Annotated in this window: 191 protein-coding genes and 2 tRNA genes (1 of these 193 running past the window's edge); 81 read left to right on the forward strand and 112 right to left on the reverse strand. The window is 50.5% G+C overall.

The genetic code is table 11. The features are described 5' to 3' along the window. Positions 1-218: 218 nt before the first annotated feature. Positions 219-1,325, reverse strand: a complete 1,107-nt coding sequence (locus tag Pan161_RS05440; RefSeq protein WP_145224765.1) for a calcium/sodium antiporter — start codon at positions 1,323-1,325, stop codon at positions 219-221. Positions 1,326-1,555: 230 nt separating this feature from the next. Here Pan161_RS05440 and Pan161_RS05445 point away from each other — a divergent pair, with 230 nt between their 5' ends. Together Pan161_RS05445 and Pan161_RS05450 are read left to right on the forward strand one after the other, a co-directional pair. Next, a complete protein-coding gene (locus tag Pan161_RS05445; protein ID WP_145224767.1) occupies positions 1,556-2,830 on the forward strand; it encodes an ornithine cyclodeaminase in 1,275 nt (424 codons plus the stop codon). A 192-nt stretch (positions 2,831-3,022) separates the two neighbouring features. Then, positions 3,023-3,385 carry a cupin domain-containing protein gene (locus Pan161_RS05450; protein ID WP_145224769.1) on the forward strand — a complete coding sequence of 121 codons (363 nt, stop codon included), beginning with the start codon at positions 3,023-3,025 and terminating at the stop codon, positions 3,383-3,385. A gap of 55 nt (positions 3,386-3,440) precedes the next feature. On the opposite strand, the gene Pan161_RS05455 is transcribed toward Pan161_RS05450, so the two are convergent. The 3 genes from Pan161_RS05455 to Pan161_RS05465 form a co-directional block, all read right to left on the reverse strand. Then, positions 3,441-4,181, reverse strand: a complete 741-nt coding sequence (locus tag Pan161_RS05455; protein ID WP_145224771.1) for a Swt1 family HEPN domain-containing protein — start codon at positions 4,179-4,181, stop codon at positions 3,441-3,443. A gap of 212 nt (positions 4,182-4,393) precedes the next feature. Further along, a complete protein-coding gene (locus Pan161_RS05460) occupies positions 4,394-5,857 on the reverse strand; it encodes a DUF1501 domain-containing protein (protein ID WP_197995710.1) in 1,464 nt (487 codons plus the stop codon). 42 nt (positions 5,858-5,899) lie between these two features. Then, a complete protein-coding gene (locus Pan161_RS05465; RefSeq protein ID WP_145224773.1) occupies positions 5,900-8,818 on the reverse strand; it encodes a DUF1553 domain-containing protein in 2,919 nt (972 codons plus the stop codon). Between the two features lie 424 nt (positions 8,819-9,242). Between Pan161_RS05465 and Pan161_RS05470 the strand changes: the two genes are divergently transcribed. From Pan161_RS05470 to Pan161_RS05490, 5 genes are all read left to right on the forward strand, one after another. Continuing rightward, positions 9,243-9,587: a 4a-hydroxytetrahydrobiopterin dehydratase gene (locus Pan161_RS05470; protein ID WP_145224775.1), complete on the forward strand. Its 345-nt coding sequence runs from the start codon at positions 9,243-9,245 to the stop codon at positions 9,585-9,587. Between the two features lie 84 nt (positions 9,588-9,671). Further along, positions 9,672-11,084 carry a DUF6513 domain-containing protein gene (locus Pan161_RS05475; protein ID WP_145224777.1) on the forward strand — a complete coding sequence of 471 codons (1,413 nt, stop codon included), beginning with the start codon at positions 9,672-9,674 and terminating at the stop codon, positions 11,082-11,084. A gap of 96 nt (positions 11,085-11,180) precedes the next feature. Further along, entirely contained in the window at positions 11,181-12,665 is a 1,485-nt protein-coding gene (pabB, locus tag Pan161_RS05480) for an aminodeoxychorismate synthase component I (RefSeq protein ID WP_145224779.1), read from the forward strand. Between the two features lie 23 nt (positions 12,666-12,688). Further along, entirely contained in the window at positions 12,689-13,291 is a 603-nt protein-coding gene (locus tag Pan161_RS05485; protein ID WP_145224782.1) for an anthranilate synthase component II, read from the forward strand. A gap of 244 nt (positions 13,292-13,535) precedes the next feature. Further along, the gene (locus Pan161_RS05490; protein ID WP_145224784.1) at positions 13,536-14,477 is read left to right on the forward strand and encodes a thioredoxin family protein; all 942 of its coding nucleotides are present in this window, start codon (positions 13,536-13,538) and stop codon (positions 14,475-14,477) included. A 12-nt stretch (positions 14,478-14,489) separates the two neighbouring features. Here the strand turns inward: Pan161_RS05490 and Pan161_RS05495 are convergent, their stop codons facing one another. Both Pan161_RS05495 and Pan161_RS05500 read right to left on the reverse strand, forming a co-directional pair. Beyond that, positions 14,490-18,938 carry an amidohydrolase family protein gene (locus Pan161_RS05495; RefSeq protein ID WP_145224786.1) on the reverse strand — a complete coding sequence of 1,483 codons (4,449 nt, stop codon included), beginning with the start codon at positions 18,936-18,938 and terminating at the stop codon, positions 14,490-14,492. Between the two features lie 157 nt (positions 18,939-19,095). Next, a complete protein-coding gene (locus tag Pan161_RS05500) occupies positions 19,096-20,589 on the reverse strand; it encodes a sulfatase (RefSeq protein WP_145224788.1) in 1,494 nt (497 codons plus the stop codon). A 281-nt stretch (positions 20,590-20,870) separates the two neighbouring features. On the opposite strand from Pan161_RS05500, the gene Pan161_RS05505 reads away from it, so the two are divergent. The 10 genes from Pan161_RS05505 to Pan161_RS05550 all read left to right on the forward strand — a co-directional run bounded on the left by Pan161_RS05505 (position 20,871) and on the right by Pan161_RS05550 (position 40,605). Continuing rightward, on the forward strand, positions 20,871-27,476 hold the full coding sequence (locus tag Pan161_RS05505) for a ThuA domain-containing protein (protein WP_145224790.1): 6,606 nt from the start codon (positions 20,871-20,873) through the stop codon (positions 27,474-27,476). Between the two features lie 38 nt (positions 27,477-27,514). Next, entirely contained in the window at positions 27,515-28,363 is an 849-nt protein-coding gene (locus Pan161_RS05510) for a M48 family metalloprotease (protein WP_145224792.1), read from the forward strand. Positions 28,364-29,511: 1,148 nt separating this feature from the next. After that, positions 29,512-31,152, forward strand: coding sequence for a transcription termination factor Rho (rho, locus tag Pan161_RS05515; RefSeq protein WP_145224794.1), 1,641 nt, complete (start codon positions 29,512-29,514; stop codon positions 31,150-31,152). 163 nt (positions 31,153-31,315) lie between these two features. Continuing rightward, on the forward strand, positions 31,316-32,101 hold the full coding sequence (locus Pan161_RS05520; RefSeq protein ID WP_145224797.1) for a TVP38/TMEM64 family protein: 786 nt from the start codon (positions 31,316-31,318) through the stop codon (positions 32,099-32,101). Positions 32,102-32,132: 31 nt separating this feature from the next. After that, on the forward strand, positions 32,133-33,656 hold the full coding sequence (locus Pan161_RS05525) for a mercuric reductase (RefSeq protein ID WP_197995711.1): 1,524 nt from the start codon (positions 32,133-32,135) through the stop codon (positions 33,654-33,656). 174 nt (positions 33,657-33,830) lie between these two features. Then, on the forward strand, positions 33,831-35,327 hold the full coding sequence (locus tag Pan161_RS05530) for a DUF3604 domain-containing protein (protein WP_145224801.1): 1,497 nt from the start codon (positions 33,831-33,833) through the stop codon (positions 35,325-35,327). Positions 35,328-35,502: 175 nt separating this feature from the next. Continuing rightward, positions 35,503-37,011, forward strand: coding sequence for an FAD-binding oxidoreductase (locus Pan161_RS05535; protein WP_145224803.1), 1,509 nt, complete (start codon positions 35,503-35,505; stop codon positions 37,009-37,011). 72 nt (positions 37,012-37,083) lie between these two features. Continuing rightward, entirely contained in the window at positions 37,084-38,334 is a 1,251-nt protein-coding gene (locus tag Pan161_RS05540; protein WP_145224805.1) for an FAD-binding oxidoreductase, read from the forward strand. 56 nt (positions 38,335-38,390) lie between these two features. Then, positions 38,391-39,752 (forward strand): (Fe-S)-binding protein, encoded by a 1,362-nt coding sequence (locus tag Pan161_RS05545; protein ID WP_145224807.1) that lies wholly within the window; start codon positions 38,391-38,393, stop codon positions 39,750-39,752. A 181-nt stretch (positions 39,753-39,933) separates the two neighbouring features. After that, positions 39,934-40,605, forward strand: coding sequence for an HAD family hydrolase (locus Pan161_RS05550; RefSeq protein WP_145224809.1), 672 nt, complete (start codon positions 39,934-39,936; stop codon positions 40,603-40,605). Positions 40,606-40,675: 70 nt separating this feature from the next. On the opposite strand, the gene sixA is transcribed toward Pan161_RS05550, so the two are convergent. Both sixA and Pan161_RS05560 read right to left on the reverse strand, forming a co-directional pair. Further along, positions 40,676-41,152 (reverse strand): phosphohistidine phosphatase SixA, encoded by a 477-nt coding sequence (sixA, locus tag Pan161_RS05555; protein WP_145224811.1) that lies wholly within the window; start codon positions 41,150-41,152, stop codon positions 40,676-40,678. A 22-nt stretch (positions 41,153-41,174) separates the two neighbouring features. Further along, a complete protein-coding gene (locus Pan161_RS05560; protein WP_197995712.1) occupies positions 41,175-42,278 on the reverse strand; it encodes a dienelactone hydrolase family protein in 1,104 nt (367 codons plus the stop codon). A gap of 678 nt (positions 42,279-42,956) precedes the next feature. Between Pan161_RS05560 and Pan161_RS05565 the strand changes: the two genes are divergently transcribed. After that, the gene (locus tag Pan161_RS05565; RefSeq protein ID WP_197995713.1) at positions 42,957-44,102 is read left to right on the forward strand and encodes a transglutaminase-like domain-containing protein; all 1,146 of its coding nucleotides are present in this window, start codon (positions 42,957-42,959) and stop codon (positions 44,100-44,102) included. Positions 44,103-44,120: 18 nt separating this feature from the next. Here Pan161_RS05565 and Pan161_RS05570 read toward each other — a convergent pair whose 3' ends face one another. After that, a complete protein-coding gene (locus Pan161_RS05570) occupies positions 44,121-45,035 on the reverse strand; it encodes a cytochrome c (protein ID WP_145224817.1) in 915 nt (304 codons plus the stop codon). Positions 45,036-45,170: 135 nt separating this feature from the next. On the opposite strand from Pan161_RS05570, the gene Pan161_RS05575 reads away from it, so the two are divergent. Beyond that, the gene (locus Pan161_RS05575; protein ID WP_145224830.1) at positions 45,171-45,503 is read left to right on the forward strand and encodes a TfoX/Sxy family protein; all 333 of its coding nucleotides are present in this window, start codon (positions 45,171-45,173) and stop codon (positions 45,501-45,503) included. A 22-nt stretch (positions 45,504-45,525) separates the two neighbouring features. Here the strand turns inward: Pan161_RS05575 and Pan161_RS05580 are convergent, their stop codons facing one another. The 6 genes from Pan161_RS05580 to Pan161_RS05605 all read right to left on the reverse strand — a co-directional run bounded on the left by Pan161_RS05580 (position 45,526) and on the right by Pan161_RS05605 (position 51,946). Next, a complete protein-coding gene (locus Pan161_RS05580) occupies positions 45,526-45,927 on the reverse strand; it encodes a hypothetical protein (protein WP_145224832.1) in 402 nt (133 codons plus the stop codon). A gap of 189 nt (positions 45,928-46,116) precedes the next feature. Continuing rightward, positions 46,117-47,196, reverse strand: a complete 1,080-nt coding sequence (locus tag Pan161_RS05585) for a lactonase family protein (protein WP_145224834.1) — start codon at positions 47,194-47,196, stop codon at positions 46,117-46,119. 80 nt (positions 47,197-47,276) lie between these two features. Then, positions 47,277-48,029 (reverse strand): hypothetical protein, encoded by a 753-nt coding sequence (locus tag Pan161_RS05590; protein WP_145224836.1) that lies wholly within the window; start codon positions 48,027-48,029, stop codon positions 47,277-47,279. A 27-nt stretch (positions 48,030-48,056) separates the two neighbouring features. Then, the gene (locus Pan161_RS05595) at positions 48,057-48,578 is read right to left on the reverse strand and encodes an RNA polymerase sigma factor (protein ID WP_145224838.1); all 522 of its coding nucleotides are present in this window, start codon (positions 48,576-48,578) and stop codon (positions 48,057-48,059) included. A 157-nt stretch (positions 48,579-48,735) separates the two neighbouring features. Then, complete coding sequence (gene menC, locus Pan161_RS05600) at positions 48,736-49,848, reverse strand: o-succinylbenzoate synthase (RefSeq protein WP_145224840.1); 1,113 nt, start codon at positions 49,846-49,848, stop codon at positions 48,736-48,738. Between the two features lie 67 nt (positions 49,849-49,915). Further along, entirely contained in the window at positions 49,916-51,946 is a 2,031-nt protein-coding gene (locus Pan161_RS05605; RefSeq protein WP_145224842.1) for an Hsp70 family protein, read from the reverse strand. Positions 51,947-52,187: 241 nt separating this feature from the next. On the opposite strand from Pan161_RS05605, the gene Pan161_RS05610 reads away from it, so the two are divergent. The 8 genes from Pan161_RS05610 to Pan161_RS05645 all read left to right on the forward strand — a co-directional run bounded on the left by Pan161_RS05610 (position 52,188) and on the right by Pan161_RS05645 (position 62,482). Next, a complete protein-coding gene (locus Pan161_RS05610) occupies positions 52,188-53,336 on the forward strand; it encodes a hypothetical protein (protein WP_145224844.1) in 1,149 nt (382 codons plus the stop codon). Positions 53,337-53,781: 445 nt separating this feature from the next. Continuing rightward, positions 53,782-55,068, forward strand: coding sequence for a diphosphate--fructose-6-phosphate 1-phosphotransferase (locus Pan161_RS05615; RefSeq protein ID WP_232103634.1), 1,287 nt, complete (start codon positions 53,782-53,784; stop codon positions 55,066-55,068). A gap of 97 nt (positions 55,069-55,165) precedes the next feature. Next, a complete protein-coding gene (locus tag Pan161_RS05620; RefSeq protein ID WP_145224846.1) occupies positions 55,166-56,050 on the forward strand; it encodes an HAD family hydrolase in 885 nt (294 codons plus the stop codon). A gap of 86 nt (positions 56,051-56,136) precedes the next feature. Then, on the forward strand, positions 56,137-57,573 hold the full coding sequence (gnd, locus tag Pan161_RS05625) for a decarboxylating NADP(+)-dependent phosphogluconate dehydrogenase (RefSeq protein WP_145224848.1): 1,437 nt from the start codon (positions 56,137-56,139) through the stop codon (positions 57,571-57,573). A 218-nt stretch (positions 57,574-57,791) separates the two neighbouring features. Beyond that, the gene (locus tag Pan161_RS05630; RefSeq protein ID WP_145224850.1) at positions 57,792-58,526 is read left to right on the forward strand and encodes an MBL fold metallo-hydrolase; all 735 of its coding nucleotides are present in this window, start codon (positions 57,792-57,794) and stop codon (positions 58,524-58,526) included. Positions 58,527-58,580: 54 nt separating this feature from the next. Further along, positions 58,581-59,573 carry a methyltransferase domain-containing protein gene (locus Pan161_RS05635; protein WP_145224852.1) on the forward strand — a complete coding sequence of 331 codons (993 nt, stop codon included), beginning with the start codon at positions 58,581-58,583 and terminating at the stop codon, positions 59,571-59,573. A 357-nt stretch (positions 59,574-59,930) separates the two neighbouring features. Next, entirely contained in the window at positions 59,931-60,890 is a 960-nt protein-coding gene (locus tag Pan161_RS05640) for a ferredoxin--NADP reductase (RefSeq protein ID WP_145224854.1), read from the forward strand. A 590-nt stretch (positions 60,891-61,480) separates the two neighbouring features. After that, a complete protein-coding gene (locus Pan161_RS05645; protein ID WP_145224856.1) occupies positions 61,481-62,482 on the forward strand; it encodes an aldo/keto reductase in 1,002 nt (333 codons plus the stop codon). A 5-nt stretch (positions 62,483-62,487) separates the two neighbouring features. On the opposite strand, the gene Pan161_RS05650 is transcribed toward Pan161_RS05645, so the two are convergent. Continuing rightward, positions 62,488-62,964, reverse strand: a complete 477-nt coding sequence (locus Pan161_RS05650; protein ID WP_145224858.1) for a tRNA (cytidine(34)-2'-O)-methyltransferase — start codon at positions 62,962-62,964, stop codon at positions 62,488-62,490. Between the two features lie 258 nt (positions 62,965-63,222). On the opposite strand from Pan161_RS05650, the gene Pan161_RS05655 reads away from it, so the two are divergent. Next, positions 63,223-66,771, forward strand: a complete 3,549-nt coding sequence (locus tag Pan161_RS05655) for a class I tRNA ligase family protein (RefSeq protein WP_145224860.1) — start codon at positions 63,223-63,225, stop codon at positions 66,769-66,771. 61 nt (positions 66,772-66,832) lie between these two features. Here the strand turns inward: Pan161_RS05655 and Pan161_RS05660 are convergent, their stop codons facing one another. The 3 genes from Pan161_RS05660 to Pan161_RS05670 all read right to left on the reverse strand — a co-directional run bounded on the left by Pan161_RS05660 (position 66,833) and on the right by Pan161_RS05670 (position 71,632). After that, entirely contained in the window at positions 66,833-68,743 is a 1,911-nt protein-coding gene (locus tag Pan161_RS05660) for a sulfatase-like hydrolase/transferase (protein ID WP_145224862.1), read from the reverse strand. Positions 68,744-68,857: 114 nt separating this feature from the next. Continuing rightward, positions 68,858-70,420 carry a PQQ-binding-like beta-propeller repeat protein gene (locus Pan161_RS05665; RefSeq protein ID WP_145224864.1) on the reverse strand — a complete coding sequence of 521 codons (1,563 nt, stop codon included), beginning with the start codon at positions 70,418-70,420 and terminating at the stop codon, positions 68,858-68,860. A gap of 144 nt (positions 70,421-70,564) precedes the next feature. Next, positions 70,565-71,632, reverse strand: coding sequence for an endonuclease/exonuclease/phosphatase family protein (locus tag Pan161_RS05670; protein ID WP_145224866.1), 1,068 nt, complete (start codon positions 71,630-71,632; stop codon positions 70,565-70,567). Between the two features lie 167 nt (positions 71,633-71,799). Here Pan161_RS05670 and Pan161_RS05675 point away from each other — a divergent pair, with 167 nt between their 5' ends. Next, on the forward strand, positions 71,800-72,264 hold the full coding sequence (locus Pan161_RS05675) for a RidA family protein (RefSeq protein ID WP_145224868.1): 465 nt from the start codon (positions 71,800-71,802) through the stop codon (positions 72,262-72,264). A gap of 157 nt (positions 72,265-72,421) precedes the next feature. Further along, positions 72,422-73,816, forward strand: coding sequence for a PQQ-binding-like beta-propeller repeat protein (locus tag Pan161_RS05680; RefSeq protein ID WP_145224870.1), 1,395 nt, complete (start codon positions 72,422-72,424; stop codon positions 73,814-73,816). 54 nt (positions 73,817-73,870) lie between these two features. Here Pan161_RS05680 and Pan161_RS05685 read toward each other — a convergent pair whose 3' ends face one another. The 5 genes from Pan161_RS05685 to Pan161_RS05705 form a co-directional block, all read right to left on the reverse strand. Then, positions 73,871-74,461, reverse strand: coding sequence for a hypothetical protein (locus Pan161_RS05685; protein ID WP_145224872.1), 591 nt, complete (start codon positions 74,459-74,461; stop codon positions 73,871-73,873). A 215-nt stretch (positions 74,462-74,676) separates the two neighbouring features. Continuing rightward, positions 74,677-74,907, reverse strand: coding sequence for a Flp family type IVb pilin (locus Pan161_RS05690; RefSeq protein ID WP_145224874.1), 231 nt, complete (start codon positions 74,905-74,907; stop codon positions 74,677-74,679). A 264-nt stretch (positions 74,908-75,171) separates the two neighbouring features. Then, positions 75,172-75,537 carry an STAS domain-containing protein gene (locus Pan161_RS05695; protein ID WP_145224876.1) on the reverse strand — a complete coding sequence of 122 codons (366 nt, stop codon included), beginning with the start codon at positions 75,535-75,537 and terminating at the stop codon, positions 75,172-75,174. Between the two features lie 237 nt (positions 75,538-75,774). Next, a complete protein-coding gene (locus tag Pan161_RS05700; protein ID WP_232103635.1) occupies positions 75,775-76,848 on the reverse strand; it encodes a S1C family serine protease in 1,074 nt (357 codons plus the stop codon). A gap of 228 nt (positions 76,849-77,076) precedes the next feature. Further along, complete coding sequence (locus tag Pan161_RS05705; RefSeq protein ID WP_145224881.1) at positions 77,077-77,892, reverse strand: hypothetical protein; 816 nt, start codon at positions 77,890-77,892, stop codon at positions 77,077-77,079. 463 nt (positions 77,893-78,355) lie between these two features. On the opposite strand from Pan161_RS05705, the gene Pan161_RS05710 reads away from it, so the two are divergent. Then, positions 78,356-78,429 (forward strand) — tRNA-Cys (locus Pan161_RS05710). A 65-nt stretch (positions 78,430-78,494) separates the two neighbouring features. Here Pan161_RS05710 and Pan161_RS05715 read toward each other — a convergent pair. Continuing rightward, positions 78,495-79,874 carry a hypothetical protein gene (locus tag Pan161_RS05715; RefSeq protein ID WP_145224883.1) on the reverse strand — a complete coding sequence of 460 codons (1,380 nt, stop codon included), beginning with the start codon at positions 79,872-79,874 and terminating at the stop codon, positions 78,495-78,497. 735 nt (positions 79,875-80,609) lie between these two features. On the opposite strand from Pan161_RS05715, the gene Pan161_RS05720 reads away from it, so the two are divergent. Continuing rightward, positions 80,610-82,040, forward strand: coding sequence for a sigma 54-interacting transcriptional regulator (locus tag Pan161_RS05720; RefSeq protein WP_145224886.1), 1,431 nt, complete (start codon positions 80,610-80,612; stop codon positions 82,038-82,040). A gap of 94 nt (positions 82,041-82,134) precedes the next feature. On the opposite strand, the gene Pan161_RS05725 is transcribed toward Pan161_RS05720, so the two are convergent. The 10 genes from Pan161_RS05725 to Pan161_RS05770 form a co-directional block, all read right to left on the reverse strand. Next, positions 82,135-83,130, reverse strand: coding sequence for a type II secretion system F family protein (locus Pan161_RS05725; RefSeq protein WP_197995714.1), 996 nt, complete (start codon positions 83,128-83,130; stop codon positions 82,135-82,137). 69 nt (positions 83,131-83,199) lie between these two features. Beyond that, positions 83,200-84,132: a type II secretion system F family protein gene (locus Pan161_RS05730; RefSeq protein ID WP_145224890.1), complete on the reverse strand. Its 933-nt coding sequence runs from the start codon at positions 84,130-84,132 to the stop codon at positions 83,200-83,202. Between the two features lie 72 nt (positions 84,133-84,204). After that, on the reverse strand, positions 84,205-85,539 hold the full coding sequence (locus tag Pan161_RS05735; protein WP_145224892.1) for a CpaF family protein: 1,335 nt from the start codon (positions 85,537-85,539) through the stop codon (positions 84,205-84,207). Between the two features lie 207 nt (positions 85,540-85,746). Continuing rightward, complete coding sequence (gene cpaB, locus Pan161_RS05740; RefSeq protein ID WP_232103756.1) at positions 85,747-86,718, reverse strand: Flp pilus assembly protein CpaB; 972 nt, start codon at positions 86,716-86,718, stop codon at positions 85,747-85,749. 160 nt (positions 86,719-86,878) lie between these two features. Then, positions 86,879-87,223 (reverse strand): hypothetical protein, encoded by a 345-nt coding sequence (locus Pan161_RS05745; RefSeq protein WP_145224896.1) that lies wholly within the window; start codon positions 87,221-87,223, stop codon positions 86,879-86,881. A gap of 100 nt (positions 87,224-87,323) precedes the next feature. After that, positions 87,324-87,644: a hypothetical protein gene (locus Pan161_RS05750; protein WP_145224898.1), complete on the reverse strand. Its 321-nt coding sequence runs from the start codon at positions 87,642-87,644 to the stop codon at positions 87,324-87,326. Positions 87,645-87,805: 161 nt separating this feature from the next. Beyond that, positions 87,806-88,126 carry a Flp family type IVb pilin gene (locus tag Pan161_RS05755; RefSeq protein WP_315851556.1) on the reverse strand — a complete coding sequence of 107 codons (321 nt, stop codon included), beginning with the start codon at positions 88,124-88,126 and terminating at the stop codon, positions 87,806-87,808. 447 nt (positions 88,127-88,573) lie between these two features. Further along, entirely contained in the window at positions 88,574-89,776 is a 1,203-nt protein-coding gene (locus tag Pan161_RS05760) for a hypothetical protein (RefSeq protein WP_145224903.1), read from the reverse strand. Beyond that, entirely contained in the window at positions 89,773-91,509 is a 1,737-nt protein-coding gene (locus tag Pan161_RS05765; protein ID WP_145224905.1) for a hypothetical protein, read from the reverse strand. The genes Pan161_RS05760 and Pan161_RS05765 overlap by 4 nt, the downstream gene beginning before the upstream one ends. A 239-nt stretch (positions 91,510-91,748) precedes the next feature. Continuing rightward, positions 91,749-92,354 carry an HAD family hydrolase gene (locus Pan161_RS05770; protein ID WP_232103636.1) on the reverse strand — a complete coding sequence of 202 codons (606 nt, stop codon included), beginning with the start codon at positions 92,352-92,354 and terminating at the stop codon, positions 91,749-91,751. Between the two features lie 312 nt (positions 92,355-92,666). On the opposite strand from Pan161_RS05770, the gene Pan161_RS05775 reads away from it, so the two are divergent. Next, positions 92,667-93,164 (forward strand): acetolactate synthase, encoded by a 498-nt coding sequence (locus tag Pan161_RS05775; protein WP_145224907.1) that lies wholly within the window; start codon positions 92,667-92,669, stop codon positions 93,162-93,164. A 13-nt stretch (positions 93,165-93,177) separates the two neighbouring features. Here Pan161_RS05775 and Pan161_RS05780 read toward each other — a convergent pair whose 3' ends face one another. Next, complete coding sequence (locus Pan161_RS05780) at positions 93,178-94,212, reverse strand: Gfo/Idh/MocA family protein (protein WP_145224908.1); 1,035 nt, start codon at positions 94,210-94,212, stop codon at positions 93,178-93,180. Positions 94,213-94,382: 170 nt separating this feature from the next. On the opposite strand from Pan161_RS05780, the gene Pan161_RS05785 reads away from it, so the two are divergent. Together Pan161_RS05785 and Pan161_RS05790 are read left to right on the forward strand one after the other, a co-directional pair. Continuing rightward, on the forward strand, positions 94,383-95,372 hold the full coding sequence (locus Pan161_RS05785; RefSeq protein WP_232103637.1) for a zinc-dependent alcohol dehydrogenase: 990 nt from the start codon (positions 94,383-94,385) through the stop codon (positions 95,370-95,372). Between the two features lie 62 nt (positions 95,373-95,434). After that, a complete protein-coding gene (locus Pan161_RS05790; RefSeq protein ID WP_145224912.1) occupies positions 95,435-96,793 on the forward strand; it encodes an arylsulfatase in 1,359 nt (452 codons plus the stop codon). A 33-nt stretch (positions 96,794-96,826) separates the two neighbouring features. Here Pan161_RS05790 and Pan161_RS05795 read toward each other — a convergent pair whose 3' ends face one another. Continuing rightward, a complete protein-coding gene (locus tag Pan161_RS05795; RefSeq protein WP_145224914.1) occupies positions 96,827-98,314 on the reverse strand; it encodes a DUF1501 domain-containing protein in 1,488 nt (495 codons plus the stop codon). A gap of 60 nt (positions 98,315-98,374) precedes the next feature. Continuing rightward, complete coding sequence (locus tag Pan161_RS05800; RefSeq protein WP_145224916.1) at positions 98,375-100,765, reverse strand: PSD1 and planctomycete cytochrome C domain-containing protein; 2,391 nt, start codon at positions 100,763-100,765, stop codon at positions 98,375-98,377. A 393-nt stretch (positions 100,766-101,158) separates the two neighbouring features. On the opposite strand from Pan161_RS05800, the gene Pan161_RS05805 reads away from it, so the two are divergent. Beyond that, positions 101,159-105,835: a PQQ-binding-like beta-propeller repeat protein gene (locus Pan161_RS05805; protein WP_145224918.1), complete on the forward strand. Its 4,677-nt coding sequence runs from the start codon at positions 101,159-101,161 to the stop codon at positions 105,833-105,835. 68 nt (positions 105,836-105,903) lie between these two features. Here Pan161_RS05805 and Pan161_RS05810 read toward each other — a convergent pair. From Pan161_RS05810 to purD, 5 genes are all read right to left on the reverse strand, one after another. Continuing rightward, positions 105,904-105,974: transfer RNA gene (locus Pan161_RS05810), tRNA-Gly, on the reverse strand. A gap of 78 nt (positions 105,975-106,052) precedes the next feature. Then, on the reverse strand, positions 106,053-107,591 hold the full coding sequence (locus Pan161_RS05815) for an FAD-dependent oxidoreductase (protein WP_145224920.1): 1,539 nt from the start codon (positions 107,589-107,591) through the stop codon (positions 106,053-106,055). Positions 107,592-107,647: 56 nt separating this feature from the next. Then, entirely contained in the window at positions 107,648-109,315 is a 1,668-nt protein-coding gene (locus tag Pan161_RS05820; RefSeq protein ID WP_197995715.1) for a glycine--tRNA ligase, read from the reverse strand. 79 nt (positions 109,316-109,394) lie between these two features. Then, positions 109,395-110,156, reverse strand: a complete 762-nt coding sequence (locus tag Pan161_RS05825; RefSeq protein ID WP_145224922.1) for a 2-phosphosulfolactate phosphatase — start codon at positions 110,154-110,156, stop codon at positions 109,395-109,397. Positions 110,157-110,292: 136 nt separating this feature from the next. Further along, the gene (gene purD, locus Pan161_RS05830; RefSeq protein ID WP_145224924.1) at positions 110,293-111,564 is read right to left on the reverse strand and encodes a phosphoribosylamine--glycine ligase; all 1,272 of its coding nucleotides are present in this window, start codon (positions 111,562-111,564) and stop codon (positions 110,293-110,295) included. Between the two features lie 482 nt (positions 111,565-112,046). On the opposite strand from purD, the gene Pan161_RS05835 reads away from it, so the two are divergent. The 3 genes from Pan161_RS05835 (at position 112,047) to Pan161_RS05845 (ending at position 117,100) form a co-directional block, all read left to right on the forward strand. After that, complete coding sequence (locus tag Pan161_RS05835; RefSeq protein ID WP_145224926.1) at positions 112,047-113,060, forward strand: aspartate-semialdehyde dehydrogenase; 1,014 nt, start codon at positions 112,047-112,049, stop codon at positions 113,058-113,060. A gap of 103 nt (positions 113,061-113,163) precedes the next feature. After that, positions 113,164-114,435 carry a diaminopimelate decarboxylase gene (gene lysA, locus Pan161_RS05840; RefSeq protein WP_145224929.1) on the forward strand — a complete coding sequence of 424 codons (1,272 nt, stop codon included), beginning with the start codon at positions 113,164-113,166 and terminating at the stop codon, positions 114,433-114,435. 421 nt (positions 114,436-114,856) lie between these two features. Then, a complete protein-coding gene (locus tag Pan161_RS05845) occupies positions 114,857-117,100 on the forward strand; it encodes a HEAT repeat domain-containing protein (protein ID WP_145224932.1) in 2,244 nt (747 codons plus the stop codon). A gap of 83 nt (positions 117,101-117,183) precedes the next feature. Here the strand turns inward: Pan161_RS05845 and Pan161_RS05850 are convergent, their stop codons facing one another. Both Pan161_RS05850 and nagB read right to left on the reverse strand, forming a co-directional pair. Continuing rightward, entirely contained in the window at positions 117,184-118,551 is a 1,368-nt protein-coding gene (locus tag Pan161_RS05850; RefSeq protein WP_145224934.1) for a TlpA disulfide reductase family protein, read from the reverse strand. A 338-nt stretch (positions 118,552-118,889) separates the two neighbouring features. Then, on the reverse strand, positions 118,890-120,788 hold the full coding sequence (gene nagB / locus Pan161_RS05855; RefSeq protein ID WP_145224936.1) for a glucosamine-6-phosphate deaminase: 1,899 nt from the start codon (positions 120,786-120,788) through the stop codon (positions 118,890-118,892). A gap of 314 nt (positions 120,789-121,102) precedes the next feature. On the opposite strand from nagB, the gene Pan161_RS05860 reads away from it, so the two are divergent. Both Pan161_RS05860 and Pan161_RS30415 read left to right on the forward strand, forming a co-directional pair. Then, the gene (locus Pan161_RS05860) at positions 121,103-121,867 is read left to right on the forward strand and encodes a PIG-L deacetylase family protein (protein ID WP_145224938.1); all 765 of its coding nucleotides are present in this window, start codon (positions 121,103-121,105) and stop codon (positions 121,865-121,867) included. A 39-nt stretch (positions 121,868-121,906) separates the two neighbouring features. After that, positions 121,907-122,077, forward strand: coding sequence for a hypothetical protein (locus Pan161_RS30415; protein WP_197995716.1), 171 nt, complete (start codon positions 121,907-121,909; stop codon positions 122,075-122,077). A gap of 73 nt (positions 122,078-122,150) precedes the next feature. On the opposite strand, the gene Pan161_RS05865 is transcribed toward Pan161_RS30415, so the two are convergent. The 5 genes from Pan161_RS05865 to Pan161_RS05885 form a co-directional block, all read right to left on the reverse strand. Next, complete coding sequence (locus tag Pan161_RS05865; protein WP_197995717.1) at positions 122,151-123,512, reverse strand: MFS transporter; 1,362 nt, start codon at positions 123,510-123,512, stop codon at positions 122,151-122,153. A gap of 27 nt (positions 123,513-123,539) precedes the next feature. Next, a complete protein-coding gene (locus Pan161_RS05870; RefSeq protein ID WP_145224943.1) occupies positions 123,540-124,451 on the reverse strand; it encodes a dihydrodipicolinate synthase family protein in 912 nt (303 codons plus the stop codon). 44 nt (positions 124,452-124,495) lie between these two features. Continuing rightward, on the reverse strand, positions 124,496-125,896 hold the full coding sequence (locus Pan161_RS05875) for an alkaline ceramidase (RefSeq protein WP_145224945.1): 1,401 nt from the start codon (positions 125,894-125,896) through the stop codon (positions 124,496-124,498). A gap of 61 nt (positions 125,897-125,957) precedes the next feature. Continuing rightward, positions 125,958-127,136 (reverse strand): galactonate dehydratase, encoded by a 1,179-nt coding sequence (dgoD, locus tag Pan161_RS05880; protein WP_145224947.1) that lies wholly within the window; start codon positions 127,134-127,136, stop codon positions 125,958-125,960. A 227-nt stretch (positions 127,137-127,363) separates the two neighbouring features. Next, complete coding sequence (locus tag Pan161_RS05885) at positions 127,364-128,638, reverse strand: tetratricopeptide repeat protein (protein ID WP_145224949.1); 1,275 nt, start codon at positions 128,636-128,638, stop codon at positions 127,364-127,366. 262 nt (positions 128,639-128,900) lie between these two features. Between Pan161_RS05885 and Pan161_RS05890 the strand changes: the two genes are divergently transcribed. From Pan161_RS05890 to Pan161_RS05910, 4 genes are all read left to right on the forward strand, one after another. Next, entirely contained in the window at positions 128,901-130,142 is a 1,242-nt protein-coding gene (locus Pan161_RS05890; RefSeq protein WP_145224951.1) for a serine hydroxymethyltransferase, read from the forward strand. Between the two features lie 18 nt (positions 130,143-130,160). Beyond that, positions 130,161-131,537 carry a histidinol dehydrogenase gene (gene hisD, locus Pan161_RS05895; protein WP_145224953.1) on the forward strand — a complete coding sequence of 459 codons (1,377 nt, stop codon included), beginning with the start codon at positions 130,161-130,163 and terminating at the stop codon, positions 131,535-131,537. A 421-nt stretch (positions 131,538-131,958) separates the two neighbouring features. Next, a complete protein-coding gene (locus tag Pan161_RS05905; protein WP_145224958.1) occupies positions 131,959-132,342 on the forward strand; it encodes a hypothetical protein in 384 nt (127 codons plus the stop codon). Positions 132,343-132,712: 370 nt separating this feature from the next. Further along, positions 132,713-133,540 carry a DNA-methyltransferase gene (locus Pan161_RS05910; protein WP_145224960.1) on the forward strand — a complete coding sequence of 276 codons (828 nt, stop codon included), beginning with the start codon at positions 132,713-132,715 and terminating at the stop codon, positions 133,538-133,540. 210 nt (positions 133,541-133,750) lie between these two features. Here Pan161_RS05910 and Pan161_RS05915 read toward each other — a convergent pair whose 3' ends face one another. Then, positions 133,751-135,253, reverse strand: coding sequence for a ComEC/Rec2 family competence protein (locus Pan161_RS05915; RefSeq protein ID WP_145224962.1), 1,503 nt, complete (start codon positions 135,251-135,253; stop codon positions 133,751-133,753). Positions 135,254-135,680: 427 nt separating this feature from the next. Here Pan161_RS05915 and Pan161_RS05920 point away from each other — a divergent pair, with 427 nt between their 5' ends. Next, complete coding sequence (locus tag Pan161_RS05920) at positions 135,681-136,331, forward strand: hypothetical protein (protein WP_145224964.1); 651 nt, start codon at positions 135,681-135,683, stop codon at positions 136,329-136,331. Positions 136,332-137,068: 737 nt separating this feature from the next. On the opposite strand, the gene Pan161_RS05925 is transcribed toward Pan161_RS05920, so the two are convergent. The 3 genes from Pan161_RS05925 to Pan161_RS05935 all read right to left on the reverse strand — a co-directional run bounded on the left by Pan161_RS05925 (position 137,069) and on the right by Pan161_RS05935 (position 139,184). Further along, a complete protein-coding gene (locus Pan161_RS05925) occupies positions 137,069-137,992 on the reverse strand; it encodes a hypothetical protein (protein WP_232103638.1) in 924 nt (307 codons plus the stop codon). A 142-nt stretch (positions 137,993-138,134) separates the two neighbouring features. Further along, entirely contained in the window at positions 138,135-138,530 is a 396-nt protein-coding gene (locus Pan161_RS05930; protein ID WP_145224968.1) for a hypothetical protein, read from the reverse strand. Positions 138,531-138,533: 3 nt separating this feature from the next. After that, positions 138,534-139,184: a type II secretion system protein GspG gene (locus tag Pan161_RS05935; protein WP_145224970.1), complete on the reverse strand. Its 651-nt coding sequence runs from the start codon at positions 139,182-139,184 to the stop codon at positions 138,534-138,536. Between the two features lie 324 nt (positions 139,185-139,508). On the opposite strand from Pan161_RS05935, the gene Pan161_RS05940 reads away from it, so the two are divergent. The 3 genes from Pan161_RS05940 to Pan161_RS05950 all read left to right on the forward strand — a co-directional run bounded on the left by Pan161_RS05940 (position 139,509) and on the right by Pan161_RS05950 (position 144,112). Next, complete coding sequence (locus Pan161_RS05940; RefSeq protein WP_145224972.1) at positions 139,509-139,907, forward strand: hypothetical protein; 399 nt, start codon at positions 139,509-139,511, stop codon at positions 139,905-139,907. Positions 139,908-139,971: 64 nt separating this feature from the next. Next, positions 139,972-142,557, forward strand: coding sequence for a DUF4132 domain-containing protein (locus tag Pan161_RS05945; protein WP_197995719.1), 2,586 nt, complete (start codon positions 139,972-139,974; stop codon positions 142,555-142,557). Between the two features lie 607 nt (positions 142,558-143,164). After that, the gene (locus Pan161_RS05950) at positions 143,165-144,112 is read left to right on the forward strand and encodes a DUF1559 domain-containing protein (protein WP_145224974.1); all 948 of its coding nucleotides are present in this window, start codon (positions 143,165-143,167) and stop codon (positions 144,110-144,112) included. A gap of 783 nt (positions 144,113-144,895) precedes the next feature. Here the strand turns inward: Pan161_RS05950 and Pan161_RS05955 are convergent. Both Pan161_RS05955 and Pan161_RS05960 read right to left on the reverse strand, forming a co-directional pair. After that, positions 144,896-145,270 carry a hypothetical protein gene (locus Pan161_RS05955; RefSeq protein ID WP_145224976.1) on the reverse strand — a complete coding sequence of 125 codons (375 nt, stop codon included), beginning with the start codon at positions 145,268-145,270 and terminating at the stop codon, positions 144,896-144,898. Then, positions 145,257-145,553, reverse strand: coding sequence for a cyclic-phosphate processing receiver domain-containing protein (locus Pan161_RS05960; protein ID WP_145224978.1), 297 nt, complete (start codon positions 145,551-145,553; stop codon positions 145,257-145,259). Before Pan161_RS05960 ends, Pan161_RS05955 begins: the two co-directional genes overlap by 14 nt. A 503-nt stretch (positions 145,554-146,056) precedes the next feature. Between Pan161_RS05960 and Pan161_RS05965 the strand changes: the two genes are divergently transcribed. Together Pan161_RS05965 and Pan161_RS05970 are read left to right on the forward strand one after the other, a co-directional pair. After that, on the forward strand, positions 146,057-147,010 hold the full coding sequence (locus Pan161_RS05965) for a DUF1559 domain-containing protein (RefSeq protein ID WP_145224980.1): 954 nt from the start codon (positions 146,057-146,059) through the stop codon (positions 147,008-147,010). A 228-nt stretch (positions 147,011-147,238) separates the two neighbouring features. Then, positions 147,239-147,682 carry a carboxypeptidase regulatory-like domain-containing protein gene (locus tag Pan161_RS05970; RefSeq protein ID WP_145224982.1) on the forward strand — a complete coding sequence of 148 codons (444 nt, stop codon included), beginning with the start codon at positions 147,239-147,241 and terminating at the stop codon, positions 147,680-147,682. An 81-nt stretch (positions 147,683-147,763) separates the two neighbouring features. Here Pan161_RS05970 and Pan161_RS05975 read toward each other — a convergent pair whose 3' ends face one another. Further along, the gene (locus tag Pan161_RS05975; RefSeq protein ID WP_145224984.1) at positions 147,764-148,468 is read right to left on the reverse strand and encodes a GntR family transcriptional regulator; all 705 of its coding nucleotides are present in this window, start codon (positions 148,466-148,468) and stop codon (positions 147,764-147,766) included. 194 nt (positions 148,469-148,662) lie between these two features. Here Pan161_RS05975 and Pan161_RS05980 point away from each other — a divergent pair, with 194 nt between their 5' ends. Further along, the gene (locus Pan161_RS05980) at positions 148,663-149,796 is read left to right on the forward strand and encodes a sialidase family protein (protein ID WP_145224986.1); all 1,134 of its coding nucleotides are present in this window, start codon (positions 148,663-148,665) and stop codon (positions 149,794-149,796) included. Between the two features lie 63 nt (positions 149,797-149,859). On the opposite strand, the gene Pan161_RS05985 is transcribed toward Pan161_RS05980, so the two are convergent. From Pan161_RS05985 to Pan161_RS05995, 3 genes are all read right to left on the reverse strand, one after another. After that, positions 149,860-150,414 carry a hypothetical protein gene (locus Pan161_RS05985; protein WP_145224988.1) on the reverse strand — a complete coding sequence of 185 codons (555 nt, stop codon included), beginning with the start codon at positions 150,412-150,414 and terminating at the stop codon, positions 149,860-149,862. 319 nt (positions 150,415-150,733) lie between these two features. Beyond that, a complete protein-coding gene (locus Pan161_RS05990; RefSeq protein ID WP_145224990.1) occupies positions 150,734-151,300 on the reverse strand; it encodes a type 1 glutamine amidotransferase domain-containing protein in 567 nt (188 codons plus the stop codon). 158 nt (positions 151,301-151,458) lie between these two features. Then, positions 151,459-151,776: a four-helix bundle copper-binding protein gene (locus Pan161_RS05995; RefSeq protein WP_145224992.1), complete on the reverse strand. Its 318-nt coding sequence runs from the start codon at positions 151,774-151,776 to the stop codon at positions 151,459-151,461. Positions 151,777-152,100: 324 nt separating this feature from the next. Between Pan161_RS05995 and Pan161_RS06000 the strand changes: the two genes are divergently transcribed. Next, the gene (locus tag Pan161_RS06000) at positions 152,101-152,280 is read left to right on the forward strand and encodes a hypothetical protein (protein WP_145224994.1); all 180 of its coding nucleotides are present in this window, start codon (positions 152,101-152,103) and stop codon (positions 152,278-152,280) included. Between the two features lie 37 nt (positions 152,281-152,317). Here the strand turns inward: Pan161_RS06000 and Pan161_RS06005 are convergent, their stop codons facing one another. The 21 genes from Pan161_RS06005 to Pan161_RS06105 all read right to left on the reverse strand — a co-directional run bounded on the left by Pan161_RS06005 (position 152,318) and on the right by Pan161_RS06105 (position 166,697). After that, the gene (locus Pan161_RS06005; RefSeq protein ID WP_145224996.1) at positions 152,318-152,614 is read right to left on the reverse strand and encodes a hypothetical protein; all 297 of its coding nucleotides are present in this window, start codon (positions 152,612-152,614) and stop codon (positions 152,318-152,320) included. A 71-nt stretch (positions 152,615-152,685) separates the two neighbouring features. Next, positions 152,686-153,657 carry a DUF1559 domain-containing protein gene (locus Pan161_RS06010; RefSeq protein WP_145224998.1) on the reverse strand — a complete coding sequence of 324 codons (972 nt, stop codon included), beginning with the start codon at positions 153,655-153,657 and terminating at the stop codon, positions 152,686-152,688. Positions 153,658-154,022: 365 nt separating this feature from the next. Then, a complete protein-coding gene (gene pcp / locus Pan161_RS06015; protein WP_145225000.1) occupies positions 154,023-154,691 on the reverse strand; it encodes a pyroglutamyl-peptidase I in 669 nt (222 codons plus the stop codon). A 102-nt stretch (positions 154,692-154,793) separates the two neighbouring features. Further along, positions 154,794-156,293 (reverse strand): SDR family oxidoreductase, encoded by a 1,500-nt coding sequence (locus tag Pan161_RS06020; RefSeq protein WP_145225002.1) that lies wholly within the window; start codon positions 156,291-156,293, stop codon positions 154,794-154,796. Positions 156,294-156,417: 124 nt separating this feature from the next. After that, positions 156,418-157,047, reverse strand: a complete 630-nt coding sequence (locus tag Pan161_RS06025; protein WP_145225004.1) for a macro domain-containing protein — start codon at positions 157,045-157,047, stop codon at positions 156,418-156,420. 123 nt (positions 157,048-157,170) lie between these two features. Continuing rightward, positions 157,171-157,599, reverse strand: coding sequence for a hypothetical protein (locus Pan161_RS06030; RefSeq protein WP_145225007.1), 429 nt, complete (start codon positions 157,597-157,599; stop codon positions 157,171-157,173). Between the two features lie 65 nt (positions 157,600-157,664). Then, positions 157,665-158,171, reverse strand: a complete 507-nt coding sequence (locus tag Pan161_RS06035; protein ID WP_145225009.1) for a hypothetical protein — start codon at positions 158,169-158,171, stop codon at positions 157,665-157,667. A gap of 32 nt (positions 158,172-158,203) precedes the next feature. After that, positions 158,204-158,446, reverse strand: a complete 243-nt coding sequence (locus Pan161_RS06040) for a DUF6868 family protein (protein ID WP_145225011.1) — start codon at positions 158,444-158,446, stop codon at positions 158,204-158,206. A 12-nt stretch (positions 158,447-158,458) separates the two neighbouring features. After that, positions 158,459-158,980 carry a hypothetical protein gene (locus Pan161_RS06045; RefSeq protein ID WP_145225013.1) on the reverse strand — a complete coding sequence of 174 codons (522 nt, stop codon included), beginning with the start codon at positions 158,978-158,980 and terminating at the stop codon, positions 158,459-158,461. 40 nt (positions 158,981-159,020) lie between these two features. After that, on the reverse strand, positions 159,021-159,455 hold the full coding sequence (locus Pan161_RS06050; protein ID WP_145225016.1) for a hypothetical protein: 435 nt from the start codon (positions 159,453-159,455) through the stop codon (positions 159,021-159,023). Between the two features lie 149 nt (positions 159,456-159,604). Next, positions 159,605-160,198, reverse strand: coding sequence for a DUF4291 domain-containing protein (locus Pan161_RS06055; RefSeq protein WP_145225018.1), 594 nt, complete (start codon positions 160,196-160,198; stop codon positions 159,605-159,607). Between the two features lie 153 nt (positions 160,199-160,351). Then, positions 160,352-160,798, reverse strand: a complete 447-nt coding sequence (locus Pan161_RS06060) for a hypothetical protein (RefSeq protein ID WP_145225020.1) — start codon at positions 160,796-160,798, stop codon at positions 160,352-160,354. Positions 160,799-161,016: 218 nt separating this feature from the next. Beyond that, entirely contained in the window at positions 161,017-161,649 is a 633-nt protein-coding gene (locus Pan161_RS06065; protein WP_145225022.1) for a hypothetical protein, read from the reverse strand. Next, on the reverse strand, positions 161,639-162,700 hold the full coding sequence (locus Pan161_RS06070) for a hypothetical protein (RefSeq protein ID WP_145225024.1): 1,062 nt from the start codon (positions 162,698-162,700) through the stop codon (positions 161,639-161,641). The genes Pan161_RS06065 and Pan161_RS06070 overlap by 11 nt, the downstream gene beginning before the upstream one ends. A gap of 97 nt (positions 162,701-162,797) precedes the next feature. Next, positions 162,798-163,430: a hypothetical protein gene (locus Pan161_RS06075; RefSeq protein WP_145225026.1), complete on the reverse strand. Its 633-nt coding sequence runs from the start codon at positions 163,428-163,430 to the stop codon at positions 162,798-162,800. Between the two features lie 113 nt (positions 163,431-163,543). Next, positions 163,544-163,789: a hypothetical protein gene (locus Pan161_RS06080; protein ID WP_145225028.1), complete on the reverse strand. Its 246-nt coding sequence runs from the start codon at positions 163,787-163,789 to the stop codon at positions 163,544-163,546. Further along, positions 163,789-164,088 carry a hypothetical protein gene (locus tag Pan161_RS06085; RefSeq protein WP_145225030.1) on the reverse strand — a complete coding sequence of 100 codons (300 nt, stop codon included), beginning with the start codon at positions 164,086-164,088 and terminating at the stop codon, positions 163,789-163,791. Before Pan161_RS06085 ends, Pan161_RS06080 begins: the two co-directional genes overlap by 1 nt. Before the next feature lie 36 nt (positions 164,089-164,124). After that, a complete protein-coding gene (locus tag Pan161_RS06090; RefSeq protein ID WP_145225032.1) occupies positions 164,125-164,439 on the reverse strand; it encodes a hypothetical protein in 315 nt (104 codons plus the stop codon). 607 nt (positions 164,440-165,046) lie between these two features. Continuing rightward, a complete protein-coding gene (locus Pan161_RS06095; RefSeq protein ID WP_145225034.1) occupies positions 165,047-165,625 on the reverse strand; it encodes an RDD family protein in 579 nt (192 codons plus the stop codon). Positions 165,626-165,644: 19 nt separating this feature from the next. Further along, the gene (locus Pan161_RS06100) at positions 165,645-166,205 is read right to left on the reverse strand and encodes a hypothetical protein (RefSeq protein WP_145225036.1); all 561 of its coding nucleotides are present in this window, start codon (positions 166,203-166,205) and stop codon (positions 165,645-165,647) included. Positions 166,206-166,217: 12 nt separating this feature from the next. Beyond that, positions 166,218-166,697, reverse strand: coding sequence for an SRPBCC family protein (locus Pan161_RS06105; protein WP_145225038.1), 480 nt, complete (start codon positions 166,695-166,697; stop codon positions 166,218-166,220). Between the two features lie 301 nt (positions 166,698-166,998). On the opposite strand from Pan161_RS06105, the gene Pan161_RS06110 reads away from it, so the two are divergent. The 3 genes from Pan161_RS06110 to Pan161_RS06120 are packed head-to-tail and all read left to right on the forward strand — an operon-like array spanning position 166,999 to position 168,383. Beyond that, the gene (locus Pan161_RS06110; protein ID WP_232103639.1) at positions 166,999-167,358 is read left to right on the forward strand and encodes an ArsR/SmtB family transcription factor; all 360 of its coding nucleotides are present in this window, start codon (positions 166,999-167,001) and stop codon (positions 167,356-167,358) included. Positions 167,359-167,364: 6 nt separating this feature from the next. Continuing rightward, positions 167,365-167,814 (forward strand): SRPBCC family protein, encoded by a 450-nt coding sequence (locus Pan161_RS06115; protein WP_145225042.1) that lies wholly within the window; start codon positions 167,365-167,367, stop codon positions 167,812-167,814. A 59-nt stretch (positions 167,815-167,873) separates the two neighbouring features. After that, positions 167,874-168,383 carry a DinB family protein gene (locus Pan161_RS06120; RefSeq protein ID WP_145225044.1) on the forward strand — a complete coding sequence of 170 codons (510 nt, stop codon included), beginning with the start codon at positions 167,874-167,876 and terminating at the stop codon, positions 168,381-168,383. A gap of 129 nt (positions 168,384-168,512) precedes the next feature. On the opposite strand, the gene Pan161_RS06125 is transcribed toward Pan161_RS06120, so the two are convergent. The 8 genes from Pan161_RS06125 to Pan161_RS06160 all read right to left on the reverse strand — a co-directional run bounded on the left by Pan161_RS06125 (position 168,513) and on the right by Pan161_RS06160 (position 175,216). Next, on the reverse strand, positions 168,513-169,211 hold the full coding sequence (locus Pan161_RS06125) for a class I SAM-dependent methyltransferase (protein WP_145225046.1): 699 nt from the start codon (positions 169,209-169,211) through the stop codon (positions 168,513-168,515). A 138-nt stretch (positions 169,212-169,349) separates the two neighbouring features. Next, positions 169,350-170,528, reverse strand: a complete 1,179-nt coding sequence (locus Pan161_RS06130) for a serine hydrolase domain-containing protein (RefSeq protein ID WP_232103640.1) — start codon at positions 170,526-170,528, stop codon at positions 169,350-169,352. Positions 170,529-170,687: 159 nt separating this feature from the next. Further along, entirely contained in the window at positions 170,688-171,584 is an 897-nt protein-coding gene (locus Pan161_RS06135; RefSeq protein WP_145225048.1) for a PH domain-containing protein, read from the reverse strand. Between the two features lie 138 nt (positions 171,585-171,722). Then, a complete protein-coding gene (locus Pan161_RS06140) occupies positions 171,723-172,268 on the reverse strand; it encodes a cysteine hydrolase family protein (RefSeq protein WP_145225050.1) in 546 nt (181 codons plus the stop codon). A 158-nt stretch (positions 172,269-172,426) separates the two neighbouring features. Next, complete coding sequence (sugE, locus tag Pan161_RS06145) at positions 172,427-172,747, reverse strand: quaternary ammonium compound efflux SMR transporter SugE (protein WP_145225052.1); 321 nt, start codon at positions 172,745-172,747, stop codon at positions 172,427-172,429. Between the two features lie 198 nt (positions 172,748-172,945). Further along, the gene (locus Pan161_RS06150; RefSeq protein WP_197995720.1) at positions 172,946-173,785 is read right to left on the reverse strand and encodes a tetratricopeptide repeat protein; all 840 of its coding nucleotides are present in this window, start codon (positions 173,783-173,785) and stop codon (positions 172,946-172,948) included. 77 nt (positions 173,786-173,862) lie between these two features. Next, positions 173,863-174,333, reverse strand: coding sequence for a hypothetical protein (locus Pan161_RS06155; protein WP_145225056.1), 471 nt, complete (start codon positions 174,331-174,333; stop codon positions 173,863-173,865). Between the two features lie 34 nt (positions 174,334-174,367). Then, entirely contained in the window at positions 174,368-175,216 is an 849-nt protein-coding gene (locus tag Pan161_RS06160) for a TIGR02452 family protein (RefSeq protein ID WP_145225058.1), read from the reverse strand. A gap of 234 nt (positions 175,217-175,450) precedes the next feature. Between Pan161_RS06160 and Pan161_RS06165 the strand changes: the two genes are divergently transcribed. After that, positions 175,451-177,019, forward strand: coding sequence for a glycoside hydrolase family protein (locus Pan161_RS06165; protein ID WP_145225060.1), 1,569 nt, complete (start codon positions 175,451-175,453; stop codon positions 177,017-177,019). Between the two features lie 193 nt (positions 177,020-177,212). Here the strand turns inward: Pan161_RS06165 and Pan161_RS06170 are convergent, their stop codons facing one another. From Pan161_RS06170 to Pan161_RS06180, 3 genes are all read right to left on the reverse strand, one after another. Continuing rightward, the gene (locus tag Pan161_RS06170; protein ID WP_145225062.1) at positions 177,213-177,785 is read right to left on the reverse strand and encodes an ester cyclase; all 573 of its coding nucleotides are present in this window, start codon (positions 177,783-177,785) and stop codon (positions 177,213-177,215) included. Positions 177,786-177,803: 18 nt separating this feature from the next. Continuing rightward, positions 177,804-178,658: a VOC family protein gene (locus Pan161_RS06175; protein ID WP_145225064.1), complete on the reverse strand. Its 855-nt coding sequence runs from the start codon at positions 178,656-178,658 to the stop codon at positions 177,804-177,806. Between the two features lie 118 nt (positions 178,659-178,776). Next, entirely contained in the window at positions 178,777-179,352 is a 576-nt protein-coding gene (locus tag Pan161_RS06180; RefSeq protein ID WP_145225066.1) for an REP-associated tyrosine transposase, read from the reverse strand. Between Pan161_RS06180 and Pan161_RS30425 the strand changes: the two genes are divergently transcribed. Further along, complete coding sequence (locus tag Pan161_RS30425) at positions 179,299-179,481, forward strand: hypothetical protein (RefSeq protein WP_197995937.1); 183 nt, start codon at positions 179,299-179,301, stop codon at positions 179,479-179,481. The genes Pan161_RS06180 and Pan161_RS30425 overlap by 54 nt on opposite strands. Before the next feature lie 262 nt (positions 179,482-179,743). Here Pan161_RS30425 and Pan161_RS30430 read toward each other — a convergent pair whose 3' ends face one another. From Pan161_RS30430 to Pan161_RS06215, 8 genes are all read right to left on the reverse strand, one after another. Then, positions 179,744-179,902, reverse strand: coding sequence for a hypothetical protein (locus tag Pan161_RS30430; RefSeq protein ID WP_197995721.1), 159 nt, complete (start codon positions 179,900-179,902; stop codon positions 179,744-179,746). 33 nt (positions 179,903-179,935) lie between these two features. Then, positions 179,936-180,943 (reverse strand): ABC transporter permease, encoded by a 1,008-nt coding sequence (locus Pan161_RS06185; RefSeq protein ID WP_197995722.1) that lies wholly within the window; start codon positions 180,941-180,943, stop codon positions 179,936-179,938. Positions 180,944-180,948: 5 nt separating this feature from the next. Continuing rightward, entirely contained in the window at positions 180,949-182,496 is a 1,548-nt protein-coding gene (locus Pan161_RS06190; RefSeq protein WP_145225068.1) for a sugar ABC transporter ATP-binding protein, read from the reverse strand. Further along, positions 182,493-183,470, reverse strand: a complete 978-nt coding sequence (locus Pan161_RS06195) for a sugar ABC transporter substrate-binding protein (RefSeq protein ID WP_145225070.1) — start codon at positions 183,468-183,470, stop codon at positions 182,493-182,495. The genes Pan161_RS06190 and Pan161_RS06195 overlap by 4 nt, the downstream gene beginning before the upstream one ends. Beyond that, the gene (rbsK, locus tag Pan161_RS06200) at positions 183,463-184,416 is read right to left on the reverse strand and encodes a ribokinase (RefSeq protein ID WP_145225072.1); all 954 of its coding nucleotides are present in this window, start codon (positions 184,414-184,416) and stop codon (positions 183,463-183,465) included. The genes Pan161_RS06195 and rbsK overlap by 8 nt, the downstream gene beginning before the upstream one ends. Before the next feature lie 14 nt (positions 184,417-184,430). After that, a complete protein-coding gene (locus Pan161_RS06205; RefSeq protein ID WP_390620731.1) occupies positions 184,431-185,486 on the reverse strand; it encodes a nucleoside hydrolase in 1,056 nt (351 codons plus the stop codon). A gap of 36 nt (positions 185,487-185,522) precedes the next feature. Next, the gene (locus Pan161_RS06210) at positions 185,523-186,557 is read right to left on the reverse strand and encodes a LacI family DNA-binding transcriptional regulator (protein WP_145225074.1); all 1,035 of its coding nucleotides are present in this window, start codon (positions 186,555-186,557) and stop codon (positions 185,523-185,525) included. Between the two features lie 172 nt (positions 186,558-186,729). After that, positions 186,730-188,229, reverse strand: a complete 1,500-nt coding sequence (locus Pan161_RS06215) for an outer membrane protein assembly factor BamB family protein (RefSeq protein ID WP_145225076.1) — start codon at positions 188,227-188,229, stop codon at positions 186,730-186,732. A 298-nt stretch (positions 188,230-188,527) separates the two neighbouring features. Between Pan161_RS06215 and Pan161_RS06220 the strand changes: the two genes are divergently transcribed. Both Pan161_RS06220 and Pan161_RS06225 read left to right on the forward strand, forming a co-directional pair. Further along, positions 188,528-189,967 carry a DUF1501 domain-containing protein gene (locus Pan161_RS06220; protein ID WP_145225078.1) on the forward strand — a complete coding sequence of 480 codons (1,440 nt, stop codon included), beginning with the start codon at positions 188,528-188,530 and terminating at the stop codon, positions 189,965-189,967. Positions 189,968-190,197: 230 nt separating this feature from the next. Then, positions 190,198-191,361, forward strand: a complete 1,164-nt coding sequence (locus Pan161_RS06225; RefSeq protein ID WP_145225080.1) for an FG-GAP-like repeat-containing protein — start codon at positions 190,198-190,200, stop codon at positions 191,359-191,361. Positions 191,362-191,368: 7 nt separating this feature from the next. Here Pan161_RS06225 and Pan161_RS06230 read toward each other — a convergent pair whose 3' ends face one another. Together Pan161_RS06230 and Pan161_RS06235 are read right to left on the reverse strand one after the other, a co-directional pair. Next, positions 191,369-192,115 carry an SDR family NAD(P)-dependent oxidoreductase gene (locus Pan161_RS06230; RefSeq protein ID WP_145225082.1) on the reverse strand — a complete coding sequence of 249 codons (747 nt, stop codon included), beginning with the start codon at positions 192,113-192,115 and terminating at the stop codon, positions 191,369-191,371. Positions 192,116-192,180: 65 nt separating this feature from the next. After that, positions 192,181-193,299, reverse strand: coding sequence for a mandelate racemase/muconate lactonizing enzyme family protein (locus Pan161_RS06235; RefSeq protein WP_145225083.1), 1,119 nt, complete (start codon positions 193,297-193,299; stop codon positions 192,181-192,183). A 441-nt stretch (positions 193,300-193,740) separates the two neighbouring features. Between Pan161_RS06235 and Pan161_RS06240 the strand changes: the two genes are divergently transcribed. Then, on the forward strand, positions 193,741-194,835 hold the full coding sequence (locus tag Pan161_RS06240; protein WP_145225085.1) for a serine hydrolase domain-containing protein: 1,095 nt from the start codon (positions 193,741-193,743) through the stop codon (positions 194,833-194,835). A gap of 38 nt (positions 194,836-194,873) precedes the next feature. On the opposite strand, the gene Pan161_RS06245 is transcribed toward Pan161_RS06240, so the two are convergent. Continuing rightward, positions 194,874-197,681 (reverse strand): serine/threonine protein kinase, encoded by a 2,808-nt coding sequence (locus tag Pan161_RS06245; RefSeq protein ID WP_145225087.1) that lies wholly within the window; start codon positions 197,679-197,681, stop codon positions 194,874-194,876. 366 nt (positions 197,682-198,047) lie between these two features. On the opposite strand from Pan161_RS06245, the gene Pan161_RS06250 reads away from it, so the two are divergent. The 9 genes from Pan161_RS06250 (at position 198,048) to Pan161_RS06290 (ending at position 207,835) form a co-directional block, all read left to right on the forward strand. Beyond that, positions 198,048-198,728 (forward strand): glutaredoxin family protein, encoded by a 681-nt coding sequence (locus Pan161_RS06250; RefSeq protein ID WP_145225089.1) that lies wholly within the window; start codon positions 198,048-198,050, stop codon positions 198,726-198,728. A gap of 176 nt (positions 198,729-198,904) precedes the next feature. After that, positions 198,905-199,378 carry a response regulator gene (locus Pan161_RS06255; protein ID WP_002648646.1) on the forward strand — a complete coding sequence of 158 codons (474 nt, stop codon included), beginning with the start codon at positions 198,905-198,907 and terminating at the stop codon, positions 199,376-199,378. 152 nt (positions 199,379-199,530) lie between these two features. Beyond that, entirely contained in the window at positions 199,531-200,781 is a 1,251-nt protein-coding gene (locus Pan161_RS06260) for a class I SAM-dependent rRNA methyltransferase (protein WP_145225091.1), read from the forward strand. Between the two features lie 60 nt (positions 200,782-200,841). Beyond that, positions 200,842-201,936, forward strand: a complete 1,095-nt coding sequence (locus Pan161_RS06265; RefSeq protein WP_145225093.1) for a methyltransferase — start codon at positions 200,842-200,844, stop codon at positions 201,934-201,936. Between the two features lie 299 nt (positions 201,937-202,235). Then, the gene (locus Pan161_RS06270; protein ID WP_197995723.1) at positions 202,236-202,964 is read left to right on the forward strand and encodes a YiiX/YebB-like N1pC/P60 family cysteine hydrolase; all 729 of its coding nucleotides are present in this window, start codon (positions 202,236-202,238) and stop codon (positions 202,962-202,964) included. A gap of 154 nt (positions 202,965-203,118) precedes the next feature. Further along, on the forward strand, positions 203,119-204,243 hold the full coding sequence (locus Pan161_RS06275; RefSeq protein ID WP_145225098.1) for an efflux RND transporter periplasmic adaptor subunit: 1,125 nt from the start codon (positions 203,119-203,121) through the stop codon (positions 204,241-204,243). A gap of 192 nt (positions 204,244-204,435) precedes the next feature. Beyond that, positions 204,436-205,944 (forward strand): serine/threonine protein kinase, encoded by a 1,509-nt coding sequence (locus Pan161_RS06280; RefSeq protein WP_197995724.1) that lies wholly within the window; start codon positions 204,436-204,438, stop codon positions 205,942-205,944. 106 nt (positions 205,945-206,050) lie between these two features. Then, entirely contained in the window at positions 206,051-207,019 is a 969-nt protein-coding gene (locus Pan161_RS06285) for an acetyl-CoA carboxylase carboxyltransferase subunit alpha (RefSeq protein ID WP_145225102.1), read from the forward strand. A 420-nt stretch (positions 207,020-207,439) separates the two neighbouring features. Further along, complete coding sequence (locus tag Pan161_RS06290; protein ID WP_145225104.1) at positions 207,440-207,835, forward strand: hypothetical protein; 396 nt, start codon at positions 207,440-207,442, stop codon at positions 207,833-207,835. A gap of 255 nt (positions 207,836-208,090) precedes the next feature. Here Pan161_RS06290 and Pan161_RS06295 read toward each other — a convergent pair whose 3' ends face one another. The 5 genes from Pan161_RS06295 to Pan161_RS06315 all read right to left on the reverse strand — a co-directional run bounded on the left by Pan161_RS06295 (position 208,091) and on the right by Pan161_RS06315 (position 213,448). Continuing rightward, positions 208,091-209,320, reverse strand: coding sequence for a CvpA family protein (locus tag Pan161_RS06295; protein WP_197995725.1), 1,230 nt, complete (start codon positions 209,318-209,320; stop codon positions 208,091-208,093). Positions 209,321-209,524: 204 nt separating this feature from the next. Next, positions 209,525-209,785: a hypothetical protein gene (locus Pan161_RS06300; protein WP_145225108.1), complete on the reverse strand. Its 261-nt coding sequence runs from the start codon at positions 209,783-209,785 to the stop codon at positions 209,525-209,527. 30 nt (positions 209,786-209,815) lie between these two features. After that, complete coding sequence (dtd, locus tag Pan161_RS06305) at positions 209,816-210,265, reverse strand: D-aminoacyl-tRNA deacylase (RefSeq protein WP_145225110.1); 450 nt, start codon at positions 210,263-210,265, stop codon at positions 209,816-209,818. Between the two features lie 25 nt (positions 210,266-210,290). Beyond that, positions 210,291-211,400 (reverse strand): glycine oxidase ThiO, encoded by a 1,110-nt coding sequence (gene thiO, locus Pan161_RS06310; protein ID WP_145225112.1) that lies wholly within the window; start codon positions 211,398-211,400, stop codon positions 210,291-210,293. Positions 211,401-211,555: 155 nt separating this feature from the next. After that, the gene (locus tag Pan161_RS06315) at positions 211,556-213,448 is read right to left on the reverse strand and encodes a c-type cytochrome domain-containing protein (RefSeq protein WP_145225114.1); all 1,893 of its coding nucleotides are present in this window, start codon (positions 213,446-213,448) and stop codon (positions 211,556-211,558) included. A 446-nt stretch (positions 213,449-213,894) separates the two neighbouring features. Between Pan161_RS06315 and larE the strand changes: the two genes are divergently transcribed. From larE to Pan161_RS06340, 5 genes are all read left to right on the forward strand, one after another. Next, positions 213,895-214,758 carry an ATP-dependent sacrificial sulfur transferase LarE gene (gene larE, locus Pan161_RS06320; RefSeq protein WP_145225117.1) on the forward strand — a complete coding sequence of 288 codons (864 nt, stop codon included), beginning with the start codon at positions 213,895-213,897 and terminating at the stop codon, positions 214,756-214,758. Between the two features lie 85 nt (positions 214,759-214,843). After that, positions 214,844-215,941 (forward strand): threonine aldolase family protein, encoded by a 1,098-nt coding sequence (locus Pan161_RS06325; protein WP_145225119.1) that lies wholly within the window; start codon positions 214,844-214,846, stop codon positions 215,939-215,941. A 380-nt stretch (positions 215,942-216,321) separates the two neighbouring features. Further along, positions 216,322-216,759: a flagellar biosynthesis anti-sigma factor FlgM gene (locus Pan161_RS06330; RefSeq protein ID WP_232103759.1), complete on the forward strand. Its 438-nt coding sequence runs from the start codon at positions 216,322-216,324 to the stop codon at positions 216,757-216,759. Positions 216,760-216,806: 47 nt separating this feature from the next. After that, on the forward strand, positions 216,807-217,106 hold the full coding sequence (locus Pan161_RS06335) for a Fur family transcriptional regulator (RefSeq protein WP_145225123.1): 300 nt from the start codon (positions 216,807-216,809) through the stop codon (positions 217,104-217,106). 40 nt (positions 217,107-217,146) lie between these two features. Next, the gene (locus Pan161_RS06340; protein WP_145225125.1) at positions 217,147-217,644 is read left to right on the forward strand and encodes a Fur family transcriptional regulator; all 498 of its coding nucleotides are present in this window, start codon (positions 217,147-217,149) and stop codon (positions 217,642-217,644) included. A 71-nt stretch (positions 217,645-217,715) separates the two neighbouring features. Here the strand turns inward: Pan161_RS06340 and Pan161_RS06345 are convergent, their stop codons facing one another. After that, on the reverse strand, positions 217,716-218,780 hold the full coding sequence (locus Pan161_RS06345; RefSeq protein ID WP_315851557.1) for a prepilin peptidase: 1,065 nt from the start codon (positions 218,778-218,780) through the stop codon (positions 217,716-217,718). Between the two features lie 374 nt (positions 218,781-219,154). Here Pan161_RS06345 and Pan161_RS06350 point away from each other — a divergent pair, with 374 nt between their 5' ends. The 4 genes from Pan161_RS06350 (at position 219,155) to glnD (ending at position 224,288) form a co-directional block, all read left to right on the forward strand. After that, the gene (locus Pan161_RS06350; RefSeq protein WP_145225130.1) at positions 219,155-220,513 is read left to right on the forward strand and encodes an ammonium transporter; all 1,359 of its coding nucleotides are present in this window, start codon (positions 219,155-219,157) and stop codon (positions 220,511-220,513) included. Between the two features lie 227 nt (positions 220,514-220,740). Further along, entirely contained in the window at positions 220,741-221,079 is a 339-nt protein-coding gene (locus Pan161_RS06355) for a P-II family nitrogen regulator (protein ID WP_002648670.1), read from the forward strand. Positions 221,080-221,170: 91 nt separating this feature from the next. After that, the gene (locus Pan161_RS06360; protein WP_145225133.1) at positions 221,171-221,509 is read left to right on the forward strand and encodes a P-II family nitrogen regulator; all 339 of its coding nucleotides are present in this window, start codon (positions 221,171-221,173) and stop codon (positions 221,507-221,509) included. Positions 221,510-221,588: 79 nt separating this feature from the next. Further along, positions 221,589-224,288 carry a [protein-PII] uridylyltransferase gene (glnD, locus tag Pan161_RS06365; protein ID WP_145225135.1) on the forward strand — a complete coding sequence of 900 codons (2,700 nt, stop codon included), beginning with the start codon at positions 221,589-221,591 and terminating at the stop codon, positions 224,286-224,288. A gap of 25 nt (positions 224,289-224,313) precedes the next feature. On the opposite strand, the gene Pan161_RS06370 is transcribed toward glnD, so the two are convergent. The 3 genes from Pan161_RS06370 to Pan161_RS06380 all read right to left on the reverse strand — a co-directional run bounded on the left by Pan161_RS06370 (position 224,314) and on the right by Pan161_RS06380 (position 228,205). After that, positions 224,314-225,315, reverse strand: coding sequence for a type I phosphomannose isomerase catalytic subunit (locus Pan161_RS06370; protein ID WP_145225137.1), 1,002 nt, complete (start codon positions 225,313-225,315; stop codon positions 224,314-224,316). 566 nt (positions 225,316-225,881) lie between these two features. Continuing rightward, positions 225,882-227,498 carry a hypothetical protein gene (locus Pan161_RS06375; RefSeq protein ID WP_145225139.1) on the reverse strand — a complete coding sequence of 539 codons (1,617 nt, stop codon included), beginning with the start codon at positions 227,496-227,498 and terminating at the stop codon, positions 225,882-225,884. Between the two features lie 152 nt (positions 227,499-227,650). Continuing rightward, positions 227,651-228,205 carry a hypothetical protein gene (locus Pan161_RS06380; RefSeq protein ID WP_145225141.1) on the reverse strand — a complete coding sequence of 185 codons (555 nt, stop codon included), beginning with the start codon at positions 228,203-228,205 and terminating at the stop codon, positions 227,651-227,653. A 482-nt stretch (positions 228,206-228,687) separates the two neighbouring features. Here Pan161_RS06380 and Pan161_RS06385 point away from each other — a divergent pair, with 482 nt between their 5' ends. Both Pan161_RS06385 and Pan161_RS06390 read left to right on the forward strand, forming a co-directional pair. Further along, positions 228,688-230,361: a type II and III secretion system protein family protein gene (locus Pan161_RS06385; protein WP_145225143.1), complete on the forward strand. Its 1,674-nt coding sequence runs from the start codon at positions 228,688-228,690 to the stop codon at positions 230,359-230,361. A gap of 93 nt (positions 230,362-230,454) precedes the next feature. After that, positions 230,455-230,686 carry the beginning of a hypothetical protein gene (locus Pan161_RS06390; RefSeq protein ID WP_145225145.1) on the forward strand. Its footprint extends 374 nt past the window's final position, so the window shows 232 of its 606 coding nt (coding positions 1-232); the start codon lies at positions 230,455-230,457; the stop codon falls past the right edge of the window.

Below are 230,686 nucleotides of genomic sequence, written 5' to 3' on the forward strand. Positions count from 1 at the left end.
TCTACAGAAGCCAAAAGACGAGTAGTCTGTCAGTCTGGAATTGACAGCGGATCAATTTCAGGTAAGCACGCCAACGAGCGTGCGGTCTATTTCGGCCAACGTGCCATTCCAGATCTGATAAGAAACTAGACCGCATCACATTTCACCATAACGTCTCTCAACCCATTATACTCGATCCAAATGGCTCTGGAGACGCTACAGTAAAAACTGGATACAGTCTAGCTACTGGCGAAACAGAATGTTGCCAGCAGCAGATACCCGACATAAATTGCAAGCAAAACCGCTCCACTGGAAGTAGAAATCACCTTTTTCCTCCAGGCCAGTCCCAACATTGCCACAATCAACAGGATCACGACGGGCCCATCCAGAAAAATGGTTTGCCGCTGAATGGGTAAGGGATGGATCAGGGCGCAAACGGCGATAACCATAGTGATATTCAACACGTTAGCCCCGATGATATTCCCGGTTCCCAGTGCCCCGTGTCCTTTGATAATCGACAAAACGGAAATTGTATATTCGGGCAGCGAAGTACCAATGGCCAGAATCGTCAGGCCGATCATCAGTTCAGAAACCTCAAAATACCGGGCCACCTCCACGGCATTGGTAACCAGTAGTCGACTTCCCAACACTACCAGGCAGGCACCACAAAGAAACATCAACGCGAGTTTGAAACAGTAAACAATCTGGTTTTCCACCAGAGGCGGTAATTCCTGATCTTCGCCAAAGTCATGCCGCGAAGCCATCGCCAATCTAAGCGAAAACAAAATATAAGCTGCCAGAACACACAACAGGATTACTGCCTGCCAACGGGCAATGGCAAATTCGGCAGACGCACCGGACTGTGTCACGGCACCACCTGCTGAGAACAGACTGAATACCCAGATCAGGACTCCGGAGAACAGCATGAAAAAACCGGGCCCCACAATTGTGAGCCGTGAAACCGGAATCCCGCTCTCGGTATTTCTTTTCCTGGAGAGATAGCCTTTCAGCAATGCACAGGTACCAATGATCAGGCCGATATTGCACAAACAGGATCCCAATGCATTACCCACTGCCAGATCACCTTTGCCCGCCAGAGTTCCCGTGACTGACACCATCAGCTCCGGAAATGTGGTCGACATACTGACGATCGTCGCGCCAATAATTACAGGGGGTATGCGCGTCAACCTGGCGATCTCAACAGAGCTGTCCGTAAACAGATCCCCTCCTTTGGTAATACTGAGCATCCCCAGTAGAATTAATAAGCTGCAAAAGAGAATTGACCCAGGGGCATCCAGTCCAATAAAAATTCGCAAAAATTCGAGCGGCTCCGCAGCCAGATTCATAAAGGGCAAACTCCTGCTCCTGAACGGTTTTCGGGATTTATGATTTGATCTGTCTGCAAAATAGTAAAAAGTCAGCTATGAATATGATAGTCATGACTCAAAACAATATTTTGAGTGTATGTTTTTAATTCGAAAAACGTAAAATAGAAACAAGCGATCAAAGATTCCTGACAGAATCGCATCGCTTTACATCATTTTTTTATTGAACCACCTGGCAGGGATGAGCACGCATGGACAATCGATCTACCCATTCTTCTGAAGAACAGCCCGAGGAATCAGTCCGATTCAGTGAAGAGATCGAATTAGAGGGGCACATTATCGACAGCCTGCTGCTGCCGAAAATTCTCGATGAAATCACAGTGCTGGGTGGGGACTTTGCGATTGATCAAATTTGTATCGGTCAACTACGGACAGACAGCAGTCGGGCGCAGATTAAAGTTTCTGCGCCCGATGAAGCAACTCTACAGAAAATCCTGACTCAAATTGCCCAGCATGGCGCCGTTCCTATCAAGCAGCATGACAGTATTCTGGAACCGGCTGACATGAACGGTGCCTTTCCCGAAGGGTTTTACTGCAGTACCAATCAGAAAACGGAAATCCGTATCGCGGAAGAGTGGATTCCTGTTGATTTACAGGAAATGGATTGCGGGGTCGTCGTCAGTCCCGATAGAAAATCGGCACACTGCCTGCCGATGGCGGATGTCAAACAGGGGGAACTCGTGGTGATTGGAAATCGGGGTACACGTGTTATTCCAACGGAGCGAAATGCACCGGAAGTCTCCGGGTTCTCCTTCATGAACAGTACTGTCTCCAGTGAAAAGCCCAAAGGAGTGACTGTTAGAGAAATTGCCTCTGAAATGCGGCGGGCACGAAATGGAAATGGTAAAATTCTGGTGGTAGCCGGCCCCGCTGTGGTTCATACAGGGAGTAGAGATCACTTCAGCCAGCTGATTCGGGAAGGCTATGTGAATCTGCTGTTCGCTGGTAATGCGCTCGCCACCCATGACATTGAAGAGTCGTTTTATGGTACGAGCCTGGGCATTTCCATGGAGCATGGCGGCTCAAGCGAAGAAGGGCATGAACATCACCTGCGCTCCATCAACCGGATTCGCCGCCTGGGAAGTATCAAAAATGCCGTCGATCAGAAGGTTCTGAATTCCGGAATCATGTATGAGTGCGTCAAAAATCAGGTTCCCTTTCTGCTGGCCGGCAGTATCCGCGATGATGGGCCGTTGCCGGATGTCATTACTGACACAGTCGAGTCCCAGCGTCAAATGCGTGAACTCGTGCAGGGGGTCTCGTTCTGCCTGATGATCGCGACCACACTGCATTCCATCGCGGTGGGAAATCTGCTGCCAGCCAGTGTGAAAGTCGTGTGCGTTGACATTAACCCTGCCACCGTCACCAAACTGGCCGATCGAGGTACGTTTCAGACCATCGGACTCGTCACTGACGTCGAACCGTTCTTACGTGTCCTGCTGCATGAAATCAATAAAACAGGATGAACGTTTTGCTTTCCTCGCTGATCCGCTATAATCAGGGGAAGTTGCGGCATGCAATTTCGAATTCAGACAGCGCACTAGAGCGCGTCACATTTAACCATAGCGTCTCTCAATCTAATATACTCGGTCCAAATGGACCTGGGAACGCTACAGTAAAACTGGACACAGTCTAAAGATCTCGACCGGAAAAATGAAATGACCGAATCGACCCAGAAAAAATATCACCTTGCCGATTTTGCAGAGATCCCAGGCACAGCCTGTCCCTGTGGTACAGCGCGGCGGGCTTTTGCTGACGTCTCTGAATTTCCCGGCACTCTACACGTCACCGAAATATCAGAAGATGCAGAATTGCACTATCACAAAAAACTGACGGAAACCTACTATTTTCTCGAATGTGGCAGTGATGCGCAAATGCAATTGGATGATGAAATCATTCCCGTCCATGCCGGGATGGCAGTTGTAATTCCCCCCGGAGTACGGCACCGTGCTCTCGGATCAATGAAGATCATCAACATCGTCTTCCCCAAATTTGATCCTGCAGACGAATGGGTCGACTGAAACCGCTCCCATCAAGTTCAAATGGATTCACCAGCACCATGAATTGCTGATGAGTTCAGACTCCCTGAGTCGGTTGCGGATCTTCATTGCAGTACGGACAGTTTTCACCGTAGATGATCTTGCCGCAATTGGTACATTCGTGGGCTCCATACGCGGGGCGGTCGGGGGTCACCCAGCGCTGATAAGCCAGGAATGCAAAGACCGCTGCAACGAAGACAGCAAACAGAATGGCCAGGCCGCCTGTTCCATACGAAAAGAAAATCCCCAAATCGATGGCAATACCACAGATCAGAAAGACTACGGCGTCACGCATGCGTTGACGGCGATGGTCATCAGAATCAACGACGATCTGCTCCTGATATTGCATTATCTGATGCAACAGCTGATCCCGTTCGCGCTGTAACTGCCGGGCCTCCTGCGTCGCTCCGGTCGCCTGTAACAGACGGGAAGCCGTATCTAGAATCCGCAATGTATCATCTGTACTGATCTTACTCTGATGTGCCCACCGGTTCCGATATTCCCGTAACTCACCTACAAAACTTCGCTCCAGGGGAGACAGGCGATTACGGAAAACACTGTTCCAGTGATCCCACAAAATCAGCAGAGTCGAATGGGCGTCCCACCGGATGGCATCGCCCTCCGGTTGAGAGGTCAGGGTAGAATTACGAAAGCTTTCTTTAGCACGGTCAATCCAGTCATCCTTGTAGACGGCCTTCATTTCCTCTTCAATAATTGGATAGAGCCCGATCCCAAGTAAATCCAGAGTCCGTTTGATACGTTCATTATCTCCGGCCACACATTTCCCCCACAAGATGCCCCTGATTCAGAATTGCGAAACGAATGATGCGAACCCAATCCTCCCGCCCCTGAATTGCATGAACAATCATTCCCTGTTTTCATAAGAAGGTCAAGTACCGATATGACACAAACCAAGCAAAGCAGGGGATTTATTTGTTCATACACAAGCAGAAACGGTTGTAGTGGACATGATCCCGTTCACTTTTGGCATCAGGCAATCAGATCTTCAACCACTTTACCGTGAACATCAGTTAACCTGAAATCTCGACCAGAGAAACGGTAGGTCAACTGCTCATGGTCGAATCCCAGCAATTTGAGCACAGTCGCATGCAGGTCATGCACGTGAACTTTATTTTCGACCGCAGCGAATCCGAATTCATCGGTGGCACCATAAGCCTGTCCCCCTTTGACCCCACCGCCCGCCAGCCAGACCGTAAAACCATGGTTATTATGGTCACGCCCATTCATTTTTCCGGCATTGGCACCGGGAGTTGGTAATTCCACCACGGGGGTACGACCAAATTCGCCACCACACATCACAATCGTATCCTGCAGCAGACCGCGTTGCTTGAGATCTTTCAGTAGAGCAGCGATGGCCTGGGAACAGTCCCCGGCTAAACGGCGATGGTTCTTTTCGATTTCATCATGATTATCCCATGGCTGACCGGCTCCATGCCAGAGTTGTACATAGCGAACTCCCCGTTCAACCAGCCTGCGGGCGATCATCATCTGACGGGCATGCACACCTTTTCCATACATCTCATGAATGTGTTTTGGTTCATTATTCACATCAAACACATCAGACGCCTGCATCTGCATACGATAAGCCAGTTCGAACGACTGAATCCGCGATTCCAGCGCTGATTCCTGAGACCGTGCCGCCTGATGACGACGGTTCAAAGCCTGTAGCAGATCCAGTTGACGACGCTGCTCAGGCAAAACGAGTTGTTTGTTTTTAATATTCGAAATCAGCTTTTCGATATCTGTATGTTTCGTATCAATATGAGTTCCCTGATAGGCTCCAGGCAAAAACGCAGAGCGCCAGTTGGCCGATTCCGTAATTGGATAGCCGCCGGGGCACATCACCACAAAGCCAGGCAGATTCTGATTCTCTGTTCCCAGGCCATAAGTCACCCACGCTCCCATACTCGGGCGCGGCTGAATCAGGTCGCCACAGTTCATCATCATCAATGAAGGTTCATGGTTAGGCACGTTGGTATACATAGACCGGACAAATGCAATGTCATCCACGCATTCTCCCAGTTCAGAAAACAGCTCGCTGACTTCCAGACCACTTTCGCCATATTTCTTGAACTTGAAGGGTGAGGGCAGGGAGGCACCTGTTTTGCGCTCTGTCCTCAGATTTTCCATTGGTAATTTTTTGCCGGCGTACTTAGCCAGCGCAGGCTTGGGGTCAAATGTATCAACCTGTGAAGCGCCCCCATTCAGGAAGATATGAATCACATGTTTGGCTTTACCGGGAAAGTGTGCCGTCTTCGGCGCCATCGGCGAAGTCGGACTGCCTGCAGACGCGCCCGCCGCCTGATTCAGCATCCCTTCGGAAGCCATCAGAGTAGCCAGGCCCAGAGACCCCAGGCCGGTCCCGCAACGCTGCAGCATCTGGCGACGGGTAACGATGGGATCACAGTTAAAATGTGGAATTTGTTCAGCCATAATAACAGGCTCCTGCAATATTAATTTTTGTGTCTTTATAACTTAGTCAACAAACATGAATTCGTTAGAAGTGCACAGCACCTGAGCGTACTTCTCCCAACCGGTCATGCGTATTGGCGTTTCAATCTGGTCGTGGTGATGGGCGAGGAATTGCTTACCCAGTTCCAGCTCTTCAGTGACAGGATTTCGCATTAAAACCCGCTGATACAACTTCGTCACGGCAGTATCCACGCCCTGGTCTTTCCTTATTTTTTCCAGATCCAGATCTTTGACCAGGAAACGCGATTGTTCAATTAACAATGGGCTGTTCATGGCAAACAATGCCTGTTGAGGCACTGTCGTATAGGGTCGCTGCGCCGTACTGGATTCCACATTCGCAAAGTCGAATGTCCGGAATATATTAGGCAGATTATTCCGGTCCACAAAACTGTAGACGGTTCGTTTAGGTTCCGTCGGAATCTGATCGATCAGGAACCCTCTGCCTTCGGTTTCCTCACTCAGCTGTCCCGAAACAGATAACAAAGAATCGCGCATTGCCTCAAAGTCGAGTCGAACCGGTGATCGTTTCCAGAGCAGACGGTTATCGGAATCAATCAGGCGGGCTTGCTGGCTCTCCTGCATTCCCTGTTGATAAGTGGCTGATAGCATAATGATTTTATGCAGTGATTTTACCGACCAGCCTTCTTCCATAAAGCGGGATGCCAGATAGTCCAGCAGTTCCGGATGGGAAGGGGGATCGCTGCGAACACCAAAATCACTGGGAGTTTTCACCAACCCTTCTCCAAAATGATGCATCCAGACCCGGTTTACGAACACCCGGGCTGTAAGTGGGTTGTCTTTCGAAGCGATGGCCTCTGCCAGTTCCAGGCGGCCACTCCCTTTCTCAAATGGTTTGCGGTCTGCGCCAGCCAGTATGCGGAAGAACTGCCGCGGTGCCTGATCGCCTCGACGGCCCGGGTTCCCTCTCAGATGCACGTGAGAGGTGACCGGTTTGTCTTTATCTAACATCACCATCGCGCGTGGTGGTGCGCCCGGGGATGTCACATCCAGAGTTTCCAGCTGTTTTTCCAGCTGGCGAATTTTATTGCGTTGGGCTCGGTTAAACATCGATGCTGCCACTTCATCGTTACTGGCAGCGGGACAATCCGCATCATATAAAATCAGCCGTAACTCTTCTGCGGCAGGATCTTCCAGTTTTTCGGGCAGAGTTTTTTTCGCTTTTCCTGCTTCTGCCAGTTCTTTCAACCACGCCTGCTCGACTTCTTTGAACGCAGTTCCATAAGCTCGGCAGACATCGTAGATGTTCTCTGGAGGATTGTTTTTCAAAGCGTGGACAATCAGACGATTCACCCGCTTGTCGGCCTGTGTTTCTGCTTCCTGCTGCGATAGTTTCTGTACGATTTCCGCAGCACGCGCAGGGAATTCGTCAGGCTTCACTTTTAATGCGGCAAACTGATTCCAGGGAGACAGTACGGCCCGCTGCGATTTGGCATTGCGCGCCAGATAAGAACGCCAGAGATCGACGTACCGTCGATGAGGTGCTTCCTTACTTTCGTATTTTGGCTTTTGATCGCCTCCTGCTGCCAGTTTCTGTTTTTCGGCGACTCCCTGCAACACATCACCAACGGTCAGACGGGCGGTTGCTCTGAATTTCTCTGCTTCGCCATGAATATAATCATCGACCTTTTTTTGTCGTTTCGCCCGCTCGGCCTGATAGACCTTGTAGTCTTTTTCTGATTTAGGTTTCCCGATCAGAGGCAGGTCTTTCTCCTCCGGTTCATAACTGCTGATGAACACGCTATACAGCCCGTAATAATCTTTGGTGGGAACCGGATCAAACTTATGGTCGTGGCAGCGGGCACACGATGCCGTCAATCCCAAGAGGCCGCGCGAAACGAGGTCAATCCGGTCATCGGTGATATCATGAATATTTCCCCGATAGCGACGTCCCACTGTCAGAAAACCAAGCGCTGCCAGCGAACGATCATCGCCTTTGCGGTCGATCTGATCTGCCGCCAGCTGCTCCCGAATGAACTGATCGAATGGTAAATCTTCATTGAACGCGCGAATTACATAATCGCGATACGTATAGGAATAAGGGTAGCGGCGTTCTGAGGTAAACACATAACCTTTGGTATCCGCATAGCGGGCCACGTCCAGCCAGTGACGTCCCCAGCGTTCGCCATAATGGGGAGAAGCCAGCAGTCGATCAATCAGCTTTGCATAGGCGTCCGGAGATTTGTCATTCACGAATGCTTCCACTTCCTGATACGTGGGAGGCAGGCCAATCAAATCCACGGTTGCGCGACGAATCAGTTTGCGACGATCCACGGCAGGTGACAGACTCAGGCCTTTCTCTTCCAAACGTTTGATGACGAAAGGGTCAACCGGTGATGAGACCCGCTGCGAAGCTTTCACTTCGGGCAGTTGTGGCTTCGTCACAGGCTGAAATGACCAGTGGCTCTCTGCCAGTGTTTCATAATCGTATGCGCCGTTGGTCGGTGCCAGCTTGGCGTCCTTCTCAGAAAACGGCCAAGGCGTTCCCAGCTTCACCCAGCGTGTCAATGCAGCGATTTCATTATCTGGCATTTTTTTCTCAGGAGGCATCTGACTGTCGTCCTCATGATACTGGATGACCTGAATGATACGACTCTTCAGTGGGTCTCCCGGCACAACGGCTGCACCGGTATCACTGCCTTTCATCATCCAGGCATGAGTATCGAGACGCAGGCTCGCTTCCTGTTTTTTAGAACCATGACAGGCATGACAGCGTTTCACCAGAACCGGACGAATTTCTTTTTCAAAAAACTCAATCTGCTCGGCAGGAATTTTATTGTTGTTGGCAGCAAGACTCAGAGCAGGTACTGTCAACACAGTAATCATAAAAACGGTTAACCAGTACATACCTGATGCCAGGCCGGGTTTTGATGATGGATGAAACAGAATCCAAAGCCGCCTCATTTTCAACTCTTTCTCAGTGAAACCGTGGTGGGAAAAATTGGGAGGGAAGGAGCAGATCCGATCTTAAGCCGGTAAACTCCTCTATCTATTATTCTACTCTGCCAGAGATGCAAAGTGTAGTCTGTATTTCGCACTTAAGCCTTATGAAGCATAGGTTTAGTTCGATTCACTTTCATCTGTATTCTTAACATTGTTGTGAAAATCCCGCCCGGTGCCCCATTTAAAAGAGACCCAAAATGCAGTACAGTAGCAATCAAGCTGTCCTGTTCCCCGGGATAACTGTCTGTACTGATTGAGCTTGCCATAAAAATGGAACCTCGATTGCTGCATCAGTCTCTGGAAACAGGGTATTAATAATATCGGCTGAATCACCAACTGGTTTAATCGAATCATCATCCGACAGGATTAGAAAAAAGGGGGAATCATGACTGAGGATCAAGCATTAACCGAAGCTGAAATCCAGGAATTCCTGAACACTTACTCCAACTGGGAACTCCGCGATGGCTGGATCCGCAGAAAATATGGGACTCCTGGCTGGTCGCATACATTGATGCTGGTCAACACGATCGGCTACCTGGCAGAAGCCGGAAATCATCACCCGGATTTGAGCGTTGGCTATGCAGCGGTCACCGTGAAACTGCAGACACACAAGGTGCACGCCATCACAGGGAAAGACATCAGCCTCGCGAAAAAAATTGAAGAAACCGTGCTCTGGCAACCAGAAGCAGACTCCCCCCTGGACGGGTTTCCCAAAAAATGGGTCCACTAATTCAGGTCGACGCTACTCGGTTCGAAGGACTTCACTGAACTATCGAGAGCAGGGACAGGATGCAGCTTTGAGGAAAGATCAACAATGAAACAGGAACGCATCCTGTTCGTAACCGGCAGGCTGGCTGAATTTTCATTACGCGGCGTATTAGACAAACTTGCTCCCCAGGTTGGTTTTGAGTTTGAAGTCGTTGTATTGAATGTCCAGGTCGCCGCCCTGATGCATGTCCCGCTGATCTTGCGCAGACTCACTGTTCCACCAGACACCGACTGGGTTATGCTGCCTGGACTCTGCAAAGGGGATCTGCAGACACTGACCGATCACTTTGGTATTCCCTTCAAACGGGGACCCAAAGACCATTTCGACCTGCCCGAATATTTCGGTCAGGCAGATCGTCCTCCCAAAGATCTCTCCCGGTTTGACATCGAAATACTGGCAGAAATCAATCACGCCCCCTTTCTGACTGACGAAGAAATACTGCGACAGGCAGACCATTATCGAGATAACGGTGCAGACCTGATCGACGTCGGCTGCGTTCCCGGAGATAGCTGGTCGCGAACAGGTGAAATCGTGAAGATGCTCATCGACGCAGGCCATCGGATTTCGATCGACAGCTTTGAACGCACCGAAGTGGAAGCAGCAGTCGCCAGCGGCGCGGAACTTATACTGAGTTGTAACCACGCCAACCTCGACTGGGTTTCCAAGCTGGGCGTCGAAGTCGTCGCCATCCCGGATGTCCCCAGCGATTTTGAGTCCCTGCACGCTATCGTGGAAGAACTCACGAAACAGGGCACACCGTTTCGCATCGACCCCATTCTGGAACCGATCGGGTATGGCTTTGCTGCTTCTTTAGAACGTTACTATCGAGCACGTAAAGAATTTCCGGATACCGAAATCATGATGGGCATCGGCAATCTGACGGAACTGACTGAGGTCGACACCGCCGGCATGAATGTACTTTTGGCCGCTCTCTGCCAGGAACTGAAAATCCATAGCGTCCTGGCAACCGAAGTCATTAACTGGGCCCGCAGTACGATTGGGGAGTTCAATCATGCCCGGCGCCTAGTCAAATATGCCATCGATAACCAGACCCTTCCTAAGCACGTCGAATATCAACTGGTCATGCTGCGCGATCCGAAACTCAAAGAACTTGGCTCAGAAGCATTGGCGAACCTGGCGGCTCAGATCCGGGATCCGAACTATCGCATTTTCGCAGAAGAGAATGCCTTACACGTCATGAACCGGGATGGCTACTGGAAAGGCACCGATCCGTTTGAACTCTTTGATCAGTTCCAGGCCGCCAACCAGAAGGATCTGGATGCATCACATGCCTTTTATCTGGGCTACGAAATGAGTAAAGCAATGACGGCTTTAACCTTGGGAAAACAGTACAAGCAGGATCAACCATTAAACTGGGGCTTTTTAACGCAGGCTGAAACCAGTGCACTGGAACGTCGTCGCGGGCAGGGGGAAGACACACAATGTGGGCCTCGCTGATGATTCCTTCTCGATCCGGGTCCTGTTATACTGTCCCCTTAGTGGCCTTGGTATGTCGGGTGCTCACAGCGTGTTTTAGTTAAAAATAGATGCATCATGTCTGGAAATTTATCTCAGGATCTGTCTCAAGAGCAGGGGAGCCCCATTGCGGAACAGCTCCCTCTTGTAGAAGAACTGATTCCCTGTCCGGACCTGGAGCAACTGCTGATCGAGTTTGCCGGCGAAGACAGTCTGCTGGTCCTGGACAGTGCCCGTCAGTCTTCCTCGCAGGGACACTTCTCATACTTAATGTGCAATCCCCTCACGCGGACTCAAATTCAGGCTGCTGAACTGGGAACCGATCCTTTTCTGCCGATGCGCGAAGTACAGGCACGCCATCAGATCGAATCGGTACCGGGACTCCCCCCGTTTCAAGGCGGGTTCGCCGGCTTGCTCTCTTATGAACTGGGGCGCTGCTGGGAAGAGTTTCCCCGCGCACCGCAGGATGAATTCCAGCTCCCCGATTTTGCCGTCGGCTTTTACGACTGGGTCATCGCCTGGGATCATCACCAGCATCGTGCCTGGCTGATCGTCCAGGGCTTTGACGAGAGTCTGAATGCACAGAGTTACGAACGAGCAATCCAACGCTGCCAGTCTGTCAAAGCACGCACTGATTCAGTTCTCTTTGACCGTCGCGGCAGAATCGATCAACTGCCGCAATGGAACACGGAGCCTCCACTGCCTCTGGAAGCGCTTTCTTCTGCATTCCCGCTGGAAGGGTATCCCCATATTTTCAGCAATTTCTGTAAAGCAGAGTTTCAGGACCGTGTGTCACAAATTATTGAATACATTTATGCGGGCGATATTTTTCAGGCGAACTTTTCACATCGATTGCTCAGCCGAACGACGAGTCATCCTGCAGAACTCTATTTGAATTTACGATCGAAGAATCCTGCTCCGTTTGCCGGCTATTTTGGCTGGGATGACTGGGCAGTTCTCAGTGCCTCGCCCGAACGCTTTCTGAATGTCTCCGGAAGCGAAGTCGAAACGCGTCCCATCAAAGGGACCCGACGTCGAAAATATGTTCCCGAAGCCGACCTGCTTACGCGGGATGAACTGCGGGAAAGCGAAAAGGATCAGGCCGAAAATGTGATGATCGTCGATCTGCTCCGCAACGACCTGTCGCGCGTCTGCCTGCCCGGCAGCATCCGAGTCCCCCAACTCTGTTCGGTGGAAACATACGAAACGGTGCAGCACCTGGTTTCAGAAGTTCGCGGACAGCTCAAACCCGATACAACGGTCTGGGATCTGCTCGCGGCTTCGTTTCCCGGCGGTTCCATTACCGGCGCACCCAAGGTCCGATCAATGGAGATCATCGCGGAACTCGAGCCCACGGTCCGCGGCCCTTATTGCGGCTGCCTGTTTTACGCTGGTTTGAACGGGGAATTTGACAGTAACATTCTGATTCGAACTTTCACCGTCCGCAAAGGCTGGATCCAGTTCCCGGTCGGAGGCGGGATTATTGCCCAGAGTCAGCCACGTCTGGAATACGAAGAAACCCTGCACAAGGCGGCGGGAATGATTGCCGCACTTCACAGTTAAACTGCTGCTTCAGAATAAATTTGATGATCCTGATTATTGATAACTATGACAGTTTCGTGTTTAACCTGGCTCGCTATTTTGAGGAGCTTGGTCAGGAAACGCACGTCATCCGCAATGATCAGATCACCCTCAGACAGGCAACGGAACTGAAACCTTCTGCCCTGATCCTTTCACCGGGCCCCTGTACTCCGGAAGAAGCCGGTCTCAGCCAGGAACTCGTCCGCCACTTCATCGGACAAATCCCTATTCTCGGTGTCTGCCTCGGACATCAGGCGATCGCCGCCAGTCTGGGGGGAAACATCATTCGTGCCCCACAACCCGTGCACGGCCAGACGTCTCTGATCTATCATCAAAATTCACGCCTGTTATCCAGTCTACCTGATCCGTTTCCCGCCACCCGGTATCACTCACTGATCATTGATGAAGCAACCCTGCCAGTCGAACTCATGATTACGGCACGCACAGCAGAGGGCATACCGATGGCAATCGAACACCAGAGTGCCCCCTTATTCGGTGTACAGTTTCACCCGGAATCAATTCTCACCAAATGCGGACTGGAGTTGCTGCAAAACTTTCTCACGTTCCTTTCGGACACGACACTTCAAACTCAAGACACTCTCCACTGAGTCTCCCCGGTCCGGTTAGTTAAGCTGGTTTAAGTTTCCTTTCTGACTTCCAGCGCAATTCGTTACGACCCTGCATTTTTTTCATTTCCTCACAGCACGGCTCGAATCGAGTGTAATACTTCACAACAACCTCCCCACAACGAACCGATAACAACGATGATATCAGAGTATTAACGACTCTGTTGTCGCTTTTTACTGAACGCGAGCTCGTTCATGTATTCAGAAGATTTGCGGGGATATTTTCATGCGATTCACTAACGGAAACGTTAAACATCAATTTGTATCAATCGTAACAGTTGCGTTCACTCTGTTTGCGATATCAATCAGTTCTTCATTCGCTGGTGAATGGCTGCATGACTTCCAGGCTGCGCAAAAACTCGCGCAGGATAAAGATGTAGCTCTGCTCGTTCATTTCCATGCTTCCTGGTGTGGCCCCTGTCATAAGATGGAACAGACCGTTTTAAGTACGCAGAGCATTAAAAGTGTCCTCGGTAAACGCATTATTGGTGTCAAAATCGACAGCGATCAGTATCCACATCTCATTGATCGGTTTAATGTACGCTCGCTTCCCAGTGATATCCTGCTGACCCCCACGGGGACCATTATTACTCGGACCGACGGGATGCAACCGAAAAACACTTATTTAAGCTTTCTAGGGCGAGGTGCTTCCCGTTACGAAAATGACAGACGCGTTTATCTGGCTCAGAAAAGTAAACAGGAACTGATGCAGAGAAAACAGCAGGAAAGTGACTTTGCCAAAGCAGAGCCGGTTGAGATTGAAGTCGAAGAAAAGACCTACGTCGCGACGGATCCTGACAGAATCGGCCTGGAAGGTTACAGCCCGGTTGCCTTAACTCGGGATCGTAAATGGACGAAAGGCAAGGATGAATTCAGCTGGCCTTATCAGGGCATCACTTATCTGCTCTCTACGCGTACTGAGTTCGAAATCTTCAAGATTGATCCCGGACGATATGCTCCCCAACTCCTGGGCTGCGATCCTGTCATTCTGAATAAGCAGGACCGCGCCATTCCCGGCGATACAAAATACGGTGCCTACTACGATCATAATCTGTACCTGTTCGTTGACCTGGAATCCCGGGAAGAATTCAAAAAGAACCCGGATCGCTTCAGTCGTACGATGCACGTCTTGAAAATCAAACAGGCCGAAGGCAGTGTTGTGCGTTAAGCGGCAACTGTGCTACTTGGTATTCGCAGGTTTCTTTGCTGGTGCTGTCTTCTGAGTTTCCAGGGGAATCGGTACATTCTGCTTGTCTCCCGGCGATTCTCTCAGCTCCTGTAAACGACCACGATAACGTTCATACAACCGCGTCTGCTTGCTTTCGGGTGCCATTATTTTCCCGCCAACACAGACCGCTTTAATATGTGAGGTATGTTGCAAAGGCGAACCATCGGCGATTACCAGATTGGCCAGTTTGCCCGCTGTCAGAGATCCAACCTGACTGTCGATTCCCAGAATTTCCGCTGCAGAGAGTGTGACCGATCGCAAAGCAGCCTGCTCAGGCAGGCCATAAGCGACTGCCATCGCAGCTTCAAACGGGGTGTTCCGCGAATTCCAGGCACTGTGAGAACGAATACAGAACGAAACTCCCGCGTCATACAGGTGCCCCGGATTCGCATAGGGTGCATCAAAAGGATCGTAGTCGTCCTGGGGTTTCTGCATCACAGGCCCGACGATCACAGAAACCTTCCGCTGCTTCAACTCCTCCGCCAGTTTCCAGGCATCCGCGCCGCCGGTAATCACGATTCGCAGCTTTTCCTCTTCTGCAAACAGCAAGGCACCGGCAATCGCTTCGCGCGAATTCGCCTCAATAAAGACCGGCTTCTTTTGCTGCAGGTAGGGAATCAACGCTTCAAAACGGGGATCGGTCACCGGCTCACGTGTCCCTTTCTCCTTTGTCTGCTGCTTCAGTTTTTGATACAGGCGGGCCTGCTTCAGAAAGTCTCTCAGTTCGTCCTGGCGCTCCTGTTTGGTACTCCAGTCGATCTGCAGACCCGCTTCCAGTTCCATCACCATTTCCGGTGCGGTCCAGCCCGCGGTCTGCACGAGCGAAGCCTGACCGGAGATCAGACCGGACTGCGGGCTGACTAACACTGTTGTGATGCCCCCCGCACGAGCCACAGGAAACAACTCGGAATCAGGATTAATGGCCACCCCCGTGCGCAGATCGGGCTGCAGGTCACCACTCTCCGCATAATCGCGTGTTTCGCGGACCTTATCGATTTCCGTTAAACCTAATGTAGAACCGGAATCGATCATTCCCGGATAAATATGTAAGCCTGCGGCATCGATCACCATCATCTCAGCAGGCAGTGTTTTTGCAGGTCCTGCATAAGTGATTTTCTTATCTTTGACAATGATCGTCCCCTTGACGATATCACCCCGATCGACCGGATGCAGTGTCGCTCCAGTGATGGCATACTCAGTCAAGTCTGCTGTCGGCAATGCCAGTTTTGCATCAGTCTGTGCGGCGATCGCAACTTGAGGTGCCTTGGACCGTCGCTCTGCCGATTCGGTCATGGCGGTCGGCTGCAGGCTGCGATCAAAATAGACTTCCCCCTCAATAATCGTCATCTCACAGCGTGAGTAGGCATTCAGAGGATGCCCGCTGAACACAGCAAAGTCACCATCTTTACCGATTTCGATGGATCCGATCTGCTGATCGAGACCCAGCTCCTTCGCCGGGTTGATCGTGATCGTACGCAGTGCATCATTGAACGACATATTACCATAGCGAACTGTCTTGGCTGCTTCGAGATAGAGATGTCGGATCAGTTCCCAGTCATCACTTTTGATCACTGTATTGATGCCTGCTTCATTCAACAGCGCCGCATTAAAAGGAACCGCATCAAAGGCTTCGATTTTGTAAGCCCACCAGTCCGAAAACGTACTGCAGCTGGCACCATGCGCCAGAATCTCGGGAGCAATCTTATAGCCTTCCAGTACATGCTGCAGCGACCAGACCCGAATCCCCATATTCGAAGCGACACGCAACAGCATCAGGATTTCATCCGCGCGATAACAATGCGAATGGATAAACTTTTCATGGTTCACAATGTCCGCCAATGCTTCCAGCCTCAGGTCCCGTCGCGGAGACAGCCGTTTGATGTCCGGTTCATTTTTCTGTAACTTTTCATACTCCTGCCACTGTCGGCGGTAATCGATGGCTTCCAGAAACGCACGTTGCAGTGTCGCTTCAACTCCCATGCGGGTATTGGGAAAACGCGAAGTGCGATATTTGACGTTTTCTCCCAGCGCAAATTTCACTCCTTGTGGAGCATCGTGCAGAATATGTTCCCGAGCTGACTTACCATGCTTGAGTTTCACAACCGCATCCTGACCGCCAATCACATTCGCCGAACCATGAAACAACCGCGCGGCAGTCACGCCCCCCGCTAATGCCCGGTACTCAGACGGGTCTGCCGTATTTACGACATCACGAACCCGAACTTCAGGGACAATCGACTGCGAATACTCGTTGATCCCGTCTGTGATCATGATATGACTGTGGGTATCAATGATACCCGGCATCAGATACAGCCCGGTAATATCAACGACTGTCGTCTGCTCAGGCACTTTCAGATCTCTGCCAATCGCGGCGATCTTGCCCTCTTTTACTAGAACTGATGTCTGCTGCATCGTTTCTCCGGTGACAGTGATCACCGTTCCATTTTTCAGCAGTAGGTTTCCTCCCGTATTTACCGCCTGGCTGATCCGATCGGCCTTGAGTTCCGTATTAAACTGATGCAGGTTAGGGCGGTCTTCGCTTTTCAAAACCGGTTTTTCTGCCACCAGGATTTCGCTGTCTGAATCGGCCAGCAGATCATCACCGTCGTCCATTCCCTCCAGAGAGAGTTGGATCGGATTCTCAACGACCGATTCCATCGTCTTTACTTTTCGAACCGCCGACCACTGCGTTTCTGTCCCGAAGGCCGACTTCAGTTTTCCGGAAAGCGATTGCGGCTTCAACTCTTTTCCCAGTTCGCCTTTAAACTGCAGTTCAATTGAATGCTCCCCGGCACCAATGGCCACAGTGAATTCAAACTGTGACTTTTCGATTTTACCAGAAGTGACTTTGCCGTCCCCCTTTTCACTGGAAAACGTGCCTCTCAAGGCAGTCTTTTCCTGCGCAAGCTGCAGTTGACCAATGACCTTGCCTTGAGCTGATTGAATTTCCACCCCCCATTCACCGGCTAAATCAACGGTTGCAGACTCGGGCTTAGCTTTTGATTTGGATTTCGATTTGTCCTCTTCGTCTTCTTTTTTCTTCTCTTCGAAATCCAGCTTAAGGCCATCCACAAACAGGTACCGAACTTTGGTTTCATCTTCATTCCAGGGGCCAGACATGACCGTCAGATGCGCCAGCTTACCCGCGTCAATCGTCCCCAGACGTGATTCCATGCCGAGCAGACCGGCAGCATCCACCGTCAGAAAACGCAGCGCCTGTTCTGCTGACAGGCCTTCTTTTACCGCCACCCGCAGTTGTGGCAGGACGTCTTCAACATGTTTTTTCATCGATTCCGAAGAGATCGCCATTGGTAAACCGCTTTCTGCCAGCAGGCTCAGGCCCTGAATCTTCTCTTTCCAGAGGCGGAGTTTTTCCTGCTGGACGCGAACGGGATCCGCAAATTTGATCGTCAGTTTTTTCTCATCCCCTGGTTCTTTTACTTTCGGCTTCTCGGGAATGTTGAGCCGAATGATCAAGCCGCTCGATTCATTTTTCAGGCGATCCAGGCACAGGTAGGCTTCATCCCCCCCATAGATCACCGGTTTCAGATGAAACTCCGTACAGAAATCGAGTGTCCGTAAAATCTCATCCCGCGAGTCAGCGGTAAACACGGGAGCCTTCTTGCCATGCAGAACTTCCTTCAACTCTGCATAAGCAGGATCGCTCGGCGGGCGTTTGACGAATACACTTTGCTCTCGATATAGATCCCAATGCTGTTCATAATGCTGTGTATCTAAAAAGGTCTGACGTAAATGGGCGAGTGCTCCCATCAGCGTGGTGGGATAAACATCGCCACGCGGCGCATACAGGCGAAAGGCGCTCATCGTCGATTTGACCAGAGTCGCTTCACGTACAGGCAACTCACTGGTGGAGAGCAGTGTTCCCTGGCCACTGGCGATCTTTCCCTGGGGAAGCACGTGCACGGCTGTGAACCCGGCCTTCTGGTATTTTTCGAAACTGTTCTTTTTGCGGACAACGGCTTCATTCGCCAGAAAATCCGGACTGAGGTGATTTCGATTATCAGGGCGCGTCGCTGCCAGGGCATAGCGACCGAAATCAACTTTGCGCTCACTCGGCTGCGGAGCTTTGATGTCTTTATTGAGCAATTCGCTGGACGCGGCATCAACGAAGCCCGGGTATACTATTAACCCCGCACAGTCGATCACATCCGCATCCGCTGGAATTTTCAGATCTATGCCGACTTCTGCAATCAACCCATCACGGATCAGGACGGTCGCGTTTTCCAGCACGGTTCCCGGCTGAGTGACCACGCGAGCTCCTGTCAAAGCGAAAGAAGTCGTCTCAAAACCCACATTGCGAATAGCTTGTGCCTCAGTAAGCTGGGGCAGAGTCTGCAGAGAGAAAACAGACAACAGGCAGAAAATACGTAGATAAGACATGGTTGTACCAGATCAGTTTCATGAAAACAGGTAGGACAAAATGACTGCGGAGTTTCACTTTAACAGTCGCGCCGACGGTTGAGAATAGGGATTTAGTCTTGAAATCGATTTCCCGCAAATTGCCCCGGACAGAAAATGAACCTGAAAAAGAGGCTGTTTATTTCGCTGATTTTTTGATCAATGGTTTTTTCCGGCTCTGATCGTATTCGCTGGTATTCCAGACGGGCCCTTCTTTCTGAACAGCCGCATACTTCTGCACCAGCTTTTTCTTCAATGTGTCCAGTCGCTTCTGCTCCTGCCAGGCTAGATTATGCTGTTCGCTGATGTCGTCTTTCAAGTTATATAGTTCGAACTTTGTCAGCTTCGCATTCTTGATAATCTCTTGAGAAACGGAATTGACATTCCCTCCCAGCGGAATGATGCCTTCCGGGCCACTCCAGTGCGCAACCACTTTCCAGTCCCCCTCGCGCATCGCCACACGCGGCGTGCTATAAGCGCGATAGTAATTCCAAAACAAAGGCGTCGTTCTCTCAATCTCGTTCCCGGCAAACAGCGGTAAGAGGCTGGCACCATCCAGGGGACGCTGATCGGGTAACGCGACACCAGCGATTTCGCAGAATGTTGGTAACAGGTCGACACTGCAGACAGGTGTCGCGCTCTCCTGTCCCGCTTTGATTTTTCCCGGCCAGCGGACGATGCCCGGCACGCGAATTCCCCCTTCGTAGATATGCAGTTTCATGCCACGCAGCACACCCGGCGATCCCCAGGAGCGTCGTGAGCCTTTTCCATAGCGATTCAATGTTTCCGGACCATTGTCAGATGTGAAGAACACCAGTGTATTGTCGGCGACATGCATTTCATCCAGTTTTTTCAACAGTTTTCCGACGGCACGGTCCATATTTGCGACATTCGCAAAGTACTGTGCCTGATCTTCATACAGACTCTTGCCGAGATATTTTTCTACAAGTTCCGGGGGAGAAGCCACCCGCTCATGTGGCTCATGAAAACAGACATGCAGAAAAAAAGGTTTCTCTTTCTCGCGCCAGTCACTCAACCAGCGAATTCCTTCATCGGCGACGATCTGACAGGAAAACCCTTCAATCTCGCCCAGTGGCTCTCCGTTACGGACAAAATTATTGGGATTCTCATGCGTGGGCAGGGCGTTGTTCTGGGTACTGAACCAGTGGCGAAAACCATGATCACCCGGCTGCGGCTGTTCTTTGGAATTAAACATTCCATTGCAATGCCACTTTCCTACGTGGGCGGTTTCATAACCTGCCTGCTGTAGTAACTGCGCAATTGTGACTTCATCCCGTTTCAGATGCATCGGATGCCCTTCGGGGATCCAGTCATACACGCCCAGACGATTCGGAGTCCGTCCCGTCAGCAAACCAGCCCGCGACGGAGAACAGACAGGAGCACTGGCATAACAGTCCGTCAGCCGCATCCCCTCGGAGGCCAGCTGATCCAGATGGGGAGTTTTGATCACAGGATGGCCATAACAGGCCAGGTCCCCATAACCCAGATCGTCGCAGAGAATCACCAGTATATTGGGTTGGGCAGCCTGTTGTTTTTCGACAGCCTGCAATTCAGGCAAACCAAGTAACAGGACTGTTGCCAACAGCAGGGCAAGTGCACTTTTGAGATACATGTCAACTTCCAGATGAATGGTGAGGATTTATAGAATGGCAGTCGGTCGGTACAATTTCTCTATCATGAACGATGCAGAGACCTGTCGCAATTGTTAATCCACTGATTGTAACAGCCAGCCGGGAAATGATTCCAACCGGAGTGAATTTCATTTTTTCTAATCTGCTGGAAGTAATTTCTCATCCGCGTCGGTAAAATAAAATCTTGAGTCATCGATTCATCCAAAACAGTCTCAAGATTGAAGAACCTCAGACCCCTGTATAATTGAGCTTCAGAGGTATTATGATTTTACGATATTTAGTCGGACTCCTGCTCGTACTCTGCCTACCGGCGATGTCGATTCTGTCTGCACAGCTTCCTCAAAATGAAAGCAGTGACCGACATAAGATTGTCCTGATCGCAGGTCCCAAAAGTCATGGCCCAGTGGGAAATGGGATTCATGACTATCCCTGGTCGGTCAAACTGCTTAAGGTCATGCTCGACAATTCCAATATTCGCGACACAGTTCAGGTCGAATATCACCTGGATGGCTGGCCGGAAAATCCGGAGACGCTGAATGACGCCGACACCATCATGATCATTTCTGATGGCAGAGACGGCGAAAAATTTGCGGAAGCGCCGCACTTTGCCAATGCTGCACACCTGAAACAGATTCAGCAGCAGATCGATCGGGGCTGTGGCTTTCTGACATTTCATTTCTCCACATTCGCCCCTGACCAGTATGCGAAACAGATTCAGAACTGGTCCGGCGGTTATTTTGACTGGGAAGAGAATGGAAAACGGAACTGGTATTCGGCGATTAAAACACTCAAGGCCCCGGTAACACTGCCTGAGCCCAAACATCCGATCTGCCGCGGCGTCGAACCGTTTGAGCTTCGCGAGGAGTTTTATTACAACATTCGCTTCCAGCCTGCAGATCAACAGCTGACGACTTTACTGGAAGTCTCTGAACTCAAAGGACGCCCTGAAAACGGCAACATTGTCGCCTGGGCTAAAGAACGCAGCCAGGGGGGGCGCGGCTTTGGCACGACCTGCGGTCATTTTTATGATAACTGGCAGAACGCCGCCTTTCGAAAATTCATCCTCAATGCCATTGCCTGGACCGCAAACATCGACGTCCCTAAAAACGGTGTGGAAGCCCCATACTACACTCATGCAGAAATCAGCACCGCCCTGGCAGGCATCCAGGGAACCGAACCAGCGTTAATTGATACAGAACCCATTCGAGTATTACTATTCGCCGGCAACGAGGCGCATGCCTGGCATAACTGGAAAAAAACCACGCCTGTGATTAAGCAACAGTTGGAACGAGACCCGCGTATCAAAGTGGATCTCACGAATGACATCGAAGATCTGTCGAAAAAGGATTTGCAGGACTATCAGGTCATTGTGCAGAACTATACCAACTGGCATGATAAAACCCCATTAAGTGAAACCTCGCGCAACGCATTTATGAATTATCTGCAACAAGGCGGGGGGCTGATCTTAATCCATTTCGCCAATGGTGCCTTTCACTTCTCACTCCCCCAGGCAGGAGAATCCGACTGGCCCGAATATCGTAAGATTGTTCGCCGGGTCTGGAATCATCATGGCAAGGGAGAACAGAAAAGCGGACACGATGCCTTCGGAGAGTTCACCGTCCAGATTACCGACGCCACGCATCCCCTCACCCGAAACCTGCAGGATTTTCCGGTGACCGATGAACTCTATTTTCGTCAGGATGGCACCGAACCGGTTGAGGCTCTCATTACTGCCAGATCCAAAGTAACGAAAAACAAGGAACCGCTGGCCTGGACCTATCGCTACGGCAAAGGACGCATTTTCCAGACGCTGCTCGGGCACAGCGAAAAAACCTACGACTCCTTCGCCGCCACTGAAATGCTCCGCCGCGCCACCGCCTGGGCAGCCAGACGACCGATTCAGGAATTTGATCCCTCCCCGGCAGTAGAAGTAAAGCCCGTGCGGAAAGACACTTTGGTTCCCGGAAAATGGGGAAATGCCCTCAACGCGAATGCGGGATCATACCTGTCGAAATCAGCAGTTGGTTTATTAGATCACCGTCCCCTCAGTGCAGAGGGTTGGGTCAGATTGAACAGCAAAACGAGTTTCAATATCCTGCTCGCCTGTGACCCCAAGAGCGCGACAGCACATTGGGAAATGTACTCTTATGCCGGCAGTGGATTTTTCAGCGTGTATCTGCCCGGGCAGGGGGGAGAATTTAAGACGGGCATCAATATCTGTGACGACGAATGGCATTATGTCGCCATGATTCTGGAAGACTCTCGTTTGCGCCTGTATGTCGACGGCAAACAGGCGCTCAATTCGAAACTCCCGAAACGAAAATCAACCGAACCAGCAGAGCACAACATCGCTTTCGGACGGCTCGTCGAAAACAGGCTTGGCTGTGATGGCCTGCTGGATGATTTTCGTATTTCAAAAGAGATACGCGATTTTACAGTCGTTCCCATAGCGCCACTGAAACAGGATGAAAACACTCTGTTCCTGCTCTCATTTGACTTCCCTGATAAAATAAAAATCTCGGATCGATCTGAACCAGAGAAATCAGTTCGCGTTGAAACAGCTGCTACTGAAAAAGAACGCGACCACTGGGGCAAAGATGCGGTCGGGTTCGATCAGCCGATGGAAGAGACCAGTGATAATCGCTGGCAGCAGACGGAGATAGGCGGTTGGCTGGCCTGTATCGTGCCTTTACCAACGGGTCCTGTCAAGAAAGGGCTCTCGATCCGCGTCGGTGAAAATCAGGCAGCCACGATCTGCTATGACACCGCACACGGCAAAGTGCGGGGTATCTGGTCAAATGGATTTCTCAAGCCTTCCCCGGAACGCTTTGGTCTGATACGCGCACCGACACCCGTCGGCCAGATTCATTTTTCGACAGCAGAGGGGCCCGGCTGGAGACAGAAGTATCAGTTCGTTGGTTCTCACGTCAATCAGAATCGAGTCACACTGGAATACCGTATCGGTGAGACGACGATTTATGAATCTCCCTGGTTCAAGTCTTCCACTGAAGGCACCTGCTTTACACGCGCTTTTGAAATCGGCCCCGGGAAGGAAGAACTAAATCTGATCGTTGCTGATGCCAGTGAGGTGGAATCTGTAGAAAATCATCCCCAGCGAATGATCACGACGAATCAAAACAGTCCGGTTTTAATTGGCTGCATCGGCGGGGAAGAAATACAATCCCACATCAGTGCCAACAAAGAGCTGGGGACCGCCAGTTTTGTGATCCCTCCCCGCAAAACTACACAACGGTTTCTCGTTTATTACCAGATCAGTCCGGACGGCAAAACAAACGCGGCCTACAACGCTCCCAATCTCTCAGTACCAGACTCGCTGCAGACACAACTGATCCCGGGACCATCTCGCTGGACCGAAATACTCATTACCAAAGGAGTCCTCAGCCAGCAGAATGCTCCTTATGTAATCGACACGCTTACCATTCCGCATAAAAACCCGTACCGCGCGCTCTTCTTTATCAGTGGTCACGACTTCCTGGATAATGGAGACCTGGCGGTTTCAACCGTGCATGGCGATATCTGGCTGGTCAGAGGCGTTGACGCTGATTTAAGCGAATTGAAGTGGAAGCGTTTTGCTACCGGACTTTTTCAGCCACTGGGGCTGAAAGTCATCAACAACAAGATTCATGTATTAGGCCGCGATCAGATCACGATCCTGCATGACCAGAATCTGGATGGCGAAGCCGACTTCTATGAATGCTTCAACAATCAGATCCCGACATCCGTGGGTGGTCACGATTATGTAACCTGCCTTGAGACTGATTCCTTCGGGAACTTTTATTTTATGCACGCTCAGCAGGGGGTCATGCAGATCAGCCGGAATGGTAAACGTCTCAATCAGATTGCATCCGGCTTTCGCAATCCCAACGGTATGGGGATGGGCCCCGGCAATATTATCACCGCATCCCCCCAGGAGGGGAACTGGACTCCAGCTTCCAGCATCATAGAAGTAAAACAAGGAGGCTACTACGGCTTTGGTGGTTCACAGATCACGCCGGACAGACCGTTGGGATATGATCCCCCATTATGCTGGATCCCGCGACTGCAGGATAACTCCAGTGGCGGACAGGTCTGGGTGACCAGTCGGGAATGGGGACCGCTGGAAAATCAGTTATTACATTTGTCTTACGGGCAAAGTAAACTGCTACTCACATTGCGGGAAGTCATTGCGGACCAATCGCAGGGGGGCACACTCACACTGCCGCTCGAGTTTGAGTCGGGAATCATGCGGGGACGCTTCAGCCCCGAAGATGGGCAGCTTTACGTCAGTGGTTTGAGAGGCTGGGTAACGAATGCGGTCCGAGACGGTTGCCTGCAACGCGTGCGCTACACTGGAAAACCCGTCCACCTGCCTGTCGCAGTCAAAACCATGCAGAATGGAATTGCTTTGACGTTTACGAACCCATTGGATCATCAAACGGCTGAGAACCCCGATAATTACGCTATTGAACAATGGAATTATCTCTGGTCACAAAACTACGGTTCGCCGGAATATCGCGTTTCCGCTCCCCAGACCGCAGGTCGTGATGAAGTCGAAGTCATCTCTGCCACGTTGTTGCCTGACCAACGCACGGTTTTCCTGGAGTTGTCTCGTGTCATTCCCGTGATGCAGATGGGAATCACCTGGCAGTTAACCAGCCAGTCTGGTGAAACATTAAAACAGACCTATTATCATACGATCAATTCGGTTTCGTCCCGTAAAATGGAAGAATCTATATTGGTCCGTCGTCAGAAAAATGAACTACTCACAGCAACTCAGGTGCAACAGTTAAAACCAGGAGTTCTCTGGCGGTTTAAACAGAATCAGTCAACCGGTTCGACCGTGACTGATGCACGCAGCAACCGTCTGCTGGCTTTGTCTGTAAGCCCTGCAGAACCAGCCACGCCTTTTCTGAAACCGGGCCGTTTTTCTGCCACCGCCGAAGTCTATTTGCGCGTCCCCATTCCCGGTGAATACGAATTGAGTCTGGAGGGTTTGGGAACTGCCCGTTTAAAAGTCAATCAAAATCAAATTTTTCAGATAACCGGTACAGACTTCAAACAGTCTGCCCCCGTACCCGTTCATTTAAAAAAAGGGTTTAATCAATTGCAGCTGGACTACCAGAGCCAACCTGATGGTCGTGCCCGGTTAAGATTACTCTGGAAAGGCGAGAATTTTGCGACGGAACCAATCCTGCCTCAACTTTTGAGCCACACAGGTAATGACGTCCAGTTGCTGGAACGACAGCAGATCCGCCAAGGACGCGAACTGCTCGCGCAATTTCAATGTCTGGCCTGCCATACACTGCCGGGCGAAGATCTTTCATTCTCGCTTGCCCGGCTGCAGGCAGACAAACTCCTTTCAGAAGGCACAGCGATGCCTGAATTATCGCAGTCTGCGCCAGATTTGAAGAATATCGGGACGCGTGTGACAAAACGCTGGTTATTTCACTGGCTGTTAAATCCACATAATTTACGAGCACATTCCAATATGCCCTCCTTATTGGGTGATCCCGCTGAAAAGTTGACCATTCAGAAGGCAGCCGACTTAACCGCCTGGTTTGTGTCCCAGGCTCAGAAACCTGTCATTGACTATCCAGAAACACAATATGACACAGCGGAAACCGATCCAGAGAAATTACTGTCTGCAGGAGCAAAGTCGTACGAAGTTCTGGGTTGTATCAACTGCCATCACTTTTCTGTTAGCGAGGAGCCAGATGAATACCAACGACACTCACTTGCCTTAATCAAACGTAAATTCACCATTTCCCAGTTGGTACGTTTCCTGAAATCACCCCATGAACATTACCTTTGGAGTCGCATGCCTGACTTCAAATTGTCAAATCGGGAAGCAGCCGGCCTCGCCGCTTATCTTATCGAGAATTCCAAAGGAAAAATTCCGAAAGCAATGATTCCCCCAGCCGGTTCAGCGAACCGGGGTAAGACACTGTTTGATATATTGAGATGTGTTCAATGTCACTCTTCGCCCCATGAACCACCACTGGGTGCTACTGAATTCCAGGCAGTTCCCATCAGCGTCCAGTCACTTACGGTGGGGTGTCTTGCTGAAACAGATCAGCGACCTGCTTCCGCCCCCACCTTCTCATTTGGTCCGGAACAACGTTCTGCAATTCAGGCTGTACTAAAAACCGAATCAGACTCCCTGTTCAGACGGAGCGATACTGAGACTGCTGCAAGGTGGTTTCATCAGTTAAACTGTTCCGCCTGTCACACCAGAGATTCTGCCTCCAGTCCACGTGCCTTGATTGTCGTCGAAGAAGGGGAGTCGGGCTTACCTCCGGAACCCTTGCCGAGCCTGACATGGGCGGGTGAAAAATTGAAACCACACTGGTCCCAAAATTTTATTGGTGGACAGCTCCCCTGGCGTCCCCGTCCCTGGTTGAAATCCAGAATGCCTGCTTTTCCAGCGCACGCGGCGCTGCTGGCGCGAGGAATGGCGGCCGAGCATGGAATGCGCAATCACACATCTCCCAAGAACTCCAGTTCTGAACACACACAGCCAGAAATACAAATTCAACTGGGTAATCAGTTGACTGCGAAAAGCGCGCTCGACTGCCGTCAGTGCCATGGTGTCGGAGACAGCTTGCCAACTGGCGATGAGAAAACAAAAATTGCACCGGGGATAAATTTCGTGCACATCAGAGAACGTCTCAACGATGATTACTATCGGCGGTTTATTCTCGATCCACCGCGATTTGATATATCCTCAAAAATGCCCCGTCTGTCTGCAGACGGAAAAACAACAAAAATCACACATATTCTGGATGGAGACGCCCCCCTGCAGTTTCAGGCCATTTGGCGGTACATCCAGAGTCTGGATGAATCATCACGTTCTTTCAGAGACAACTGAAGCTGTACTTCCGATCTTATGACTCCAGGATAAAAAAGATGACACGTTACATCAGAACTTCACATGGTTCCCGCAATTCTTCATTTAAGATGCGGCTCATCATCGCAGTCGGCATCGCCCTGTTCAGTTTCATATCCTATCTGATGAAGTCAGATGTCAATGAAATCACGGGAGAGAATCAGCGGGTTGCTTTAACAGAGCAGCAGGAAATCGCTTTAGGTCTGCAGGCGTTGCCTGCCATTCTGCAGCAACATCACGGAGAGCACCCGGACCAACAGGCCCAGGAGTATGTCGATCGTGTCGGACGCCGACTGCTTGACAGTTTCAATGATGCCCTTGCAAAAGAGGGACGTCATAACCCTTATCGCTTTAACTTTCATCTGCTCAAAGATAACCAGGTGATCAATGCGTTCGCATTACCGGGAGGGCAGATCTTCATTACCGCTGCCTTGTACAATCAACTGGAAACAGAAGGACAACTGGCCGGTGTACTCGGACACGAAATTGGGCATGTTCTCTCTCGACATGGCGCACAACAGATGGCGAAACAGGAACTGACACAAGGACTGGCGGGCGCTGCGGGGGTAGCAGGGGGTGACGTCAGCAGCGCCAGGATGGCGGCAATGGTCGGATCAATGGTGAATATGAAATATGGCAGAAATGATGAACTCGAATCGGACCGCTGGGGCATCAAACTCATGGTCATGGCTGGGTACGATCCACACGCTATGATCGCCGTGATGGATATCTTGAAACGCTCTGCTGGTCCCGGAAAACAACCGGAAATCTTCAGCACCCATCCCGATCCCGGAAACCGTATTGAGCGCATCAATCATTTCATCCAGCAGGCCTTTCCGTCCGGCTTGCCCCCTGATCTCGAACCCTGAGTTCGGACTGAACTCAGAACTTGAAATAGCAGAAATACCGGGGAAATCACGTTAAATGACAAGACCTTGTAGTGCTCCTGAACAAAACATCTGATAGAAACAGGATAGTGAATTGACTTTGTCTGAGGATAAGTTAAAATATGTCTAGAACGAGCTGGCGATACGATTAGTATTGACGCTATGAGATAGTTTTGATAAACACTACTAACTAAGACATCTCAGGAAAGCCGTTTTTCAATGAGGATCTCCCCCCGCTTTTTGAGATCAATAACCCACCAATCAGTACAAAGAAATCACTGATTACCCAATTGGCTTTTATGTATGTGAGTCGTGTCCGGCGGGGCTTTAGTCTTCATTGGCACCACCCTTGATTAGATCTGGGCGGTCGCCTGTTTCTTGAAAGTAATTGCTCTTTCATGTTCGCGCTGAAGGATATTCAGGTATCTGAACCAGTTGCAAAACTACCAGACCAGATCACTGGCTATAAACATTATCTTCGGAAGGTTCTCTGCCTGCTGTTTCTGTTTTGTTGAAATGACATCAGAAGGCCGCCTAAATCTTTTCACCGTTTCGTCACCATTTATCGACGACAACTGAGTGAAAACTGATTCCAGCACGAGTTAGTAAAACATTTAAAAGTTCCTTATTAGCAACCATTTATCGGTTGACGGAACCTGATAGAAACGATTGAATTCTAGTAACAGTTTTTGACCACAATAATTTTGCCTGAAAGGATATCGGCAAGACGATCACCCTGTAAGAGGCATTCGTCAACAAGCTTGTCAAAGCAATCTGTTCTCAATGCCTGGGCTAAATCTCTTTACTGTTTCAAAAGCGATTGTCCTATGAGTTGGAATATTCAGGCCAAGATGGTCGAGTCCACAGATGGGCGAGTTATTCCACTGTGTGAGTCTTTTTTCAAGAGATCAGGCCTACGCCAGTTTCGTTAACTGGCATTGATCTGGTTTTCTCTGGATAAAGAGTCGGCACGTTCAGAAGTATGCCAGCAGCATTCAAGTATCATTGCAGGCTCTCTGCTGCCAATGATTCAGGCTTGAAGCATTTGTCTGTCACTTCGTTACTCGTTCATGCCGTAGTTGTGTCTCTAATTATTTCGTAACAATTTTATAAACATTTGGTGTTTCTGTATGGCCGCTAAAAGTTCTGAAACTTCAGACAAACCCAAACCTGCACGTCGCAAAACGACTAAACCACGAAAAAAAGTAGAACGCGCGACGGAGGACACTGTAGAGAAAAGTGAGACCGACGCCCTGCAGGATGAGTACCATCGCAAGGCCGAAGAAAACCTCGAAATGTTCGAAAAATCTCATTCATCCCCGAGCGATGCAGAACCTGAAAGAGAACCCGCAAGCATGTCAGACACCTCTTCTGAATCCACAGGCGACAATAACACAAACCGTGCAGACGGTGATCAGTCATCCGACAAAACCGGAGGCAATCGTCGCAGAAGAAGGCGTAGAAGAAAATCAGACGGCACGACCAGTCAGGGACCAGGACGACAGGGGCAAGGTGGCCAAAACAACCAGGGTGGAGGTAACCGAGGCCGTGCCAACTCCAACAACCGCGGCGGAAATCGTTCGCGATCAGGTGGGAATGCCGGAGGCAACAGAACACAAACCCGCAGACCACGCTCGAATACTCCTGTCGATGAAAACATATCAGGAACGATTGAAGGGGTACTCGAATTACACCCCAAAGCTTACGGTTTTATCAGAGACCCTAAATCCAATTACAAAGCGCAGGATTCAGATGCTTTTGTTTCCAGTTCTCTGATCGAAAAACATAACCTGCGAGAAGGTATTCTGATTCGCGGCGAAGTGGGACCTGGTACTCGCGGTCAAGGCCCCCGGCTCAAATCCATTGAGACCATTGATGGCCGGACCATTGAAGAATACCTGAAAATCAAATCGTTCGATGAGCTGACTCCCATTAATCCGTTTGAACAGATCAAACTGGAAACGGGTCCGATGCCAATCACAATGCGGATTATGGATATGCTGACGCCCATCGGCAAAGGCCAGCGTGCACTGGTTGTGGCTCCGCCTCGAACCGGTAAAACAATGCTGCTGCAGGATATCGCAGAAGCGGTCAGTACCAATCATCCCGAAATCCGTCTGATGGTGCTCCTGATTGACGAGCGCCCTGAAGAAGTCACGGAAATGCAGCGTTCAATCAAAGGTGAAGTCATCTCATCTTCAATGGACCGCGATGTCGAAAGCCACGTTCGCACGAGTCAACTGATTTTTGAACGCGGAAAGCGACTGGCCGAAGCAGGCGAAGACGCCTTTATTCTTCTGGACAGTATCACCCGGACCGCTCGTGCATTTAACAAATGGGTGGGAAATACCGGACGTACCATGAGTGGTGGTCTGGATGTGAAAGCCATGGATATTCCCAAAAAGATGTTCGGAACTGCCCGTCGCTTTGATGAGGGTGGATCCCTGACGGTACTGGGGACCGCATTGATCGATACGGGCAGCCGTATGGATGAAGTGATCTTTCAGGAGTTCAAAGGAACTGGCAACATGGAAATGGTTCTCAGCCGGGAACTGTCCGACCGCCGTATCTTTCCTTCGATTGACATTACACTCTCCGGAACCCGCCGTGAGGAAAAAATCCTGGCCCCCGATGTGCTGGAAGGCGTCACACTGCTCCGCCGCAGCCTGATTTCCCTGAACCCGGTCGAAGCCATGGAACAACTCAGTAGTACCCTCAAGAAATTCCCGAGCAACAAAGAATTTCTGGAAAAGATCCGCGCCATCCTGTAGGCGCATCACATTTGATCATAGCGTCTCTCAATCTATTAGACTCGGTCCAAATAGCTCTGAAGACGCTAAAGTAAAACTGGATACAGTCTAAGTCCGCTAGAGTCTGGACCGGCAAGACAGCGAATCACTTAACTGAGGGATTCTTTAGAACAGGAAATCACTGGTGGACCGTGCCGATTCCGATTCGCAGTCACACATTAACGAATCCAGTCAATCGTTGCTTCCTCAGACTACAGCAAATTCCGGCCAGAAACAGACAGCGACTTACCTGCGCGTGATTCTTTTAATCGTCCTGGCAGGGATCATCGGTCTGGTCTATTTCCAGTATCGCGATGTCCTGACACTCGAATACCTGGCAACCCGAGAACATCAATGGCAGGATTTTGCTGTACGACATCCCCTTGCGATTTACCTGATCGCGTTTCTGGTTTATACCGGAATCACGGGACTCTCCCTCCCGGGTGCAGTCCCGCTGACCTTATCCTATGGCTGGTTTTTCGGTTTCTGGAAAGGCCTGCTGCTCGTCAGCTTTGCATCAACGGCTGGCGCAACCCTCGCATTTTTAACCAGCCGCTATCTGTTTCGCTCGGCTATTCAAAGTCGATACAGCGATCGTTTTGCCAGTTTCAATCGGCAGTTTGAAAAAGAGGGTGCCTTCTACCTCTTTACGCTGCGACTGGTCGTCGCGGTTCCGTTTTTTCTCCTCAATCTGTTAATGGGGCTCACGACCATTCGTGTCTGGACATTCTGGTGGGTCAGCCAGCTGGGAATGCTTGCCGGGACTGCCGTTTATGTCTACGCTGGCACGAGTGTTCCCACGTTGCAGGAACTCTCTCAACAGGGAGCCCGCGGAATTTTATCCCCACAGCTGATTATCGCCTTTATCCTGCTGGGAACCTTTCCTCTGCTCGTGAAGAAAATTGTAACACGTCTTCAATCACAGCCCTGAGCAGACACAAATACAATCGTAAGAGATCAACATGACCAAACCGCTTCAGATTGATCCCCCCGATGAATTTAATCGACTGCTGGTGAATCAGGTCCACCCGCCAGACTGGATCAATCCTCAACCGGACGGCAGATATAATCTGGTAGTCATCGGCGCGGGCACCGCAGGTCTAGTCACCGCAGCCGGTGCGGCAGGGCTCGGAGCAAAAGTCGCGTTGATAGAACGACATCTGATGGGAGGCGACTGCCTCAATACAGGCTGTGTTCCTTCTAAAGCGATCATACGATCTTCACGAGCAATGCATACTGTCACGAAATCAAACGAACTGGGCATCCAGGTCGATCCTGATTCAGTGGCAGTCAACTTTCCACAGGTGATGAAACGCATGCGTAAATTGCGGGCCGACATCAGTCAACATGATTCCGCGCAACGTTTCAAAGACCTGGGAGTTGATGTTTTTATCGGCGATGCAAGCTTCCTCAACCAGTCAACAATTCAGGTGGATCAATACCAGCTCAATTTCAAAAAAGCGGTCATTGCCACAGGTGCCCGGGCTGCTATCCCTGAAATCAAAGGTCTCAAAGAATCTGGCTTCCTCACCAATGAAACTATTTTTTCATTAACAGAACTGCCTCACAGGTTGGCCGTTGTGGGGGCAGGGCCCATCGGTTGTGAATTAGCTCAAACATTCGCCCGCTTCGGTTCGGAAGTCACTCTGGTTCAATCTCAACCGCAGATTCTCCCCAGAGAAGACCGTGATGCTGCTCGAATTATTCAGAGTCAACTGGAACAGGATGGCGTCAAAATTCTTCTCAACACATCGACCACTCAGGTCTCTCTTACCGAAGCAGGCAAGAAAATTCAGGTCGACACTCAAGGAACACTGACCGAATTCAACGTTGATGAAATCCTCGTCTCCACCGGTCGTGCTCCCAATGTGAATGGCTTAAACCTGGATCAGGCGGGCGTGAAATATAATGAACGCGATGGCGTTGCCGTCAATGATTACCTGCAGACCACGAACCCTGCCATTTATGCAGCCGGCGATATCTGTTCGCGCTATCAGTTTACACATACCGCCGATTTCCAGGCCCGGATTGTGATTGGAAATGCCTTGTTTAAAGGCCGAAGTAAAGCTAGTCAGTTGCTGATTCCCTGGTGTACGTACACGGATCCCGAAATTGCACACGTCGGGCTGTATGAACATGACTCGGCCGCAAAGAATATCCACATACAAACCTTCATCCAGGAATTAAAAGACGTTGATCGTGCCATTCTGGATGCTGAAACAAATGGTTTTGTAAAAATTCATGTAAAACAGGGAACCGATAAAATATTGGGGGCCACCATTGTCGCCAGCCATGCGGGTGACTTGATTTCAGAAATCTCGGTCGCCATGAAGTCCGGCATGGGATTAAAGCAACTGGCCAGTGTAATTCACCCCTATCCTACCCAGGCAGATGCCATCCGAAAAATCGGCGACCAGTATAATCGCACGCGACTCAGTCCATTGATTAAAAGTATTTTCAATAAATGGCTCTCCTGGAGTCGATGACCTGAATGGATGGAGCGCTACATGAACTGCCGATTTTCACTTTGGATGGGGCAGGAACGCTTGCATTCCAGCCTCACAATGCTTCAGATAATCTAAAGACTGTTCAGACACAGCGAACCGGAGAACAACAATATTCACCAGTGAAAATATCTATTTAAGAACTGCCTGAATCCAATGACGACCGACTATCAGAATTACTTCGGCGATTTGCACAATCACAACCACGTAGGTTATGCACTGGGATCACTCGATCGCTCTTTCGAAATCGCACGGAATCATCTCGATTTCTATGCTTTTACGCCGCATTCCTACTGGCCCGATATCGTCGATTACGATGGCAAAATTACCCAAAAATGGAAAAACGGATTTCATATCGCCCGCGCCCGCTGGCCGGAAGTCGTTCAACTGGCCAAGGACTTTGATTCACCAGGCGAGTTTGTCACAATCCTCGGGTATGAACGACACGGCACCGCAGAAGGGGACTACCACATTCTGTTTCCGGATTTGCAGGGGGACTACGAACTGATCGAAGACCTCGCCGAACTTCAGACGTTCGCCAGGCAGCGAGGCTGTCTGATGATTCCCCATCACCCAGCCAATCGCCTGGGACATCGTGGATTTGATCCCACGAAACTGGCAGCAGATGTTTCACCGGTCCTGGAAATTCATTCCGAATGGGGTTGCGCCGAACATGACCGGGCCCCCTTTCCCTATAAAAGACACACGGAAGGGGGACGCTGGACCAAACACACGCTTCAGTATTATCTGAATCAGGGTTATCGACTGGGCGTGGTCGCCAGCACGGACGATCATCTGGGACACCCGGGAGGGTACCGCGAGGGGCTCGCTGCCATCAAAGCACCAGAACTGACACGCGATGCGTTATTCGATAGTCTTCGAAATCGACGCACCTATGCGGTCTCCGGTGATCGCATCGAACTCGACTTTTTTCTTAATGACCAGATGATGGGACAGGAACTCCCTTTTACCGATGAACGGGAACTGAAAGTGAAAGTGCAGGGCTGGGATGAAATTGACCGCGTGGAAGTTCTGAAAAACGGACGCGTGATTCATCGTGATTTCCCCGTTGATAAATCGAATGGAGCCAATCCCTGGGACCAACCTGTTGTCCTGCGTTTCGAATATGGCTGGGGCCCCTGGCCAGCTTTAGGCTGGGGGGGCACGGCTGACTGGAACTTCAATATCGATGTCGAGGGGGGCGAGATCCAGCAGATTCAGACCTGTTTCACCACAGGACCGCTGGATGAATTCCGCCGTGATCGCATTCTGGAACAGACACCCCACCAACTCAAGGTCCAATCGTTCACTGCTCTCAAACAACAGGTCGATGACTGGTCCCAGAAAGCCATCGTTATGCGAATTCAGGGAAATGTGGATACTCGGATTTCTATTTCCTGTCAACAGCCCGGTGAATGCCAGCTGACGCAGAAGTTTTCAGATCTGGCGGTCAGTAATGAAATGCTGTTTACCCGACCATTTCCCTGGGAATCGGCGATGCTGCATCGGATTGTCTTCCATAATCAGTGGAATACGGAATTCAAGTTCGCTAACCAGGGTAATGGCAAGCAGGATGACTGGTACTATGTCCGTGTGATCCAATCGAATGGCGAGATGGCCTGGTCCAGCCCGATTTGGGTCAATCAGAAATGACTTTTTCTGCAGAATCGACCGAATTCGTTTTTTCTGCCCCGAATACAGCATTTAAACCACTCGAATTGAATGAAGCAGCAATCAGAGAATTGATTCCTGAACTGACTTTGATTTAAAATACAGCCTTTGAATCACCACTATTCCCTTTCAACCTTATTGAAAGCTACCCCCGACAATGGTTGACGACACCAGCCAGACCATCAACCTGTCAGCTCCTGTTTTAGAGAAGCTGGAGGCAGGAAGCCGACCTTTCTCAATTCTGATTCAAAAATTAACCGGAATCGTGGGAAAAACCGACATTCTGTATAATGCCGATGAACTACTCGTTTACGAATGTGACGGGTACATCGTGGACAAATCCGTTCCGGATATTGTCATTTTCCCCACCTCAACCGCACAGGTCTCTGAGATCGTCAAGCTTTGTAACGAATTCAATGTTCCGTTCCTGGCCCGCGGTGCCGGAACCAGTCTCTCCGGAGGTTGCCTGCCTATTGGTGGTGGGGTCATGATTGTGCTGACCCGTATGAAACAGATTCTGGAACTGAACCTCAGAGATCGGTATGCGATCGTGGAGCCAGGCATGGTCAACCTGCATCTGACGAATGCCCTGAAAGGGACCGGTTACCATTATGCTCCTGATCCTTCCAGCCAGGGTGCATGTACGATTGGCGGAAATATTGCCACTAATTCCGGAGGCCCTCATACCTTAAAGTACGGTGTCACCACCAACCATGTACTGGGGCTGGAAGCCGTCTTGCCTGATGGATCTGTTATCGAACTCGGTGGTCCTACCGCAGAAGTACCCGGTTATGATCTGCATGGTGTGTATGTCGGCAACGAAGGTACCTTCGGCATCTGTACCAAAGCGATTGTCCGACTGACACGCGACCCGGAAGCTCATCGCACGATGCTGGCTGTCTTTCAGACGATCGGAGATGCCACCCGGGCGATCTCCGAAATGATCGCAGAAGGGATTATTCCCTCCGCCTTGGAAATGATGGACCACGGCATTATCCAGGCAGTGGAAGAAGCGTTCCACTTCGGTTTCCCCCTGGATGCGGGCGCGGTATTACTGATTGAAGTTGATGGTCTCGAAGTGGCATTGGATGCGGAAGTCTCGAAAATCCTGGAAATTTGCAATAAGAATAATGTCCGCGAAATTCAGCGTGCTGACACTCCGGAAGAACGCATGCTGATCTGGAAAAGTCGTAAACAGGCCTTCGGCGCCATCGGGCGACTCAGCCCGAGTTACTGTACCCAGGATGGTGTCGTCCCCCGGACACGACTCCCGGAAATTCTGGAATTTATAGAACAGACCAGCAAAAAATATGGTTTAAGAATCGTGAATGTCTTTCATGCTGGCGATGGTAACGTGCATCCGATCCTGCTGTTTGATGAACGCGATCAGGGACAGATTCAACTGGTCCTCGAAGCCAGCGAGGAAATTCTGGAAAAGTGCCTTGAACTGGGTGGCAGTGTCACCGGCGAACATGGGATTGGTGTGGAAAAAATCAATTTCATGAGCCGCATTTTCAATGAGACCGATCTCGCCATGATGGAACGAGTTCGAAATATTTTTAACCCGCGCCAGATCTGCAGTCGAGATAAGGTTCTGCCTCCACACGCTTCAGATAATTCACCCAAGGTTTCCCAGACTCATCCGGCGAGACGCGCACCACACTGATGCAGTCATATCCCGATCACGTGACTCATCTGCAATCCATCTTAATTCAATAAGGCTCCTGAAAGTAGAACTATGTCTCCGCTCCAATCCGGCTCGCAGGAAGAATTTGTTCCCGCTTCTCAAACAGAATTAAGCCGTTTCATCGCAGAAAATGCAGCAGGAAACCACAGGCAGCTGTTTCCTGTCGGAGGACGAACTTCGCTGGCTGTCTGCTGTCCCACCAGCCAGACTGGTATTCAGCTCTGTACCTCACAACTTAACCGGGTGGTCGATTACCCTGTACGCGACCTCACCATTACTGTCGAAGCTGGCATGCGCATTGATGAACTGAATAAAATGATTTCAGCGGAAGGTCAGCGACTTCCCATCGATATCCCACAGTCTAACCGAGCGACAATTGGCGGAGTGATTGCTACAAATACCAGTGGTCCGAAACGGTTTTCCTATGGAACAATTCGTGATTATGTCATTGGAATTTCTGCGATTGACGGTCAGGGAAACCTGTTCAAATCGGGAGGACGTGTAGTAAAAAACGTCGCTGGCTACGATCTGGGAAAGATGCTGGTAGGCTCACTGGGGACACTGGCAGTCATCAGCCAGGTGTCGCTCAACCTGAGACCCAAACCACAAACAATATCCATGGTCTGGTTTCAGTTTGATTCCTGTCAGACTGTAGATCAGGCACTGGAAGCAATTGTGACATCAGGTACACGTCCGATCGCTGTGGAATATTGTAATGCCAAAGCAGCCAGTCAAATTGCGGCGGAAGCCCGCCTGGAACTACCCGCGGATCAGCATATTTTATGTATCTGTTATGAAGGACCTGAAAATGAAGTCCACTGGCAGGCTAATCATATCGTCTCTGAATGGAATCAGTACTCCCCCCTCAGTGTTCAGACAGTAGTGACGGAAGAGGCCACACGGCTATATAACGCATTCACCGAATACCAGACATCGTCTGATGATCCAGTGACTCTCAAAGCGATTCTACTACCATCGCAGATGATGAAGTTTATTGAAATGGCTACACGACTGAATATTGCGGTACAGGCGCATGCTGCAGATGGAATTGTCTTCGGACATTTACCGGATTCTGCCAGTTCGCTGGATGACGTCCAGCAGATATTGAACCAGCTGAAAAAAACAATTGATCCGAAAACAGGTTATTTGAACATTTACCAGTGTGAGTCAGAATGGTCTCACTCACTGCCTCTGTTCTGTTCGCCTCCCGCAGGCTGGAATCTGATGCAACAATTTAAAAACGCATTAGATCCTGAGCATGTCCTGAATTCGCAACGGTTTAATGAACTGGTTGAAATTTAGAATTGAATAATACGTAATCTCCTTTGACTATTAGCATCTCGCATACGAGTTAACATATGAAACCTGGAAGTTCTTTCTCTCAACCCGTCGACGCCACTCAAGATCCGACAGAAATTCCCGGTTCTGAAATCCCTTACGAGAAATTTCTAGACTGTATTCACTGTGGTTTGTGTACCGCAGCCTGTCCTACCTACCTGGAAACGGGGAATGAAAACGACAGTCCGCGTGGCCGTATCTATCTGATGCGGGCCGTAGTGGACCAGCGGGTTGAACTGTCTGACGCTGTGCGTGGTCACCTTGATCTCTGCCTGGACTGTCGTAGTTGTGAAACTGCCTGTCCTTCAGGAGTACAATATGGTCGCTTGATTGAACCATTTCGTGTCGATATTCAGAAAATGGATGCCCGACAGGGTAAAGGCGCTCAACAGGACTGGTTTCATCGCTGGATTCTCTACCGTCTGTTTCCTTATCCCAGTCGCATTCGAAAAGCATTACTTCCAGCGCGGGTTATGCAGACTTTGCGAATCGACAAGTTAATGAATGCGTTAAAACTGACCAGCCTGCTGCCGGATAAACTGAAACGCATGAATGATCTGTTGCCACGTCTTAAGCCAGCCGAACCGGACCTGCCTGAAGTTATGCCGGCCCAGGGAACTCAGCGTGCGCGGGTCGCATTTTTCACAGGCTGTGTCTCGGAAGCGATGTACAGCCATGTGAATCGAGCCACGATTCGCGTCCTGCAAGCCAACGGCTGCGAAGTTCTGATTCCCAAAACTCAGGCCTGCTGCGGAGCAATTCACTATCACAGTGGTGCCGATCAGGCCGCTTTGGAGTTCGCGTTACAAAACCTCACTGCATTTGAACTGGATGATATTGATGCCATTATTGTCAACGTCGCCGGCTGTGGTGCCATGTTAAAAGATTACGGCCATATCGCAGAAGAAATCGAGGGAGTTTCTGAAGAACAGAGAGAACAGTTGAAACAACTGGCATCAAAATTCAAGGATGTCTCCGAATTTCTGTTTGAACTGGGCCCGATTGCCCCCCAGGGAGAAATCCCCTTTCGCGCGACTTACCACGATGCCTGCCATCTGGTTCATGCCCAGGAAGTTCAAAATCAGCCTCGCAAACTGCTGGAACTGATACCCGGGCTCAATCTGATTCCCCTTCAGGAATCAACAATCTGCTGTGGCGCAGCAGGCAGCTACAACCTGACACAGCCGGAAATGGCAGACCAACTTGGCAAACGCAAGCTGAACAACATCTTGGAAACGGGAGCAGAAATTGTCATTAGCGGTAATGTCGGCTGCACACTGCAGATCGATTCCAAACTCCGTCAGTCTCATCAACCACTCTGGGTCGCGCATCCCATGGAACTGCTGGATCTCAGCTATCGCGGGCAGAAACCGGCGTTATAGAACGCATCAGATTTAACCATAGCGTCTATCAATCAATTATACTCGGTCCTGATCACCTTGGAGACGCTATAGTAAAACGGAGCACAGTCTGAGCCGTTCGATTGATCCCACTGCGAAGAACGACTAATCTACACCTCAGAGTCGCTTAACCAGTTACAGTTTTACGATAAAGAGTTTACACATGTCAGATCACCTTCCCATCCAGGCAGTCGCCTTTGACCTGGATGGACTAATGTTTAATACCGAACACGTGTTTTTTCTATCAGGCGATGCCCTCCTGCAGCGACGTGGAAAAACCATGACGCCTGATATCCTGCGGGGCATGATGGGACGTCGGGCTCTAGAAGGATTCGAACATCTATCCAGCCATCTGGAGAAACCAGAAGACCCACATGAACTCTGGCTGGAAAGTCAGGAGATCTTCCGTTCGTTATTGCAGGAAAATCTGAAACCCATGAATGGGTTGTTTGAGTTGCTGGACTATCTGGAAGAGTTGGACATCCCCAAGTGTGTCGCAACTTCTTCTCCGCGGCCTTATCTGGAAACTCTGCTCGTACAATTCGACCTCACACATCGTTTCCCCATCAGCCTGACTGCGGAAGACGTAACCCACGGTAAACCCCATCCAGAAATCTATCTGAACGCTGCCGAAAAAATGGGGGTCGCTCCCGGACGGATGCTGGTCCTTGAGGATAGCGAAACAGGTACGAAGTCGGGAGTCGGAGCAGGGGCGTATGTGGTTTCAATTCCACACGAATATAGTAACTATGGAGACTTCAGTTCGGCTCAATTTATTGCCGACAGTCTGACAGATGCACGTGTACTGGACCTGTTCTCAACACAACATTCTTAATCCGTATTGCTGAAATGACCGGAACTGATTGCGAAACGATCGGGCAAGCGGAATCGTATCGAGTGAAGTGTTAAAACAGGGGCGCACTCAGATGCCATTTCAAACTTCCCTGGCTTGATCTGATGACTGAATCAAACTGAATACACGCGGCGTTACCAGGCTTGAATGTGATGTAGCCACCCCCAATCAGTTCCGCCGTACATCGCGCGACATCAGGCATGTGTGCCACGACTGCGACCCGTTCGTAAGTTTTTTTACTGACGAACGAAATCAGTTTCTCCAGATTCAAACCGAAACCAAGCCAGTTCTGCGGCTGACAAAAATCGTCACTCAAATCCGCTTCAGCCTGCAGGATCTGTGCAGTTTGAGTGGTTCTTACCAACGGACTGTGTAGAATCAAGTCAGGGCAACTCTGATGTTCTACCATCCATTGCGCGACTTTCCGAAACTGATAACTGCCATGCTCGGTTAACGGTCTGGCTGAGTCTCCACCGGGGACAACACCCGCATGTTCCGCTTTTCCATGCCTGATTATAATTAGTTCCATCTAATTCCGCTTTCCATGTTTTTCAGGGGGTCACCAGTTTTGTTTTCGTCGCTGCGGACGGCTTCAAATGCGTATCCATCCAGCCATACATGAGCTCCCGCGATTCGTGCGCGACAGAATGACCTTTTCCATGCACAAAAAAAGCAAAGTTCTGCGGTGCTTTTTCCAGTTCATACACATCCATTACTTTGAGTAACATCAGCACCCGCTGGCGTTGGGTCAGAGGATCTCCATCATTTAGTCCGGACAGGTCCAGAAAAGCTCGAGGAGCCGTCAAAGCCATGATTTCATGGAAGTCAATCGGAGGTAGATCGCCTTCCAACAGGTCAGGCCGGATGTGTTTAAAATAGATATACCAGTGATCGCGAGCCCAGGCTTCCACTTTGGCATTCTGTCGGAAAAAAGAGGCACTGCAATTACCAGCTGCTGCCAGGACACGTTCATCATAAGCAGCGAGAAACATTGATCCATGCCCGCCCAGAGAGTGCCCCAGTACACCAATTTTATCGGGTTTCACTTCTTTCATCGTCTGAAGTACATCAATGGCAATCGAGTGTTCGTAGGTAAATTTTCCCACAGCGGTCCACTCGGGATGTTTTTTATAAAATGCCTCAGTATCGTAGGGTCCTGCTTCTGGTATGCGATGGCCAGCGACAAAATGATCCGGAGCAATCACCACATACCCACGCCGACATAAATGGTCCAGATAGGCTTTATCCGAATTCTCTACCAGGCCGGCAGCACGCTCTTTTCCCTGCTTATAAGTCCCATGCAATGCGACGACCGCTGGAGCAGGACTTCTTAAGTATAATGGGACTCCGAGATAAGCGTGTGCCCGTTCATCATTTTCTACCTGATAACTGATCAATTGCCGGCGATAGTCACCATCCACAATCACCGTGTCATGAAACTGAATTTGCAGATCTGGTTTTTCCGGCTTGAACTGATCACGGATCAGGTTCAGATAGCGTTTTTTGAGCTCCTTTTTATGCTCAATCCAATCCTCGGGAGTGTCAATCCCGTCTAGCAGATCGTCCCAGGAAGAGCTGATACTCGCTGGTTCTGAACGTTTTCGAGTGACATCGTCCTCTGCTTGAGTCCTGTCTACAGGACTTATTACTATCATTAGACAGAGCCAAAATAAAGTTGGAATAATTCGCATAGACCTACCTGAAAAGAAGTAAAAATGAGTCTGCATTATCACCCAGCTCTGCTATGATTCTCAACAACTTAATTCCATTTTCTACTGATTTTTCTGCTTAATTCCGTAGACCTCTGACTTGGTATCCTTATGCGAATCTTAACACTTCCATCGAGACTGAATTATCTCCTGCTCTTTTGCTGTACTGTTACCCTGCCTGTACAAATACGAGCTGAGCGGGGCATCCTCCAGCCCTCGACACGGTCAGAACAAAAATCTGCAGTCATCACAGAACTGATCCAGCCAACCGCCATCACACATGAACAGGGCGCTGCCTATAGTGCACGCTTATCGATCCCTAGAGCCGCTGACAAAAACTCTAAATCCCGTTGCGAACTTCTGGAAAACGGCAAACCACTTCCATTCCCGCATGCACGTCACAGCCGGATCAGAGAGCTGGGAAAGGGGCACTATAGCCATTGGACTCCCGGAACACTCTATTTCTCAACCAGTGATTCATCTGACCCCAGAACAAATGGGAGAAATTATGAACTGGTCAGTACCGAATCATTTCTGCAAAAATCAACCTCATTCGTTTTGACAGATTCTAACTCGGAAATTACGGTCCCTGTAAATCTTCTGAAAGAAGCGCAACCCCTCAAAATGATCTGGCAGAACCTCGATTCAAAAACTCAAATCACGCCTGCCTGGAAACGCAAAGGAGCTCCTGATCTCTCCAGTCAGTCAGCAATGCTGGCCAGTATCCTCAAACCCGACATGAACGCGGAAGAGAAATCAATCGCCATCTGGAAGTTCCTCGTCGACTGGCGCTATCACTACGATCCGGCAGAGCAGGGAGATGAACTCCATGATCCCGTCAAATTCCTGAATGTGTATGGCTATGGATTTTGTGATGATTGTGCGACCAACTTCATGGTCCTCGCCAGAAAAGCAGGTTTGCAGAGTCGCGTCTGGGGCCTGTCAGGGCACGTTGTTGCTGAAACATTCTATGACGGTCGCTGGCATATGTTCGACCCGGATCACAAGGTCTTTTATCGTAATCGACAGGGCGTGATCGCGGGTGTCGAAGAACTGGCAGAGCAGCCTGAAATCATCACAAAAACGCCTACAGATCCTTTAGGCAGCCCCTCTGAATTGATTGCGAAACTGTATACTTCAACTTCAGACAACCGGGTAAATGAGCGACAACCACGGATTAAAGATACAATTGCATTACCAGTACTGGAACCTTTAGACTATGTCGAATTCCGCTACTCAAACCCGGAACGTGTCCATCAGAAAAACAAATCTCACTCTCCCGAACCTCCCCTTGCAGGAGAGGGTGTTCTCAAACGAACGATACGGGACCTGTATGAACTCAAACAGACTGCAGGCAACCAGCGAGAATGGCTGGTGAACTGGCCTTATGTGCTACTCGCAGGGTACCTTGATTTTGAACTAACCTCTACTGATATTCAGCCTCGCATTTCCATATCGCATAACCAGAAGTCCTGGACACCACTGAAGGGAAAGGTCAAAGAGAACCGACTGCGCATCTCCCTCAATGAATGGATTAAGAAGCAACCCACGGCTGTTTATCATTTCTACATCAGACTGGAAAGTCCGAAACAGGCTGACCCGACCACAGTCATTAACCAGGCAACAGCCGAACTACGGTTTCAGTTTGCGCCACGTGCCATGGCACATGTCGGTAACGAGAATAATGACTTTCAAATGAAGCTGGTGACTGAACCTGCCGGAGCAACAAAAGGACTGAAGCTGGAGCTCATCTGGAAAGAGATCGATTGAACAGAGGCGAAAATAAGATCAGTCTCGATAGGCTTTGTGGCAGCGTTTGCATTGAAACTTTAAGGTTTTCATTCCGGTTGTGAATGCCTGCTGATCTCCCTGTTGGACAGCGAGTTCCAGCGATTTGACCTGCTGCTCCGACTCTGTGAGCCATTGTTTAAACATCTCATCATAATCGCCAGAGTATTTACGAGCTGTTTCGTGTAGCCCTTCGCGCAGCAGGACTAATACCCTCAGTCTTTGCTTGCGATTCTCGGGCTTATTCTGCAGTAACTGATCCGACAGTTCAAAGTCATGGCTGATTTGCGCCATCGCGGAAACCATGGGAGGAACTTTTGCTGATTCCACCAGTTCAGGCAGAATGGCATTGGAATCTGGTACCTTAAATTTTTTTACGTCTCTCCAGAGCCCGGCATAATCCTTGCTTGTCCCTGCCTGTGTCAGAAACTGCTGAACACTTTTCTGATTCAGGGTGCCTCGACAAATTCCGATAACTGCTGCTGCGGTGGGGCCGCGATGTTTACCATGATGACAGTGGATATAAACAGGTCCTTTCAAATCCCGCGCAACACGCGCAAAGGCAAGACCAGCATCTTCGGAAACACCGTCGTAGCCAATAGGGATATGAATATATTTCATTCCCGCTTTTCTGGCATGTTCCAGATCGGGGGGCGTCCCATCCACACTGACGATGGTTTTGATCCCCAGCTTTTTGAGTGCCTGAAAACTTAGTTCCCCATGCGGCCCACTACCCGAATAAAACTGCTTATCGATCTGAAAGACATTATCCAGCCCCGGAAGACTCATTGAATGAAAGGGAACCGGTTCGGGTTTTGTTTGAGATTCTGCTTTCTCTTGCTGAGCAGCCACCGTTTCAATGAAAAGTCCCGTTCCCACCAGAGTGACCAATACAAAAAATCGAATCAATAACATTCCAGTCCCCTTACTTTCCCTTTCTCTACAGAAACAGATACACTTTCATATCTCAGAATCCTAACCACTTCCAGTTTGTTCAGTTTTTTGTAAAAAGGAAAGTCGCTGAGAAATAATTCCTGTTCGGAGATTCAAATGGTATTCGATGAAGATCTGGCTCAAAGAGTTCGACAGCTGATGAAACGCCGCAAAGGCTTTTCAGAACGGAAAATGTTTGGCGGAATCTGCTTCATGCTGCACGGCAATATGTGCTGCGGCGTAATCCGTGACAGACTGATGTTAAGACTGGGAGAAAAACGCGCGCAGAAAGCGCTGCAGGAACCAGCGACACGCGAAATGGACTTCACAGGCAAGCCGCTCAAAAGCATGATCTACGTTGAGCAACCCGGCTATGCGAGCGCAGAAGATCTCAAATACTGGATCAATCAGGCAGTGAAGTTTGCACAGTCACTTCCCGCCAAAGATTGATTTAAGTCCGGTCAATCAATTCTCAGTATTCGGGGCCATACCAGAAGTCATTGAATTGATACGGGTTGTAATTATACCATGCTGACTGCTGCATGATTTGAGAGTAGGTTGGCAGAGGAGTGGCATTCACATAAATGGTCGGTCTACCTGGTGTAATTCCCATTGCTTTACGGGCACTGATTCGCTGCATTCGCTGTTGTGCCTGTAGAAACGCTCGCTGCTGAATCAGTTTCTGGCTGACAGACATGCGCTGATAAGCCGGACCGGTTGAAGCAGTCGACGGTATTTTTGTGATATTGATGTTACTCTTTTTCGAGTCAGCCGAGATGTGATCAGAGCTGATCCGGAGTGGTGTCTGTTCCTGACCATAGGCGGCAGCAAAGAAGAGTTGAGTCAGAATTAAAGAGAATACAGAAAAGCGCATGACGAGCCTCTCTCTTCACAGGAGCAGAAGAAGTCGATAAAAAGTAAACGAAGCGACGAAATCGCTGCGCAGAGACGAACCCCACAAATGAGTCCATCCACTTGAATTCATCGACTTACCCTGAAACCGTGCTGAACAATTTCCCTCGAAACCTGACAACAGAGTACGTTTTGGAGGCAATTTTGCGGATCAGGGAAACTTGACAATCTCCACCCAGGAAGGAGATTTTCCCACTTCATAGGTCGCAAACCGTTCCAGGGTTCCGTTTTCAGGCGAGATTTTGTACGCAGCCAGTTTTCCATTTTTCTGCCCAGCCGCATACAGAAAGCGCCCCGTCGGATCGATATTGAATGAGCGCGGCGTATCTTCTGTAGCAGCCTGACCGATCGACTTCAACCGCCCGGTCTTTTGATCGACGGCGAAACAGGCAATGCTGTTATGCCCCCTATTCGAGGCATATAAATAATCACCGGACGGTGACAGTTCGATATCGGCACAGGTATTTTTCCCATCAAAGTCAGCGGGTAACGTCGAAACGGTCTGGAAGGCTGTCAGAGTTCCCGCGTCTGCATTGAGTTTGTAAGCAGTAACAGAACTTCCTTTTTCATTATCAAAGTAGAGAAATCGGTTATCCTGTGATACCGCCAGATGGCGAGGCTCCAAGTCAGCCGCCGCCGAGAGCTTTGAGGGAGAATTTGCTTTTAATACTCCCTGGTTTTCGTCCCAGAGAAACTGATAGATCGCATTCGGGCCGGTATGAGGAACAAATACGAACTGATTTTTCTGGTCGGGTAAAATAGCATGTGCATTTTTCTCAGTTGGAATGGTCTGCAGAATCTCCTCCAGTATCTGCCCCTGTTTTCCCAGGCGATGCACGGCCACTTTTCCTTCGCCGTAATACGCCGAGAACAGGTATCCGCCTGATTTATCAGTCGCAATATAAGCGGCGTTGCCTCCTGCCGGAATACTGGAAATGAGATTCAGCTTTCCGGTTCGCGGATCAATGGAAAAACTCATAAATTTCTGTGCAGTCCGGACGGAAGCAAACAGATATTTCTTTTGGGGATCGACTTCCAGGCAACCGGGTGCTCCCTCCAGTGGAACGTCTTCAAGATGCGTCAGAGTCCCCGTCTCTTCATTCAGCTGATAGATGGCAATCTTCTTCTCTCCCCCCAGAGAGATGTAAGCATAACTTCCCGCTTTACAGGGAACATCCAAGAACATACAGACCCCTATCATCATCAGACAGCACTGAAGTAAAACGCGCATGACAACCCCTTATGGAAAATGATTTGCATCAGATCAGCAAAAACAACTCTCTATAAGTAGAGCCGGTCCGGGTTCTGATTTCAAGCGGAAGCGGATTGCAGGGCACGCCCTAAAGCTTCCAGCTCCCGCGCGCCGCCAAAAACAATACACACATAAACCTGATCATTTTCGATCCAGCTGACAGTCGCAAAATTCCCTTTATTCAATTGGGAATATTTAACCTGGCCGGGATCAAAAAGGGTGGATGTCGGCAGGGGAGAGACCTGTGAGGCAGGAATCTGCAATAGAGCCCCAAAAACAGACCGATTATTTCCGGTGCGGAGTCGAAAAAATCGAGTAGCGGCGTCTTGTGCTCCGGTGGTTCCTGCAGTCACACCATAGGTTTTATTATAGATGGTTAATTGCCCCCGGGAGTTCCAGCCTCCCTGTTCCGGCAAATGAGATGTAAAATGCTGATCGAACTCAGGCAAAAGACGACTATCCAGATTGAGTTCGGGACCCAAACGGGCCAAATCAATGACCGGTCCTTGAGCAGCCCAGAGGTACGTCAGAATAGCCATGAAAACCAGACAGCATGAGAGCCCCGCCAGGAGTGTCGGATTATGTAATAATCGTCGACGAGGGGCGACCACCTGCGAATCACTGACAGCCGCAGCAGTTTCATGGTCAGACAGCGATTGTAGTAAAGTATCGCGAAATCCATCCGGAACATTGACATCCAACAGGGCACGTTTCAGTTGTGCGTCAAAAACCGGATCTTCAGCGTTATGACCTGAATCAGTATTTTCTGATTCAGGAAAGCCTGATGACCTGGGTGGTTCTGACGTGTTCATAATGAAGCCAAATTTCCGATGTAATTTTTATGAATGAATCGCAGTGACATCTTGTAATGGTTCTGAAAACCGCTCCTGTAAAAATGACTTTGCTCTCGACAACCGGCTCATCACTGTTCCCACCGGAATTGATAATTCAGTGGAGATCTCTTTGTAGGATCGTTCTTCAAAATAGTACATTAATAAAGGAATCCGAAATTCCTCGGACAGTTCATCCAGGGCTTTCTGTAACTCCTGTGAAGTCAGCTCTGGTGTTGTCGTTACTTCAGAAGCCAGATCAAATGTCAGACTCAAAGAGACTGCGTTATTCTTTTGTGATACTTTTTTCAGAAACAGGTTTCTCAAGATCGTACAAAGCCACGACCGGGCCAGCTTCGGATCACGCAGTTGTGACAATTTTTTCTGGGCGATCAAATATGTCTGCTGCGTGAGATCTTCGGCATCGGTCCTCTCACCAGACAAACGATACGCATAACGAAACAGTAGCTGATAATGTTCATCAACCAGTCTTGTCAGTTCATCTGATTTGCTGTGGTTCGATAATGACATAACCTGACTCTCTAAGTAGAAAGATACTGAAATCACACAGGTTATTCCCCAATAAGGTCCTTTTATTGAAAGTTTTCCTGATTTTTGGCTGCTTGGGAATCTAGCGCCGAATTCTCGCAATGAACATCTGGTAACAAAACATGTACTAAATCCCCTTTCAGGAACTGATCATTTTTTTCTGAATGGTCAGTGACTGTAATCGTTTGAAATCCGGATCCGGTAATTCCTGAAACGCTTTGACTCCCGGAACCCCCTCTTTCGTCACTGAAAGTGATAAAGGAACCTGGGCGAGATCTTCATGGTAATACTTTTCACTGGGGAAAATATCAGCCGGGTAAGTGAAATTATCCAACATCGCCAGAGCGGCACAATGTGAGGCACCGGTAGCACTTTCCAGCATGCCTCCCACCCAGCAGGGAATGCCTGCCTGCTGGCACAGGTCATGAATTTTGACGGCATTCGTCAGTCCACCGACACGCCCGGGTTTCACATTTATATACTGACCACTTTTTAAATCGACTGCCTGCCGGGCACGCAGAGGATTGGTAATGCTCTCATCCAGACAGACAGGGGTTCGAATCTGTTTCTGCAACTCGCGGTGATCTGTGAGATCATCGTGCTGTAGTGGCTGCTCAATCATCGCCAGCTGAAACTCATCAATCGCCTGGAACAGAGCAACATCACTCAGACGATAGCCACTGTTACAGTCAATGTGAAATATGTCATCGGGAAAGGAAGTTCTCACCGCTTGCAGCATCGGAACATCCCAACCCGGACGAAATTTGAGTTTGATGCGGGGGAATTTTTCTGCGACCGCAGTTCCTACGGCTTCGACTAAATCGTCCAGATGATCCATGACTCCAAAATCAGCACCAACGGGAACTTCGTCGCGTGTCGCTCCCAACGCGGTATGCAAAGGAACTCCTGAAATCCGGCTGTGCAGACTCCACCAGGCATTATCCAGAGCAGCCTTGGCAAACGAATTACCTTTGTAGAGTGACAGCGTTTCCTGCAAGGCATCTCCACTTTCAAACTCCTGACCGATCACAGCCGGTGCCAGCCATTCAGATACCGTATGAAACACACCGCCGGCCCATTCCGGACTGTAGCAGGGAGCCGCCAGCGGAGTACTTTCTCCCCAGCCTTCCACAGATCCACTGATCATGCGGCACAGGACAGAATGAATGGCTGAATCTTCGCCATATGCGGTCCGCCAGGGATAAATCAGAGGCATCGCCACATGATACAATTCAATCCGTTCAATTTTCATCTGAGTTCTTGCATCCTAAGTTGTTGATTAAGTTCTGAAATCATCGAAAACGGTGACACGTCCGGTTTCAGACATCCTCAAGCAGATCCCAGAATTCGCTTTCCGCAGCATCCAGTTGACTGTTTGGTTTTGGCCGCGCTTTTTTTTGCGACGTTGAAGCAGAAGAGTTCGAAGTGGATCGCTCGGAAGTCGTTTTTCGTTTTCGCTTTGTTTGTGGTGAACCCTTTGTTTTTCCCCGCGAGTTTTGCTGGCCTCTTGGGTCTTTCTGAGGCGCGTGTTTTTTTGATGACAGCGCCCCTCGGGTGTGTTGCTCAGGTGAAGAGCAATTTGCAGCGGGTGGTCCCAGTTGTGGTTCACCACATTGATTGCACAATGCTACGGGACGCTCCGAGCTGTCCAGTCCCCGTTTTGCCGGCTTGGACTGTGTAGATACCGGAGGCTGCGCTGGTGGTTGAGTCGTTTTTTTCGGTTGATTGATTGATTCAGCCTGATTCAGAATATCGTCCAGTATCAGAGGATCTTCCGCATTTTCTGATTTGACCTCAGTATTTGCAGGCAAAGATTGACTTGTCCCGTTGAGAGTCTGCTGCACCAGATTCTGTTCGTGGGTGATTTCTATTTTCGCTTCTTTTCCACTCGTGCAGTCCCTGGCGGAAACGTGTACCCGGGCCTCTGCATCGTATTCCATTAATACTTCAATTTTTGAATCCACGGGTAAATCAGCGGGGAGTCCCTCAACCACACAGTTTCCCAGAATCACAAACGGTTCATCCTGAGAAGCACCACTCTCGATTAATTTCAGATGTACACGCCGCTGATTGGGTGAAACTGTTCCATAGGTATGCTTGACCGATGCAGGGAGCTTGGTGTTCGCCGGCAGAATGTAGTGAGGAATGCGTTGCTGCCCGGATTGATCTCGAACCAGGAAACCCAGCGACCGGGCGTTCACACTGTGCTGTTTCATTTTTGCCAGACGACTGGCTGCTTCGGATGTCAGAATGGATTCTGCATATTCACGGTTGCTCAACAACATCCCGGAATAATAAGCGGCCCCATGCGCTATGGACTGATCAGGAGGGAGGGACAGATTCGGCGTGGTTCCACTCGCCTGCTTCAAGGCATCACGAACCATCGGCATCCGGGAGGATCCACCCGTTGTCAGCACGACATCCACACGAGCCCAGCCCATGTTGTTGTCTTTCAGTAATGCCTTGGTAATGCTGGTGGTCTGATCGACGAGCCCTTTAGTAAGCTGCTCGAATTGAGATTGCGTAATCTGATATGTTTTGCGTTGCGACCCCACCTGACAGGCCAGAGTTGTTTTTGGTCGAACAGTCAGACTGCGTTTGGCCTGCTCCACTTCATTCGCCAGATACTGCAGGCTTTCCGGATCATTCGCAGGATTGACACCGAACTCTCCTGAAAACTGTTCTGCGATCGTTGCCTGCAGTTTATTGTTCCAGTCAATTCCCCCCAGCTTCAAATCCCCGCCACTGGCGATGACATTGACTTCATCTTTTTGATATTTCACCAGTGAAAGATCAAAGGTACCGCCCCCCAGGTCGTAAACAAGAATGCTTTGCTCTTCGGCCAGTTCGGCAAACCACATCCCTTCCGCCCCCAGCACATAACACAATGCAGCCGCCACAGGTTCGTTGATCAGATCTACCTGTTTCAGCCCCGCCTGTTTACCAGCGGCAATCGTTTCCTGTCGCTGGAGATCACTGAACTGAGCTGGCACCGTAATGACGGCCGACTCGATGGGTCCAATACGTTCCTCCGCGGCTGCCAGCAGCTTTTTCAAGATAAATGCAGAGATATCTCGAGGTGTGAAGTAACGACCATCTATTTCCCAGCGAAAATTCGGTTCACCCAGAAAACGTTTGGCATGCTGGACCACATTCCGGGGATTCACTATGGCATGCCGTAAAGCTTCTGTGCCGACAATCACCTCCGCACCATCAAACATGGCAACAGAGGGAGTGGACATTTCCCCTTCCTGATTGGGGATCGTGACCGGTTCCCCATGCTCATTCAGGTGCGTAATACAGGAATAAGTAGTTCCCAGATCGATTCCAACTGCCTGTATTTTCTGCATAAAACGCTGACTCTCTTTACATTAGACTATCACATCTCGGATAGATAAAATATGACAGGAAAGGCCCGTACTGATATGGTATCATGGAACCCGGTCACACTCCAGCACCTGATTCCGGTTTTTCGCCCAGCCTTCACTCTAAAAATTCAGACCAGCGGAAAAGTCTCGATCTGTGAGAAAACTGATACCCCTTATGCTCTCGCTCATCTTCTGCCTGATGCTGTTTTCGTTCAGAAACACAGTGAATCAGAGGGGATACGCCAATCAAGGTCCCGGTGAATTCCCCGCTTTACTCAATCGGGAAATACCCCGTTACCACACAGATCGCAATTTTCGTCAGGCACTCACACAACCATTCTCAGCCTCCTGGTCCAATGTGGGAATTCGGGCGATCATCCAGAGAATCCGGGAGACACAAAATATCTCCGTCATCCTGGATCGACGAGTTGATCCTTCCCGCAAGCTGAAAATTGATCTTCAAAATCTGACACTGGAAGAGGGTCTGGCTAAAATCGCAGAACTGGTGCAAGCCAGAATCATAATTGTCGGCAGTAATATTTTTATTGGTCCAGATGCGTCAGTCTCGAAACTGAAAACATTACTTGAGCTGGAATCAGGTGCCCTGCGCGAGTTAGCTGTCTCTCAGAAAGAACTCCATTCACGAGTACTTCAGCTTTCGAGAAATCAGACATTTCACTTTCAGGACCTGGACACTCCTGCGGAAATACTGCAGTACATTACCAATGCCTACCAGATCACTGTCGAAAAGGAGCAACTGGTTCCCCACGATCTCTGGTCGAACTTTTCACTGGTATCTGTGAATGCCACGGAATCGCTTTCCCTGATCCTGATTCAATTTGATCTCACATATGAGTGGTCAGGGGATGCAGCCAGTATTCGCCTCAAATCGGTTCCGGATAAAGTTCTGATCAAAAAAACGTACCCTTTACGAGGCAAATCGATTGACTCTGTCACCAGACAATTAAAGGAGCAGTTTCCGGATTTAAAGCTGACCCTTAATGGGAAACTCCTGTCTATTGAGGCAGCAATGGACGTGCATGACCAGATTGAGCAGCTTTTGAATCCTCAAAAGGCGGCGCGTAGTGTTCGATCTGGTGTGGGGGATACAGTACCTCTCAACAGGAGGAAGTTTACGCTACGGGTGAAAAAAGTTCCGGTTCTGGCGATCATGCAGAAACTGGAGCAGTCGGGAATCGAGTTTGAATACAACAAACAGGAACTTATTGAGGCTAAAATCAACCTCCTGCAACTCATCGATGTTGCGGTCGTCGATGCAGACGCCGAAGAATTTTTTGACGCTTTATTCAGCTCCTTTAAGCTGGACTATAAAATGCAGGGGGTCAAAATCAGTTTGACTCCACAGAAATAGCTAGCTCTCAGGTATTTATTTAACTTTCATAGCCAAACTTTCCCGGAACTTTCTGCATTGGCAGCATGGCGATACTTTGAATTGGAGCACAAAATCGGGTAATATCCCGGTTAAGTGAGTTGATACAAGTCTTTGTGAGTCTGTAAAGCAAGATCACCCACACTGAACATAGGCTATTCCCTGCCGGATCAGGCAATATAAAGAATAACGATAAACTGTTATCAAATAATACTTTATCAAAAATAGCCTTCTAATAATCGCCCTGGACCTTGTGGGAAGCGTTCATACTCGCCCGAATTGATTCGTAACATACCGGTCGCGGTTCTGGAATCGGATCTGGTTCCTTACAGAGAGACAAGGGCCCCAGAGTAACAGAGGGATATGTTCTGTACCCCGGCGGGTCACAAAGCATCTCGAATATACAACAACAGAGTGAGGAGAAAACGTGGCAAGTCCTAAGAATATGATTGTGGCACAATCTGGTGGTCCTTCACCAGTTATCAATAACAGCCTGCGAGGGTTAGTCGAAACAGCCCGGGATCTCCCGGAAATCGGCACAATCTATGCAGGTTGGCATGGAATTGAAGGGGTTCTCAAAGAAGAACTGCTCAATTTAAGTGGTCAGTCACCAGAAGAAATTGCTCTGTTAAGAGTCACACCTGCCGCTGGTTCAGTGGGAACCTGTCGCTATAAGCTGAAAGAACATCAGAACGAAGACTTTGACCGGATCGTGGAAGTCTTCAAGGCTCATAACATCGGATATTTCTGCTATATTGGCGGAAATGACTCGATGGACACCGCGAATAAAGTCGCCCAGATGGCAACCGAACGTGGCGTGGACATCGTCGGAATCGGCGTCCCCAAAACCATCGACAACGATGTGGGAGACAGCGAATTCAAACTGATCGATCACACTCCCGGTTACGGCAGTACAGCCCGCTACTGGATGAGCATGGTACAGATGGCCAACGAAGAAAACCGGGGGAGCTGCCCGGCTGACCCCGTTCTGGTTCTGCAGGCTATGGGACGCAAAATCGGCTTTATTCCTGCTGCGGCCCGTCTGGCTGACCCGCAACGAAAAATTCCCATGCAGATTTATCTTGCAGAGAATCCGGTCAGCATCGAGCAGATTCACGCCCAGGTCAATGACCAGCTCAAAAAAGATGGCCGCCTGATCGTCGTTGTAAGTGAAGGTCTTTCGCTGGGAGACATCGGCGAAACCAAAGACTCCTTTGGTCATACCCAGTTCAGCTCCAGCCAGCTGACCGTCGCGCAATTGCTCGTGAATGAATTAAATCAACGTGGACTGGCCGTTAAAGGCGCCGCCCGAGCCAATATCCCCGGTACTGACCAGCGTCATAATATCGCCTATGCATCCACCGTCGACCTGGACGAAGCTTATGGAGCAGGGCAGAAAGCCGCCTTACTGGCTGCCGCCGGCGAGTCAGGTTATATGTCCACGATCCTGCGGGCAGAAGGTCCTGGCTACAATATCCGTTATGACAAAGTACCTTTACCTGAAGTGGCAAACAGCGAACGTGCCTTCCCCAAGAACTGGATCACCGCGGACGGGATGGATGTCACCGATGATTTTGTCAAATACTGTAAGCCACTGGTTGGTAACGACTGGCCCAGCATCCCCATGATCAATGGCCGTATGCGACTGGCTCAGTTACAGCCTCTGTTCTCGGACCAGAAATTACCAAAATATTTACCTCAGGCTGACAGGTAAGCAGAACGCCTGCCAGTATGAGTTTTGATTGCTGACCGGGCAGTCAAAGATAATTAAAACACCACATACAATTTTTAAGAAGAGATGGGAGAAGATTGTGTCGGATAATCCGTTGGACACCAACTTTAAGAAAAAGAGCGAGTTTTTGATCGGCATTGATTCAGATGGTTGCGCTTTTGATTCGATGGAAATTAAACATAAAGAGTGTTTCATTCCTAATTTCATCAATTACTTTGGCTTGCAGCCTATTTCAAAATATGCCCGTGAAGCAGCTGAGTTCACGAACCTGTACTCCAAATGGCGCGGTGCCAACCGGTTTATTTCTTATACTCTGGCGCTCGACCTGCTGGAAGAACGACCGGAAGTCCTGTCCCGTAACGTAAAGATCCCGAAGTTGCAGGGAGTTCGTGATTGGATTCAACGGGAAACCAAACTGGGCAATCCCACATTGACCGCTGAAGTGGAAAAGACCAAAGATCCTGATCTGGAACTGGCTCTGAAGTGGTCACTGGCTGTCAATGACATGATTGCCGACATGGTTCACGATGTGCCCCCCTATCCCAACGTCAGAGAGAGTCTCATCAAACTGGACCCGGTGGCTGATATGATTGTCTGCTCTGCGACTCCCAACGAGGCACTCAACAAAGAGTGGGAAGAGCACGATATCGCTCAGTACGTGGATGCCATCTGTGGTCAGGAAGCGGGTAGCAAAAAAGAAACACTGGGACAGGCCAAAGCCTGCGGATACGACTCGGACAAAGTTCTGATGATCGGAGATGCTCCCGGCGATATGAAAGCAGCAGAAGCGGTCGGTGCTTTATTCTATCCGATTAACCCCGGAGCAGAAGAAGCCAGCTGGGAACGCTTCATCGGTGAAGCCTGTGACAAGTTCCTCAATGGCGAGTTTGCCGGCGAATACCAGCAGAAAATCATCGCGGAATTCGACAGTTATCTTCCTGAGTTACCTCCCTGGAAACGATAACAGGTCTCTGGTCGTTTTCTCTGGAAACATCGGAAACGAGTCTCATTTATTAACCACAACACATCAGAAGTAAACGAGAATTAACAATGTCAAAACACGATATCGGCCTGGTAGGTCTGGCAGTGATGGGACAGAACCTGGTACTGAATATGGCAAATCACGGCTATTCGGTCGGTGTTTTTAACCGGACGACCAGTGTCACCGACGAATTTATCAGCAGCAAAACCGATGATCAGAAGATAACCGGCTACCATACCTTGAAAGAACTGGTTGATAACCTGGCAGCGCCCCGCAAGGTGATGCTGATGGTCAAGGCTGGTCCTGCCGTCGATTCGATCATTAACGATCTGAAAGGCATGCTGAGCCCTGGCGACATCATCATCGATGGTGGAAACACTCACTTTGATGACACCAACCGACGCACGAAAGAAGTCGAAGACGCCGGCCTGTTGTTTATCGGAACCGGAGTCTCCGGTGGTGAAGAGGGCGCTCTCAAAGGCCCGAGCATCATGCCTGGTGGATCTCCCGCTGGCTGGCCTCACGTCAAATCTATCCTGCAGGACATCTCTGCCAAGGTAGGAGAAAACAATGATATTCCCTGCTGCGAATGGGTAGGGGAAGCTGGTGCAGGCCACTATGTCAAAATGGTCCATAACGGGATCGAGTACGGCGACATGCAGCTGATCTGCGAATCCTACTACATCCTCAAACACGCACTGGGACTGACAAACCAGGAATTGTACAAGGTGTTCGATGAGTGGAATCAGGGTGAACTCGAAAGCTATCTGATTGAAATCACCCGTGATATTTTCACCGTGATTGATGAAGAAACAGGTGAGTATCTGGTCGATGAAATCCTGGATACTGCAAAACAGAAGGGAACCGGAAAGTGGATGAGCCAGCATGCTCTGGATCTGGGTGTGCCCACCACGCTGATTACCGAAGCCGTTTATGCACGCTGCCTGTCAGCACAGAAAGACGCTCGCGTGCGTGCATCCAAAATCCTCAGTGGACCAGATAAAAAGTTCGAAGGCGACCGGGAACAGTTCATCGAAGACGTACGCCAGGCGTTGTATGCATCGAAATTATGCAGTTACGCCCAGGGTTATGTTCAACTGAACTCCGCCGCCGAACACTTTGGCTGGAACTTGAATAATGGGGATATCGCTCTCTTGTGGCGGGGTGGCTGTATTATTCGCTCCACTTTCCTGCAGGATATTAAAGCTGCCTTTGATAAAAACCCACAACTGGAAAACCTGCTGCTGGACGACTTCTTCCGCAATGCCGTCGAAAAAGCTCAACCCAGTTGGAGACGCGCTGTCGCCACCGCTGTCGAACTCGGTCTTCCTGTTCCCAGCTTTACAGCCGCTCTGAGCTACTTTGATGGATATCGTCAGGCTCGGCTGCCGGCCAACCTGCTGCAGGCTCAACGGGATTACTTTGGTGCTCACACCTACCAGCGAACGGATAAGGAAGGTACGTTCCACACTGACTGGATTCGTGAACGCCGTCTGGATTCTTAATTCCCTGACGGGATCAGTGACCGGAAGCGATCTGGTTTTATTGTAGTCAACTCGCTTTTCTGCCCGTTAATCAGGTATCACAACTTGATTAACGGGCATGTTTTACAGAGACTATGATCTGATGTAGCACGCTGTTTGTCTAACTGGCTGAACGAGATTCAAGCAGGTTGACAATGCAATGGGATCATGGGGAGACCCAATCGCGGGGGAGGGGATCAATGCGAATTGTCTTGCTGGGAACTGGTGGATATCACCCGAATCAACGCCGCCATACCGCCTGTCTGATGCTTCCCGAGCTGGGAGTGATCTTTGACGCCGGTACCAGTTTCTTCCGCGTTCAACAATTTCTCCAGACACGAGATCTGCAGATTTTCCTCACCCATGCCCACCTTGATCATATTGTAGGGCTCTCATTTTTTCTGGTCCCCATGCTCACTGACCAGGTCGATTCCGTGAAACTCTATGGCGAAGCCTCCAAGCTTGCTGCTATCCAGACACACCTGTTTTGTGATGAAATCTTTCCCCTGCTACCCGATTACGACTTCACGCCACTTCCAGAAACCGTATCAGTCCCAGAGCAGGGGATCCTGAAACACATACCTCTGGAACATCCTGGTGGATCGGTCGGTTATCGCATCGACTGGCCCGGACATTCTCTGGCTTATATCACAGATACAGCCAATCCAGAGCAACATCTGGAATTCGTAAAAGGCGTCGATCTCCTCATTCATGAATGTTATTTTCCAGATGACATGGCCGAATGGGCCGACAAAACCGGCCACAGTCACACAACTCCGGTAGCCGAACTCGCACGGGCTGCCAATGTAAGGAAGCTGGTTCTGACACACATCGACCCGCAAAAGACGGGCGACGATCCCATTGGAATCAAGGTCGCTCAACAAATCTTTCCCAATACAATTCTGGGTGAAGATTTGATGGAACTGGAATTTTAACCATCGAAATATTTCTCACTTCCTTGATCTTCTTCAGATAAGCAACGCTCCGTCATGACGAAAGAAACATCAACCAGCAAATTTCTTTCTCAGGATCTCCTGGAAATATTGAGAACCCCGGATGTGTGTCATCCTCTCGAAGCCAATGAGCCAGAACAACAGCTGATTGATACCCAGACCGGTCAGACATATCCGGTTGTAAATGGAATTCCCCGCTTTGTCGAACAGGAACACCTCTCCAGTTTCGGTCTGCAGTGGAATAAATACGAAGTGGCACACGCTGACGAAGACCGGGCCACGTTCACAGCGAAAACCGGCATGGAACTGGGCGAACTGAAAGGTCTGAAAATTCTGGATGCCGGTTGTGGCGGCGGTCGCTACTGTAAAGTCGCAGCCGAAGCAGGGGGTATCGTCTTTGGCGCAGACCACACGACGGCCGTCGAGAAAGCGCAACAGCTGAACGCACACCTCGAACAAGTAAACCTGGTCCAGGCTGATTTGAAGCATCTGCCTTTTGAACCCGAATCATTTGATTTTGTGTTCTCGATCGGCGTCATGCATCACGATAAGAATACTCGCGCGGTCTTCGACGCAGTGGCTCACATGGTCAAGCCCGGCGGAAAATACTCCGTCTGGCTGTATCGCAGGAATCAGTGGTGGCAGGAATGGCTCAACAGCGGGTTACGAAAAATCACAACGCAGATGTCACCAGAAAAGCTGGAACCCTGGTGTCGCCTGGGAGCCTGGCTGGGCGGTTTGCCGGTCATTAATAAGGTTCTCAATAAAATCGTCAATTTCAGTAACCACCCGAACTGGGAAAACCGCGTCTGCGATACATTTGACTGGTTTGCCCCCGCGTATCAGTATCATCATACGACTGAGGAACTCAAATCCTGGTTCGAACAGGCCGGGTTCGAAAATCTGAAAGTGCTGCCACCAGAGAAAACAGGCCGTTTCTATCTCTGGTATTATCACCATAACCTCCTGATCGGCAGTGGCGTCAATATCCAGGGAACCCGGTCCAGCAGCGATGTTGCCTCAATATAGCACCTCTCCTCATAATCAATCAGCTTTACCTGCATTCACTAATTCCGATATCCGAAATGACTGGATGGAGTAAGCCTTTTTTAATTGCGACAGACTGACTCAAACAGATCCGAAATACTTGAGACTCTTATTAAACACAGGATCTGGCTTGACTTTCAGAGCGGAAAAAGTGATAGAGGATAAACATGATTAGAGAGATCATCATATTTTTATCTGTTTGACATCTTGAATTCGTGTGGAAATCAGATGCAGCCAAATCATAAATATGGTGGATTAACAGCCGTACAAATTCGGTTCCACAATCAAACACCAACAGACCATCATCCCTGATGGTTACCCAGCGCGACAGGGAGAGTCATGAATCCATCGAATCCTCCGACCGGGCAATCGACTCCAGAAATTGAAGAACTAAGAAACAAATACTATAACGCCTCCGTAATGGATTTGCGTATGCCGCACAACCACTTGATGATTGTGCGCATTAAGCCAGACGAAGATGTCCCCCGTTTCTCCGGCGGTCAGTACACGACGCTGGGGCTGGGCTCATGGGAGCACCGCGTTGATGGCGGCCCATTGGCCGAGTTAGAAAAGCCGAAACTCATTCGCCGTGCATATTCTATCTCTTGCCCGATGCTGGATCTGCAGGGAGATCTACTGGCCAATGACGAGATTGATTATCTGGAGTTTTACATCACTCTGGTACTACGTCCCGATAGTAATGATCCCCCACTCACCCCGAGGCTGTTTCGTCTCAAAGAGGGAGATCGTCTGCATCTGGGGAAAAAACCTGTAGGAACCTATACGCTGAAACCGGTTGAACCCGGCGATCACGTGATCTTTGCCGGCACAGGAACCGGCGAAGCGCCTCACAATTCGATGAGTATTGAATTGTTAAAACGTGGTCATACAGGACACATCGTTTCCATGACCTGTGTCCGCTACACAGGCGACCTGGGATATCTCGATCAGCAGGAACAGCTGCAAAAAAAGTTTTCCCATTATCGTTACGGTGCCTTCACCACACGCGAGCCGGAAAATATTGACGAGAATCACCCGTCCTATGTGGGTAAACAGTACCTCCAGGATATCATCCAACCCGAACGATTTCAGGAAACGTTTGGCTGGTCACCAGACCCGGAAAAAACACATGTATTTCTCTGCGGAAACCCTTCCATGATCGGGCTTCCCGAAAAAAATCAAAAAGGGGAACTGGTATTCCCGGATACCAAGGGAATGGTAGAACTGCTCACGGATCAGGGATACAAGCTTTCCACTCCCAAAAACCCGGGTAACATCCACTTCGAGAAGTACTGGTAAGTCAACACAGATCAGACGAAGTGTGTAGCCCCTCAACGAAAGAAGGGGCTTTAATAAGCCCCTTTTTTGTCTCTGATTTTTGTCTCTGATGTTCGACATTCCCGCAGTTAAATCCCGGCGATGCTTCACTGATTGCGCAAAGAATCAGGACCTTAAAGTGTCAACTCAAGGAGCCAGCCAGAACCTGAAAGCCAGGCGAGAACGGGAATTAACCCTTACGGTGCCTGATCTTAGCTCGTGCACGTCGTTTCTTACGACCAATTTTTCGACGACCTTTACCTGTCTTCTTGGTTCCCATTCGAAGAAATGCCTTTCGTATTTGCTTCTAGATTAAGTAAGTTCGGTTGAATTCATTTTATCATAAACCATTGGTACAATTCATCTTAACAACCAACAGTCATTGCAGAATCAGTCGGGTATCAAATTAACCCCAAGGTGCAAAGAGTTACTTTAACAGGCTGAGCGGGAATCTTCAACCACGTCTGTTCAAGGAATTTAAGGTCCCTTGAGAAATCTGTCATAAAAACAGAAGATAGAACTCTTGAAAATCTCGAACGACTTACACCCCCTTACTCTTCAGGATGTTACTTATGGATTACCGCAACTTAGGAAAAGCTGGCGTACGTGTTTCTCCCGTCTGCCTGGGCACAATGATGTTTGGTGGACCGACCAGTGAAGCAGACTCGATCGCCATCATGCATAAAGCCATTGATCTGGGCATCAATTTTTTTGACACCGCCAACATGTACAGCACCGGCGGATCCGAACTGGTGGTGGGAAAGGCTTTGAAAGATAGACGAGATAAGGTCATTCTGGCTACCAAGGGACGGGCCCCGATGGGCGACGGTCCCAATGACGCCGGGGCCAGCCGAGTTCACCTGATGCGGGAACTGGATCGCAGTCTGCAGCGTCTGGATACCGACTACGTCGACATCTATTATGTTCACACTCCTGACTATCAGACTCCGATCGAAGAAACGCTTCGCACGTTGGATGATATGGTTCGTTTCGGCAAGGTACGCTACATCGCCTGTTCCAATTTCCGAGCCTGGCGGTTGGCAGAAGCACTCTGGGCCAGCGATGTCCGCAACCTTTATTCATTCAGCTGTGTGCAACCTCTGTACAACATCATGAACCGTGACATTGAGGTGGAACTGATGCCTCTCTGCCAGGAAAAAGGGATCGGCGTCGTCAGCTACAGCCCACTGGCCCGGGGGATTCTGACCGGAAAATATCGCACTGATCAGCCTTTTCCGGAAGGCAGCCGTGCGTCTCGCGATGATAAGCGTATGAAAGAAGCCGAACTGCGTGATGTGAGTATTCAACTCTCCCAGGAAATCGCAGCTTACTGCGACAAGAAGGGAGTCTCAATGACGAACTTTGCTCTTGCCTGGTGTCTGGCCAACCCGATTCTTACGTCGATCATTATCGGACCGCGCACTATGGAACAGTTCGACGACAATCTGGGCTGCCTGGATATCGAGATTACAGCAGAAGACGAAGCCTTCATCGACTCACTCGTACCGCCGGGAGAGCATAGTGGTAAAGGCTTCCAGGATCCGCAATATCCGGTAACTGGGCGGGGGAAATAGTCCGCTCAGGTCAGTCCCCCGAACTGACGTACTGCTTCATACATGACGGCGGTCGCGGTGCTGGCCAGGTTCAGGCTGCGAACATCCTGATGCATTGGCAGTTTCAGATTTGAATCCGGATCTTCTTCAAGAATCCGCGGAGGCAGACCGTTACTTTCACTGCCAAACAGGAATACCTGACCAGGTTCCAGCTCCGCATCCCAGACAAAGCGGGTGGCGAACTTGGTCAGCTTCCACCATGTCCTGTCCTGTAGCTGCGACTGCACGTCCGCCAGGCTGTCTACAGCTTCCCAGTTCAGGTGCTGCCAGTAATCCATGCCGGCACGCCGTAAATGCTTGGCGTCGAGCTGGAAGCCCAGCGGACGGACCAGCCACAGTTTGGCACCAACGGCAACACAGGTTCGGCCGATATTCCCGGTGTTTTGTGGGATATCCGGCTGATACAGGACAACGTGGAATAGAGGTTCTTTCGACTCTGACATTCTGACTCTCAAACTGGAATAATTATGATAAAACAGCTACAAATACGAATTTACATGCCTCGCAAGAAAGTGCTGACTATGTAATACTTAACACATTCCCGCTATTATACTTCTGTCTCAGGACAGACCCGACAGAGCGTGACCCGTCTTAGATCTTTGAATGCCATATCTTAGTCGGTCTGTCGCTGTAGTGAAATTGGACACGTTTAATTTCTCAAAACTCATTATCAAACAAAATCCAGTCAATAAGATCTTCCGATGTTTCAAAAAGTTACTGACGCCAGCTTCATCAAAGGTGAACACGAAATCCTCAAATTCTGGGAAGAGAACCAGACGTTTGACCAGCTTCGCAAGAAGAATCAGGGGAAACCCAAATGGAGCTTTATTGATGGTCCGATGACCGCCAACAACCCGATGGGAGTTCATCATGCGTGGGGCAGAGCCTACAAGGATGCTTACCAGCGTTATTACGCCATGACCGGGCACGAGCTTCGTTTTCAAAACGGTTTTGACTGCCAGGGGCTTTGGGTCGAAGTCGAAGTCGAAAAAGAACTGGGGTATGGCACGAAGCAGGAAGTCGTTTCCCATGGGATCGACAAATTCGTCAATGAGTGTAAAAAACGCGTGCTGCGGTTCGCTGCCCGTCAGACGGAACAGTCGGTGCGTCTGGGATACTGGATGGACTGGGACAATCCAGATGAACTGCGAAAGCTTGCTGAGTATGTCGGGAAAGACACTGAAGTCACACTGACTGCGCCCAACGGAAAACAGATCACCGATAAAGCGGATATGCTGGTTTCGCGCCTGGGGAACGCAGAATGGGGCGGCAGCTATTTCACATTCTCAACCGAGAACAATGAAACGATCTGGACGTTTCTCAAAAAATGTTTTGAACGTGGCAAAGTCTATCGTGGTCACGATGTCATGCCCTGGTCCGGTCGCGGAGGTAGTGCCTATAGCCAGATGGAAGTTGCAGACGGTCGAAAGCTGTCTGTTCATAAATCCGTCTTCGTGCGGTTCCCCCTCAAAGATCGGGAAAATGAATACCTGCTGATCTGGACGACGACTCCCTGGACGCTTACCAGTAACGTGGCCGCTGCCATCAACCCGGATCTGGAATATGTCAAACTCCGTGCGAAAAAAGATGACGCCGTCTATTACTTTGCCAAAGAGAACCTGGAATACCAGCGTTTGAGTCGCGAATTTAAAGAAGGGTTCGGACGCCCGGAATGGTCGTGGCCAAAAGACGTCCCCAAACTGAAAACACTCGCCCAGATCTTTAAAGAGCAGGGGGGCTATGAGATTCTCGAAACCATCAAGGGTGCTCAGATGGTGGGCTGGGAATACACGGGTCCCTTTGATGATCTGCCCGCACAACAGTCTCCCGGAGGCCATCCCAGCGATGATGCGCTGCTGGATCAGTCAGGCATCTCATGCCACAAAGTCGTGGATGGTGGAAGAGACTTCAAAGGCAACCCACATGTCGTCGCCGGTGAAGGAACGGGTATCGTACACACCGCCCCCGGTTGTGGTGATGTCGACCATCAGTTGGGCATCCAGCTGGGACTGGTTGCGATCGCGCCGCTGGGTGAAGATGGTCGCTTTGAAGAAGGTTTTGGTGAGTTCACAGGCAGAGAAGCCATCGATCCTGCTACACCTGAGCTGGTGTTCGAACGCCTGAAAGAAAAGGAACTACTGGTCTCTGTGGAGTCCTACCCGCATATCTACCCCCACTGCTGGCGAACCGGCGATGAACTGATCTTCCGACTGGTTGATGAATGGTTCATCAATATGGACTGGCGCGAAGAGATCAAAGATGTCACCCGTCAGATTGACTGGGTTCCATCCAGCATCGATGGTGAGCAACACGAACTGGAATGGCTCACCAACATGCGGGACTGGATGGTCTCCAAAAAACGCTTCTGGGGGCTGGCGCTGCCGATCTGGGTCGATGAAGAAACTGGAGATTTCGAAGTCATTGGCTCTCTGACAGAGCTGAAGGAACGCGCAGTCGAAGGCTGGGAAGCGCTGGAAGGGCACACGCCGCATCGCCCCTGGATCGACGCAGTCAAACTCAAAAACCCGAAAACGGGAAATCTGATGTCGCGGATCCCGGATGTCGGTAATCCCTGGCTGGATGCGGGCATCGTGCCTTTCTCAACCATGCAGTACAATACGAATCAGACGGAGTGGGAAAAATGGTACCCCGCAGATCTGGTCACCGAATGCTTCCCGGGGCAGTTCCGCAACTGGTTCTATGCGTTGCTCTCAATGGCAACCATGATGGATGGCACGCCCCCTTTCAAAACGCTGCTCGGTTATCGACTGGTATTGAATGAAGAAGGTAAACCAATGCACAAATCAGATGGTACTGCCATCTGGTTTGAAGAAGCTGCCGAGCAACTGGGCGTCGATACCATGCGCTGGATGTATCTGGCTCACAACCCTGCATCGGACCTGAGATTCGGTATGCGAAATCCGGATCAACAGGTCACACTGGAAACTCCGGAAGGACCGATCAGCGAAACCCGAGAAGGGGCCCCCACCTGCCTGGTGGAGAGTAAACCTGCTGATGAAATCCGTCGGCAGGTGTTGATTCCTCTCTGGAACTCCTACGCTTTCTTTGTCAACTACGCGCGTCTGGACGAGTTTAATCCCGGGCAAGATCGGATTCCTGTCTCTGAACGCCCGGAAATTGACCGCTGGATTTTATCAAACCTGCAGGCGCTTCTGGCATCAGCGAAAACGGAAATTGAAGCGTATAACTTCGCCGGTTTCCTGAAAAATGCCACGACGTTTATCGACGATCTATCGAACTGGTACATCCGACGCAACCGACGTCGTTTCTGGCGTTCTCAGGATGCAAACGATACCGATAAACTGGCCGCCTATCAGACTCTGTTTGAAGTACTGGTCACGCTCTCAAAAGCGTTGGCCCCCAGCATCCCCTTCCTCTGCGAACGTATGTATCAGAATCTGGTTACCAGCTGGGACCAGTCTGCTCCCAATAGCGTACACCTCTGTGATTTTCCCGTATGTGATGCAACACTGCTCGATGAAGAACTCAACTTCCGGGCAGCTCAGGCACAGATCGTGGTTAAGCTGGGTCACAAACTGCGGGATGAATCCAATCAGCGGGTTCGTCAGCCTCTGGCTGAATTACGATTCGCCTGCCAGTCGCCTCAGCAGGCGGATGCCATCGAGAACCTGGCTAATACGATTGAAGAGGAATTGAACATCAAACAGGTGACGCGCTGCGAGAACCTGGATGATCTGGTCAGCTACACCTACAAACCGAACCTGAAAACACTGGGGCCGAAATACGGCAAGCTGTTGGGCATGCTGCGCCAGCAGTTGCCTGAAGTTGGTGACGAAGTACTGGGACCGCTCAGACGGGGTCAATCGGTTTCCATTGAGCTCTCAGGCAATCAGATTGATCTTGAACCAGATGACGTTCTGGTGGGAACCGAACAGGCCGCCGACTGGGTCTGTGCGGATGAGCAGGGGATTCAAATCGCCGTTTCCACGAAGCTCTCTCCTGAACTCGAACAGGAAGGCATGGCCCGCGACTTCGTGCGACAGATTCAACAGTTGCGTAAGGAAGCTGACCTGGAGATTGAAGACCGGATCAAAATTTTCTTCACTCCTGTCGATGCGACCGAAGTTAAAGAAGCTGTTACTACCTGGTCTGACTATATCCTGGGTGAAACGCTCGGCGATCAGTTGGAACAGTCTGAGCAGACCGATGACAGTAAAGAAGTTTCGATCGGAAACAGCAAAGTGACATTGCGAATCGAAAAATCATAAGGCTGAAGACAAACAAGGAGCGTCAACACAATCAGAATGTTGACGCTCCTTTTTTACCCGGTCATTTCTCCGTGTTTTGCTGTTCCTGCAGACGCTCAACCAGGCGGCCTACGTATGACTGCAGTCGTCGGTCCAATTGAGCATTCTTCAGTGGCAGCTTAGCAATCTGGACCTGCACCCGGGCCACTTTTTCACTGCCCAGTTTATCCAGGCCATTTAACGCCAGCATGGCCACATAGACGCCTTCTTTTTTCTGATCTGATAATGAAATCAGTGTATCGACGGCATTGTCAACATCCTGATGAGTACCATATTTCCCGAGTGCTTCTGCAGCGATACAACGCACCGATTTAGAAGAATCTTTCAATGCTTTATCGAGTGGCTCATGTGCTTGCGCGACTGCTTTATCGCCACGCATCAACAGGCCCATCGCCGCCCAGTAGCGGATTGCTGAATTCTGGCTGGAAAGCCCTTTGATCAGCTGGTCCACGCCGGACGGTTTTCCAGAAGAAGCGAGGTCGGCCATCATCAAAATCTGTTTGAGTGGATACAGTTCTTTGTTCTGACCAATCAGATAAGGAGCCCCCCCATCCGACAGGCTGTGAAACTCTGCTTCCGGCAAAAAGCCAAGATCTCTGATTGCGAGTATCTTTTTATGCTGCGCCTGCTTCAGCTCTTCCAGAACCTGCTGATGATCGGCAGAGTCAGCCAGATTGTTGACTTCATCCCGGTCCGCCTGCAGATCGTACAATTCTTCGGCTGGTTTCGTCTCCCAGAAATAGGTTTGAGGCGGCTTGAGTTCGCCTGCATCGTACATTTTCTTCCAGACCTGAGTTGTCGGTGTCTGGAACATGTAATTCAGATACTGACCATATTTTTTGTGAGGCATATAGTTCTTGATATACAGATAACGCTGATTTCGAACGGAGCGAACCAGGTCGTAACGTTCATCCATCCTGCCCCGAAAGCCATAGAGATACTCTTGTGGCTTCGTTTTAAACTCACCCATGAAGGCATCGCCTTGCATATGCTGTGGTGGTTTGACACCAGCCAGGCTCAGCACAGTCGGCGCAAAGTCTACAAAACCTACCAGTCGATCTGTTTTCCCCTGAGCCTCATAATCAGCGGGGGCCAGCTTGCGAAATTTCGGGGGAACATACACCACCAGGGGAACCTGCAAACCCGAGTTGTAAGGCCAGCGTTTACTGCGCGGCATCCCTGAACCATGGTCACCATAGTAGAAAATGATCGTATCTTCTGTGAGTCCGGCTTCGGCCAGTTCCTTGAGATTCTTGCCGACTTTCGCATCCATTTCGGTGATCCGGTCATAATACTGCGCCCAGTCATGGCGGACTTCGGGAGTATCAGGATGGTAGGCGGGGATTCTTACTTTGGCGGGATCATGAATCAGTGTATGCGGGCGATTACGAATTTTACTTTCGTGACTGATTGTATGATTAAAAACCGCAAAGAAGGGTTGTCCCGGCTTTCGATTCTTCCAGTGCGATTTTCCATTCGACTGGTCCCAGACTTTTCCGGTTTTCTCCACATTGTAATCTTCCTTGCTGTTATTCGTGCAGTAATAGCCTGCCTGTCTGAGATACTGTGGATACAGCAGCACATTTTCAGGCAATTTGACCATACTTCGCATATGCTCGGCTCCCAGGCAGGTCGGATACATGCCGGTGATCAGCGTCGTTCGTGCAGGGGCACAAACTGGAGCTGTCGACCAGCAGTTCAGATAGATCATGCCTTTCGCAGCCAGCTTGTCAATGTGGGGAGTATCCGCATACTCATCCCCGTAACAGCCCAGATGGGGGCCATTGTCTTCGCTTGTGATCCAGAGAATATTCGGGCGCCCCCGTTCAGATTCGGCAGCAGAGACACTGACCGAAAATAACGCCGTGCAAATGGCACATAAGGAGAACAAACTCCAATTCAACTGATTCAGCAGAGCACTTCGAAACCGCATATGTTTTTCTTTCAAATCAAAAGTTGTTAAGAATCTGGTTGAGTAAGCTTCAAAACAGGATCATGTTCTAACAGTTACCGGATTTGAGTTTTGCTGTTTATGAAAACTCCAGCTTTACTTACTCCGTAAATCATAACAAAGGAGCAGGTCCTGATCCCGCAAAAACAGTTTGCCATCCACCACAACCGGATGAGGCCAGGCCCGGTTCCCACTGCGCTCGGGCTGGTTAAAGCGTCCCTTTTCTACATATTCTTTTGGGTTGACTTCCACCAGAGCCACTGGCCCATTTTCGCTCCTCAGATAGAGATGTCCGTCGGCACAGGTCAGTGCGCCTTTTCCCACAGAGCGATTCTGCCACACTGTCTGTCCGTTAGAAAGATTGATACAAGTCAAAAAATTCGGATCACTTGAGCCATACAGGAAACCATCCACTTCCACCATGCCTCCATGATGATTCTTCATCTCACGTGTGAAGAATGCCAGTTTCGCGTTCACTCCATTCTGAGCCGCCGACAACTGGAGCAGGGCACCGCCGGTCCCGTATCCGGAAGCGTAAAAGATCGAATTCTGCTCTGCATAAAATACCGGGGCAGAACAGTTTGCCGTTTTGTTCGCTGCCTTGTCATTTCCCCACAATGGCCTGCCACTGGCCGACTCGATTCCCATTACACCAGCGTGGGTAAAATTCACATACTGTCTGATGCCTCCCACATTGATGGTAATGGCAGAGGCATAACCAGCCTGCGGATTTCCGGGAACGGCTGATTTCCAGATGAGGCTGCCGTCCTGTTTCTTCAGAGCCACCATGGTTGCACCTGCTCCACCCGGAGTACAGATCAGTTGATCTCCATCAATCAAGGGTGATTCGCTGATACCCCAGACGATATTACGCGCGTTGAACTCCTGGAGAATATTTTTGCTCCATTCCATATTGCCGTCTTTAGTTGATAAACAAATCAGATTCCCATTCGCACCCAGTGCATACACTTTTTCGCCATCAATAGTGGGAGTCGAACGGGGGCCATTTCCCTGATTGTTTTCAAACACAGATCCATTTGGTTGTGACCAGACAACTTCCCCGGTATTGACATCAATGGCCATCACCGTTTCTTCATTGCCTTTTGTTCCCATTGTAAACAGCAGGTTCCCACTCACTGAAACAGATGAGTAGCCTTCACCCAGACCGCGCGCAGTCCATAACAGTTTGGGAGGATTCTGATTCCAGTCTTTACTTAAGCCGGTCTCATAGGAAATATTTCGTCGATCAGGACCACGAAACTGAGTCCATCCCTGCGTTTCAGGCGTCTCTCCGGGAGTTGCTGCACTGTTGCGTTCCTTCATTGTTTTTTTCGGACGATTGGCTGGGTCACTCGATTTCTTTCCCACCGCATCGCGAACGGAAAAGCGTGTTATCTCACCCTTTGCAGAAGTAAAAATGGTGGCCCTCTGACCGATTTCAAACTGATCGAATTCAGCTGGTTTCCCGTTGAAGGTCACAGGCACGTCTGCGGGAATGAGAAAACTTTTTTCTTTTCCCTGAGTCGATTTAATTACCACCTGTTTCGGTGCAGCGGAAACCGATTTAATTTCTCCGCTGAAGATAGCCGCTTCGACTCTGCTGCTGAAGCTGATCGCCAACAGACATAACAACACGCTCAATCGACTGATAGATCGCATGAGAATTCCTTCTGATTCGGTGTCACCAGATGACAGGTTCTGAAGATTGATAATCAGCAAACAGGCTTCGATTATACTGCGATCCACTCACGGTATGAAGCAGGAAACCGGAATTGTCGGAAATTGAAAACCATTCCCGACAATTCACATCCTGAAGAATTTACCGTTTTCGACATTGATGACTTTCTTATTTTGTGTCTTGAAAGACATTTCAATCAACACCGGTCGATGATCTGACACCCACGTCCAGCGATTCTCCGCGTGATACAGTTCAATGAATTCATTCACCCAGATCCCATCCAGATCCAGGACTGGAATCGGCAATGGCCAGGTCGCCAGATATCCATCGCCGGCAATTTCCAGACTGTTATTGCAACTCTTTCTCAGCGAGTCAAAGTGCACTGAATCTCTGGGAGTATTAAAGTCTCCCAGCACGAGAACCGGCTGCTGATTCAGTTGAGATACCTGATCTGCCAGTTCTTTGAGAGCGGCTCTTCTTGATTTCAGAACTTTACTGTAGATATCCACAAGAAAAACAGCGGGCACGCTAATGTCAGCCTGATCAGACTGCAAACGGAATCTCAGATAATGCCCCATATCGACCAGTCTGCCAGAAGAAGTTTCTGTGATGGGAAGCCGCGATAGAAAAACAAAACCATTCTGAACGACCTGATAGGGATGTTCTGGAAATGACTGTTTCCAGAACTGCTTCATTTCCGCAGAATCGGGCCCCGCTTCGACCAGGCCGATCAGATCTGGATCCAGTTGCTGTAATTCATTGATCACATGCTCTATTCCCCAGAGCCGATCGCCAATATTCCAGAACAGAACCCGTTTCTTTGACGGATCGTGTTGCAATACACTGTACGCGCCTGTATCGCGAAATTGCGTGTTCCAGCACCAGATTCCGGTCATGATTGAAAGCAGAAACCAGATCACGGCGATCCGCCGCCAGTGAACTATCCAGGCCAGCACAAATACGACGAAGGCCCCCAGACTCAACAGAATTAAAGGAGACATATAAAAAACCAGGGAAGCAACAGCACTGCTCGAGTCTCGGACTGTGAAACGAATCGAAATAGCCAGGCACCAGAAGACGGAAATCAGGAGAACCAGTACTTTCATCAGCCAGACCTGAAACGCTGTTCGCAGTCTGCGTCTGGGAGATTGCCCATTTTGAGAACTATGACTGTCTGTGCGCTCTGAATTCATGTCTTTGATTTCTGTTGAACTGGTTCATATTATTCGGCGTGAAATTCAGTTGATTCCCTGTAACTTCTGCTGGTCGAGATGGCTTAAGATATGTTATGATTCTGCTGCTGGGATTACTGCAAAAGCAGTTGAAACACCAAATTCACCTTCAGAGGATATCACTCACCATGAGCCAGACCCCCGAATCACGCATCCAGGAACTGGGGCACACACTGCCTACTCCTCCTCAGGCGGTAGGATCATACATTCCCGCTACCCAGTTTGGAAATGTCATTGTTACCAGCGGACAGTTGCCCTTCATTGGCAGCGAATTGATGTTCAAGGGAAGAGTAGGGGATCACCTGCATGAAGACGACGGTTCCAATGCCGCCAGTCTCTGCCTGCTCAATGCATTGGCACAGATCAAAACAGTCACAGGGGAACTCTCAAATATCAAACGTATTATCCGACTGGAAGGATACGTACATTCGGCACCTGGATTTGATCGGCAACCTTACGTGCTGAATTCTGCATCACAACTGTTAACTGATATTTTTGGTGACAAAGGCAAGCACACTCGAGTGGCTCTGGGAATCTCGGAAATGCCTTTAAATGCAGCGGTCCAACTGGCGCTCTGGGTAGAGGTCGAATAAACGGCCGGCTGTTACGAATGAATAGCTGGAGCGCATCACATTTAACCATAGCGTCTCTCGATCTATTATAGTCGGTCCAAATGGCACTGGAGACGCTACAGTAAAACTGGACACAGTCTAATCAGCATAAGCTTCTTATTTTAATGGATTGATCAAGATGTATTGGCCTGAAACGAGGAGAGCTAAAAGAACATTATTCGGCGGTCTCGCCTTACGTCAGACAGCCGTTTATCTGATGTTTCTCATACTGTCGACCAATCTCGTTTCAGGCCAGTTACCCAAGATTACTCCCCGTACAACAAAGCCTGCGGAAGCAGCTGCTTTCACTCCCTCAGAGTCTGCTGATTCACAGGCAGAGCCAGGGACCTGGACGTCGTTTCTGGGAAATCACCGAAATGGGATTTCCGACGAAACGGATCTGAATCTGGACTGGAATGTACATAAGCCGGCCGTTTTATGGAGAGTTCCCCTGGGAGGGGGGTATTCATCAATGGTCATCGCCGAAGGCCGGCTCTGGACTATGGCGACGCATCTGACAAACGATTTCGTGGTCTGCTTTGATGCCCGAACTGGAAAAAAACTTTGGACCACTGAGGCAGCTCCCACTTATATTGATCATCAAAAACAGGCACGCGGGCCACGTTCGACCCCCACATACCATGAGGGCAAACTGTACTGCCTGCTACCTGCGGGTGATTTACTTTGTCTGAATGCCAAATCAGGCGAGGTTCTCTGGAAAGTCAATATTTTTCAGATCAGCGGAGCCCCACGACAGGAAGAACAGACTCTCTATTACTGGGGCATGTCTGCTTCACCTTTGATCGAAGGAGATCTGGTGATTCTTCAGCCAGGGGGAAATAACAATAATTCGGTGATCGCAGTCAATAAAGATACCGGAAAACTGGTTTGGGGAGTGGGCAACGATCCGCCTGGTTATGGTTCTCCTATTGTGGTTGACACGCTTGATCAGCGACAAATTATTGTTCCGACCGGATCGTCGATCCTGTCACTGAACCCGGAAGAGGGGAGTTTACTCTGGCGCATTGTCTGGGGAAATAAATACAACTGCAATTGTGCGACCCCCGTCTGGAATGATGAATCACTCTTCATCTCTTCCGCCTACGGCACAGGCTGTATGCGGTTTGCCTTATTTCGGCAGAATGAAGAAATCCGTCCGATTTCACAATGGAAAAGCCTCTCACTGCAGAATCAGTTTGCAACCAGTATTATCAAAGACGGCTATATTTATGGACCACACGGAGACCTGGCTGCTGCCTCTTATCGTTGTCTGGATATGCAGCGAGGGAAGATTCAATGGCAAACACGACGTGTCGGCAAATGCACACAGATCGCCGCAGAGGGTCATCTGATCTGCCTGACAGAGCAAGGGGCACTGATTCTGGCGGAAGCCAATCCCACAGAGTATCGAGAGAAAGGAAATTTAACCGGTCTACTGAGCTTCAAAGCATGGGCTCACCCTGCGTTGGCCAATCGCCGGCTCTATCTGCGTGATGAAAAAAGACTGATTTGTCTCGATCTTCAAGAAAAATAGCCGTGTAGAAGTGGATCTTCTATCACGGCATTCTATTCAAGTCCTCAAAACAGGCTATTGCTTTTCAGTTCGGTTCACCAGTTGCTCTTTCAGAGACTGCAGCTTTTGCTGTTGTTGCTGTACCTGTTTTTCCTGGGCCTCAATCTTCAGTTTTAAAGCTTGCTCATCAGATATTTTTTTCACCTTGGGAGGCTGGACCTGACCTGGCAGAATTCGACGAGGGGGATTCCGAAGTTTCTGCATGGCGACTCTGTTTTCTGCTTTGATGCGAGCCAGTATCCGATCTGCCTGATAAATTGTCCGACGGGCTTCTTCGAACGCGGTATGCTCTTTTCCATCGGGGCCGATATATTTCTGCCGCTGAATCAAACCACGATTATCTCTAACGTTATTACCTAATTCATTGTTTTCAATGTCACCATTCTCATTTAAATCATTTTCAGCAGCGCCTAGTGCGTCGTAGAAAGCTCTGACCAGACCGGTTTTTAAGTCGTTTCGATCATAATCCCGGTAGTCTGAATCCTGCCGATCTACATCTCTGACCTGAGCAACGGGAATTTTGGGTTTCTGCTCCGCAGAACTGAATCCGGTCATTGTGAGATAAAACCCACCCATGACAATCGCTAAAATCAATAATCGTTTCATGATGCTGCCTCATCCGATCCATTAAATTGAGAACAACCACAGGTTGTATATTCATCGTACCTATTATATTCGATTCATTCCTTTTATTTCAATCTTTTTATAACAAAAAGGGAAAACACAGCAACTTAAACAGTCTGTATAAATAAAAAAGGCCTGAGCCATTAGCTCAGACCATTTGATAATACGATACACTTTACCGCATCCATTCTCTATGACTATGAGTTGATGGCATTAATTGCGTTTGCGAGATCCATCAATTCATTGATTAATGCACTACGCAATGTGGTAAGTCCTGCGATAGCACCAATTCCAATAATAGTGAGCAGCAGCAGATATTCAACAAACACAGCACCACGAACTTTTTGCTTCCATCGCCTGGTTTGTGTTTTAATTTTTTGAAACACAGGTCGCCCTTTCATATGTCCAGATAGAAAATCCTCAGACATTACGATATGCACAACCTGTACCAATCATTCGAAATCTCACGATTCTATAACCGGGATGTGATAAGCAGGCTGAAACAACTGAAAAAAGCATGAACCCTGCTGAAAACAGGATTAACAACTTCATCAGTACACGGACAGACATGATAAGGAAGAGTGGCAGTAAACCGCAAAAGTGTTAACAAACAGAAACACTTGCGCTAACCAAGCTTCCAGGAGATTACATGAGAGGGGAGGGAGAGGCTGACGACAACAACGCATCAGAGATCAAGAGTTAAGCGCTTTGATCGCTGCGTCTCTGGTGTCGAAGGTTTCCCAAAGCTGATCCAGGTGAGTGACTTCCAGTACCTCGGTACAATATTCACTTAAACCGCAAATCGTAAACTTGCCACCTTCTCTGTGATTCAGGCGATTCCACATCCGGAAAATCACTTCGATAAACGCAGACCCGAAAAATGAGGTGTGCGAGAGATCGAGAACAACAATCGGGGGAGAAGCAGTCTCGGCCACCTGCAACAGAACATCTGTCAAGGCGTCCAGCCTGGGTTCGTCCAGGTTTTCATATTCAGGCCCCAAAGCCACAACTGTGACCTGACCTTCTTTGACTATTTCCGGGGGATAATCAGCAGGCATAATTGAACTGTCAACTAGAGCGTCATTTGTAAAAGCCCTCTCTGAATTCAGATGAGGACATCAAAGGAACCTACACATAGTAATCCAAATCACTAAAGTGTCAACCAAGAAATCCGATTCGCGGTCCAAGATCTATCGACGCAAGTCTATTAAAACCGAATATTTATCAACACGCTATCCTCAGCGTACTCCCCCCAGAGTCATACTCTGATACTGAGACAATAAAGGGGAACCATTTTATTGCTCGTTTTTCCAGTCTTGCAGTTTGGCTTTTACTTTCAATTTTTGATTATTCCGGAATATCGTGAGCGTCACGACATCGCCCACCTTATGAGTTTCCAACGCATCCAGTAGCGAATTTGATCCGATGATCGGTGTTTCATCCATTTGCAAGATCAAATCTCCCAGTACAATATTTCCACTCTTGTCCCGTCTGATTTCCAGTAAACCAGCCTGATCGGCAGCACCACCTTTGAGTAGATCCTGAACCATAACCCCTTGGATTGAAGATGGTAAAACCCCGTTCTTTTTGAGTTTGCCAGTCACAAAGTCATCGACTCCCGTAAAATTCAGGCTGGGACTCTGAATCTTTCCAAAATCGATCAATTGAGGAACGAAGCGGCTGATTAAATCAACGGGCACTGCATAGCCAATACCGGCATAAACATGTGATGAGCTGTAGATTGCCGTATTCATCCCAATTAATCGTCCGGAGCTGTCAAGCAGTGGCCCCCCTGAGTTTCCGGGGTTGATGGCGGCATCAGTTTGAATCACATTTCGAATCGATCTACCAGTTACCGAAATGATTTCCCTCCCTAATCCGCTGATAATTCCAGTAGTCAGAGTCTGGTCGAGGCCAAATGGATTTCCGATCGCCAAAACGGTCTGGCCTACCTGCAGGTTGGAAGAAGCTCCAATCTCGATGGGCTTTAGCAGGTCCTTAGGTGCATCAATTTTTAACACTGCCAGATCTTTAGAAGGAGCAACCCTGACACGGTAAGCAGTCCAAGTCGTGTTAGCAGCCAGGGTCACAGTCATTTCATCTGCGTTTTGAATCACATGGTAGTTTGTGACAATATGCCCCTCCCGGTTCCAGATGAATCCACTACCAGACCCCTGTGGTATTTTCTGCTGATTCAGACTGAATCGTCCCAGTTCAAATGCAATCTCTGCCGTTCGGATATGCACCACGGATGGTGATGCTTCACGAAATAAATCGATCGTTCTGATTTCAGACTGGGTGAGATCCGGTGCCATCGAAAACTGATACGATGCCTGGCGGAACTGACGCCTGATCAATTCGCCAGACATCAGTACAATCAGAACGATTAAAATGAGAATTAACCACCGCTGGATCGCTGAAGATTTTCTGGAAGGAGAATCCAAGCTGCCTGTCCCTGTTTCTGTTTCTGAAAGAATAACCTGATTTTACACAGCAATCGAAAGAGGCTGAATACAGAGTTAAAGGACTCTTATTTTAGGTCAGGACACTCCAGTATCGCAACCATTGTTTCTCCGTAAGCGATCTCTGCCTGCTGATTACTGCAACCTGGCTGCAGCAGAATTTAATTCACTGACTGCTTTGATAAAGCGTTTTTTCAGTTTGGGGGATAATTCCGGGAATGCAGAAACCACTTCGGGACTTAACATTTTATGACAGCGTTCCACAGCAGAACAAATTCGCTTGATTGCCTGCTCTGGAGTGATTTCAGGCTTCGCCACAACCGCCACTTCTGAGTTCGAACCTTGAGGCGCAGCAGCGCCAGCTCCAGATCGGAAAGGGCTATAGTCGTTACCGGAACCGCCGACATCACGTGCGTGAGCCCCAACAGTAGCAGAAGAGTCAGCCTGCTCGCGGGAACCAGATTCTCCCCGCTCCAACTGACCATATTCTGAAGGATCTTTGACAGAGATCGGTTCATCGGAGACAAATGTCACTTCGGAATCAACCGGGTATTCTTCAAACGGTTCGGAAATAGAAAGGTCTTCTCCATTCACAGCACGACGCCACGCTTTCAACTCTGCGACAGTCGCCTGATTCTCTTCCGCCCACTGCAGACATTCCGGAGCATCATCCCAAGTCAATGCAATATAGTAGTGTGACCATTTGAGATGCTGGTATTGTTCCCGAACATCTCCGAACGTTTCCCAGACCCGTCGCCTCTGATAAATCTGATCGCCACTCAGACCGACCATTGCGCCAAAATCTGCATCAGTTCTTCCCTTGGCGTATTTTTTTGTCCATTGTGCAGCACATTCACCAATCACCCAGCTACTGTCGCTCAAGGCTTCACGGGCACGATCAATTAATTGTTCTTCCGTCATTTTTGCTGTTGTATCTGTATGATCAATCATAATATTTCTACTGGTCTAACCTGTAAACGAAAAAGCCCTCCTCAATCCATTTGGATTTTTTTGAAAACTGAGGAGAGAAATTATGAACCATCGCCCTTGAAACTACTTTTGAAAAGTGCAGGGCAGATCTAATCTCGATGCTACACGGATTTGGCATGGAATGCCACCAAAGCGGAACAGTTACTCAGTCAGAAGCCATATTCGTCTATTTCCTGCAAGTAAAGGTACCGTAATCAACTTAAGGCATCACTGATCATCCAGCTGTTAATCTGGGAAGCTTACAAAAATCTTACCGATCAGTGCCGGAATGCTTGACCTAACTTCGATCGGTTATTAGGATTCGGTCAAATCCAGACGAAGAAGAGTCGAATAATGACTGTATCACTTCTGTTGATTAAATAATTTCAACACAATAAACTCTGGATGGATAAGAGTTTATTGGAGTGATAATCAGTAATTTTCAGGCGCCGTAGCCAAGTGGTCTAAGGCGGCGGATTGCAAATCCGTTATTCCCCGGTTCGAATCCGGGCGGCGCCTCTTCAATTAAAACAGCCTCCAGAAGGAGGCTGTTTTTTTATGCGCTGATGCTCTCTCGGTTACAGCTATTTTTTCTGACTGTTTTCAAGTTCAATCAGGAACTCCGAGTTTTTCAGACAATGAACCATACTGATATCGCCTGCCAATCTCCCTCTGCGATCAGTGATCTGATCTGCGGTATTGACCATCCGATCCAAACCTGAAGTTAATTCTTTCTTGATCGTAGCAGACTGGCTGGATTTCAGTTCTGAAAGCTCAGTACCAGAGGCATTCCATAATATCCAGGATGTGGTAATATCATGCAGATTCGCAGTTCCCCGCGGATAATACTGATCAATCCTCAACTCCCAGGCAGCTTTCGACTGTTGCATGCTCTCATTGAAGAACTGCTGGCTTTCTGATTCTTTATTCTGTTTTTGATAGTATTGTCCCTGAACATAATTCAGATGTGCTTTCGACAAATCCACCAGATCTGCTCTACCCAAACCTGCCCCATTTGAGGAAAACCACTCTACCGCAGACTCAATTTGACGGAGGTCCTCTGCATAGTTCATCAGACTCCTCTCATCTTTTTTCATTCCATGGAATAAATTCTGTTCCTGCCTCGCAAGATTTATGGCACGAGAAGCACGACGATATTCAGTGAGACCCGCTTCCCCCACCTGAAATTCCTCATCACGAATAGAATAATATTGATCAGAGAGGCGGGATATCTGCCCCAGGGCAGTTTGCTGACGGTCGCGGTTTTGTGACACACCGGCTATTTCGTAATCATTCTGAGCCAGAATCAGTCTGGCATGTACCAGATCCCCGTACCAACCTTGCGCGGCGGGCTGATTAAAGGCCTGTAGCTGTTCGACTGCAGTCTGAATCAGGTTTCGTTTCTCATTTAATAATTGTAATTTGGCACGCCCCTGGTTCTGTATCTCTGCTGCTTTGATCTTCGTATCGTACGCGAGATTCAATGCCAGATTGTAATCTGCCAGTGGAATCAATCCCCGCGAAAAAGAATTTTCAGACTGTTTGATTAAATCATTGGCTGTCGTGACTGTCTGTTCCAGGTTCCGACGCAGCGTACGGGAGGATGACCGCGTTTTAAGCGGCTTTTGATTTCGAAGCTGATTTTTCGGCTTGAGTGCAGGTACTGGCGCTGGCGACTGTTGCTCTGTTTTACCCGCCATGATTTGCGGTACGACATTCAATGGAATGTAATGCTTGATATCCTTGTTTTTTTTCTCCGGCAGTCCTTCATTGAGACTGACAAAAGCCGTCTGCTCGGATTCTTCATCCAGAAAATTTTGAACTGTCTGTTGTGACTGAAAACTGGTGTGAGAATGCAGCGACGGCTCAGGTAATGGTGACTGCGATCCGGACGGAGCGATAACCAGTCCCACCATGAACAGCAACAGAGAACAACTGAAACAGAAATGAATTCGATCGCTCATGAGGATATTAAATTACCAGAATGGATGAGGTCCAGGAAAAGAAACTCTGGACTTTGACAGAGCGATCCATGCTGTTTGATTCTCGAACTTCCTGTTTTACTAAATCGACAAGATCTACATTACATATTTCAAAATCTTCTAACGGCGTTGTAATACAAACCAGACGTATTTCTGGCAGTGATCGACGAACTGGTACGAAAGGATTAATTGGACCAGCAACATGATACGCTGAAGTATAGCTCTCTAAAGCTCACTCGGTACCAGTTTGTTTAGCATTACTGGAAATCACACGAGAGCGTATTAAATTTAACCATAGCGTCTCTCAGTCTATTATACACGCACCAAAGGACCTTGGAGACACCACAGCAAATATGTACACAGTTAAATAATATCCCCCATTGAAATACAAAACCAGAATAGTGCACATTATCACACATATCAATTTGAATCTATTAGTGTTTTTTTTATTTTCGTTCTGGCTTTAGATCAGACTTAATATTTACTATGAAAGCAATTACCCACTGCTTCCTATTTACCCCTGATTACACATTTGCTTCCAGTGATAACATTTGTTATCGTAACGCCGTCACTACAACCACTATATTCTTCCTATTCGACTCAGTCTTTCATTCGTTTGATCTTAGTCATTCTCAGACCGGCGTCCTGACTGAACAGCTTATTTCGACAGTTGGTTTTGGATCATCGCTTGATTGATAGAGTACAAAAGGATCCGTGATGCACTCTCTTGGACTTCTCTACACCTCGGACTCTCAAATAGGTCTGAAACTCAGTAAGCAACTGGATGAGATCAATCTGAAGTTGAAAACAGTCTCCTGCCATGAGGATCTGAAACATGCGCTTCAGGAATCAGGTCAGACTGTATTATTCATTGATTTGCGTGCAGATCAGTCCACTCCTGAAATTGAGGACCGGAAGTCAGTCCTGCTATACCTACGTAATGAATGCGAAACCGCTGTTAAGGTCGTTTCAATCATTGACCAGTTTATTCCCCTTAAATTGCTGGAGTCTGCCAACTTTCTGACAGACAGCTATTTGGAATACCCGCCTGTATCAGATGAAATTCAGGCACTTTCAGTAGATCTGAATGCTAGCGATCCAGTGGTGAAATCATCCCACCTACCAGAATCTCGTCATATTTTTGATCGAAGTAAGCACGTTGCCACATATACCGCGGCAATGCTACCAATTCTTGATCAGATCACAAAAATAGCCAGACATAATGTCACATTGCTTCTGGTTGGTGAAACAGGTACTGGTAAAACGACTCTCGCATCCATGATTCACGAACTCTCACCGAGGAACTCAGAACCTTTCCAGAACATTGCCTGTGGTGCTCTCCCTTCCGACTTGATTGAAAGCGAACTGTTCGGCCACTTGAGAGGTTCGTTTACAGGCGCTGACCGCTCCAAAATTGGTCGCTTTGAAGCTGCAGGGAAGGGGACTCTGCTCCTGGACGAAATTGACATCCTCACATCCAAAGACCAGGCTAAATTACTGAAAGTCATTGAGACGGGACAATTTGAGCCTGTTGGATCCACTGAGTCCCGCATCTCTGAAGCACGTCTGATCGTTGCTGCAAATGTGGAACTGGATGAACTGACCCGCAATAACAAATTTCGTTCTGACTTATATTATCGACTGAATGTTCTCCAGTTTCGGTTGCCGGCTCTCCGCGAGCGACCACATGATATCATTCCGCTCACTGTTCAGTTTATTACGGAATGTTGTGAGCAACACGGAATCACGATAACAAAAGTGCATCGTAATGTGCCTGACATACTTAAACTGTACCACTGGCCGGGAAATCTGCGTGAGTTAAAAAACCAGATTCAACGAGCAGTCCTGTTTTCGAATCACGGCGAATTGACCTCTGATGAATTTTCTCCCAATATTATTGAAGAAGTCAGCAACTGTCGCCAGAAAGAACTGCACCAGTCCATGGAGAGCAAATCTCTGGCAGATCAGATAGCCATCAGCGAGAAACATCTACTTCAGAAATCGCTTTCGGAGAATGGATACCGTAAAACGGCCACAGCAAAAGCATTGGGAATCAGCCGAGTAGGGCTCTATAAGAAAATGCGCAAATACGGAATGCTGGAACAAACGAAATCTTCTTCGATGAAGAAAATTCAGGCAGAGAATTAAACTCGGTATAGATCAGTGTGTTTTCTGAAAAACACGCTTCGTTCAGCTGCTCCGATCCCGTAGTAGAAGTTAATGAATTCTGATTTTAACGGCTTCAATTTTCAGACTGCTGACGGACTGATTCAGAGGTAGTACTGATGGATTCCCCATAAGTATTTGGTTCAAGAATTCCTCCCGGTCTATGTTCACGGATCAGAAAATTGCGCAGTTCAAGGACTGCCGGCCCGAAGAACAATATATAAATGGGAGGCGCCATGCAAAAGATAATTGGGAACAACAGCTTGATACTCGTTTTGCTGGAGTTCTCTTCAGCCCGTTGTCGGTATTTTCTTCGTACTCCATCTGCAAAATCGATTAATGCCGTTGAGACATTCGTTCCCAGTCGTTCTGTCTGAGAAACCATTAAAGACAATGTGTTCACATCAGGTGCATCGATACGTTTGGCAAACTGCTTCAAAGCATCTGCCATTGAATTTGCATCCGCATGTCTGCGAATAATTTCGAATTCAACGGCGATGTCCGGATGAGAAAAACGGACTTCATCTGTGACGCGTTCTAAAGCCGTTCGCAATGGCACTCCACCGGTCAGGCACATCATCACCAGGTCAAGTGCATCAGGCAAACCTCTCTGGATTCGATGTACTCGACGATTGGCCTGGTTATGCAGGACCATACGAGGCAATCCGTAGCCTGCGCCGGCAATGATTAATCCCGCTACCAGAATAATTTCCGGAAGGTTCGAACCAGGGTCGGCTAATACGCAACCGACTCCCGTCCCCAGCAACACAAGAACAACCAGCATATTCCGGGTTGCCAGATACTCCACCAGAGCCGTTGACCGATAATAACCAGCCCGTTTCAAATCGAGTTCAATTTTGCTGATTTCCTGGTTAGATTGTGGAATCACACCGGAAAGTGCACGGCTGAAAACACCGACCTTCGATGTTTTATAATAATTGGCCCCTCGCTCATCGAACTTTGAAGTCTTATTTCTACCTGCACGATGGCCGGCTGAAATTGCATCTCCAATCAGGAAGATTACAAAACAGACTAACAGGAAAGTGGCAACAGTGACGATTTCAATAAACATGGATGTCTCTTTACTAAAAACCAGCATCCTTGTGACAGTCAACCAGTTTGAGAAATTTCGAATCGACTTTTAATAATCTGTTCTTAAGAGTCTCGAGACCCAGATGATCCCAATCACTTCCAGAACAATAGCAATCAGTAATAAAATATTACCAATCGGATCGGTATAGAGATTGGAAACATGGTCAGGGAACGCAACCAGTAACACGACAAATGCCACGGGAGCCACGATCGTCATCAACAGGGCTGAGGCACGACCTGCCCCTGTGGAAGCTTTCATCTGACGACGATAGTTGATGCGATCTCGAATCACATCCGCCATGCGTTCCAGGTTGGTTGGCAGATTGCCGCCTGTTTTTCGATACAGCATCAATGTGGACGTTAATATTTTCAGATCGATCAACTGGATTCGACTGGAAAGTGACTTCATCACAGCGGGAACTGATAAATTCATATCGAGCTGGCGTGCGCAACGTCTGAATTCAAAACTCAATGGTCCTTTGGTTTCTTCTCCAACAATCGAAATCGCCTGTTCGAGACTGGCTCCGGCGTGCGTCGAGCGCGCCAGTAAATCAATCATTTCTGGAAGTTCTTCTTGAATGGTCTGCATGCGTTTTCTTCGGCGAAGGTGCATAATGATCAGAACTGCGATCATGCCCCCAATCATCCCGGCAATCCCAGCCAGAGGTTGATTCGAATAAATGAAAATGCTGCCCCCAATAGCCAGACCGCAGGCAATCAACAGGAGAAAAGCACTAAGTGGTGTAAAATCTGACCCGTTCTCAAGTACCAGTCGATCAAAACTCTGATCGAATTTTCCCAGCAGGCTGGTCGCTGGCTGTTGGTCAAATACATTATGAATCCTGCGCAGCCGAGGTCGTTTTGAAAAGGTTTCGCCTTTTGAACCAGTCACTCCACTTAAATCGCGGGCAAACAGATAAGCTGCCAGTGCAGCAACTGTCACTGCAGCAAAACAAATCAATGCTATCGATGAACTGTCCACTACTGGAGTTCTCCACTTACTGTTTAAAACACAATACGCAACTCCAGGGATAAAATTCCTCTGGAGTCATTCTTATTTTTTCTCAAAGATCTGCTGACTCAGTTTGATTCCAGATGCTTCCATGCGTTTGAGACACGCCGGACGATACCCAGTGGCATAAAATTTACCCTGTGCTTTTCCCTGGTCATCAATCCCGGTTTGTTCAAAACCAAAAATATCTTCAACGATGTAATCTCCCTGGCTGTTCAGTGAGACGATCTCAGAAACTTTCGTAACACAACGTTGTCCGCCTTTCAGACGAGACACGTGCAGGATGATTCCGATACCATTTGCGATATATTGTCTGATCACAGGCAGAGGCAGGTCAAATCCACTCATGGCCACCATCATCTCCAGTCGGGCCAGGGCATCACGGGTATCATTGGCATGGATAGTCGTCAGAGAACCTTCATGACCTGTATTCATCGCCTGAAGCATATCCAACGCTTCCGCACCTCGCACCTCACCGATAATAATTCGATCAGGCCGCATACGCAAACTGTTTTTCACTAGCTGCCTCTGCGAGATTTCACCCACACCTTCGGTATTATCCACTTTGGTTTCGAGTCGAACGACATGCTTATGCTGCAACAGTAACTCTGCTGAATCTTCGATTGTAATCAAGCGTTCTTCACGCGGTATAAAATTTGACAGGGCATTCAACATCGTTGTTTTACCACTGCCGGTACCACCTGAAATCAACATACTGATCCGGGAATCAACCACAGCAGCCAGGAAGTCTACGATCTCCGGTGTGACAGATTTTTTATCTATCAGATCATCGATCTGTAAAGGTTTTGCTCCAAATCTACGAATCGATAATGAAGGGCCATTTAAAGCCAGTGGAGGAATAATGGCGTTGATTCGGGAGCCATCAGGGAGCCTGGCATCGACCATGGGATTGACTTCGTCGATTCTGCGTCCAACACGTGAAACAATTCTCTGGATAATTCGCATCAGGTGCTGGTTATCAGCGAAAATGACATCCGATTCCAGGAGTTGCCCCCCTTTTTCAATATGTATTTCATAAGCATGATTGACCAGGATATCACTTACATCAGGGTCCTGCATGAGTTTATCCAGCGGTCCCAGTCCGAAAACCTCACTTAATAATTCGCCCAGAAGCCTTTCGCGGTCAATCCCCTCAAGCACTGAAGCATGATCATCACAGATTTCCATTGCGACGGCACGGACTTCTCCAGAGAGCTCTTTCTCTGAGATCTGAGCCAGCATAGACAGATCAAGGGAATCAACCAGTTCCTGATGGATGAGTACTTTTTGTTTCTGAAATCGAAGTTCAGCTTCCCTGTTCTCAGGAATGTAACTGATCGGTTCCACAAAAAGTTTTTTTGTACCAAGTGATTCCATGCTAAAACCTAAATGTCTGAAGATTTGTTATCCAGACTGAAAGAACCAATCGCCTGGAAAAAGTTCCATATCAATTGACTCTACAGTCTTTGAAGTCGATGCGCACCCTGACTGTCACATGGAGCTATGCTCAAAGTTAACTATCCACGCCGCTACTTACGATCATCCGATTTCGAGTCGAGAATCACACGTATAATCCGGCAGATATTACAACCCACTGACAGGTGTCGAAATCTCTGAAGTTTTGTTTTCGGATGGTGGTGTCATAGTAGTCGTTGCTTTGCCGGAGGGGAGGACTTCTGAAGCAACTGGTGTCTCAATAGCATCAATCCAGCTCTGACTTTTGTATGCACGGTTACCTTTGAAATGCACCGTATTCAGACTGCCCCCACGATAGATATCCATACTGGAAATGCGCCGGTTAGGAATGAAGCCTAGAATATTTGAAAGTGTCAGTCGATCGCTGGCTCGACCCGCTGAAACAACCTCTGTATTTTCATTGGGATGGCGTAAAGCCAGACTTAATATGCCGTGATCTTCTACCACTTTAAGTACTTTCCCCTGTTCGGGAGAAACCTCAAGTGTAACGGGATGTTCAACGTTACTCCCGGTTCCCACCTTGTGCCCGGGAACAGCCATGTCTCCCACAGCCAGGACGCGTACTTTTTCAAGAAGAGTGATTGTGGTTTCTGGAATCCCTTCCGTTTCATTGGAACGGAATAGTACATCAACTACAGTACCCGGACGAGAAAAACCAGCCACATTACCAATTTTGTGTATTGCCACTGTAACAGCCCGGTTTCCAGGTTCCAGTATTTCTGAAATCCCGGGTCCCATTCCGTTCGCAAACAGATCGACTGTATGAAAAGGTTGACCTGCTTTAATCGCTGTTTTGAGTGTTCGCCCAGTGATATACTGGCTCGCCATAATCCGCTGTTTGCCTTTTGAATCATAGCGTTTCGCAAGCAGTTCGGGAGAGATTTGCAGAATTGAAATATCGTCGAGAGAGAGTGACTGGCCTGGAAGCAGATCACGCGAAGCAATAGGAAGTTGCATATTCTTGGGTCCTGCCGGTGGATCTTCAGCCAACACGAAAGGCTTTGGTTTCTCATGTAGAAACTGTCTCACAGTATATGCTGCGCCGAGACCTAGTAGGATTGCGAAAATCGCTGCCGTCATCGTTCCTGGACTAATTTTTGCCACGCTAACTTCCCTGAAATCTTCGGATTTTGATATTTTGGTTTGATATCAACTGTCGTCGGCCTTCACCAGACATCAGATGAAATACACTCTCGTTTGATTACTGTCGGAAACTAAAAACAGCATCCGGCTCTTTTGTTTATTCGCTTGTTGCTGGTATTGTTAAATCAAGCCCGGCAGGTGCATCACCCGCTGTATCGCTCACGCTGCTGGAATCAATATATTGGCTGGTTACACCATTGAAAGTATAACTATAAGACTGATCAATGCTCTCGAGCGCAACGGCCATATCACCGAACTCCTGAACAATCTGATCTCTCAAAGTTACGACCCCTGGCAGAAGCCCCAAAAGCAGAATTGTCATCAACAAGACCGTCGCAAATGGGGAAACACTTCCGCCTTCTTCCTTCCATAATTGAGAAGCAATTCTCATTCCTACACGAATCCCGTCTGAGTAAAATTTAGACTGAAATTTAACAAACATTTACTATTCAGGCATCTTATGTACCAAAGTCGAACAACTTTAGAAATCATCTGTTTCCGGAGGGGCGTCTCCGGAAACAGATAATAGAACTTCAAACAGCTTAACCTTCAGGTGCAGCTGTAATCTGTACGCTGATACATTCTGGTTCGGTACCAGCACCATCAGTGGTGGTATCACAGAAGTCAGTCAGGTCAGTGAACACGGAACCAGCCGTGCTGGATGTGTGTCCTGTTACACCTGAAAAACTGTAACTTTGATTAATGTTTGAAATAGCTAATGCAAGGTCACCCAATTCCTGAACAACCTGATCACGAACGGTAGCCAGACCAACGACAACACCTAAAACCAGGATTGTGCCGATCAGTACGAGTTCAGACGAGACAACAAAACCGGCCTCATCATTCCAGAACTTAGTAAGCATGTTCATTCTAACTCCTCATTATTTTGTGAACTAATTTAACAGTTCATTTGAACATTTTGAAAGAAAATTGAAACATCAGTATTAACGAATCTGAATAAGATATCTGGTGCTAGATTCGTAAAGTTTGGAGTGAGTATTCACCCCATTGAAAGGTACAACACCTATGAACCTTCTGGCTCTGCAACGACGATGGAAATACAGTGCGCAAATTCTTCAGCTGTCATTGTTGCAACATCACAGAAGTCTGTGTTGTCAGTGAACAACGAACCAGAAGTACTGGATGAGTGACCGGTGATTCCTGAGAAGGAATAGCTCTGGTTACTGTTAGAAAATGCAGCGGCAACGTCTGCAAGTTCCGCGATTACCTGATCGCGCAATGTAGTCAGTCCGACAATCATGCCGAGAACCAATACAGTAGCAATCAGCACTAATTCTGTAGAAACGACGAAACCATTTTCATCATTCCAAAACTGCTGAAACATCTTCATTCGTACTCCTCACATAGGTCAAATGGTTAATGCCTACTCGATGCACCGCAAGCAAATGCAGCTCTCAACATCCGAGTAAATTAACACGTCTGCTCACGCCCAGCGCAGACGTTGCAAAAATACAGCAGACGATGTGCCACTTTGACCCACAACACATATTTTTCGCATTTTCACTCCACATTGCATCTTGCGCCTTCTCACAATAACTGAAAATAACATCATCACCGATAAAATCCTCAATTATCGTTTTTTGCACCAATTCCGATAAAAATAGAATTGACCAGTCTCCAGTGAATGTTACGGCACAACGATGTTTCCAATAGTTAACACTCTGAAACAATATGTTACCCATGATGCACAAGCCGTAGCAGGCGGATTCTCAGCTCAATTAAAACAGAGAATGAGAAGCAGGAACCTGCCTTCAGATCATGTGTAAAACGATCAAAGGTCTTCGGCACCCTGACCGGATAAGTTAATCTGATAGGGAAATTTCCCCCGCCAAAGTGCGAGCGCACGTCCTGCATGAGACAGGAAGGTATAGCTGCTTTGAATCTCAGATTCAGGCATCTGCTGGATGGTCTCCACTAGCCAGTGCCCGGCTTTCTGCAGGGTTTGATCGGGAGGTAAAACCTCGGAAGGTGCCAGAGACCACCATTCCATGGCATGACCGGTTGCCAGAACCCGGCGAGCGACAGGAGCAAATTTCTTCTCTGAAGTCTGATCCAGAGGCTGGCCATCCCAGTTTTTATCCCAAAAGCCTTCTTCTGACTGGGTTTTAACCAGCAGACTGGTTATCCCCTGAAGATATTTTACGATCTTCTTACGACCTGCTTCTGTCAGAATGGGAGTCTGCTCATCCACCCTGAGGAGTATCACCAGCGCATGTAATCGATGATTCCCATAACAGACCCCTTTGACGGGAGGCTGTCGCATAATCCGCTCGGAGATCAGATCGAAATTGATATATTGCCCCTCGGACGTCATCCAGTCCCGAGGGGTATTCAAATACAGAGCAAATACTACAGCAGACCATTCGTACTCTACCTGGTTCAGCGTGAAGGATCGCATCGTTTCCTCGATCATAGTGGCCAGCGTCGTCTCTCCCTCTGATGTGACTACCGGATAATCAGCGGGCGTTCCCACCTCTGCCAGGGTGGCGAGTGTATGATCTTCATGACTCGATGTTGCTAACCCCTCCTGCACGCGGGGTCTGACTCCATACTGGTTATAAACTAAAAGCGGATCGGTCTTTTCCCCCCAGACATCTCCAAATCGGCGATGATCCAGTAAAATATCCCTCATTTCGATACCTGAAAGTGAATGAGAATCATCAAATTCAGCTTCAATACCCCAGAAACGCAACGCATGATCCACATGATTTATCCGTGGCGACTTGCCCCTGAATTGAGGCCGTAGCCGATTCAGCACTTTTACGAGATCTTCGTTGGAGACAATTTCCGGCCGGTCATACTGCGGTGTGACAGACAGAGGAACTAATCGTAATTCCGGCATCTGCTTCTGCTGTTCCCAGCTTTGGAATCGAATCGCTCCCCAGGCGATAACAATACCAACCAGTAGCAGATGAAAACACAGAAACCCTGTCAGTTTCAGTTTGGATTTCAGAGACATGACTTGAGGACTCATGGTTGCACCTCCTGTTTTACATTCGTCGACTGTTCTGTATCCTCAGATTTATCTTCACTGGTAGCAGCAATTAAATCTGGTTCTCGTGAAACCACCACACTCAGGTCATCCTCATAAACCACTTTAAACCCTTCCAGTCTGCGCACCTGTCTATCCAGTTGAACCTGTTTCTCCTTATGCACGATGAATGTGGTGACAGCATATTTTTCCGCAACCGACTGCCAACCTCGATTGGCTCTGGCGATCCCCAGATAATCCTTCCAGACCCGAGGCGGTGTGAGATGTACCGCATTTGTAGTCATAAATACATTCATCCCCGCAGGTCCATCCCAGACCAGCCAGTCTCCCCACCACTGAGGATTCCATAACTGCCCTTGTGGAGGATGTTCTTTTAAAAACTCTGTCAATTTACGGGGAGTTCCCTGACTGTAAATTTTATCCAGCGGGCGAGGCTTCCCGCCAAATAAAGGTGTCGCAACATTAGAAAATGCAAATCCAAACCAGACGATCAATGCACAAACCGCTGTAATCAGAGGCGTTTTTCGGGACCAGAAGGGAATCTGCTGATTTGAATCTGTATTCAAATCAGGAACCAGTAACTCTCTCCGGGGGATGACATTTGACAGATGTGGAACCATGGCATAAACAAAAACAACAGAAAACCAGCCAATCATTCTGACTCCCACAATCACAGCCAGAGACAGCAGTCCCACCCGCAAGACGTCTGCTGTTCTGATAGTTGCCCGGCTGTGGCGGTACAGCCCCAGCATCAGCACCCAGGAAGTACAGAACCAGATCCCTTCGGCATCTCTGAACTCGAGTGGCTCCCACTCCAGTACATCTTTTAAGTTGGGATTTCGTGGAAACGTCAGAGAATTGAGGAACAGATCAATATGATAAGGATTGAGTAGTGCCCCGCAGACAGACAGTTCAGTTACCACCAGCCAGCGCCTGACCCAGGGATCATTACAGACCTGAACCAGACTCCTTGTTCGCCAGCCTACTTCCAGAACTCTGCCTAGAAATTGCAGTCCCACAATGGCCAGTCCAACTACAAAGGATCCATGCAGGTTTGCCCATGCCAGAAAAATGAGCGGAATCCCCAGATAAAGTGCCAGCAGTAACACCAAAGGTGCTTTTTTTCGGGAATTTTGAGTGTCATTGTCTGGAATGCCCCTTCGGACCCAGACATCATATTTCTCTGACCAGGCCATGATGACCAGCATCAGCGCAACACACAGCGTTCCGAAAATCTCTGGACGAATGATCGCGATGCGGCTTGAAGAAAAGACAACCAGCAGAAATGACGCCAGAGTACTAATGCCTGCTCGCCCGGTTTTCAGATAAAAAGCCAGCCAGAACAGGACATGGGTTGTGAACACTGTTAATGCAAAGAGATGCGACATGCCCCGTACGCCAAATGATTCATAAACTTTGGCAAAGAAAACCTGTGAGAGCCAGGCCGCATCAATACTTTTGACCCCTTCTGCCAGAGAGAGAAAGGGGTCATACACGGGTAAACTCTGATGGGCAACAATCCATTCACCGTAGGAAACATGTCCCCAGATGTCGGAATAAAAAAGATGTACGTTACCAAAGTAGAAAAATAGCAGTGCAAACCAGATACAGGTCACTAACTGAGGCCATCCCATCGAGCACAATTCACGGTAAGACCGCTGCTTACTGCCAGGATGCTGTGACTCCCGCGTCTCTGGATAAGAATCGACCGACATAACGCCTTCCACTTTTGTAACGAACGATAAGTTCTAATTTTACGCTGAAATTCGAGCAAACACGGGGCGTACCTCGAAAGATCGCGAAAACATACCGCAAACAACGTTCCAAATAATGGAAGCGACTGCACAGAACCTGATACAGAACGAAGAGGCAGATAAGAATGCTGAACAATCTGTAAAACACGGGTAAAATCATTCATCACTGTAAAATTGATACGACTTCGGATCAATTTCGCTTAGATCCGGATCTCACGACGTGCCAGTTGTTCAATCAGCGCCTCGGTGCCCTTAAAGACCTCAGCCTGAATCCCCAGTTGGCGCGCGAGACTGATATACTCGGCGACATCATCTGTATAGAAAGCCTCCTCTGGTGCACACTGGATCTTCTCCAGAGCACATTCGAAAATGGCTGGTTCCGGCTTAATTGCACCGGCAGCGTAAGATGTTACATAGTCATCAAATCGCTGCAGGACCTCGTATTTATTCCAGATGAACTCGAAGTGAGACACGCATGTATTCGACAGGAGGACCAATCGATAGCCCTGAGATTTCAAAGAATCCAGCACCGGAATGATAGAGTTGTTCAGATCAAAAATGTCCGAACCTGCAGTTTGTAACGCATTAAAATCGACTGTTTTTTCCACCGCCTGTTCGAACCAGCTGTGAAATTCAGCAGGAGAGAGCTTGCCACGCTCGTATTCCCACTGGATCCCGGATTCAATCAACAGATTCTGAATTTCCACCCGGGATCTACCACAGAGTGCCCCCATTTGTTCACACATCTTATCATGTGAAAAAAAAGCGAGCACATTCCCCATATCAAACAGAAAAGTACGTATCAATGCAGAAACTCCTGGATACAGGCTGATTATTAAGGATCGAACTGGGACATGATCCATTTCTGCTGCGAATCATAAGTATCTTCCCGCTTGACACCAGAGGAATTCTGCCCTTGGAGACTTATTTACTCAGTCAGGGAACAGGAGAATAGACCTCTTATTGACGCTATCGGGTTATTTTCTTAAATTGCCGGTAGATAAGAACTTGATGAGAGCCGATTGTTCTGGTTCCTGTCACACTGCAAGTTCAGGTTCGAATGATGTTCTGTGCCATCTTTCAATCCTGATTTGTTCACATCGTGGAGAGAATAATAGATGGAATTCGAAGATCAATCTGCCTACCCTACCGGAGAACCAGGTAAAGAGTGGCCCTGCCTGCGACAATTCTGTGTGTTTATGGAAAACCGCGTCGGGTATCTCCATCAACTATTAAAACTGCTGGAAAAATTTGATCTCAGAATTATCGCTTTGAGTACGGTCGATTCAGTCGATGTGGCAATGAGTCGTATCGTACTAGATAATTACGAGCATGCCCGGGAAATCTTTGAACTCTCCAACTATACCTTCTTTGAAAAAGACCTGATCGGCGTCGAACTTCCCGATGACACACAGCCTTACATGCGGATCTGTCTTTCGCTGCTGCAGGCTGAAGTCAACATCGATTACACCTACCCGCTGCTCTATCGCAGACACGGCAGAGGTGCAATCGCTTTATGTGTAGATGATATCGACCTCGGTATCAAAACCTTATCAGAGCAGGGGCATCGCATCATCACCGAGAAAGATCTGAAAGACGACGACGAATATATTTGAGTAAAAACCAGTTTCAGTCTGGCGAAATCGTCTGGGTCTTTCCGGATCGGGCTGCTTCATAAAAAGCATAAATCGTTCTGATGATTCTTAAACTCTCGCGGCTGGTCAGCAGCGGAGGTTGATCATTCGCGACGGCTAAAACTGCTTTCTCGACAGCGGGTGTGTAGCCACGTGGTTCAGTTGATTTGTCAAACTTCAACGTTTTGCCATTGTGATTCAGCGTCCATTCCAGAGGCCGTTCTTCGAAAGGCAGCATTTCCAGCCAGCCTTTGCTCCCCCAGATTTTAATCATCGACTGGTAGCCTTGTTTCATATAATACCCCGCTGTCAATGTTCCCAGAAAACCAGCAGCGTAACGAAATGAGAGTGTCGCTGAGTCTTCAACATCAATCGGCTGGCCGCCTACCAAAGCAGTAAACCCTGCCACATCGGTGATGGAAGACTCCGTCAGATACATCGACAAATCAAGCCAGTGAATTCCCAGCCACGATAAAAAACCACCACCTGCCTGATCCTTATGGGCATACCAGCTCTTATGATAGGCGGTACTTTTCAGCCGTGTCTGATCTGCCAGAAGCGTCATTTCCACACCAAAGATCTTTCCCAGTGAACCTCCCTGAATCAAAGACCGGGCAAACTGGATCTCCGGATTCGTGCGATTCGCCAGCGCCAGTGATAAATGCAGATGTTTGCTTTCCGCCTTCTGAACCAGAGGTTCAAACTGCTGCACACTTAGACAAGCCGGCTTTTCTGAAAACACATGACAGCCATTGTCTAATGCCAGATCAATGGCCCGCGGGGCCTGCCTGGCTTGCATTGTCACCAGAACCAGATCCGGTTTTTCCTGCTGAAACAGAGTTTCGGGTTGGTCATAAACGGCAGTCAGTTTTGATCCGAGCTGACTTCGCGCCGCTTCCACCTGAGTCTGTCCGGGATCTGACAGGACCACCTCATTAACCGCCTTGATCTCCTTCAACGCCCCAAAGTAAGCACTTAAATGTGCTCCCGTCTCATTTGTCAGCACTGCCACCGTAATCTGCTTCTCCATCCGTAGGCTCCCTGAATCATCTGATGCTTTGCTGCAGCACAGCGGCTCAACATTGCAATTGAAGCTGTTTTGTATATTTTATATTACTATACCCATTCCGCATGACAGCTTCCAGAATTGACTTATTTTTCAGGAACATTCATGGCATCTCATTTTTCAGGATCAGTTCATTGTTAGCAAGCCACCTTGTCGCTCCCGGAAAGATCGAACTTATCGAGATCCCCGAACCGGTGCTGTCACCTGTCACCAGAGCCGAAGCTGGTCACGGAGAAATCATCTTCCAGCCGGAAACGACTTGTCTCTGCGGTTCTGATTTACCTTACTTCACAGGCAGCGATGAATGGGAAATCGAAATCGGTCACTCGCTTCACGAAATGATCGGGACGGTCACAGCCACAAATGGCCGGCGCTGGAAAGCAGGGGACCGGGTTCTCGCTGTTCCCGTAATGCAGCAGGGGCTGCAGGAACGTTTCATCCTGGATGAGGCGCGGACCATTCCCATCGCCACCAATATTCCCGAAGAACATGCTTTGATGGCACAACCATTGGGAACGGCGCTGTTCGCTCTCAAAAAACTTCCCAATCTGCTGGATAAAACGATCGCTGTCGTCGGGCAGGGACCAATGGGGCAACTGATGAATGCGGCTCTCAGCAATCTGGGAGCGAGGGAGATCATCGGCATTGATCTGCTTGAATCTCGACTGCAGATCAGCCCCTCCATGGGAGCGACCGCCACCATCTGCAATCAGCACACTGATCCCATATCAGCAGTCAGAGAAATCCTGAAAGGGGAACTGCCTGACATCGTCATCGAGGCCGTCGGTCATGCCGATCAGCAGTTGAACCTCTGCATCGAACTCTGTCGGCAGGCAGGCAGTATCCTCGTGTTTGGAGTCCCGCCGGAAACAATCGACCAGGTTCGACTGCGCGATCTGGTCTTCAAAAATATCACCATTTATTCCAGTATGAACCCCGATTTCAACCGCGACTTTCCACTGGCGATGCAATGGCTCGCGGAAAATCGTATCGACGTCACGCCGATCATCACACATCGGTTCCCTCTGGCTGATATCCAGCAGGCATTTGAACTGTTCCGCGATCGCCGGGATGGCGTCATCAAAGTCATCGTTGAATTTCCAGCATTAAAACAATCACGTTAAGACACAATATTAATCATCGATTGCACAATCCCATTAATTATTCTCCCTGTAGCAGGTTTCCAATGCTTCCTTTTACATACCCGCGACGTTTTCTGTTTTTCATTCCATGTGCTTTCCTGTTCACTCTTTTATTGACGGCATCAGCTGATGCAGCAGAGACTCCCAATATCATCTACGTCATGGCCGATGATCTCGGTTACGGAGACCTGGGCTGCTATGGGCAGAAGGTGATTCAAACCCCGAACATCGACCAGCTGGCCAAAGAGGGCATGCGGTTCACCAGTCACTATTCCGGGCATACCGTCTGTCGCCCCTCGCGACTGGTGTTACTGACTGGTCAACACAGCGGACACACTCCCATCAGCCAGAATGAACAGTATGTTTTCCCGGCAGGTACAACGACCGTCACCACGCTTTTAAAAGAAGCAGGCTATACCACAGGAGGTGTCGGTAAGTGGGCGCTCGGGCTTCCTGAAACCAGTGGCGTTCCCAGCCAGCAGGGATTTGATTACTGGTTTGGATATCTCGATCAGGGAAATGCTCACAATTATTATCCCGAATATCTCTGGAAGAATGAACAGAAAGTAGGCCTTCCCGGTAACAAAATCGGTCCACAGAAACGGGTCTCTGTCAATCGCAAAATCTACTCACATGATTTATTGAGCCGGGAAGCTTTCCAGTTTATCCGTCTGAAAGCAAATCAACCTTTTTTCCTGCAGGCACACTACACGATTCCCCATGCCAATAATGAAGGGGGCCGCGCAGTCAATGATGGTATGGAAGTCCCCGAGTATGGTATCTATGCTGACAGGGACTGGCCTGCACCGGAAAAAGGATTCGCTGCCATGATCACGCGGCTGGATCGGGACATGGGAAGTCTCGTTTCGCTGCTGAAAGAATTGAAACTGGAAAACAACACCATTATTTTCTTCACATCCGATAACGGACCTCATCAGGAAGGAAATCACAAGGTTGAATTCTTCAACTCGAACGGGCCGTTGCGTGGCTATAAACGCGATCTATACGAGGGAGGAATCAGGGTCCCGTTGATCGTCAAATGGCCCGGGAAGATCCAGCCTGACACAACAACAGATCACATCAGCGCGTTCTGGGATTTTCTCCCCACAGCCTGTGATTTAGCAGGAGTCAAACCTCCCCAAAATATCGATGGCATTTCGTATCTACCTGAACTACTCGCAAAACCGCAGCGCACTCACGAAACGTTGTTCTGGAAATATCGTGGAAAAGAAGCTTTACGAGCTGGCCAGTGGAAAGCGGTTCGCGTGAAGTCAGAAAAACCGCTGGAACTCTATGATCTGGAAGCCGATATTGGCGAAGACCACAATGTGGCAGAACAGCATCCACAAATCGTCACCCATATGCAGCAGCAGATCAAAGAGAGCCAGACTGCTTCGGATTGAAGGGCAGGTGAATTCTCAAACAGTGCCCGAGAGCTAAATAATCTCGTGAATTGGCTCTGTATGCTCGACTCCGACCAGCTTCTGATCCAGACCGCCATAGAAGTAGGAGAGCCGGTTAGGGTCGAGGCCCATTTGATTGAGAATCGTGGCATGCAGGCGTTTCACATGGAATGGTTTCTCCACCGCTGCCGCCCCCAGTTCGTCAGTCGCGCCGACTGAGATCCCGCCTTTAATCCCGCCGCCGGCAGTCCACATCGTGAACCCGGCGGAATTGTGATCGCGTCCGGTCCCTTTTGCATATTCCGCAGTGGGCTGTCTGCCAAATTCTCCGCCCCAGACAATGATCGTATCATCAAACAGTCCACGGGCTTTTAAATCCTTAATCAACGCGGCAATGGGCTGATCCGTGTTTCCCGCATGAAAACTATGATTTTTCACTAGGTCACCATGCGCATCCCAGTTCGCATCATTATGGTTACCCCCTGAGTAGAGCTGAATAAATCGGACTCCCCGCTCCACCAGTCTGCGTGCCAGCAGGCAGCGACTGCCGAAATCAGCCGTACGGGGATTATTCAGACCATACAATTCCTGAGTTTGCCTGGTTTCAGAAGCCAGATCAGCCGCTTCGGGTGCATGCTGCTGCATTTTGAAAGCCAGCTCATAGCTGGCGATGCGTGCCGCCAGTTCCGAGTTACCGGCTCGGGTGGCCTGATGTTTTTCATTCTCTGCTTTCAAGGCATCCAGTAATTCTCGCTGTACCGCTTTGGACATGCCTTCTGGACGACGCAGATCAATCAACGGTGCCCCTTTTGAACGCATGGTGGTTCCCTGATAAGTAGCCGGCATAAACCCGCTCGACCAGTTCTTGGCCCCGCTGATCGGCCCTCCGGTCGGATCGAGCATCACGACATAACCTGGCAGATTCTCATTCTCGGTTCCCAGACCATAATTAAGCCACGAACCGAGACTGGGAAAACCGCTCAGGATGCGCCCGGAGTTCATCATCAACATCGCTGATCCATGGATAGGTGAATCTGCAGTCATCGATTTCAGAAATGCAATATCGTCCGCACAGGTCGCCAGATGAGGGAACAGTTCTGAAACCCATTGACCCGATTCTCCATATCGCTTGAACTTCCACTTGGGGCCGACCACGCGGCCTTCATTCTTTTCACCACCACGTCCCTTGGTTTTTACGGAAACAGTCTTGCCGTCCAGACCATAGAGCTTGGGTTTATGGTCAAAGGTATCGACGTGACTGGGACCACCATACATAAACAGGAAAATCACACTCTTCGCTTTCGGCTTGAAGTGAGGATCTTTAGGAGCCAGCGGATTCTGAAACTGACTCACACCGTCAGCGGCGAGCGCCTGTGAGTTCAAAAAACCATCCGCTGACATCATCCCCGTTAAAGCGACTGACGCAAAGCCACCACCGGCTTCCCACAGAAATTCCCGCCGGGTGCGACGACAAAATTGTGCATGTCCGCTCTGCTGATTTGCCTGTTGCTCTAAAGCCATCGTAGGTCCTTTTCAAGCATAATGTCTCATGATTCAGGGTTTCAGTAATCTGAATCGCTATTAATCCAGATAGACGAACTCATTCCGATTCAAAACCGTCAGACAGAAATAATCCAGCGCCTGTTTTTCTTTCAGGAAATGTTTTTCCATCAATCTCTTAATCAGTTGTACCCCGTCATTCACTTCACCTGCATGCGGCTCACGTCCATACGCCAGGCGAATCGCCCGTGTTACAAATGAGGGATACTCTGCTCCCGCCTCTTCAATGAGTCGGTCTGCAAACAGTTCCGCCTGTCGATTGACAAAATGACCATTGACCATCCCCAGAGCCTGAGCGGGCTGTGTGGTGACAAAACGAACCGCACAGCTGCTGTCGGTATCGGCAAAGTCAAAGTTGAAGAGCAGGGGAGTCACCAGAGAACGTTTGACATAAATATAGATACTGCGTCGAGCCCGCTCTTCTTCCGATGAATCTCCCCAGCCTTCGCCCGGACGAGACTGTCCCTGTAACACTTCTTGAGAAATCAGCGGATAAATACCAGGACCATACATCTTCAGATTCAGACGACCATTCACTGCCAGAATTGAATCGCGAACTTCTTCTGCGCTCAAACGCCGCATATTAAACCGCCAGAACAGATCATTGGCCGGATCGACGGCTGCCGCTTCTTCTGAGTACTGAGATGACATCTGATACGTATTCGACATGAGAATCAGCTTATGAAATGGTTTGAATCGCTGACCAACTTTCACAAATTCCAGAGCCAGCCAGTCCAGCAGTTCCGGATGCGTCGGAGGCACTCCCAGTTGTCCGAAGTTATTCGGCGACTGCACAATTCCCCGGCCAAAATGATGCTGCCAGATCCGATTCACGATCACGCGCGATGTCAGCATATTCCCTCCATCGGCAATCCACTCCGCCAGTACCCGACGTCTCCCCGAAGTCTGCTGATCCTTACCAGGCGTCGGAATTTTCGCTTCGGTTTCTCCAAAGAGTTCCGGAAAGCCGGGTTCCACCTTATCGCCACGCACATGCGGATTCCCCCGCAGCAGCACAAAAGTTTCACGGGGCTCTTTCTGACTCCGCCTGACGCTGAGAGCCGCTTTTCGGCTCGGTAGTTTTTTGCGTTCTGCTTCCAGCTGCTTTAATTTACCCTTCAAACCCTGGTAAGTCTGATTTTGTTCTGGTTCCAGATATTCGGCCAGTTTTTCTTTCAGTAGTTTTCCCCGTTCACGGGTTTCCGATCGTCTCTGATCAACGCCGGGCATTTTTTTGATCGCTGCCTCTTCGATCACATGCAGTTTTTTCTTCAACTCGTTTTTCTGTTGATCATACTTCGCATACTTAGCCGCCAGTTCTGGGGGGGTAATATCCGTCTGATTATAGGATCGTTGATCCCCACGTGTCCCGTAGGAATTCAAGCCATGAAAAAACGCCATAAATCGATAATAGTCTTCGTGAGGAACAGGATCGATTTTATGTTCGTGACAGCGGGCACAGTTTAAGGTCAGTCCCAGAAATACCTGACTGGTTGTGGAAACAATATCATCCAGTTCATTGTAATAACTCAATAGTTTATCAGCCGGCTCGTCATCCCACAGACCAAGACGGTAATAACCTGTCGCAATGATCGTGTCGTTCGTTACCTGATCCAGTTCATCCCCGGCCAGTTGCTCTTTGATAAACTGACTGTAGGGTTTATCTTCATTGAATGATTGGATGACATAATCACGAAAACGCCAGGCATTCGGCTTGTCACCATCCCGCTCGAAACTGTTCGTGTCAGCATAACGTACCAGGTCCAGCCAATGACGCGCCCAGCGTTCTCCATACCGGGGAGAAGTCAGCAGGCGATCAACCAATTTCTCGTAAGCATCAGAAGAGGAATCTTTCACAAACTGATCGACTTCTTCCGGGGTAGGTGGCAGTCCTGTCAGATCAAAATAAACGCGGCGGATTAACGCTACGCGATCAGCGGGAGCAGCAGGAATCAGTCCCTTTTCCTCCAGCCCGGCCAATATAAATGCATCAATCGGATTTTTGACCCATTGTCTCTGATTTGTTTCAGGCGGAGTCTTCTGCTGAGGCGGCTGGAATGCCCAGTGTTTTTTCCATTCCGCGCCCTGCTGGATCCAGTTCTTAAGAATTTCAATTTTCTCCGGCTTGAGTCGCTCCCCTTCAGGAGGCATCTGCAAACCTTCATCTATTGACGTAATTCGCGCGATCAACTCACTCTGGTCCGGATGATTGGGTACGACAGCTGTCGCCTCAGATTCCAGCTTCTTGAATGCCAGCTCACTCTGATCCAGGCGTAATCCGCCTTCCTGCACATCAGGACCATGGCAGGAGTAACAATGCTTGGCCAGCAGGGGCTGAATCTCCTGCGTGAAATCAACGGGCGTTTTCCCATTCTGATTGGCGGGGATCTTGTTCGTTTCAGCTACACTCACTGTGGTTAATGACAGACCAAACCACAGGAGTATGCCGTAAACAGCGTTGGGAAGGAATCTGAGTCTGATTCTGCAGTGAGCGAAGCATGGCATGCGGATCTGTCTCTCCCGACTGTACAGTCTTCAGTGAAGGATTCAATCTAATCCATTATCTGTCCAGGATCTTATTTTCCTATTGTCGATGATTCACATGACTTATGTCAATTCAACAATAAACAACACTAACTTATTTCCTGTACTTGTCATGCAGTCATTCAATATATTGAAGCGGAAGGCCTCCTTTTTAAACTAGTCTGTCTGTCTCCCGGCTGATTGTGTTATAATGCCAATGCCTGTGTACGGTGATGCGCTTGATGGCAGGCACCTGTTTCTGATCTGAGGAGAATCCGCAGGATGAATCGATTATTTCCTCCATTCTCGGGATGGAAGTTCCCGAAGTGTGCCTCAACCAGGATCTCTCTCTGCCTGGGTGTGGTTCTGTTTTATCCCTGTTTCTATTTACTCTCAGGTGAAAAACAGAACAGGCTACCTCTGCTGGCATTCCTTGACCCGCCAGCTCAAAAGGAAGTACCAGAACAAAGCGAGCCAGATCAGTCGATCTCAGAAGAACGCGAAGCGTTAATTCACCGAATCTACAGGAACCGGAATCTACAGACTCAGTTTGATCGGGCGGAACAGAAATTCCAGGAACGCGAGTTTACAGAAGGAGCACTGCAGCTCGAAAAACTTCTCGATCACCAGGAAGATTACTTCTTCTGGTCTGATGATCAGCCACGTCCCGTGAATTTCCGGGCTCGCACCCGTCAGTTGTACTCACAATTTTCGCCACGCTCACTGGCAGACTACGAACGTATCTCCGGACCTCAGGCAAACCAGTTGCTGCAACAGGCACGTCAGACGAATGATTTGCGGCTGTATGAACTGCTGGCATTACGTTTTTTTCCCCTGCAAGCCGGCTTTGAATCCCTGAACTATTTAGCCACCCATTATATGGAACAAGGGAACTTTGATTTTGCTGCACGCTACTGGGACCTGCTCCTAGAGAGCCGTCTACAACAGTCACGTCTGGAACCGGTTCATTTACTGAAAGCCGCACTGACCTACCAGCAGTCACAACAGCACGAAAAAACCACTCAGATACTGGAAACATACGGGGCAGCAAAGGTCATTGTATCCGGAAGAACGCTCTCTCTGGAACAGGCGCTGCAGAGGCTGGACACATCATTGACTGGCTCCTCATCTCAAAAGTCAACAGGCTGGTTTGTTTCGCAAGGTAATGCCAATCGCAATATGTCAGTCGATGCCAGCCTTCCCTATTTGGATCCGCTCTGGAGCCATCCCATTGGACTGACTGACAAGGACCGTCCACTGGAAACCTTACGAAACTGGGAGACCAAACAGTTTCGTCAAAATCTCTCGACTGCGGTGGTGAATCAGCCCATTGCCGTGGATGATCTGGTTATCTATCGAGATTTCAAGGGAATCCGAGCGGTTAATCTGGATTCCGGCAAAACTGCCTGGCTCTTTCAGAGTGCAGGCAGCCTCAGCCAGTTGATTGATCAGTTGGAGGAACACACAAAGTCTCACTCAACGTATTCCCAGAATCTGCCATTGGAAAAGTTTTATAACTACAACTCGATCTATGGCTCTCTCAGCAGCAATGGTCAATTTGTATTTGCGATTGACTATCTGCCAGATACTCAGCCTTCTGCACAGATCAACATGGGGCTGCGTCGATCGACGTTACATTTTTCTCTGGTCTCCCAGAAGGGGAACCGTCTTGTGGCACTCCCTTTAAAAAAGAAGGATGCTGCAGTCAGCCAGAATTCAGTTACTACAGATTCACCTGCAGGTAGTGAAACGGCTGAGATGCAAACCAGGCCGGCGTGGAGTATTGAAGGCTACTATTTTCTCGGTGCACCATTGCCTGTCGGAAATTATATTTACGCCATTGCCGAACACCACAGTCAACTCTCCATTCTGTGTATCAACCCTCAGAACGGAGCAATTCACTGGAAACAGGGAATTGCTTTCGTCAATCAACCGATTTTCACAGATCGGACTCGCGCCTATATGCATTGCCCGCTGACCAGCAGTCAGGGGGTTCTGGTCTGTACAACTCAGATGGATACCCTGGTTGCCATTGATGCGACCAATGGAGATCTCCTCTGGAACTATTACTATGGCGACGGAGACCAGTACCGCCGCATTTCGCAGAAGCGGTATTACCGGCCTGTCGCCTTTGGTCACCCCGGCCTGTCGAGTGCTCCTTTAATTGATCAGCACCGTGTTTTTTATCTCCCCACTGGTTCCCCTTATATTCATTGCGTCGATTTAAATACCGGAATCCCACTTTGGGAAGAAGTTCACCGGGAAGATGCCGAGTATGTCGCCGCGGTTGTCGATGAAACAGTGCTGATTGTCGGTTCGGACTATTGTCGCGGCCGACACATCGAAGATGGGAGAGAACTCTGGCATCTGCACGTTGGCCCTGTGACCGGCAAAGGATTCCTGTCACAGAAAAACTATCTTCTACCCATAAAATCAGGGAGTGTACTCAGCATTCATATCCCCACGGGAAAAGAATCGGGATTTACTTTAAGTAGTACCACCCAGATCACAGAGATCCTGAACAGGGAGTTCAAGCAAAAACTTAGAAAGGGTGCGGAATACGCCCATCAGAATCTTTCGCGGCAGGCAACTGAAAACACGGTCCAGCACAACTGGTATCCCGGAAATATCATTGCCCACCAAGGCAAATTGATTTCACTGGGGCTCTGGCAGATTGATGCATTCCCCCAGGCTGAAGCCATGTTGACCAGTTTACCTCAAATCGATCACCAGAACCTGAATTCTCCCCGTCATCAGAGTGACCAGCTGCTAAAAGCAGAACTGGAACTGGCGCTGGGCAATTTAAGCAGTGCCCAACACAGGCTGGAAACTCTGCTTTCCATTCCCACAACAGCCAACGTAAAAACACGGTCTGAATCCCTCTTAAGAGAATTGCTTTATGCCGAGCTGAACCAATCCACTCAGGATGAATTTCAGCTACTCGCCAAACTGGAACGACTTGCCACCACCCCGCAGGAACGGGGTCGCTACCTTTCTCGTAAATCCCGGTATCTGCTCGAGCAGGAAAATTACCACGCTCTGATGGATGTCGCCGAGGAATTTAAGAAACTTGATGTCAAGTTCCCCCTCGCGATGGCGGGAGACACCGACCACCTCGTCACTACCAAAAGTCTGGTCGCCGGGCTGATGGAGAAAGTGACTGCGAAAGCAGATCGGATAGACCGCGAAACACTTGACGCAAAAATTACCGATGATCAGCAGGCTGCGCTCGAAGATGGTTCCATTCCTGTATTGCAATCATTCCTCGACACGTACGGCAGTTGGTCGCAGGCAGTCGAAGTCCGCAGCAGACTGGCAGCCCGCCTGACTGAACAGGGTCAAATCCAACAGGCAGAATTCCTGTTGATGCTCAACCGCAGTCATCCCGACGAACAGATCGCAGCGAATGCTACCCACGAACTGCTGGAACTCTGGCAGACGGCAGGGCTGCCTCATGAAGCAGCCGCGTTATTAAGCGAACTTGACAAAAAATATGCTCAAGTCCCCCTCGATACCGGCATCACGGGAAAGCAGTATGTCAACCGCTTTGATCGAGGGTCCCAGACTTGGACCATCTTTCAAGCCATGCAGCCCCTGCAACATGAGGTCTCACACCTGATCATCAGACAAAGTGACCTGGGAACTCCGCCCCTGGAAACCCAAAATACATATAAAAATTATGAACGGAAGTTCCTCCCTCCGCCGGAAATCTCTCAGCTGCTGTTGAAGTCCGGTGGGCAACTGCATGTCATCAATAAACACGCTGGTCAGACGATTGGAAAGATCGAAGTTTCAGATCGCATTTCCTACCCCTATCATTCACAAAACACCCGCGTCGGTCATTTCATTCCTCTCGGCAGTAAGCGTAAGATCCATGGAGTTTCTCTGCTGCAACTGGATGGAGACATCTCCACACCGCTCTGGACAAAGGAATTCGATGACTTAAACAATTCACAATCGCTGTTTTACGTTGGTCCTTCCGGACCCCGTGTCTGTGTGTTCCAGTGGGATAACCGCCTGTTCGGATTAAATCCGGCCACAGGGAAGGTCTTGTGGGAACGCAAGAATATCCCTTCCAAATCAGGCTTCCTCAGTGACTCCAGTAAAGGACTGATCGGTGATCAGCAGGCGCTGGTTGCCTTTAGCATCAATCGCACGAACTACAACGTCTACAGCACGATTACCGGCGAACAGATCCGAAAAGGTGAACTGGAATTAAACAGTCGCTCCCGCCACGTCTTCGGCCGCAAAATGTTTTATGAGACGACATCGACTACTGAAAAACGAGTTCGGCTCTGGGACCCGCTGACAGATCAGCTCCTGCTCGACGAGCCCGTTTCGAATACAGGATTATCGACTCAGATCTCTGAGACAGAACTGGCTATTCTTCTGCCCCCAAATCGATTGCGGGTACTTAATGTAGAAACAGGTGAGACCATCATCGAATCGATCATCCCCGACGACTACCTGAAAAGCCTCAATAAGTTTCTCGGGTTTAAAGATCAGGACCGCTACTACTTCAATTTCTCATACACGACGCCACGCAGGCGATCCCCTCAAAACGATTTTTATGTCAGCGACTCGTTTCTGAATGTGGTGCATCTCGACAATGATTTAATCAGTATCGATGGGAAAACGGGGCAGATCCTCTGGAGTCGCAATCTCCCCAAACGCTCCTGGATTGACACCTCACAATATCAGCTCCCCTTCCTGATCTTCATGAGTAAAATCCGCACTGAATCTCGGACACGCAGCTATTCATTCCTCCTGGAAGTTCTGGATGCCAGAACCGGAGATACGATCGGCTTTAAAGACAATCTCCTGAAAGATACAATCCTGCAGCTGCAGATTGATCCCCGCTTTCATAAAATCATTCTACAGGGAATGCACAGCGCCATCGAAATCGACTTCAGCGATAAAGCGAAGTCTCTGGATGGTATCTTCGATAAGCCACTCTGATCGTAAGCAGAGAGTTTTCAATTGCGCTCAACGGCAACCCAGAGAGAGAGAGCAGGGAATCTGAAAAGAGCGGCTGAAGGGAATCGAACCCTCGTCACCAGCTTGGGAAGCTGGGGTAATACCATTATACGACAGCCGCTGAACTCTCGAGAGACAGCGTAAACATGACATCGGTTTGGGTCAAGTTATTCCGAGCCCAGCATCATGAGTATTTCGATTAACTTTTCACTTGCTGGTTTTCATCGGAGCGAATCAAGTCCAGTTGTTTCGCGACTTCAGGGAAGGGGACTTCGTGAGGCAGTTTCTGCGTGGTCGCTGCCAGAGCAGAAGCAACTCCCGCTGCCTCTCCCATCGCCACGGCATTCCCGGTTACCCGATAGCTGCTGTGCGCGATAAAGTCTCCACTGATACAACGTCCTGCCATCATCAGACCGGTCACATCCCGGGCAATCAATGCCCGCAGGGGAATATCATAAGGTTTGGATTTGAACGGTTTCTTTTCAATGGCTTTCGTTTTACCTGGATTGGTGGAATGCACATCAATCCCAAACCGAACGTGGCAGATGCCATCCTCGAAGCGTGCTCCGTTTTTCAGATCTTCACTGGAAACATGATAACGTCCCATAATTCGGCGTCCTTCACGGGTGCCGATCTGTTCTGCGGTCGCAATGATCTCGAGGTTGGTCCAGGGGTCACCCAGTTTTTTCAGGCTGTTGACCAGTTTATGTACTTCACGCCGTGCCTGCAGAGTCGCCTCAGTCACATGAGCTGCATCGATGGCCAGCGTCCCGTATTCATGGTTGGCCATCATCGCAAACAGACCATCGCGAACACGAAAAATCGTCGGTCCGCCATAAGAAGGGTCGATACCCGCCCGCTGAAACTCTGCCAGCAGGTTCTTCTTGGGATTCCCCAGTTTGCGAGGCTCTGCATCTCCGCGTACGAAGGGAGCGATGCCATCCAGCGTGACTCCTGTCAGCAGAACCATCAGGCTCATCGGCTGAGTTACCCCCGTACCAGGCTGACCGAATTCGTAACTGCACCCCGCCTGCGCAGCCAGATCGCCATCGCCGGAACAGTCGATAAACGCCTTGGCTCTCCAGGCCTGCCGACCCGACTTGGATTCGGTCACAATCACAGACAGACGATTATTAATGTCAGTCACGGCACCTACAACTCGCGTATGGAGTTGAATTTTGACTCCCGCTTCCAGTAGCAGATCTTCCAGTAACAGTTTGGTCTTCTCGGTGTCGTAGGCAACAGATCCATTCGGCAGCGTATTACTGGCGCCGCGTTCTTCCAGCTTCTGCAACAGTTCACGCATGATGCCCGGCTTATTCTGAGCATCAATGATCAGTGTTAATGCGCCTGCCGTCCAGACCCCGCCGATACAGCCGTTGACTTCGAGCAAACGGGTTTTCGCTCCACTGCGGGCAGACGCCAGAGCTGCAGCGACCCCGGCAGGACCGCCGCCGCAGACGATGACTTCATCTTCCTCGACAATCGGAATATTCCGGGCTGCTTCGTGAAATATTTTCCCGTCTGGTGATACCCAACCGCTGGTTCGAACATGTTGTGCAGAGGAATTCCAGACTGACTGACCACCACCGTCAAGTAACAGTGCATTAGAAGGACGCGTCACCCCATCTACTACCGGTTCTTTTGCAGAAGCCACATTGGCACCGGCTAAAAAAGCAGCGGTACTGCCAGCGAGGTACTTACCGAACACGCGACGGTCCATATTTTCGTTGGCCATGACAGACTCCTCTCGATTCAATTTACAGGAAAAGTTTTCGATCCGGACCGATTCATTCAGCCGTAAATTCGTTTATGGATCTCTGTAACGACATCGTCAATCGGAATCCTGACCTGTTCCAGTGTATCACGATCACGCAGTGTCACACAGTTATCCTGTTCTGTTTCCCCATCCACTGTCAAGCAGAAAGGTGTTCCAATCTCGTCCTGACGACGATATCGGCGGCCAATGGCCCCCTGCTGATCATAAACCGCTTGAATTCCCGCGGATTTCAGACGCTGGTAAATGGAGGAAGCGATTTCCGGCATACCCGCTTTTTTGATCAACGGGAAAACGGCGACTTTCACAGGAGCCAGTCGCGGATGAAACCGCATCACGGTCCTAGTCTGCATATTCCCCTTTTCATCGGGTTGTTCATCTTCGTAATAGGCTTCACAGAGAAATGCCAGCGTTGCTCGGTCAGCACCGGCGGCCGGCTCAATCACATGCGGAATGAACCGCTCGCGGGTCTGATCATCAAAGTAAGTCAGATCCTTACCACTCCCTTTATACTTAGGCTGACCATGCTCATTCTTCTCCACGACCAGTTGGTCACCTTCACGAACCAGCTTACCTTCCATGTGCGAACGCAAGTCGAAATCACCGCGATGGGCAATCCCTTCCAGTTCTCCATATTCATCCTCTTCCATGAAAGGGAAGGCATATTCCACATCAGCGGTTCCCACCGAATAATGAGCCAGTTCTTCCTGGGTATGATCGCGCAGAATCAGATTCTCTTTAGCAATCCCATGTTTGATGTACCAGGCATACCGACGATCACGCCAGTACTGGTACCACTCAAACGATTCATCCGGATGACAGAAGAACTCCATTTCCATCTGTTCGAATTCACGGGAACGGAAGATGTAGTTTCGGGGTGTAATTTCATTCCGGAAACTTTTACCGATCTGTGCGATCCCGAAAGGCACTTTGACACGCCCGCTGTCGACCACATTTTTGAAGTTCACAAACATCCCCTGTGCGGTTTCCGGCCGCAGAAACGCGGTTCCTTCTTCACCCGCGAGTGCCCCAATGATCGTCTTGAACATCAGGTTAAATTCGCGTGGCTCGGTCAGTTCGCCCCCGGTTTCCGGACAGCGTGCTTCCAGTTTTCCGGTGGTGGGAATATTCGCATCCGCCATTTTCTTCCGATATTCCATCAGATTACAGACCGTAATCTGTGGCGTTTCACTCGCGTCCAGACCGTGCTCTTTTTCGTATTCTGCAATCGTTTTTTCCAGACGCTTGCGTTTGGTTTTTGAGAGTCCTTCTTCACCGATATCAGCCATATAGGTTTCACAGGCTATGGGCGTTTTGTCGGCAGCGTAGGCCACGGCCACCGAAACGTGGTCAACACGAAACCGGGCTTTGGACTCTTTAGAATCAACCATAAAATCATGAAACAGATCAAAGTGCCCGGAACTTTTCCAGACGCTGGGGTGCATGATAATCGTGGTTTCGACTCCTGTCATGGAGAACGGTTTGGGAGCCCCTTCCGGAGCGACCAGCTCATTGTGAGTGGTAATCATATCAGACCACCAGGCCTCTCTCACATTCCGCTTGAGTTCGACTCCCAGCGGACCATAATCCCAGAACCCCTGCAGACCGCCGTAAATTTCAGACGACTGAAAAATAAACCCGCGCCGTTTACACAACGCTACGATTTTCTCCATCTCTTTTTTCATTGCTTTGGTCTTTCCATTTTGTCTTCAGTAAGACACGCTTATAAAACGATTTTATAATACTCATTAAAACAGCAACGGATCAGCCTGCTGAAGATAACATGATTTTTCCTGATTCGTGACTGAACTCAGGCAGTACCGGGTAACAATCTCGGTCAGAACATAGTTGAATATCCTCTTCAAAGCCACGTTGAATCAGATTACGTCCCCCCTGACTGGCACGCATCGCTGTCAGCAACCCATCTGGACGGCTGACCTGCGTTTGATAATAGTCGACGACCATCCTGGTTGCATCATCCAGCGTTAGCTTATAACTGGTCATCTCCTGCAGTCCTGCAGCAATTGCCCCTGCACAGAGACAGTCTTCTCCCGTAATCGCTCCATCTGTTCCCGCACAGACCAGGTAAATCACACCCGAACTTTGACTCAATTCATTCACGACCGCAGCCAGATTCAAAAACGAACCAATCAGTATTCGATTTGCCTGAATCGCGCGTTTCAAAGCCCGTGTTCCATTACTCGTCGTAAACACGATCTGTTTTCCAGCAACCACTTCCGTAGAATAACGGGCAGGGGAGTTATCCAGATCAAATCCCTCGATCATGATTCCCCCGCGTTCGCCCCCGAGTAATACCTCTGAATCAGCAGTTTCATTCAGTTTCCCGGCGATCTGCTGTGCTTGCTCAATTTCTTCACAGGGAATCACAGCAGCGGCACTGGAATGCAATGCAGTCGTAATCGTAGAGGAAGCGCGAAGAATATCGAGAATCACAGCAGTGCTCCCCGAAAAGTCTTCCGGTTGTGACAAGACAGGCAGTAAGCAGGTTCGAATTTCATCAGGCATGACTGATCGCGGACATTCTTTCAAGACTAAACTGTGTCCAGTTTTACTATAGCGTTTCCAGGGGCCTTTGGACCGAGTATCAAAGTACGAGAGGCGCTATACTAAAATGAAAAACGCTCTCGAGGGAATCCGAGGCTCAGCGAGCCTTATCTGAAATATCCTTGCGGCACCAGGCCCCATCCCAGCGGATACATTTGACCGCCTGATACGCTTTCAGTTTTGCCTGACTGATGCTTTCACCAATCGCAGTCACTCCCAGAACACGACCACCGTCGGTCACGACCTGATCGTCTTTCATGGTAGTTCCCGCGTGAAACACTTTGGTATCAGCCAGTTCGGCCGCTTCACCCAAGCCGCGAATGACTCGCCCTTTTTTATACTCTTCAGGATAGCCTTCCGATGCCATCACCACACAAACAGCCGGTCGCTCGTCCCACTCCAGGTCATCAATTTCGTCCAGGCGCTCTTCCGCAGCCGCCAGCAGCAGTTGTGCCAGGTCTGTCTTGAGCCGCATCAGTACCGGCTGAGCTTCGGGATCTCCGAAACGGACATTGAATTCCAGTACTTTGGGCCCCTGATTAGTAATCATCAGGCCAGCGTAGAGAACTCCATTAAAAGGACGGTCTTCGATTTTCATGACGTTGACCATCGGCACGAGAATTTTCTCGATGATCTCGTCCATCAATTCAGGTGTGACCAGGGGAGCAGGGCTGTAAGCTCCCATCCCGCCGGTATTAGGACCTTTGTCACCATCGTAGGCTGCTTTGTGATCCTGTGATGTTTCCAGAGGAACAATCGTCGATCCACTGACGATTGCCAGGATACTGACTTCCTGACCGATCAGCTTTTCTTCGATGATGACGGTTCTCCCCGCATCCCCAAATTCGCGAATTTTCATCAGAGACTTGATGGCGTCAAGGGCTTCCTGTTTGGTATCGCAGATCAAAACGCCTTTACCAGCTGCCAGGCCATCGGCCTTGATCACCAGAGGTTGTTCTTCGCGTTCTTCCAGATAGGCTTCGGCTGCTTCAAAATTGTTAAATGTCTCCGACTTGGCTGTGGGAACATTGGCCTTCCACATCATCTGCTTGGCAAATGATTTACTGCCTTCCAGTTCAGCGGCTGCCTTGGATGGTCCAAATACTGAGATCCCGGCGGCGCGCAGTGCATCTGACATCCCGGCGACCAGAGGCACCTCAGGACCGACAATCGCCAGTTGGATCGCTTCTTCTTTGGCAAAAGCCACCATCTTCGGGATATCACTGACGCTGATAGCGACATTCGTTCCGTCCAACTGGGTCCCGGCGTTTCCAGGTGCACAAAAGACCTGACTGACACTCTCCGACTGGGCCAGTTTCCAGACCAGTGCGTGTTCGCGGCCTCCCTGACCAATCACTAAAACTTTCATCGTGTAAGGTACCTGCTCGTTATCTTCTTCTTAAAATTTCAGGCGAGACAATCTCTCTCACTGACTTGATTCCACTCCCGTGGAGTATATCAGCACTGTTTTGCCCCTAGTAGCATCGCTTCCCGAAATTTAGACTTTGCTGTTAAAAAGCTCGTGTTTTACTTCGATACCAGAATAAATCTGGTCCTGTCAGGAATAAACTTTCTTCAGTAATCACCACTCTACAGACAACACACGCTCAGCATTGGACGAATACCGCTTCAGACCATATAATGTCCCGTTCAATCGGGTTTTTGATTGTTCAGCGATCCCCGATCGTGCTCTGAACCTCTTTTCGTGTGACCTGTCACCTTCGAGAAGAACCTCGATAGAGTTAAGGTAAGAGCCGAAATTACTGTTATCGTAATCCTGCAGCATAGTAATTGACTTAAAGTCATTCTATTAAAAGACTTTTAACCTTTTTGTTTAATGGAGAATTCAAAGTGTTTGATACTGTCGCCATAATTGGTGCCACCGGTGCCGTCGGGCACATCATGCGGAAACTGCTGGAAGATCGGAACTTCCAGGCGAAACAATTTCGATTTCTGGCCTCAGCGCGCTCCGCAGGCAAAACACTGGAATTCCAAGGCAAAACCTACACTCTCGAAGAATTGACCAAAGATTCCTTCGCTGGAGTCGAACTGGTCATCGCTTCCACTCCCGATGATGTCGCAGCAGAATTTCTTCCCTCAGCCGTGGAAGCCGGTGCCATTGTCATCGATGAATCAGGCTACTGGCGGATGAAACCCGAAGTCGCGCTGGTGATTCCGGAAATCAACCCGGAAGCCGCACTCGAAGCCAAAGGCATTATTGCCAGCCCGAACTGCTCCACCACGCAGATGGTAATGGCCCTGAAACCGCTGCACGATGCTTCCCCCGTTCGCCGTGTCATCGTCAGTACCTACCAGGCGACAAGTGGCGCTGGAATCGCAGGAACCAGCGATCTGCTGGAAGGCTCCCGGGCCTATCTGGAAGGTAAAAAACACGATTACCAGGTGTTTGACCATCCGATTGCCTTTAATGCGATCCCACAGATTGGCAGCGAAAAAGAGGACGGCTACACCAGCGAAGAAATGAAAATGGTGTACGAAACCCGCAAAATTCTGGGCGATGAATCGATCCAGATCAACCCGACCTGTGTGCGGATTCCTGTCGCAAACTGCCACAGCGAAACCATCACCGTCGAGACCGAACGCCCGATCTCGCCGGAAGAAGCCCGTCAATTATTCTCTGACTTCCCGGGAATTACCGTCGTCGATGACCTGCAGAATCTGTCGTATCCGCTGCCTTCCACCTGTGATGGCAGTGATGAAGTCTATATCGGCCGAATCCGACGTGATATTTCTTCACCGAACGGGCTCAGTTTCTGGTGCGTCAGTGATAACCTCCGTAAAGGGGCCGCCACCAACGCTGTTCAAATCGCTGAGTTGCTCGCAAAACATAAAGCCTGCACCTAAGCTGTGTTCGCATCTTCACTATCGTCACTGCGGGCGGATTCCTGCTTGAAGAGTTCGTCCCGCCAGTGCCATTTTTCAAAGATTACATCGTAAAGGCTACGCAATGTCTGCATTTCATTACCAGAATGATGAACTGTTTTGTGAAAAAGTCCCCGTCGCTCAACTAGCAGAAGAGTTTGGCACCCCGCTGTGGGTTTATTCCAAATCAGATTTTCTCGGTCGTTTGAAAGAAATTCAGGAGGCGTTTGCCGAAGTCGATCCGGTCATCTGCTATTCCGTTAAAGCCAACGGAAACCTGAGTATTCTCAAAACGATGAACGACGCCGGCAGCAGTTTTGATGTCGTGTCCGGTGGAGAACTGTTCCGAGTACAGCAGGCAGGCGCCGATACCTCGCGCGTTGTCTTCGCAGGGGTAGGCAAAACTGATGAAGAAATCCGCCAGGCATTGAAAGCGGATATCCTGATGTTCGACGTGGAAAGTGAAGCCGAACTCGATGCCATCGCTCGGATCGCCGCGGAACTGAACTGTGTGGGTCGCGTCGCTTTGCGCCTGAACCCGGATATCGACGCCAAAACACATCACAAAACAACAACCGGTAAAAAGGGCAACAAGTTCGGCATGGATATTGAACGTGCCACCGAACTGGCTGACAAAGTGCTCAAAGACGAGCACCTCGAATTAACCGGCATTCATATGCACCTGGGATCTCCCATTCTATCGACCGACCCCTATGCCAAAGCAGTCAAAAAAGGAGCTGAAGTTATCTCCCAACTGCGTGAGAAAGGTCACAACACGAACTGGCTCAACCTGGGTGGCGGCTTTGGAATCAGCTACAAAACCGACGAAGGCCCTTCTGCTCAAACTTACGCAGATGTGATCGTCCCCACGATTAAAGAAATCGGCTGTCGTCTGGCGCTGGAACCGGGCCGCTTCATTGCTGGTAATTCCGGTGTGTTGATCAGCCAGATCGTCTTTACCAAGCGGGAAGGGGGCAAACTGTTCTACATTCAGGATGGTGGCATGACCGATCTCGTCCGTCCCGCGATGTACGATTCTTACCACCGTGTCTGGCCTGTGAAACCGGCGGTTCCTATGCCTTTCGACTGCGAAGGCGAAATTGAAGGCTGTGAACCAGCTGATGTTGTCGGCCCGGTCTGCGAATCCTGTGACTATTTTGCGAAAGACCGCTATCTGCCTCCCATGGAACGAGGCGACTATCTCTGCATGTTCAGCGCAGGAGCTTACGGCTCTGTCATGAGCAGTAATTACAACGCGCGTCCTCGGAGTGCAGAAATTCTGGTCGATGGCAGCGAGTATCATGTTATTCGTCGACGGGAAACTTATGAAGAACTGATCGCACTGGAACAGACCTGAGTTAAGCACTATCGAGCAGATCAGTATGTCGAGTATGTTCAGAAGACCAGTTCTGTCATGGTAGGGTTATAACAGTTACCGGGTTCTTGCGCTCTGTAATACATTGGGTACAGCAAAGATACGCGCATCCCCTTTCTTCGATTGCACCGTTATCGTCGTCGGAAACGATGATACTAGATACAGAAGCTTCTACACTGAATATGTCTATTTGAATACATACCACCTGATTTCTGTGAAGACTTGAAACGAAATAATTGAATTATGTTGTTTTGGGTAAGGTGATAAGAATAGTATATAATTTCTGTAACTGTGTATTCCCATCAGAGATATTCAATCTGTCAGGTAGACAGGCCCGAAAACGGGTCTGTTCGCAGACAGCCCCATGAATAGCCGACAACCATGACGACACGGAGTCGACTGAATGTCTTTTAATAATCGGATCCTGGCAGCATTTGCTCTGGTCATTCTCAATACCCTGAGTCCGTCTACGTACGTCTGGTCACAGGATGAAATACCTCCGCAACTTCAAAAGTCAGCTACGATTTCCAACCTGTCCGCCGATGACCTCCTGCTGTCGAAACCTGAAACGCCCGCTCAAATGCTGCAGGCTGTCATTCAGTTGACCGGACTCGGGCATGCTGCTTCAGCCAAGCCCTATCTGGAGCAACTGTTAAAAGCGAACCTCGACCAGGTCACCCTGTTGAAACTCCGTGATGAACATGGTCCCGCGGCATTTCTGTCACTGGCGAACAATAAAGAATTACAGCCGGAATCGACCACTCTACTGAGTCAGATGGAAGCAGCCTTCCGTGCTTACGCCACAGATCCCGCCCGCATCAACGGGTTAATCAGTGATCTGTCAGGAACTCCCACGGATCGTAACATTGCGATCATCCAGCTCAAATCAGCAGGATCAATCGTGGCGCCTCCCATTTTGAAACAGTTAAGTGTCAGCGAAGACCCTGCCAGAAATGACGAATTGGCATTCGCTTTATCCCAGCTGGGTAAACCGGTAGTCGAACCGTTGATCGCTGCCTTAAGGGCCCCAGAGAATCGGATCCGCAAGATTGCTGCCGAAGTTCTGGGAGACATTGCTGATCCATCTGCAGCGCTTTATCTCTGGAATCCAGCTTTTTCACAAAGTCAGGAACAGAGCGTACAAATCGCAGCCCGCCAGGCCCTCTCAAAAATTCTGGGCAAAGATCCTCGAAATGTATTTGAGCTCAACCGCCACGAAGCACAGCTGGTTTTAAAAAACGCCGCATTACGGCTTTACAAGAATCATGTTGAAGCATCGGAAAAACAGAAAATCTGGGTCTGGGATACAACACAACAGACTGTCGCACAGAAAGAGTTGCCGGCTCAGGAAGTGGGACTGATTGAAGGGCTGCGTCTGGCTAAAGAAGCCCTGGAAATGTCTCCTGACAAGCAGGACGTACAGACACTTTATCTGGCAATGGCACTCGCTTTGGAGGCCTATCAGGTCGGCTGGAATAACCCGCTGCCCGAAGGTCCGGGGACTGCCTTTAATCTAGCCTTACTATCAGGTCCCAAAGCGGTCAGCCAGGTGCTGGCGCTGGCGATGAAGCAGGGGCATACTCCCAGTGCACTGGCTGCCTTGAAAGCGCTGGGACAGATTGGTTCCCGAAACCTGCTGTATGAGAAACTGGATCAGCATTCCTCACTGATCGCTGCATTGAATTACCCCGATCGCCGGGTACAGTTCGCCGCAGCAACCGCCATCATGCAACTTGATCCAGCCAACACATTCCCGGGAGCGACGCGCGTCATCGCCATCCTGACCCGTGCCTTAGGGGGAGAAGGAAAACAGTCAGCTATCGTTGTCGACAGCAGCATTCCTCGAGGCCAGACAATGGCGGGCCTGTTTCATGAACTCGGTTATGAAACACAGTCTACACAGACCGGGATGGCAGGATTTAAAGCTGCCACCGATCGCATGGACGTTGAATTTATTGCCCTCGAATACAATATCATGCGTTGGGGCCTTTCCCAGACCATTGCCAATCTCAGGGCCGATTCCCGTACCGCAAATATTCCCATTATCATCTATGGTCCACTTCGCCTGAAAAATAAAATCGAATACGTAACGCGGCATTATCCTCTAGTGCACTATATCGTGGAATCAGAAAATTCAGATGATATCGGCACTCAGGTCAAGCCATTTCTTAACAGCCTGAAAACCCCGGAGTTAACTGGCGAACTCCGCTCAGAATATCGGACTGCCGCGCTATACTGGCTGTCGCATATCGCATCCAGCCAGAGAGGCAGGCTCTACGATCTGACACCTGCAGAAAAACCTCTATTGCAACTGGTTTCAGACCGCACTCTGGCATCAAATGCCCTGATCACTCTTGGCGGGATTCCCACCCGTACTGCCCAGGCAGATCTGGTGACGATTGTGACCAATAAGACGATGGATAGCGACGTCAAAGAAATCGCTGCCCTGCAACTGGCATTTCATATCCAGAAGTTCGGGTTGCTCGTTGATTCCAAAGATGTCACGTCGATCCGCGCTGCTTATCAGGCCGCCACAGAGCCCGGACTGAATACTGCGCTGGCATCAGTGATGGGAACCTTGATGCCTGATAATAAAGTGGTTGGCGAACGGCTGCAGGAATTTAAGCCTGCCACTCCACTTCCATGACTCAGTTGCTTCTCACAGAAAAAAAAGCTCCGAAGATTCTCTGAACCTGCGGAGCTCCCATCATTCAGCCTGTTTCTTTTCACCTACTGCGCGTTGGCAGCGGTCTTCTTTCGCAAGAGTGATCGCAATGGCTCTTCCAGGTCTTTCGCCTCCGATGTCACCAGCTCCGTAACTCCTGTATGATCCACCAGCATCAGCATCGGCACGGTGCGAACGCCGTAAAATACCGCTGCGGGATTGTTCCAGCCACGCTTGTCGCGGGAAGAATAAAAGATCTGACGCCAGTCCAGAGGTGTCTTTTCCTGAAAGGCATCAATGGCAGGTTCTTCCAGATCCAGATTCACACCGACAATTTCAAATCCATACTTACGGTACTTTTGTGATAACGCCTGAATCTCGGGTAGTTGTTCGATAAAGGGCCGCGCTGTCGTTGCCCAGAAGACAACCAGAACCACACTTCCTTTATAATCATCAATCGAAACAAATCCCCCCTCAATGGTTTCTCCTGCCAGCTGCAGAGGATGACCTTTCAGCTTCAGACGACGGGACAAGCCGAGCACCTGCGCGGCCTCATTACTCTTGGGGAAGCGTGCTTCCAGATCAAGACAGCAATCCAAAGCCTGTTTATTCAAACCGTATAACTGACTTGTTTCTGCGGCTGCCTGCAGCAGTTGGGGAGCACGGACAGTTTCCTGTGGAAACCGTGACGCAAACAGACGCGACTGCTTGACAAACTCTTCAATCCAGCGAGGATCCTGTTTAGCAAATCGCTGTGCGCTCGTATTGGCAAACTTAGCCACAGAGAAACCGGCATCTGCAGCAGACTGTGATTTGGGATCGCGTTTATACAGGGACTCAGAATGATCGTATAACGCATCAATGCTTTCCTGATCGCCTTGTAATGCCAGTTGCAGATGGGCGTCCAGAAGATGTTTAATACAAACAGCGAACAGGCGTTGCTTTTCTTGATCAGCATGCGTCTGTTTGACCGCTTCCATCGCCAGTTGAATGATTTTCTTATTCCGCTCTACACGGGCAGATCTCAGCTCTTCGACATTCTCCGTTTTTGGAAGTGCCTGAACTTTCAGTCGGGTAATCTCCCGCACATTCCATTCGGCAGAGCCTGCTTTCAGTTCCTGAATTTTTATTTCTTCATCCACCAGGGAAGCTTCATCTCCATCCAGATCGTCGAGGTCGCGCTGCTCGCGTTCCAGGCTGGCGGTCTGCACCATATTCGGTGTTAACGCAGGACCAGACCCTGTCTGAGATACTTGAGTGATAGAAGCTTTGGGCACGGATTCCAGTTGCGTGTCTGCGGGGGCCCCGTCCAGCTTCCCGTCTGTGAGATTTCCAGCTGCCTGTGGTGCTGTAGAATCTCCACCGCCACAACCGAACTGAGTGATTAACAGCAAACCTGCTGCGATCGAAAGGATTTGATGTGGATACCTCATCGTTTATTGCTCTCCTTCCTTTGAGAGTCTGTCGTTATCTGAAGAACCGAGGTCGCGAAATGTCTGGTCCCGAAGTAGGGCTTTTGTAATGTTTGGCCCGCGTCAATTTGAATGATGACCGTTACAGTTCTGCGGAAGACGCCCTGAAGCGAAGTCTGCCACTCCCTCAGCAAAATTCCTGTGTATAACACTTTATGCCGCGAGTTTTACGCGAAAAACCACATTGAAAGCAAGACGAAGCTGGAAAAATTTACAATTCGGAGACCGATTTCAGATAGTTTTCGGCGTCACTGCTCAGTGCAGGGGAGGTTTCACTTAACAGGCTTCATCAAATCGGATCAAAGCTCGCCGTGATAATGTTTAAAGGCTTCGATCGCAAAATATTCGGGAAGTCCCAGATCATTGTAAATTCGGGCTGTATTTCGAGTTCGATCTTCCGCCCGCACCCAGAATTCCCGTTTGTCCCCCCCCGGATAGAAGGCACTGTCCTTTTGTGACTCATGCTTAAAAATGGCTTCCCGTTTTCGGAGAACCACCTCCGGGCTCAGCGGAACCGCCCGCTCAATTTCATGCGGTTCATACTCTTCCCAGGCCCCGCGATACATCCAGAACTCGGGAGCCACTCCTTCTTCCACAACCACATTCACAGCATTAATCACTGCTTCTGCACAAACCCGGTGAGTTCCATGCGGATCGGACAGATCGCCGGCCACATAAATCTGATGCGGATTCACTTCCCGCAGCAGGTCTGCCACGATGGCAATATCTTCTTCCCCGATTGGCTTTTTGGAAACCTGCCCCGTGCGATAGAACGGTAAATCCAGAAATCGCAGGCGTTCCTCAGGCACTCCCGCGACATCCGCACCGGCGGTTGCTTCTGTTTTTCGGATCAAACCCTTAATTCCCAGCATCTCTTCCGTATCCAGGTCGCCGGCTTTTTTATTTTCAATACTTGTTTTCAGGTTCTGTAAATGTTCCAGCACAGTACGATCATCGGCGTGAAACAGCTGATGAAACTCACAGACGAAATCGATATGCCGTAATGCATCATGATCGAACACGGCTATATTTCCACTGGTCATATAAGCGATATAAACTTCATGCCCCTGATCGGCCAGTGTAATCAGAGTCCCCCCCATCGAAATCACATCGTCATCAGGATGCGGACTGAACACAATCACGCGCTGAGGTTCGACGCCCGCTGGTTTGGTACAAATCCCTTCCAGCAGAGAATCAAAGACACTCTCTCGAATCTGAGCCACCGAACCGTATTTATGCAGCATCTGATGCAGGTGATTATGCAGAAAGTCTTCTTCTTCCAGCTTCAACAATGGCTTTCCCACCTCTCTGGAGAGCCAGATAACGGCTTTTTTCTCCAGTATCGGGGTCCATTCAATATTTCCGACAATCCAGGGAGTTCTCACCGCAGTCAACTCCGCAGCAGCTGCACTGTCAACCACGAATACAGAATTGGTATGGGTCTGCAGAAAGCTGGCGGAAACATCATCAGTCACTTCGAGTTCAGCCGCTTTTTTGACGACTTGTGCTTTATGCTCGCCCAGAGCCATGATGATAATTTTCCGGGCGGACAGAATACTGCCCACACCCATCGTGATCGCGTGATGAGGTACATTATCTTCGCCGAAAAAGCCACTCGCAGCATCACGCCGCGTAACAGGATCCAGGTTCACCAGGCGTGTCAGACTGTTCCGGGCACTTCCCGGTTCGTTAAAACCAATATGCCCCGAACGACCGATCCCCAACAGTTGTAAATCCAAACCACCATACTGCTCAATGGCTCGTTCATACTCTTCACAGAACAGATCCACTCCCTCAGCGGGAATATCACCACGGGGAATATGAATGTTCTCCGGCTTCACATTCACGTGATCGAAAAAGTTCTCCTGCATGAATTTGTGATAGCTGTGGATCGAATCCGGCTCCATCGGCCAGTATTCATCCAGATTGAATGTGACCACATTGGAAAAATCCAGTTGCTCGTCATTGTGCAGGCGAATCAGTTCACGGTACACACCTAGCGGAGTCGAACCAGTGGGCAGCCCCAGAATGGCCGGATCGCCGGCATTGTTTTTCTTACGAATCAGATCTGCCACCACCCCGGCCACATATTTGGCCAGCTCAGATGACGTTTCGAAAATAACCGTAGGTACTTTCGTATGTCGCACAAATTTGGACTTGGGGGTAACATGAACAGAACGTGAAATATCGATAGCCATCAGACGAATTTTACCTGTAAAGCAAGAAAGAAGCGGAAACCATTCTCCATCAGAATCACATCTCTATTTTTAACGATTTCACCGGACTAAACCACGAATTTAAAGTAACCACGCGAACAGTAGCCCCGGTGTGCGTGTTTTTTTTATGAATGTTTATTATAACTAGAGCACATCACATTTTACCATAGCGTCTTGCGAACTAATATACTCGGTCCCAATTCCCAGGGAGACGCTTTAGTAAAACTGGACACAGTCTAGTCTGATGAAAACCTCACTATCAATAAATTGACCTAAATGTACAGAGAGAAATTTCCATGGCAAATCAGGCAGAATCTCCACGAATTCTCGCGATTCACGCCCATCCTGACGATATTGAAATCCAGTGTGCCGGTACGTTAGCCCGGCTGAAAAGTCTGGGATGCCACATTACGATTGCCACCATGACCGCCGGCGACTGTGGCAGTGCGGAAATGGGACCGGTGGAAATTGCCAATGTCCGCCGCGCCGAAGCGAAAAAAGCCGCCGATATGCTGGGAGCCGATTACATGTGCCTTGAGTTCCGCGATCTGTCTATCATGATTGATCAGGATTCCCGCCAGCGGGTCACCGAAGCCGTCCGTAAAGCACGTCCGGACATCGTCATCACCGCTCCTCCGGTTGACTATATGAGTGATCACGAAATGACCAGCCGCCTGGTTCGGGATGCTTGTTTTGGCGCTTCTGCCCCCAACTACACCACCCATCAGTTTCAGCCCGCTCCTCCCACGGAAAAGATCCCGCATCTGTACTATGTTGATCCCATCGAAGGTTGCGATTACTTCGGGAACCCAATCGAACCGCAGTTCATCATCGATATCTCAAAAACATTCGACCTGAAAATCAAAATGCTGGCCTGCCATGAAAGCCAGCGGGCCTGGCTTCGAAAACAGCACGGTCTGGATGAATATCTCGACGGAACCGAGCGCTGGTCAGCAGCCCGCGGCAAAATAATTGGTGCTGCTTACGGCGAAGCCTTCGTCCAACATTGCGGTCACCCGTATCCTTCAAGTAACCTGTTACAGCAACTCCTCGAGAAATAACATTCGAACTCCACACAGTTAGAGATAGAGAAAACCAACATGAATGATCCACAACCCAGCCAGGAACTGCCATATACCGAGACGGAAATCGAAACGATGGCGACCGAGGATGCCAGCGCGGGAAAATTTCTCACCGTATTAATGGTTTGCACCTTCAGCTATACCGTGATTGTGGGTGCGTATGTCATTTACTGGAGTCTGAAGAATTAGTTCCGCTCTGCCTGGAATAACGAATGTCATTTCGACTCTGACCAGCTTTGGCTCGTCAGAGTTTTTTCGTCTGTTACCGGGAGCGATTTTCTTCAAACACGGTCCCGTTGGGATTCAGCAGCATCCAGCATAACGCGGCACTTACATAAATGCCCGCCATCAGAACCAGGACTAATCCATACAAGCCGGCATCGAACATCACACCCACAATAATCGGGAGCAAGGCGGCTCCCAGGTTTCCCATCATATTCATCATCCCGAAGATCGGTGCCACATGCTGACCTCCTTTGTCAATTGTCACCGTGTAACCGCAGGCACCACCCAGTCCGGCAAAAAACATACTGACTGAAATCAGTGTCATCGCCAGCGTCATCTCCTGCACGAAGTAGGCACACAGAGTACAAAACCCACACCCCAGCATGGCTACAATCGCAACTCCCTGCCGGCTCCAGCGGCGGCTTCCTGTACGCTGCAGCACCCAATCCACAACAATACCTCCCAGAAAATTCCCGACGACAAAAGTCAGTAGCGGAAGACTCGTCAAGAGCCCGGAAGAGGCCAGGCTGATACCCCGCGCCTCCTGTAAATAAACCGGAAACCAGGTCATGTAAAAAATATTCCCCGCAGCCCGAAAGAACTGCTGGCCGCAAATCATCCACATCGAGAAACTTGTCAGGATCTGATCCCAGGGCGTCGGCTCGACATGTTCTTCTTTTTCCTGGCCCTTTGTCTGTTCCGCTGGCGTTAAGGCTTCGTCACCACGAATGAGCTCCAGCTCTGCCGCATTCACACCACGATGCTTTTCAGGTCGGTCGCGGAACCAGTAATAGAATACTATCGCCCACACAACTCCCGGCACCGCACAGAGGTACATAATCGTTCGCCAGTTCAGACCCGGAATCTGGTTGCCACCAATCTGAAATCCCTGCAACAGCAAACCGATGCTGAACGCTCCGAAGGCACTGCCGATCGACATGAAACTTCCCAAGAGACCACTGGCGAGCCCCCGCCGTGCATGAGGCAGCCACCTGGAAATCGTACTCGCACAACAGGGAAAGATTCCCGCCTGCGAAATTCCAAAAATCAACCGCACGCCAATCAACATCCCGAATCCGGTCACCATTCCCGTCAATGCTGTCGCAATTGACCACAGAACAGCAAACGCGGTCAGCGAACGTCGCGTCCCCCAGACATGAGCCACCCAGCCACTCGGTATCTGTGACAGGGCATAGCTCCAGAAGAAGGCACTCATCACCCAGCCCATCTGTGTCTGGCTGATATCCAGTTCTTCCTGGATCAGTTTCGCAGGCACAGAAATCGCATTGCGACTGACATAAGCCACCGCTGCCACCAGGCACAATAGTGTCAGCACCTTGAAACGTGCTCGCGTGGGCGTTTCTTCGGAAATGAGTTTCGGCTCGTCCTGATCAGTCACAAAGATCGTCCCTCTCGGCTCATGGTCTTATTCGTCTAATGATTCCATCAACAGTTCATACAAGCGGTCCACTTCCACTCGAGTCTCTTCATCCAGACTCCACGCGTTGGGTTCACAGCGCCGATCCGAACTGAAAATCCCCCGCTTGACCAGCAGATACTTTTCAATCGCCAGAAAACCGTCCAGCCCCGCCTGCAACTGCAGCGCCACGATCGCACAGATCGGAAAATAGATCCGATAGACGGCCGCATCATCGCCCGCCTGCAGCGCCTTCCACAAAGCCATGATGCCATCCAGCAGATCCACGCCCGGCATCGTACCGCTGATCCCACGCCGATAAGCATCCACCAGCAGAATGCCCCCCGATCCATCAAAGATCCGGGCCTGTCCCGCCGTCGCATCCCGCAGCGCAGACAGATTGGGGCCGATCGGCGAAGCTTCCGGTTTGAACAGAATCTTTTCCGGACCGAACTCATCCAGCAGTCGTTTATAAAACTCGATCGAAATCGCCCGACCGACGTAAGACGAAGCATCTTGCACCACCAGCGGCAGACTGCATTGTTTTGCCAGCGTCGTAAAATAATCCCACAGCGCCCCGTCGGGCAGGGCAGTTGTCACCGGGGGAATCGCCATCACTGCTGCACAACCAGCATCCTCAGCCTGACGCGCGAAGGCAACCGCCTGCCGCGTACTCTCTGCTCCCACACTGGCAATCACCGTCCCACGCCCCGCCGTCAGTTCCACCATCAGCTGCGTGAGATTCAGTCGTTCCTCATAGGTCAGTCGCAGCACTTCTGAAACCATCGCGCCGCACACACCATCCGCGCCCCGTTCGAAACACCAGTCAATTTCCCGCGCGAACGCGTCCCCGTCAATCGTCTCGTCCTCACAAAGAGGCGTATGCAGAACCGGTAACACACCCTGAATCAATGTCGCCATCTATCTCTTCTTCCCGTCTGGAAATTCAATTATTTTTCGCGAACTCAAACCGTTTTCGTTTCGATGATCTGCCCGATCGCATCCGCCATCGCTTCGATGACCTGCTCCAGTCCGCCGCGTTCAAACGGTGTCTGCCATACCTGGTACAAGTCCAGATCATACAGTTCCGCCGATGCCAGATATCCGGTCGTTCCATTGATCAGATTCAGACAGGCAATCGTCCGCTCGGGATACCGTCGCCGCAGTTCCCGCTGCAGAATTGAATATGCTTCCGTCGGGCTGCCAATCAGAATCGTCTCTCCCATCTGCCACACCCAGATCGGTAATTCCAGCGACTTGCCGTCTCCGATTCCCCGACGAATATTCCTGCGTCGCCGTAACCGTTCTTCCAATGCGCGGTCCGTACACGCCTGTCGCTGCGCTTCCAGTTCATCTGCAGTCGGCCAGTCTTTCAATGGAATTTCCACCTGTGTCTGTAATGTCTTCAGCTTCAGCCCCGGCTTGTCCACTACATGCTTCCAGACCGCCAGCGGCGCCCCGGATTCCATTACCCCCGAATATTTCAGACACGTTCCCGGCGGTTCCATATCTTCCAGCGTTGCCATCACAGCATACGCCAACTGTCGCCCATGCCGATCTGCGACTGCCACATCTCCCACATATTGATAGCGGGGTGAAAGCTCTCCCGAAGCCCCTTGCATGAACAGCGCGGGTACCTCTAATGTCTCCTTGATCGTGTCCCGCATCGCACCCGGATAGTCGGGTGAGATCGCCGTATTCTCCCAGGCCAGCGTCGTCGGGTGACAGGCGTAATTCACAATCACGGCCTGCAGCGCTCCCTCCAGATCCGTGATCCGCCCCACAACCAGGGTATCGTCGGCCCGTTCATTCGGGTTCCAGCCACAAATGATCCGCTCCGCATCCGGATCAGGATCCGGCAGGTCCCGCATTGATGCCAGTCCGCAGCGCCCGGTTTTCCACTCCAGTACTGCTTCCTTTGCATTCTTCATCGCGGCCCGTGTGACTTTGACTGCAGCCAGGTAAACCGTCTCCAGGTACTCTGCCAGTGAGGCACTCGCGGGCAGATCCGGGTCAGGGTCAGTCAGTGGCGGCGAAGCATGTGTATGACTCACGCCGAAAATCAGCGACGCTTCATCCAGTCCCAGCTCTTCCAGCAGTCTGGACTGGAACCGGCGAAATGTGGGCAGCGAACGCCACCACCCAAGATCTGCATCCAGAAATATCAGTGGCCGTTTGGAATTTGTCTCACTCAGAACCAGCGCATTCAGCGTCAGACGACGGTGAATCCAGTCAGCCACATCATGTTTGGCGGCCCCCCAGTTGCGGGCATAAATTCCAATCGGCGGCGTGATATCAACGGTCGCCACTCCAATCCGTCCCCGAAAGGCAGACTGTGTTTTCGCCTGTAGAGTTGATTCACTCATGAGTCGTTCCGTTCATCGAATGAAAATTGAAATATTGAGAGAGCCAGGCGTGAGCCGCGCCTTACCAGTCCCCGACTGCGCCATCCTGATAGAAGACGCGCTGCACGGTTTCCTGCTGAAACGGATGCTTCTTGACTTCCGCTTCGTTGATGGAAATCCCCAACCCGGGCTTCTGGTTCGGTTTGACCGTCCGCGTTTTGGGATCGATCACAAAACCCTCTTCCACCACATCCTGTCTCCAAGGTACATCGTCGTGAACCGATTCACATATGATATAGCTTGGCTGCGAGAATCCAAATTCCAGCGAAGCAGCCGTGCTGACAGGCCCCTGTGGATTATGCGGTGCCAGCGAAATCCGGTACGCGTCCGCCAGCGCAGCGATCCGGCGTGCTTCTGTAAAACCGCCGCAGTGAGTCAGGTCCAACTGACAGATTTCACAACCCCGTTTCTCAAACAGGTCACGAAACGCCGCCAGATGCGTCAACCGTTCGCCTGTTGCAATCGGCGTCGTCACCGCGGCATTGATCGTCGCCAGGCTGTCCATCGATTCCGGCCAGCAGGGCTCTTCGAAGAAATACAGACCGTAAGGATCCAGCGCCTTCGCAAACTGCAGTCCCATCGCCGGTGAAGGACGGGCATGACAGTCCACCATAATATCCACGTCATCACCCACCGCATCCCGCATCGCCGCCACACAGTCTTCGGCTGCTTTGATCGGTTTCAATCCCTCGATCGGCATCGTCGGCGGAACCGCCATCGATTTGAACGCCGAAAACCCATCGGCGACCGCTGCCTGCGCCAGATCTGCAAATTGAGCCGCATTGTCGGTCGAAGTCTGGTAGAACGACTCCATGTTCCCGCCACCCAGGTGACAATACAACCGGATGTAATCGCGAACCGGTCCGCCCCACAACTGATGGCAGGGCACTCCATGAACTTTCCCCAGAATGTCCCACAACGCCAGGTCAATTCCCGCAATCGCCGTCGATCGCGTCACGCCGCTCCCATGCCAGAAATGCTGACGCCACATCATCTGCCACAGATATTCGACCCGCCGCGGATCTTCGCCGATTAACAACTGGGAAAGATCTTCAATCGTCCCCGCGACGCCCCGCGTATGCCACTCCAGCGTCGCTTCTCCCCAACCATACAGGCCGGGCTGATCGGTGATTACTTTGACAAACACCCAGTTTCGCATCCGGGCATAACACACCAGAGTTTCGATGCGTTCTATTTTCATCGGGAATTGGTTCCAGTCTTCCAGGGTTTTATTTTGGCGTCAAAATAACAACATAACCCGAAAGCATTTTGGAAGCAAGCAATTATGCCAAAGAACTGAGTAACAATTGTAAGGAGGGGCGCAGCGGGCAATAGATGAATATCAGACGTACAGACTTTTTCTCTGAACGAAACAGTGCCAGACATTCACTGCCGCCAAATCCTGCCGCTCACTCAGCAGTTCATCCGTTACGGGAACTGCAGATCTTCGCCGTCGTCGTATTCCTGCAGTCGCTGTCGCGCGAGGTCTGCCCACGGGCCCATCTCATCGAAGTCCAGGTAGATCTTCCAGTGAGGAACCGCTTCCTCAACCCGATTCAGTTGATGCAGCACTTCCGCTTTATGCAGATGCGCATCCGGATAATCGGGGTGAACCTGCAAAGCGATCTCAAACGCCTGCAGCGCTGCTTCCGGATCGCCGAGCTCGTTATGCAGGCAACCCAGTTGCGTCCACGCTTCGATGTAATCGTGATCCCATTCCACCGCCGCGTAATAGCGCTCCAGCGCCCCTTCGGTATTTCCCTTAAGATACAGCGCCTCAGCCAGATGCAGATGCGCTTCGGGCATATCGGGTTGCCCCAACAGCGCCAGGCGAAATGCTTCGATCGCCGGCTTCGCTTCGCCGGCATCCAGCAGCTGGCAGCCTTCATCGAACCATTCGTCCGCACTCCGCTCCACCGGTTCTGCTGGTTTCAGATGTTCCGTGAACTCAATTGTTCCCTCGAACGTTTCCTCGTCCGCCAGCTCAGGCACTTCGGTCTCGGCAGTCTCTGCGGTTCCAAAGTCGAACACCCGCTGCCCCTGTCGCGGATCGATCAGACCCCGCTCATCTTTTAACAGCAGTTGTGCATCCTGCGCCAGCAAAGTCAGCTGCGACAGTGGTGCGTCGATCTCGTTGAAGAATTTCCCCAGGTGCTGCAGGCTGCTTTCCAGCTCCCGCGGATTCACTCCCGATTCCAGCAATTGAGACAACCGCCGAACACTCGCCACTTCCTGAAAGGAAAAGTAGGGCAGACGAAAAATCTTCCGCGCCGGCTTGATCAGTCCCTGGCGTTCCCAGCGGCGAATCGTCCCCACGGGCACATCCAGCATCTGCGTCAGCATCGCCGGCGTGTAGAGCTGATCCACATTCACGCCCGGCTCGCGGAGTTCAATCAGCGCCAGCCAGTCCGATTCCTTAATGATCTGAATCGTCACTCCCTCGGCAATCAGCTCCTGGGCATGCGTCAGATTCACCGAAGGCGATCCGTCCGCTTCCAGCGGCCACCCCTCTTCGCCCACTACCAGCAGCGTCGTCTGGCGGCTCACATGTTGAGCGGCCTGCCCCCCATGCTGCTCGACGAACTCGCCCGCCTTCTGATGTGTCATCGAAGCGAGCGTGCCCGTAAACACCACGCGTTCTCCCTGCAGAGCAGGGGAACCTTGCAGCAGTTGATCAGGTTGTTCTTCGTCAGTCTCAGACATAGATCAAGTAATAATGCATTAATTCAGAAATATCGAGTAAAAAGGGGGTTATCAAATGCCAGTTGCAAAAATATCATACCCCCACAGCCGTAAACTGACGGTATACCAGCAGTAAACTTTCTCCGAGGATAATGATACGGGAATCCGTTGGGTAGCTTTCAGGGCAATCCTTCATTATAAGGGAGCAAAATAAGTTTTTTCCTGCTGAAGGTACCGTTTGTACCCCCCAAATTTGACCATATATCCATGGGAGTTGATTGGAATGTCCGTGCTCGAGTCGTGTGATCCCGAAATCTGGAAATGTATTCAGTCTGAAGCCCAGCGCCAGAAGAATGGCCTGGAGCTGATCGCCTCTGAAAATTACACCAGCGCCGCCATTATGGAAGCGGCCGGCTCGATCCTCACGAACAAATACGCCGAAGGCCTCCCCGGTCGTCGCTATTACGGCGGATGCGAATACGTCGACGTCGTCGAGAACCTCGCCCGCGATCGTGCCTGCAGCCTCTTCGGAGCCGAATACGCCAACGTCCAGCCGCACTCCGGTTCCCAGGCCAACATGGCCGTCTACTTCACCGTGCTGAAACCAGGCGACACCTTCCTCGCCATGGACCTCGCGCACGGCGGTCACCTCACTCACGGCATGAAATTGAACTTCTCGGGAACCCTCTACAATCCCGTCCCCTACGGCGTGCGTGAAGACAATCACCAGATCGACTACGACCAGGTCGCCAAACTCGCCCGCGAACACAAACCCAAAATGATCATCGCCGGGGCTTCCGCTTACCCGCGTGAAATCGATCACCCCAAGTTCGCCGAAATCGCCGCCGAAGTTGGCGCGGTCCTCATGGTCGATATGGCACACTATTCCGGCCTCGTCGCAGGCGGCGTACACAACAACCCCGTCGAAGTCGCCGACTTCGTCACCTCCACCACTCACAAAACCCTGCGTGGCCCCCGGTCCGGCTTCGTTCTCATGAAAAAGAAATACGCCAAAGACCTCAACCGCGAAGTCTTCCCCGGCATTCAAGGCGGTCCCCTCGAACACGTCATCGCCGGTAAAGCGATCTGCTTCCAGGAAGCCAATACCGACGACTTCAAAGCCTACGCCCGACAGATCGTCGCCAATGCGAGAGCCCTCGCCGAGACCCTGATGGCAGGCGGCATCAAACTCGCGTCCGGCGGAACTGACAACCATCTCATGCTCTGTGATGTTACCGCGATCGACCTCTCCGGTAAAATCGCCGAAGAAGCACTGGACAAGGCCGGCATCACCGTCAACAAAAACATGATCCCCTACGATCAGCGCAAACCGCTCGATCCCAGCGGCATCCGCATCGGAACCGCCGCCCTCACCACCCGGGGCATGAAAGAAGACGAAATGAAAAAGGTCGGTGCCTGGATCCTCAAAGTCCTCGGTGCTCCCGAAGACGAAGCCAACATCGAAACCGTCAAAGGGGAAATCGCGGAATTCGCACAGAGCTATCCCGTGCCCGGCATCGCGTAACAGACTGATACCCGACTCATGACACAGCACAGCGAACTCGACATCACCACCATCGACTGCACCCGCGACGACGCCACCGCGCTCTTCAGCGAACTCCGCGAAAAGCTCAGCCCGCGCGGCAATGTCGTCTCGGAAGCCGGCCGTCAACGTACGATCGAACTCTTCGGCGCACCCCTGTCTCCGCAGGAGGTCGTCGAACGCATCTGCAACGATGTCCGTGACAAAGGTCGCGCCGCGCTGCTTGATTACTCGGAAAAGCTCGACCGCAAGCAGCTCACCCCCGAGACCATGCGCGTCTCGGCTGAGGAACTCAAAGAAGCCCACGCCAAGGCCGATCCCGAGTACCTCGCCACGCTGCGTCGCATCCGCGAGAACATCATCGAGTTCCAGTCCGCTCTGCTGCCCGACGACGTCAAAGTCCTCCGCGAAGCAGGGGAGTCCCGCGTCGAACTCCGCCAGCGTTATCTCCCATTGAAACGGGTCGGCGTCTGCATTCCCGGCGGTGCCGCCGCGTATCCTTCCACACTGCTGATGACCGCGATTCCCGCACAGACCGCCGGCGTCAAAGAGATCGTCGTCGTTGTCCCCCCCACCGATTTCGGGGGCTACAACACCGACATCCTCGCCGCCTGTCAGGAACTGGGCATCACCGAAATCTACCGTGTCGGCGGCGCCCAGGCCGTCGCCGCCCTCGCGTACGGCGTCGAAGGCATCGAACGCGTCGATAAAATTGTTGGCCCCGGTAATCTGTTCGTCGCCCTCGCCAAGCGTCACGTCTTCGGCGAAGTCGACATCGACAGCATCGCCGGTCCCAGTGAAGTCATCGTACTCGCCGACGAAACCGCCAACCCCGCGTTCATCGCCAGCGACCTGATCTCGCAGGCCGAACACAGCCCCGGTTCCGGCGTCCTCATCACCTGGCACGCGCCACTGATCGAAGCCGTCCGCGACGCACTCATCAGCCAGCTTAATGAACTCCCCCGCGGCGATCTCGCCCGTCAGAGTCTGCTCGACTACGGCGCGTTGATTCTCACCCGTGACGAAGACGAAGCCGCCCGCTATACCGATCTGCTGGCTCCCGAGCATCTGCACATCTCGACCGCCAACCCCGATCAGCAGCTCGCCAAAATCCAGAACGCCGGCGCGATCTTCATGGGCCACTATACTCCGGTCGCCACAGGTGACTACTACGCCGGCCCGTCTCACGTCCTCCCCACCGGAGGCACCGCCCGCTTCGCCAATGGCCTGTGTGCAATTGATTTCCTCAAACGGTCCTCGGTCATCTACTACAACCAGCAGGGACTCAAAAACGACGCGCCCGGCATCACGCTGCTCGCCGAAAAGGAAGGCCTCACCGCCCACGCCGCCAGCGTCACCATCCGCCTCGAGGACTGAACGTCCCGCACCAGTAGCGACACATTTCCGCACTCCCACTGCATAGAATGCACTTGACCGCGGCGTGCCAATCGAGATAAGCGTTGTTTTGGGTCGCGCGCGTGCCCAGTTTACAGAGCACTGAAACACGCGACACAGGTTCCCGATCTTCACTGGAATCCATAGTGAAAATCGCCGGAATTTACCGGCACAAACGGCAGTAGTTCGCGCTGTATGCCTGCGGGTCGCCGCACTTCGCAGACCCTCGCCCCGGGACCGACCGGCGCCCGCCTCAGATCGCCCCGGTATCGACTCATATCGACCACTCGTTTTCTTCAGATGCCCCTTGACCCGAGCGCGCCCTTCGCGAAGATCCTTGACACCCCCGGGCAGGCACGGCACGCGATCACCCGACCAGAAATTACAGAGAGGAATGAAACTCATGACCGACTCCCTTCTTAAAACCCGCCAGCGTCTGAGCCTCGAACAACGGACCCAACTCATCAATATGATCATGCTCCAGCTGGAGTTGAACGCGCGCGTTTGTGACATCAAAACCGAGTGCGCCGCCGAAACCGGCCTCAAGCCACGCTCCATCGAACGTTACATCCAGAAAGCCCGCCGTGAAATCGCAGCCCGTGACAGCAGCCAACAAACCGCCGCCTGCCTCGAACTGCTGATGATCCTGGAAGAAAAACGGACCGAACAACTCTTCGCCGATTCAGTAAACTTCTACCAGAACATCATCGCGGACCCCAATACAGGCACCCGCGAACAACTCCAAGCCCGCGAACGCCTGGACAAACTCCTGGGCCTCTACAGATAACCAACCCCACCAGCCCACCAAATCAGACCAGCAGAGAAACAGAAAGGAATCATAAGAATCGGCACGGGGAAGGGGAGGTGAAGATTGAGAAGTAGTGGTGTATGAGTACCCAACCATCGGGTGGCACTGTTGGCTTGACAACAGTGATCAGAAAACACTCCCAATTCAGATAAAAAATGATGAGAGAGACCACCTGCTGGAAGAAAGACTTTAACACCTTCTCACCAAGTAATGGTACCCATATTAGAGAAGCGGAAGAACTGAGAGCATCACAACACATTCACTGTCGGACAAGCCGACAGTGCCACCCGACAAACGATCTAAAATCGAAGCCACAAGTTAGATTTCAACACATGGAGAACAGAAGCTAATGGCTCGAAAACAATCGAACCGCAGAAAGAACAAACAATATGAAGCGGCTAAGAAAAATCTGGGGAAGCCTTTTTTTGAATCTAAAGAAATTGCCATTTATCAAGGTGATACACTTGAACTAAGCAGCAAGCTCCCAGCTAATGCAATTGATGCCTTGATCACAGATCCTCCGTATTGCTCAGGTGCAGCAGGCTGTGCTGTAATGGCTGATCCCTCTAAAAAATATTGCCAGAGTGGTAAAACCCTCGGCCGTCCTTCCTTTGGCGGCGACTTCCGAGATCAAAGATCATTCAAATATTGGTGCTCACTTTGGATCAGCCAGGCATTCAACGCCTGTAAAGACTCAGCATACTGTCTGGTTTTCATCGACTGGAGACAGTTGGCGACAATGATTGATGCAATCCAGGCAGGCGGTTTCTGTTATAAAGGGTTGATCAGTTGGGACAAGGGAGGTTCTGCACGAGCACCACACAAGGGATACTTTCGGCACCAGTGTGAATTTATCCCCTGGGGCACAAAAGGAATCGTACCCCGACTGACCGATCGGGGACCGTTTGCAGGCTCATATTCAATCGGTGTAAAGCAGACAGACAAACATCACATGACAGGCAAGCCCACGCCACTGATGCAAAAGCTGGTACAGTGTGTTCCATCTGGCGGCCTGGCCTTCGATCCGTTCTGCGGATCAGGAACAACTTTGGTCGCCTCGGTTCTAGAGGGACGCTATGCCATCGGCTTCGAGGCATCAGAGCAGTACTGCGAAATTGCCGCAAGAAGAATCGAAGCCGCCCAGCGGGGTGAACTGCTCAAGTTTCAGAAGCAGTAAAATTTTGACAATACATCTCGATATATCCGCTGCGGAAATGGGGGACAGTCACCCGCGTTAAGAATCTCGAATTTCTCTTCGTTTTAATTCCTAGATAGATCTAGGTGAGCTAAAGCATAAAGAAATCAGTGCATCCTATCATCGAACAAAAGCCACTTTTCATACTTGTCTGCTTTCTATCGATTTCACCTCGGTCTCGGCTGAATAATGTCATCCAACGTCTTTGACTTGAAAAACACCATCGGCGTCTTTTTCCAGTTCGTAGAAAAACCAGCGACTCAATCCAGGCTTTTCTTTGCGAAATGCAATCACGGCTTTATGACCGTCCGTCCGTAAATTGATGGCGCCGTAGACGCCCACATTGCGTTTGAACAGTTCGTCCAGAATTTTGGCACGTTCTTTCAAAAGCTGCGACTTAAGTACCGGATTAGTCTCCTTTTGAATCTTCTTTACAAGTCGGTCCAGCTTAAGTCGTAGCTTCGGATCTTCCTTCTCACGCGTCGAACGCAATATCTCGGTACACAGTACCAGCGGACGGAAGCCGCGTCCTTTCTTTCCCAGCAGACCCAACAAATCAGGCCGCGGGTGAACGTGGCTCTCGTTATCTCCCGAGGATACTACATAGGCGGCCGGCGCAGTGGCTTCCAGAAATTCATCCGTTACATCCGAAGAACCATGATGACAGCACTTCATCAGATCGACGGCAAACCGGGACCGTGATTTCTCGATCATCCGTTTAGTGTCCGCCAGCGTCGTCGGGGCCTGACCATCGTTCCCATAGTGACGCATCAGAAAATGTTCAGCTGGAGAATTCAGATCTCCTCCAAATAGAATCGAAAAATCCCGATACTGCAACCGAAGCAATACCGAATGACCGTTTTTCGTTTTTCCTTTATTCATTGAGCGGGAGTTGATGTTTGATCCAAACGTCCGCAGCCCTTTTTGCCCATCAGGGCTCCGCTCTACAACAGGCCCCAACACCTCAATCGTCAGGTCCGCCTGATTTGAAGGAGCAAAGCCGGGCATCCAAGTACTGCCATCCTCATCCTGACCATGTTCGGTAGACAGCATCGAAACATCGTCAAATCGATCACTTGATAGTGCAGTCCACATCAGTTTGGGATACTGCATTCCGCCCCGCACTGCAACTCGGGAATATAGTCTCCGCGCAGATGCATTCGTGGGACGAATGTCTGTTAGAAACCCTTTTTTCACCGGCCCCAATGGATCACTGCCGGTCCTCTCCATGATGCCGTTATGATACACATGCTCAAATGAGATCTGTTCGTTATCAAAGATGGGCTGAAACCCTTTATAATGATCAGTATCAGGGTGCGTCGCGATGGCAGCGTGAAATTTGAACTTCTTCTTGAAATCTTTAAAACGGTATTTGAGATAACCGTTCATATTCGATCCCACACCAGCATCGATGATCACGATCTTCTCTCTACTTCCAACCTGTGGCATCGTCAGAATACAGCCATCCCCCTGGCCAACATCCAGAAAGATCATTTCCAAGAGCCGTTCCTCCTGAAAATCTCTGTTGCGGATCGCAAACTCATCACGGCCCCAGCGTATTTCAGACCAGTCATCATTGATCGGATCTCCGATCCGTAACCAGTCTCCCCAAAGTAGTTGCTTTTTCTTCGTCCGTAAGTTGTCTTTATCATATAGATAAATGACCGGTCCCTTTGCATATCGGATTAGTGTCATGACGTGACTCCCTGATAGAAAGGTTTGAACTTAAATTATTACTGAGAAAAGCAGATCAACCAAATTAGCAGAAACACTCAGTAAACGAATGATAGCTGAGATCTCAGCAACATGAACAAGATAGTATATATTGTTTCATATTATTATCATTCGTCAACGAAAAACATACCTTCGTACAGTTAACTCGTAATTAAGCGCGTACGATATAGAAACCTGTTTGTCGGCGTGTGGCCCCGTTCGCTTGTCGAACAGTGCGCGAATCTAAAGCCTCACATCATCAAATAGGTGAGTCTCAAAACACGTAGTACTCACATCAGGAAGCAGGAACCAGGGGCAGGACCGTTATTCATTTTCATTGTCGGACAAGCCCAATACTGTTCGGCACGATATTTGTGCACTGCAGTTACTGTACCTGCTCAATCCAATCGTGACCTCTTTACGTGAGTTGCAGCAGGCCAGTGAGCTCAAAAAAGTTCAGCGAAATTTGGACTGCCTGCGGTCTTCTCTGGGATCACTTTCCGAAGCAGTTCGGGTCTTTGATCCTGAGGTACTGCGGGAAATTGTAGGCGAATTGACTGAAAAGCTACCTACCCAAGAGCCTCAGGATCGGCGACTCCAGGATCTGGCTCAGAAGCTGACTGCCGTGGATGGTACGTTCCTCAAAACACTGCCACAGATCACTCAAGCCTGTTTTTCAACCCGCCAGTATAAAGGCTGGCAGCTATACACTCATTTTGAAATACTGAAAGGAATTCCCGTGCGCATGGACCTGACGGATGCCACCGGCCTCAAAGATGGCAATGAAAAATCCGTACTGACCAGAGTACTGGAAAAAGATCGTTGCTATATTTTGGACCGTGCTTATGAAAAATATGCCCTGTTTAATGCGATTGTGAATGCCGGTAGCAGCTACGTGTGCCGAATTCGCGGGGATCATATTTTTGTGGAACAGGAATCCCGTGAACTAACCGCAGAGGACGAGCCCCATGCATGCTCACCCGGTGGTACCGGATATAATCTGGTATTGCCGCAGGCAATAGGAGGTCGCAGGGAAATCGATCAACAAAGAAACAACTGACCTGACTTGCTTCTGCAGGAAGATCGCTCTCTCCCCACAACGTTCGTCACCGGCAGCTGAGACCTCCTGCTCGCTTCGCTCGTCCCGGATTCCATCCGGGAGCACCCCTGGTTTCTGATCTCACCCGCCAGAAACGTTCGTGTCATTTCGTGTTTTTCGTGGTAGAAAAAAAAGAACCTGACAATTTTCTCCGGGTGGCCTCGAATGTAATTCGAGGTTGCCGCAGGCAACAGGAGGTCGCAGGGAAATCGATCACAAAGAAACAACTGACCTGACTTGCTTCTGCAGGAAGATGCCTCTCTCCCCAAAACGTTCGTCACCGGCAGCTGAGACCTCCTGCTCGCTTCGCTCGTCCCGGATTCCATCCGGGAGCACCCCTGGTTTCTGATCTCACCCGCCAGAAACGTTCGTGTCGTTTCGTGCTGTTCGTGGTAGAAAAAAGAGTACCTGACAATTTTCTCCGGGTGGCCTCGAATGTAATTCGAGGTTGCCGCAGGCAACAGGAGGTCGCAGGGAAATCGATCAACAAAGAAACAACTGACCTGACTTGCTTCCGCAGGCAGATCGCTCTCTCCCCACAACGGTCGTCACCGGCAACTGAGACCTCCTGCTCGCTCCGCTCGTCCCGGATGACATCCGGGATCACCCATTGCTAGCTTTCGTGTCGTTTCGTGCTTTTCGTGGTAGTAAAAAAGAACCTGTCAATCTCCCCTCCCGCGTGGGGAACCATTGCGATGTTACCTGAGCGGGACGCCGGCGATGAGGACCAGGTCTTCTTTGTACCAGGTGATCTTGCGACCGCCGGCGGACTGTTTTGCTTCCAGGCCGCGGATCATCAGTTTCTTCTGCCTGCCGACTTGTGTGAAATACCAGTTGAAGGTCGTCTGGTAATGGGGCGTGTAACGCGGGGCATGCGCACGATTATTCGTATACAGCACCAGATCCTTATTATCCTGGGAGCGATAGATGGCCAGTCGCTGCACGCGGGTAAACTTCAGGTCCCAGCGTTTGCGGTTCACCGCTTTCCCTTTTCCCGAAAGTACGTTGTCCGGCTTCTCTGCAAACACAACGCTGCCAAATTGCGGATCGACGAAGTTCACCACCACCGCCGACTTCTGAAATTCGTACGTACCGATTTTACGGTCGCCGTCCATCACCAGTTTGTTGGGTGTGAAGTCGCAGGTCAGCCTGATGAAACTGTTCGTTCCCGGCAGGATCGCCACGAACTCCCAGACATCGACAATCGAATCCTGCAGGCCGGGCGCGGGTTTGGTACCAATCATACTTTCCCCGGCTTCCTTGGGCATCGTTTCCGGAGCGACGATTTCCGTCTTGAGCGTGGCGTTATTCATGATGACACGCGCATCAATGTTCCAGCCGCCTACCCAATTCCCTTTATAAAACGCGCCGCCCGCACGCGGATCGGCTTTTCCCTCCTGGCCGAAATCGACGGTATCGCGGATCAGAGTCCAGGGGAGTCCCTTATCGGTCTTGCCGTCCGACATCAATGTGAGCCGCCCGTCAGTCAGGTGCTTGCGATACGTGGTAACCACTTCCCACACACAGACCGGTTCCGCCGCCTGCACGGTTGCCGTTCCCCAGACGAGCAGAATTCCCCATAGGATTACTGTTTGTCTCGTCTTCGAAATCATGCCGGTCATCGGGTCGGTCCTCGTGTCTGTCTGTGAAAGGTCTTCTGTTATTGTGTCAGCCCTGATTCATTATATTAACGGCAGCATGGCCCCACATGCAACGCCCGTATAGTTAAACAGCATCTACTCATCTAAAATACAGTCGTTTTCATCAGCCCCCAGCCTGAACCGTCTGCCTCTGATAATAAAACCACCACCAGAGTGAACTAATGCCGGCTCCCACGCAGTACCAGAGAATATCCAGGGGATCGCCGGTGACCCACTGCGACCAGAAGGGGAGCTGCGGAAAGATCAACTCAAACTGAATCGACCAGACGAGCAGCGGCAGCAGGATCTCATACCATGTGGGCGGCCCGTCATGCGGCCGGGCGCGACAGAGGCGTGCGAAGTACAGAACGACCGGTACAAACAGGGGAATGCAGAGCAGGTCATTGAAGTGGTTGTGAAAGAACCCGCCCGTCACCAGCGGCTTGATCAGGAACCGATTTCCCACGTACAGTCCCAGCGCTGTCAGAAACAGTGGATCGCGCAAATATCGAAATGGCATGCGTCAGTGTCCGTTCGGAATGTGAACCGGCAGCAGGAAAACACCCACCACAGAGGAAATCACAATCACTACCAGGGCAAACCAGATATAACGGCCCGCTGTCATCTTATCTCCTGCTTTACTGGTATCCCTGAGCGAAAGCAGCGTGAAAAACACCACCAGGCAACCCGCCATCAGCCCCGCACTGAGAAAGCTGTTCCTGGCGACCTCACTCTCATCGTTGGTCAGGAAAAACTGCTGGAACGTGGGACGCGCCAGCTTGCGATTGCGCTGGTCATGGTACAGATCCGCATTAAGACCAATCCCGCCTAGCTGCCCATCGCGTCCATAGGAGAAGAGTTCGAACGTTTCCCCCTGCCGCCGATACTGAAACGGATTGCCCCAGCTGTCCAGCAACGGCTCGCCAGGCTGCTGCAGCATCGCCTTCGCACCGGGAATCTCAGCCAGATCAGCCGGCAGCACACCGTGTGCTTCATGATAGTCGACGATCTGTGTCCGTAAACTCCTTAATCCGTAAAGGCGCGTCTGGTCTTGATTTCGGCACATATTCCACTCACCACGCAAATTGTACCACGCCGCCACGATCAGAATTAAGAAGACCGCGAACCCGCAGAGCAGGGCAATCAACAAATGGCGGAGCAGTCGTCGCAGCATCGCATGTTCCAGATCACATTAAGAAAGGCTGAACCGCATATCAAAACACAGCGGCTCACTCTTAAATTATCCCATGAAAGGTCAATGTCAATCCAATTCTCTCTGTGCCTGGCCCAGTTGGTTTACCCACAGGCATTGAACAACCAAATTGGAGAACATCTATTTGCGAACGCCCCCGCTTTCGTGCCTTGCGTGGCAGCAAATGAAGATCAAATGAATCATACCATTTCCACAGAATCAATACTGGCATCCCAAATCCGACCAGAGTACAATCGCACAGTAAGACTATTCTGTTCTTCTTGAGCTTTATAGAAGGGAACCTTCATGTCTGCGACCACTTTGACCATTCGTGATGAAACCATGGCCGGGAAAATTACCGGCGAAATCACGCTCGAATTCCTGACGGAAAACATCACCGTCCGCGAACTGATCCGCAGCCGCGTCTACCAGGAAGTCAAAGACTTTAACACTAAGCAGACTGAACATTTCCGGGGACTGATCCAGCCCACCGCTACCGAAGAAACGCTCAACGGTTTCAAGCTGAAAAAAAGCCGCGAGATCGACTGGAACAAACAGTACGAAAAAGCACTCGCAGCCTTCGAACAGAACCAGATCCTGATTCTGATCAACAAGCGGCAGGCCGAATCGCTGGACGAACAGATTACGATCACGCCACAATCAGCAGTCTCGTTCCTGAAGCTGACGCTGCTGGTCGGCGGCTGATCGCTGAATTCGCTTGCTGGACCGTTCACCTGACGCCTCACTACCCGGAACAGACACGACTCCCATGCAATATTCCCCCCGCGCTGATGAACTCTACCGACGGTTACTGATCGCCACAGAAGACAAGGATGTCTGCGACTTCTTGGAAATTGCCAGCATCCCTTGCGTGAAAGAAATCATGGCAGAGCAGAAAGCCATCCAGCGGGACTTCGTCTTTCTGGCATTCGGTCTGCGATATCTGCCGTACGATGATCGGTATAACAATAACTGGCCCGAAAGCTTCCAGGAACTGTATGATTCACTGCCGAATCAGAGACCCGAGTTTTCCAAAGTCCCCGTCCACGTCGCAGCCCGGCTGATCAGTCGCAATCTCCCCTTTACGATGCCGGAATATGTCTGGCTGGCGGATTGCTGTGCCCGCACCAGGGCCCTCGATGAATGGAGCCATCCCCATATTGAAGCGTTCGTCAAGCGCATCAAAAGTTATCTGGATAAATCCGAAGAACAGCCAGACCACCAGCTCAAACAATCACTGTCCGGACTGGCAGAAGCTCTGCTCAAATTGAACGACGAAGATGCCTTCCCGCTCATCAGAACTCTGCAGGCTCTCAGTGACAATCATACCCGGTTTCCGCTCAAAGCGGGGGAAGCCTGGTCGGACAGAGCCTTGGCCGACGCCGCACAGATGCCAGGCCCGCTGCAAAATGCCTGGGGTGCCTTACTTGCTCACTGCCAGACCGCCTCGGCCGGCAAGCCCTCCGCTAAATGGGTGAAGACAGCCACACCCCTGGTTGGCGAGATCGGCGAAGAACAATTCACCAAAACTCTGCTGGAGTGGTTCCCCCTGGTCGACAAGCCCCGCACCCAGCCCTTGAATCCCCGCCGCTGGGGTCCCGACCCGAATATGATGCTCATCGACCTGCACACTGACACCCTCAAAGGCCTCGCCTGGTGCTGCAGCCTGACTGATGATCCTCGACTGGCCCGCGCCCTGTCAGCTCTGGCGATCTCCGCTTACAAAAAAGTTCCCGGCGTCGGTCCCCGTGCGATCAAAGTGGGCAACGCCTGCGTCTGGGCGTTGGGACAGATTTCCAATGAGACGGCGCTCGGTCAACTGGCATTTCTGAAGGTGAAGGTCAAGTTCGGCACCGCCCAGAAGGGGATCGAAAAAGCACTCAACGAAACCGCCGAACGCATGCAAGTGCCCCGGGAAGAGATCGAAGAAATGGGCGTCCCTGCTTACGGTCTGACGGAGGTCGGCCAGCTCGAAGAGCCATTAGGCGACTTCACCGCACAACTCACCATCACCGGCACTACGACGACGCAACTGACATGGCTCAAACCGGACGGTAAGCCGCAGAAATCTGTTCCCGCGGCCGTCAAGAAAGAGTTCCCCGAAGAGTTGAAAGAACTCAAGGTCAGCGCCAAAGATATTCAAAAGATGCTCCCCGCGCAGCGCGAGCGCATCGACAACCTGTTCCTGGAACAGAAAGTCTGGCCGTTCGAGATCTGGAAAGAACGGTATCTCGATCATCCCCTGGTCGGCACGCTCGCCCGGCGGATCATCTGGAGCTTCAAATCAGGTGATAACATCGTCGACGGGATCTGGCTCGACGGTCAGCTCGTCGACTGCAACAGCAACCCGATTGAGAACCGGGACACGAGCACAACCGTCACACTCTGGCATCCGATTGAACATGCAACCGAGGAGATCATCGCCTGGCGCGACTGGCTGGAAGAACACAAAATTCAGCAACCCTTCAAACAGGCACACCGGGAAGTCTATCTACTGACTGATGCCGAACGGAACACAGGCATCTATTCCAACCGCTACGCCGCCCACATCATCAAACAGCATCAGTTCAACGCGCTCTGCGGTGCCCGGGGCTGGAAAAACCAGTTGCGGCTGATGGTCGATGACTTCTATCTCCCGGCCAGAAAACTGCTCCCCAAATGGAACCTGCGGGCCGAATTCTGGGTGGAAGGGATCGGCGACAATTACGGAGTCGACACCAATGATGCGGGCACGTACCTCTATCTCGCGACGGACCAGGTCCGCTTTTATCCACTGGAAGCAGCCGCGCGTGTGTCCCACGCCGGTGGAGGCAGCTATGGCACCTGGGGAGAAGAGGGGAGCGACACCCCGATCAACCTGGAAGAGATCCCGCCGCTGGTTTTCAGCGAGTTGATGCGCGACGTCGATCTGTTTGTCGGCGTCGCTTCGGTCGCCAACGATCCGACCTGGTCCGACGGCGGACCGGAAGGACGTTACGTCGATTACTGGCAGAGCTTTTCGTTCGGCGATCTGAGCGAGACCGCCCAGACCCGGAAAGAGATCCTGCAGCGGTTGGTGCCCCGGCTCAAAATCGCCAGCCAGTGTTCGTTTGAGGAGAAATTCCTGCTGGTTCAGGGAACCCTGCACACCTACAAAATCCACCTGGGTAGTGGTAATATCCTGATGTCTCCCCACGACGCCTATCTCTGCATCGTGCCCAACCAGTCCCTCGCCGGTAAAAGCACGAACAATCTGTTTCTCCCCTTTGAAGGAGACAACATGCTCTCGATCATCCTCAGCAAAGCCTTTCTGCTGGCGGACGACACCAAAATCACTGACCCGACAATCATCAGTCAGATCAAAACGCGAGCCTGAGCGCAGGGGAGCGAAACCTCATTGGCTCGTCAGGAGAGTCGGGCTGAACCCCCGGAGAACGAACAGGGTTCGCCTTTTCTTTACGATCCACAAATAATTCATAATTTATTTGGTCCCGGTCCACCGAACGTCAGTCCTTTTCGAGCTGTCAAAACCACCTTTTATGAATCTTTCCTGTGATTTTCATTAAGATAACGTGTACCTGAATCTATCTCGGCAAACACCTGTTTTTTGCAGCATCCTGGAATGCCAAAGCTCGTCTTCCCATGGATTTGACACCTTGAAATCGCTCCCAAAAAACACGATTTAAAAACGAAGCCCAGATTCTTCATAAACTCTTAACCATAAAGATTTACATCTGAGTGCACTTACCCCTTGATAACATCACGCTCCCCTCACGAAATCTTCACATTTCTGCAGTAGACTCGCTGCAAACCCGTCAAGAGAGAACTCTTCTCATCAATCTTTAAATCCCTGGAAACGCGCTTCAAAGCTGACTTTTCCAGTTCTCTATATGTCTATCTGTTTTGATGAAGAATTCCATCTCAACCCATTTATTTTCTATCTCACAAAATGTTCCTGTCTATTTCTATTAAGGGGGAGACGAATGAAGAACCGAAGAGCGTTCACATTAATTGAGCTGCTGGTAGTCATCGCGATTATTGCCATCCTGATTGCACTGCTGCTGCCTGCAGTCCAGCAGGCCCGGGAAGCCGCCCGCCGCAACAGCTGTAAAAATAACCTGAAACAGATCGGTCTGGCTTTACACAACTATCACTCCAGCTTCAACTCCCTGCCCTCGGGCAGTATCGTTTACCACAACGGTACCAAATACTACGGTCATGGCTGGACGTGGCACGCCACGATTCTACCATACCTCGACCAGGCCAATATGTACGACCAGATCCAGGGTCCCGATTCCAGTGGCATGGGCGCCGAGTCCGGCGGTTCCACCAGCGCCAAACAGCGGCTGGCAGGTCAGACCGTGCTCTCTGTCTTCTGGTGCCCTTCGCAACCGGATGTCACCACCGGCGTCCAGAAGGGTGGCTACTCTCCTTCCAACTACAACGGCAACATGGGGACGCTCATCGGTAACTCGGGGGATAACTGTTACGGCGGATCGATTACCACTCCCGCTCAGATGGCAGCCAAGGGCGGATGTATGGGCGCTGACGGTATCTTCTTCATCAGCAGTAGCGTGGCCTTCCGTGATGTCACCGATGGCCTGTCCAACACGATCTTCGTCAGCGAGGTGATTGACTCGGGTGGAGATGCCGACCGACTGGGTGGTGGTGGCAGTGACCGCAAGCACTGTTTCTCCGGCGGTGCCGACAGTAACCCGCCGACAGAAATGAGCGAATACCTGATCGCCGCGGAAAGTAACGACCCGATCAACGGCTATGCAGAGGAAGCAGCCGGCAGCTACCACACCGGCGGTGCGCAGTTCGTGTTCGGTGATGGCCGCGTTCGCTTCCTCTCTGAAAACATGGACATGACCCTCTATCGAGCCATCAGCACCAGGGCCAAGCGGGAAACGCTGGGAGCTGATTTTTAAGCTGAAATACTACGAAAACCCGGGTTTTGGTGAGAACAAAAACAACACTCGGAGCAGTCAGTCAGACCAGGCGGGCGGACCTATAAATCCGCCCGTGACTGGTCTCGCTGGACGAGAGCCGTCCCTGTTTTCACACGACTGTCCGAACAAGTTTTCGCTTCTCGGATGGCTGAAGCGGACGCCTGTTTTTTCAAGCAGAGTGTATCAACAGAGCAGGGGAGAGTTCCTCTCAGAACCACCGACAGCGACAGTTTTTCGTTGCTGCGATGCCCGGTGAGAGAGACGCGAAAAAGTCCGCCAGAAATATTCTTCACAAATATTTAAAAATTGTGAACTCTGATATTTCAAATTCTGCAAAGATTGGTAACTTACGCGTCGATATGAATATCTTAGTTCATACCTGTTTCTTTACCTCCTTACTACTGGAGAACGAGTGATGGCCAAATCTACTTCTAAGATTGGGCAAGGTGCCAAAAAGCAAACTGGCAAAACTGTTGAGCCAACAACCAAAACTGCCAAAGGTAAAACCAGCAAGAAGAAATAATCTTGCTGTCTGACTCCAAGGCAGACTTCCAGCCCCCCGTTTTTGCTGTTTTTTCAACGCAAGAATGGGGGGAATTTTTTTGGCATCCTGCGCCTGTCACTCACATCAAATCAGTGAAAAGCCCGCTGAAATCCAGTTTGAAAAGAATCGTCCCTTCCAATAACCGGCATGCGAATCTTTAACCGAACCGTTCAGAAAGTGACGCTGTTCCCTGCAGGCCTCAATACACCCCCCGAACCTCACTCCAAAGCTTGAAGCCAGCCATCGTAGTCTTCCAACTCGTCGACGACGTACGACTTCAGGTCGTCTTCGGAGAGAGGCGTCTCATACAGTTCCAGTGCCGCTTTCCCCCAGCCTCCGCCCCAGATGCAATCCAGAACATCGCCAATCATCTCTGCGAAGGGATCGTCGTCTGGACACCTCTGATAGTAACTCACAAAAATCCGGTAGAGGTCCGGGCGCGGCAGACCCCGATCACGGAGTGACTTGGCCAGCGCGTAGAGCACCTGGAAGGGATCAGCGTCCGCTTCCGCCGCTGTGAACTGTGAGGTCAAAGTCTGATGGGACATGGGATCTGATTTTCCAGGATAAGCGAACGCGTCAATCCGCGCCACAACAACACTCCGTCATCAGTTGAATGGTGCGGATACCATTAGTCAGTCGATTGCGGGCAGCGGGATTGACCGTGTGCACCACAATCACGGGGGGATCAAAATCGCAAGTCGAGACGGCTTCCTGAATCCAACGCAGCACTTCATCGCCTGTGCCACGGGCGTCATTACCCAGGCTGAGTTCCCTGACGGCGCCGATCTTTAAGAATTCGATTGCTTCCTGAGGTCTGCGTACCTGTTGCCAGCCCGTGGGGGCACGTCGTTCGTCGTCTACATATATCCGCATTGATCCGTTCTCTGTGTTTGGAGTGTTTTGAATTGTCCATGACAGTTCTCTTAACCACTTTGGACACGCAGAACGGCAAATAGTTCGCATTTGCCGGTAATTTCTATGCGATCTGCTGATCAATTCCTGAAACAGCACCCGGACAAGATGTACAAAACCGACTGTCGATCAAAGAGTTTTGAGAAACCTTCCGGACAGTCGCTTCCCTTCCTTCATCATTCTTTCATAAGGATTTTATGCGATCCACTTCTCTGGTTCACAATCTATTTTGAAGCTCACGCCCTCTTCATATTGACTTAACAATTGAGAATTAGAATCCCGCTCAATCTGATTGAGAGAATTCTTCTCATACATACCTGTTAGACGTAATAAGGTCATTAACCAGAAATAAACTCATCTGACTACATTAATATTTTCTCACAATAGAAGAATCCTCTGAAACCAGATGGGATTCATTTTTAATCGAACAAATTCCTGGAAGTCATTTTAAAGAAGAGGTCATTATGAAAAATCGAAGAGGATTCACTTTAATTGAGTTACTGGTAGTCATCGCAATTATTGCGATCCTGATTGCCCTGCTGCTGCCTGCCGTTCAGCAGGCTCGTGAAGCCGCTCGTCGCAACACGTGCAAAAACAACATTAAGCAGATCGGCCTGGCGATCCACAATTATCACGAAGCCTTCAACTCATTGCCACCCGGCAGTATCGTTCTGCTCAATAGCTCGGGCACAACTTACAATGGTCATGGCTGGACCTGGCACGCCAGTCTGTTGCCTTATCTTGATCAGGCCAACCTGTACGATGCCATTCAGGGACCGGATTCAAGCGGAATGGGAGCCGAATCTGGAGGGGTCAATGATCCCAAACAGCAATTGGCCGGACAAACGGTTCTTTCCGTCTTCTGGTGTCCGTCCCAACCCGATGTGACCCAGGGAGCCCAGAAGAATGGATATTCTCCCTCTAATTACAACGGTAATATGGGTACGCTCATCGGCAGTTCAGGCGATAACTGCTACAGCGGTGGTATTACCGATGCCGCCGGGATGGCTGCTAAGGGTGGATGCATGGGTGGCGATGGCGTATTCTTCATCAGCAGTAGCGTTGCCTTTCGCGATGTCACCGACGGCCTTTCAAACACTATCTTCGTCAGCGAAGTGATTGACTCAGGTGGCGATGCCGACATGCTCGGTGGTGGCGGCAGCGACCGCAAGCACTGCTTCTCCAACGGAGCAGACAGCAATCCTCCTACCGAAATGACAGAGTACCTGATTGCCGCTGAAAGCAACGACCCGATCAACTCCTACGGCGAAGAAGCGGCCGGCAGTTATCACACGGGTGGTGCCCACTTCGTGTTTGGTGACGGCAGAGTGAAATTCCTCTCCGAGAATGTCGACATGACCCTCTATCGGGCCCTCAGCACCAGAGCCAAACGGGAAACCTTAGGCTCTGACTACTAAGTCAAAACGTGATATGAACTGCGTCGCTACACAGCGCGACGCAGTTCTCTTTCATTCGGATCATGACCGTGATGATTCGAGAGCAGACACGCTCAAACAGTCTCAGGCAACTGAAAGGCAAACTGTAATGCCACGCAGTCAGATTCTGAAACGTCTTTCATAACAAAATTTTTACTGAGCTTTGAGCGTCCCAGGCAAGATACTTCTTATTAGAGAGTGAGCAAAACCATGAAATTGAAACCGAATGATATTTTGATGATCACACTGCTGTCACTGAGCCTCAGCTTAACAGGCTGTGGAGGCGGTGCCGGTGACCAGCCCACATTGGGACTGGTCAAAGGAACCGTCACTATGGATGGCAGCCCCCTGGCCGGCGTAGCTGTGACGTTCTCCCCAGACAGCGGCCGTCCCGCCACAGGAAAAACAGACGTAGCTGGCAACTATGAATTAATCTACATCCGCAACACTCCCGGCTGTAAGCTGGGGCATAACACTGTGATGATCAGCAATTCCGGTGAAGAGGATGAGATGGAAATGGAAGGGGACGACGCCGTCATGCCCAATTCGACTGAAGAGAATGAAATTCCGGCGAAATACAACAGTAAGACAACACTCGAAGCCGATGTGCAACCAGGTGAAAATACCTTCAACTTCGATTTGAAGAAAAAATAATTGCGTTTCACCATTTTTCATCTCACAATCACTGCAGGGTGGACCTGTGTGTCTGCCCGCAGTGTGAGAGCAGGCTTTCTTTCAGGAACGCCGTTCCTGCCTCAGGAATGCCAGCACATCGCGGCAGCCGCGCTGTATCTGGGCACTCATCACTTCGCGGGCCAGGGGACCATTTCCATCGCGCAGCGCCTGCAGCAGCTCTTTTTTGCTGTCACAGGTTTTCTCTGCCAGGTCAACAGTCAGAATTTTGGAACTGTTGCGCTGTGATTCAAATACGGTCGAAACCGCGCGATGTTCGCGAATGACTTTGGCGATCAGACGATTCCGCGAGGCCTCAATCACGGTCTCATGAAAGGCTTCTTCCAGATCCAGCCAGCGATGAAACTGGGCCGGTGTGGCGTGGCCAGCACTTCGTTCGCGTATCAGATCTCGAATTGCGTAGAACGCGTCCAGCATCGTGTTGAGATCATCCAACTGATGCGGGGTAATATACCGCGATGCTTCTGCTGCTGCACAACTCTCCAGAGCATCCCGCAACATATACAGTTCTTCCAGATCCTCGCGATTCGGATTCCGCACAAAAGCGCCCGCACCCGGCACATGCTCGACCAGTCCTTCTGAAACCAGGCGGTGAATCGCTTCCCGAACCGGAATGACACTCACGCCAATCTCTGCAGCCAGTTTGCGATTCACCAGTTGCGTCCCCGGTAACAGCTTCCCTTCCTGCAGTTCCTGCTTGAGGAATTGGTAAGCACGATCCCCCAGATTTTTGCTGACTTCATACATAACTGGCTTTCCGGTTGACAGACAGACGCTCATTTCTCACAATCAAGTGTATGTTATAACATGTTATCACACAGTGTCAATTTCTGCAGCCGCGGTCCTGAACTCTGATTACCTTTCGATCGTGCCTCAGTCCTGGCGTTGTGTAGAGCAAGAGTTTTCCCCTGGTTCCAGTCCATTCAACAGAAACGCGTACTATGAAAATCCCGTTGAATCTCATTCCCCTGTTCCTGATCGCGTTTACATTTTCTGCAAACCTGGACGCCGCCGATCAACTGCCGCTCATTAATCTCTCGCAGCAGACTGACCGCCAATCTGTTATCGTCGCTGGCACGCCTCAGGTCTACCAGGGACACCCCACGACGTTACTGCTGCCCGATCAGAAAACCATCCTCGCCGTCTGGTGCATCAACCACGGAGGTTCAGCCGGCCCGATGGCTCGAAGTGAAGATGGCGGCAAAACCTGGTCCCGCATTGATGAACGCCTACCCGCCGGTTACGCGACACATCAGAACTGCCCCAGTATCTACCGCATGATTGATCCGAAAGGGAAAGCCCGCCTCTGGGTCTTCTCTGCGGCCCTCGGTAAACGCGGTGGCCCCGGGATGCCCAGCATCATGAGCGAAGACAACGGCGCCACTTGGAAAGAAATGCCCCCCCTCGGGTTCCCCTGCGTAATGACCTTCAGCAGCATGGTCCGCCTGAAAGATGGGCGCTACCTGGGTCTCTATCATAAAGGTCCTGATGGTAAAGACCGCGCCCCGCTGGTCGTGCTGCAGACCATCTCCGCTGATGGCGGCTTCAGCTGGTCGAAACCGCAAGTGGTCGCCGAAGTCGAAGGCAAAAACCCTTGTGAACCCTGTGTCTTCCGCAGCCCGGATGGCAATCAGCTCTGTTGCCTGCTACGCGAAAATACTCACAAAGGTAATAGCCTGATGATGTTCAGCAACGACGAAGGCGACACCTGGACCAAACCCGTCGACACCCCCTGGGGCTTAACCGGCGACCGTCACAAACAGGTTTTCACTCAGGACGGACAACTTGTCATCTGCTTCCGTGACCAGGCGCCCGGCAGTTCCAGCCGCGGACACTTCGTTGCCTGGGTCGGCACATACGACGACATCGTCAACGGCCGCGATGGCAAGTACCGCGTCAAGCTGCTGCATCATCATGGACGCACCGGTGATTGTGGCTATCCCGGTATAGAATTGCTGCCAGATGGCACCATCGTCGCCACCACTTATGTGAAATACCGTGACAACAAAGACAAAAACTCCGTCGTCGCCGTACGGTTCAAACTTGATGAGTTATCGAAACCGGAAGAAAAATAAATGAGATTCTTCTGAATCGGCTCTCTCTCCTGTGCCCCTGTCGGCTCGCCCGGCAGGGGAGGCTCAAGGGTACTCAGGCGTATCAACGAAGCCTTCGCCTACTTTTTCCATGATGTAACCCAGTCCCACGGCGCCCCCTTCCAGAACCGCGAACAGTATCACCAGCCACAGTCGTTCCGAGAAAGTAAACGCGACTACAGCGAAGAAATTCGGAATCTGTCGGAATGTATTCCCGATAAAGTCCATCAGCGCAACAAAGGCGGTCTTGATCATGGCACTCCGGGCAGCGCGTCGTCGCGTCAGATGGAGATCCGACTCCAGTTCGCCGCCATTCTCCGCGGCAAAGCGTTCGGTTTCGTTACTGCGCCAGCCTTCCTTCGCATGTGCATAAGCGGCAGCGGCACACGCCCAGCCAAACAGTGCAATCCCCAGCATCACCAGCGCGATCAGTTTATGCGTGGAAGGCTCGTCATCCTGCGACTTCGATTTCTTTTTCTTACGCTTCGGCGTGGCATCCGCTTTCACGCCCGTTGACTTTTTCTTCTTCGTTAACTTTTCTTCAGAAACCGGTTTTAGCTTCCGCTTACGACGCGGCCTTTGATACTCTGCTTCTGACATGATTACTGCTCACTTCAGTCATTTTTCAACATCACATTTCCCAAATCCAGAGCGTCTCCGGCAGTACACACTGACCAGAAGAACAGATATTATGACGGGGTATTTTTCGATGTCAACCACACGTTGAACAGTTAATTCAAGACTTCACATTCACTCGAAAATGAACTGATCACACACCAGCAGAGAATTTCTATCCCCCTATTAATGCAGAACGCCCTGCAACAGAAGTATCAAGAAAATACTCCCACTGCAGGGGTCGTCCTGGCATGTGACTCTCGGTCCAGCTTTCGAGAAAATGAACCGGGCTGAACCAAATTATTCATGCAGTCTGTTTCGCGTGTTTCCCTTCGGCAAATTCTTCCAGCATTTTATTACAGAACGCAGGCAGGTCATCCGGATTACGGCTGGTCACCAGGCCTTCATCGCAGACACATTCCTCATCCACCCACGTCGCGCCGGCATTTTTGAGGTCGGTCTTCAGACTCGGCCATGACGTCAGACGGCGGTCAGCCACTACATCCGCTTCCACCAGCGACCAGGGGCCGTGGCAGATTGCCGCTACCGGTTTTCCCTGTTTAAAGAAGTCGCGCACAAAGTCCATTGCGGTCTCGTTCACCCGCAGCGCATCAGGGTTGAATACGCCACCCGGCAGCACCAGCCCCTGATAATCCTCCGCGCTCACTTCATCCACAGTTTTATCGACGGCGAACTGATCTCCCTTTTCGTCGTGATGCACGCCCTGAATCTTGCCTGATTTTAGCGAGACCAGTTGCACTTCCGCGCCCGCTTTCAGGGCAGCCTCCCACGGCTCTGTCAGTTCGACCTGCTCAAATCCATCTGTTGCGAGAAATGCGATTGTTTTACCCTGCAAATCAAATTTCGTCATGTGATTGAATCCTTTATTGTTTGTTCTACCTTTATTGTTTTTTTAAATCTGTCATCTGGCTCCACTGAACCAGGAGAGTACTTTCTCAATTCCCTCTGCAGCCGCCGTGGGTACAGAAGCGAATCAGATTTCGATGCTCCCCTGGAATTCTACGGTCATCAGACAGATACAATTTCCTTGCATTCCGCTGCACACTTCCGACAGGAGGCAGCACACGCCTGACAGTGATAATGTTCGTGTGCCTCACACTGTTCTGCACACCAGGTACAGATCTCCGCACATAGTTGACTGATCTGTGATGAATACTTGCTGTTACGGGCTAATGCCTGAGCGGTATAAAGACAGATGTCGACACACTCGCGGCAGCAGTGGGGACAGTCATTATCACTTTCTTTGCCGATCATGGCATCCAGACAGAATTCACAGTCAGTGGCACACTTCAGACAGGCGTCGATACAGGATTGTTTGAGACTCATTTTATTTCTCCATAAAATCGATTGTTGGGAAAATTGAATGTGAGACGACAGGTGACGTTGCCCATACACCTGCCACAGAGACCAATACGCTGCCTGATGAGTGATCCAGCGCAGTGACGTATTTGTTTTGTAATCCTGAATCACTGAAATGCAAAATGCATGCCAGCCTGCTCGATTGAGAGAAGAAACTGTAAACCAAGGAGACAGCAGACGAATTTGCGGAGAGTGGTGGTCGCGGGACCGACACACTGAACGGTGAACGCGCGGAAGATATTCAGTGTGAGCAGCCAACACTGCGGCGTTCTGATTCTGAACTGCGACAGAATGGCTCACAAGAGCAGGGCAGCATCGATTCCCGCTGAGCGAAGTACTGACATTCAGTCTTCCCTGCAGCGGGTCATCGACTGCGGAAACAGCGGTGACTGGAAATCGAACCGCCCACCAATGGAAGGTCGATCCAATTTCGCAGAACGTCGTCCCGACCTGGTTGCTCATGCCAGTTGAGGATTCGGGAGACGCGTCGCTTAACCTGAAGTTCAGGTTAATGTTGTGGTCGAATCGGCATCTCTGCTTTCATTTTCGGCCCTACGACTTCTTTCATAAACTGATTCCAGCCCTTTTCACTTTCCAGTTGAGGATCACTGGCCCTCAGTCGCTCCAGGGTCGCAATATCATATTTCTCATTTACATCAGTGATCGCATTCCACTCTTCCAGTGAGAGAGGAGCGGCTGGGGGAATATCCGTAGGAACCCCCACCTGTACCTCAGCTTCAGAACCGCCACAACCGGTCAGTATCACTGGCCACAATACGAACAACATACACACTACACGAAACATGCTTCTCTCCTGAAAACAGGCACGCGGCCACAGCTGCACAAGCGGACCGCGTCCTGATAAATCACTTACTACTATGGAAACTCAACGATTTCACCACCAGCGCGGGTGGAGAGGGCCTGGTACAAATCATAATTAATATTTTCTGAGAGGTAGTGGACTGAACCATCCACCATTGCAAAGTGGGCGCCACCGGGATGCTGACTGCGAAAAACCCCATAGGTTGTGGTCCCGTCATGCAGATTCAATCGCGCACTGGTCGTTCCCCAAGTGTATCCAACGTAACCATAGGCCCAGACGCTTCCTACAACTGAGGTTCCCGTTTCAGGTGTTCCCGTCGGAGATGAATCAATCTCTCCCATCAGAAAAGTGTTGGTCGTACCATCAGTAATGTCACGCATTTTCGTTTTTTTGTCGTAATTGGCACTTGTGGAATCTTCCAAAATCCGAGGGACAATCGCACCATCATAGGCAGGTTCTGGTACTCCATAATTTGTATAATAATGCAAATATTTTGTACTCGGTGTGCCAGCAGAAAAAATGTAACTGCAGGGTGCCCGGTTATCCGCTACGGGTCCAGGTAATGGCATGGAAGGACACAGGAATGTGGGCACGATCATCTGCACCAGCATCGCATTCGTGAAGCCATCTCCATCAGCATCGTTCGTGCTGTTGCGTGGTTCTTCTTTATCCCAGCGTCTGGCGACAGCATCCTGCTCCAGGTAGGGCAGGATTTCAATATGTCCCGTGATCCAGGTAGTAGCAGGAGTCGGGCTGGCAGACAGATCTGCGGTCTCCGCGTGATCCGATGTCCCAAATGGAAACCGCAGAAAGGTATCGTGGAAATTATGAGTCGCCAGTGCAATCTGCTTCAGATTATTCTTACACTGCGAACGACGAGCGGCTTCACGAGCCTGTTGGACGGCCGGTAACAGCAAGGCAATCAGAATTGCGATAATCGCAATCACGACCAGCAGTTCGATCAAGGTAAATCCAGCGCGCTGCGGAGCGCGGAAACGGGGACGTTGTGTTGTGCGAGACAACATGGTGGGTATCTCCTTCAGTTGGAAACCAGTAAGGGGGTCATTCACTTCCCACAAGGGAGTGAAACTCGCCGGAGCGATTGGCTGGCTACTGAGGAGACCTCTAATTCAGAAGAACAGGGGAGCAATCAAATACTCTTAACACTGCCTTCGCGATGGTCCTGATACCTTTTGCGGGCTAATCCGGAAACGAAACATTAATTCTTATTGAGCCCAGACACCTACCTGACACTGAGTCTCAATATCAACAATATAGTGAGATGGAAAGCAAAACGTCAAGTCGCTTCCAGAGAAAGAACAAAAAAATCCAGAAATGAATTTCGGTCTACTCTCCATTGATATAAGTCACATCTAAATTATTACTTACGTCATATCAGCAGACGGGAGGGGCTGGCTTCTTTGATATCTTCGGGATTTTCCAGAGCCGCCTGAATCCCGGCTTTGACTCCTGTCACAGCAGTCTCAACAGACATACTGGGAGCCCCCAGATTCTCATCCCGTGCCGCCACTTCAGGTAGAAAAGGGAGATGAATCCAGCCTGCCCGGATGGGTAACTGCTGCTGAGCGATATGATGCAGGACGCCATACATCAGGTGATTGCAGCAGAATGTTCCCCCTGCATCAGAAATGTCTGCGGGAACGCCAGCCGCCCGCATTGATTTGACCATGGCACGCAGCGGGAGCGTTGCATAATAGCCGACCGGTCCCTCCTCAGCCGTCAAATCCCCCTGCAGCGACTGGCCAGCATTGTCGGTTAAACCGTATCGCGTCCCATCATTCAGGTTTTGTGCCAGTCGTTCCACGGTGATCATTGACCGTCCCCCGTATTCGCCCATCATCACCACCAGTTCCGGCTGGACTTCCTTAATCGCTGCGGTGACGAAATCAATACATTTGAAAAACGTATTTGGCACAATCCGCGAGACAATCTCCACGTCTCCAACTGTTATCCCCTCCAGCGACCGCGCCACCGATTCAGCGGGATTGATGGGCGTATAACCATAGGCTTCAAAACCGGTCAGCAAAACTTTTTTCATGAGTTGCCTCACGTCAGAGTGGATAATTGCGCTGTCTGCAGTTTACTGAGTCATACAACAGGCAGTCTGCCGAATACTCTAACGCAAATGAGAGCAGGGAAGCTACCCGATTTCTGCAGAACCTGTATCACGTTCTGGAATCGCTTCTGCAGCAGTCGCGATGTTGTGAATCATCCCGGAAAACACAAAATGATGCAGCGGGCAGACCGCATACCAGTACAATCGCCCCCACAGCCCGACGGGATCAAAGATCGCTGTCTGCGTGATTGTTGATGTCTCACCCGTGCCGGTCACTTCAAATTCCAGCCACGCACGACCAGGCAGCTTCATCTCCGCCAGCAGTCGCAACCGCCGATTCGGTTCATAAGCTTCAACCCGCCAGAAATCGACCGTATCGCCCACACGCAGCGTCTCAGCATTCGCCCGTCCCCGTCTAACACCAATCCCGCCGACCAACAGGTCCAGCCAGCCACGCAGATGCCACAACCAGTTGCAGGCATACCAGCCCGTATCGCCGCCGATCCTGCGAATCGGCTGAAACGTTATCTCTGCAGGTCGCGCGACATCAACGGAACGGGAATCGATAAACCGCGTTCCAAAATGGACTCCGGTCCAAGTGGGCAGGGAACCCGACGAAGACAGCGAATCCGACCAGCGCGTCTCTGCAAACGCCTGCTCTTCATTGATGAGTGCACGCTGAATCGCAGCTTCAATGCCCATCGGTTTGATATCGAACGCCTGCAACGCACTCTGATCCTGCACGACCGTTGAATGCACGATACTTTCAATAAGCTTGCGACCAATGCGGGCATAGAGCGGCGTCACCAGACCCAGCCACAGACTCGACAGGTAAGGCGTCAAAACGGGAACCGGAATCATACGCAAGCGAATCTCGCGACAGCGGGCATACACGCGCATAATTTCCGCGTATGAAACTTCGTTGGCTCCGCCAATCTCATACACTCGGCTTTCCGGTAACGACACATCCAGCGCTGCAGTCAGATAAGCGATGAGGTCCTCAATCGCAATCGGCTGTGCCGACCGCATGACCCATTTGGGTGTAATCATAATCGGCAGACGTTCCACCAGAGAGCGGATCATCTCAAACGACAGGCTGCCCGAACCGATCACAATCGACGCCCGAAATTCCAGTACCCGCACGCCCGATTCCCGCAGGATCTGTCCCACTTCCTGGCGGCTCCGCAGATGTGGCGAGAGTGTTTCCGCTTCATTCCCCAGTCCGCCCAGATAGATGATCCGCTCGACACCCGCATCCCGGGCTGCGTTGGCAAAATTCTCAGCAGCACGGCGGTCATTCTCTTCAAACGAACCTTTCTCACCCATGGAGTGAATCAGGTAATACGCCACCTTCACGCCCTTCAGCGCCGGGGGCAGTGTCTCCGCATCCAGCACATCGCCGGCTACGACTTCAATATTTTCTCCCACCCGCGCACGCAGATTTTCAGGCCGCCGCGCCAGGCACCGCAGTCGTACCCCACGCTGTTCCAATGCCTGTAGTAACCGTCCTCCCACATATCCCGTCGCACCGGTCAATAAAACCAGATCCGCTGTGGAATTCGCTGCCTGTTCATTATCAACCATCTATAACCGCTCTTTCGCTCAGCAGGAATCACAACTTGATATCATATCAAGATTTATAGTGCTGACACTGCAGATTTTGAGGGAGGAATCGAGGGATTGCTAAAAAAATGCGATCATACCATATTCAGCGGACTACCAGTTTCCCTTCGTCATAAGCAATTGCCTTCTGCCGACCAATCACCGTATCCCAGTTCATCCGGTGAGGCGGGCTCAGATAATGCGCGTAAGCGACGGCCATCTGCCGAGCCACTTCTTTAAAAGGCACACCACCGAAACCAGCCCCCATCGCGGGAAAGACGACCGTATTAATTTTCTGCGTTTCGTCCGTCTGTCGCACGGAGTGCTGATAGACAGCCAGCAGCGAAGCCCAGGTCGCCGCATACACTTTGTCGGTTCCAGAAATTGAACCGGGCACACGCATCGTCGGGCTATGCGCTACGAAAGGATAATCGGGATTGCCTGTAGACTCAATGAACGACGTGCCGATTGGCTGCTCGCCCAGATATTCATCCAGGATGCGATGCTGAATCCGCTGCATCAGTTCGACGCCATGAAAGTGGATCACCGCGGCATCAATGCCCGCATTCATAATCCCGAAGGCATTCGCGGCGGTCACAAAACAGTCATGCGGGGGCAGGTCTTCAAAACGGCTTTCGATGACCGTCACGCGGGGGAGTTTCTCAAAACGCGTTCGAAACGCATCACACATTTCTGATTCAGGATGAATCAACCAGAGATCAATGGGCAGAGCCATAAAAGAGCAGGGCACCTTTCTGAATGCTAGACAGGTTTTATACCAATTCACTCACACTCAGGTCAAGCACTTAAATTCAGAGAATTCCTGAAATGCCTGTCCGTTTTGACAAATCGCGTTGACTCAACGCACCAGCGCGATCGGCGTCTGATCTTTCCAGTCATACTGTTTCCCGTCCACCGTCAGACCAATCAGCATCAGGTCGAATTCATGACCTTCCCATTGAAAGGTCACACGCCCCGGACGAATCGTGGTATCCTGGAATGTCTGTCTGTTACCCGGCATCTGTTCCGCCTGATCGGGCAGGGAGAAAGTTCCCGCCGGGTGAGTACCCGCCTCGCGATCTGCAATCACAATCTGACGGTTGAAAGGACGATCCTCGCGGCCCGCCAGCCTCAATGTCAGCGCCAGTTGTGTTTCCACCCGACCAATTTCTGCTTCCCAGTGTCCCTGAGAAGCGTTAAATGATTCCAGAGACCAGAACAACAGACCCACACACACCAGGCCCGCGCCAAGATAGATCAGAATGTTTCTGAGAATTTGTTTCTGCATTGGTTTTCTCAACAAAAATGCGAAAGAAACAGCGACTCAAGTCTCACATCAATCACAATTGCTGCTCACTGCTCCTCAAACTGCTGCAGATGCTGTTCCAGCGCGTCCCATTCAGCGATGACATGCTGCTGGATTTCCGGGTTGGAAATATAGGGATGGCCGCTGGCGACATGCACCTTGATCGATTCTTTCACGTATGAAATCAGCTGTAACACGTGGGATACCAGTTCCCGTACTTCCGGTAGAGTCTCTTTCGTAAACTGAAATTGAATCGCCGCTCCCAGCCCCAGAATCTGGCACCACTCCACTCCGTTTTCCTCGCGCCAGACAGGTGTGACCAGCAGGTAACGCTCCAGTACCGGAAAATAATATGCGAACGCTTTGCCTCCCATATACATGAAATCTTCTGTGTGCTTTTCCGGATCTTCCTGGAACCTTTGATAGGCTTCCGACAGCGTCGAACCACCAAAGTGTTTCCACGCGACCTGCGCGTCGAGGTCTCCTGCATCAGGATCAAAGTCCCGTTCGCCGGGCAGCGGGCCTGATTTCTCCCAGGGTGGTTTCTCTGTCATAAGAATATAAGATTTTCACTTTTGATTCAGATTCAGGTAATCAGCAGCAAAGCCAGATAAGGCACTGCATTAAACACCAGAAACAGCAATTTGAACAGGCCGATAAAGCAATACATTACCACATTAAACGATTCCCGAGGCAGCGGAATCCAGGCATTCTGCGATCGATACACCAGTTCCGGCGCCAGCAGAAAAATCAGGGTCCACACAATCAGGATTGACCCATTCACAATCGTGCACCACATGAAAAACGCGGTCAGAGTCTGAATATCCATACGATTTTCCCTTCAAGAGCCATGTGAAAGACGTTGTTTCAAAATATTCCGGACGCGCGCTTTCACAGCAGGGGCTTCCTCTTCCAGAGCTGCTGCCAGTAGTGAATCCACTTCCGGTTGGAACCGCGCATGCTGCAGTGCCAGTTCATTGAAACCGTTATAGCTCCACGCTCTGACAAATTTATTTTCACTCTGCAGACAGCGGCGTAAAAATGGTTCGAGTTGCTTCACATCCCGTCTGTTAATCGTCAGGTAAGGCAGGCACTGCAGTAGATGCAATTGCGTTTCCCAGTTTTGCAGTTCCGGTAAACTTCGATAAAACGGCGACAGATCCGTCGGTGCGACAACTTGTCCTGCCTCCAGAGCATGTTTCAACAACCAGCTGGCGACCTGCTGTCTCACGGAATCACTCAACAGACTCACCAGAACGCTACAAAATCCCGGTTCTTCACTGACACGATCATAGAGCGACTGTAATTCCTCGACAGTCCACTTCTGCTGATTCTCTAACAGACGCCTGATCTCCACCATCATTCCCCTGATATGATTTCGACTGATTTAAAGAGATCTGTGTTCACACTAAAAAAGTTTTCCAGATCATCAACGCAAATATAATCAGAATGCCGATGACAACGAGTAGCCCAATCGGCAACAGTTCGGTCAGCGTTTTATGCCAGGCCAGGAAATGCTGAATTACCATCATGGTGCCCGCCAGCAGAAACAGCCACAGCCCCAGTGACAGGATCCAGTCGGGAGCACTGATACCCGTGAGGGGGTACCACAGCAGTTTCACTCCCAGCAGGAAGGCAGACAAAACGATGGGAGCATCCGCCAGTGTCAGCCACCCCAGCTGTTTCTGAATCTCATATTTTTTCTCTGCTTTCTCCGGATCTTCTTTGGGGATCTCACGAATCTTCTGAATAAGATACAATCGAACTCCCGACAGATAAGCAGATAAAGCGACCGTAATCCCCAGTATCGCCAGCAGTTTATCTGAGCTGAATAACATTGAGTTGCTCCTGAGTAAGTTATTTTTCAGGTGACGAATCAGTAATTATCACTCAGAGAGTTTAACACGACTTCATTAAGAAAACAAAACAACATCTGTCAGGAAATGAATTCACAAATCGGAAGTCGTATTCTTTACTTGTAATCAGATCAGGAAGAAATCAACAGGTTTCGCTGTAATTCCGCATTTACAGAATAGACTTTTTCGAACGGCAGATACCGTTTGAAACCTTTGCTGCTGCTAGTCCGCAACCGGTTCAATTTGCGCACCGTCGGCGTCAGATCCTCAATCCCGATGATCCAGTCATCGACAAATTCTCGAATAATATGGCGGCTCAATCCCACCTGAATACTGAAATAAGGCAATGCAGCGCCCCGCGCACTGCGTTCTGTATCCCACTGAATATGCACACGAGCATTTTTGAATTGATGCTCCCATTCCTTAGCAGAGGCAAACACCCGTTTTTCCGGCGAGGTCAACACACCCAGTGAGAGGGCCTTCTCCCAGCCGATACGCGTTATCCGTACGGCCAGAATTCGCGTCTGCCCCGATTTCTGTCCCCAGTTGCTGCGATGCATGAGCCACAGAAACGAAGGCTTAATCCATGTCATCCGCCCCAACGAAAAGGGAGCCACAAACCTCTGTGCCGCGAGTGCAGGATCAGCGATCGCATCGGAATACGCCTGATACACCACAATCGTTTCACGATCATAGTCCGCCCGGATTTCATACAAATTCGCCATTGTCCGATTGCCTCGTAACCGCGTTGGAGACAGCTCTACTCCAGAGAGCACCTTCCCGTTACGACACAGCCATCAAGCAAACGTTCGCATGGACTCAGCCTGATGAAAAAAGAAAACTACAGCTCAGCACGTTCTCGCCAGCAGAGTGGACGTCTATTTGCGTCTCCGTCGCGGCGGGCCATCGACGGCTTCGCTGGCCATCTGGTACAACTTGAAGCCGGCAAAACACAGCAGGACACAACAGCTCAGAAAGACCCAGACCGCGACTTTGCTGGAGTGCCCTTCCAGTCGGGACGAATCTTCCACGCCAGGCAGGTATTGCACATTCACCGTCGGACCCGGCACAGGCCAGTCAATGGGGACATCATCCCGCTCACTATAGTGCTTGCCGTCTTCGTCAGTAAACGTGTATTCCACCGCCAGTAATGGTTTCCGACGACTCTCTGCGGTATCAAAGGTATTGGTCACCGTCGCTTCTGTGGTCGCTCCCCAGACAGTATATTTCAATTCCTTAAACGATAGATATCCGCTGATCAGAAAGGCGACCACGGCAATCAGAATCCATTTCAGTTTTTTAAGCTCTTCGTCTTCGTCGATCATGGGTTACTTCAATCGCTGGATGGAAATCAGGAGCAAACAGGCACTTCGTTACCGCAAACATGGCTCAATGTATAGAGGTAACAAGATATCAGAAGCCCTAAGAACAGGACACATCTGTGTAGTATAAAATCGATTAATTTCCTGAAATCACTCTCAGTCCAGTCTTCAAGAAAAAACAAGCCATTGAAGTCATCAGCGGCGTTCCCCGGTTACGGCGGTCATTCATGCACGTAGGCCCAGTCGCCTACCCGTTCCAAGCTGCCGCCATATCCGTTTTCCGGATAGTCCTGTTTGGGAAAGTACAACATCATGTCCCAGTTGGGACCACCGCTCGGGGTTCGCACAACAAGTATCCAGGGATTCTGTTCGGGCCACCACTGATAATCAGCGGTGAGATAATATTGGTACTCCGGATAGGCCATCATTCCCGTGCCGGGAACTGCAGTCAGATAGTCGGGCACCAGTTGTTCCAGTGTTTCAGGTGGACGCGCATGGTCTCGCGTGTAGGCTTCAATCGCCTTTACCAGGAACTGGCTCCGCTCAGCGAAGTCCGCCATCCGGGCCATGCGCACCTGTTGCCCCAGTTGAATACTGTAAATGCAACCTGGAATATAAATCAAAGACAGCATCAGGAGCAGAAATGCATCCCTGCGATATTGCTTGAAAAACAGGCACATCAAAGACGCAGGAATTGTCAGAACTGCCAGCAGAAATGCAAGGCCATAAAAAATCGCCAGCCAGAGAAACAGCGTGGTTCCAACAGGGGTCGTCGAAATCCAATGTGCGAACGGAAAATACCCGACAGCAGTAACCGCAAACAGTGACAGATAGATCCGCTCTTTACGTTTCATGGCTGAAGGCCTCCTGAAATTCGCGTCGTCTGTGTTCCCTGATGCTCTCACGATCATCTGCACGATTGATATAACAGCGAATTGACCAGGCAGCAAAAATCCCCAAAGCAGCGTTACCCCCGCTTCCCAGCAGCAGGATCCATCCGCCACGTACCAGGAATACTTTGACTCCCAATACGAAAAATATTCCCCCCCAGATCAGCGGGCTCATTCTCTGATGCGTAGCAGTCCGACCAAAGCTGCTGTAATACGCATAGTTAAAGGCGATGGCACCCCCATCGAACGTTCCCAGAAATCCCAGTGCAATCAACCAGAACTGGTCCTTCGTCAGCAACGCCACAATCTGTCCCAGGTAGTATCCCAGCAGGAAGCCGATCAGCATCCCCAGCACTGTCAAAATGAATATTCTTAAACCGGACCAGTATGATTTGCGACGAACTCCCGCCAGTAGTAAAAAGGCGCCCAGATGGGGTAACAGCGCGGGATCATGTCCCACACAGATATAACGTTCCGGTATGCTAAACAGAATTCCTTTCCTCAGACCGGTATAAGCCGTCAGACCGTCCCGGTAGCTCTCTTTCAATGCCCATTGACACTCATCCAGAGGGTAACTTGTATCTTTACCTGATGTCGTAATTACCAGCCGGTTATGTTCCACAGCCACTCTCCGGGGCAGATAACTTCGCTCCAGCAATAACAGCCCTTTGAGAATGAGATATCCCGCTAAAAAACCACACCAGAAAAAACAGAACCCGAACACGAGATCGAATCGGGCATTGACTGGATCCAGCAACGCCAGCACCACAACGGGCGACATAAAAATAAGAAACGCGACAACCAACGTTTTATAACCTGCGCCACGCACATAGTATTTCAAACTGACATCCGATTTCTCCACGACATCCACCAGTTGCCCGCCGTCTGCAGCAAACTCATAGAGATCCGGAGAGACCTCTTCCACACAATGCCGACAATACCGTCTGTCATCCCAGAGCGTCACCGCTTCGTCGGAAATTGACTCTCCGCAATAAGGACAGGCACCATCATTCATGTGAGCACTTCCTGACACGCTGAAATTCCGTTCGGCTGAACTCGACGATTCTGTTTCATACCGACAGACAATACACGTTTTTTAACAACTGGCTCCGTCATTCATGCACGTAGGCCCAGTCGCCCACGCGTTCCAGCCAGCCACCGTAACCCTGTTTCGGATAGTTCTGCCTGGGAAAATATAACACCACATCAAATCCCACTCCGAAAACAGGTGGCAGCACCTGCAGAGCCCAGGGATTGCCTGCATACTGTTGACGGGCATCCTCACCGGTGAAATATTGAAATTCGGAACAGGCCCGCATCCCGGTATCTGGCACGGCAGACAGATAATCGGGAACCAGCACAGTTAACGACTCAGGCGGAACGCCATGCTGACGTTCATAATCATTGATCGCGGCAATGAGCGGTTGACTGCGACGCGTAAACGCTTCCCAGCGGGCAGTCCAGACACGATGTTCCCAAGCGTTCCCCAACAGAAAACAGGGAACATACACGGCGATCACCAGCAACCAGAGCAGGGCACGCGCACGGGTCTGTTTCCAGCAGAGCCGCACCAGCATAATCGGCAGCATCACCAGCGCCGCCAGAAAGTAGAAGAGATACATCATCGTCACACACAGGAAAAATACACTTCCATAAGGAGACAGTAATGCCCATGCCGCAAAAGGCAAAACAACAATCGCAGAAATCGCGAACAGAATGTATACGATCAAGTCTTTAGACTTCATAGCTGTCAAGTATTTTGGGATTACGGATATCTCCTGACAAGACAGATCGCAGTGCCGTTCACGTCCTTTCATTGTAATGAACTCTGGTTAAGAAAGCAGCATTTTTCTGCAGCCTATTCACCGCCGATGCCTTCTTCTTCCTGTTTGACTTCTTTGGCTTCCTGCACATGCTGACCCGCGGGATTCACAATCCGGTCCATTTCCAGCATCGCACCAATGATGCCTCCCCCTCCGCCGCCGCCAGAACCGGTTCGGCTGTTGTGACGAAACATGTCCCTCAAAAACACTACCATCATCCAGGGCGTGGCGATCACCACCAGAATCAATCCAGCCAGCACACAGAATTCCATGGGTTCCATCAGATTTCCCTCGCATGATTGTCAGTGGAAACAGGTGACAGTAATCGTTTGAGTCCTACGCCTAACTGAAACACGGCGATCACAAACAGAACTTTTCCCACCAGAGCCAGACAGCTCCACTGAAACCAGTTATTCCAGAGTTGCTGATACTCATCCGGCCCCAGCAGAACAGGTTCGGAAGGAGTGGAACTGGACTCCAGCAGATGAGTACTCAATCCAACCAGCACGAACAGCGCCGCACATTCCAGGCAGAGCAACAGCCAGGGACTTGCGTGATACAAGTATTCAACAGCTTTCATTGATCTCATTATCCTGAAAATGGATTCGTTTAGTATTCACAGCGTCTCCTTCGAAGCCGCCTCCGCCTCGCGAAGCGCCTGCTGTTTGAGATCACTACGACGAATCGTGGAGGTCAGCCACAGTCCGTAAGGCAGCCAGATGTAATAGTTCCAGGGATCGGGTAACACAAATACCAACACCACAAACAACGAAACCACGATGAAGAACATCAAAGCCATCTTCTTCACATACGCCCGTTCGCGCGGCCCGTTTGTCTGTTGGATGCTGTTCCAGGTACCGTACACACCTCCCAGGAATCCCAGCAGAGTGCCACCAACAGCGCCGATTAAGCCAATCATCTCAGGAGCCATTTTGATTCCCTTTTTAGATTCAGGGGTTAATAATCCGGAAACATCCGCTTCAGCCAGCTATGACAAACCGATTCCTTTTTTGCTATCAATTCCGGGTCGGGACAGTCCATCGCCCGTACCTTATTTTCGACAACACGGCAACGAATGGCAACACCAGTGGATAGAAACCACAGGAACACAACAACAGATTTTACTAACAGATCATGCTGATACAGACAGAAAGAATCAGTAGCCCAGTGCCACGCCAATAAACAGTAATTCCACGGGGATAAAGTACATGTTTGTTCGCATCAGTGACTTCAATCTTTCCAGAATTTTAACATTTTCCATCACAGGATACTGTCTCAAAAATCGATTCAACTGCAGACTGTATCACATTTAACATTAGCACCTCTCAATCTAATATACTCGGGCCAAACAGCCCTGGAGACGCTACAGTAAAACTGGACATAGTCTATGACAGTCACGGATTGTGGTTTGATTTCCGGTTAGTCAACCGAAAAACCGAGCTCGTCCATGGGATTCATCTCCCTCATTGGTCCAAAACACCTCTCTCAATGATTCCAACAACGTGAGAATCAACGAGATCAACTCACTGGATCAGCGGTCATGTTTCACAGACAGCCTCTGGGACATTCATTTTGATTACCTCCCGGGGACGAACCACACACGGGTAGAAATAGATAAAGAAGAGGGCCGTGTAATAGGCCAGATGAATTTCAGAACGACCCGCAGGTTGTGAATTCTTTCTGACCACACACGTACCGGCAAATCGATCCGTCAACGACTGATGATCCTGATCTACGCTAATCCACAGCATGTCAAATAATATATTAAATGGCGAGTATAAATTGAGCAACAATCGGTACGTCATGCGAAACACCGAAGGTCGGGTCCCCTGGAGAGTGACAATGCGGGCGCCGGTAACCCAGTAGCCGACAGTCCGCACACGTGAGGAACGCAAAACAGTCAGATAGGCCCAGGCACAGAACTGCCAGACAAAATCAGAGGTCATATCTTGATCGTCCGTCAGATCAACTGACACGAATTTGATCAGTGCCCCGAGCATGCAGACCACTATCAGATCGACGAGCCAAATCACCAGCCGCCGTCGGAACCCGATGTAATCTTCGGGTGAAAAGTAAACACCTTCCCCCAGTGAGCAATCTCGTCGAGCCCCGGCCATCGTCTGCCATCTCCCTGCTTTACGTAGTAGAACCTTGTTTCAAATGATCATCACCCTGCAAAGGTACAGCATACAGTTTTCGCGCCGCGATCGCATCCTGAATTCCGGAAAACAGCACCAGCAGCGCCATCACAGCCATCACCAGCCGCAGCACGTCGGGGACAGCAGCAGGCTCGTACACGATCCGCGTCGGCAGAGTCGGCCACGCAGCCGCTTCCAGACAGACCGCTGTCACCAGCCCACCAAACAGCATCGCAATGATGATATGCAGCACATACTCACCATTGGGCAGACCTCCCAGTAAGCGACGGCTCTCCCGTTCCAGCGCAAAGTCCACGATCGAGATCACCACATCAAATACAAACAGCGCCAGCAGACACCAGAAATAAAAGCCCTGCAGCACCAAATTCGGTATCACCAGAAACAGCGCAGCGTAAGTCGGCCCGCGCAGACTGTGCACCACCAGCTCGGCCCGCGCATCCGGGTGACTCCGGATCCCATGCGAAAAACTGTGGTACAGCGCAATATCCGTCGCGCCCAGACAGCCCAGTCCGAATAAGATGTAAGTCGCCGCTTCCATGAACTTTCACTTTCATTCAGTTTCCGTCACAAATCGGCTTACCACGTCACTATCCACCAGACGCAGTAAGGAACGATGCCGAAAGGCAAACGCCGCGCGTAAATTTCTTACGAGAATGGTTCGCGTCATCAAAGCCCCGCCAAACTGCCACAACAGTTCTACATCCAACACATCCCGCACAATCGTCCCGGCTGACGTTTCTTGAAATTCATGAATGTGTGAGAACCGGGAAAACGGACCATGAATCAGCGTCTCACCAAAGCGGTGCCCCGGCTCATAGAGATCGTGCCGAAAGCCCATCACCACCGGCAGACAACCGGCCACACATTGCTCGACCCAGGTCTCAGCCCCGGGTTGAATATGCCCTGCATGCCGCAACAGTCGAAAGCCAGGCCACTCTGCCAGCAACAGCCCGAGATGAGCCGGATCTTCATGAAACCGAAACAGCGTCTCGCGATCAGCGGGAACAGTCTGTTCAAAACTTAATTTCATAACGAACCACTTTGTAAGCAGAAAACCCGCTTGACCTGATTTTAAGCCAACCCCAAAACCATAGACTCTGCACCATCATAATTTACCAAATCATACGCGTGATAAGACTCGCAGCAAAATTGCGATACAAAATCGTTAAACATCAAGCTGACAATGGCAGGGAGGTCCACACGAGATTTTGCCTCTTCGCTACAGAGTATTCGAGAATTCAGCTGCCACTCCAGAATTAAATTAATGGATTTCAAAGAATATCTGAAAGAAACCACTTTACATATACCCATATGGGTATATTATATTCGACATGCCAAGATCACCCACAACAACAGACGCATTTAATGCGATTGCCGAAAAGCGGCGCCGTGACATCATCCATCAACTGGCGGGAAAAGAGTGTTCCGTCAATGACCTGGTTGAGTCGCTCGGCGTTGCGCAACCACAAATTTCAAAACATCTTCGTGTCTTACGGGAGGTGAAGCTGGTGAGTGTCAGGCGAGAGGGTAAACACCGCTGGTACAGCCTGAATGCGAAGCAGCTCAAGCCCGTTTACGACTGGGTCCAGACATTCGAGCGCTTCTGGGACCACCAGTTAGCAAATATTAAGGTTATTGCTGAAGCGAAAGCAGCAGCACAGAAAAAACCCCATAACCAGAAAGAAGGGTAAACTGACATGGTCACTGCAGCAGACAATTCACTTTCATCACTGCACATTGAACGTAAACTGGAAATTGCCGCGCCGGTTCAACTGGCGTTTGAAGCATTACTCGAACAACTCGGCCCCGGCTCTACATTGCCAGATGGGGCTGCCATGCCGATGAAGCTTGAGGCCCGGCCCGGCGGACGCTGGTTTCGGGATCTGGGTGACAATGCAGGCCATCTCTGGGGACACGTCCAAGTCATAAAGCCCCCCGTTTTAATCGAAATCATGGGGCCACTTTTCATGTCGTATCCGGTGATGTCTCATGTGCAATATCGGCTCAGTGAAAACGATAGCTCGACCACCATGCAATTTCTGCATCGCGCGACCGGCAATATCGATCCGTCACATGCCGAAGGCGTTGTACCTGGTTGGGAATACATACTGAAACAGATCAAACAGCGTGCCGAACAAGACACATAAACAAATCACATAATTTTCTTTTTCAAACCCCCTTTTAAACCAGTTCAGGAGACCTGTTCATGTCGACGCAACAACAAGCACTCTCAATGACCGATCTTGCTATCGAACAATTGCACCGCTCTCGGAATTTTTTGACAGCATTACTGGATACTTTAGCCGACGATCAGTTGCACGTGCGTGTGGGAGAAGGAAATCATGCGTTGTGGATCATGGGTCATCTGGCGTTCGCCGATGATTTATTCATCTCCGCGTTTCTGAATGAACCCAGCTGCCTCACTCCAGAACACGAGGAACTTTTTACCAGCGGCACCACTCCCAGCGACGATCCTGCCGACTACCCCGATCGGGAAGAACTACAAAAGCGAATGACAACCGCCCGTAATCGCTTCATCGACTGGGCCCAGACGCTGGAAGGAGAGACCCTCTGGGAAGCTTCTCCCGAAGCAGTCGCACCAATTGCTTCAAACGCAATTACCGCAGTGCATACTCTGTCGCAACACGATTTCTTCCACGCTGGACAAATTGCAACAATTCGCACCTCACTGGGCATGAAACCAGTCTTCGGATGAACCCCTGATTTATTAAACCAATTCACTGCGGTGAGCAGGTTTCGCTATAACTCACCGCAGTGATGTCTCATTATTTTTTGATCAGCTTTCTTTCCGACTCAAAGAATATATCTGTAGCGTCTTACAGTCTTAACCGACACGGCACTTCAAAAACAGAAACCCGGGCGCGGTTGACAACTTCCGATAACTTTCCGGGTCACTCTGCTGCATCAGTTCGTCAGGTTTGCCTTCACTCAATTCCACCACACACAAGCCTGCGTCCGTCAGACTCTGCATTAACGCCGAAAGGGGCCGACGATAATATTCCACTCGCACGGGCCGCCCCAGTGTACCCCACTCGTCGACGATTTTCTCCGTCAGAAAATAATTGCCGCTCGGCGAGAACTGGTAATCCACAAACGGATGATGCGTTGAAAACACAAACAGCCCCGCTGGCTTTAAAATGCGTTTCACATCGCGGAATAAAACAGTCGGATCTTCCAGGTAATGAATCATCAAAGGAGAAACAGCCAGATCAAACGACTGATCTGCTTCGTCAGGCACGCCCTGCGCAAGATCCTGCACATAAGCATTGATGTTTTTGCCTGGCTCCTGCTGTACCAATGCGATCATTTCAGCCGAACTGTCAACGGCGGTGACCGTCGCGCCCTGTGACAGCAGGTAAGCGGCGTATTCACCAGGTCCACAGCCCAGATCAATCACCCGTTTCCCCGGCAGTTCCGGCAGCAGCGTACAGAGAGAAGGGCGTTCGTAGTGCGCGTTATAGCTGTTGTCTCTGATCGCTGCCGCGTATTCAGCAGCGTGTTCGGAATACATGGGGTTCAACATTGACAGGAAGCCTTGAAAGAAGATCAGTCTGATGACTTCAACAATTCGCTTCCATTTTATAACACGACTCCGCTCCCTCAACAACAAATGAGAGAACGGAGTCGTTTTCAGATCCCAATCTGATTCCCTGGGTCTGTATTAATACCCCGCAGTGGCATCCTCATACAGTTCCTTCGCGATTTCCCGTAGCGTATTATCTGCCTTGGGATTACTGATGTTCGTCATGATGACAATCGCGATGTCTTTCTTTTTATCAATCCAGACCTGTGCCAGATTCTTACCGTTCGAGCCGCCATGATAGAGCAGGGGATACGGTGCCCAGTCGACACTCACCCAGCCCCAGCCATGCGCGTATTTTCCATCGGGGGGTGTCCCCGGACGGTTCTCACCTTTGATCGTAAATACCGGGGTATGAATTTTCTCAACCATCTGTGGTGAAACAATATTGCAGGGTGCCCGCATGCCGTTGCCGGCGTTCCAACTGGCCCAGGTCGCAAAATCCAGGATCGACAGGTGTAAAGTTCCCGCAGGTCCCAGAATCAGCGAGTTATCTGCCTGCGGTCCCGCCATATACGATTTGACCTTACCATCCTTCTGCTTCACATGCCCCAGCGGTGCATCGATTTTCCCTAACGTAGACTGTGTTCCCAGACCAGCGGTCGTCAATCCAAACGGTTCAAAGATTCGTTCCACAATCAGCTCATCCCAGGATTTTCCGCTGACGCGTTCAATCATCGCACCGGCAATGGTATAACCCCGGTTGTTGTAAGCCCACGCTTTGGATGGTTCAGCCACCAGGGGCAGCTTGACCGATTCCTTCACGATCCAGTATCGCAGCTCGTCCAGATTTTCTTCAACATCAACCGAGTTCTTCAGCAGGTCCATTAAATTCTCATCATCGGCCCGCATCCCGCTTGTATGTGATAGCAACTGCTCCAGCGTCACTTTCCCAACGCCAGGTGCCATGGATTCTTTCAATTCCGGAAAGACGTCAGCCAGCGTCGAATCCCATTTCAACTTACCTTCTTCAATCATCATCCCTGCGATGGTCGCGGTCATCGCTTTACCATCGGAACCCAGATGAAACTTGTCATGAATTGTAACCGGGATATCCGCTCCCATTTTCCGTGTCCCAACCGCACCATATTCGGTCAGCACACCTTGTACTACAACGGCAGCAGCAACCGCTGGCAGCTCTCCGGATTTCAGATACGGTTCCAGTTTGTGATTAATGGTCTGTCCCTGCACCACACCAGGCGGCAGCATCAGACTCATCCCCAGAATCAGCATACAAGCCCACGGCCGCATAATACGCATAAGCTACTCTCCTATGATCGGTAGACGAAATTCCCGGATGGTCTCCTGTCAACCATCCGATTTATTTATCGTTCATCACAGCTGCTGGCTCCGGGTGCATCTCACAAAAAACTCTCAGATCTAAAAATCCAGGATTGTTAAACCGCACAGGTTGCACGATCAGGCTGACTGGGATTCAGGCACCGATTTCAGATGCAGCCCTTTCGCAGCAATCTGTGCCGTAATCGCGGCGTCGCCACCATTGGCCAGTACAAACAGCAGCACGGCAAAACCATAATCTCCATTCGAAATCACAGCTGCCAGTACAACCAGCAATATCATAAAACCGCACAACTCGGCAAAGGCGATTGGATAATGCTTCATCACAAAGTCTCCCCACGACGGGAAGAAGAAACTGCGTATTGCAATTTCCGATGGTTTCCAGAACGTCGCGCCACAGGCTTCACAATGATAATCATGCCTGGGGACGACTGCATAACAATTGCCGCACAGTTTCTCACGGGACTGAGATACCTCAGGATCAAAGCCTTTCTCTTCAAACTTTTGATACGCATCCAAAAACACCTCTCGCATCATTTTGCGATCGATTTTCGGAAAGCCGGAATAATTCAGGTTCTTACCATCCTTCAGACAGATCTTGGCGTTTCCGAAGATCGTACTTTTCAGATCCTTGATCTGACTGTAATAAATCGACCAGAACGTACGCTTGGGTTTGCCTTTGCCATTCGTACGGATACACAGCAACCTAAAGTTCGTCAGCACGACCGCCGTATGATTAATTGTCTGGGCCCAGAGGGCTCCCATGAAAAACTGCTCAGAGAAGGATGACTGATTCCCTTTAGAGATGAACAGCACTTCTTCTTTTTCCAGCAGCATCTCTTCCAGCAATGGTTCCAGGCGTTTCACCAGTTGAAATTTTTTCTTGATTCCGCTCTTGGCAAACATCCCCTCCAGCTTGGGGAACATCGTCTCCAGCCGATAATTAATATTGGGGGAAAGCTTCAGATTTAACTGGGTAAGTTTGGTATCAACCGCCTGGCTGTCGACTGTGCTCATGAGAGTTCGTTCCTCAAGGATGAAATGAATCACGGATAGGAACACATCTTAATCAGAACACACGAACAGTTCAAAATGATTTTCATTTATTTACGATGAATTCTTCACAGGGCCCCTCAAGACACCAACTTGAGTTCCTTACAACCGACCGACCCAGGTGGCCACGTCCAGCACTTCACTCAGCATCATCTGCTGCGCACACAGAATCGACCGCTGCAGTTCTTCCGCCGTCACTTCACCCGCCGAATTCGACAGCGCCAGCGTTCCCGTCGCATCACTTAGAAACTCAACCGTAAACCCGCGGTGCACCGCCTGTCGGGCCGTCGTATCACAACACATATGTGTCATATACCCGGCAATCGTCACCGTATCGATGCGCTGCTCCCGCAGCCAGTCTTCCAGTTCCGTACCGGTGAAACTGCCTGGTAGCGTCTTTTCAAGCAGCAGTTCGCGCGGCCGCTTCGCCACTTCATCATGTAATTCCCAGCCCGGCGTCCCTTTCTGAAAGAACGGCTTGTCCGGATCAGTCATATGATGCTGCACCACAACCACGGGAACCTGTTTCGCGGCAGCCGCATCCATCGCCACCAGGATCTGCTCCAGATGACCCGCCGGATAAGTTATCGGCAGCGCCCCCGTGAAATATTCGTTCTGCACATCAATCACCAGTAAAGCGCGACTCATAATTTCTCCTTCAAATAATTCATTCTCGTTTCACTTCACCAACACAAAATCAATGTCTGATGTTCGTGCCATTTCGTGTTTTTCGTGGTAGCAAAAAAACGTCTCTCAGATTTTATTCCAGTTTTTGAATATTGTAGAAGCGGAATACGCGGGGGAGTTCAACCTGTCGTTCCCAGCTTAAGACCAATCAACCCGGCCAGGATCAGTATTACACTGATAACGCGGATCGTATTGACCGGCTCCTGAAACAGCACGACACCCAGGATGACTGTTCCCACCGCGCCCACTCCGACCCAGACAGCATAAGCCGTCCCTAAAGGCAGAGTTTTCATCGCGAGTCCCAGCAATCCCAGGCTGACAATCATCGAACCGATGGTCCAGAGGGAAGGGAGCAGACGCGTAAAACCTTCCGTATATTTCAAGCCCACGGCCCAGGCCACTTCAAATAAACCTGCCAGAATGAGAATCAGCCACGACATCGTATAGTCCTTCACACTGGTGGGGCCGTCCCCTTTGAACCAGGAGCGGTGAGGTCGTCCTCACTTCCAGACAGATTGATACTGCCATCTTAGGCAACAGCAGCGTTTCTGCAAAGTCTCACTGACCAGGCGACGTCTGCAGACCACAATCACACTGGCGTGCAACTCGTGACTTTGGCGGTAGCAAAACAATCCGCATCACTCATCCAGGTCAGCCAGGTTCTGTGGCTGAGGCTGATTCCCAGCACGAATCTCCGCAATCCGCTGTTGCAGATTTACATTGATCGGATCATCGGGCGCGCCCGCCAGCGCTATCTCAATCGTATCCGCTGCTTCTTCCAGTTCCCCACCAATCATCAACGCCAGCGCCAGATTTGCTACCAGCCCCATATCTTCTGGTTTGAGTTTTCTCGCGTGTCGGGCCGCTTCAATCGCCTGCTTCGTTCTACCCAGCTTGAGACACTCAAACATATATTCGCGTGCTGCGTCCGGGTTGTTTTGAATCAATTGATACGCTTTGCGAAATGCATCACAGGCGGCTTCCGTATCTTCCAGAACCTGCTCTGCTTTGCCGATAATCCACCACGCCGCTCCATTACCCGGATCGATTTCCAGCGCCTGACGAAACAATTCCTTCCCCTGCGCCAGATCATCGCGGGCTGCTTCTGTATCCGCCGGTTCATGTTCGCGACCTACGATAAATATATAAGGGTTGATCAGTTCCAGTCCCTCCTGGTACAGGCGATCGTGTTCCTGCGAAGCAGCGTTGGATCCGAATTCGGTCATATCAATAACCACTTTCATATCACATCCCGAAAGTGTCATCACCGGGTCGTCGCTGGTGTCATCTTTATTAAGTTTCCGCAAGACAGCGCCGCCACCTTCGATCGAGACAACTTTTCCACCTCGATTGATCAGACCATTGACCTCATCCATCCCCGTCGACAGCAGTCCCTCAGCAGGATCAACCCGCACTCCCACACGAAACTCCCACTCTTTCTGCTTCGGCTCTCCCTGACTCCCTGCCTCTTCTGACATACCCCTAATCTCCCTCATCTGAGTTAAGAACTACAACCGTTTGTTCGACTCTTTTCCCACTTTCCTAGTAGCAACTCTCAACTACCTGCTGACAGCGTCTTCTGCTCTGCATACCAGCCTGCAGTCGCCTGGACCGCATGCTTGACTACCGCAACCACTTCAGCGGGAGGCCCCTTGGATTCCGTGCCGTACTCCCACTGGCTCAGCGACTCTTCGCCGGCAGTTGTCTGAAAACCCACCAGCAGTTTGCAAGGCTTGCCCGCTGCATCCGGATCGCCAAATCCGCCAATCCAGGCGTCAATCACCGGACTGCAGATACTACGTACTGCCTGAAACGCAGCGGTATCACTCTTGCCGATATACAGATCCTGTTCCTCGTTCTCTTCCGCCCCTGTTCCCATCCGATTGATCGTGCCATCATCAATCAGCAAAATAAATAACACCTGATCGCCATCGCATTCCAGCACCACCATAATCCGTGCCACACTGTCGGCACTATTGATTTTGGTGGCGGCTGGTTTGGATTTAAACCTGTCAAAGAAGCCCATTCATACCTCGAATCTCTCATCGTTTACTTGAGCACTAAAAATATTTTGTGAATGCTCTCAATATCGGTTTTTCCTCACTGCGGTCAAGTACAGACAAGCGAATCTGTTTGAATCGACCGAAATAAGGACCACCTGATTGCAGGAATTCAGAGAATAACCGTGCAACCAGATCAGGAGAATTTCGAAACACACCACAGCCCCAGGCACCCAGCACCAGTGTCTGACAACCCTGAGCAGCGAATAAAGCGAGCATTTTAGCCATGCGTGCCATGAAAACTTGCGGAATCTCGCTCACATGTACTGGTTCATTCTTCTGAATCGCCCCCGCGTTGGGAGCCGCACTCGTCAGGAAGTCCACCTGGTAACTTGCTTCCAGAAAAGATCCCGCATCATCTCGAAAGACCGGGCAGCCCGGCGAGTAGATCATGCGATCCGAATAAAACGCACTCCGCAGCTTGCGATGTGTCTCATAATACTGGCTGTGAAACAGAATCAACGAAGCATACAGCGCCGAACTTCGCGCCAGACTCTCTTCCTGCGCCTGGCTCCCTCCCAGGAAACCACCTCCCGGATTTTTAGCAGAAGCAAAATTCAACACACCAATCCGACCCTCAGTCGATTCAGACGCCAACTTTCGTGCACCTTCTAACGTGGTCTCATTCGCCAGTGTGAATTCGGTTTCATCAAATGGAGCCGGCGTCTGTAGTATCTCATCTCGCATTTGTTCCAGCGTCTCTGGCTCAAAACAGACCGAACCTGCATTACAGGCTGTCATCTCCGCAGCAATCGCCACCGCATCCCCCAGGGGATTCACATACTGTCCCACTTCCATGACTTCCAGCGTCGTTTTCGCCAGATACGCACGTCCTGTTCGACTATTCATAGTCATAATCCTTTCTCATTTATTTCTTTTGACATATTCTACCTTAGTGTATTTATTACGACAAGCATAATAATTCAGGGTTCGCTCGTTTTTTAGCTTTCGTGTCATTTCGTGTGTTTCGTGGTAGAAAAAAACGAGTGGCTGAACGAAATCAACTTCATGACTTTCAATCTCACCGAAATTCTGGTTAGAATAAAAGCCCACACAATTCACACCCGCATCAGGAACAACATCATGCCACGACTGACAGCCCCGTGTCTCTTCGCTCTGTTCACACTTCTGTTTCTCACAACAGATATTTCCTTCGCCACAGAACCCGTCGACATTGGCTCCCGCCTGGAGCTCATGGTCGACGACACCCTGATTGAATTCCGCAGCCAAAACGCCCGTTTCGAACTGCATCACCCCACACCCCGGGAAATCGTTTTCACTTACGACAAGCCCTGGGAGGGGAGTGGCTGCGGCTACCAGAGTATCTTCAAAGACGGCGACAAATACCGCATGTACTACAAAGCCTGGCATCTCGACGTGCAGGAGAAAAAACTCGGCCCCAACAACAGCAACTTCACCTGCTACGCCGAGAGCGACGACGGCATCCACTGGAAACGCCCCGACCTGGGACTCTTTTCCTTTCCCCCAAAATCCGGGGATAAAAAGAATAATATCGTCATCGGCAAAGCGTATCGCGACTGGATGAAGTCCGCCAAACCCGATCCCGTGCATCCCGCCGTCTTCAAAGACGAAAACCCCGCCTGTCCCGCAGACGCCAAGTATAAGGCGATTCTCCGCTCCCGTGGTCCACACGGCTTACTCGTACTCAAATCCCCCGATGGCATTCACTGGTCACTGCTCTCAGAAAAACCGGTCATCACCGATGGTGCCTTCGATTCGGAAAATCTCGCCTTCTGGGATCCTGCCAGCAAACAATACCGCGCCTACTGGCGTTACTTCACCAAAGGCACAACCAATGAAAAAAACTGGAAACCGTCGGGACTGCGTGATATTCGCACCGCGACCTCACCAGACCTGCTGCACTGGAGCAAACCCCAGGACCTGAAGTACGGCGACGCACCGCCCGAACAGCTCTATACCAACCAGATCAAACCCTACTACCGTGCCCCGCACATCCTGGTCGGCTTTCCCACGCGTTACATCGAACGCGGCTGGTCCAAATCGATGGAAGCACTCCCCGAGTTTAAACATCGCAAAATGCGTTCTTCCATCTCCGACCGTTACGGCATGGCGATTACAGAAGGTCTCTTCATGACCAGTCGCGACGGCGTGAATTTCAAACGCTGGCCCGAAGCCTTCCTGCGTCCCGGCATCGAACGCCAGGGAACCTGGGCCTACGGACATCAATACATCGGCTGGCAGATGGTCGAAACCAAGTCCGATGTGGAAGGGGCCCCCAACGAAATTTCCCTCTACGCCACCGAAGGTTACTGGACCGGCAACAGCAATCAGCTCAGGCGTTACACGATGCGCATCGACGGCTTCGTCTCCATCAACGCACCACTCAAGGGAGCTGAGATCACGACGAAACCGATCACCTTCACAGGCAAAGAACTCAAGCTCAACTTCTCCACCTCTGCCGCCGGCGGCATCACCGTCGAACTGCAGACCCCCGACGGCAAACCGATCGCAGGTTTCACAGAGTCCGACTGCAGCGAACTCTTCGGCGACACCATCGCCCGCGCAGTGAGCTGGAAAAACGGTACCGATGTAAGTAGCCTCGCCGGCAAACCAGTCAAACTAAAAATCAAACTCAAAGACGCGGATCTGTATTCGTTCAAGTTTGAATAGCCGACTATTGAGATGAGAGCAGGGTAGCCCCGAATGCAATTCGGGGTTGCCACAGGCAACTGAAAATGACAGTGAAATCTGCCATAAAAGAGCAACGAATCAAGGCCCAGACTAAACGCTTCCGTTAAAGTATCCTTTTTGTGTTTTTCGGTCCTTTCGTGGTAGTAATTAAATTCGTAGTGCCCATGATCACTTAAAGCAGCTCATCCGAAACAGTGCGTTTAATCAACGCATTTGAGGGAACAGCGTTCCGATCGAGCATCTTCCGCGCCGCCTCAGCACCTGACACTGGAAGATTTTTCGGGTCGATTAATCCTGCCTGGGCTAATACGGAAGCCTGATCCCAGTGAATGTGCTCCTCACTCATCTTGCCTTCCTCGAATGAAACAATCACTACCACAACAAATTCTAACCGGCGTCCTGTCGCCGGTACCCCCGGAAGTAACCAGTACATTTCGACAGAATGCGTGCAGCGAATCACAAATTCATCGACGATGCGATCCAGTCCCACGGTTCGTGAGATCATCTCCGTTTCCAGATCGGACGGCATATTTGGTATGAAATACTTTTCATAAAAGTGGTTCAGGTGTGAACGCCCTATGCCTCCCGTCAGGGTAGGCACATGATTCACATAAGGAGTGTCTGTCATCGTACCACAAGATGCCTCAGCATCCTTTGTCTCAAATTCTGCCTCCAGATGCGCTTCCCATAATTTTACCATCGCCCGCTGCTCTGGTGTCAAACTCTCTGAATCGAATTCGTACATTTGAAAATCTCCCTGCTGTCAATCCTGTGAAGTATTGCCAGATATTTCAACATGATACTGCGGTGCCATTTTTTCAGGATATCGCTTCATTACCAGTTCCAAAGCCCACAGGCCCTCCAGCCCGCCGATAATCATACCGATCCCCATCAGCAACTGCAGCCAGCCCCCCAGAATCGCTGTCACCAGCGCGCCCGCTCCCTGGGCCATCACAAAATACATCAGGAAGTGAGCAATGCAGAGGGGATTCTTCAGTCGAAATGGATTACAGGAATGCGTGGGTCTGGTCCAGACAGGATCGGAATAGGGATTGATTGTCTGAAAACCGACGACAGCCACGACCATGATCGGCCAGAACAAAAACGAGACCAGCAACGCGAAATAGAAAAAGTAAACATCAAGCACGGGACCACCATTCATCGGCCCTGACTGATAATTCAGAAAAGACAGGCTGCCTGCAAACGCTGCCAGAATCAGAATAACCGAGCGAAACCGCGTCCAGTCACCTTCATACCAACCGCTTCCTAACGGCTCACTATGACGCACCTCAATCTTCCGCCCGTCTGGATCTTCCACCACAAACACCGGCTCCTGTTCGATTTCATACTGTGAGATGATCGCAATTCCGGCGTCTTCCAGGCTCTCTCGCAGATCCGTATCCAGGTTGACCGCAAAACCCAGTCGACATCGATCAACGGGCTCACCCTCTTTCAGCGGATAGAGTTCGAAAACCATCCCCTCAAACACAGCCGCGTAATGCACAGGCCCGGAACCATGCTGCTCCCGCTCAAACACAATTCCAAAGTGCTCATAAAACACCCGGCTGGCTTCAATATCCCGACAACGCAGCACCAGCAGATTGAGTTTTAAGTCCATAATTGATAACTCAGAATTCTAGTTTTTCACTAAAAACATTACCGTGTGGCACTGTTGGCTTGCCCAACAGTGCTGAGATACAGCATCCCAACCAGGAAAGATTCAGTCCTGATAAGTCTCAAAAAAAATCCCAGGGAAGGCCGCTCAGTTCAGGCAAATCTGAATCAACCAACTCTCCTTCGCTTTCATACCAGCGAGCGCTCGACCATTTCCAGTCCCGACTCTGATCGACCAGTTTCTTCCTGACTGGGTTCATATGAATATAGTCTATTGATGCTTCAACTGCTTTCAATGACGAAAGATTCCGATCATATCCGGCCCCTTCCTGCCAGAATCGAAAGACTGTACTTCCAGGTCGATCCCGTATTGTCAGATCATCCAGTAATCGATCTTGCGTTTCCTGCAGGAGCTGCTTGATACGATATGAAAACGGACGCTTAATGGCGAACAGAAACCGATCGACTTGGCACTCCTGCTGTTTCGGATAAACAAGCAGATGCAGATGGTTCGGCATGATTACAAATGCAATCAAACCAAACTCATAACGCGCCAATGCCCGGTTAATTGACTCACACAACAACAAGTTCCAGTCAGCATTGGTTAAGAGAAATTTGTTCTGAAAACAGGAAAACGTCAGCTCATGACAATCACCCAATTCGTGATAATGCCTGATCCGTTTTCGGTTTCTGGTCATAAATCATTGTCACCTGATTTACTAATTGCCCCTGAAAATCACTTCTCCAGTGTTTTTGTGGTGACCAGCATCGACCTCAACGCTATCACTGTTGGCAAGCCAACAGTGCCACCCGACCGAAGTCAGTAACACAAATTTTTTACGTTCAGACACCCGATTACACTCCTTCCAGACCATGTCATGCTCCCCCTTAAATGAAGTCACATAACAGTTTACGTGAGTGTTACCCATGTATCCGAACGTGTGTTACCTATATGCCCGGTCTTTACACAAGCTAACAGCGCCACCCAAAAGTGCACACATGAATTGTAACTACCATGTAATTAGACAGCAAAAGCTGTCATTCCTGTTCGTGTCATTTCGTCTTTTTCGTGGTAGCAAAAAACAAATCTCACCCACGCCGTTTCCACCGCTGCCGCGCCGCGTCCAGCAGCACGGCGACAATAATCACCGCCCCCGTGATCACGCGTTTGATCGACTGGGTGGCACTGTTGGCTTGCCCAACAGTGATCAGAACCAGCGTCCCAACAACACTAACGGTTCGTGTCATTTCGTCTTTTTCGTGGTAGCAAAAAAACAAATCTCACCCACGCCGTTTCCACCGCTGCCGCGCCGCGTCCAGCAGCACGGCGACAATAATCACCGCGCCGGTAATCACCCGTTTGCTTGGATCGGTCGCGCCGATCTGTGCCAGGCCCGTCTGCAGCACTGCGATGATCATCACACCAAAGAACGTATTGATCACCGAACCACGGCCCCCCATCAGGCTCGTCCCGCCAATCACACAAGCCGCGATGGCCGAGAGTTCCAGTCCCACCGCCGCATTCGGATCGGCACTGGAGAGTCGCGAGGTCTGCATCACCCCCGCCAGGCCGCAAAGCAGACCGCTGATCGTAAACACCGCGATCGAGCAGGGGGCCGTCCGAATGCCCGACATCCTTACCGCTTCTGCATTCGTGCCGATCGCCACACAATAGCGTCCGAAGACCGTCCGTGTCAGCAGGTACTGTCCCGCCGCCACTATCACCAGCGCCAGCAGAAACGCGGGGGAAAACACAAAGCCTTTCAAAGGCACGCCGATCCATTCAATCGACGAGCCTATATACTTCGTCTGCGAATCCGTAATCAGATACGCGCTGCCTCGCGCCATCTCCAGCATACCCAGCGTCACAATGAACGACGGTATGCCCGCCTTCACACTGATCACCCCATTCAGCATGCCACACAGAGCCCCCACGCCCAGGCAGACAGGAACCGCCGACCAGAGCGGCCAACCCCAGTCGACCATACACACACCCAGCATGGCTGATGACAGCGCAAGCAGCGAACCAACCGACAGATCAATTCCGCCGATAATCAATACCAGCGTCATGCCCACCGAAATCACCAGCAGATCCGGGATATTATTCGCCACCGTCACCAGTGTCTGCTTTGACAGAAAGTTCTGGCTCATCAGGCTGAAGATCAGCACCAGCAGCGCCAGCACGCCCAGCAGACCCGCATATTGAAACACGGAATACGTCACACCACTCACCAGCGAACGTGAAGGTGAAGAATCATTATCGGATACAGGGGCAGGGGAGTCGCTCATTGATTTCATCCTGAAACAGTCTCTTTCACTTGTGATGAGTATCCGGAAAAGCAGTCCTGCATGATCGCTTCATACGACCAGTCCTCGCGCGTGTATTCTGATACCAGACGCCCTGCGGACATCACGCCGATCCGGTCGCAGGTCTCGAACAGTTCTTCCAGATCACTGCTGACAATCACCAGCGCCTTACCATTTACTGCCAGTTGATCAAACAGTTGATGAATATTCCGCCGTGCCGCCACATCAATGCCGCGTGTCGGCTCATCGAACAGAAACACATCCGCATCCTGCAGCAGCCACTTGGCGACCGCCACCTTCTGCTGATTACCACCACTCAAGGTACCTACACTCTGTTCAATGTCTCGCGCATGAATCTGCAGTCGTCGGCGTTCGGCTTCCACCAGCGCGACTTCACGCCTGCGGTCAATTACCCCCGCAGTCCCCGTCAGCAGATCCAGGCTCGCCAGCGTCGTGTTCACACGAATTGACTGTGACAGCAGCAGGCCGTTCTGCTTGCGGTCTTCCGTCACCATCGCCAGTCCCGCTTGCACTGCTTCCTGCGGATGAGCGAACCGTCGCGACTTCGTTTCTTCCCGTAAAAAAAGTGCGCCGTGTTCCCCGCGGTCGGCTCCGAAGATCAGCCGCAGTAGTTCCGTTCGTCCCGCTCCCACCAGACCTGCGATCCCATACCGCTCGCCCGCCTGCACGGAAAAACTCACAGCCTGAACCGGTCCGCCTGTCACACCTTCCACACGTAACATCGTTGTTTCAGTGGAATGATTCGTATGTTCCTGCAGCGCATGTTGCACCGCCTGCGTTTCGCCCGTCATCAGGTCCACGACCCGCTCGATCGGTTGAAACTCACTGACCGCATGCGTGCCCACATATTTCCCATCCCGCAGCACGGTCAACCGGTCGGCAATCCGGGCAATCTCATCCAGGCGATGGCTGATATAAATAATGCCCACGCCACGCGTACGCAATACATCCAGTCGCGCAAACAGTCGTTCCGTTTCCCCCGCACTGAGCGCCGCCGTCGGTTCGTCCAGAATCAGCAGCTCACACTTCCGATCCAGCGCCGCGGCAATCTCCAACATCTGCTGCTGTCCCACTCCCAGGCTCCCGGCACTCTGATCTGTCTTGATCTCCGTCAGGCCAAACCGATCCAACGCAATTCTCGCCTGCTGATGCAGCCGCTTGCGATCAATGACGCCCCACCGCTGCGGATAACGTCCCAGCAGCAGATTCTCCGCCACCGAAAGCGTCGGAATCAGATTCAGTTCCTGCTGCACAATCTGTACGCCTTGAGACTCAGCGAACCGTTTATCGACGGGAGAGTAGGGGACAGCGTTCAACAGCATGCTGCCTGCTGTCGCTGGCGTCAGTCCCGCGATGATTTTACACAGCGTACTTTTCCCGGCTCCGTTGGCACCCAGCAGCGCATGGATCTCGCCCGGGCGCAGTTCCAGCTGCGCTTCATCCAGCACCCGCACGACATAGTCCTTACAGACGCCGCGCGCTTCAAATAACAGCGACCGTGTGTCGCCCGTCATTTGAGAACCTCAGCAGTCACCAGATCGACGGGCGTTTCGCGGTCTTCGACCTTAGCGTTGGGATTGGCAATCAGACGCAACGCATGCTCGATACCGAACACCGCCAGTTCGCCACCATGCTGATCCGCGGTCGCCAGTATCTGTCCCTCTTTAATCGCCTGCTGTACTGCCGGAATATTATCGAACCCCACAATCAACACCTCTCCCGCTTTGCCGCTGTTCCTGACCGCCGCCAGTGCGCCCAGCGCCATACTGTCATTCGCCGCCAGAATCGCCTTCGCATTCGGATGTTCGCTGAGCATCGATGATGCCAGCGTGTTTGCCATACTCATTTCCCACTGAGCCGACTGACTGTCGGCAATCTTGATGTCGGCAGCCTTCATCGCTGCTTCAAAACCGAGCCGCCGCTGTGTGCCGTTGAATGAAGTGCGAATCCCTTCGAGCACAATCACTTCATCACCGGTTTTCAGTTGGGAAGCCAGATAATCGCCGACTTTTTTTGCCCCCGCCTGGTTATCGGGCCCCACAAAGGGAATCGATATTTTTTCCGCCTGCAATATTTCTGCATCCAGTTTGTTATCAATATTGATGACCACCACACCCGCTTCCCGTGCCCGCCGCAGCGCAGGCACCAGCGCTTTCGAATCTGCGGGTGCAATCACGATCGCATCCACGCCACTGGAAACCATCTCCTCAACCAGCGCCACCTGTCGACTCAAATCGCGTTCATCCTTGATCCCGTTGACAACCAAATCGTATTCATCGCTGCGAGCCTGCTGATGCGTTTCAGCTCCCTTCGCCATCGACGAGAAAAAATCGTTCGCCAACGATTTCATGATGAGCGCAATCTTCGGCTTCTTGTTTTCTGCGTTCTGTTCGGCTGACTGCTCTGATGATCCTGGTTGAGACGTGCAGCCTGCGAACAACCCGCATAGCAACAGACCGGGAATCAAATATTTTCGTAGTTCATTCATGGAAGCGCTCCTGTACTTGTTTTGTAATCAATGTTTCAATCAGTTCGCGGTTTGGCATCGCTGTCTGGGCTCCTGCTCCCGACGCGGCAATCGCACCTGCTGCCGAAGCGAAGAGAGCAGCCTCCCGCAGTGTCGCCCGTTCGGCCAGTTTCACAGCCAGTCCCGCAGCAAAGGCATCACCGGCTGCCGTCGAATCGATGACCTGAATTGCAAACGGCGGAATGATCTCGACCGCCTCTCCGTCAAACAGGACCGATCCCTGAGCCGCCATCGTCACAAGAATCTGCCGCGGCCCCTGTTCAGCCAGCGCGGGGATAGACGCGACAACATCTTCGAGTGAAGTCAAAGGCTTTTCCAAAAGTGCAGCCGCCTCACTCTGATTGGGGCAGATCAGATCCACATGAAGCAGTTCCGGGGGGAAACTTGCCGGAGCAGGGGCCGGGTCCAGAATGACCGGCACTCCCGCTTCCCGCGCGATCTTTGCCGCTGCAATGACCGTTTCTACTGGGACTTCCAACTGCATCAGTAAAACATCGCTGGCGCAGATCACCTGCCGGGCCTGTTCCAGTTCCGCCGGTCCAACCAGACCATTCGCTCCGGGGACGACCAGAATTGCGTTCTCGCCACTCGTTTCCACCATCACGACAGCGACGCCGCTGGTGGTGTTCGTTTTGCGTGTGACGTGCCTGGTATCGATGCCTTCCACTTCGAGATTCTGTACCAGTTCCTCGGCGAAACTGTCATCCCCCACGCAGCCGATCATCGTTACTTCCGCGCCCATCCGGGCTGCCGCCACTGCCTGATTGGCGCCTTTGCCTCCCGGGTTCTCAACTTTCGTCTCTGCGATCACCGTCTCACCCGGCAGAGGCAGCTTCTCCGAGCGGATCATCAGATCCATGTTAATCGAGCCCAGGACGGCGATTTTAGCGCGTCGTTTCTCCTCCATCAGAGTCTCCCGTTCTACTTTTGAGGAGGCTGACTGGAAAGCTGGACCAGCGCTTCGACCACACGCACGCGCTGCGCATCAGTCAGTTTCAGATAACGCTGCTGACCGTCTCCCGGTTTGAACGTGGTCAGTCCGTCCGGTTGAACGGTGACTGTTCCGCTTTCCGACAGATCGAAATATCCCCGATGCGGAAAGACCGCATACAGGACGCTGGTTAAATCCCAGGTCGGACGATCGTGGGGCGGAGGATTGTACAGAATGTAGGCTTCCGCCAGCGGATGATGTGGCGTGTAGTTATAATCTTCTTCGATGCTCTCATGCGGATAAGCCACATTGAGACCAATTTCAAAGCCACTCCAGACAATCGGCGTCGGCCATTCACGCGCCAACTGTTGCGCTGCCGGGATATCTTTCACAATATTATATTCACGATGATCAACCATTTTTCCTTTGCGTGGAATTTTTTCAAACGCACCCGCCATGATCGACAGTAGTTTCACTTTCTGCTTGACCAGTTCTTCACCGGTCAGAGAACTGATGTTATCCCCCGACGATTTCAGCAGGTTCGCCAGATTGGTCGAAAAGCCCACTTGCGCAATGACCACCGAATGATCTTCCGCACCCGCCAGCGCGGTTCGCAGCACCGTGACGGCATCGGGAATCTGTTTTGGATCTTTGAGATCATGCGGAAAGCGAAGCTTGCCATCGTCCTTCTTTTCCGCCAGTACATTGAACTTGCCCGGCTGAGGAGTGACGCCACTCTTGCAGATCCCAATCGGAATATCACCTTTACCATAAAACGTATTCACCGCGTCCGTGAACGAAGCCGCCAATGGATTGTCTTTAGTAATCGTCACCGCCAGCAACCTGCAATCACCGCGAGCTTCCAAAGCGTGAATCATTCCCAAAGCGAGCACGTCGTCGACATCGTTTCCAATATCCGTATCGAAGATGATCGGCACTGGTCTGTGGGGTTCTTCCGCCTGCAGATGCGACTCTGTGAACCATGCGCTCGCCGCACAGCAAATAAAAACGGGAAACATGAGCGTCTGAGTTGTTCGTTTCATCAAATTGAATCCTTTTCCCTGACTGAAAATGGTCCCACTTCATCCGATCTTTGTAATCGAAGATCTCTTGATGAGCTGGACAGGAATACGATACTGATTCTGTTTTGGCGACTGGCTACTGCGAATCTGTTCCAGCAGTAACCGGGCAGCCACCTGACCCAACTGCTTGACATCCTGCCTGACCGACGTCAACGGTGCAGCCAGGTAAGCGGCGAAAGGAAAATCATCAAAGGCGATCAACGACAGATCCTCGGGAATCGAGCGTCCGCGTTCTGCAGCCGCTCTTAATGCACCTAACGCATTCTGGTTACTGAAAGCGAACAGCGCCGTAATTTCCGGTCGCGTCGACAGCAGATGCAAGGCGGCCTGATAACCTGATGCTTCGTCAAAGTGATGACCGACAATCAGCGAAGGATCGAAGTCCAATCCATAAGACTCCAGCGACTCCTTTAAACCAGTCAACCGTTCCCGGTTGGGCAGTGTCTCGGGCATCCCCTGTAATACGCCAATCGTCCGATGACCGGCTTCGAGGAGTTCATTCATCGCCATGCTGGCACCAGACCGATGATCTGACGTCACTGTCACCAGATCCTTATTGGCAAATCCCCGGTCGATCAGCACCAGTGGCAGCTTCTGTCTGGCAAGCTGGCAGAGATGGGCTTCTTCCATTCCCACCGGACAGACCACCAGACCTTCAATCTGCCGGGCCTGCAACTGTTCGACCAGCCGCACTTCGACGGCGATGTTTTCCTGACTGTCGGTCAGCAGGACCGAATACCCGTCCGCTTCGGCTGCCAGCGTAATCTCCCGGGCAATCGCCGCAAAAAACGGGTTCGCGACATTGGGCAGCACGACGCCCAGCAACTTCGTCTGCTGTGACCTTAACGAACGGGCCAATAGGGAAGGGGAGAACTGCAGCTTTTTCGCGGCATCAAGTACTGTCTGCTCCGTCGCACTGCTGATGCGACAGGCTTCCGCTTTCCCCGACAGCGCGCGAGACGCCGTCGACACACTCACCCCGGCAGCCTCGGCGACTTCTTTCAACGTGACTGATTTGTTTGCGGACTTACCCATAAAACCCCTTTGCACAATCGATTGTGCATATTAACAGATCACAAGTGAAGATCAAGTCTGAACACATAAGTGAGCCGGATGCCCTGCTGACAATCCACAAAAAAAGCGGGACCAAATCAGATTCAGTCCCGCTCGATAAAATGAAAAATTCACGCCAGATGGTAAACCAACTCTATTTCTCACCCACACAAATCAGCTTGCCGCGGGTGCGAACGAAGATCCGGCCGTCGGCAATCGCGGGAGTGCCCAGAATGGAATCACCCATATCGTTCTTGGCGATAATTTTCTGCTCGGGGCCATCTTCCAGCACGACGATTTTGCCGTTCTCGCCGGCGACATAGATTTTTCCATCACCATAAATGGGGGAGGCGAAGTATTCGCATTCGTTCTGAATCCGCTTGGGGCCCCAGACTTTTTTCCCTTGCTCCACTTCAAAGCAGGTCGAGATTCCGCCCCCTTTGACGAGTAACATCCGATCTTCTGTCACCAGGGGGGAAACAATATGGTCGGTATGTTTGGTAGGATGCTTCCAGAGCAGATGCGACTTGGTCACATCGCCGCGGCCGCCCCCTTTGACGGCGATAATAAATTCCTGGGCGGGCTCTTCACCAAACTTGGCACCCGCTTCATTGCCGGGAGGTAGGAAAGCGATATCCAGTTCTTTGCCTTCGAGAGCACCATCTTTATTCAAGTCGCCGCGATCAAATGTCTTTTTGTAGAAGGCTTCCGGCACTTTGGTCTTGCCGACAAACGCCTGGATTTCGTCTTTCGTGACTTTCCCATCGCTGTTACCGGTCTCCCAGCGGTCAATCGAAGCCAGCCACTGATTGGCAATCCCGCCACTCTGCAGGGAAATATAAATCACCCCATTATGACTCACCGGTGTGGTCTTGATATTTCTCAGCAGGGTTTGAGCAGTCCACAGTCGCTTGCCAGTCTGGGGATCATAGCCGATCAGCTTCCCGGTTCCCGCCACGACAATCTCATCCCCTTTGTCGGTTTCGCAGATCACCGGATGAGAATAGTTCACTGCCTGGTCGCTACGATCATCCTTCCAGACGATCTTTCCTGTCTCTTTATTGAAAGCATAAAAGGCAGGCGCCAGGTCATCATCCTGACAGAATAAAACCAGGTCTTTATACAGCGTGGGAGACATCCCCGCGCCCCACTTGAATACAAAGTACGGGACAGGCAGTTCCTGTTTCCAGACATCCGCTCCCGTCTCGGCATCGACGGCCAGCATCCCCAGTGTGCTGAAGTAGAAGTAAACCCGCTCCGCATCGGCGGCAGGAGTCGTCGCAGCGAAGCTGTTGGTTTTATGAATCTCCAGCAGGTCGCCGGTGCTCCAGACACGTTCCCAGAGCTTCTTTCCGGTCTCTGCGTCAAAGGCATACAGTCCGATTTTATCCTTGCCGACCATGCCCGAAGTGAAGACGCGTCCCGCAGCCACCACCGGACAGCCAATCCCATCGCCCAGGTTTTGCGACCAGATCACATTTTTCTGATCGTCAAACTCCGCAGGCAATGGCTTTTTGCCAGCCGAAACCCCCGAGCAGTTGGGCCCCCGGAACTGAGGCCAGTCTTCTGCCTGCACAAGATCGGTCCCATTCAGGAAACTGAATACACCAGTCACAACAGCAAGTAAAACAGTCTGTTTTCGTATCCCAAGCATCAGTCAAGTCTCCTGAAATTCATAGAAGCCAATCGAATCCGCGCTGAAGTAATCCCTGGTTTGAGAACAGGGTCAGATTCCACTCTACTTAATCTTTTTTGTAATACCACCTTATCTGACGGATTTTTAACAACCTTTAAAAACATATAAAAAAACCTGCATATCATAGAGACAGGCTGTCGATCAATTGTTAAAATCGCACACTTGAACACCCCGACATCCCCGTCCGATGTGACTGCCTATAATCCAACGGCTATGGTGACACCTGCCAGACCGAAACGAGTGAAAGGAAATTTCCATGTTCTCGATTCTGAATCACCCCCAGCGAACTTCGGGAAACATGTCACGCCGCGAACTGCTGACGACCGGCGGTGCCGGGCTGTTGGGACTCTCGCTCCCGCAGATGCTCCAGGCTGAACAGCAGCAGATCGTCAATCCGTTCCAGGGAGGGAAAGCGAAATCGGTCATCTTCCTGTTTCTGTTTGGCGGCCCCAGTCAGCTGGAAACTTTCGACCTCAAACCGGAAGCCCCCAGTGAAATTCGCGGACCGTTCCAACCCATTGCCTGCCGCACTCCCGGTCTGCAGATCAGCGAACACCTGCCTCATCTGGCTGAGGTATCCGACAAGTATTCCGTCATCCGGAGTATGACCCATACATTTAACGACCACAGTGGTGGCGGCCACTATGTGCAAACCGGCAAACGCTGGCATATTCCCATCGGAGCCGGTTTCGATGCCACTCCCAAAGACTGGCCTTCCATGGGCTCGGTCGTGGAATATTTAACACAGCATTCTCCCGGTGGCCTGGAACGTGACCTGCCTAATTACTCGGTTGTTCCCAATCGACTGGGTCGTCTGCAGGCAGGGGGGCGTTATATCCGACCGGGTGAATATGCGGGCTGGCTGGGACGCGCTTACAATCCACTTTCGACTACTGTCGACAGTCGCGATTCCACCGATAACCCGTACTGGCGTGACTGCACCGATGAAGAACTCAGTTTTGAAATCGAAGGGCTGGCCCCCGAAGTTCCTCTGGAAACCATCCGCCGTCGCGTCGCGCTGCTGGAACACTTTGATGGTATGAAACGTAATTTTGACAAAGCTGATTCACAGGTTTTTGATCGTTTCCGCCAGCGGGCACTGGCTTTGCTAACGTCCAACAATACCCGCAATGCCCTGGATATTAAAGATGAACCCGAACCGCTCCGCGACCAGTATGGTCGGCATCTGTTTGGTCAATCTTGTCTCATGGCCCGACGTCTGGTGGAAGCGGGCGTGCGTTTTGTGACTGTGCACTATGACTGTGTCGATGGCTACAGCTGGGATTCACACCGCAACAGTGATGACGTCAAAAATAAACTGCTGCCCACCTTCGATCAGGGCTGTGCTGCTTTGCTGGCCGACCTCGATCAGCGGGGCATGCTTGACGACACACTTGTGATCGCGATGGGAGAAATGGGCCGCACCCCCAAACCCAACAGCAACTGGGGCCGCGGACACTGGAGCCAGCTCTTCCCGGCGTTAGTCGCGGGTGCCGGCATTCAGGGAGGTACGACTTACGGCAGCTCTGATCGACTGGCTTCCCGACCGGCCGAACATCCCGTCAGCCCCGAAGACCTGGCCGCCACGATCTACTGGGCCCTGGGCATCGATCCCGGCCTGATGCTCCCTGATGCACTGGACCGGCCGATCCCCATCATTGATGGCGGGGAACCGCTCAGGCAACTGTTTGGTTAAATCACTTCAATGCGGGGTGATGGCGAAATGCCCAGTCGGCACACAGTGTGGATCTTTTGATGATCTGAACACTCTCACTTCATTCGTTTTCTTCCTCTGACAGAGTAACAGCTCGACTCAGAATCAGACGACAATCCGGATAAATCCTTGCATTCCGGGTCCCGATCGGCTTCAATCAGTATTGTACTCCCAATCCAAACTGTACTCGTTTCTGCCGAGAAGGTTCTCCCATGCTGCGCTTCATTATCGCTGCCTGTCTCTGTTCGACATCTGTCTGTTTCGCCGATGATTCCACACCGAATTTCAAACCGCAAACGATCGACAGTACGGTCGAAATCGGTTATGGCACCGCGATTGGTGATGTTGACGGCGATGGCAAACCGGACATCCTTTTAGCAGACAAGAAAGAAATAGTCTGGTATCAGAACCCGACCTGGAAACGGCATGTGATCGCCGAAAACCTGACAGAACGGGACAACGTCTGCATCGCCGCCCGAGATATTGACGGCGACGGGAAAGTCGAAGTCGCTGTCGGCGCCCAATGGAATCCGGGGGACACTGTGAATTCGGGTGCCGTCTTCTACCTTGATCCCGCGGCTGATCGCACACAGCTCTGGAAAGCGATCCCACTTCCGAACCAGCCCGTCATCCATCGCATGCGGTGGGTCAAGCTGGGTGAAAATAATTTTGCACTCGTCGTTTCCCCTCTGCACGGCAAAGGGAACAAAAAAGGAGAGGGTGCCGGCGTCAAACTGATCGCCTATGAAAAGCCGGCCAATCCCGAAAGTGAATGGAAGCAGACGGTCATCGAAGACACGCTGCACGTCACCCACAACCTCGATCCGGCACAGTGGAATCCGCAGACACCTGCAGAAGAAATTCTCTATGCAGGTCGCGAAGGAGCCATGCTGCTTTCTTATGCTGATGGCCAGTGGAAAAAAACCAAATTCCCACTAATTGAAGGGAGTGGCGAAATCCGCATGGGGCAACTCAGCCCGACCAGTCCGTTCATCACCACCATTGAACCGCTGCACGGTGATAAGCTGGTATTGTATCAGTCAGATGACTCGCACAAGGAAATCAGCAATCGTCAATTGCTGGACGACAACATCAAAGCCGGTCACGCCATCGCAACCGCGAACCTGTTCGGCGACGCGCGACAGGAAATTGTCGCGGGCTGGCGGACCCCCAACAAAGATAATCAGGTGGGTGTCAAAGTCTATTGGACAACCGACGACGCAGGTAAAGTCTGGAAGTCGGCCTGGATCGATGAGAACGGCATGGCATGCGAAGACCTGCGACTGGGTGATTTGAACGGAGACGGGCGGATCGACATCGTCGCCGCCGGCCGCGATTCACACAACTTGAAAATCTACTGGAACCAACCCGAATAAATCTACCCTACATGGTCCTGCCACCATCGACGACCAGCAACTGACCGGTAGACAGTGTGGTGCCCAGAGCCAGGTATAATACGGTATCAGCGATATCATCGGGCTGAGCAGGGCGTGGGATCGGGAAGTCGGCCGTTCGCTCTGACAGCTCATCATCGGTCATCACCTGTTTGAGCCAGCGACTGTCAATCGGTCCCGGACAGACGGAATTCACACGAATTTCCGGCGCCAGCGCCCGCGCCAGTGATTTGGTCATCGTATTCAATCCCCCTTTACTCGCACAGTAAGCGACACTGGAACCTTGCCCGGTAATGCCCGCCGTCGAACTGACATTCACCACGGCACCAAATTCACTCTCTCGCAGCAGATGCGCCGCGGCACGAATGCAGAAGAACGGGCCTTTCAAATTCACTCCGATAATGCGGTCCCAGATCTCTTCACTAAGCGCATCCAGATCTTTGTGCTCGATGAATTCGGTGGTCCCCGCATTATTTATCAGCACATCCAGCCGCCCCCACTCTGATTCGATTTCGGTAACCATCTTTTTCACGGCTGCATCATCACTCACATCACATTGAATGAGCAGCACGCTGGCACCTTCTGCCTCCACAAGAGCTTTGGTTTCCTCAGCTTCGGCCTGACTGCGTGAATAATTCACGACGATATCAAAGCCTTCCTCCGCCAGACGCAGCGCACAGGCGCGGCCGACTCCCGTTGCAGATCCCGTGACCAGCGCGACATTGTTTTCGTTCATCTGAGGTATTCCATTTTAAGATTATTTGTGGTTTGGAAATGGGACGGGATTGATTTTCGGTAAAATCAATCGACTGCATGTGCTTCGACAAGGCCCCAGTCGACTTCGATTCCCAGCCCGGGTGAATCGGGTATCGTAATCACGGGGCCTTCGATCTTCAACGGATTTTTGACGATGGAAATCTCATGGTATTCGGGGCCCAGAATATCCCCCGGATATTGTTCAATATTCATATTCGGACACCCCACGACTGCATGGCACATCGCTGCTGAAGCAATATCCAGTTCCAGGTTCGAGCCGATGCTGCAGGGAATGCCATGTTCGGCAGCATAGGAGACAATCGCAGCCGTCTTACTGATGCCACCATTTTTCCCCGGATAGACGTTGATCACATCACACGCCTCATTGCGAATACATTCTTTGGCGTCGGCCAGATCAAAACAGATATCGTCGGCCATGATCTCCGGTTCAATCGCCCGCCTGACTTCCGCCAGTGCAGCAAAATCACCGCGGGGTGTAGGCTGTTCAAACAACGCCACATTATAATCACTCATCCGTTTCATGGCGGCGATGGCTGTTGCGGCATCCCAGCCCGAGTTGGCGTCAATGGTCAGTTCCAGATCCGGGCCCATCGTCTCGCGGACCATTTTCACGCGGGCTACATCTTCATCCGGATTGGTCCCGACTTTCACTTTAATCGTCGTGAAACCTGCTGCCACCAGTTCCTGCGTACGGCGTTGGGCTCGTTCCAGAGAATACGCGCCCATGGAAAAGCGACATTTAATCGAACGGCTGCGGACCGCTCCCCCCAGTAATTCATACACTGGCTGTGCTGCTGCTTTGCCTTTGATATCCCAGCAGGCCATCTCGAGCGCCGACTTGGCAAACCAGTTTCCCTGGGAAGTGCGATCCAGAATTTGATTGATGGTTTCAATGTCGCAGGGATCCTGCCCGATCAATAATGGCGTAAAGACGCGATCGACAATCGCCTGCGCGCCCCAGACGGTTTCACCACTCCAGCGACACAGGACCGTCGCCTCACCAGCCCCCTCGATCCCGGCATCCGTCTCAATTCGTAAGACCAGATAGTTAGAGACATCGTGTTTTCCCAACGCCGAAATCATCCGGCGTTCGGGCTTGAGAGGAATGCGAACCGGGTAAGTTTTGATCGCTGTAATTTTCATGGTGTGCCTCTTGCGTTACTACAGAATGAGCGGGAACTCAAACATCAACCGGCGCTGGTTGCGAATGGTCAGCCCCATGATACCAGAACCAGTGATAATCAGGAATCAACAGACTCTGTGAGAACGGAAAATACTCTGCACCGGGTGGTACCGGATGTAATCCGGTATTGCCGCAGGCAACAGGAGGTCGCAGCTCACACATTGTATGGTGAGAAAACGTGACTCACTCGATCTGCGATAAATCGTCGAAAATGCGAACTTCATTCGAAAGTTTCCACAGCAACCTCTTGCTCGCTCCGCTCGGCCCGAATGTACATTCGGGCCCACACACTCGTGGGAAGAATTGATTGAGAACCTCAGTTGAATTACCGGCACCATTCCGCTAAAAGCAGGGTAAGATCAAAGCCTCTTTTCCATCTAACTGAAATCAGCGAGTCTGTTGTGTCTGCTCTCACCGAACGTCTGCCTGCCACCTGCCAGTTGATTCTGGAAGGCATTGAAAACGAACTGCATACAGGAATGCAGCTTTACATTTCCCAGCGAGGTGAAATCGTTGCTGATGGTGGCGTCGGGGAAGCCCGTCCCGGAGTGTCCATGACCGCCGAAACTATCAATCTCTGGCTGTCCGCCGGTAAACCACTGACCGCGATGGCGATTGCCCGGCTCTGTGAGCAGGGACAGTTGAGGCTCGATGACCGCGTGACCCGTTTTATCCCCGAGTTCGGCATACATGGGAAAGAGTCGATCACGCTGCTGCACATTCTCAATCATACCGCCGGCTTTAGACCCGTGGATACGGGCTGGCCGGAGGTGAACTGGGAAGAATCGATTCGTCGCATCTGCGCTGCACCTCTGGAAGAGAACTGGCAGATTGGAATAACCGCCGGTTACCATGTCAGTTCCAGCTGGTTCATCCTCGGTGAAATTCTGCAACGGATCACCGGAGAACCCTATCCTCAACTGATGCGCGAACGGGTTCTGGAACCGCTGGGCATGTCAAAAAGCTGGCTGGGCATGCCTGCCGACGTTTATGAGCAGAACCAGGAGCAGATCGCGTATGTCTATCAGCGTGACAAAGGGGAGATGCAGCTGACTGACTGGCATGATGCGGAGCACTGCATCACGCCTTCACCCGGCGGAAATGCGCGGGGACCGATTCGTGAACTCGGCCGGTTTTATGAATGCCTGCTAAACCAGGGCACACCCCTGTTTGAACCACAGACAGTGGACACGATGATCGATCGTCATCGGGAAGGGGAGTTTGATCTCACACTGCAGCACAAGGTCGACTATGGTCTGGGATTCATTGTGAATTCCAACCGCTATGGCGCAGCAACCGTCCCTTATGGGTTTGGCAAGTACGCTTCTGAAGCATCCTTTGGTCACGGCGGTTCCCAGTCCTCGATCGCTTTTGCCGACCCGGAACACGAACTGGTTGTCGCCGTTGTTGCCAATGGCAGACCTGGTGAACCCCGACATCAACGCCGCGCCCGGGAGATCAACGAGGCGATCTACGAAGACCTGCACCTGGTGTGACCGCTCTCTGCTTCGATCCACTCTGTAGCGGACACTGCTCAGGGAGCCACCGCTCCAATGTATGGTTTCATACCGCCAGGCGTGCCCGCCGCTTTATGAGCAGGATTGTCGGGAGCCGGCACCAGAAATTTTTCATCCCCGGGTGCATTGGAAACAAAGTTGTTGAGATTCGCATCTCCCTGTTTCCCTTTGTTTTTGAACAGGTCGAGTTCATCCGCGGGCAGCGGCTTGGGAGCGGCACGGGAAGAATCGTTTTCTACCGCTGTCAGCGTTTTTGCCCAGAATTTCGGATCATTTTCCTGCTCCACTGTTGCCGGCGGACCTTCAATGGTCGCAAACAGATTACGTGAAATCTGAATCGCTTCACTGTTGGGATTCGGTTTTGTGGTGAAAACGATCCCTGAGTTGACGATGAAAAATGTGTTGTTCGTCAGTTTGAGATGACTGATCTCATACCCCTGGCAATCAAAACGGATTCCGGTAACAGTCTCCGAGAAGATCGATTCCTTAACCTGTGTTTCCTTGACCGCTGAGGAAAACTGCAGGCCAACCTGCATGGCCTTCAGACAACGAATGTTTGTCATCCTGATGTCACTGTTTGTATCACCCGTGAAATCCAGACCCACCGCTTGAGGATTTCCTGCTTTGAGGCTGAGGTTTTCCAGCAGAAAGGGTTCGCTTGACAGCCCCGACACATTGGTGGCAAACACCCCCGTTTTTTGAAAATCATTAATCTTCAGGTTCTTCAACCGTGTCCCCACCAGGTAGCCAGACAATTGAATCGCCACTTTTTTACCTTGCGCTTTGATCAGCAAACCATCAATCGTGAGCCCTTCAATACCCTGCAGCTGGATGACCGGTTCGGGACCATCCGGAGCCAGGATCACAGGCTTACCACTTTCTGCGACTATGGAAATTCCATTCGGATAATTCCGTTGGGAATTATCAATGACGATCCGTTCTTTCAACTCCTGGTCGGCAGTGAGCTTAAGAGTGTAATGCTTATTCTCATCACCAAAGGTTTTACTATAAACAATCTGGATATCTTTGAGTGCAGCCGCAATCGTCTTATAGGTTTCTTTCGGCCCGACTTTGATTTCTTCAGGCAGTGATTGCACTTCCACAGGTTTCTCAACAACCGGGGCTGGTTTGACAGGCGCCGGCTTGTCAGGTTCTTCTCCTGGTAAAACAAACATCACCACAATCACGATCAGCAATAAACCGATTCCACCGCCGGCGATGGCCGGGATAAACCATTTCTGACTGGTAATCGATCCACCGGCAGGAGAAGCTTCTTCAACAACTTCTGCTTCAATTTCATCCGCTTCCGCTTCCATCACGGCAGAATCGCCGGGTAAAGCTTCCGCTACGGGTACCGGTTTTCTCACAGGACGTTTGAGAACTGGTTTAGCCACAGGCTTCGCCACCGGTTTCGCGACGGGTTTGGCCACAGGTTTGGCTGTAGGAGCAGGGGCCTCCGGCTCCGCTTTCTTGAGCGTATCGGAAGCACTGCCGATCCGTGTGGAGGCAGTACTGATTTTGTCCTGCTTTAAGACAGAAGAATCATGCACATCGGAGGACGGCTTTGCAGTTGGATCCGGACGGAGGCTGCTTTTCTTTTCATTCACTCCAGGAGCGCTGGTGCTCTTTTGAATTCCGGATTCCTCTTTCAGATTCGAGAGAAACGCCGCCAGTTCAGGATTCTGTTTCTCCTGTTGCACACCTGAGCCGCTTTGTGCCAAATCGACGCTTGAGCCAACTCCACTGCTGACATTTTTGCTGCGCCATTCTTCATCTGTGTTGTCCTGCAGCCATTCATATAACGCTTCAGCCGTCTCATCCATGGTTTGATAGCGGTCTTCTCGGTCCTTCGCCATCATTTTTTCCAGAATCTGCACGACTTCCGGCGGCGTATCGGGGCGATCATCGGTAACGGGAGGCGGCGTTTTGTGCTGATGCGCCATCAACCGCTGTGTGAGAGAACCTTCGGTGAAGGGGGGATGCCCGGTTAACAGGAAGTACATGGTACACCCCAGGCTGTAGATGTCGGCGCGGGAATCAACCTGATGACTGTCGATTGCCTGTTCGGGAGCCAGATAATCTGCGGTCCCCAAAACCTTTTCGTCATGAGCAATCGTCAGAGACTTGTCTTCGCCTTCATGAAAGAAGCGGGCCAGTCCCAGGTCAAGAATTTTGACAACACCTTTGGAATCCACCAGCAGGTTACCCGGCTTGACGTCACGGTGCACCATATCCGCTTCATGGGCATGCGCCAGACCTTTCGCAGCCTGGCGGATATAGTTGACGACATCGCGAATATCCAATGGACCGTTTTTGGTAACGATTTCCTGTAAATCCTGTCCGTCCACATATTCCATAACCAGAAAATGAATTTCCGCCTCATTTTCTTTTTCATGGTCCACATCATAGGCACGTACGATATTGACGTGATCCAAGGCCGCAACCGCCTGGGCTTCTCGATGAAAGCGAGCGAGATAAGAGGCGTCATTCACCCGTTTCGAGGGGAGCACCTTGATGGCACAGCGCCGCCGCATCAGCACGTGTTCCGCCAGATAAACCGAACTCATGCCACCTTTGCCAACCAGATCCAGCAAACGGTATTTCCCGAGGAAAAAACCTTTGTGTTTGCCTTGCAGCAGTTTGTTGGCCTGCCAGCGAGTCAGTAGAGACCGCCCAACCAGTTCCTCGGCGACCTCAGCAGGTTCCCCCAGCTTCACCCCTTTTTCCTGATATTCAGAAAGAAGCTTCTTCAGCTGATCGACCGAAACCAAACCGCTTTGTTTTACCAGGTTTAAAAAAGCCTCGGCCGTTAGTTTACCTGCCATTCTTTACCAATTCGCTCAACATGTCCTGCGATGAATCTCTCTATTACGTAAGGTAATAATTACACTCTAGCATCCGTTTTAACGACTGACCAGTATTGGTTTAAGGATTCTACCGAATCCTTGGAAAGGTCGTTCCCCCCCGATCATTCACGGGCTCCATTTCAGTTTTGTATTTTTTGAACACTATTTCAGATTTGGAAGCCAAAGACTCTCTCCTGCCTGGATATTTTGATAAAACTGGTAAGACATTCAAAAAGCTCGGCAATTGACTATAATATTTGCGGTCAATATTCGATTAATAAAGTATCAACCAGGGACCGGGGACTTACTTGCAACACAAGTAATAGATGTGAGCAGGATCTTGATATGAGCACAATGACACACAAAGAAGAACTTCCACACGGATTACCTTTTCTAGGTAACTCGATGTTATTTCTAGGCTTAGGAATCCTGGCACTCTCTCTGACAGGTACGGAATGGCTGCCATTCCACATGCCCCGCTCCTGGTACCAGAGCCCTTCAATCTGGAAATTACTGGCCCTTTGCATGACAGGCGGCGGCATCGCCATCCTGAAACAGGTTTCCAGTACAGAAATGAGAGACAGGGAACGAAAACGCCAGCTTCCGCCAAAAGAGGACTGGATGCCTGAAGAACCTGGCCAACGTTTCGAAACGCTTCTTGTTTATACGAAAGAAAACTGCCCGCTCTGCGAAGAAGCAGCAGAAATTCTGGAAGACTACGCCGCCTATCTGCCTGAAATCGAATTTGTAGATATCTACAGTGATCCCGGTCTGATTGAACAGTTCGGAACCTGCGTGCCTGTCGTGGCCATAGATGGAAAAATCCGCTTTCGAGGCCGGATCAATGAGGTTCTGCTGCGGCGTTTGATCGTGGCTTCTCCCGTGACGATAGCCCCTGCCGCCTCATCAGGTTGTGGCTGTAACAAGCAGAGTTGCGGCTGTAAACGCCAGAAATCCAGCATTGATTCCAACAGCGAATCGACCAGCCAATCGGCTGGATGTGGTGGTCAGTGCAAGTGTGCCTGACCGCAATTTGAACAGATTCCATGGGAAAAACGGTGCACTGCCTGTAAAAACGGTTTATCGGTTGTTGTGATTCAACCATAAATGAGATAAATTACATCCAGCAGGCACGATTCCCGACACGAATTCGACTTCCCGTGTCTGAATTTTATTTTCACGAAAGCTTTAGGCATAAGACCATGTCGTCTGAAATCTCTTTGAAGAATTCAAAAATACTCATCGCAGATGACAATCATCAGAACTGCGAACTGCTGGACGCGTATCTGCTGGACGAAGGCTATGAAACTTTTATGGCCTACGATGGGAAAGAGACACTGGAAAAGGTCGCTGAAATTGACCCTGATCTGATCCTGCTGGACATTATGATGCCGAAACTGAGTGGATACGAAGTGTGTGCCCAGCTCAAACAGAGTGATGAAACAAAAGACATTCCGATCCTCGTGATCACCGCACTGAATGAAATGGGCGATATCGAGAAGTCGGTTCAGGCCGGCTGCGATGACTTTTTGACCAAGCCCGTCAATCGAATCGAATTAACGACCCGCGTCCGCTCTCTGTTACGTGTCAGACACCTGACACATGAGCGCGATCGTCTGCTGGCTTATCTCGCTGAAGTAGAAGGCACGACCCGCTCTACTTCCAGCGAGTCATAAATACAGTGGCAAGCCACTTTCCCTAGGGAAAGATTTGCGGTCTGCTCCAACTTCTAAATTCTGCTCAGTCCCGGCGACGTCTGCCTCTGAGTCTCGCTGTACTTGTTTGCCGGACACTGACGATCCTGCGACCCTTTGATTAGAAAACTCTCATGAGTGATTCAGAACCCTCGGTCTCCGAAGACCAAGTCGCCACCGATACCAGACCAACTCCACGCGTCATACTGAAACCGCGACGCGCGCTTCCCTTTTTCGGACGACATCCCTGGGTATTTGCCGGCGCGATCTCCCGCATCGAGGGCAATCCGAATACCGGTCAAGAAGTGATCCTGCTCTCCGACAAAGGTGAATTTATCGCCCACGGGCTGTTCAACCCCAACAGTAACATTCGCGTCCGCCTGTATTCCTGGGATGAGTCGGCAGTCCTTGACGACGCGTTCTGGACCAACCGGCTTCAGCAGGCAGTGGCGTTACGGGAACAGGTCGGGCTGTTGGAGAACTTTGAGACTTCCGGTTGCCGAGTAGTCTTCAGTGAAGCCGATCAGCTTTCAGGACTGACAATTGACCGTTACGGCGCCTGGTTCCTGGTCCAGTTTTCCAGCCTGGCGCTCTCGCAGAAACAGGACCTGATTATTCGCTTCCTCAAAGAGCGTTTTCCTGCCAGGGGGATCTGGTTGAGAACCGAAAAAGGGATGCGGGAAGCCGAAGGACTGGAAATTTCCGATCAGCTCCTGGATGGCGAAGAACCGCCGGCTCATTTCTTCCTGGAGGAAAACGGGATTCGTTACGGCATGAGCATGGTCACCGGTCAGAAAACCGGCTTTTACCTGGATCAGCGGGAAAACCGTCTCGCCGCGGCCCGCTATCTTAAGAATCACCGAACGCTGGAACTGCATTGTTATACCGGCGCTTTTGCTCTGAATGCTGTCATCCACGGACAGGCACAATCTGTATTGTCTTACGACTCTTCACAGTCTGCCATCGATCAGGCCACCGCGAACGCCGAGCTCAACGGGATTGGGAGTCGCATTCGCTTTCAGACTGGCAAAGCTTATGCAGTCCTGGAACAGTTTAAAGCAGAAGGGGAACAGTTCGATTCGATCATTCTCGATCCCCCCAAAATGGCCCGACACCGCAGTGGGGTCAAGCAGGCATTGAAAGGTTATTTCAGTCTCAATCGTCTGGCATTTGATGTATTGAAACCGGGTGGCATCCTGATTACCTGCAGTTGCTCCGGTTTGATCAGCCAGGTGGAGTTTCAGCAGATGCTCGCATCGGTTTCACAACACACCGGGCGGCACATGCAGGTCCTGGAACAACGCAGCCAGCCAGCCGACCACCCCGTCTCTCCCAGTTGCCCCGAAAATCAATACTTAAAATGTTTTATCTGCCGTGTTCTGTAAGTACGCTCTCATCTGAGTACGACATCACAACACAGCCACTGTCTTGAAAATTGAAACAACATGTCGCGTAAGTCGAAAAAAAAACAACGTCAAAAAAGACAGGCACCTCCGCCGGAACAGCTGCTGTTGGATTATCTGCCTGCGGACTGGAGCTCTACACAGACGCTCTGCTTTCAGTCCAATCTGTATCCACTCACGACTGCGATGATGAAGCGTGTCTCAGAAACAGATCGGATCGACTGTTTCAGCTACGATAAAACGATTGCACAGCGGATCCAGCATAAATGCAGTCTCCTGCAGGAAGAGCAGGAACAAACGCCCGTTTGGAATACTTTCTGCAACAGCGAATTTCCCACAGGCGATTATGAGGCCGTGCTGCTGCCACTCTCAGAACAGTTTTCCGATGAACTGGCGCGCGAACTGACACTTTCTGCGGCGTACGCGCTGCAGACGGGCGGTACGCTGACGATCGCTTCTTCACGCACCAAAGATTATGAATATCATAAATTTCTGCAGACACTGTTCGACAAAGTCACACGTATTGTCTCTGATGCCGGCATCATCTACCAGGGCAAGCGACAGCAGACACTGCCTGAGAAAAAATGTCTACAGGACGAGTCTGCCATGCGTGAAGGCGGGCAACTGCTTTACGCCTACACACAGCCGGGTGTCTTCAGTCACCGTCGACCGAACCAGAGTGCCCGCGCGCTAATCAACCTGATGGAACTCTCTGACGAATCCTCCATCCTCAATCTGGAGTGTGGTTCCGGGATTGTCTCGTTTGTGGCAGCGACCCGCTGTCCTGGTGCTCAGATTCATGCCATCGACGGCAATGCCCGGGCGGTCAAATGCACAGAGCAGGGGATCAAGAAGAATCAACTCTCGAATGTATCAGTGAAATTAGCTGCGATTGACGAAGGCATCATGCCTGAGAGCTATGATTACCTGTTGACCAATAAATCTTATTTTAACAGCGAAGAGCAGGGCGAAGCCTTTCTGCAAATGTGCCTGCGGGCATTGAAGCCAGGGGGACTGCTGCAGTTCTCTACCAAACAGTATCAATGGTATGCGCATCGACTGCTCGACCTGTTCACTGATGTCGCCATCGATGGGGCCGTTCACCATTTCATGCTCACTGCCAGAAAACCGGAATAAGATCTTCTCCGCTGGCTGTACAGCCCCCATTTCTTCCGATATTGCGCACGCCTTCATACACAACAGGGCGCATTTCTTATCGTGCATTCTGTCTGAAAAATCACCTGTAGACAGATATATCACTCCCGATTTTATGAGTCAGATTCTGTTTTTTTCTGATCTTTTCCCAAGAAATCCTCGTTGACAACGAAGAACGGATGTGAAAATATCATTTAATAACGCTAAAACAACTCTTGATGGAGCTGAAACCAGACCGTCTGGACTGTGAAACAGATTGCTCTTTTCAGAAGGAGGCTGATATGTCATTATTCCTGTCAATTGCGGTCCTCGCAGCGACACCACAGGATACCCAAAGGAATGAACAGCCAGTCGAGGCTGCAATACCACTGATGACTTCAAATTTTTCTACTTTCGACCAGCTGGCCGATTCCCTTACTTCTCGAGTGCAAACGGGAACCCTGCTGTTCAGTAAAGGCGATTGCCTTGCCGTTCGAATTTATACACAAAGCGCTTACACCCATGTCGCCATGATCGTGATGCGAAATGGCGAACCCCTGGTCTACGACAGTATGAACGGGGTTGGTGCCCGCTGCCTGACGTTGAAAAACTATCTGAATACGCAACGACCGGCAACCATACACGTGTTTCAACCCAATGCCGCGTTTAATCCAACGATGACTGCGCGATACGAACGCTACCTGGATCAGAAGCTGGGAACTCCCTACTCAATCCGGCATCATCTCACTGGCGCGCGCGCCCGAGGGATTCACTGCGCTGAATATGCTATTGATGCACTCTCAGCCTGCCATCTAATGAAGGCCCAGTCACCGGCGAAAGTTTCTCCTGCTTCTCTGGTCACGGGCATTGTTCAGGCAGATCGCTATTCGCCCTCGATCATCTTTGAACTGGAACGACCTCCGCTTGTGGCAGAAAAGCCTCGCAACTGGTGCCATCAACTCTGGATGGATACAAAGAACTGCACTTCTGCCTGCTGCGTCAAACTGCGTGGCTGGGTTCTCTGCCAGTAAACTGCAGTCATCTGCCCGGTTTATTTTTACACAGATCTTCTGTGAAATCCGGGAAAGATCAGCAAACACTGCTTGAAACTGCGCAACCGGTCAGCGAGAATCTGAGAAAGAATTCTTCGTAAGTGTGACCTGTTTCGTATTTGAAAGCGCCACAATGATCAAGACCTTTCAGGACCGACAAACAAAAACTCAGCATGCGATTTTAAATCGTTCGGCATTCGGACTACTGTTACTCATATTCGGTACACCCACGGCGGTCTTCTCTCAGGAAAAGACTGGCGAACCTCAAACGGTTTCCATTCAGCGTGAGTCAATCACACTCAGACATCCGCGGGATTACTATGTTCCCCTCAATCTGAAACCACTGCGTTCTCTGTCCATTGCCGCGCCCATTGATGGCATCATACACACCGTCGAAGTCAAACCCGGAGACAAGCCGACCGCCAAAACAGTAGTGGTCCGAATGGATTCTTCGATTCCCCAGGCAGAGCTGGATCGGGCAGAAGCTGCTTTGGAAGTGGCCCGTGAGGAACAGAAAAATGCCACGGGCAAAGCGGCGGCTATCGCAAAAGCAAACGTGGCGCTGGCGGAAGCAGATTTGAAGCTCGCCGGTATTCGCATGGAACAGACGATTATTCGCGCACCATTCGAAGGAGAAATCTTCCGAATCCTTGCTGCTCCCGGCGCATTCGTCAGAGCAGGGGAGCCCCTGGTCGAACTGGGGGATACCTCAAAACTGCAAGTAGAAGTCCCCCTCTCGCGCGAACAGGCCCAGAAGGGGGCCAGCATCAGTCTGAATGTGGAGGAACAGGCCACCCAGGCGACCGTGGATCAGGTTCTGCCATTAGCACCACAGTTCGAGAAACTCCGTGATCTGGCAAAGTCCATCACATCTGTCGTCGTGATTCTGGATAACAAAAACGCCCAATTCAAACCAGGACAGTCCGTCAGCGTGGAGTTAATCCCACGTTATCCGATTGCTGAAGTCCCCACGGTCTCCGTCTCAAATACGCCGGAAGGGGTGCGAAAAATTCAAATTGTGCGTGAAAATGTGATCAGAGACCTCACACCCCAGATCCTGGGACAAATTGGCCCGGAACGTCTGTATGTTTCTGCTCCCTTTAATAAGGAGGATGAAATCATCGTCAGCACATCACAACCACTGACAGACGGAACACAGGTACAACCCCGGCTGACCGTGGGAAAATCACAAACTGCACCATCTGCCACCCCAGGCAGTCAGCCCGCAAAACCACCTGAAAAAAAGGTCAGCTTTTAGAATCCATTGTTTCGCTGGGTAATACAGCTCGTTACACTATATTATGCGATGCCAAGTCCTGTCCGATTCCATTGATTCACAGGCCCAATTTCAGATTCCTCACAGAAATCGGGTTTTGGCAGATCATTGTCATTGGCTACAATGATGTCCGACGGATCTACGTCGAATCACTTAACAGCAAGAGGTTGCGCAGTGGCTGAAACAGAAACTACAGAAGCAGACAATATCGTTGATGAATATGAGCTGGTGAATCTCATTGTAGATGGGTCAACAACTCAAATCTGGGAAGTAAAAGAACAGGGGGGGACCAACAGTTTCGTAATGAAACGGCTGCTGCCCGAACCGATGAAAAAACCGGAAATCGTCGCGACCATGAAACTGGAAGCGAAAGTGGCTGCTTCACTTGATCATCCCAATCTTATTCATCTGCATAAATTTGTCAAAAACAAAAAACACGTCTACCTGTTGATGGATTACTTCCGGGCCCCGAATCTGCGGTCACAGCTTTCATCAGATCGCCAGAGCGTGCAGGCCCGCCTCCGCAAGTTGATTGAATCGACGGGAATGGCGATAGGGCACATGCATGAAAAGGGCTGGGTCCACAAAGATATTAAACCCGAAAATATTCTGATCAGCAAAAGTTCGGAAGTAAAAATCATCGACTTTGGGCTGGCGGTCCCGATTGCCAAAGGGCTGGGTAAGCTGTTCGGCAAACCCAAAGCAGTACAGGGGACCCGCTCTTATATCGCTCCCGAAACAATCAAAAAACTGCCTCTGGGACCAGCGGCTGACATCTACAGCCTGGGAATCACAATCTTCGAAATCCTGACCGGCAAAACCCCTTTCCATGGAGAGAACCCCAAGGAAGTCCTGTTAAAACATATCTCCGAAAAGCCCCCGTACGCCTCCAGCTTTAATCCGAACGTCACACCGGAAATGGATGAATTTATTCTGAAGATGCTCGCCAAGAAACCGGAGAACCGTTTTGCTTCCATGGAAGAAGTCGTCTCGACCATTCGAAACCTGAAGATGTTCAAAGCAGAAATTTCAGAGGTCATCGCGCAGGAAAAAGCGGAAGCGGATGAGGCTGAAAAAGAATCCATGAAGGAAAAACGTCTCGACAGTCGTGCGGATGCGCGGCTCTCTGAACTGGTCAAAGAAAATCCGGAACTCGCGAAGCAATTGATTGCTGATCGTAAAGCCAACGCCAAACCCAAGCCCAAACCGGAACCAGCTCCACAGAAAAAACCACAGCAGCAACAGCCTCCTCAGCCCATGCCCGGAGGCTATCCGCCTCAGTACCAGCAACCCATCTATCCGCCGCAATATCAGCAACCAATGTACCCGCCACAGTACCAGGGGCAACCCATGCCTCCCGGCGGATATCCACCACCACAGGGATACCCACAGCAACCTTATCCACCACAGCAATACCCTCAACAACCTTATCAGCAACAACCATACCCGCCCCAGCCACAGCATCCGGGACAGCAGCCACCACCACAGCAACAACCTCCGGCGCAACAGCAGCCTGCTACGCAACCTCCGGCTGCGAATGCGCCTCCGCAGTCGCCGGCTCCTCAACAGGCCCCGAAACCACCTCAAAATCAGCCGGAACCACCAAAAAATGAAGAGAAAGAGCAAAAATCCAAAAATGATGACGATCTTCCCTTCATGGATGAATTGCCGGATGTGTTCTGAAAACATAAAATCTTCCAGGAATTGCCTGCATCTGGTAAACTGGCTGGCATCTTTTTCACTATCTATCCATACATTTTAATACGCGGTCTCAAATACTATGTCTGTTATGAATCAGCTTCCGTTCGAGCGTCCCATCTACGAACTGGAAGAGCAGCTCAAGAAAATTGAGCAGGAACCCAATCCGACCCCCAATACCAAAGACGCCATTCGCAATATGCGACTGGAAATCACGCGTATGAAACGTGAGATCTTTGAAAACCTGGATGCCTGGGACACATGCAAAGTCGCCCGTCATGCGGAACGACCACAGACACTCGATTACCTGGAACTCGTATTTGATGAATTCGTCGAACTGCATGGCGACAAAGCCATCGGTGACGACCGTGCGATTCTGACGGGCCTTGCGAAACTGGACGGTCAGAAAGTCATGTTTGTCGGACAGCAGAAAGGACGCACGTTAAAAGAGCGCACCGAATGCTATTACGGCTGTGCTCATCCGGAAGGCTACCGCAAAGCCCTTTCCAAAATGAAGATGGCAGAAAAATTCGGAATCCCTGTTATCTGCCTGATCGATACCCCTGGTGCTTACCCGGGCATCAAGGCCGAAGAACAAGGGATCTCCTACAACATTGCAATCAACCTCAGGGAAATGTCGCTACTGAAAACCCCCATCATCTGCGTCGTGATTGGCGAAGGGGGATCCGGGGGCGCAATTGGAATCGGCGTTGGCGATCACATCTCCGTACTGCAGTATGCCTACTATTCCGTGATCACAGCGGAAGGCTGTGCCGGCATCCTCTGGAAGGATGTGAAATATGCCAAAGAAGCGGCCAACGCTTTGAAGTTCACCAGTCAGAATCTGCTCGAACTCGGCATCATCGACGAAGTCATTCCGGAACCACTGGGGGGTGCCCATCGAGATCATCGCCAGATGGCGACCGCATTGAAGGCTTCCTTATCCGCCAACCTGAAGCACTTGACGAGCATCTCGAAAGATCAACTCGTCGATAATCGCTACGAAAAGTTCCGCAAGATCGGCAAGTTCCACGAAACACTCGAAGTAGAAACCGCATAAGACCGCCGCGGTCCCGGCATCGCAACAAAGATATCAGGCGTACGCCCGTTGAATTCCAGAAAGGAACCATCAATGGGCGTACGCTTTTTTTCGTGGCTCGTGAAATGGTAGAAGCGTTTTGACAGAAGAGCGAGAGTGAATCTTTTCTCAATACGTCGTATCCTTGCCGCCTTAAGAATCTCAAGAACGCCTGCACAACTCTTCGCCTGCATGCAGCCGTGGCCCGTCAAAGTTCTGCCACTCTCAACCCGTCAGGGGCCCGTTTGGATGCTATGCTTTGAGTAGACGTTTCCGGTCGAGAAATCGATTGAGGATTGAGCCCTTGTTTTCATGCAACGCTGATGAAAACACTTCATTTGTTCGCGTGGATTGAAACCGGTCTCTCAGAGGCCCGTCAGCGAGTTAAAAATGGGAAGTGCGATGATCGAATCACAAATCCAGTTAGAGGCCACGAGAGACGCAAAGGTGCGCAAGCAGATCCGTGAAACCGTTCTCCGGGAAGTTGACTTCAAAGGGAACGAATCGACGGCAGAGATCGCAGTCAAATCGCCCCGAGCCACAGAGAAAATGGACGCCTGGAAATCGCTGCTCAGAACCGGCCAGGTGACGCGGATCGAGACACGAAAACTGAGGTATCAAAAGACGATATCCCGTCGCTGGTTTCAGCATGGTCAGAACGTTCAACAGACGCGAACGATGATACTAACAAGGGATCACTCAGATCTCGTCGAGACACGGCAGCAGAGTGAAATCAACCTTGCTGTAAAACGGACTTCCACGAGAGAGCAGTCGCCTCTGTTTACATACCGCTTTTAATGACGCTATCCAGGGCATGAGAGCACAGGCAACACAGCTATTCTCAATAAAGCACCCCACCACGAACGTCCGATAATGTCCGTTATGTTAAGTTCGGCGTGATTTTCAGCCTGTTTTTATAGTGTTTACGATTCCCCTGATTCTACTCTCCCACTCAACGTACTATTTAAAACTGAACTCTAAATATCTCTCAATGCATCTCTGCTTCAGCATCGCATTGATACTGAAAGCAGACTCGCATTCCGCCTTAGATTTTCATCTGCGCTGTGCATCAAGCATCCGGTTCTGCAACGCAGATCCCAATGAATTTAATGGCACTTGCTGCAGTTCCAACTGACGTAGAATGCGTGTATCCAATGGTGTCGTGACATCTGTTTTAGGATCGGGGTCTCCCCCGTTTAATAACAGGTCTGCCCGCCAGTCCTGCAACGCAGCCAGGACCACCTGGTCTGGCAGTCCCGTCAGCGTGAATTCAAATTCTTCAATCAACGAATTCTGCGCTTCCGGGTAATCTGAATAGATGGCGGCGATATCTCCCAGAAGTTTTGTCCGCTCCTGAGTGACGCCTTGTGCATTCGGAACTGATTGCCCTCCATTGGCTCCAAACAGTGTACTGTCAGCCGGAAGCGAAGTCTGGGGCTGACCATCCTGCCAGTCGTTTGTCACATTTCTTAACACACCGGGAATCCGCGACTGCAGCTCTCTGGCGAACTGTTCCCGGTCCTCAGGAGCGGTCGCGTTGTAGGCTTCAATCACTCTGTCTTCCAGCTCACTTTTCAGATAGCTGGGAATAGTCTTCAGGATCTGTTTGAGTAAGGAATCCTGCTTCGTAGTTCTGACGTCCGAACCGCCATTCCCCGATTTCTCAAAGAAGGGATTAGGGAGATCATTCGAACCGGGAGGAAACGGATTGGGATCCCCGTGCTGACTATGGTCGTGATCTTCACCAAACAGTTCATCGTCATGGTGATCGTGCAGATCGACTCCCGGGTGATCCAGTTTAGCCAGACATGTATCCAGGATATGATGCAATTCTTCCGGCATCACCGGTGCCATTTCATTCAGAATCACTGCCGCTGCATAACCACTGCGTGATTCCAATACGGTCGCCCGGGCAGTTTCAGAAATGGTGATCAGGAAGAACGTCAGGAAAAGGGAAAACAGGACGCCTTTCAGCAGCCCCAGTACAGCCCCCAGATGGCGATCAAACTCATTGAATTTCAAGGAATCGATGGCGGTCTTTAAGCTCCGCGCCAATGTAAACGAGATAAATGAGAAGCCAATGTAGATGGCCAGCATTGCGATCCAGCGATTGAGTGGCGGTTTCACATTGATCAGCGGAGCCAGTTGCAATGACAGAGATTCTGCAAACGCAAAGCAGAGCACCAGCGCTGCAATCGCGGCCAGCTGCCAGACGACTCCCTTGGAGGCACCTTTCCAGACAGCATAAATAAGAATCCCAACAATCATCAAATCAAACCACATCGCGACATCCTGTCTAGTTCGGGTCGTCCATGAGAAATTTCGGGGTAGGCCCTCTCCCCTGCTTGCACTCCCCCGATTTTTCATCAAGTCAAGGGAAGGGGATTATAGGCCAAATTTCAGCTCTGCGGAAAGACCAGATTTTGGGTCTAAAATCCCGGAGGCAAAGATAAACGAGGGTAAATTTTCAAAATAGAAAAGCAGGGGTCATCTGTCAGAATTCTGCTCGCCCGGTTTCAATTTTACCTGAGTACGACAGTATTCAGAGCCGATCACAATCATTTGGCAGACGGAATAAACCAGAAGCAGTATCGAAGTGCTTAACAGGATCACAAATAAACCATAGAAATAGATCGCTAATTCTGTCTCTTCATCCAGATACCGCATGAGGTAACCGGGAGCACCGCACAGAAAAACCACGGCAGCCACACTGATAAGAATCGCGAAAATTCTCTGATACAGCGTCATAAGAACTGCCTCTGATCTGGAGCCGAGTAATTAAAACTGTTTCTTACTGTCCAACAGCAACGTGATGGGTCCATCGTTGACCAGTTCCACATCCATGTGTTCCTGAAAACGACCTGTTTCCACCGGGATGCCTTGACCACGGACTTCCGCCACAAAACTCTGATAGAGTTCATTCGCCTGTTCGGGTCGCGCTGCATTCACAAAACTCGGTCGGCGTCCCTTGCGGCAGTCTCCCAGCAGGGTGAACTGACTCACCACCAGCATTTTACCGTTCACATCAGACAACGCCAGATTCATTTTTCCGTCCGCATCTTCAAACACACGCAGACCCGCGGCTTTCTGAGCCAGGTAAATCACATCATCCTGCGTGTCATCCTGCTCCACGCCCAGCAAGACCAGAAACCCCTGCTCGATTTCTCCCGTGATCTCACCATTCACCGTCACACTCGCACGGGATACTCTTTGTACCACAGCTCTCAAAGCAATCTCTCCTCGTGGAAGTTACTCAATTAATCTTAATGCCGCGCTGACAGGCAAACGGATCCAGCGAGATCGACAATTCTTCCTCACAGATTAATTGCCGAATCAACCTGGCGGTGATTGGCGAAAGCTGTAAGCCATCCCGGTAATGCCCGGCAGCCATGATCAGGTTCTGATAACCATCAACGCGTCCCAGGTATGGCAGACCGTCAATCGACTTGGGTCGCAAGCCCGCCCAGGCGCGTTCGAATGTCGCATCCTTCAACTCTGGCACGACAGACTGCGCGAATGCAATCAGCCCTGCCACTCCCTCTGCCGTATTCTCTTTATTGAAGCCGGCTTGTTTCTCTGTGGAGCCGATCAGAATTTTTCCATCACTGCGGGGCACGAGATAGCGGCGTCCCGATTCGATCACCTGTCGAAATGGGATACGTTTCATTGACAGTAATACAATCTGCCCCTGCACGGGGACCAGCTCACACTGAATCCCCAGTCGACTGAGCAGTTCAGGCGACCAGGCGCCTCCTGCAATCACGGTTTGTCCCGCCTGGTGGATTCCAAATGGTGTTTGTATTCCCGTAACGCTCTCACCTTTGGTTTCAAATCCGACGGCAGGAGCCCCTGCATGAATTGCGACTCCTCGATTGGCACACGCAGACAGCAGCGCTTTCATATGTCTTGGATTACGAACCTGTCCCATTTCAGGCAGAGAGAAACCAGACGCGATCTGTGGATTTAAAAATGGTGCGTGTTCCCGTAATGAAACAGAGTCCAGTTCTTCGACAGCGGTCCCGGTTTTTCGCCAGTCCTCTACATAACTCTGCCAGTCGGCGATATCTTCAGACAGAGAGACATGCAAGCCACCACAGATCAGATAGCCGTTATCAATTCCCGATTCCTCTTGCAGACGACACGACCACTCGGGCCACAACGGCTGACTGGCGGCGCGGAGTTGTCCTCCGGGAGTCGTCGCGCATTCGAGTTTCGCGGGAGGCAGCATGCCGGCACCGGCCCAGGAGGCCTCCTGCCCGAACTGCTGACGATCAAAAACGGCAACCGTCAAACCCTGGTTCACCAGTTCGTAAGCGATCGAAAGGCCGATCACTCCGCCGCCAATAATATTTACATCCATCATGGGTTTCACGAGCCCTGGTCACACTCTTCAAAACGAGACATTCAAGGCGGTAGATTATAGCGGACTGACTGCAGAATCACAGGGGCTGCCACTCATTTCCAAAATCAGGAAACGAAGCCCCCTGCTTTTCTGTCTGATTCCAATGCACGGGAATATCAATTCAACTTACCGGGGCGTAGAGTCCTGGCATAAGCAGTCGCCAGTGCCCGCAGATTCGTCCCGTAGACTTTCTGCAATGCGGCAGGCGCTGCGGTTCCCGCTTTGAATTCCTTCAACAGCAGCGCCATCTTTTGTGCGCCCCCGTTGTTGATCAGAAACTCAACCAGCGTAAATCCGACAGCCGTCGTTTCGGAAGGTGAAAAGGTCCCCTCGGCAACCAGTTGTTCGGGGCGCGTCACTTTGGGAGCCGCATTCAGCGCTTCCTGTCTTAGCGACTCAAAATATTTTTGACCGGATGAACCATTCGCCGCCAGCAGCATTCCCAAACCGCGAGACAGCCACATCGGCACATCCCCTTCTCCACGTTGGATTGCCGCATTGGTCAATCCCGCAACGACATTGGTCTGCAGACCCGGAGAATCCAAGCTCGCCTCATCACCAACATCCTGCAGAACCAGATAGGCTTCCAGAGAAGTCGGAGTGACTTTGGAATGCCAGGTTGTAGCAGGGTCAACCCGGCGGTCTTCATTGGTCTGATTGAATTCTGAATAACCGAACCGGTCTTTGATCACATACACAGCCAGTTTGCCTCGCCAGAGTGGTTTCTGTTTTTCATTGAACAGTTTTCGTAAGCTGTCCGCCTGGGTTTCAGCCCAGCCACTGATCTGCTTCAGTCGATCTGAACCGACATTTCCATAGAAAATAAAATCATCTGTCTCGAGTAGTTCCGGCTTTTCGTTGTTCAATGCGCGTTTCCAGGTGGGTTCCAGTGTTTCCCGACGCATATCAGCAAATTTTTCCGGCGAAAGCGTTGCCAGTTCCGCCATCCGTTTCTCATCTTCAGTTGGAACCATTTCCCGCAAGTTGCCTTTGGCATTTTTACCATCGAATTTGGCACCTTCTTCAATCCAGGTTTTCAGATCATTGGCGTTTTTTCGTTTGAGCAATGCCTGCCCCTGAGGCATTTTGATTGGATCCTGTAAACCTACCAGTTGCCACAGACGGCTGTCGTCCGGTTTCCCGGGCACGATCACTTCCCCGGTATCACCGCCGCGCAGAATATCTTCAAAGGTCATGACAGAGAATCCACTGGCCGGGTTATTTCCGCTGTGACATCGCATACAGAAATCCAGCATCCAGGGGGCAACGTCATTCATAAAGGAAACTTTTTCATTACCCGTTGCCATCTCCACTTTGACGGGGTTCTTTTTCGCTTTTGCAGAAGCGCCAATGGGGTCAGTCTCTTTCTCACCATCAAAGCGGGCTCCTTCCTGGATCCATTTCGCAATCAATTCAATCTGATTCTGTTCCAAAGCCGGTGCATTCTTCGGCATCCGCTGATTATCTGGCGCGATCAATTTGAGTGCCAGAAGACTGGCCCTCGGATTACCCGGCACCAGCAGCAAGCCAGTCCGTCCCCCTTTTCGCATGTCTGCAAATGTATTCAAATTCAGATTCGCACTCGCCCGTTGTGCGCCGTGGCAGTTGGAACACTTCTCATTGAGAATCGGTGCAATCTGCGATTCAAAACTGATTCCTTTATTGGCACCAGGAGTACCACCTCCCCCTCCCATGGCTTTTTCGAGTAGTGTCCGACGTGCATCAATCAAGCGTTTGGTACTGAAGATGACAGGATCGGTTTCCGGAATCATTGCATCCAAAGCCAGCTTGTCCAGCTTGGCTTCCTCTTCATCGGTCAGTGTTTTCGCTTCGTCATATTTTTTCTGACGAATCAGCGTTGCCGCTTTACCCAGGTTCCGTTTGATCGAAGCCAACTCCTTACGTTGTTCCGCAGTCAGCTTCGCTGCCTGGCTGGTGGCAGTCAGGATTCCGGAGAATAGAACCAGAGCCAGGAGGAACCGGGTAATCTGAACGGACCGATGAGACATAACTTTCCTCTTAGTTTTGAAACGGGATGGATGGCGTAATTCAACGCGACTCCCCTGCTCTGCTCAATGAACGACGAGACAGGAGATTCTCTTCCGACTGAATAAAGTGGTTTGTGCAATCAGGCATCTATATCTTGAAAGTCTGCCTCAATCCGGTATCCCGCAATTGATGTGACTCTCAGTTTTCATTGTTTTCAGTATAATGGCCATGGGAATGAGAAAAAAGATCTGAATGCGATGAATCGCAGATCCAGAGGCAGACTGTAAATTCCCCTGCTAACTGAACCTCCCTTCTCCCCCGTGGATTCGTGGCTTTTTAGCTCTCTTGACTGGGAATCCCACAATTTTAACCTGAAGTTCCAAGACAATGCCGCCTCAGGTTGTCTATAATAGTCATAAATCCCACGAATTCCTGATAACCTCATATATATTCTTATCTTTTGACTATGTCTCTGACCGCAGAATTATCCCGAAAATCCACACGCCTGACGGAAATTCTGGCGAGCATGGACCGGATTATTGTCGCCTTTTCTGCGGGTGTAGACAGTACCGTCGTCGCGCAGGCTGCTTTTCTGGCGCGCGGCGAGTACGCACTGGCGGCCACTGCGGTCAGCCCCAGCCTGGCCTCGGGCGAAAAAGAAGAAGCAATCCACCTGGCCGAACTGATTGGTATTCCACATCGCCTGGTTTCCACATCTGAATTCACCACCGCAGAGTACCGGGCCAATGCCCCGAATCGCTGCTTTTTCTGTAAAACGGAACTGTATCAGATTCTCAGTCAATCCATTGCGGGAACCGAGTGGGAAACCGCCACCCTGGTCAACGGAGCCAACCTGGATGATCGCGGCGATCACCGCCCTGGAATGCAGGCAGCGACAAATTACCATGTACGCAGCCCTCTCATCGAAGCGGAGTTTACCAAAGAAGATGTCCGCGCCCTGGCACATTACTGGGAACTCCCAATCTGGGATAAACCCGCACACCCCTGCCTGTCCAGTCGCATCGCCTATGGTGTCGAAGTCACCGAGGAACGGGTGCAGAGGATTGATCGAGGCGAACAGTTTCTCAGTGAACAGTTTAAGATCCGGGAACTCCGGGTCCGTCTGGAGCCCAATGAACTGGCCCGCATTGAAGTTCCTCTGGTCGAGATCCCCAAACTGACCACCCCTGCAGCGCTCACTCAGATTTCCGACCATTTCCTGCAGCTTGGGTTCCGAAATGTCACACTCGATCTGCAGGGTTTTCGCTCAGGCAGCCTCAATAGTTTTCTTTCCATCAATGATCTGCAGATAGCCGCTCCAAAAACCTGAACTCAGGAGAGATCAATTTCTGGTCGCTTCTGATATAACAGCACTCAACACAGCATAACCGCAACGAATGACAAGGAAACCAGCCGTGGATTCAGACAGTTCGTCCTTCATCGATCTTCGCAGTGATACAAAAACCCTACCAACCCCGGAAATGTTGCAGGCCATGATCTCTGCAGAGCTGGGCGATGACATGAATGGGGAAGACCCCACCGTCAATCGGCTCGAAGCCATGATCTGCGACCTGCTCGGTAAGGAAGCTGCTGTCTTTGCCTGCTCGGGAACGCAGTCCAATCAGATGGGTCTGCGCGCTCACTGCCTGCCCGGCGATGAACTGCTGATTCACGAACTCGGTCATATCGCGATCTTTGAAGGGGGCGCACCGGCCATTCTCAGTGGCGTCAGTTGTCGTACCTTGACCGGTGAAAGAGGCATGTTGACGGTGGAAGGTCTCCGCGGAAAGATTCGCGCCAATGATCAGCATCTGACACGCACAAAGCTCTTATGCGTAGAAAACACGACCAACGCAGGTGGTGGGCACTATTACCCGCTCGACCAACTCACTGAAATCTGCGACTGGGCGCACGAGAACGGTTTGAATACTCACATGGATGGCGCACGTATTTTTAATGCCTGTATCGCTGGCGGCTATTCGATGAAAGAGGTCTGCGCCCCGCTGGATACCATCTCGATCTGCTTTTCCAAAGGACTGGGTTGCCCGATGGGATCAATTCTGGTCGGTTCTCAGGAAGCGATTACCCACGCCCGCCGCTCACGCAAAATTTTTGGCGGCGCTTTAAGACAGGCGGGGATCGTGGCAGCCGCCTGTATTTATGCCCTCGAAAATAATATCGAACGGCTGCAGGTGGATCATGACAACGCCCGCTTCCTCGCCGGACAGCTGGCTGAGATTGAAGGAATTTCTATCAATCCTGAGCACACCGAGACCAACCTCGTCTTCTTTGATGTCCACCCGGAGCTGGGAAATGCGATGCAACTGGCAGCCGCTCTCAGAAAAGAAGGAGTCGGAATCGGAGCCATGGGGAATTCCACCCTGCGGGCCTGCACGCACCTGGATATCAGCCGCGCCCAGATTGAACAGGTTCCCGCCGCTGTCCGCGCCGCGCTGCAAGCAGGCCTGGATCAGTACCAGGGAATGGCGACCGGCCCGTATGCCCGAGGATAATCGATCACCTGAAATCGTTTCTGCTGTAAGACTTAACCGCGATAGTTATTCTATGTGATACAGGCTGTTTTTCCTGCATCACATAATCGGCATAATCGATACCAGCGGTCGAGTCCTGTCACGTTCCCATGATTTCTGCATCAGGTATTAAACTTCTGACAACGGGTCAGTCGATGCAATTAAGGTTCAGACTCCCCTCAACGATTGAGGCCGTAAAGACATAGGAACATGTCTTTCAATTCAGCCTATTACTCGTTTAGACTCCATTGAGCTGGAGGATGTGCAGGAAGCCATTCTACATTCAATATTGATGACAAACTGAAAACAGGTGTTCTTTTGCTTCATTAAGTGGCAAAAACGCTGGAAATTCAGTGAATTCAATGAAAGAATTGGCCATGACTGCAGACTACCAGTTGAATCGATCCCCCGTCTTACGATATCATGAACCACATACAGTAACTAATGGTCGGGAGAATTCTACCCCGACAGGTTCAGAACCACGTGACAGGGGGAATGCCGCCATGGATGTTAACGGCACCAGTTCTATTTCCGGATCTCTGCCTATCAGTAAGCAGACCGGTCCGAGCAACACCAACATCAAACAGACACCTGCTTCGAAGCCAATCTCTTCTCCTCAGGATGAACTAGAGATTTCTTCCGCCGGTCGAATGCTGGATGAAATGACGAACAACTCCGATATGCGTGCAGAGCGGTTAGCACAAATCAAGGCGGCTATTGACGACGGAACTTATGATACGGATGAAAAGCTGGATGCAGCTTTGAGCCGTATGCTGGATCAGATATCTGATTCTGAATAAACCACGTCTAAGCGTACTAGAGAAATTAGATGAGAAAGAGATAGACCGTGCTCCATTTTGAAAGCCTGGAAATCGCTATGTCTCCTGTTGAGAAATTCAGAGAGTACCTGGCCTCCCAGGGTATAAGATTGACTGAGGAACGAGAAATCATCGTTGCTGAAGTTTTCTCTTCTGATGAACAGTTTGACGCAGACCAGTTGGTTGAGCGAATGGCAGATCAAGGTGTTGGGCGCCGCGTCAGCCGCTCGACTGTATACCGCACAATTGGTTGGCTGGAAAAAGCAGGAATGCTGCGAAAAGCAGGACGTAACAATGACCGCGATATTTATCAACCTGAATCAGAATAATCCGCGTACCTGACGACTTTAGAAGAGGAAGAGATCAACAGTGCTCAATTTTGAAAGCCTGGAAATCGCTGTGTCTCCCACGGAGAAATTCAGAGAGTACCTGGCCACAAAGGGAATGAGATTGACTCAGGAACGTGAGTTGATTGTTGCTGAAGTTTTCTCTTCCCACGAACATTTCGATGCCGACCAGTTGGTCGAGCGTATGAAGCTGCAGAAAACCGGACGTCGTGTCAGCCGTTCGACCGTCTATCGAACCTTAGGTTGGTTGGAAGATGCAGGTCTGCTGCGAAAAGTCGCGCGGACCAATGACCGAGATGTATTCGAGCATGACTATGGCTACCCGCAGCACGATCATTTTATCTGTAAAAGCTGTGGGGAGCTGTTTGAATTCCAGAACGATGATATTGCGGAAATCCTGGAAAAGCTGGCAGATGAAATTAACTTCCGTATGAACGAACACCGACTTGAAGTCTACGGAATCTGCGATGAATGTTCCCGGCCTCCTCAACGTCGTCATAAAAAGCTGGATCTCATCTGAGCCCAATCTGCCAGCGATGATTTTTGCGAAATTGGCCCCCTGCTCTCCTGACAGCACTCAGTCTTACAGGGTCAGCGGCGTTTCACAGGGATCGCCCGATAAATCCGCAATAGAACCAGCAACAGGATGAGTGCGCCCAGAGCAATCCCGCCGATCATCACCAGCCCCAGACCATCGCCGTATAATTTCCGAATCGAAAGTTCAGGAGCTGCTCCCGAAACACGCGCCGGCCATTCTGCCAGCCAGAACCATTTCCAGCCCATCAGCACAATTAAAGTGGCGGCGCACAGGTAAGGCCCGTAGGGCAGATAGGTTTTTCCACTCATCACCCGTGTGAGAAAGCCAATCAAAATCCCACATAGCGGAGCCAGCAGCAGGATCGGCAGAATCGCCTGCCAACCCAGAAAGCTGCCCACCATCGCCATCAGAGTCACATCCCCCAACCCGAGCGCTTCCTGTCCCAGCAATACGGATGATACCAGACGCAATCCCCAGGTGAGCCCGCCCCCGACAATCAATCCCGCCAGACTCCAACTCAATCCGTGCCAGTGTGAATGAACTTTGATCCATTCGGGAATATATGGTCCGCTCAGTCCCGGAACCGCCTGATTCCAGTCCACCCACAGATGAATGATCTGCAGGTGACCGGCGATCGTAGCCCCCAGTACACCAATTAGCATCCCGGGAAGTGTAATCTGATCGGGAATCAGATACTCGCGAAAGTCAATCGAGGTCGCAGCGACCAGTAGCGTCAGCAAGACGTACAAATACAGCAGCCGCCATTCCAGCATTTCCCCGGACGGACGGACGGAAGGCACTTCCAGACAGCGCAACTGCACCGCCATGAAATAAAACAGTACAAACAGCGCGCCGGTTAAAATTTCCAGCAGAACCTCTGAACGTGGCAGTCTCGCAGTACACGCTCGACACTGGTTTTGTATCGGCAGCCAGCGAAGCACTGGAATCAACTTCCAGAATCGGACGCGCGCGCCACAGGCCTCGCAGCGAGTCAGGGGGCGAATGACAGGCTGGAGGGTCATCAGCCGCACCCAGGCATTCACGACTAGACCAATAACAGCCCCTGCGAAAAACAAGATTCCAGGCAATAATATACTATTCAATTGTCCCACTCTCACTCTCGTCAGATCTTAACCAATCCTGAACAAAACCCATTCTTTCTTGGGTGATTTTACTGCAGGGCTTTGGTAGACTGACGCGTTAACTGATTTGATCGTAAAGATCATGCTGGATGGAGGATATGGTGAAGCCTGTTTCATCGAATCGCAATTGCGGTTGGATGAAAAAATCAATTTAGATGAAACTGCCTGCTCGCACAATCGTCTGAAGCGATTCATCCACTTCGCAGATCGTCCGATCAATTCAGGGAACCAAAGCGCTCGCTCACTGCTTTGACAATTTTTTCGCGCTCGGAAAGGCCTTCGTAATGAGGAGAGTCTACAGACAGATTACGTACTGTGCTTTGATCACATTTTTCTTGAGTTTATCCGGAATGGGACAGATCTTCGCTGACGAGGAAACAAGTCCCCCTCCAGAACCTTCAAGCGTAGAAGCACCAGCCCAGCTGGAAGTTTCTGCTGAGTTAAATGGTGCCGACATGGCCTGGATGATGGTCTCATCAGCTTTGGTTTTGATGATGACCGCCCCTGGACTGGCATTGTTTTATGGCGGACTGGTCCGGAAAAAGAACATTCTGGGTGTCATGATGCAATGTGTGTTCCTGATGGGGCTCATGTCAGTCGTCTGGGCAGTCTGGGGTTATAGCCTTGCCTTTGGGTCAGATATTCTCGGCGGTTTTGTGGGAGGCTTTGACCACCTGTTCCTCAAAGGGGTGATTCCCTACTGGGCAGATGGCACCTCGCATACTCCCAATAATGGCTCCATACCAGATGCCCTGTTTATGGTTTTTCAAATGATGTTTTTCATCATAACCCCGGCACTGATTTGTGGGGCGTTCGCCGAACGTATGAAATTCAGCTCGATGGTGGTCTTCTCCATTCTATGGGGTACTTTCATCTATTGCCCCATCGCACACTGGGTCTGGTCCAGTACCGGCTGGCTGTACGATGGAAATAAAGAAGCACTTTTCCCTGCTTTCGACTTCGCAGGAGGAACTGTTGTTCATATCAGTTCCGGTTTCTCTGCGCTGGTTTGTGCGATCCTGCTGGGAAAACGACTGGGATACGGTCAGGAACCAATGCCGCCACACAATCTGACTTATACATTTATCGGTGCCACCATGCTGTGGGTCGGCTGGTTTGGCTTCAACGCAGGTAGTGCCGGTGGTGCGAATGCGGCAGCCGTGAATGCCTTTGTCGCCACTCACCTGGCTGCAGCGGCTGGAGTTCTGGCCTGGGCGATTGCAGAATGGTATTTCAATGGCAAACCCAGTATTCTCGGAGCCTGTTCTGGTGCAGTAGCAGGCCTGGTCTGTATCACGCCTGCCTGTGGTACGGTAACCCCCCTGTCAGGAATGATTCTCGGGTTGATTGCCGGTTTTGCCTGCTATCTCGCCTGTACCACTTTGAAGTCCAAGTTCAAATACGATGACTCCCTGGATGCCTTTGGCGTTCATGGCATAGGGGGAACTGTGGGGGCCATCCTCACCGGGGTCTTTGCGACCAAAGCCATTACGGGAGATGCGGACGGTTCCGGTCTACTGGAAGGAAATTCGCAGCAGTTGATCAATCAGTTGGTCAGCGTGGGCGCTGCGATCGTCATTTCAGTAGTGGGAACGATTATTATTCTGAAGCTGATCGACCTGACAATGGGTCTGCGGGTCAGTAAAGATGGTGAAATTCAAGGACTTGATTTGAGTCAACATGGGGAAGAAGGATATATCTTCCTGTAATATCAGGGAATCGAGGGTCGGCTTCAGGCCGACTCTCGTTCCCATTTTCAGGAATTTCGGTCCGAAAGGCCTGTCAGATCAATAGTTCTGATTGTTTTTTCAGGGAAATCAATTTGCGGTATCGAGATTTCCCGACAATTGCGATATAATATCCTAAGTGTGATAGTCGTCTGGGTTTCTGAAAGCGCTGGAAGAAAACCGGGCATTTTTCTGGGAGTATGATTCCGATGAAAAAAGTGGAAGCTGTCATCAGACATTTCAAACTGGAAGAAGTTAAAGATGCTCTGACAGAAATTGGTGTACAGGGCATGACAGTGTCTGAAGTACGTGGTTTTGGTCGCCAGAAAGGCCACAAAGAACAGTACCGTGGTGCAGAATACACCGTGGATTTTCTACCGAAGGCTAAAATGGAAGTCATCGTTCCCGATGATCAGGTCAAAGCCGTTGTTGATACAATCTTGGAATCAGCACGCACCGGACAGATCGGCGATGGAAAAATCTTCGTGTTACCCATCGAAGATATTATCCGGATCCGAACAGGAGAAGCCGGAGATACTGCGCTTTAACAAATGACGGTAAAGCGAGGGGCGTGTTTTTGCCCCTTTTGCTTTACGTCAGTCTGGCTGACTGAAATTACGGTTTTCGAAAGAGCTTTAAATGAAAAAGATTGAGGCAATCATTCGCCACTATAAACTTGAAGAAGTCAAAAATGCGATTTCTGAAATTGGCATTAGTGGAATGACTGTCAGTGAAGTCCGTGGTTTTGGTCGCCAACGCGGCCACAAGGAAACCTATCGAGGCAATGAATACATCGTTGACTTTCTTCCGAAAGTGAAACTCGAGATTGTGGTCCAGGATGATATGGTTCCTCAAACCATTGAAACGATCACACAGGTTGCACGTACCGGGCAGATTGGTGACGGAAAAATCTTCATTACCACTCTCGATGAAGTCATTCGAATCCGTACGGGAGAAACTGGTCCGGAAGCGGTCTGATTCTTCGCAAGATTTCCTGCAAGATATACTGTCTTGAATCCGGGCTTCTTTTGTTCGCGTTCGTTTCAGCCTGGAATTGATGATGTCACACACGTCGACTTCCTGCAATGCACAACAATTTGTTGTTTATCGCACGAAGGTAGAGCAAGCCCGCCTACGAGGTCAAGAGCTCTTGCGCAATGGCGCCAGCGGCTTGCAGATCGGTACTGCGATCGCCGAATCGATCGAACAGCTGCTGCTGCAGATCATTCAGGATCAGTTTCTGCAACTTCCTGAAAAACGCCAGAAGTTACTGATTCAAAACTGCTCTATTCTCGTGATAGGTGGTTCTGGTCGCGGGTTGATGGCCCCCTACTCTGATGTGGACCTGCTGTTTCTATACCGGAATCAGGTTGACGATGAATTCGCGGAGTTTGTGGGAGACATCGTTCGCAACTGCTGGGATGCCGGCTTAAAGCTGGGACACAGCCTGAGGACGATTGCCGACTCTGTTAAAATGGCACGTACCGAACCCGAATTTGCCACTGCGATGATTGAAGCCCGTGCCATCTGGGGTGATGAACATCTTGCCGAACAGCTGATCCGGGCATTTTATCGACATGTGATTTTGTTTCGCAGACGGGTTTTCTTCGATCAGTGTGTCGAAGCACGCTGGCAGGAACGTAAACAGCATGGCGGCGCGGTCATGCAACTGGAACCCGATATCAAACGCTCTCCCGGCGGATTGCGCGACATTCACCTCCTGCGCTGGACAGGCTTTGCCCGCTATGGAACCGCGAATCTTGACATGCTGCGACTCGATGGGCGGATCAACAGTCGCGATGTCAGAACCCTGAAAAATGCCCGCGACTATCTACTCAAAGTACGCATCCAGCTGCATTACGAAGCAGGTCGCCAGCAGGATCTGTTTACCAAAGACACACAACTCTGGATGGCCGAACAACGTCAGATTGAAGGCACAAATGGTCAACGCCCCGTCGAGCTGCTGATGCAGGAATATTTCAGACACAGTAAAGCAGTCGCAGAGATCACCGAACGGTTTATCAAAACGCATCGACCTCAGCCCCTGCTCTCGCGCATCTACGACTTCCTGATGACACACCGTTCGGACTCAATTCTCAAAATCGCCCCTGATCATCTGGATGTGATTCCCAGATACCGCGTTCAAGTCTGCAACAGTCTGGAAGATATCCTGAAACTGTTTGATACTGCTTCGCTGTATGGAATCTCAATTGCCCCTGATCTTCTCGATGCCATCCGGGAATCAGCACTCACCCTGCCACCGACTGTCTCCAACCGGACGATCGATCTGTTTCGTGCCATTCTGAATCGCAGTACGAACCTGGGCCCGACACTGAGGACCATGTCTGAAACGGGGATCTTGAATTTACTGATCCCTTATATGAAACACGCCTATTGCCTGCTGCAATTTAATCAGTACCACAGCTACACAGTCGACGAACATACTTTTCGCGCGATCGAAGCCTCTGAAACATACTCTACCGATGACTCAAGCCTTGGCAGTTCGTATCGCCATATCGAGAAAAAAGATATCCTCAACCTGGCCATCCTGTTACATGACATCGGGAAAGGTTACGGAGAAGACCATTGTAAAATGGGTGCCATGATTGCTACGGACACTGCGGTTCGGCTGGGATTGAAAGAAGAAGAACAGAAACTGCTGGTCTTTCTGGTCTTTGAACATTTAAATATGGCACATCTGGCTTTTCGGCGTGATATTTCTGATCCGGATATCCTGTTTGCCTTCAGCCAGAAAGTCGGCAGTCCAGAAAAATTACGAATGCTGTATGTACTGACCGCAGCAGACATCACAGCTGTTGGCCCGGGTGTATTTACAGACTGGAAATCCGAATTGCTGGCAGATCTTTATGAACGTACCATGCTTCTACTGGGGGGGAAACATTCACGCTACAATCGCGATCAGCGACTCGCGCGCGTCAAACAACAGGTGCGCAGTTATTTGAATCTGCCTCTCCTGCACGCCCATGAAGAGGAACAGGAAGAGACCTGGTTCACAGAACTGTTCAATTCTTTCTCTCCGCATTATCTTTTGGTCACCCCCCCGGAACGGATTGCAGCAGACATTGAGATTCTGCGGGACCTCCCTTCAGACCAGATCGTTGTCGAAGGTGAATTTGAACCGGAAACCGCTACGGTTAATTATCATGTGATCGCTTCAGCGTTGTATTCACAATCCTGTTTTCACCGTATGGTCAGTGTATTTACTTCCCGGCGAATGGAAATCATTTCTGCACAGATTACGACCAGTGCCTCCGGTGGAGTGGTCGACAGCTTTCGCGTCATTGATCATGATTATGCAAGCGCAGTACCTCGCTCACGTGTGGAGACGATCGAAACGGAAATCCGCAAAGCTGTCATCGGCGAGAGTGACGCCAAGACCATGTTCTTAAACAATCAGCGTTTTCACGAATCAGCCAGTCTGAGTGGGGAGTTTGATCTGGGTCGAGTGGAAATCGATAATCAGTCTTCCAGGCGTTGTACCATTATTGATGTGATCGCCCATGACCGTACCGGGCTGCTGTATATCGTTTCTCGCGCCATCAGCCGTATGGGGCTCTCTGTGGTGATGGCAAAAATTTCTACGCACCTCGATCAGGTTGTGGATGTGTTTTACGTCATTGATGAGCACGAACGGAAAATAGAGGATGGAGACAGGTTGCAGGAAGTGAAAGAACAGATGGAACGCACCCTGCATGATTTTGAACTGGAAGGCTACAAACGCTACCAGCGCGTCTGACTGACCTCATGCCTCTGGCGTCGACTCAGGCGGGTACTACTTCCAGAAAAGTAACTGGCGTCTCTATATGGATTTGACAATCCGAGGCAGCCGCGGGTACCAGCAGCGTTTTTCCCTGAAACAGTTCGTACGTTTCTGCACAGCAATCCAATTGACCGGAACCTTCCAGGACGATCAGGATCTGAGCCTGATTCAATGAATGCAGTTGAAATGATTCATGGGAAACATGCCGACGAATAGAAAAATGCGCGCACGTTAGCAATTCTTCAATCTGGTGATTTGCTCGAAATTGCTTTTCGGGCTTTAAAAGATCGACGGGTCCCAAATCAAAATCAATGCAGGAAATTGCCTGCTCGACATGTACGGGACGGGGACTGCCTGACTGATCCAGACGATGCCAGTCGAATAACCGATAGGTCACATCACTTGTCTGCTGCACTTCGGCCAGTAAAATCCCCTCACCAATCGCATGCAGAGTACCTGCGGGAATATAAACACAGTCTCCTTTTCGGACAGGATAGCTGTGCAGACACTCTTCAACGGTTCCCTGTTCCAGATGTTTCCGGAGTTGCTCTGGACTCACCCCCTGCTTTAAACCTGCGTAGATACGACTCTCAGGCGATGCATCCAGAATGACCCAGGCTTCAGATTTCCCCGATTTCGTCGCATCAAAACGGGGCAGCTGACCCGCATCCGGGTGAACCTGCAACGAAAGTCGGTCAGTCGCATCAATAAATTTGATGAGTATCGGGAATAGTGGATAGCTCTTCCCCTCCCCAAACAACGCGATCGGGTTCTTTTCAATCAGCTCTGACAATGTCCAGCCAGCGAATTCCCCACTGGCAATCAGGGTGGGTGCTCCCGGATAGTCAGAGAGTTCCCAGCTTTCTCCATAATCCTGTTCGACACCAATTGATTTATGCAGCTGAGTGCCCAGACGCTCCCCCCCCCATCTGGCACGCTTTAAGATCGGCGTGAACTCCAGCGGTAATAAGGTGGCCGTGGATTGGACTTCTTGTAATGACATAATTAGATGAAAAGTAATACCCGGTAACAAGATAGAAAGACTGGAAAAGATAGAAGCTTTTATAATCGTAATTCAGGAAACCCCTCAATTGCAACTATAATCTGTACTAATTGTGAGATCGGGGATCTCCTGATTTATTTTGCTGTTTTCTGACAACTAACGATTTGAAAAGGTTTCAATTGCCATAAACGGGAACTCCTGCTAATCTCTCCCCCCTTGAAGCCATCGACAGCCAGGACAGATCCCATGTACACATATCGGTGCCCGGTTTCGACCTGTTGTCTGGTGAAATATCGCTGTTTATCGATGAAAGGCTCATAAGTGGCAGATCTGATAACTCAAAGTTTAGAAGTTGAACTTACCATTGGCGACACAATACAGATCGGAGATCAGTTTTTAACGGTAGTTGATATCGAGGGAAACGAAATCCTGTTTCAACTCGATTCGGACAATCCAACCGGACCTGCTGCAAACGCCATGAAAGATACCCATTTCTGTCGCTGAAATTCGCTCTGGAATTGGTTGTCTGAAATTAGTTCCCATTCATTTAAGGCTGAGTTCCTGATTCAGGGGGCTGCTGGAAAAAGCATCCATTTGGGTATTTCCGGCTTCAGAATTGCTGCCCGCCGGGAACGTGCTATCGTTGCCTGAAACCGGTTAACGTCTTTGCCCCAGAGTGTAGCCTGTTCATCTTCATAAATCAGGGACCAGTCATGCCTGTTCTTCAGATAGCCATTCGTCTGCTGAGACTTTGGCAGAAGAATGATTTCCGTTGGATATTGATCCAGCAGTGGGGTCGATGTGCTGGAATTCTGATTCAGCTTCTGAAATGCCATAAACTCCTCTTCCAATTGAGCTGAGTACACTGTCCGATAACGCCCATCAAAGGCAACACGAGATTCGGGAAAAGTCTGCCAGATCACGTATTGAGCCCAGCCATAATCCGTGAGAATGTTCCCGGTCAGACGTTCATTCTTTAAGACTTCCATGGCGGCCACAGGCATCCCGGGAGCTCTGCTTACTGTCTCCACTCCAATCTGCCAGGGCGGAACTCCTTCTCCCTGCAGATGGGTCACCGTATGAGCCCCCAGTCCCAGAATCGCCAGAGTCATCACGATGATCAGCACGGACCGTAATCCCAGTCTTGTGGGCCCTGACCATTGCTTGTTCATGATGGGAAACAGACTTCTTACTGCGTCTGTGATCGGCCGGGGTAAGAGAATCATTACGGCAATCGCCAGTAAAGCCACATGCCTGATATGACTGACCGCCTGCCAGGCGACCACTGCAATCAGCATCAGATCAATCCACTCCCATTTTCTCGAACGGAAAAAAGCCAGCGCAATCAAAAGAAACGGGATATAATACATCAGTGCCTGCCGGGCCTGCCACAGCGGCTGCCATTCACGGACGATCTGTGTCGTAATCAGATGATCCCAGAGCATCTGATGCAATTGAATCCCATAAGGGTTAATCAGAGTCACAAGCCAGCTCGCTGCAACAGCCACTGCCAGTCTGAGAAAATCTCTCCGCTGGTAGAGGCCTTGAAAAAAGCCCCATCCCACCCACAGAACGACCAGGGCCTCGATACCGACCCCGGCCAGAAAGCCACCGTGAGAGTTCGACCAGAAGAGCATGACCACGGGCAGATACCAGACCCCTTTTGCCTGAGGTCGATCAACATAGTCACGCAACAGTAACAGTGTCCATGCAAAACAACCAAATGTGACCAGTTGCGGGCGAACAAAAACCACAAACTGTGCCAGACAGAATGCACCGTAGACCAATAACAGGACGGCACCAGAGAGACTTGCCCGGGATTTTCTTAATGCAATCCAGGCTGGAATCAGAATCATGCATAACCAGAAATTACGCCACAGCCATAACCCGGGATTTCCCATCTGACTCCAGAGCCAGCCAAATGTCAATTCAGAGAACCATTCATGGTTAATCCAGATCGTGCCCGGTTCGGTATAACAGAATGGGTCAGTGCGTTCTACCAGAACATGTTGCTGCAAGGCACGTAAACCGTAGAGGGTATGTCCCCACAAATCGGGGTCAGCAATTGTCACACTGCCTGTTAAAAGCAGACATGCTAACCAGATACTCCCCGTAGAAAGATACCATTCACGAGAGCCCATTTCCCATTCAGCAATTCCTGATTCAATCTCAGACACTGACACTACTATTCTCCCGGTGGATTCAATTCGCGAACCACGCTGCCAGCAGCAGTTTGTCATGACTCTGAATATAAAAAAAGACCTGCACTCAATGGTACAGATCTTTTTTTTATTCCGATTTCTGTTCTCAGCAGCTTAGTTCACAATTGAGGGAACTATTTGCTTTTCAAAATATCTTCCAGGCTGGGAAGAGAATTATGAATCGGTTGCAGCGTGGGCACGCCATCACCGTCTGCTGGGAATTCTTCGTATGCTGTCAAGTCGATCTGCTCGTAGATTCGATCGAACATTTTGTGAGCGTAGGGAGCTTTCGGGTTTCCACCGAGAGCAATAATCTCACCTTTCTGACGAAGAATATTTGTGTAATTGTAAGGTCGGAAGTAATAGTATCCATGATAGACAGGCGGGTAAGGATAATGTGGGTACATATCACCTGTCGTTTTCCCACAAAACCAGCTACGCTTTTTCAGTTTGCAACCATTGTCACTGTAGCAGTTGTCCCACAGACCCCAGTGACCGAAGAGCCCTCCGGGCTGACAAAGATCACCTGTACTACAACCACCTGTCAAACAAGAGTCCGAAGCAGTGCAGGTATTTTGACATGATGCCATTGAGACTGTTGCGGGAGCACTGACCGAGTTGACGGGTACAACTTCTCCGTCGTACTGCCAGACACTTAAACCGATGAGCAATGCAAAACTCGCATTCATGAGACCACCTTTTATTTTTACGTTGTATCAACAACACTTTTGGTTAGGCATTATGGTGGACAATAAATTGATATTCACTCTGGAATCAGAGCACAAATTCTCCCACCATAATTCGTTTTCGTCCTGATATGGTCCAAATGTAAAGTGAAAATAGAGGAAATCAGTAAAATCTCAAAATATACATAAATTGGGAAACACGGCAAAATTAATATCAACCTTTCGTACAGTTCTAACCGATATGATTGATGCCATGGGATTTGTTTGTAAAGGACAAATACACATTGCCGATCATAAAGAACGAATACAACTGATAGTGTAAGTCACCGACTCTGTGACACGATAACTGGCAACACAGAACAGACACCTGGACTAAGTTTAAAATGAAAGTTCGCTTAAACGTGGTTTTAATCGGACAATAGTTATTTAATAAATCACTTACTCCAATTTCTCAAAATTGACGACCAAAGGATTGGGAGACAAGTATGTCTATAAATGCCTCATGGAAAAGACGCACAATGCTGGCAGTTGCCTGCGGTGTCGCTATCACAGCATCGCCAATTGCTGCACAGGTCCCGCCAGCTCCTCCTGTTCCGGGAAAGTTGAAAACGAATAACTACAAGCCTGGTGTGAAGAAAAAATATACACCAGTCATCAGCACTAAAACCAAAGAGAAAGTCCATCAACTCGTTGATCAGATTTATGAATCTGAAGTAGAACTCAGTGTTCAACAACGACATTCAAAAATTCTGAAAATGAAGATGGACGTGTTCCGGGTAGCCATCGCAGACCCTTCAAAAATTGAAGTGGTCGCATTTGGATCACAGGAAGTGGAAGTCATCGGAAAAGAAACCGGTACTACCACCATGACACTCTGGCTGGGTGATGAAGCGAATCCCCAGATCCTGAGCGTGCAGGTAAAAGTGGAAGGTGACAATTCCATCGAAGATCTTCGTCGGATGGAATACGGCGAATTCCAGAAAATGATTAACGAGTTCTTCCCGAACAGCAAAATTCAACTCATCCCCTTCGCAGACAAACTGATTGTCCGCGGTCAGGCTCGAGATGAACAGGAAGCAACACAAATTATTTCAATTATCCGTGCCCACTCTGGGTCAGGTGGAGGCCAGGGCGGCGGAATGGGCGGCGGTTCCCTGTTCGCAAATGGTTCTGCCGCTGATCCATTCCCGGATGGAGCTACGCTTCCGGAAGCTACCGTCATTGACATGATGAAAGTGCCCGGTGAAAAACAGATCATGCTTAAGGTCCGTATCGCTCAGATCGACCGATCCGCAGCCCGTACCGCCAGCACCGACTTACTTGTACAATCCGGTGATTTTGGCTGGGCTCAGTTATTCTCTGGAGTTGCACAGCAACTGGGGAATGGGGGAACCGGTCTCGTAACTGCTTCCTTAACGAGCAATGATGTCGACCTGTTTATCTCAGCTCTGGCACAGAATGGCTATGCTAAAATACTGGCAGAACCAAACCTGGTCACCATCAGTGGCCGCACAGCCAACTTTATCTCTGGTGGTGAGTTTGCTGTTCCGACAGTTGTCGGGGTTGGTGGTGCACAAGCTGCAACAACGACTTTCAAAGGGTTTGGAACTCAACTGTCCTTCCTGCCTACTGTTCTGGATAAAGACCGCATTCGATTACAGGTGTCTCCTTCATTCAGTACGGTCAATCCGGCATTAACATCAGGTGGGGTTCTGGGTGTGAATGTTCAAGCTGTCACTACGACGGTTGATCTGCGGGAAGGTCAAGTATTGGCTATCGCCGGTCTGCTCCAGGAACAACAGCGGGGTGACTTGAACCGTGTTCCCTTCATTGGAGACATTCCACTGGTTGGTACACTGTTTTCTAATAAAGCAGTTTCTCGTGATGAAACAGAACTGATCATCCTGATCAGCCCTGAACTGGTACATCCAATGGAACCTGAAGATGCTCCCACCGTACTACCTGGAATGGAAGTCACCGAACCAGGCGACGTGGACTTCTTCTTTATGAATAATATTGAAGGCAAACCTGACGTGCACCATCGAAGCACAGTCTGGTATATGCAGAAAAAGCGGATACACCAGCAACAGAAAGATTTCATTCACCAGAGCAAGTGTGATAAATATTACATCAATGGTGATTACGGATTCTCTGAATAATTTCAACTGATTATTTCTTTGCCAAATGATACTTATAAAAATTCCAATCACATTTTTTGAATCTTATGTGAGAGAAATACAAGGAAGTAAGCGATGTCTATACAACCCAAAATTGCAAGTTTGCCTGCTATTGCTTTAGCAGCAATGCTGATCAGTGGTTGCCAACATAATCAACATCACGCAGAAATTCCCTACGACTCTGTAGCGCCACTGGGAACCATCAGTGATGACATTTGGCAAAAGCAGGAGGAAGACGGAGAAGCTTCTGACTTTGTGATCGTCGAAAGTGAATTCGTAGGTACTACTGCAAAACTGAATGCCGCTG

It is taken from the genome of Gimesia algae, from assembly GCF_007746795.1.
Lineage (GTDB): Bacteria > Planctomycetota > Planctomycetia > Planctomycetales > Planctomycetaceae > Gimesia > Gimesia algae.

What these genes read in the sequence shown, in the direction of transcription:
- Pan161_RS06165 (WP_145225060.1), top strand. Translation starts at nt 175,451, where the DNA reads ATGCCACGACTGACAGCCCCGTGTCTCTTCGCTCTGTTCACACTTCTG.
- nagB (WP_145224936.1), bottom strand. Translation starts at nt 120,788, where the DNA reads ATGGCTATCGATATTTCACGTTCTGTTCATGTTACCCCCAAGTCCAAA.
- Pan161_RS05870 (WP_145224943.1), bottom strand. Translation starts at nt 124,451, where the DNA reads ATGGCGACATTGATTCAGGGTGTGTTACCGGTTCTGCATACGCCTCTT.
- Pan161_RS05705 (WP_145224881.1), bottom strand. Translation starts at nt 77,892, where the DNA reads ATGATTGATCATACAGATACAACAGCAAAAATGACGGAAGAACAATTA.
- Pan161_RS05940 (WP_145224972.1), top strand. Translation starts at nt 139,509, where the DNA reads ATGTCTGCGACCACTTTGACCATTCGTGATGAAACCATGGCCGGGAAA.
- rbsK (WP_145225072.1), bottom strand. Translation starts at nt 184,416, where the DNA reads ATGGAGGAGAAACGACGCGCTAAAATCGCCGTCCTGGGCTCGATTAAC.
- Pan161_RS05930 (WP_145224968.1), bottom strand. Translation starts at nt 138,530, where the DNA reads ATGCCATTTCGATATTTGCGCGATCCACTGTTTCTGACAGCGCTGGGA.
- Pan161_RS05960 (WP_145224978.1), bottom strand. Translation starts at nt 145,553, where the DNA reads ATGCGGATATATGTAGACGACGAACGACGTGCCCCCACGGGCTGGCAA.
- Pan161_RS06350 (WP_145225130.1), top strand. Translation starts at nt 219,155, where the DNA reads ATGGGACAGATCTTCGCTGACGAGGAAACAAGTCCCCCTCCAGAACCT.
- Pan161_RS05995 (WP_145224992.1), bottom strand. Translation starts at nt 151,776, where the DNA reads ATGAGTCTCAAACAATCCTGTATCGACGCCTGTCTGAAGTGTGCCACT.
- Pan161_RS05750 (WP_145224898.1), bottom strand. Translation starts at nt 87,644, where the DNA reads ATGCTTACTAAGTTCTGGAATGATGAGGCCGGTTTTGTTGTCTCGTCT.
- Pan161_RS05755 (WP_315851556.1), bottom strand. Translation starts at nt 88,126, where the DNA reads ATGTTTCAGCAGTTTTGGAATGATGAAAATGGTTTCGTCGTTTCTACA.
- Pan161_RS05580 (WP_145224832.1), bottom strand. Translation starts at nt 45,927, where the DNA reads ATGCGCTTTTCTGTATTCTCTTTAATTCTGACTCAACTCTTCTTTGCT.
- Pan161_RS06180 (WP_145225066.1), bottom strand. Translation starts at nt 179,352, where the DNA reads ATGACCAGAAACCGAAAACGGATCAGGCATTATCACGAATTGGGTGAT.
- Pan161_RS05970 (WP_145224982.1), top strand. Translation starts at nt 147,239, where the DNA reads ATGAAATTGAAACCGAATGATATTTTGATGATCACACTGCTGTCACTG.
- Pan161_RS05990 (WP_145224990.1), bottom strand. Translation starts at nt 151,300, where the DNA reads ATGACGAAATTTGATTTGCAGGGTAAAACAATCGCATTTCTCGCAACA.
- Pan161_RS05470 (WP_145224775.1), top strand. Translation starts at nt 9,243, where the DNA reads ATGACTGAGGATCAAGCATTAACCGAAGCTGAAATCCAGGAATTCCTG.
- Pan161_RS30415 (WP_197995716.1), top strand. Translation starts at nt 121,907, where the DNA reads ATGAATGATCCACAACCCAGCCAGGAACTGCCATATACCGAGACGGAA.
- Pan161_RS06090 (WP_145225032.1), bottom strand. Translation starts at nt 164,439, where the DNA reads ATGGCTCCTGAGATGATTGGCTTAATCGGCGCTGTTGGTGGCACTCTG.
- Pan161_RS06235 (WP_145225083.1), bottom strand. Translation starts at nt 193,299, where the DNA reads ATGAAAATTACAGCGATCAAAACTTACCCGGTTCGCATTCCTCTCAAG.
- Pan161_RS06070 (WP_145225024.1), bottom strand. Translation starts at nt 162,700, where the DNA reads ATGAATGATGGTGCCTGTCCTTATTGCGGAGAGTCAATTTCCGACGAA.
- Pan161_RS05715 (WP_145224883.1), bottom strand. Translation starts at nt 79,874, where the DNA reads ATGAGCGATCGAATTCATTTCTGTTTCAGTTGTTCTCTGTTGCTGTTC.
- Pan161_RS06115 (WP_145225042.1), top strand. Translation starts at nt 167,365, where the DNA reads ATGGTCACTGCAGCAGACAATTCACTTTCATCACTGCACATTGAACGT.
- Pan161_RS05765 (WP_145224905.1), bottom strand. Translation starts at nt 91,509, where the DNA reads ATGTCGGTCGATTCTTATCCAGAGACGCGGGAGTCACAGCATCCTGGC.
- Pan161_RS06110 (WP_232103639.1), top strand. Translation starts at nt 166,999, where the DNA reads ATGCCAAGATCACCCACAACAACAGACGCATTTAATGCGATTGCCGAA.
- Pan161_RS05915 (WP_145224962.1), bottom strand. Translation starts at nt 135,253, where the DNA reads ATGACACTAATCCGATATGCAAAGGGACCGGTCATTTATCTATATGAT.
- Pan161_RS05910 (WP_145224960.1), top strand. Translation starts at nt 132,713, where the DNA reads ATGGCTCGAAAACAATCGAACCGCAGAAAGAACAAACAATATGAAGCG.
- Pan161_RS06130 (WP_232103640.1), bottom strand. Translation starts at nt 170,528, where the DNA reads ATGCGTATTATGCGGCCGTGGGCTTGTATGCTGATTCTGGGGATGAGT.
- Pan161_RS06315 (WP_145225114.1), bottom strand. Translation starts at nt 213,448, where the DNA reads ATGTCTCATCGGTCCGTTCAGATTACCCGGTTCCTCCTGGCTCTGGTT.
- Pan161_RS06000 (WP_145224994.1), top strand. Translation starts at nt 152,101, where the DNA reads ATGGCTCACAAGAGCAGGGCAGCATCGATTCCCGCTGAGCGAAGTACT.
- Pan161_RS06140 (WP_145225050.1), bottom strand. Translation starts at nt 172,268, where the DNA reads ATGAGTCGCGCTTTACTGGTGATTGATGTGCAGAACGAATATTTCACG.
- Pan161_RS06055 (WP_145225018.1), bottom strand. Translation starts at nt 160,198, where the DNA reads ATGGCGAATTTGTATGAAATCCGGGCGGACTATGATCGTGAAACGATT.
- Pan161_RS05550 (WP_145224809.1), top strand. Translation starts at nt 39,934, where the DNA reads ATGTCAGATCACCTTCCCATCCAGGCAGTCGCCTTTGACCTGGATGGA.
- pcp (WP_145225000.1), bottom strand. Translation starts at nt 154,691, where the DNA reads ATGAAAAAAGTTTTGCTGACCGGTTTTGAAGCCTATGGTTATACGCCC.
- Pan161_RS06085 (WP_145225030.1), bottom strand. Translation starts at nt 164,088, where the DNA reads ATGAAAGCTGTTGAATACTTGTATCACGCAAGTCCCTGGCTGTTGCTC.
- Pan161_RS05875 (WP_145224945.1), bottom strand. Translation starts at nt 125,896, where the DNA reads ATGAGTGAATCAACTCTACAGGCGAAAACACAGTCTGCCTTTCGGGGA.
- Pan161_RS05675 (WP_145224868.1), top strand. Translation starts at nt 71,800, where the DNA reads ATGAGCCAGACCCCCGAATCACGCATCCAGGAACTGGGGCACACACTG.
- Pan161_RS05670 (WP_145224866.1), bottom strand. Translation starts at nt 71,632, where the DNA reads ATGAATTCAGAGCGCACAGACAGTCATAGTTCTCAAAATGGGCAATCT.
- Pan161_RS05495 (WP_145224786.1), bottom strand. Translation starts at nt 18,938, where the DNA reads ATGTCTTATCTACGTATTTTCTGCCTGTTGTCTGTTTTCTCTCTGCAG.
- Pan161_RS05700 (WP_232103635.1), bottom strand. Translation starts at nt 76,848, where the DNA reads ATGTCTGGCGAATTGATCAGGCGTCAGTTCCGCCAGGCATCGTATCAG.
- Pan161_RS05845 (WP_145224932.1), top strand. Translation starts at nt 114,857, where the DNA reads ATGTCTTTTAATAATCGGATCCTGGCAGCATTTGCTCTGGTCATTCTC.
- Pan161_RS05695 (WP_145224876.1), bottom strand. Translation starts at nt 75,537, where the DNA reads ATGCCTGCTGATTATCCCCCGGAAATAGTCAAAGAAGGTCAGGTCACA.
- Pan161_RS05965 (WP_145224980.1), top strand. Translation starts at nt 146,057, where the DNA reads ATGAAAAATCGAAGAGGATTCACTTTAATTGAGTTACTGGTAGTCATC.
- Pan161_RS06045 (WP_145225013.1), bottom strand. Translation starts at nt 158,980, where the DNA reads ATGATGGTGGAGATCAGGCGTCTGTTAGAGAATCAGCAGAAGTGGACT.
- Pan161_RS06105 (WP_145225038.1), bottom strand. Translation starts at nt 166,697, where the DNA reads ATGAAATTAAGTTTTGAACAGACTGTTCCCGCTGATCGCGAGACGCTG.
- Pan161_RS06265 (WP_145225093.1), top strand. Translation starts at nt 200,842, where the DNA reads ATGTCGCGTAAGTCGAAAAAAAAACAACGTCAAAAAAGACAGGCACCT.
- menC (WP_145224840.1), bottom strand. Translation starts at nt 49,848, where the DNA reads ATGAAAATTGAACGGATTGAATTGTATCATGTGGCGATGCCTCTGATT.
- pabB (WP_145224779.1), top strand. Translation starts at nt 11,181, where the DNA reads ATGTCTGGAAATTTATCTCAGGATCTGTCTCAAGAGCAGGGGAGCCCC.
- Pan161_RS05650 (WP_145224858.1), bottom strand. Translation starts at nt 62,964, where the DNA reads ATGTCAGAGTCGAAAGAACCTCTATTCCACGTTGTCCTGTATCAGCCG.
- Pan161_RS05530 (WP_145224801.1), top strand. Translation starts at nt 33,831, where the DNA reads ATGACGACCGACTATCAGAATTACTTCGGCGATTTGCACAATCACAAC.
- dgoD (WP_145224947.1), bottom strand. Translation starts at nt 127,136, where the DNA reads ATGAAAATAGAACGCATCGAAACTCTGGTGTGTTATGCCCGGATGCGA.
- Pan161_RS05985 (WP_145224988.1), bottom strand. Translation starts at nt 150,414, where the DNA reads ATGTCAGAAGCAGAGTATCAAAGGCCGCGTCGTAAGCGGAAGCTAAAA.
- Pan161_RS05725 (WP_197995714.1), bottom strand. Translation starts at nt 83,130, where the DNA reads ATGTTTATTGAAATCGTCACTGTTGCCACTTTCCTGTTAGTCTGTTTT.
- Pan161_RS05680 (WP_145224870.1), top strand. Translation starts at nt 72,422, where the DNA reads ATGTATTGGCCTGAAACGAGGAGAGCTAAAAGAACATTATTCGGCGGT.
- Pan161_RS05445 (WP_145224767.1), top strand. Translation starts at nt 1,556, where the DNA reads ATGGACAATCGATCTACCCATTCTTCTGAAGAACAGCCCGAGGAATCA.
- cpaB (WP_232103756.1), bottom strand. Translation starts at nt 86,718, where the DNA reads ATGACGGCAGCGATTTTCGCAATCCTACTAGGTCTCGGCGCAGCATAT.
- Pan161_RS05605 (WP_145224842.1), bottom strand. Translation starts at nt 51,946, where the DNA reads ATGCAGAAAATACAGGCAGTTGGAATCGATCTGGGAACTACTTATTCC.
- Pan161_RS06190 (WP_145225068.1), bottom strand. Translation starts at nt 182,496, where the DNA reads ATGACGGGCGACACACGGTCGCTGTTATTTGAAGCGCGCGGCGTCTGT.
- Pan161_RS30430 (WP_197995721.1), bottom strand. Translation starts at nt 179,902, where the DNA reads ATGACACGAACCGTTAGTGTTGTTGGGACGCTGGTTCTGATCACTGTT.
- Pan161_RS05665 (WP_145224864.1), bottom strand. Translation starts at nt 70,420, where the DNA reads ATGCGATCTATCAGTCGATTGAGCGTGTTGTTATGTCTGTTGGCGATC.
- Pan161_RS05570 (WP_145224817.1), bottom strand. Translation starts at nt 45,035, where the DNA reads ATGTTATTGATTCGATTTTTTGTATTGGTCACTCTGGTGGGAACGGGA.
- larE (WP_145225117.1), top strand. Translation starts at nt 213,895, where the DNA reads ATGTCTCTGACCGCAGAATTATCCCGAAAATCCACACGCCTGACGGAA.
- Pan161_RS05935 (WP_145224970.1), bottom strand. Translation starts at nt 139,184, where the DNA reads ATGCTGCGACGACTGCTCCGCCATTTGTTGATTGCCCTGCTCTGCGGG.
- Pan161_RS06020 (WP_145225002.1), bottom strand. Translation starts at nt 156,293, where the DNA reads ATGGTTGATAATGAACAGGCAGCGAATTCCACAGCGGATCTGGTTTTA.
- Pan161_RS05475 (WP_145224777.1), top strand. Translation starts at nt 9,672, where the DNA reads ATGAAACAGGAACGCATCCTGTTCGTAACCGGCAGGCTGGCTGAATTT.
- Pan161_RS06330 (WP_232103759.1), top strand. Translation starts at nt 216,322, where the DNA reads ATGAAAGAATTGGCCATGACTGCAGACTACCAGTTGAATCGATCCCCC.
- sixA (WP_145224811.1), bottom strand. Translation starts at nt 41,152, where the DNA reads ATGGAACTAATTATAATCAGGCATGGAAAAGCGGAACATGCGGGTGTT.
- Pan161_RS05805 (WP_145224918.1), top strand. Translation starts at nt 101,159, where the DNA reads ATGAATCGATTATTTCCTCCATTCTCGGGATGGAAGTTCCCGAAGTGT.
- Pan161_RS05440 (WP_145224765.1), bottom strand. Translation starts at nt 1,325, where the DNA reads ATGAATCTGGCTGCGGAGCCGCTCGAATTTTTGCGAATTTTTATTGGA.
- Pan161_RS05775 (WP_145224907.1), top strand. Translation starts at nt 92,667, where the DNA reads ATGGAATTCGAAGATCAATCTGCCTACCCTACCGGAGAACCAGGTAAA.
- Pan161_RS05450 (WP_145224769.1), top strand. Translation starts at nt 3,023, where the DNA reads ATGACCGAATCGACCCAGAAAAAATATCACCTTGCCGATTTTGCAGAG.
- Pan161_RS06050 (WP_145225016.1), bottom strand. Translation starts at nt 159,455, where the DNA reads ATGTTATTCAGCTCAGATAAACTGCTGGCGATACTGGGGATTACGGTC.
- Pan161_RS05975 (WP_145224984.1), bottom strand. Translation starts at nt 148,468, where the DNA reads ATGTATGAAGTCAGCAAAAATCTGGGGGATCGTGCTTACCAATTCCTC.
- Pan161_RS05735 (WP_145224892.1), bottom strand. Translation starts at nt 85,539, where the DNA reads ATGGAATCACTTGGTACAAAAAAACTTTTTGTGGAACCGATCAGTTAC.
- gnd (WP_145224848.1), top strand. Translation starts at nt 56,137, where the DNA reads ATGTCAAAACACGATATCGGCCTGGTAGGTCTGGCAGTGATGGGACAG.
- Pan161_RS05510 (WP_145224792.1), top strand. Translation starts at nt 27,515, where the DNA reads ATGACACGTTACATCAGAACTTCACATGGTTCCCGCAATTCTTCATTT.
- hisD (WP_145224953.1), top strand. Translation starts at nt 130,161, where the DNA reads ATGACACAGCACAGCGAACTCGACATCACCACCATCGACTGCACCCGC.
- Pan161_RS06025 (WP_145225004.1), bottom strand. Translation starts at nt 157,047, where the DNA reads ATGGCTCTGCCCATTGATCTCTGGTTGATTCATCCTGAATCAGAAATG.
- Pan161_RS05760 (WP_145224903.1), bottom strand. Translation starts at nt 89,776, where the DNA reads ATGAGTCCTCAAGTCATGTCTCTGAAATCCAAACTGAAACTGACAGGG.
- Pan161_RS06010 (WP_145224998.1), bottom strand. Translation starts at nt 153,657, where the DNA reads ATGTTGTCTCGCACAACACAACGTCCCCGTTTCCGCGCTCCGCAGCGC.
- Pan161_RS05980 (WP_145224986.1), top strand. Translation starts at nt 148,663, where the DNA reads ATGAAAATCCCGTTGAATCTCATTCCCCTGTTCCTGATCGCGTTTACA.
- Pan161_RS06370 (WP_145225137.1), bottom strand. Translation starts at nt 225,315, where the DNA reads ATGTCATTACAAGAAGTCCAATCCACGGCCACCTTATTACCGCTGGAG.
- Pan161_RS05690 (WP_145224874.1), bottom strand. Translation starts at nt 74,907, where the DNA reads ATGTCTGAGGATTTTCTATCTGGACATATGAAAGGGCGACCTGTGTTT.
- Pan161_RS06230 (WP_145225082.1), bottom strand. Translation starts at nt 192,115, where the DNA reads ATGAACGAAAACAATGTCGCGCTGGTCACGGGATCTGCAACGGGAGTC.
- thiO (WP_145225112.1), bottom strand. Translation starts at nt 211,400, where the DNA reads ATGATGGATGTAAATATTATTGGCGGCGGAGTGATCGGCCTTTCGATC.
- Pan161_RS06210 (WP_145225074.1), bottom strand. Translation starts at nt 186,557, where the DNA reads ATGGGTAAGTCCGCAAACAAATCAGTCACGTTGAAAGAAGTCGCCGAG.
- Pan161_RS06250 (WP_145225089.1), top strand. Translation starts at nt 198,048, where the DNA reads ATGAGCACAATGACACACAAAGAAGAACTTCCACACGGATTACCTTTT.
- Pan161_RS30425 (WP_197995937.1), top strand. Translation starts at nt 179,299, where the DNA reads ATGACAATCACCCAATTCGTGATAATGCCTGATCCGTTTTCGGTTTCT.
- Pan161_RS05885 (WP_145224949.1), bottom strand. Translation starts at nt 128,638, where the DNA reads ATGTCTGAGACTGACGAAGAACAACCTGATCAACTGCTGCAAGGTTCC.
- Pan161_RS05850 (WP_145224934.1), bottom strand. Translation starts at nt 118,551, where the DNA reads ATGAGGTATCCACATCAAATCCTTTCGATCGCAGCAGGTTTGCTGTTA.
- Pan161_RS05465 (WP_145224773.1), bottom strand. Translation starts at nt 8,818, where the DNA reads ATGAGGCGGCTTTGGATTCTGTTTCATCCATCATCAAAACCCGGCCTG.
- Pan161_RS05565 (WP_197995713.1), top strand. Translation starts at nt 42,957, where the DNA reads ATGATCTGGCAGAACCTCGATTCAAAAACTCAAATCACGCCTGCCTGG.
- Pan161_RS05590 (WP_145224836.1), bottom strand. Translation starts at nt 48,029, where the DNA reads ATGAACACGTCAGAACCACCCAGGTCATCAGGCTTTCCTGAATCAGAA.
- rho (WP_145224794.1), top strand. Translation starts at nt 29,512, where the DNA reads ATGGCCGCTAAAAGTTCTGAAACTTCAGACAAACCCAAACCTGCACGT.
- Pan161_RS06270 (WP_197995723.1), top strand. Translation starts at nt 202,236, where the DNA reads ATGTCATTATTCCTGTCAATTGCGGTCCTCGCAGCGACACCACAGGAT.
- Pan161_RS06355 (WP_002648670.1), top strand. Translation starts at nt 220,741, where the DNA reads ATGAAAAAAGTGGAAGCTGTCATCAGACATTTCAAACTGGAAGAAGTT.
- Pan161_RS06060 (WP_145225020.1), bottom strand. Translation starts at nt 160,798, where the DNA reads ATGATCGACGAAGACGAAGAGCTTAAAAAACTGAAATGGATTCTGATT.
- Pan161_RS06100 (WP_145225036.1), bottom strand. Translation starts at nt 166,205, where the DNA reads ATGGAAGCGGCGACTTACATCTTATTCGGACTGGGCTGTCTGGGCGCG.
- Pan161_RS05490 (WP_145224784.1), top strand. Translation starts at nt 13,536, where the DNA reads ATGCGATTCACTAACGGAAACGTTAAACATCAATTTGTATCAATCGTA.
- Pan161_RS06385 (WP_145225143.1), top strand. Translation starts at nt 228,688, where the DNA reads ATGTCTATAAATGCCTCATGGAAAAGACGCACAATGCTGGCAGTTGCC.
- Pan161_RS05890 (WP_145224951.1), top strand. Translation starts at nt 128,901, where the DNA reads ATGTCCGTGCTCGAGTCGTGTGATCCCGAAATCTGGAAATGTATTCAG.
- Pan161_RS05660 (WP_145224862.1), bottom strand. Translation starts at nt 68,743, where the DNA reads ATGCGGTTTCGAAGTGCTCTGCTGAATCAGTTGAATTGGAGTTTGTTC.
- Pan161_RS06065 (WP_145225022.1), bottom strand. Translation starts at nt 161,649, where the DNA reads ATGAAACGTAAAGAGCGGATCTATCTGTCACTGTTTGCGGTTACTGCT.
- purD (WP_145224924.1), bottom strand. Translation starts at nt 111,564, where the DNA reads ATGAAAGTTTTAGTGATTGGTCAGGGAGGCCGCGAACACGCACTGGTC.
- Pan161_RS06160 (WP_145225058.1), bottom strand. Translation starts at nt 175,216, where the DNA reads ATGAATAGTCGAACAGGACGTGCGTATCTGGCGAAAACGACGCTGGAA.
- Pan161_RS05460 (WP_197995710.1), bottom strand. Translation starts at nt 5,857, where the DNA reads ATGGCTGAACAAATTCCACATTTTAACTGTGATCCCATCGTTACCCGT.
- Pan161_RS06150 (WP_197995720.1), bottom strand. Translation starts at nt 173,785, where the DNA reads ATGTCAGAAGAGGCAGGGAGTCAGGGAGAGCCGAAGCAGAAAGAGTGG.
- Pan161_RS05485 (WP_145224782.1), top strand. Translation starts at nt 12,689, where the DNA reads ATGATCCTGATTATTGATAACTATGACAGTTTCGTGTTTAACCTGGCT.
- Pan161_RS06255 (WP_002648646.1), top strand. Translation starts at nt 198,905, where the DNA reads ATGTCGTCTGAAATCTCTTTGAAGAATTCAAAAATACTCATCGCAGAT.
- Pan161_RS06245 (WP_145225087.1), bottom strand. Translation starts at nt 197,681, where the DNA reads ATGGCAGGTAAACTAACGGCCGAGGCTTTTTTAAACCTGGTAAAACAA.
- Pan161_RS06035 (WP_145225009.1), bottom strand. Translation starts at nt 158,171, where the DNA reads ATGACAGAGAAACCACCCTGGGAGAAATCAGGCCCGCTGCCCGGCGAA.
- Pan161_RS05795 (WP_145224914.1), bottom strand. Translation starts at nt 98,314, where the DNA reads ATGGCTTTAGAGCAACAGGCAAATCAGCAGAGCGGACATGCACAATTT.
- Pan161_RS05685 (WP_145224872.1), bottom strand. Translation starts at nt 74,461, where the DNA reads ATGAAACGATTATTGATTTTAGCGATTGTCATGGGTGGGTTTTATCTC.
- Pan161_RS06125 (WP_145225046.1), bottom strand. Translation starts at nt 169,211, where the DNA reads ATGTTGAACCCCATGTATTCCGAACACGCTGCTGAATACGCGGCAGCG.
- Pan161_RS06275 (WP_145225098.1), top strand. Translation starts at nt 203,119, where the DNA reads ATGATCAAGACCTTTCAGGACCGACAAACAAAAACTCAGCATGCGATT.
- Pan161_RS06120 (WP_145225044.1), top strand. Translation starts at nt 167,874, where the DNA reads ATGTCGACGCAACAACAAGCACTCTCAATGACCGATCTTGCTATCGAA.
- Pan161_RS06195 (WP_145225070.1), bottom strand. Translation starts at nt 183,470, where the DNA reads ATGAATGAACTACGAAAATATTTGATTCCCGGTCTGTTGCTATGCGGG.
- Pan161_RS06225 (WP_145225080.1), top strand. Translation starts at nt 190,198, where the DNA reads ATGCTGCGCTTCATTATCGCTGCCTGTCTCTGTTCGACATCTGTCTGT.
- Pan161_RS06220 (WP_145225078.1), top strand. Translation starts at nt 188,528, where the DNA reads ATGTTCTCGATTCTGAATCACCCCCAGCGAACTTCGGGAAACATGTCA.
- Pan161_RS06360 (WP_145225133.1), top strand. Translation starts at nt 221,171, where the DNA reads ATGAAAAAGATTGAGGCAATCATTCGCCACTATAAACTTGAAGAAGTC.
- Pan161_RS06040 (WP_145225011.1), bottom strand. Translation starts at nt 158,446, where the DNA reads ATGGATATTCAGACTCTGACCGCGTTTTTCATGTGGTGCACGATTGTG.
- Pan161_RS05630 (WP_145224850.1), top strand. Translation starts at nt 57,792, where the DNA reads ATGCGAATTGTCTTGCTGGGAACTGGTGGATATCACCCGAATCAACGC.
- Pan161_RS05535 (WP_145224803.1), top strand. Translation starts at nt 35,503, where the DNA reads ATGGTTGACGACACCAGCCAGACCATCAACCTGTCAGCTCCTGTTTTA.
- Pan161_RS06170 (WP_145225062.1), bottom strand. Translation starts at nt 177,785, where the DNA reads ATGTACGAATTCGATTCAGAGAGTTTGACACCAGAGCAGCGGGCGATG.
- lysA (WP_145224929.1), top strand. Translation starts at nt 113,164, where the DNA reads ATGTCTGCATTTCATTACCAGAATGATGAACTGTTTTGTGAAAAAGTC.
- Pan161_RS06080 (WP_145225028.1), bottom strand. Translation starts at nt 163,789, where the DNA reads ATGGAACCCATGGAATTCTGTGTGCTGGCTGGATTGATTCTGGTGGTG.
- Pan161_RS05575 (WP_145224830.1), top strand. Translation starts at nt 45,171, where the DNA reads ATGGTATTCGATGAAGATCTGGCTCAAAGAGTTCGACAGCTGATGAAA.
- Pan161_RS06155 (WP_145225056.1), bottom strand. Translation starts at nt 174,333, where the DNA reads ATGGGCTTCTTTGACAGGTTTAAATCCAAACCAGCCGCCACCAAAATC.
- sugE (WP_145225052.1), bottom strand. Translation starts at nt 172,747, where the DNA reads ATGTCGTGGCTGATTCTCATTCTGGCAGGTTTATTTGAAGTGGCCTGG.
- Pan161_RS06030 (WP_145225007.1), bottom strand. Translation starts at nt 157,599, where the DNA reads ATGCAGAAACAAATTCTCAGAAACATTCTGATCTATCTTGGCGCGGGC.
- Pan161_RS05525 (WP_197995711.1), top strand. Translation starts at nt 32,133, where the DNA reads ATGACCAAACCGCTTCAGATTGATCCCCCCGATGAATTTAATCGACTG.
- Pan161_RS06295 (WP_197995725.1), bottom strand. Translation starts at nt 209,320, where the DNA reads ATGTGGTTTGATTTGATGATTGTTGGGATTCTTATTTATGCTGTCTGG.
- Pan161_RS06380 (WP_145225141.1), bottom strand. Translation starts at nt 228,205, where the DNA reads ATGAATGCGAGTTTTGCATTGCTCATCGGTTTAAGTGTCTGGCAGTAC.
- Pan161_RS06285 (WP_145225102.1), top strand. Translation starts at nt 206,051, where the DNA reads ATGAATCAGCTTCCGTTCGAGCGTCCCATCTACGAACTGGAAGAGCAG.
- Pan161_RS05505 (WP_145224790.1), top strand. Translation starts at nt 20,871, where the DNA reads ATGATTTTACGATATTTAGTCGGACTCCTGCTCGTACTCTGCCTACCG.
- Pan161_RS05945 (WP_197995719.1), top strand. Translation starts at nt 139,972, where the DNA reads ATGCAATATTCCCCCCGCGCTGATGAACTCTACCGACGGTTACTGATC.
- Pan161_RS05560 (WP_197995712.1), bottom strand. Translation starts at nt 42,278, where the DNA reads ATGATAGTAATAAGTCCTGTAGACAGGACTCAAGCAGAGGACGATGTC.
- Pan161_RS05640 (WP_145224854.1), top strand. Translation starts at nt 59,931, where the DNA reads ATGAATCCATCGAATCCTCCGACCGGGCAATCGACTCCAGAAATTGAA.
- Pan161_RS05500 (WP_145224788.1), bottom strand. Translation starts at nt 20,589, where the DNA reads ATGTATCTCAAAAGTGCACTTGCCCTGCTGTTGGCAACAGTCCTGTTA.
- Pan161_RS05950 (WP_145224974.1), top strand. Translation starts at nt 143,165, where the DNA reads ATGAAGAACCGAAGAGCGTTCACATTAATTGAGCTGCTGGTAGTCATC.
- Pan161_RS06185 (WP_197995722.1), bottom strand. Translation starts at nt 180,943, where the DNA reads ATGAGCGACTCCCCTGCCCCTGTATCCGATAATGATTCTTCACCTTCA.
- Pan161_RS06095 (WP_145225034.1), bottom strand. Translation starts at nt 165,625, where the DNA reads ATGGCCGGGGCTCGACGAGATTGCTCACTGGGGGAAGGTGTTTACTTT.
- Pan161_RS06290 (WP_145225104.1), top strand. Translation starts at nt 207,440, where the DNA reads ATGATCGAATCACAAATCCAGTTAGAGGCCACGAGAGACGCAAAGGTG.
- Pan161_RS05905 (WP_145224958.1), top strand. Translation starts at nt 131,959, where the DNA reads ATGACCGACTCCCTTCTTAAAACCCGCCAGCGTCTGAGCCTCGAACAA.
- glnD (WP_145225135.1), top strand. Translation starts at nt 221,589, where the DNA reads ATGATGTCACACACGTCGACTTCCTGCAATGCACAACAATTTGTTGTT.
- Pan161_RS05780 (WP_145224908.1), bottom strand. Translation starts at nt 94,212, where the DNA reads ATGGAGAAGCAGATTACGGTGGCAGTGCTGACAAATGAGACGGGAGCA.
- Pan161_RS06260 (WP_145225091.1), top strand. Translation starts at nt 199,531, where the DNA reads ATGAGTGATTCAGAACCCTCGGTCTCCGAAGACCAAGTCGCCACCGAT.
- Pan161_RS05925 (WP_232103638.1), bottom strand. Translation starts at nt 137,992, where the DNA reads ATGACCGGCATGATTTCGAAGACGAGACAAACAGTAATCCTATGGGGA.
- Pan161_RS06135 (WP_145225048.1), bottom strand. Translation starts at nt 171,584, where the DNA reads ATGAGCACAGTCGACAGCCAGGCGGTTGATACCAAACTTACCCAGTTA.
- Pan161_RS06005 (WP_145224996.1), bottom strand. Translation starts at nt 152,614, where the DNA reads ATGTTTCGTGTAGTGTGTATGTTGTTCGTATTGTGGCCAGTGATACTG.
- Pan161_RS05585 (WP_145224834.1), bottom strand. Translation starts at nt 47,196, where the DNA reads ATGCGCGTTTTACTTCAGTGCTGTCTGATGATGATAGGGGTCTGTATG.
- Pan161_RS06075 (WP_145225026.1), bottom strand. Translation starts at nt 163,430, where the DNA reads ATGAAGTCTAAAGACTTGATCGTATACATTCTGTTCGCGATTTCTGCG.
- Pan161_RS05790 (WP_145224912.1), top strand. Translation starts at nt 95,435, where the DNA reads ATGCTTCCTTTTACATACCCGCGACGTTTTCTGTTTTTCATTCCATGT.
- Pan161_RS05720 (WP_145224886.1), top strand. Translation starts at nt 80,610, where the DNA reads ATGCACTCTCTTGGACTTCTCTACACCTCGGACTCTCAAATAGGTCTG.
- Pan161_RS06215 (WP_145225076.1), bottom strand. Translation starts at nt 188,229, where the DNA reads ATGCTTGGGATACGAAAACAGACTGTTTTACTTGCTGTTGTGACTGGT.
- Pan161_RS05820 (WP_197995715.1), bottom strand. Translation starts at nt 109,315, where the DNA reads ATGAAAAAAGAGATGGAGAAAATCGTAGCGTTGTGTAAACGGCGCGGG.
- Pan161_RS05655 (WP_145224860.1), top strand. Translation starts at nt 63,223, where the DNA reads ATGTTTCAAAAAGTTACTGACGCCAGCTTCATCAAAGGTGAACACGAA.
- Pan161_RS05815 (WP_145224920.1), bottom strand. Translation starts at nt 107,591, where the DNA reads ATGGCCAACGAAAATATGGACCGTCGCGTGTTCGGTAAGTACCTCGCT.
- Pan161_RS05825 (WP_145224922.1), bottom strand. Translation starts at nt 110,156, where the DNA reads ATGCCTGATGAAATTCGAACCTGCTTACTGCCTGTCTTGTCACAACCG.
- Pan161_RS06175 (WP_145225064.1), bottom strand. Translation starts at nt 178,658, where the DNA reads ATGGACTTAAAACTCAATCTGCTGGTGCTGCGTTGTCGGGATATTGAA.
- Pan161_RS06300 (WP_145225108.1), bottom strand. Translation starts at nt 209,785, where the DNA reads ATGACGCTGTATCAGAGAATTTTCGCGATTCTTATCAGTGTGGCTGCC.
- Pan161_RS05745 (WP_145224896.1), bottom strand. Translation starts at nt 87,223, where the DNA reads ATGTTTGTTAAATTTCAGTCTAAATTTTACTCAGACGGGATTCGTGTA.
- Pan161_RS05545 (WP_145224807.1), top strand. Translation starts at nt 38,391, where the DNA reads ATGAAACCTGGAAGTTCTTTCTCTCAACCCGTCGACGCCACTCAAGAT.
- Pan161_RS05645 (WP_145224856.1), top strand. Translation starts at nt 61,481, where the DNA reads ATGGATTACCGCAACTTAGGAAAAGCTGGCGTACGTGTTTCTCCCGTC.
- Pan161_RS05540 (WP_145224805.1), top strand. Translation starts at nt 37,084, where the DNA reads ATGTCTCCGCTCCAATCCGGCTCGCAGGAAGAATTTGTTCCCGCTTCT.
- Pan161_RS05595 (WP_145224838.1), bottom strand. Translation starts at nt 48,578, where the DNA reads ATGTCATTATCGAACCACAGCAAATCAGATGAACTGACAAGACTGGTT.
- Pan161_RS05635 (WP_145224852.1), top strand. Translation starts at nt 58,581, where the DNA reads ATGACGAAAGAAACATCAACCAGCAAATTTCTTTCTCAGGATCTCCTG.
- Pan161_RS05860 (WP_145224938.1), top strand. Translation starts at nt 121,103, where the DNA reads ATGGCAAATCAGGCAGAATCTCCACGAATTCTCGCGATTCACGCCCAT.